This is a genomic window from Trueperella abortisuis, from assembly GCF_030811095.1.
Classification (GTDB): Bacteria; Actinomycetota; Actinomycetes; order Actinomycetales; family Actinomycetaceae; genus Trueperella; species Trueperella abortisuis.
On sequence record NZ_JAUSQL010000001.1, the window covers coordinates 573,606 to 803,820 of the forward strand.

A 230,215-nucleotide genomic window follows, 5' to 3' on the forward strand; every position below is an offset into this window, starting at 1 on the left:
GGGCACGCGCTTGAGCGACGCCAGCGAGGAGCAGGAGAGGAAGCGGATGGGGGTGCCCTTCGCCCGTGTGACCTCGGCGCCCGGCGCGCGGGTCCCGAGGCGTTCGATGGAGAGCTTGTCCGCCGCGAAGGGGGTGTTCGCAAGGATTGAATCGTAGGCGGAGCGCGAGATGGGGTAGACGGCGTCGACGTGCGCGGACAGGTACGGGCGGGCGGGCAGATATCCGAAGATCCCGCGGGAGGGGTAGGCGTCGTAGCTGTGTGCGCGGGAGACGGCGCGGATCTGCCCGGTGAAGTAGTGCTCCTTGAGCAGGCTCGCCACGGCCGCCTGCTTGAAGAGCCAGTAGCCGTAGGTAACCGTGGGGGTCGCGGGGTCGACGCCGGCGTCGTGCAACGCCGCGGCCGTGCGCTCGTAGAAGCCGAGCGCGGTGACGGCGAAGCGGAGGTCGAGCGCCAGGTGCTGCGGCAAGCCGAGCCGCGCGATCCTCTCGGTCAAGGAGCGGATCGCGCGCCGGGCGGCGCCCGACACGCGGGGGTCGCCCGGGCGTGCCATGTCGACCAGTGTGGCGTTGGCGGGCAGGGTGCGGGTGGTGCCGTCGCTGTGGCTGAGGTCGATCGGCACCACGTAGATCCTGTCGAATGATCGGGCGAGGTGCTCGATCTCGGATTCGAGGAACTGCTCGCCCGGGTTGTACGGGAAGTGGCTGGTGATCAGTACGAGCTGGCTCATGACCCGTCCTCGATTGCGGCGTCGTAGGCGCGGCGGGTGGTGCGCACAAAGGTGTCCATCGATACGCGCGATCGGGCGATTTCCCGGATGCGCGCGCGGTCGTAGTGGGAGGCGGAGTGGACCATGTCGGCCATCGCGGCGACAAGCGCCGGCTCGTCGTCGATGGGGATCACAACGCCGGTGCCCGGTACTGTCTGGAACAATCCGCCAGGTGTTGCCGAGGCGATCGACGGCAAGCCGGTGGCCTGTGCCTCGGAGAACACGGTCCCCCCACTTTCCGTGGCAGATACCAGCACATGGCAGTCGGAGGCGGCCATGAGCGCGGGGAGGTCGGCGCGTGCGACCGGCCCGAGGAGGTCTACGCGATCGGAGACGCGCAGGCTCGCGGCGAGGTTGGCGTGTGCTGCGATGAGGTCTGGGCTTCCGCCCGCAATGCGGAGGCGGACGTGCGGCTCCTGCTCGCAGACCTTGGCGAAGGCCCGGATCGTCAGGGCCGTGCGCTTGTTGTCGTCAAGGGACGAAACGTGGACAAAGGTGAACTCGCCGCGCGGCGATTGCGGGATGGCGATGTCAAAGAAAGCCTGACGTGCCGGCGGCGCAACAGAGCAGAATGGCGCGCCGTAAAAGGCGGTGAACTCCTGCGCCATCCCGTCCGACACCGTCCAGCGTGAATGCGCGCGCTGAACGGCGGCGTCGATCGCGCGAAAACGGGCCGTTCCCTTCCGGCGCGTCAGGGAGGAGGGGCGGTGCTCGGTGAGCACGTAGGGGACGTCCCAGATCTTCGCGAGTTCGCGGGCGAGGAGCGCGCCCGGGAAGACCGAGTGGGCGTGGAGAACCTGGGGCTTGCCCCACGACCGCTCATACGCCGCGGCGAGGCGCCGCGCGAGAAGGGAGAGCCGTAGCGGCTCCCCGGGGAGGCGCTCGTGGATATTCGTGGGCCAGGCGGTGGCCACGATCCCGGATTGATCGATCGTCAGCGGCGAGGACCGAATCGCCTTCCAGCTTCGTGGCTCGGCCACGATCACGCCGACTCTGAGGCCGGACGAGCGCAGGCTCGCAACCTGCTCGGCGAAGAAGCTGCCGGTGTGGGGGGACTCGGGCGTCGGATACCATGACGGTACCCAGAGGGCGTGGGACAGGGTCATGGCTCAACACTATCGCGAGTGGCGAGTTTGACATAGCGGGAGGCGGTCAAGGGCAGAGCCACTCGATAGGATAACGCTTATGTGCGCGCATGTTGAGATAGCTGACCCCGGCCAATGGGAGACCGTCGAGGCCGGCAACGGTACGCTACTGTGGCGGACGTCGGTCGGCGGTCAGCGCCCGCAGGGCCTCCCGGCACCGGACGGGATCCTCGACTGGATCCACGCGCAGCGCGGGAACTGGGCGGCGATCTATATGGCGGACGATGCCGCCTACCTCATGACCGATCAGGCCCGCTCGTTCCCGATCCATGTGGCCATGGGCTTGCCGTCCGTGGTGTCGTCCTCCATCGAAGCCCTGCGCGCCCGCGTTTCCTTCGTGCGCAACGACGACGCCGCGCGGGAGTTCCTCCACAGCGGCTACGTGCTCGGCGCCGAGATGCTGATCGAGGGCGTCACGTCGCTACCCACGAGCACCGTGGCCGTGGTGCGCGGCTCTTCCATGACCCAGCATCAGTACGTCAACTTTTACAGTGAGCATTCGACCGATTCGGCCTCCTTCTGGGGGGCCGTGAAGGACGAGCTCCGCGCGGCCTACGCCGATCTGATCGAGCGCGCGGGCGGGCGCCAGCTCCTCATCCCGCTCTCGGGAGGGATCGATTCACGCCTCCAGCTCGCGGTGCTGCGGGAGCTGAAGGCCCCCAACGTTCTGACCTTCACCTACGGCCGGAAAGGGTCAGCCGAGGCGGGCATCTCGCAGCGCTCGGCCGACGTGGCGGGTTTTCCGTGGGTCTTCATCGAGCAGGACGGCCCGCGGGTCAAGCAGGCGTGGAACGACGACGCCAACGTTGCCTTCCTCCGCGCCGCGTGGGAAGGCAACGCCCTCCCGCACATCCAGGACTGGTACGCGCTCGGCAGGCTGAAGGAACACCCGGACGTGGAGGGCGGAGCCATCGTGCTGCCGGGCCACACCGTGGTCGGAAACCAGCATCACGCCCACCTGCTCGATCCCAACTCCGAGGTGACGAAGGCCGATGTCGCGCGGGCCCTGGCCGAGAACCACCTGGCGTTGCAACGCCGTCCCGGCAGCGCTCTCTCCACCCCCTACACCAGGGCCAAGGTGAAGGCCTTCCTCGACCAGTGGTGGGGTGACGGCGACCCGCAGCGGCGCGCGGACATCATGCACCACTTCAATGTGGACAATCGCCAGGCCAAGTACATCTCCAACTCGGTGCGCGCCTACGAATACTTCGGGTTCGACTGGGCGTTGCCGATGTACGAGCGGACCTTCCACGAGCTGTGGCTGAGCGGGCCGTCCTCGATTTACCATCCGGATCGGGCGGAGTACCGGGCGTTCACGGATCGGTGGTTTGCGGATGTGACGGGCGAGACCTTCGGCTATTTCCGCATGGCTCCGGCGCCGCGCATTTCGCGGGGCAGGCAGCAGTTGCTGGCGATCGCGAAGGCGATGCGGGTGGTCGACACGGTCAACTTCCTCAACTCGGTCAAGACTCAGCTCCATCATCCGATGGGCTTCGAGGGCTTCGCGTATGGCCTGTCCGAGCGGGCGCTCGCCGTCAGGCTCCTGCGCGGCCAGACCCTCTTTGGCCTATTCGCCGAACTCTTCCTCGCGAACGCGTGGGTGCCCGGCCAGGATGTCGTCCCGCCGGCGCAGGGGGCCAAGTAGCATGTCGCGCGCGTGGGCATGGGCGTCGAGCGAGCTGTCGCGCCGTCCCGTCATGAAGAGCATCCTGGTTCTCCTCACGGGATCGACACTCGCCCAGATCGTTGCGATGGTCATCTCGATCTTCACCGCGCGCATCTTCACCCCGGAGGACTTCGGGGCGTTCGGTATCTACGGCTCGATCACGGGCGTGCTGGTGACGGTCGCGTCGTTGCGCTACGACATGACGATCGTGTTGCCGGATTCCGACGACGAGGCGCGGGTGATCGGCAAGCTCGCCACCCGGATCAACCTGGCGATATCCATATCCGCGGCGGTTCTCGCCTTCCTCCTGCGCGACGTCGTCTACGACGTGTGGGGAAACGAGACCGTGGCCACCTGGTTGCCCCTTGGCGGCCTCACCGTCTTCCTCCTGGCTCAGGTCAACATCCTGTCCTACTGGCACAACCGCAAGCGCAACTACAACGTCATCTCCATGAACAGGGTGGAACAGACCATCGGCTCGGCCGGCGGCCAGCTCGCCTTTGGCCTGGGCGGCATGGCGTCGATGGCGGGTCTGCTTCTGGGCACCCTCCTTGGCCAGGTCTGGGCCTTCTTCCGGCTCGGCATCAGCGCCCGCGAATTCCGATCCCCGGTGGGCCCGGACGCGCCGTCGATGCGCGCGGTCGCGACGACGTACAAGAAGATGCCGCTGCTCAACCTTCCGAACGCACTCATCGATTCGGTGAGGGTCAATGGCATCCAGATGCTGGTCGGCCTGGTCGCGGTGGGCAGCCTCGGCCAGCTGAACTTGGCGTGGCGGACCTTGCAGGTGCCGATCTCTTTGATCAACGGCGCCGTGTCGCAGGTCTTTTACCGGGAGCTTGCGGAGGTCAAGCCCGGAAACATGGTGAGGCTGGTCCGCAAGACCGCCGTGAGGTCGTTCCTCTTCGGCATGCCCCCGTTCATCCTCCTCTATCTCATCTCTCCGTGGCTGTTTACGTTCGTCTTCGGCGCCCAGTGGGACCAGGCGGGCGACTTCGCGCGGGCGCTGACCCCGTGGCTGGCGATGCAGCTCATCACCTCGCCGATCTCCACCGTCTTCGTGGTCACGTCCAAGCAGCACTGGATGCTCATCTTCTCGATAGTATTTTGCGTAGCGCCGCTCACCGTGCTCGCGCTCAATCCTTTCGGCCTGATTGGAACGATCACCGCGATGAGTTGGATCATGGCCGTGCTCTTGGCCTTCATGATCCTCATGGCTGTGTGGGCCTCCCGCGCCTATGACCGCACTGTCATCGAACACGAAGGAGACGAGTGATGAAAGAACTCATCGTGTACCACGCCCCCTATCCGATGGACTGGAACGCGACCACGGCCTCGCGTATCCGGCCCGCACGCATGCTGGAGGCGTTCCGCGAGCGCTACGAGGTCCACGAGATCATCGGCTACCCGGCGGATCGTCGTCGTGCCTTCGCGGAGCTGAAGAAGCGGGTCAAGGCGGGGGACAAGGTGGCCTTCGCCTACTCCGAATCGTCCACGCAACCCAATCTCCTGGCGACCTCGGTCAAGAAGGGCGTGGACCCGCTCCTTGAGCAACGGATCTTTACCTACCTCAAACGCCACGGCATTCCGCTGGGCCAGTTCTACCGCGACGTGTATTGGATGTTCCCCGACCAGCTCACCACCGTGCCGCCGATCCGCAAGGCGATCATGCGCTGGCTGTACAAGTACGACCTGCGCGTTCTCGACCGGACCGGGGCTCACCTCTTCTTGCCGAGCGACAAGATGGGCGAGATGCTGCCGGCCTTCGCGGGCCGTTTCAGCGCCCTGCCGTCCGCCACGACCCCGGTGGATTCCTCGTACCCCGCGGACCTGTCGCTATTCTACGTGGGCGGCATCGGCCCGCACTACCAGATGCATGAGCTGTTCAAGGCGGTAGCGCGCGTGCCGGAGGTGCGCCTGACGGCGTGCTTCCCGGTGACCGGATGGAACTCGGTCAAGGACGACTACGAGCAGTACGTGGGCGGCAACATCCGGGTGATTCACGCGACCAACAAGGAACTGCCCCCGTACTACGCCGATTCCTCCGCCGCGCTCCTCTTCGTTCAGCCGAGCGAGTACCGCGATTTCGCAGCTCCGATGAAGTTCTATGAGGCCCTTTCGTTCGGCAAGCCGATCATCACCACCCGCGGCACGCACGCGGGGAGGGAGAGCGAGCGCCTGGGCGTGGGCGTGGCGATCGACTACGACGCCGACGCGCTGGAGGCGCTCCTGCACTCCTGGCTCGACAACCCCCAGCTGCTTGAAGACCTGCAGGCTCGCGCGCGCGAGGTGCGCCTAAGAGAACGGTGGTCCGACCGCGTCTCGCAGGTCGCGGCGCAACTGCGCAGGGCGTAGGGGCTGGCTCCCTACTTTGAGCTCAGCAGCTCGACCACGCGGTCGGCCGCGTGCCCGTCGCCGTACGGCGTAGCATCCGTGTCGGCAGGCCGCGGGCGCGAGGCCGCCTCGACGAGCGCGTCGGGCTCGACCAGCACGTTCCAGCCGAGCTGGACCGTCTCCACCCATTCGGTCTCGGTGCGGACCGTGGTGCACGGAGTACGCAGGAGGAAGGCCTCCTTCTGCAGGCCGCCCGAATCGGTGATGACGCCGCGGGCGTGGCGTACCGTGGCGAGCAGTTGGCTGTAGGGGACCGGCGGGTGGGTGACGAGGTTGCCACCTCCGAGGGTGAGGCCGTGCTCGGCGCACTTGGCCACCAGGCGCGGATGCGCGAGGATCACCACGGTGTGGTCGACCCGCTCCAGCGAGGAGAGCACGGATGCGAGGCGCTCGCGGTCGTCGGTGTTCTCCGCTCGGTGGATGGTGGCGATGGAGAACGTCCCGTTCTCCAGCCCCAGTTCCGCGGCGATCGGGGAGTAGGCCTCGTCGAGTTGGGCCACCTCGGTGAGAAGGACGTCGGTCATGACGTCGCCGACCACCACGGTGCGCTCAGCGAGGCCCTCGTGCGCGAGGTGCTGTGCGGCCACCTCGGTAGGGGCGAGCAGGAGGTCCGCGGCGTGGTCGGTGAGCACGCGATTGTGTTCCTCGGGCATAAGCCTGTTGAAGGAGCGCAGGCCGGCCTCGAGGTGGGCGATGGGGAAGTGCAGCTTGACCGCGGAGACGGCGGCGGCGAGCGTCGAGTTCGTGTCACCGTAGACGAGGACCCAGTCGGGCTGGTAATCCAGGAGCACAGCGTCGAGCTTCTCGAGCATCCTGCCGGTTTGCTCGCCGTGCCCGCCCGAGCCGACGCCCAGGTGGACGTCGGGAGCCGGGATGCCGAGCTCCTCGAAGAAGATGTCCGAGAGCATCGGGTCGTAGTGCTGGCCGGTGTGGACGATGATGTGCTCGACCCCCGCGCGCTCACAGGCATGGGCGATGGGGGCAAGCTTCACGAATTGGGGTCGTGCGCCTACGACGCTTAAGATCTTCATGTTCACATGATAGGCCATCGGCAGGAGGTACGTTGTTTCTAACTGCGTGGGCGCACGCCATTCCAGCATTTAGCCTCCTCCTGGCGGTCCTGGTCGTCCCGGGATTCGTCAACCTCCTCTTCCTTCGGATATCCCCGCGATGGTCGCTTCTGCTCAGCCCCGCCTGGTCGCTGGCCATCTATGGCGTGAGCGGCGTGATCTTCGGCGCGCTCGAGCTGCCGTGGAACCTGTGGAGCGTCATCGCCTTCACGGTGGGTACCTGGGTCTACTCCGCCCTCCTGGGTGCCGTCGTCGGCAAGGGTGCGACAGATCCTCGACACCCGGATCCGTGGTCGCGATCGTCCTACCTGCTGCTCGCCACCGGCGCGCTCCTCGCGCTCCTCGCGCTCGTGCTCCCAGTGCTGGCGCAGGTCGCACCGGACACGCTCAACATGAACTCGGACCCCATGTATCACTACAACGGCGCTCGCGCGGTCGAGATGAACGAGAACGCCTCGATGCTCGGCGGGATGGCGGGTCTGTACGGGGTCCTGGTCAAGTCGATCACCTACCCGCCGGCGTGGGCCGCCGTGGTCGCCCTCGCCTCGACGGGTCCCGATGTCGCGATCGCAAGCCACACCCTGGCGTACGTGGTCGTTCCCCTGCTGTGGGTGATCGGCCTTGCCGCACTGGGCCGCGTGCTGTTCGAGCGTCGCCCTGCCGCTGCCGCGCTGGTGGCACCCGCCTCGCTCCTCTTCCCCGTCTTTCCAGGCTATCTGACGATCTCCACCGGCTTTTGGCCGAACTCCCTCGCCCTCTCGATCCTCCCAACAGTTATGGCTTTCGGTGTCGTCGCCATGAGAAAGGTGCGGCTCAGTGATCACAGGATCCGCGTGGGCCTGAGGCTCGCCCTCATCCTGCTCACCGCTATTGCGGGTGCCTCGTTTGCGCACCCCAGCGTCCTGTTCACCCTGCTGTGGATCGGGATCCCGTCCGCCTTCGTGTGGGGGGTGGGCGTGGTGGTCCGCAGAGTTCGCCACAACGCGGACCACAAGGTCACGGCCCTCATCGCCGCGGGCCTCATCCTTTCCGCCCTGGTCGCCCTCCTCTTCTTCCAGCAGCCGCGCGTGCAGCAGTACATGTCGCGCCCGTTCACCCGCGAGTTCACCGACGTCCCGCGCCGCCTCATCACATCGATCATCCTCAGCTCCTCGGGCACGAACCTGGTCCTCAACCTCGGGCTCGCCGCGCTCATCTTGATTGCACTCGCGTGGGGTGCCTCACGAGCCGTGCGCGCGGGCCAGGGGTGGATGCTGGCCGCGTGGGTGGCACAGTGGCTGGCCATCCTCGGATCGCTGCTGCCGATCGGCTTTTTCACGCGCGTGGCGGGGATCTGGTACCACGACACGTACCGGCTCCTTGCGGTCCAGACCATCTTCGCCTCGCTCCTCATTTCGCTGGCGATGCACCGCCTCTTCGAGCTGCTCGGTAACCGCTTCGCGCCCCTGCGCAAGCCGAGCGCGTGGGGCTCTTACATCGGGGGAGCCGCAGTGGTGATCTTCGCCGGATCGTTGGTCTTGCGCGTGCCCTCGATATACAGCGAATTGGGTACTGCGTTCGGTAAGACGCAAGCTATTCAGAGCCAGGAGGAGCTGGATCTTATCAAGTCCCTCGATGAATATGTTGCGCCGGGCGCACCCATTCTGGGCGACCCGACCACGGGAATCGTCTACGCGCCTGCCTTCGGCGACGTTGCCTCCGTTTGGAGCCAGATCAACGTTCGAGACCTTGATACCGACGGCAACTACCTCGCCCGATCCTTTAACCAGATACACACCTCGAAGCGCGTGTGCGAGGTCTTGAATTACTACGGCATCCGCTATTTCTACGAGGACGCGCCGACCACCTTCAAGGATGTGGACCGCAGGGAGGTCATGCCCGGGTTCTACGACGTCGACACGAGCGGCTTCACGCTTCTCGCCCAGGCTGGCGATGCCAAGCTGTGGGAAATCGACGCGTGCGGCTACGAGGTTCCCTCCCTCCAGCGGTGGAACCTCTATACGCGAACCCGGTCTTATCTGGAGACTCTCACGGGTAATATCCCAGATAATCTCCCGCTTCAGTTGCGGGATGGTATCCATTTTGTGGGGCCGGATATCTACTAGGAATAGAGGCAAGAATGAAGTGCGTCATTGTTTCCCGTATCTACGTGCCCGAGCCGGCCGCCGCGAGCTTCCGCCTGCGCGCCCTCGCCCGCGCGATCGCCGAGGATGGCGGTGAGACGCTGGTTATCACGAGCGACATCCCCAACGGTCTGACCGAGACGGGCAACGAGCCCGGGATCCGGGTGAGCCGGCGCCGCGTGTTGCGCGACTCGGAGGGCTACGTGCGCGGTTACCTGCCCTATATGAGCTTCGACCTACCCGCCTTCGTGCGACTGCTCGCGGCGCCGCGCCCCGACGTCGTCGTCTGCGAGCCGCCGCCCACCACGGGCTTCTTCACCCGAATCGCCTGCGCGATCCGCCGCATCCCCTACGTTTACTACGTGCCGGACATCTGGGCGGACGCGGCACAGACGTCTGCGCCCGCGCCGGTGGTCAAGGTGCTGCGCTGGGTGGAGAACTGGGCGATCGGGGGAGCGGCGCACGTCGTGACCGTCTCCGACGCCGTGGCCGCCCGGCTCGCCGAGCTCGGCCATACGCACGTGACGGTGGCGACCAACGGGATCGACACGGACGTGTTCACCGTGGAGGGCCCGACGCCCGCCGCCGCGAAGGAACCGTACTTCGTGTACGCGGGAACTGCATCGGAGTGGCAGGGGGCGGAGATCTTCGCCCAGGCCATGCGCAAAGTCCACGCCCGGCGCCCGGATGCCAAGCTCCTCTACCTCGGTCAGGGCAGCTCCGCGGAGGCGATCGACGCGATTGCACGCGACCTGCCCGAGGGCGTCATCACCCAGCTTGGAAGGGTCAATGCCCAGGAGGCGGCGGGCTGGCAGCGCGGGGCCGTCAGCGCGCTGGTATCGATCAAGCCGGGCCTCGGCTACGATTTCGCCATGCCCACCAAAGTCTATTCGGCGCTCGCGGTGGGCACTCCCGTGGTCTACTGCGGCCCGGGTCCCTTGCGCGAGCCGATTGCCGGTGAGCGCCTGGGGGCCGTGGTCGACTACGACGTCGATGAGGTCGCCTCCGCCATGCTCGACGCGCTCGAAGCCCCTCGGGACGAGGCGGAGCGCCAACGCCGAAGGGCGTGGGTGGTCGAGTCCCACTCCCTGCGCCAGACGGGACGCTCGGCGCTGGAAGGGGTTAAGCGCGCTTTGATGTCCCGAGGAGGTCGTCGATAATCGCGTCGATCGTGCGCGACTCGTTTTCGAAGGAGAGCTCGCGGGCACTGGCCGCCGAGGCCTGCTTCCACCGTTGCACCCGCTCCGGGGTCAGGCTCCGGATGGCCGCCACGATCGTGTCGTGCTCGAAGTCCTCGGTCACCAGGCCGAGGCCGTAGCGCTCCACGAGCCGCGCCATCTCCACGGTCGGGCCGACGGCCACGGCGAGCCGGGCCTGGATGAAGTCGAAGATCTTGTTGGGCAGTGTGAGACGGGCGTTCGTGTTGAACGGCGGGATCCAGAAGATGCCGACGTCGTAGGCGTTGAGCGTGGCGGGTAGCTCGTGCGGTTTGACCGGGCCGTGGAAGGTGATGCGCGGGTTGCCTGCGGCGATATCCTTGAGCTTGCGCAGGTATGCGCCGCCGTCGTTGGCGGGGATGAGGTAAAGGTCGAGCGTGACCTTCTCGCCCGCGTCGACGGCTCCGGCGATCATCGCCTCGATGTTGCGCCCGAAGACTGCCCCGCCGGAGTGGACGAGCCGAATGACGCCGTCCTCGCGCATGGGGCTCGGCTCGAGATCGGCGAATGGCGCCATGTTGCGAACGAGCCGGGGGGTCACGCCGTAGCGCTCGCGATAGAGCTTGGCGATCTCCTCGCCCACGGTGGACTGGGCTGCGGTCTGCGGGAGGTACGTCTTGCAGGCGTAGTCCATGAACGGTGCCACGAGCAGGCGCCAGGAGGTGACGTGGGTGCGCTCCTCGGGCGCCCACTCGTGCAGGTCGGCCCACACGGGCGCCTCGCCGCGCACGGCGAAGGCGAGCGGCAGGGCGCGGGCGTCGTTGGCGATCACGAGGTCAAAGGTGCGATCCCCGATCAGCTTGATCGCCGCGCGGGTGCCGGGTGCATCGAGCTCGACGGACTTGTGCATCCGGAGTGCGAGCTTGAGCACGCCGAGCGGGGTCTGCGGCAGGGAGACGGCCCTGTCCGGCAACTGGAGGTGCTCGTCGGAGCCGGTCGGCTTGTCGCCGTAGCCCACCGTCGTCACGTGACCGTGGCTAGCGACTGCGGAGATCTCGCGGAGTACGCGGGCATCCGAGGCGATCGTGGAAAACGAGATGACGAGGATCCGTGGAGTCATGGGTTAAGCATAGCCCGCGCTCCGCTAGTCTTGACCAGGAGGAAGGACTGCGTGGGAATGATCATCGACTATCTGGGCCTGATGGCGTACGCCGCCGCTATCGGCGCCGTCGTCTACCTGCCCGGCTTCGCCGTTGCCCGGGCGGGTGGCGCCTGCCGCCCCATCGCGCTCGTCCTCGCCCCCGCGCTCACCTTCGCCGTGGTCGGGGTGGGGGCAATCGCGGCGAATGTCGCCGGCCTGCGCTGGGGCTGGCCCGTCTTCCTCGGCGCCACCGCGATTCTGGCCGGGGCATGCGCGCTCGGCCGGCGCGGCATGGTTCGCCTCAACGACGCATGGGAACACATGAGAGTTCCGGCAGTGGACCGCCCCCGCCGCCTGGCCCTCATCCTCGCGGCACTCTTCCTCGTCGTCCCCATTCTTGCGCTCATCGACCCGAACGTGCCCTCCTCGCAGGCCGACCCCATGTTCCACTACAACGGGGTCAATGCGATCGTTCACACGGGCGACGCCTCCGCCCTGTCCGCGATGGGCTGGAACTACGGCATCAGCGCGGCGCCCGCCACCTATCCGGTGGTCTGGCATGCCATCCTCGCCCTCTTCGGCAACGCCCACATCCTGCTCGCCTCCCATGCCTTCGCCTACGTGGTGGTTCCGATCATCTGGCTTCTTTGCATGGACGCCTTCGTTCGCGTCGTCCTGCCCGGGCGGCCACGGGCGTGGGTAGCCGCCCCGATCGTCGGGGCGATACTGCCCTATTTCCCGAACTTCATGAGCGTTGCGCGCGGCTTTTGGCCCAACTCCATCGCCGTGGCCGTCATGCCGGCCGTCTACGCCGTGGGCATCCTGGTTGTGCGATGCCTACCGATGCGCGCCCGCGACGCCGTTGCCCCCCTCGCGCTCATCGCCCTTGCGGGCGTCGGGATGGGGCTGGCCCACCCGGGGGCCGTGTTCGCCGCGCTTTGGCCGCTCGTCCCGATCGCGGTCGTCGTCCTCGTGGTGGGAGTCGTGCGCGGGGTGCGCGAGCGTTCGCCGATGTGGGCGGCGCTCGCGGCGCTGAGCGGCACCGGCCTTCTGGTCGGCGGCCTGCTGACCCTTCACCCGCGCGTGCAACTCTTCCTCGCCCGGGCACACCCCAGATCCTGGGATACCGCCGAGCGGCTTGACACGCTACGCGAGCAGCTTGCGGGCGTCCCCGTCGCGCTCGTCGTGGCCGGCGTGGTCGGCGTCGTCGCCGCGGCCGTCCTTGTCGCGTTCGTGATGCGCTCGGCGTGGCGGATCAGGGAGGGGCGTTGGCTGCTGGTCGCGTGGCTCGCCCAGTGGCTCATCGTGTTCGGCGCCTATGTGGACGGCACCGTCTTCTCGGGCATCGCCGGCATCTGGTACCACGACCCGAAGCGAGCCATGGCGATCCAGATGATCTTCACGGCCCCACTACTGGCCCTCGCCCTCGAACGCTGGGCGCGCGGCTGGCGCTTCGGCCTCCTCGTCCTCGCCTCCTTCGCGCTCGGGGCGGGCATGCGGGCGAGTGTTTACGCCGACGCCCGCCCGCCGATCGGGCAGGCTCAGATCATCGACTCGCGTGCCGAGATCGATTTGCTCTCCTCACTCGATACCCTCCTCCCGCCGGGCTCCGTGGTCCTCGGCGACCCGACCACGGGCATCGGCTACGCCCCGGCATACTCGCGCCTCGCCGTCGTCTTCCCCCAGGTCAACTATCGCTCCGGAGATCCCGACTCCGACTACCTGCGGGAGAACTTCTCCAGCTTCGATCCCAGGGTGTGCGAGATCCTCGACACCTACGGCGTCGGCTACTACTACTCTGATGAGCCGCTCCTCTTCCAGAAGCGCGACCGGGCGCAGACCTGGCCGGGCCTGTACGGCGTGCGCAGCGGGCTGGAGGAGATCGCGAGAACGGACGGGGGAACACTGTGGAAGATTACTGGGTGCGGACCGATCGAGCCCACGGACTGGTGGGTGAACCCTCATCGCCTGGCGGGTGCGCATACGACGGCCACAGATTAGCGCCGAATCCCCCGGGAGGCGACGGCTTTAATGCTAGTGTTGATCGGGCAATGCGGCGGCACATGCCCGCGGAGATGACGTGAGGAATCGTGTGATGAAAGAACTGATGGTCTACCACGCTCCCTACCCGATGGACTGGAACGCCTCAAGCGCTTCGCGCGTCCGGCCCGCTCGCATGCTTCAGGCATTCCGCGAGAACTACGACGTCCATGAGATTGTCGGCAACCCCAACGAGCGCCGGCGGGCTTTTTCCGAGCTGAAGAAGCGGGTGAGGGCGGGGGAGAAGGTGGCCTTCGCATACTCCGAATCCTCCACGTCCCCCAACTGCCTGGCCACGTCGGTCAAGAAGGGAGTCGATCCCCTGATCGAGCCGCGCATCTTCGCCTACTTCAAGCGCCACGGCATCCCCTTCGGCCAGTTCTACCGTGACGTGTACTGGATGTTCCCCGACCAGCTCACCACGGTGGCGCCGCTACGAAAGTTCATCATGCGGATCCTGTACCGTTTCGACCTGGCGCTCATGGACAAGACGGGCGCCCACCTGTTCGTCCCGACCGCGAAGATGGGAACGCTGTTGCCTGCGTTTTCCGGGCGGTGCACGCCGCTTCCCCCCGGGACGACGCCGGTCGACTCCGCCTATCCCGACCAGCTGTCTCTGTTCTACGTGGGGGGAATCGGTCCGCATTACCGGATGGAGGAGCTGTTCAAGGCGGTCAAGCGGGTGCCCGAGGTGCGGCTGACGGCGTGCTTCCCGAAGGCCGGATGGGATTCGGTCAAGGCAGACTACCGGCAATACATGGGCGACAACATCCGGATCGTTCACGCCTCCAACAAAGAGATGCCAGCCTTCTACGATGAGACCTCGGCGGCGCTACTGTTCGTTGAGCCGAGCGAATACCGGGAGTTCGCCGCGCCGATGAAGTTCTATGAGGCGCTGTCCTTCGGCAAGCCTGTTATCACCACGAAGCACACGCACGCGGGCCGCGAGTGCGAACGTCTGGGTGTGGGCGTGGCTCTTGACTACGACGCCGAGGCGCTAGAGGCGCTGCTACGCTCCTGGCTCGCCCACCCCGACCAGCTTGCCGCTCTGCAGGCCCGCGCCCGCGAGGTGCGCAATACCGAGCGGTGGCTGGATCGCACGTCCGAGGTCGCCAGGGTCCTGCGTTGAGCGCCGGCGTTCGCGCTGGCCAATTAGCGCATCTCACTTGCCTGCGATGCGCAGATCACGGCGCCATCTCGGAAGGTGCAGTAGTCTTGTATCAGCCAAATAAGGAGTGAATTATGCGTATTGCTGTTGTCGCCATGGGCAAGATTGGTCTGCCGCTCGCTGTGCAGTTCGCGGACATGGGCCACGAGGTCATTGGCGTGGACGTGAACGAGGAGACCGTCCGGCTTATCAACGAGGCCACGGAGCCGTTCCCGGGCGAGGCTCACCTGCAGGAGAAACTGACCGAGCTCGTGCCGGCGGGCAAGATTCGCGCGACCACCAACTACGCCGAAGCGATCCCGGATGCTGATGCGGTTGTGCTTGTGGTGCCGCTCTTCGTCAACGACGCCACGTGGGAGCCGGACTTCGGCTGGATGGACGCGGCCACGAAGTCGCTGGCCGAGCACCTGACCCCGAATACCCTTATTTCGTATGAGACCACCCTGCCCGTGGGCACCACCCGCGGCCGCTGGAAGCCCATGATCGAGGAAATCTCGGGCCTGAAGGAAGGCCAGGACTTCCACCTCGTCTTCTCCCCGGAGCGCGTGCTCACGGGTCGCGTGTTCGCGGACCTGCGCCGCTACCCGAAGCTCGTGGGAGGCCTGAGCGAGGCCGGCACGAAGAAGGCGATCGAGTTCTACGAGTCGGTGCTCACCTTCGACGAGCGCCCCGACCTGCCGCGTGAGAACGGCGTGTGGGACATGGGCAGCGCCGAGGCCGCCGAGATGGCCAAGCTTGCCGAGACCACCTACCGCGACGTCAACATCGGCCTGGCCAACCAGTTCGCCGTCTACGCCGACTCGGCGGGCATCGACGTCCAGCGCGTCATCGACGCATGCAACTCCCAGCCCTACTCCCACATCCACCGCCCGGGCATCGCGGTGGGCGGCCACTGCATCCCGGTCTACCCGCGCCTGTACCTGTCCACCGACCCGGATGCCTCGATTGTGCGCACGGCCCGCCAGTACAACGCCGGCATGCCCGAATACGTGGTTGGCCGCGTCGAGTCACTGCTTGGTGACCTGGCGGGCCAGAAGGTGGCCGTGCTCGGCGCCTCCTACCGTGGCGGCGTGAAGGAGACGGCGTTCTCCGGGATCTTCGCCACCGTCGACGCGCTGCGTGCCCGCGGCGCCGAGGTCACGGTCCACGATCCGATGTTCACCGACGAGGAGCTCGCCAAGTTCGGTTGGGACGCCTATCACCTGGGCGAGGAGGTGGCCGCCGTCATCGTGCAGGCCGACCACGCCCAGTACAAGACGATCACCCCGGCCGACTTCCCCGGCATCAAGGTGCTCTTCGACGGCCGGCGCGTCACGGATCCGGCCCTGTGGGTGGGAACCCCCCGCCTGGTGATCGGCGACGCGAACTAGACCACCGGGTCCGAGGGGCGCCACGCGGGCCCCTCGGACCCACTTTTCGAGGAACCAAGGTAACCCGTGACGATTCTTGAGGAAATACGAGGCTCGAAGGAGCTGCTCCGCAATCTCACGCTGCGCGAGATCAAGGGCAAGTACAAGCGCACGGCCTTGGGTCAGCTGTGGTCGCTGGCCAATCCCATCGCCCTGATGATCGTCTACAGCTTCGTGTTCGCGATCGTCATCCGGGTCAACGTGCCGCCGGGCTCGCCTTCGGGTCTGGACCTTTTCGTCATTTGGCTCATGTGCGGCCTGTTGCCCTGGACCTTCTTCTCCAACGTGGTCAACGGCGCGATGGACGCCGTGACGGGGAACGAGAACCTCATCAAGAAGGTCTACTTCCCGCGCTGGGTGCTGGTGGTCTCCAACACCCTCGCCGCGCTCTACCAGCACGCGCTCGAGCTTCTCATCCTCGCGATCGCAATTCTTATCCTGGGATCGAACATCCTCATCTATATCCCCCTGGTCTTGGTGACCACCCTTCTCCTGGCGCTCTTCGCCACGGGCATCGGGTTCTTCGTCGCCATCACAAACGTCTATTTCCGCGACGTCCAGCACTTCATCGGGATCATCTTCCAGCTCGGCTTTTACGCCAGCCCGATCGTCTACCCGGTATCCTACGTCCGCGAGGTCTCGGACTCGGTGGGCCCCTTCCTCGGCGCGATCGAGATCATCCACATATACAACCTCAACCCGTTCGTGCATTTTGCTGGGATTTTCCGCAACCTCTTTTACGACGGGCGCTGGCCCGACTGGCCGGTCTTTGGCATCATTGCGCTGGTCAGCGTGGGTACTTTCATCTGGGGCTGGCACGCCTTCACCAAGCGCCAGGACTACCTTGCGGAGGTGCTGTGAACAACGCCGTCGAGGTCCGGGACGTGACCAAGTCCTTCAAGATCTACTCCGAACGAAACAACACGCTCAAGTCCGCCATCATGCGCGGGCGCCGCTCCGTCCACACGGACTTCCAGGCGCTCAAGGGGCTCTCACTGGACGTGCCGCAGGGATCCACGTTCGCTCTGGTGGGCGACAACGGCTCGGGCAAATCCACCCTTCTCAAGTGCATTGCGAAGATCCTCGTACCCAATTCGGGCACCATCGCCCGCAATGGCCGGATCGCGGCCATGCTCGAGGTGGGCTCCGGTTTCCACCCCGAGCTATCCGGGCGCGACAACATCTACCTCAACGGTTCCATCCTCGGCATGTCCCGCGCGGACATCGACTCCCGCCTAGATGAGATCATTGACTTCTCCGGCGTCGAGGCCTTCATCGACCAGCCGGTCAAGAACTACTCCTCGGGCATGTACGTCCGTCTCGGATTCTCCGTGGCCATCCACACAGAGCCGGACATCCTGCTCGTGGACGAGATCCTGGCCGTGGGCGACGCCGCATTCCAGGAGAAGTGCTCGAAGAAGTTCGTCGACCTCAAGCACGAGGGCCGCACCGTCGTCGTCGTGTCCCACTCGGTCCCGCAGCTGAAACAGATGGCGGATCACGCGGCGTGGCTCAAGGACGGCGAATTGCAAAAGGTCGGCCCGGCCGCGGACGTGCTCGACGACTACGCCGACTCCACGCGCTTCTTTACGGGGATCGACGACGCCGGTCGCGTGCGCTGGGGAACCGGCGAAGCCCGCGTTGAGCGGGTGGAAATCCTGCGCGCGGACGGCAGCCCGGTCATGGGCTCGGTGCCCACGGGCGAGGAGCTCATCTTCCGACTGCACTACACGGCCCACCAGCGTATCGACAAGCCGGTCTTCGGTTTCTCCCTGTCCTCCAATGATGGCACCTATCTGTGGGGCAACAACACCCGCGACCAGCACTTCTCGATCGATTACATCGAGGGCCCGGGCACCATCGACCTGCGCGTGCCCAACCTCGTCCTCCAGCCGGGCCTGTACACGGTCGACGGCTCGGTGGTGAACACGACCACCGAACACGTCTACGACTACGTGCGTGAGGCCAACGGCATCGCGGTCCGCAACGGTGTGCCCTTCGAGTCGGGCGGATACGTGATCCTGGATGGGCGCTGGTCGATGCCGGGCCGCGACGAGTCCGACTACTGGGGACGCCCCGGCAAGCGGCACCTGGAGGCCTGATGAAGGTAGCGATCATTACCCTAGATACGTTCGGCCAGAAGATGGCCGGCCCCGCAATCCGGGTGTGGGAGATGGCGGGCCTGCTCGCGCGCGAACATGACGTTGAGGTCTTCACCTTCGGCGCGGTCGAGCGCGCGGGGGCGGGATTCACCCTGCGGCGCACACGGGTGGAGGATTTTCAGGGCGAGCTGGGCTCTCCCGACGTCGTCGTCATCCAGGGGTACCTGGTAAAGACCTTCCCGTGGCTGGCCACCTCCGACTTCAAACTCGTGGTTGACCTCTACGATCCCTTTCACATCGAGTCCCTTCAGGTGGAGCGCTTTCACCCGATGGACGAGCGGCAACGCGCGATCGACCACGCCCTCGCCGAGCTCAACGCGCAGATCCGCGGCGGCGATTTCTTCCTGTGCGCCTCGGACAAGCAGCGTGACATGTGGCTGGGCCACCTCGCCGCCCTCGGCCGCGTCAACCCGCTCACCTACGACGACGATCCTCGGCTCCGCCGCCTTATCGACGTGGGCTCCTTCGGGATTCCCGCCGCGGCGCCGGTGAAGAACAGGGACGCCGTGCGCGGCGTCATCGGCGGCATCGAGGCGGGCGACAAGGTGATCGTCTGGGGTGGCGGGGTCTACAACTGGTTCGACCCGCTGACAGTCATCCGCGCAGTCGACCAGGCCCGCGCGGATGTGCCGAATGTGCGCCTGCTCTTCATGGGGGCTAAGCATCCCAACCCCGACGTGCCCGAGATGCGCATGCTGAGGGATGCTCGCGCGCTCTCCGACCGTCTGGGCCTGACCGGCAGGCATGTCTTCTTCAACGAAGAATGGGTCGAATACTCCGATCGTCACAACTATCTCCTCGACGCCGACCTGGCGATCTCCGCCCACCTTCCCGGCCTCGAGACGGACTTCTCCTTCCGCACCCGCATGCTCGACTACCTGTGGGCCGGCCTGCCGATCGTGGCAACCGAGGGCGATTACTTCGCCGATCTCGTCGCCGAGCGCGGGCTTGGGCGCGCGGTTCCCGTGCAGGACGTCGCGGCGATGGCAGGCGCCCTGGTCGAGCTCCTTTCCGATGACGCCGAGCGCGCGGCGTGTGCAGGCCGGGTGGCCGAGGTTGCCCGGGATTTCCACTGGGAGTCCACCCTCGGCGCGCTCGTGGCATATTGCCGTGAGCCGTGGGAGGCGGCGGACCGCCCGCTCGGCCGGCGCGCTGGGGCGTCGGAGCCGACGGCCTCGGGTAATGCGAAGGTGCTCGTGCGCAAGGCGGTGCGCTCGGTGCGCGAGCGCGGGATCAAGGACACCGCGGCGCAGGTGGGGCGCTACCTGAAGCGCCGCTAGCGCGGCGTGGGTTGGTCGTGTGGCTTGGTCGTGTGGCTAACTGGTGAATATGAGAGTTTTCGTGGGCAAAACCGGGCTATTTGAGGTCAGACTCACCAGTTAGTAACAGCCACCTGCTCGTCGCCTCGCCGGGGCCAACAAGGTCGTGTGGCTAACTGGTGAATATGGGAGTTTTCGTGGGCAAAACCGGGCTATTTGAGGCCAGATTCACCAGTTAGCGACGCCATCTGTTGGTCGCCTCGCCCACTACACCAGCGATTGGGACGAGCCCGATCAGCCCCACACGTTGACGTAGGGGTCCTGCCCGATCCACGGCTCCCACTGCGCCATCCAGCCCGCCTCGATGTCCGTCAGGACGTGCGTGCGAGTGGTGGATTCGCGGTGGATGAGGGATGTGGTGTTGTCCTGCAGGTTGGTCAGGCCGCAGGCGTGGAGCTTGAGGCAGAAGTCGACATCGTTGTAGTTGAGCGGCAAATCCTCGCTCAGCCCGCCCACCGCGCAGTAATTCTCTTTGGACACGAGCAGGCAGGCGCCGGTGACCGCGAGGAAGTGGGCAAGGCCGCTGGCAACGGGATCGCAGACATCCTCCGGGCGCAGGCCCATGTAGAGGTGGTTGGGTTCGAGGTTGCGCGGGTTGATGACGATGCCGGCGTGCTGGATCGTGGCGTCGGGGAACATGAGGCGCGCGCCAACGGCGCCCACGTCGGGAAGCGTGACGAGGCCAAGCAGGGAATCGACCCAGCCAGGCGTGGTGGCCTCGACATCGTCGTTGAGGAGGAGGACGTGCGAGCCGCGGGAGGCCGCGACGCCGGCGTTGATGGAGGCGGAGAAGTTGAACGGGTCGGGGACGCGCACTTCGGTGACGTCGGCGATGGCGTGAGCCGCCGCGAGGACGTCCTCGGGCATGCGCGGCCCGGCGACGACGACGACGTCGCGCACGTTCTCGCCCGCCAGCGAGCGCAGGCAGCGCCAGAGGGCGGGCTCGCTGCCCTCAGGCGTGGTGACCGGCGTGCCGATTGAGGGGATGACAACCGAAACGGAGGCGCGCTCAGTGTTGCCGCGAAGGCGCAGGCGCGGGCCGGCGGGCGTCGGGCGTTCGGTGGCACTGACGTAGGCGAGGGATTCGAGGACGGCCGCCCGGGAGACCCAGCTGAAGGGCGCTGGCCCGACGCCGGGCGCGGTTGGCGGATTCGCGAGGTCCCAGGAATCGAAAAAGACGGGCACGTGCGCCAGCCCGTCCTCGATGGCAGCTAGCCGTAGCTGGTACCACCACTCGGAGGGCTGGACGAGGCGGGCGAGGGTCTCGCGCAGGAGGCCGGCGCGCACGACGATCGAGTCGCCGGCCGAATCCGCCGCCCACAGTGAGAAACGCTCGGCGCGCGGCCGGGTGAGCGGGCGGCCGTCGGCGAGAGAATCGCCGTAGAACGCGCGGGCACCTAAGCGCACGGGGGAGCGGGCCAGCCACACGGACAGCCCCTCCACGGCGCCGGTGGCGGGGCGGACGCCGGCGGGCAGGAGCCAGACCAGCTCGCGGTCGGGGAAGGAGACATCCTCCAGGCGCGGCGCGCCGTGACGGCCTGCCCGCGCTCGCACGAGGTCCCAGCCGGCCGGCAACGAGCCCGCCCAGTCGGGGGCGGTAGAGGCGGGGTCTGCCTCGAGGGAGAGAACCTTCATCGGCGGGCCAGCTTCTTGAGCCCGTGATAGGCCGCATAGGGTACCTTCGCCACGGGCTCGGGCAGCCTGTCGACGATCGGCTTGACCACCTCGACGGCCGACCTGGGGATGTGAAGCTTCTTCATCTCCAGCTCCGCCACGCGCTCGGTGAGTGCGGCGATGACGGCGTCGCGCTCGCGGATGTCCGCGTAGGCGCGGGCCAGCTTGGCATCCAGTTCGGCGTTGATGAGGGCCGAGCTTGCAGCCCTGACCTCGGCGGCCTGCCCGGCGAGCTCGGCGCGCAGCGTCTGATCCATGTCTTGCTCACTCATGATCCCAATCCTACGCTGTGGGACAGTCCGGGACTGTTAGCATCGATGGCATGAAGATCCTTCAGGTCAGCGCCCACTACCCGCCCGACTTCGTCTCGGGCGGGGCTCTTGTCCCGCAGCGCTTCGCCACCGAGCTCGCCGCGCGCGGGCACGAGTCCGCGGTCTTTGCCGGCCGACTGAACGGGATCGCGCCCGGGGAGGTTCTCGACGAGTGCCTCGGCGAGATTCCTGTTCGTTGGGTCGGTAACTCCAACGCGCTCGCCTGGTTCGACGCGCGCAACGTGGACAACCACGCGATGTATGGCCCCCTGGAGGAGTTCATTACCGCCACGGCACCGGACGTGGTGCACTTCCATTCGATTCAGACCATCGGGGCGGGCGCGTTGCAGGTTGCGGCTTCTCACGCCGCCGTCGTCGTGACGATGCACGACTTCTGGTGGACGTGTGCCCGGCAGTTCCTCGTGGATCAGTCCGGAACCCCCTGCAATCCGGTGGTCTCGGCGGCGAACTGCCAGTGCGCGGCGGGCCGCAAGCACCTCGACGAGCGTAACGCCTGGCTCGCCGCCCAGCTGCGTTTCGCTGACCTCATCCTGTTCCCCTCCGAGTCCGCCCGCGAGCTCATGGTCGCCAACGGCGTGCCGGCCGAGCGAACTGCCGTCAACGAAAACGGCATCGACGCCGTGGCCGGCGTCGAGCGCCAGCCCATCACGCGGCCCGTGCGCTTCATGTACACCGGCGGCGAGGCAACGATGAAGGGCTACGAGGTTCTCAAGGAGGCGTGCGCGCACGCGCGCGTGCGCGAGGGCACCACGCTCGACCTTTATAACACCCCGGCCGATGGCTTCCCGGACTGGGCGCGTAGCCGGCCGGCGTACGGGCGCGAGGATCTCCCGGAGATCTTCGCCGACCACGACGTCCTCATCCTGCCCTCGGTCATGCGCGAATCGCACTCGATCGTCACCCGCGAGGCGCTCAAGGCGGGCATGGCCGTCATCGCCACGGATTCGGTCGGGCCGGAGGAGGCGATCGCCGACGGACGCAACGGCCGCATCGTCGCCTCCGGATCGGCCACGGACCTGCGCGCCGCGATCGAGGAGCTCTCTGACCCGGCGGTGGCCAGCGCGCTCACCGGCCAGGGTTCGGCCTCGCCGATTCGCACAGTTGCCGAACAAATCGACGAGCTCGAGGGCTTGTACACGGAGCTGTTGCTCAGCCGTTCGGCCCCCGCGCCGCTCGAGGTCCCGGGCGAGGACGTCGTGCGCGCGGGTGTGGGCGCGCTCATCCGCAACGTCGTCTTCGTTGTCGGCATCCAGGGCGCCATGGCCCGCTACCGCGCCCACCTGCCGGCAGAGGCCCTCGCCCTGCGCGGCATTCGCGCGCACGTCATGCACTACCGCGACCCCGCGCTCGAGGTGCGCGCGCTGGCCGCCGACGCCGTGGTCTTCTATCGCGTCCCCGCCACCTCCCAGGTCCTCGACCTCATCGCGCGCATCAAGGACCTGAAGCGCGTCGTGCCGGTCCTCGGCGACGTCGACGACCTCATCTTCGACCCTGACATCGTCCCCAGCCTCGACAACCTCTCCAGCCTCGACCACGCCGAACGCGAGCTATGGATTCGCGGCATCCACCGCTACCGCACCACCCTGGACGCGTGCGACTACTTCGTCGGCTCGACCCAGACAGTGTCGGCTGAAGGCGAACGGCTCCTCGGGGTACCCGCCCAACGTTTCTCAAATGGCATTGGCCACCTACTCGGCTCCGTCTCCGAGGCCGAGGCGAGCCGCGAGCGCACGCCCGGCCCGTTGCGTATCGGCTTTTTCTCCGGGACCAAGACTCACGACGCCGACTGGGCATCCGTCGAGGGTGCGGTGGCGCGGGTGCTGGCGGCGCACGAGGACGTCGAGCTGTGGCTCGGTGGCCTCGTGGAACCGACGGCCACACTGGAGGAATATCGGGGGCGGATCGTGCGGCTGCCGTTTGTGCCCTGGTACGAGCTGCCGGCATACCTGCGCGACATCGATGTTTGCCTCGCGCCGCTGACCGCCGGTTCGATCTTCAACGAGGCAAAGTCCGCGATCAAGTGGCTCGAGGCGGCCCTGGTGGAGACCCCCACGATCGCTTCGCCCTCGCAGCCCTTCCGCGAGGCCATCGACGACGGTCGCACGGGCTACCTGGCGGCGAGTGAGGATGAGTGGGTGGAGGCAATGACGGCGCTCCTTCGTGACGACTCCCTTCGGCGCCGCATAGGCCGGAATGCCAAGCGCTCCGCTCTCCTTGCGCTCTCGCCCGAGCTGCAGGGCTGGGCCTACGAGAGGATTCTGGTCGACGCCTGGCGTCAGGTCCAGCGCGGCGGGCACAAGCGAGCCGGCACCTTCCCGCCGGTCTTTGACGACGAACCGGCGACGGCGTCGGCGGCCGTGCTCGAGCGCTACGAGTTGCCCAAGGTACACCATCGGCTTCTCGACACCGTGCGGATGACCGGTTTGAAGACGGTCCACTCCCTGCGCGTCAACGGCGTGCGCGGCACGGTGGCAAAGGTTGCGAACGTGATGAGAGGCGGGCGATGATCGATTACCTTATGGGGGCGACAATCTTCGTCCTCTTCATCCTGCTCTTTTACGGATTCGGCAGTGCGCTGCGTCGAGACGCCGCCGACTTCGCCCAGAACCTCGTGGTTGGCTACATCGCCCACAGCTTCCTCATCGCCGTCACCGTGGTCCCCATCCAGGTTCTCGAGCTGACCTTCGCCCCGGCGCTCGTGGCGGTCTCGGCGGTCGCTGTGTTGACGGCGTCGTACACGATCGTCGTATGGATCAGGCACGGGCTGCTCGCCACGGCATTGCCGCTGCGGCGCTGGCTGGCAGAGAACTATTTTCTCTTCGTTCTGGCGGCGGTGCTCTTCCTCATCTACCTGCTCCAGACCGACCTCATCCTCAATAACAACAACACCGACGACGGCTACTACCTGCTCAAGGTGGCCAACCTCCCCTACATGGAGGACCCGTTCACCATGACCTACGGGACGGGCTTTATCAACCTCGACTCGGGGTTCAACACCTATCACCTGTCCTCGGTGCAAACAGAGATGGCGGTCTACGCCTACCTGACGCAGATCGACCCGGTCATCTTCATGCGGGGTACCGTCAACATCTTCCACTACTTCCTCGCGGCGGCCTCGATCGCCTGGTTCGCCCGCGTGCTGGGGGAGTCAACCAAGCGGAAGGTCGACTCGGGAAAATATCAGTATTTTGCCTCCATCCTCCTCCTGCTCTCCTTCGAGTTCCGCACGATCGAGGACTGGCATATACTCGCCGTCCAGGACCTGTGGCAGTTCAACTCCGCCATGTGGTTCGGCGGGGCGATCGTGCGCGTGTTGGGCATCTTGTGGGTCATCACGCCCTTCCTCGGCGCCGCCAGGATCGGCTGGAAACAGATCGCTCAGGTGGCGGTGATCGCCGTCGTGCTGGTGAGCAAGGCCGCGGCCGCGGCGCCGGTGATCGTGGTGGCGGGCATCGCCTACCTCGCGGCATTCGCCTTCACCTCCTCGGCGCGGGCCGCGTTCGGCGGGGTGTTGCTCCTCGCCGGCGTCGTCGCAACTGGCCTCGTGCTGACAGGCAGGCCCGAAACCAACGAGCTCATAGACGAGGTCTTCCTCGCCAACCTCCCCAACCCTCCGGTGTGGATCGCGGTGGCCTTCCTTGCCCTTGCCGTTGCCGTCTTCCGCACGAGGCAGTGGACGCGGCTCGGCGTCATCATGGTGGTGGTCTTCGCGTTGATGGCGGTGCCGGAGGTCAACGACGTCTTCGAGACGGCCTCCTACGTCGACTTCGTGGCGCTGCGGACGCAGGCCACGGGGTACTACACCCTCCTCATCGCGGGTTTCGTGGCGATGGGTCTGTTCGTGGCTGGTAGGCGCGTTTTCGTCCCGTTGCAGTGCGCTGTGGCTGCGGTGCTTGCGCTCGGCTCGGTGGCCTCGACCGTGCCGGTCTACGGTAACCCGCTCGTGACCTACGCGTTCATGGCGGACAACCCCCGACTGATCCCGGCCGAGACCGCCGAGCTCTCCGAGAGGCTCGAGGAGATGGCGGACGGGAAGTTTCTGGACGCGCTCACCCCGGAATGGGTGGAGATGAAGACCCGGCGCCACTACGTGGCGTCGATTGTGCGCGTATACGCCCCGCATGTTCATTCGATATCGGCGCTCACCCGCTTTGGGACGACGTGGCAGTCGGATTACTACGGGTGGGGCCTGAACGAACAGAGCGCCTACGACACCTTTATCCGCACGCCCAGCGAAGAGGCATATCGCAACCTTGAGGCCGTGCTCGAGGCCTACCCGGTAGACGTGCTCGTGATCCCGGGCGATTCCTTCGAGGCTTACAAAGATCGCGGCGACTTTGAGCTGGTCGACCAGGTGGGACGGTACTTGATCTATCGGCGCTAGGCTAGCCCCGGCTCAGCCGGGTGCAGCCAGGGCGCGCGAGCCTGGCCACCCCGCTATCGCTCGTTTTCGTAGGCGTAGGTGTAGAGCAGGCCCTGCTTGCTGATTGCGTAGAAGCGGTGGACGCCGCCCTCAGCGTATCCGAGCTCGAGCTGGGCCATTGCGCCCCACCGGCTACCGATGCGGGCGCGCTTGGCGTAGCCGCCCTCGGTCACGTCGGCGAAGAAGTAGAGGTTCTGATCCGCGCCGATGGCGATCGCGTCCGAATACCCGGACTCGTCCCAGTCGCCCACGAAGGTCGCCCCGACGAGGTGGGAGTAGTCGCCGGAAACGTGCGTGGTCTTGATGAAAGTGCCGGTAGCATCCGTGGCGTAAATGTAGAGGTTGCCGTCGGGTTTGATACCGACCATGGCCGGTTTTCCGCCCGGGCCCTGCGCGACGCCGAAGATGTGGGCAAAGCTCCAGCCGTGGCCGATCTGCCGGCCGGGATACACGCCGCCAGATCCGTCGCCGGAGTAGAGATAGAGGGTCAGGTTGGCGTGCAGGCCGAGGATGTCGACCTCGCCATCGCCGTCGAAGTCGATGCCGGTGACGAGGTTGACCATGGCGTCCCATCCGTGGCCGATCTGCCGGCCCGGCTGGAATCTGTCGGCGCCGCGGCCGGCGTAGAACAGGAGCTTTCCGTCCTTGCGCAGGAGCAGATCGCTCCGGCCGTCACCGTTGGCGTCGCCGAGCCCCCAGACGTCGGTGGTCGGCCAGCCGTGGCCGGACTGGACCGAGTAGACGTAGGACATGGTCGAGGGGACATCCACGTAGCTCTTGGGGGCCCGCGCGCCCGCAATGCGGTCCGCCACCGCGGTGCGGATCTGGCCGAGCCTGGGGTAGATGCGGGCCGGGCAGGCGGTGGAGGAGACGTCGAGGTGGCCGCTGATCGCGTTGATGGAGCGCTTCACGCCCGAGCGGTCGGTGTAGCTGAACGTGCCGAAGGGGTCGATGCCGGCGCGGCCGAACTGCCATGCGAGCACGGAGGCGACGGCGTCGAGGGACTCTTTGGTGGGGTCAACCGACGTGTAGTTGCCGAGAACGGAGACGCCGACCGAGCCGGTGTTGGCGGGCGCGGCGTGAGCGCCGATGACCATCGTGCCCGCGGCCGAAGCCAGGGACCCCGTCCGGCCCTCGAAGACCTGGCCGTACTTGTCCACGAGGAAGTTGTACCCGATGTCGCCCCAGCCGCGACCGAAGGTGTGGTAGTTCCAAATCGCCTTGACAATCGCGGGCGACTCGGCGGCGGTGTAGGTGTTGATACCGGCCGTGTGGTGGATGATCGCGCCGGAGAGCGCGACCGTCTTGGGCGGCCACGACGTCGCCTCCGCACCCCACTGCGCGCGGGACATGATCCGCGGAGCCGCGACGTCCACCACCCGCGGGGCCTGCACGGGGTTGCCCAACGCTGTGGCGGCGGCGTTGACGAAGGCAGCATCCGTGCGCATCAGCGCGGGCAGGACCGTGGCCTCGGTGGGGGCGGCGGCGTTGGCAGCCGGGTCGAGGTCCGAGCCGGGCTGCGGGGCGATGTCCGGCTCGGCGATGTCGGCCCGCTCCTCGCTTCCGCCCGCGCCTTCGCCGGTGTTCAGCGAGAGCCTAAGGGAGGCGGGCTCGCTAGCTCCCGCCACGCGCACCTGAACCCCCGACGATCCGGCAGCCATATACGGCTCGGTGCCGGGTGTCCCTTCGCCTTCGATGTCGAGGGAATACCACTGTCCCCACTCGCCGTGGGTGAGCGTGCGGATCTCCACAGCCTCTGGCGCGGCGCCCTCCCAGGTGACGCCGGCGACGACGAAGTCGTTCGTCTCCATCGGCTCGGTCACCAGGTCAAACTCGGGCTCGTCCTGGGCCAGGGCCGCCGGCGCGGCTGTGACGGCGGCTTCGGGCGCGTCCATCTCCGGGGCGTCGGCCGGCTCGTCGACGGCGTCCTCGCGCGTCTGTCCGCCAGGTGCGGCCTCCTCGCCGGTGGCGGGAGCCGTGGGCCCATCCCTCGTGAGGTCCGGGGCCGAGTCGGGTTCCGCCGTCGTCGGTTCCTCAAGCGCCGGGGCGGCGAGGAGGTCGACGACGTATGCGGCCGGCTCCTCGGAGCCGATTGCTGCCCAGAGCGCGCCGGGAAGCGTGGCAGGGGTTGCGAGGAGGATGCCGAGGGCGAGGGGGAGCGTGGTTTTCATGGGAATCCTTCTGTGCTTGATAGTCACACAATCCACAATCTAAACAATATTCACACCTATCGCAAGGATAAGACGTCCGCGCCACAGGCCGCGATAGACTGGGTAAAAACCAAGGAGAACTATGCACTGGACAGTTATTGGCGCCGCCGGCATGCTCGGCACGGACCTCACGAATATGCTTCACGACCACGGCTACGAGGTCACTGCCCTCGACCGGCCGGAGGTCGATATCACCGATCCGGCATCGGTGGGCGAGCTCGGCGCCACCGACGTGATCGTCAACTGCGCGGCCTTCACCGCCGTCGACCCGGCCGAGGAACATGAGGCCCAGGCCTTCGCCGTCAACGCCGTCGGCCCGCAGCTACTCGCCCGGCGGGCCCGCGAGCTCGGGGCCCGTCTCGTCCAGATCTCCACCGACTACGTCTTCGCCGGCGACGCCGAGGCGCCCTACGCTGAGAGTGCGCCGATCGCGCCGAAGTCCGCCTACGGGCGCACCAAAGCCGCCGGAGAGTGGGCCGTGCGCGCCGAAACTGACGATTACGTGATCGTGCGCACGGCCTGGCTCTACGGCGAACACGGCGCCTGCTTCCCCAAGACGATGGCGCGTCTGTCGGATGCCCACCCGCAGCTGTCGGTGGTCACCGACGAGGTCGGCCAGCCCACCTGGACGCGCGACCTCGCCGATCTCATCATCCGCCTCGTCGAGGCCGACGCTCCCTCCGGCATCTACCACGGCACCGCCTCGGGGCAGACCAACTGGCACGGCTTCACCAAGGAAATCGTGGCCGCCTACGGCAAGGACCCGGCGATCGTGGGGGAGACAACCGCCGCGGCCTTCAACCGGCCCGCGCCTCGGCCGTCGTACTCCGTACTCGCCCACGACTCCCTCGCAGCCATTGGTATCTCCCCCATCGGGGACTGGAAGGAGAGGTGGGAAGTTGCGGCCCCGGCCGTGCTCGCCAACCTCGGCTGACCTCTCGCCTGAAGGTATCCCATCATTCGAGACGGGCGTCTCACGGATGAGGGCGTTCGATAGAACGGAGCTATGAGCCAGCTTCCACAACGCACAGCGGAAGACCGCGCAGCGCTCGTCGCCGTCACCGTCTTCCCTATCCTCGTCATCCTCGCCGCCGTCTGGGCCTTCATGTTCCCCGGCGCGGCCGCCCACGTCTCCCCGCACGTGTCGATCCTGCTGGGCGTCATCATGTTCGGCATGGGCCTGACCCTCACGCTGCCCGACTTTAAGCTGGTCATCGCCCGGCCCTTGCCGGTGTTGCTCGGCGTCCTCGCCCAGTACGTCATCATGCCGCTTGTCGCGATCGCACTGGTGAAGGTGCTCAACCTCCCGCCCGCGATCGCCGTGGGCGTCATCCTCGTGGGCTCGGCCCCGGGCGGGACCTCCTCCAACGTCATCTCCTACCTGGCCAAGGCCGACGTCGCGCTGTCCGTCACCATGACGGCGGTGTCGACGCTCCTGGCCCCGATCATGACCCCGCTACTCGTGCAGTGGCTGGCCGGCACCCTCATGGACATCGACGGCGGGGCGATGGCGATCTCGATCGTCAAGACCGTGCTGGTTCCCGTGCTGGGCGGCCTGGTCCTGCGCCTCCTTGTGCCGCAGATAATCGACAAGATCCTGCCCGTGCTGCCCTGGGTCTCCACCTTGGGCATCTGCGCCGTGGTGATCGGAGTGATCCCCGGATCGGCGGAGGCATTCGCCACCGCGGGCGCGATCATCTTCGCCGCCGTCATCCTCCACAACCTGCTCGGCTACCTGCTGGGCTACGTGGTGACCAAGCTCTTTGGCTTCGACTCCCGGGTGGCGCGCACGGTCTCCGTGGAGGTCGGGATGCAGAACTCCGGCCTAGCCGCGACCCTCGCCCGCGGCTACTTCACCCCCGAGACGGCACTACCCGCCGTCATCTTCTCGGTGTGGCACAACCTCTCGGGCGCCTTCCTGTCGATGTTCTACCGCCGCTCAGCCGAGCGTGCTGCGCCCGCCCGCCCGGCGGGCCAGCCCGCATAGCCCGGCGAGCACCCCCGCGGCTGGCGGCTCAGCGCTGGTCGATGAGGTTGAGCAGGTACTTGCCGTAGCCCGACTTGACGAGCGGCTCGGCGCGGCGGCGCAGGCCGTCGTCGTCGATGAAGCCCATCCGCCAGGCGACCTCCTCCGGCGAGCCGACCTTCAGCCCCTGGCGCGCCTCCACGGTGCGCACGTAGGCGCTGGCGTCGGCGAGCGAATCGAAAGTGCCGGTGTCGAGCCAGGCGGTGCCGCGCGGCAGCACCTCCACGGAGAGCTTGCCGGCCTCCAGGTAGACCTTGTTGACGTCGGTGATCTCGTACTCGCCACGGGCCGACGGGGTGAGGTTCTTTGCGATTTCCACCACGTCGTTGTCGTAGAAGTACAGGCCGGGCACCGCGTAGTTCGACTTCGGCTTGGCGGGCTTTTCCTCGATGGACAGCGCCCGGAAGTGCTCGTCGAACTCGACGACGCCGTAGCGCTCCGGATCCGTCACGTGGTAGGCGAAGACGGCCCCGCCGTCGGGGTCGATGTTGCGACGCAGGCGCGTGCCCATGCCGGGGCCGTAGAAGATGTTGTCGCCGAGGATGAGGCTGGCGGCGTCGTTGCCGATGAAGTCCGCGCCGAGCACGAAGGCCTGGGCGAGCCCGTTGGGCACCTCCTGCACCGTAAAGGACAGGTTGATGCCGAACTGTGAACCGTCGCCGAGGAGGCGATGGAACTGCGGGGCATCCGCGGGGGTAGTGATGATAAGGATGTCGGATATGCCCGCGAGCATGAGGGTGCTCATGGGGTAGTAGATCATCGGTTTGTCGTAGACAGGCACCAGCTGCTTGGACGTGCCGAGGGTGATCGGATGAAGACGAGTGCCGGAGCCTCCGGCCAAGACGATTCCACGCATGGGTCTATTGTGTCCTACATTAGTTGTCTGTTGGGCGACAAATGACGACAAATCGAAAGAGAGATCATGTCCAATCGCAAAGAGGACCGCTCCGCGCTCATCGCGGTGACAGTTTTTCCGGCCATCATCGTCGCGGGAGCGGTGTGGGCCTACATCTTCCCGGCCACGGCCTCCCACCTCACCCCCTTCATCTCTCCCGGCCTGGGCTTCATCATGTTCACGATGGGTCTGACCCTCACGCTCGCCGACTTCAAGCGCGTGGCCGAGCGCCCGCTCGCCGTCCTCATCGGCGTGGCCGCCCAGTACCTCATCATGCCGCTGATGGCGATCGTCATCGTGAAGGTCCTCGGCCTGCCCCAGGGCCTGGCCATCGGCTTTATTCTGCTCGGCTGCGCGCCGGGCGGCACCGCCTCGAATGTGGTGGCCTACCTGGCCAAGGCCGACGTCGCGCTCTCGGTCACGCTCACCACCGTCTCCACGCTGGTCGCCCCGATCTTCACCCCCTTGCTCGTGCAGTGGCTGGCCGGCGCGCTCACCGATATCGACGGCGGCGCGATGGCGATCTACATCCTGAAGACCGTTGTCGTTCCGGTGGTCGGCGGCGTGGTGCTACGCCTGCTCATCCCGAAGGCCGTGGACCGCGTGCTACCCGTTCTGCCGTGGATCTCCACCCTTGGCATCTCCGCCGTGGTCGCGGCCCTCATCCCCGGCTCGGCCGCGGCGATCGCGAGCGCAGCCGGCGTGGTGCTCGTGGCTGTGATCATGCACAACCTGGCCGGCCTGCTCATCGGGTACTGGGCCGCCCGGGCCACGGGGTGTAGCCCGCGCGTGGCGCGCACCGTCTGCATCGAGGTGGGCATGCAGAACTCCGGCCTGGCGGCCACGCTGGGCAAGACCCACTTCGCCGCCACCCCGGAGGCCGCCCTTCCCGGCGTCATTTTCTCGGTGTGGCACAACGTCTCCGGCTCGCTGCTTTCCCTCTACTTCCGCCGCCGCGCCGAGGTTGAGCGGGCGCAGGGCCGGGGAGGGGAGGGTGCGGCTCGGGCGCGGGCCGGTCGGCGCTAGAGGATCCTCGCCCGCTGCGCCGCGGCGATCCGTTCCGGGTCGCCCTCGCCCACGACGACGAGGCTCGCGCCTCCCGCGCAGGCCGCCAGTAGTGCCCGGGTCGCCTCAGCGACGGTGGGTCTAAACAGCAGACTCGGCTCGGCGATTACCAGCGTCCCGCGCGCCCGCTCCACGTTGTCCGTGTCCTCGGCCAGCACGAGGGAATCGGGCTGACCCATGACGTCGGCCGAGCCGTCCGCCACGCCCTGCGGCAGATCGCCGTCCCAGGCGAAGGCGAAAGAATCCAGGTTGAGGGCGATGACCTCGGCCGCGCTCGCCCCGGCGTGAGCCTCGGGTCGGTTCGTGACGACGACGTCGGCGCCGGCCGCGCCGGCGTCGCGAATCCGTCCACCGGCGACGAGGGCGCCTAGCGCCCAGGTAAGCGTCTTCCAGTGCAGTGGCAGGTCGAGCAGGACGGGGGCCCCGGGCTCGAGGCCGACCTCATCGGAGAGGTAGTTGGCAACCTTGGCGACGTGATTGGCGAGTACCTTGCCGGACAGCTCGACCCGCCCGTCGGCGTCGTACCAGGTGAGCGCGGGGGCGGTGCCGTGGGCGAGGAGGGAGGCGAGCAGGCTCATGCCGTGCCCCCGAAGTAGTGGGTCTGAAGGTCTTGGGGTTTAACGCAGCCGATGGCGTCAAGGCAGAGCTGCAGGGAGGCGGCGCTCCCGGCGGCGGCGTAGCTGGGGCTGTCGTAGACGGAGGTGTTGGTGGAGCGGTCGTCGCGCACGCCCACGATTTGCCCGCCGGCGGCCGTGACGAGGGCTATGCCTGCGCCGATGTCCCACGGCTGGGTGCCCATCCCCAGGCAAGCACCGAACGTGCCCTCGGCGACCCCGGCCAGGTGCAGGGCGGTCGAACCCAGGCGGCGCATCGACTTCGACCCCTCGAGCAGGAGCCGGTAGCCGCGGGCGGCGCCCTCCTGGTCGGCGACTCGTTCGGAGGGAAAGTTGGCGGCGAACAGGCAACGGTGCGGAGGCTGATCGTTGACGCGTATCGGTTCGCCGTTGCGGTAGGCGCCCGTGTCGTCGGCGAGGTAGAGCAGGTCGAGTGTGGGCTGGTAGATGACACCGGCCACAACCTGTCCGCCGCGGAGCGCGGCAATGGAGATACACCAGTACAGCAAGCCGGAGGTAAAGTTCGACGTGCCGTCAATGGGGTCAACCAGCCACACGACGTCGTCGGGCCCGGGAGTGGCGGGGGAGCCGTCGGCGTCGATGACGCGGCCCTCCTCCTCGCCGAGCAGAAGCGAGCCGGGCAGGCCCTCGAAAAGGATCGCGCGGATCGCGGCCTCGGCGCGGCGGTCGTGAACCGTGACCGGGTCGTGGAAGTTGCGCTTGTATTCGACCGGGCCGGGGTTCTTGAAGGCCTCGAGCAGGTCGGGGGCGACCGCGCGGGCGGCGCGCTGGCTAAGTTGGGCAAGATCACAGGGGCGAGGTGTCATGGCACCATCGTCGCACGAATCCGGGCGCGAGTGCTGGCGAGGGCCGCGAGGAGGAACCGCAATGTCTCACATTTGCCCGAAGAAAACGCGCTCAACACGCCGATGGCCGTTTCAAAGTGAGAAAAGCGCCTTGACTTTGGGTGGTTACACCGATGTAATTTAACCAGATAAGTATTGAACGGAGGACCACATGAGGCAGTCGAAAGCGGCGCCGCTCCACACCGCCCATGTTGCGGACGATCCTCAACTGGCGCAACGGCTGATGCAGGGAATCTTTGACCTTGGCTACGGCTTTGCTCAGGACGCGGACCTGTCGTGGATGGAAGAGGCGCTGTGCGCGCAGACGGATCCCGACATCTTCTATCCGGAAAAGGGTGGGTCCACCGCGCCGGCCACATCGATCTGCAAGAACTGCTCCGTGCGGGCCGAGTGCCTCGAGTACGCCGTGACGAACGACATCCGCCACGGGATCTGGGGCGGCACCTCGGATAACGACCGCAAGCGGATGGCTCGCGAGCGTAAGGCAGCGCGCGGAGGGCGCTAGTGGATAGCGTCACGCGTGAGAAAGTCACGGCGATCGTGGTGTGCCACGGCCGTGACCTTTCTTTTTTCTCCCAGACCCTGGCGGGGTTGAGGGAGCAGGTTCACCATCCGGATCACATCGTGGTCGCGGTGCCGAGCCTCGATTCCCCCTACGTCCAGCCGGTGCACGCCGAGCTTGACCCGGACGGCGAACGCATCCACCTCGTCCACGCGAGGGGCAAGAACCTCGCCCAGATCCTCTCCGGCCTGGAGTTTTTCGACGCCGACTGGCTGTGGATCCTCCACGCCGACTCCCGCCCCGAGCCCGCCGCGCTCGATACACTGCTACGCACGGGCGAGGGCTCGAACCGCATCGGCGTCGTCGGTCCCAAGCAGATCGCGTGGGAGGACGCCGACTCCCCGGTCCTGCTCGAGGTGGGCATCCGCGCTACACGCAGCGCACGCCGCGTGCCCGAGGTGGAGGAAGGCGAGCGCGACCAGGGCCAGTACGACTCGCGCACCGACGTGCTCGCGGTGGGGACTGCCGGGGCCCTCGTCCGGCGCTCCGTGTGGGACGCCCTGGGCGGTCTCGACCCGTTCCTCGGCCCCTTCGGCGATGGCCTCGAGTTTTCCCGGCGTGTCCGGCGCGCCGGCTATCGCGTGGTGGTCGCCCCGGCCGCCGTGGTCCGCCACGCCCGTTCCGGGCTCGGCACCACCCCCGAGCGCACCTACGCCCGGCGTCGTTCCGCCCAGATCTACAACTCCCTGCTTGCGGCGCCGGCGGCCCTCGTAGCGCTCTACGTGTTCGGATACCTCCTGCTCGCCCTCCCGCGCGCGCTCGCCCGGCTGGTCACGAAGGAGACGGCCCTCGCTTGGGCCGAGCTCGGCGCCGGGGCCCGCGTCGTGACGATGCTCGACGACGTCGTGCGCGGGCGGCGCCGGATCGCGAAGGTGGCGACCGTGGGGGCGGACGTCCTCGCCCCGCTCGAGGCCAAAGCAGCTGACATTCGCTCTGCCCGCCGCGAATCGCGCAGGTCGGCTAGGGAGGCCAAGATCCTTGCCGAGCAGCCCGACCCGCTGACGATCAAGGCCCGCGCGGACCTCGCCCGCCACACTCGGCGCGGCGCCATCCTCACGCTCGCGCTGACCACGCTGTTCGCCCTCGTCTTCTTTTTGCCCCTCTTTTCCGCGGGCGTCCTGTCGGGCGGCGGGCTCGCCGCCGACACCACCGACGCCCCCACCCTGGCTCGCCTCATATGGTCGGGCTGGCTCGACTCCGGCTCCGGTCACGCCTACGCCATCGACCCCCTATGGGTGGTCATGTTGCCCTTCCTCGCCCTCGGATACCCGTTCGGGTTGACCCTGGGTGCGCTCGCCACCGGCATGGTCTACCTCGCCATCCCGATCGGCGCCGCCTTCGGCTACCTCGCCGCCGGGCGGATCAGCGCCTCGTGGGTGGTGCGGACCGTGGCGGCGCTCGCCTGGGTGGTGGCGCCCCCGTTCCTCGCCTCGCTCGCCGGCGGGCAGATCGGCGCCGTCGTCGTCCACGTGACCCTGCCGATAGCGCTTTTCGGCGTGGTGGGGGCGTGGCGCGGCTCGGCGCGTAGCCTCGGCCTGCTCTCCCTGGCCTTCGGCGTGCTCGCCGCGGCCACCCCCTTCTTCGCGATTGCCGCTGTTGGCCTCGGCGCGATCGGCTTCGCGGGGCGCAAGGGCCAGCGCAAGCGCTGGCTGTGGGTGCCCGTCCCGGCGCTCCTCTTACTGGCGCCCTCCCTGGCGAGCTTCACCCCCGGGCTGCTATTCGCCCAGCCGGGCGTGCCGACGGGCGCAGCCCCCGCCCTGTCCTTGGTCGGCCACCTTCGCGCGGACCCCGTTCTGCTCATCGCCGTCGCGGCCGTGGTCGGGGCTGGCGCTCTGGCACTGTTGCGCCTACACCGGCGCTGGTGGATCCGCCTGGGCTGGCTTATCCTCGCCGCCGGGCTTGGGCTGGCCGCACTGGCCCCGACCCTCGCCGTGGGCTATCGGCTTGCGGCCGGCGGATACGAGACCGTGGAGGGCTCGCCCATGGTGGGCTACTCGATTGCCTGGCTCGGCGCGTGGATCGCGATCCTGTGCGGCTCGCACGGCCTACGCACCGCGATGCGCCGCCGCAGCTTTGGGCTGACCCAGGTGGCGGGCGGGCTCGTCATGGTCGCCCTGCCGATCGCCGTTCTCGCCGCGGGCGGGCGAGGATTGCAAACAGTGTGGGAGGAGGAACCCGTGCTCGGCGCGAATGCCCCCGCCCTCCCGGCCCTCGCCGTGGAGGCGGAGGCGGCGGGCGAGCGCGTCCTCGCCCTGACCCCGACCTCCACCGGCGTCAGCGCGCAGGTGTGGCGTGGGCAGGGCATAGAGCTGCATGAATACACCATGGCGCGCGGGCAGGATATCGAGCCAGACGAGGCCGACGCCGCGCTCGCAGACGTCGTGGCGGGCCTTGCCCGAGGATCCGGCGACGCCGCACAGCTTTCCGACCACGCCATCGCCATCGTGCTCGTCCCGCCCGCGGGGCAGGGTGAGTCCCCCGAGTTCCGGGGCCAACTGATCGGCCGCCTCCACACGGCGACGGGCCTGCAATACGTGACCTCCGGCGAAGCCGGGACCTTCTGGCGCGTGACCGAGTCGGCAGGGCGCGCGCGAGCGGGTCAGGTGCTTGCCTCCGGCGTCGTGGGTGCGCGTGGCGAGGCGAGCGGTCCGGCCACCCTTACCCTCGCGGAACGCGCCGACCCCCACTGGGTCGCCACGCTGGACGGCGAGGAGCTCGCCCCCGTCCAAGCCGGCTGGGCTCAGGCCTGGCAGCTCACGGGCTCGGGGAAGGTGACTATCGACTACGTGGATCCCCTTGGCCGCGGGCTGGTCCTCGCCCAGTTCGCCGCGCTCCTGGCAAGCCTGATTACGTCGCTGCCGTTGCGCCGGCGGGTGGGAGGTATCGAATGAAGAAGACACTCGGGGCGCTCGTGACCGGAATTGGTGTGCTGGCCCTCGCAGCGGGTGCGGGGATAGCGACGGCGACGCCGTGGGCCCAGCCCGCCCAACCCCGCACCGTTGCGGCGCCGCAGGGGCAGACCGGCCCACGACCGGCCAGCCTCCTGTGCTACGCCAGCGCCCGCAGCGCCGACACGGGCGGCATCAACGCGGTCGACGTCGACGAGCGCAAGAGCAGCTGGGCCGGCGTCTTCTCCGATGCCGCCGCCACCTTCGACGGCAAGGCCTTCACCGGCGCGCTTCCGCAGCAGCTGCTGGTGAGCGGGGCGGCAGTGGGCGTGGCGAGCGGGGAGGGCGTGATTGCGGGCGCCTCCATCCAGACCGCCGAGGCCGGCGATTCGCGCGGCCTGATCGCGGCACCATGCGAGTGGCCGACCAACACGGTTTGGCTGGTCGGCGGGGCGAGCGGGGTTGGCAACTGGTCCACGCTCATGGTCCGCAACGCCTCGGCCACCGCTACCACGATCAACATCGACGTCTACTCTTCAACCGGCCGGCTCGAGATCCAGGGCCTGACCTCCCTCTCCCTTGAGGCTGGCGGCGAGGCCACCCGCGACCTGACCGGCCTTATCCCCGACGACCCTCGTATCGCCATCCGGCTGTCCTCCGAGACGGGCTCCTTCGTTGCCGCCATGCAGGTTCTCCAACTCGACGGCGTCACGCCAGCCGGCATCGACATGGTCACCGACTCGTCCGCCGGCACCGACGTGGTCATCCCCGGCGTCGTCATCAGCGACTCAGGCGCCGCCTCCCTCCGCGTCGTCAACCCCCACGACGAGCCCACCACCGTCTCCGTCACCACCTTGGGCAAAGAGGAAAGTCCTCTCGAGGGCGCCCAGGGCGTGGAGGTGGCGCCGCAGTCCGTCCTCGACCTCTCGCTCGCCGGCCTTGCTCCCGGTTCCTACGCCTTCCGCGTCAGTGCGAACGACGACGTCGCGGCGGGCGTGTCGCTCACCCGCACCGACAACGACGGCGCCGACGTCGCCTGGCTGGCCGCCCGCGAACCCGTCACCCGTGGAGGCATCTCCGCGGGCCCACACGAGGGCACCCTGGTGCTCAGCGGAAGCGGGCAGGTGAACTGGAGGAGCTACGATTCAGAGGGCCGGGAGCTGGATAACCAGACCCTGACGGTCGACAAGATCGCCAGCGTTGAGATCCCGGCCGAGGCCTACTACGTCACGGTCGAGGCGCGCGAGCCGATGTATGGCGCCGCGCTGCTTCACACGGAGACGGGCGTCGCCTGGCTCGCGCTGACCCAGGATTCAACCTCCAGCCAATCTGTCCGGCTCACCGTCGCCAACTAGGCAACTAGACAGTGAGAGACCGAGGCGAGGCGGGCGCGGCTACTGGGCATCTTCACCCTCGTCTTCACCCTCGTCCTCCCCACCGTCGATGACGGTCAGGCGCGGGCGCGGGTGGGGCCGGGTGGAGACGTCGGCCGCGGGTCTGCGGATCTCGCGCTGGGCCGGCGTCGGTGGCGGCACATCGCGGCGGGATGCCTCCCGGATGGCGTCGGCAAGGGCGAGCAGGTCGTCAGTGGAGGGCGGCGCCTCCTCGAACTCCGTTTGGAGGCGAACCATCTGCCAGCCAACCGGCGCGGTGACGTGGTTGGCGTGCTCCTTACACAGGTCGAAAGCGCCCTGCAACGGGACGGGCGAGAGCGGGCCGATGACGGCCGTGGCTTCGCGGTAGCCGTACGTCATGGTGGCGACGGCTGGCTGCTTGCAACCGACGCGGGAACACTTTCGAAGACTCACGCCTCTACCTTAGTCTCATCCCCGCCGGATGCGGCAGAAGGGTTAGGGTAGGGTCATGTCCTTTCCCCGATCTGCCCGACGCCGCGACCGCCATGGGCGCGGCCCGCGCGGCCCAATCCTGCCCGCGTCCGTCCCGGCCTGGCGCACCCGCGCCGACGAGTTCGACGACCTCCTCGCCTGGGAGCTCGGCGGCTACCGGCGGGTGCTGGGGGAGAGGATGGACCGCTTTGATTTCGCGGTCATAGACGTGCCCGGCCAGGACCCGGCCCCCTGGGAGGATGGGGTGCCGCTCGCGCGCTTCCTGCCCTTCGAGCGGCCCGCGAAGATCCACGGCCGGCTCATCTTCTACCGCATGCCGATCCTCGAACAGATGCGCCGCGAGCCCGACGCCCGCATCTTCATCCACGACGTCGTGACCAGCCAGCTCGCCAGCGCCCTCGACTGCTACCCGGAGGACATCGACTACTATTAGCCGCGCGCTGGTCTCAGCGTTGCGCCCAGGCGGCCTCGTCGAGGCCGTAGGGAATCTCCGCCACCCGCGTGCCAAGCCGCTGGCGCCGCTCGGCGGCCTCCGCGAAACGGCGCCGCTCGACGTCGTAGCGGATGACAGTCAAAGCCTCGATAAAGGCCTCGGCGGGGGTGCCCCACGGGGGCGGGGGAGCGACGTACTTCTCGCACGCGGCGGCGAGCGCCCGCGCCTGGGCCTGGCGGGCCTGCGCGGTCAGGCGATCGCGACCCTTGAGGAAGTCCGCCACGTTGAGCGACAGGCCGGTGGGCAGGGCGCGCGTCTGGGCGATCTGGGCCCACCCGGCCAGCTCGCGCGGCATCGACGCCCGGGGCTCCCAGGTGCTGCGGGAGGGCCATCGTACGACGTACGTGCCGGCCAGCATGTCGCCGAGCCGTTGGCTGTTTTTCGTGACGAACGAGGCCACCGTGGCAATGAGGCCCAAGGTGCCGATAACCTCGAGGATCCCGGCCGTGGCCCGGATGAAAGCCTGGTTCGCGGTGATCGTGCCGCCGTCGAGGCGAACTACGCGTGTGCGGGTGGCGAGCTTTCCCAACGAACGCCCGTTGGAGGAGGCAGTAACCAGCGCGGGCACCAGCCAGAAGAAGATCGCTGTCGCGCTCACGATCAGCGTGCCCACCTGGGCTCCGTTGAGGTCGGGGAAGGTGGAGGCGAGGCTAAAAATGAGGGCCGTGTAGGCGATGGTGAGCAGCCCGTAGTCGATGAGGCCGCTGACGATGCGCGAAAGCACTGTCGCCGCCGGAAGCTCGAGTTCGACTCCCTCGCCTGTGATGATGCTGTGTTCTGCCACGCTTTAAGCCTACCTTCATCGCTGGCCGCATTTGTGGCACCCTTGGAGTGTGGAGAGTCTAGCTTTTGCCAAAGCGCACCAAGCCCAGTGGGAGCGCCTCGACGAATTGACGGCCAAGCCGCGCCTGTCCGGCTCCGAGGCCGACGAATTCGTGCGCCTCTACCAGGCCTCCGCCGCACACCTGGCCACCGTGCGCACCCAGGCCCCCGACCCCGACCTGATCCTCACCCTCTCTGCCACCGTCGGCGCCGCCAGGGCCCGGCTGACCGAGATCCGCGGGGCGAACCTGCGCTCGCTTGGCCGCGCCATCACCTCCACCCTTCCGCACGCCTTCTACAGGATCCGCTGGTGGGTGCACGCCGTAGGGCTCGCCTTCGTCCTGATCTGTGCGATGGTGATGATTTACTTCCGGCTCAACCCCAACGAGATCTTTCAGCTCGGTTCCTACGAGTACCTGCGGCAGTACGCGGATGAGGCCTTCGCCGCCTACTACCGCGAATTCTCCGGCGCCCAGTTCGGCGCAATGGTGTGGACGAACAACGCCTGGATCGCGCTTCAGGCTGTCGGGGGCGGCATCACGGGCATTTTCCCCATCTACGTGATCGGTCAAAACGCCGTGGGCGTGGGGCAGGCCGGCGCGATCCTCGACTACTTCGGCGCGCTACCGGTGTTCTTCCAGCTCATCGGACCCCACGGCTTGCTCGAGTTGACGGCCATCTTCGTGGCCGGGGCCGCCGGCCTTAAGCTGTTCTGGACGTTGCTCGTCCCCGGCGATAGGCCGCGCCTGCAGGCGCTCGCCGCGGAAGGCAAGCAGGCGATGTTCGTCGCCCTCGGCCTCGTGGGCGTGTTGTTCGTGTCGGCCCTCGTGGAAGGCTTCGTGACGCCCTCCTACCTCCACTGGGGCGTCAAGATCGCCATCGGCGCCGGGGTCCTGCTCGCCTTCTGGACCTGGGTCTACGCCTTCGGGCGCGGCGAGACCAGGGACGAGACACCGATTCGGTACGCCGCCTAGCGCCGCAACGCTGGTCCGGGCGGCCGGCGGGCTAGAGCAGGCCGCGGGCCTTGAGGTTCATATAGGTGTCGACCACCGCCACCGGCAGGCGCTCCGCGTCCCCGCGCACCACCTTCGCGCCGGCGCTTTCGAGCGAGCGGGCGAGGTTGTTCGCCTCAAGCTCGGAGCGTTCGTGGGCAGCGCGTTCATAGATGGCGTCGATGCCGTTCGCCGGCGCCGGCTCGTCGGGGTGGACGGCAGCGATGAGTACGGTATGGGTGCGCTTGAGAGTGGGCAGGACGTCGACCAGGCCGGAGGACAGAGTGCCCCCGCCCATCGTCGTCGCGATGACCACGAAGGCCGGGCGCTTGGAAATCTGGGAGATGTAGAGCGGCAAGGAGGCCCAGTCGGTGGCGTTAAGAGTCGGTTCGATGTCGGCCAGGGTTTGGGCTACCTTATGCGTTATCGTTTTCGTGCGTTCGGCCGCGAGACGTGCCCGCAGCGTGTTGTCGACCGCGATGACGGACACGCGATCACCGGCCCGCTGAGCGATCGCCGACTGCAGGAGCGCCACCTCGATGAACGCGTCGAAGGCGGGTACGTCCGCCACGCGCAGGGCGCCTCCGCGGCCGGCGTCGAGGACGACGACGACGTGCCTGTCCCGCTCGGGTCGCCACGTTCGCACCAGGGTCTCGCCTAGGCGAGCGGTCGAGCGCCAGTCGATGGCCCGGACGTCGTCACCGGCCACGTATTCGCGCAGGGAATCGAACTCGGTGCCCTCGCCGCGGGTGAGCAGGAGGGCGCGCCCGTCGAGCTCGCGTAACTGGCGCACCCGGGACGGGATATGGCGGCGGGAGACGAAGGGTGGCAGAACGTGGATCTGCCAGGAGGTGGGAGCCGACTTTTGCCGGCCGGCCAAACCGAGCGGGCCGAAGGTGCGGATCGTCAGCGCCGAGGAATGGATGGTGCCGCGCCGGTCGGGGCGACGCGTGGCATCGAAGCTGGTCTCACTGCGCGCAGGCAGGGCGAAGGCGTGGCGGGTGGGGGAAACATTCGCCGATGGCGGCCACGCGTCCCGCAACACACCCGAGATCCGGCGCCCGGAAGGGTTGGAGAGTGTGATGGTCGCGTGGGTCTCGTCGCCCACGCGCACCGAATCCTCCCCGTCGTGATCGGCCACGAGGAGCGCAGGATTGGGCGCGAGCGCGGCGTCGGCGAGCACGACCAGAGCGAGGATGATGCTCACCAGCAGCGCGACGCCGGCGTCGCGGGTCACCACCGCAAGCACGATGCCCAGGGCGGAACAGACGACGGCGGGAAGGCGGATAAACATCAGCGCGGCACCGGCACCGAGGCGAGGATCGACTCAATGACCGAGCGGGGACCGACCCCGTCGAGTTCGGCCTCGGCATGCAACTGGATGCGGTGGGTGAGGGTGGGCACGGCGAGAGCCTTGACGTCGTCGGGCGTGACGTAGCTACGCCCAGTCAGCCACGCCCACGCCCGCGATCCGTGAAGGAGCGCGGTGGCACCGCGCGGCGAGACGCCGAGGGAGACGGCGGGCGAGACGCGGGTAGCGCGCACGAGGTCAACGATGTAGTCCAGCACCCGGGTGCTCACCTCAACGTCTGCCACCTCCTCGCGCGCCCGGCGCACGTCCTCCGCGCCGGCGACCGCCTCGATATTGGCGGTGCGCAGGTCGGCTGGATCGAAGTCGCCGGCGTGGCGGCGCAGGATCTCCACCTCGACCTCGCGCGGGGGCAGCGGCAGGGTCGTTTTGAGCATGAAACGGTCCAGCTGGGCCTCCGGGAGCGGATAGGTGCCCTCATATTCGACCGGGTTTTGCGTGGCGACCACCATGAAAGGATCGGCAAGCGTGCGCGGTTCGCCGTCCACCGACACCTGGCGTTCGGCCATCGCCTCAAGGAGAGCCGCCTGGGTCTTGGGCGGGGTGCGGTTGATTTCATCAGCGATGAGGAGGTTTGTGAAGACCGGCCCAGGCCGGAAGGAGAATTCTCCGGTGGAGGAGCTGTAGATCAGTGAACCCGTGAGGTCGCCCGGCATGAGGTCCGGGGTGAACTGGACGCGCTTGGCGTCCAGGTCGAGGGACGCGGCCAGCGAGCGAACCAGCAGCGTCTTCGCGGTGCCGGGCACGCCTTCGAGGAGCACGTGGCCATCGCACAGGAGCCCGATGAGCACCGAGGTGACCGCGTGGTCCTGGCCCACGATCGCCTTGGCGATCTCGACGCGGATCCTGCGGAACTTCTCCGCCGCGTCCGACTGTGCCGGTGCTTCCTCGGCCGGCTGGGTGATGGGCGGGCGGAAGCTCTCCGCACTGTGCCCCGGCACCTGGTTGCCGCCCTGGGGCTGGGGTTGGTAGCCGCCCTGGGGGTGGGGCTGGTAGCCGCCCTGGGGCTGGGCCGGGTTCTGACCCGGGCGCGTGAAGTCAGCGGTCATTGATTTCCCTTTCGAATTCTTTGAGCTGGTCTGCCAGCCTGGACAGGTCGGCGTCGGATGTGATGGGGCGGGAGTAGAGGAGGTCATCAACCTCGGCCGGGCCGCGCCCGCTTGCCTGGGCGAGTACGTCCACGACGACGTCGCGCGGCGAAGTCGGACTCAGGCGCCCGCGCGCTACCCGGGAGATGGCGCCGGCGCGCAACGAGTTGGCGGCGTGGGCGGTGGCACGCCCACGGTGGTAGAGCTGGCCGCGCCCGGCGTCGGCCTCCGAGGCAGGAACGATGACGGGCATGGGCTCGGCCACGAGCTTGCCGAAGCGGCGCCCGCGGTAGAAGGCCCACCAGCCGGCACTCAGTGCGAGGCCGGCGAGGAGCGGGAAGAACCACGATGGCAGGCCCGCCCACTGCGGCGTGTCCTGGTCTTGGCTCTCCCAGTAGTCTCCCCCAACCCACAGCAGTCGGGGCTGGGTGCCGAGCTTGCGCAGGGCGAAGGCGGCGTTACCGTGGTCAGCGAGGTAATCGTTGGTGAGAAAGGCCGGGTCCGGGATGTAGGAGATTCTCGGGTTGGAGGTGAGTTGCACCCAGCCGTAGCCGCCGAGCTGAGGGAAGCAGCCGAGCACGTCCTGGGTCCGGGCTGGCGTGAAGGTGGCCGAGACCGGGCTGATCCCGCGCGCCTCGTCGGCGTCTGGATCGTTGCACGCCGCGGCAAGCGGGATTGGCGGGAAGGAGTTCGTGTAACCGTCGAAGCCGAAGTCCTCCGCGTGGAAGGAGTTCCCGAGGACGACGATGGTCGCCCGGGTTTCGATCAAGGCTTGGGTCACCTCGGTGGGGGCGGAGAAATTGGGGTCGATGACGATCGTGGTGTCGGCCTCCGCGAGATCCTCGGCCTCGGCGACGCCCGCCTGCGTGACCTTGACGCCATGATCGCCTAGGATCTGCGCGAGCGCGCGCGTGCCGTCGCCGGCCGTGGAAGTGGGCGAGTATGGTTCTCCCTCCTGGGGAATGTCCACGAAGGCGATGACGGCGACGGCGAGGAGGGCGATGATCGCCAGAACGAGGCTACTACGAGACGTCTTGCGCGGGCTCACGCTCATGCGACCGCCTCGCTGGAGGAGACCACGTATTGGAGTTCGCGGGTGGATTCGAGATCCGCGGCGGTGGCGTGGCGGTGCCAGTAGTAGACGTCGTCGAACAGTTGCGCGCAGGCAGAGAACGCCTCCACGTGCCCGAGCTTAAGCGAGCCCTCCTGAGCGGCCTCTTGGGCTGTCATGCCCGGAAACGCATGGATGAGGTCGCGTTCATCGAGCAGGCGCATGATGGCGCGGAAACGTTCGACGACGGCGAGGTCAAGATCGCCGACCTGCTCGGCGCGGTCGGCAGCCATGAAGAGAACGACCGCCGTGCGGTCGTCATCGAAGAGCTGCTTGCGCTGCCGGGCGGCGGGCGCGCTGGTTGCCCGTGAATGATGGACGGCGAAGAAGATGACGGCGATGACGAGGAGGACAAGCACGACAATGACGGTGAGGTTTCCCGCCCCGCCTTCGCCGGGGGAAAGTTGACTGGTGACGGTGGTGAGCCGCTCGAAGATCCACTGGATGAATCGTTCGAGCAGATTCGGAGAGTGATCGTACATCGCCTTCGACAGCTCGGTCTGGGCCAGCTGCTGGGCGGTGTCCGCATCCGGGGTGAACGGAACGAAGGTCACTTCTCGGTGTCTCCGTACCACTGCGGGCGGCCGTCCCAGCCCTCGGGGTTCGACTGCTGTGTGCCGTTGGCGTCGCCCGTCTGGTTGTAGCCGCCCGTCTGGCCGTACTGGCCGTAGCTCTGGTCGAAGGCATTTTGCCCGTAGCCCGGCTGCGGGTATCCGGCTTGCTGACCATACCCGCCCTGGTCGAAAGCGTTGCCGCCCACCTGGCCCGCGCCCATCTGAGTGGCTGCCCCAGCCCCATAGAGGAATTCCTGGTGGAAGTTCTCCCGCTTCATGCGCATGTTGACGTAGATAAGGTTGATGATCGCCATCGAAATGGGCACCAGAAGGGCCGACATCAGCAGGGAGAAAATAATGGAACCCAGCGTGCCCATCGTGGCGCTGACGCTGCCCGTGACTGGATCAAAAGCGGTGCTGGCAGTCAGCGTGAAGACGATGCCGAGGATTGTGGTCAGGACGATGGAGATGATGGCGAGCGAGACGAACATGCCCAGGAAGTAGCCCAGCGACCCCTTGGTCAGCCTCCAGGAGCGTGCCAGGCCCTCGAACGGGCCGAGATCCTCGGCTACCATGGCGGGCGGGGCCACGGTGAAACGGTAGAAGGCGAAGAACAGGAAGGCGATGTAGGCGACCACCAGCACGATCAAGTTGGCGATGAGGAATCCCGCCCCCGAATCCGAACCGAAGGCCGCGAAGATCACCGTGCTAAACCCGATGGCGAAAATGAAGATTGCCACCGTGATCGCCACGACAGCGATCAGGGCAAAGCCGAGCATACGCAACCCGATCCGCCCCAGGCCATCCTTGGCGAGCGCGAAGGTCTGGGAGAGGCTGAGCTTCTGCCCGCGTACGGAAGCCAACGTCACCCGCGTGCCCGCCACAATCACCAGGAGATTGGCGACGAAGGTAATGAAGAGGCTGAGGAAAATGTAGACGTTGTTCACGTCCCCCGGATCGAAGGACAGCGACTGCCCGAGCGCCAGTGCCAGCAGCACGTCGATTGCGGAGACGACGAGGTTGACAACGATCGGGAACACGATGAAAGGCCCGGGGTTGAAACGGAGAAGGCGCATGGCCGCGTCGAGCGTTTCGCCTACCGAAAGCGGGTGCATCGGAATGACGGTGCGCCATGGATCGGTACGCTGGTGGATCAAAGGCTGATCGTCGCCATACTGGCCGTAGAGAGGACCTGGGAAATCGGATGTCGACATCGCTTCACCTTTCATGTGCTTACGTAACAAATCTACCCGATCGCTCCGACATATTTTTAGGGTGCCCACCGTCGCGGTAGTTCATATCTCAGCTGATATCATGTCTACAAACACGCCGACAGAGGGTAGAGGCTATGGCAACGCGCATTCTAGTGGTTGATGACGATCCCGCGATCTCGGAGATGGTGGCGATCCTGCTGGAAACCGAGGGCTACGTCGTGTCAGCATGCGCCCACGGCGATTCCGTCCTACCCCTATTCCGGGCAGAGCACCCGGACCTCATCCTCCTTGACGTCATGCTTCCGGGCATGGACGGCGTGTCGGTGGCTCGCGCGCTGCGCGACGAGTCGGACGTACCGATCATCATGATGAGCGCCAAGACGGACTCGGTGGACGTCATCGCGGGCCTCGAGGCCGGCGCGGACGACTACGTGACCAAGCCCTTCGAAAACTCCGTGCTGCTCGCGCGCGTCAAGGCATGCCTGCGCCGCCAAGAGCCCGAGTCGGAGACGCTGAAGATTGCCGACCTGTCGATCGACCTCAAGGCGCACGAGGTACGCCGTGACGGCAAGCCGCTTCACTTGACCCCGCTCGAGTTTGATTTGCTTTCTGTGCTCGCCCGCAAACCCTTCCAGGTCTTCACCCGTGAGGAGCTCCTCGAACAGGTGTGGGGCTACCGTCACCCCTCGGATACGCGCCTGGTCAACGTCCATATCCAGCGCCTGCGCTCGAAGGTCGAAAAGGACCCGGAGAACCCTGAGGTTGTCCTCACCGTTCGTGGCGTGGGCTACCGCGCCGGGACCACGAGCCGGTGAGCGCGCAAGTTAGCGAGCGCATCTCCGCATCCGTCCGGCGCCTCGATTACATCCGTGAGCGCTGGTATTCCTCGCTCAGCCTTCGCGTGGTATCGCTTATCGTGTTGGCAGGAATCGGCGGCATTATCATCATGGGCATGGCGATCTCGAGCCAGGTGCGTTCTTCAGTGTTTGATAACGCGGTCACGACGAACGTGGAGCAGTTTTCCACCGACGTCCAGCTTGCCCAGGATCGCTTTACCGCTTCGGCTCCGACGGCGGGTCGTTCCCAAGAGGTGGCCAACCAGTTGGTGTCCTCGATGTATGACCCCTCCCGCGGCCTGCTGGGCGCGGTGCTGATCCGGACGCCGAATCAGGAGGCGTTGCCCACCCAGATCTTTGAACCGGCTACGGCGTCGGCCACCCAGGTGCGATCGCTGGTCTCGGATGAGCTTCGTCAGATGGTGACGGCGGGTGGGCAGATCGGCTGGCAGTCGGTGAGCGTCCCCTCCGATAAGCGGTCGATTCCCGGCATCGTGGTGGGCACGACGATCGACATCCGCGGCTCCGGTAGCTACGAGCTGTACGCCGCATACTCCCTAGACAGCCAGCAGTCCCTCATCGACACCACCGTGAAAGTGATGTGGATTTCGATAGCCATCCTCCTCACGATCCTCGGCGCGGTGAGCTGGGGGGTGACCCGCTGGGTGCTGACCCCGGTGCGGGCGGCATCGCAGGGCGCCCGCCAGCTGGCGGACGGTGAGTTCGACACCCGGATGGAGGTGCGCGGCTCGGACGAGATCGCGCAGCTGGCGGAGTCCTTTAACCAGATGGCCGAGTCGCTCGAGACGCAGTTTACTCAGATGGAGCGCATTTCCAAGGTGCAAACCGAGTTCGTCTCGGCCGTGTCCCACGAGCTTCGCTCCCCGGTGACCACTGTCCGCATGGCCGGCCAGCTTATCTACGACCACCGCGAGGAACTGCCGAGCGGGCTCAAGCGCGCGGCCGAGTTGCAGTACAACCAGCTACTCAACCTCGACGCCACGCTTGCCGACCTGCTCGAAATCTCCCGCTACGACGCCGGCGGCATGACCCTCGCCACCGAGCCCGCCGACGTCGGCTCGCTCGTTGCGGACGTCATCGAGGCGGCCGATCCGCTCGCCGTCTCCAACGGGGTGAAGGTCACCTACGAGGCTACGGGCGACACGATGGCCGAGATCGAGCCACGACGCGTTCGGCGAGTCGCCCGTAACCTGCTGGTCAACGCGCTTGAGCATGCGGAGGGCAACCCGGTCAACGTCGTCGTGGCAGCGAACGACACGGCGGTGGCTGTGCGGGTCCAGGACCACGGGGTGGGGATGTCGCCCGAGCAGATCAGCCACGTCTTCGACCGATTCTGGCGGGCCGACTCCTCCCGCGTGCGCAAGTCCGGCGGCACCGGCCTGGGGCTCACGATTGCCCGCGAGGACGCCCAGATCCATGGCGGCACCATCGAGGTGGCCGGCGAACTAGGTGTGGGGTCCACCTTCCTCTTCACCCTGCCCAAGGTGCCCCACGACAGCTTCGTCGCGCCGCTCGCTCTCGAGGCGCCCCAGCCGTTGCCGGAGGAAGACGCCCCGGAGGTCCCGGAGCAGACGGCGAATGGCCCGTTCGACGTCGTCGTCGAAGACGATCCCGACGCCGCGGCTGAGCTTCGCCTGGATGTCAAGAGTCAGGAGGAGTCGTGAAGAAGCTGGCGATCGTCCTCGTGATGCTCGTCTTGGCGGGCTGTGCCAGCCTGCCAACCTCGGGCGCGCCGCAGCAAGTTGAGCGACCCTCCAACGCCAGCGGCGCCGTGGTGCTCGACCCGCAGGGGCCCACGCCGGGATCGACGCCGGAGGCACTCGTGTCGGACTTCTTGCGGGCCGCGGCCGCGGGCCTGTCCGGCGACTTCTCGGTGGCCCGCCAGTTCCTCACCCCCGAGGCCGCAGCGCGCTGGAATCCGAGCACCGAGGTCCGCATCTACCAGGACGCCCAGAATCCGTCGATCTCCTCCACCCGCACGGGAGCGATCCGGGTCAGCGCCGCGGCGCTCGCCACTTTGGACGAAAACGGGCGTTACACCGAGGCCGCGCCGGACGCCATCCTCAACTCCGAATTCTCCCTCACGCGTGACGCGAAGGGAGAGTGGCGCATCGCCGTCCTCGACCAGGGCGTGGTGGTGCCCAGTTCGGTCTTCGCTTCCCTGTACAGCGAGACGACCATCTACTTCCTTACCCCGGACCGCGGCGCCCTCGTCCCCGAGGCCCGCTGGTACCTGACCGCCACCCAGGCCACGAGCGCGGTCCAGGCGCTCCTGCAGGGACCGTCGTCGTGGCTCTCGCCGGCCGCACACTCGGCCATCCCCTCCGAGGCGAGCCTCACCCAGCGCGGCGTTCGCGTCACCGACGGCGTGGCACAGGTCGACCTGAGCTCCGAGGTCGCCTCCATGGCGGCGTCGGACATGATGGCCATGGAGGCGCAGATCTCCGGGACGCTCCTCAACCTTCCCGGTATCCAGGACGTCAAGCTGACCTCGGGAGGCGCCGAGCTTGAGTTCCCCTCCAAGATCGACCTCAGCCCCTACCCTTACGCCACCTACACACTCGCCGGCCTAGCAAACGGTTCACCCGCCACCGTCAGTGGCGGCGAGGTGAGCGTGGAGGGCTCCGGCGGAAGCCTCGGGCTCACGATGCTCGCCACCTCCTACAACGAGCCCGTCACCAGGGGCGCCGCGCTCGGCAACGGCGGGAAGGGCCTGTACTCCGTCTTCTTCGACGGTTCGGCGCCGGTGCAGATCGCCAGCGGGAACAAGCTGGTGGGGCCCTCGATCGATTCACGCGGCTGGGTGTGGTCCGGCGAGGCGGCCTCGAAGGGCGAGCTGATCGCGGTCGACCTTGCCTCGGGGGACTCGAAACGTCTCTCCGTGCCCTACCTGCAGGGGCTCAATGTTCGCAGCCTGGCCGTCTCGCGTGAGGGTTCACGGATGGCGATCGTCACCGACCAAAAGGGTGAGGTTCAGCTGAACGCAGTTTCCATCCTGCGCGACGCCAGCGGCACCCCCATCGAGATCGGCGCGCCGGTGCGCTTCGGACAGTCGCTCGTGGATATCACGGACGTGGCGTGGGTCAGCGAGGTGCGCCTCGCAGCAGTGGGGCGGCAGTCGACGTCGTCAACCAGCTCCATCCACGTGGTCGGCATTGGCACCCCGACGACGTCGCTCGCGGCCGTCGACAACGTGGTGAACCTGACGGCCGGGCGCGGCACTGACACGATCGTCATACAGGACGACACGAATCGGCTGTTCTCCTACGACGGCGCGGGCTGGCGGCTCATCGCCGAGGGGGTTGCTTCCCCCGCGCTCCCGGGCTGACCCTGGGTGGCGCCGGGTTGCTGGCGGGTAGGGGCCGGACGCTCATCGGCGCACCACGCGAGACCGGCGGACTCAATAACAACCCACACACTCAACTAGGAAGAGCCAGTTTTCCACAGTCCGCCTTGCGGGGTCGCGACCCCGCTTTTGCGTCGCGCCGGGGACAGTGGCAGGCGGCGCCGGGGCAGAATGGGGCCATGCAACGGCTAGAAGAACAATGGAACGAATTCCTCGACCTGCTCTACCCGCGCTGGTGTGCCGGCTGTGGGCAGTGGGACGAAGACCTGTGCCCGCGCTGCCGCGCGGAGTTTTCCGGGTGGGAAGACGTGACGGAGCACCTGCCCTACCTCAGCCGCGCAGGCGAGGAGCACGCCGAATTCCCGGTCTTTGCGCTCGCGAGCTACACGGGCGCGGCGGCGGGTGCGATCGTGGCGTGGAAGAACATGGCCGATCGCCGAATGGACCGTGCCTTTAGCGAGGTGGTTCGAGCCCATCCACCGCCCGAGCTGGCCGCCACGCTGGTCGTGCCCGCGCCCTCTGTGCGGCACCGCGCCCGCCAGGGCCGATTCGTGGCAGGAGTGATTGCGCGGGCGGTGGCGCAGATGTACGGCGTCGAGGTGGCAAACGTGCTGCGGCGTCGCCGGGAGCCGCGCGGGCTGGGGGACCTTTGGCCTGGCGTTCGTGGGCGTGCCTCGCTGCGCGCCCGCGGGGCCAAATCCCGCGCGATCACGGCCGTGACGGCGAACCTGGAGGGCGCGGACGTGATCCTGGTCGACGACGTCGTGACCACCGGCGCCACGCTGGCGGGGGCTTCGCGCGCAGTGAAATCGCGTTCAGGCACGGTACGCGGCGCTTTCGTGCTCGCGGCGGCAAAAGATCCCCGCGATTTACGTGCAAGAGGTCACACCGAGCCCTTTCGGGCCGTATAATAAGTACATCCAGTTTCTTTACGTGAACAGGAGAAATATCAGGAAAGGAGGCGAGGCAGTCGCCTGCAGAGGCAGGCATGGTTTCTGGGTCATTCCCACTTTCGAAAACGGCCAAGGAGGTCATCATGGAAATCGTCGTCACCGGTAGAAACACCGAGGTGCAGAGTAGGTTCCGCGCGCATGTGGAGGAAAAGCTCGCGAAGATCGAGCAGTACGCTCCCTACGCGCAGCGCGTCGAGGTGGAGGTCACGCACGAATCGAACCCGTCCCAGGTGGAGACATCCGAGCGGATTGAGATCACCGTTCGGGATAAAGGACCGGTGGTCCGCGCTGAAGCCTCGGCATCCGACCGTTTCGGAGCTCTTGACTTGGCGGCACAGAAGCTCTTCGAGCGGTTGCGCCGCCGGCACGAAAAGAAGAAGAACCGCCGCAAGGGCGAGCGTCGCGACGAAGTCGTCCGCGACCTGCCGGTGGACGAACTGCTGGCCAAGCCAGCGAAGGAGGAGCCTGCTGAGCCCACGCACCCCAGCTCGGTGGGCGAGGCAGTCGAAAGCCAGCTCGGTGATTCGCCCGCTGTCGTGCGCCAGAAGCTGTATGAGGCCAAGCCCATGTCGGTGGAGCAGGCCATTGATGAAATGGAGCTCGTGGGTCACCCCTTCTACCTCTTCATTGACGAAGAGACGAAGCAGCCTTGCGCGGCTTACCGCCGTCGTGGCTGGACCTACGGCGTGATCAGGCTCAATGCCACCACCGGCGAATACGGTCCGGCAGCCGACGCCTAGAGTGCGAATACTGAGGGGCGGGTGACGATTACGTCACCCGCCCCTCTCTTACTCTAGGAACGTAGCGTCGAACAATTAGGATGGAGGGCGTTTAGGCCGGAACATCCGGCGTCGGAATCGAGAAGGGGAAAGTGTGGCCGATCGTCCACTTCACGTAGCAGTCATTGGAGCCGGCCCGGCCGGAATCTACGCCTCGGACATCCTGTCCAAGTCGGGAGTCGAGGTCAAGATCGACCTGTACGAGAAGCTCCCGGCGCCGTACGGGCTGGTGCGCTACGGCGTCGCCCCTGACCACCCGCGCATCAAGGCGATCATCAACGCCCTGTACAACGTGCTCCAACGCGGCGACATCCGTTTGGTGGGCAACGTGGAGATCGGGCGCGACCTCACGTTCGACGAGCTGCACGAGCATTACGACGCCGTCATCATCGCCACGGGTGCCGACCAGGATCGCCCGTTCAACATTCCCGGTTCTAACCTGCCGGAGGTCTACGGTGCAGCCGACTTCGTCTACTGGTACGACGGCCACCCCGACTACCCGCGCACCTGGCCGCTCGAGGCTAAGGAGATCGCGGTGCTCGGCGTGGGCAACGTCGCGCTCGACGTCGCCCGCATCCTCGCCAAGCACCCGGACGACCTCATGGTCACCGAGATTCCGGGCAACGTGGAAGAGGGCCTGCGCACGTCGCCCGTCACCGACGTCCATATCTTCGGTCGTCGCGGTCCCGCCCAGGTGAAGTTCACCCCGATGGAGCTGCGTGAGCTGGGCCAGGTTCCCGACGTCGACGTGATCGTCTACCCCGAGGACTTCGACTACGACGCCGGCTCGGAGAAGGCGATGGAGGAGTCGAAGATGACCCGGCAGGTCGTCGAGCAACTCACCGAGTGGGTCTTCCAAGAGCCCGAGGATCTCACCGCTTCGCGCCGCATCCACATCCACATGCTCCAGCAGCCGGCTGAGATCCTGGGCGAGGAGCACGTGGAAGGCATCCGGATGGAACGCACCGCCCTCCAGGGTGACGGCACGGTCAAGGGCACCGGCGAGTTCATCGACTACCCCGTCCAGGCCGTCTACCGTGCGGTGGGATACTTCTCCTCGGAGATCCCCGGTGCTCCCTACGACGCCGTCCGCGGGATCGTCCCCAACACCGAGGGGCGCGTCACGCGTGAGGACGGGGAGGTCATCCCCGGCATGTACGCCACCGGTTGGATCAAACGCGGGCCGGTGGGCCTGATCGGCTCCACGAAGTCCGACGCGCAGGAGACCGTGGGGCACCTCGTGGAGGACTACCAGGAAGGCAAGCTGCACGCCACCACCGACGCTCTCGGCTGGGAGGAGACGGCGAAGGTTCTCGAGGAGCGAGGCGTGCGCTACACCACGTGGCGCGGCTGGGAGCTGCTCAACGAATACGAGATGGCGCTTGGCGCCGATCAGGGACGTGCACGTATCAAGGTGGTCGAGCGCGAGACTATGACGGCCGTCTCCCGTGGCGAGGAGCACGACGGCAAGCTCTACTAGGCGGCAACCCGTACTAGGCGGCTGGGCCTACTGGGCAAAGCGGCGACCCGCGTCCTTAGCGGAAGTTGACGAACTGGAGGGCGACGTCGAAGGAGCCGGCCTTGAGCAGGGCAATGGTCGCCTGCAGGTCGTCGCGCGACTTGGAGGTCACCCGCACCTCGTCGCCCTGGATCTGGGCTTTGACGGACTTAGGGCCCTCGTCGCGGATCAGCTTGGTGATCTTCTTCGCGTTCTCCTGGCTGATGCCCTCTTTGAGTGAGCCGGACAGGTGGAAGAGCTTGCCGGATAGCTTGGGTTCGCCGTCGCCGAAGTCCACCTGCTTCAGGGATAGTCCGCGGCGGATGAGCTTGGTCTGGAGCACGTCGAGGATGGCGAGCACACGCTCGGCGGTGTTGGCTGTGAGCGTGATGACATCGCCCTTGAGCGTGATGTCGGCGTCGACGTTGCGGAAGTCGTAACGCTGGCTGACCTCTTTGGCGGTCTGGTTGACGGCGTTGTCGACCTCTTGGGCGTCGTAGCGGCTGACGACGTCGAACGAAGAGTTGGCCACGGTTCCTCCTAGTAGCTGGGTGGTCACTGACTACCCATCACTGTAGCCCCTTGCGCTAAGTGTGACCATGACTGCAGTTGGGAGTGCCGTTCTGGTTTGACAGTGCGCGGGGGAGAACTGCTAGTCTCTTTGCCGTGCGCATCTTCAGCGCAACGGCGGGTTGACCGAGCGGCCAATGGTATCTGACTGTAAATCAGACGCGAAAGCTACGGGGGTTCGAATCCCTCACCCGCCACAGTTCGAAAGAACAGCGGTTATGGCGAGGGCCACGTCCGCGAAGTTGGATGGCGTCCCATCAGGTTGGTACGCTATCCGAGGTTGCCCCGATAGCTCAGTCGGCAGAGCGTCTCCATGGTAAGGAGAAGGTCAAGGGTTCGATTCCCTTTCGGGGCTCCATTCATTCTCGTTCGCGGGGATGGACGAGGCGAGGTAGCTCAGTTGGTCAGAGCGCACGACTCATAATCGTGAGGTCGCGGGTTCAAACCCCGCCCTCGCTACGACCGGTGCGGCATCCGCCGTATCGTAGAACGACGAAGCACCCGCTTCACAAGCCGAACGTGAGGAAAAATAGTGGCTAGTAAGTCTGCAGACGTTCGCCCCAAGATCACCCTCGCATGCGAGGTTTGCAAGGAGCGCAACTACATTACGAAGAAGAACCGTCGCAACACGCCGGACCGCCTGGAGATGAAGAAGTACTGCCCCAGGTGCAACGCGTCGACCACCCACCGCGAGACCCGCTAGGGTAGTCCTCTTCCACGGCCTCCGCCTCAAGCGGGGGTCTTTTTTTTGCCCGCCTGGCCGGGGATCGCCGCGATGGTTAAAGAAACTGGACGATTTCGCGGCGATCCTCTTACATGAGGAGATCGGCCCAGAAACGTCGGCTTATAGGTCAGGTTGTGTTGGTTTTTGGGCTGTCTTTCGTTGCTATAAAGCCGAAAGGTGGAGGTTGGACTCGTTGTGACTTGAGTTCTTGGTTGGCCAGGTCGTGTTGGTTTTATCCCGGTTTTTGATTGATATTCCGTGGCAAGGTCGGGGTTTGAATCGGCTTGAATGTGGGGATGGGAAATCCTCGATGCAAAATCTGTGGTGGCACGACGCAAAAATGGGGCTCAACTCGAGCAGGTAGGCCAAGGTTGCGCTGTCCAACATGTGGGGCAAGCCAGTCTCGGCGTAACGATACCCGCGCCCGGCATTTCAGTGCGTTTTTAGACTTCGTCACCGGCAAACACACCCTGGCCGATTACGGGCCCAAGGCACGCACCATACGACGGCGTAACGAACCATTTTGGCATCTATGGCCAGTTTCCCCACTGGTCGACGAAGTCAGCCACGTGGTCTTTGTTGACGGGATCTACCTGTCCCACAAGCTGGTCGTCCTGATCGCGTGTACCAAGACTCACGTGCTTGGCTGGTACGTGGCCAAGGGCGAGACCACCCGCGCCTGGCAAGCCTTAATGTCCCGGATCGCGCCCCCAGATGTTGTCGTGTGTGATGGTGGGCAAGGCATCGCCAGCGCGGTGAAGACTACCTGGCCTGGAACCCGGATCCAACGCTGTGTCTTTCACGCCTATAGCGCGGTCAAGCGTAAGACCACCACCCGGCCACGCACTCAGGCAGGTGTTGATCTCTACGGTCTTGCTCAAGCCCTGCTCGAGGTCGCCACCTATGAGCAGGCAGTGGCATGGATGAGCAAACTCGCCGCCTGGAACACCACCTACAAACAGTTCCTCGCCCAGCGCACCCGGCTACCAGACGGACGCCTCGTTCCCACCCATGCCCGGCTGATCCAGGCCAAGAACTGCCTCAACACGCTGGTCAAACAAGGCACGCTGTTGACCTTCCTTGATCCCGCCCTTGACCTTGAAGGTGACCCCATTCCCAGGACGTCGAACCTGATCGAGGGCGGGATTAATACCCAACTACGCTGCGTGCTACGAGCCCACCGGGGCATGAGTCTTGATCACCAGGTCAAGACCGTGTTGTGGTGGTGCTACCTGCACACCGAGTTCCCTGCCACCCCAGCACACATCCTCAAGACCACGATCACCGACCAGCAGATCATTGACCAATTCGACAAGGCCAGCCACCGCGCCCAAGCACAAGCCGAGATCGACAGATGGGGAACCGCAGTTAACTGGACCGACTTCCACCACAACGGAACCTGGCACGAAACCTACTAAACCGAAACCAACACATTTTGGCCTATAAGCCGAAACGTCCAAGCTATTTCAATCCGGGCGTAACCTGGACCCTGTTGGGCAGAGCGCACCGAGGGCCCCGGGGTAGGATGGAAACTGAACGAGGAGGATACGTGCAATTCATCGAGGTTCCGCGCGAGGAATACGATGCCTTTGTGGCGAGCCACCCGCTGTGTAACGTGCTGCAGTCCTCGGCATGGGCTGAGGTGAAGAACTGGGGCCATTCGCTGACGGGCTTGCGCGACGATACGGGCGCCCTGGTCGCGGTTGGCCTGGTACTCAAGCGCCACCTTCCGTTGGGGATGAGCTTTTGGTACATGCCGCACGGCCCGATCCTCGATTTCGAGGGCCCCTACCTGGAGGTCTACCTGCGCGAGCTACGTGCGTTCGCGAAGAAGAACCGGGCGGTGGCCGTGCGGATTGACCCGTTCGTGCCCGTCCGCAAGGCCCCGCTGGCCGAGTTGCCCGAGAGCTACGACCCGCGTGCCCGCCACATCGGCCGCCGCATCGAGTCCGCCGGCTTCAAGCACCTCGGTTTCGTCAAGGGCCTGCACGAGTCGCTCCAGCCGCGCTTCATGCCGGTCACGTTCCGCCCGGCCGAGCTCGCCGACGCCGTCCCCGCGTCTGCAGGCGCCGCTCCGGCCGCCCAGCCCGGCATTCCCGCCGTCGCCGTCGCCACCTACCAGGCCACCTTGCCGAAGAAGTCGCGCACGCTGGCCAACAACGCGCGCAACCGATTCGTGGAGGTCACCTCGGGCGGGGCCGACGTGCTGGATGAGTTCCTCTCCGTCATTGAGCAGACCGAGGAGGAGAAGGGGATCCGCCTGCGCTCCCGGGAGTATTACGAGAAAATCCTTGCCGCCTACGGGGATGATGCCAAGGTTTATCTGGCCACCCTCGACGTCGACTCCGCGATCGCCACCTACACCGCCCGCCGCGACGCCGATTCCGCCGAGCTCGCCGCCACCCCGGCCAATGCGAAGAAGAAGCGCAACCGCCTGCAGGATGCGATCGCCTCGGCTGCCAAGAACATCGCGGAGCTTGAAGAGTCGGGCCAGCGCGGCCGCGTGACCCTGGCCGGCGTTCTCATGGTCCGCTTCGGCACCTCGGCGGAGATGCTGTACGCGGGCACGAACCGCCACTTCGGTAATATCCCGGCCCAGCACCTCATGTGGGTGGTGGCGCTCGGCGAGGGCTTCGCCTCTGGGCTGGAGTCCGTCTCGCTCGGTGGCGTGGACGGCTCGCTGGCCGACTCCCTCATGCGGTTCAAATCTCGCTTTAACCCCACGATCGTGGAGAAGATCGGGGAATTCCAGACGAACATCAACCCGCTTGGCCGCCTGGCCAGCTACTACCTTTCGCGCCGATAGGAGAGCCATGTCGTGCTACATACCCGAACCTTCCGAGCCCACCGCCACGGTGCCCCCGGTCCGCACCACCCGCTACCGCGGCGACAGCCTCGCCCAGATGACCACCATCGGCGTGGGCGGCCCCGTGGCCGAGGTAGTCAACGCCACGAGTGAGGCCGAGATCGTCGACGCCGTCTCCACGGCCGACGCGGAGGGTCGGCCCGTGCTGGTGGTCGGCGGGGGATCGAACATCCTCGCCAGCGACGAGCCCTTTGACGGCGTCGTCGTCCACGACACCCGCTCCGCGATCGAGACGCTCATGGAGGACAGTTGCGGAGGCGCCGAAATGCGCATCACCGCGGGCACGCCCTGGGACGAAGCCGTGGTCTACGCGATCGAGCACGGCTGGATGGGCCTGGAGGCGCTGTCGGGTATCCCGGGTTCGGTGGGTGCCGCTCCCGTGCAAAACATCGGCGCCTACGGCCAGGAGGTGGCCGAAACCCTCGCGCAGGTGCGCACCTGGGACCGGCAAACCCGGCAGTTTCGCACGCTCTTCCTGTCGGATATGAAGTTCGGCTACCGAGATTCGATCCTCAAACGCTCAATCGCCGGCGCCAGCCCGCGCTGGGTGGTGTTGGCGGTGACGTTCCACATGCGCCGCGCCACGCTGTCCCGCCCGATCGGCTACGGGCAGCTCGCGCGCACGCTCGGGGTTGAGATCGGGGAGCGGGCGCCGTCGTCGGACGTGCGGGCCGCGGTGCTCGAGCTGCGCGCCTCGAAGGGCATGGTGCTTGACGATGCCGACCGCGACACGTACTCCCTCGGCTCCTTCTTCACCAACCCGGTGCTCAGCGAGGAACAGGCGGCGCTACTCCCGCCCGAGGCGCCCCGCTTCGGGGTGGCCAGGCACGACGCCGTCAACCAGATCGGCGCCGCGGCACCGACGATCCCGGGGCAGGTCAAGACCTCGGCGGCGTGGCTCATCGACCACGCAGGCTTTAAGCCCGGCTACAACATGCCCGGTCCGGCGGCGCTGTCCACCAAGCACTGCCTGGCGCTGACGAACCGTGGCGGGGCAAGCGGGGAGGACATCGCGGCGCTCGCGCGCGAGATCCGCGACGGGGTTCGCGACAAGTTCGGCGTCACCCTCGTTCCCGAGCCGGTACTGGTGGGCCTTCAGATCTAGCCGGATCAGTCCGCGTCGGGGGTGGCGAGCCAGTCGTCCACCTCGGCCAGCCACTTCTGCTTGGACTCGATGTGTGCCATGGAAGCGGTGATCGAGTCGCGGGCGAAGCCCGCGAGGTCGCGGTCGGAGAATCCCTGGTCGCGGGCGATTTGGTACTGGTCGGTGAGCCGGGAGAGGAAGAGCAGGGGATCGTCGGCGGATAGGGCGATCTGCGCGCCGGCGTTGTAGAGCACCCGCAGCGGCACGTTCTCGGGGTTGGAGTACACGCCGAGCGAGATGTTGGACGCCGGGCAGACCTCAAGCGCGATGCCCGCACCGACGATGCGGGCCAGCAGGTCGGCGTCCTCCGCCGTGCGCACCCCGTGCCCGAGCCGCGTGGGGCGCAGGTATTCGATGACCTGGCGGATGTGGTCGGGGCCGAGTAGCTCCCCGGCGTGCGGCATGCTGGCGAGCCCCGCCTTGCGCGCGATGTTGAAGGCGGCGGCCCACTGGGCGGTGTCGCCGCGCCGCTCGTCGTTGGACAGCCCGAAGCCGATCACCTGGCCGGGCCCGTCGCCGGCGTGCTTGGCGGCAAGGCGGGCGAGCGTGCGGGCGTCGAGTGGGTGCTTGATCCGCGAAGCCGCCACGATGATGGCGACCTCCACGCCTGTTTCGCGCGAGGCGACCTGCGCCTCGTCGAGCACGATCTCCAGCGCGGGGGTGATACCCCCGACGAACGGCGCGTACGAGGTGGGGTCGATCTGCAGCTCCAGGCGGCGCGAGCCCTCCGCGGCGTCGTCGGCGGCGGCCTCCCGCACGATCCGGCGCATAGCGGCCTCCGAGCGCACTACCTTGCGGGCGGCGTCGTAGGCGCGCTGGAAGCGAAACCAGCCGCGTTCGTTCGCGGGCACCTGCATCGCCTGGGTGTCGGTGAGGTTGGCGGGCAGTCGCACTCCCTGCTCGCGGGCGAGATCAATGAGGGTCGTAACGCGCATGGAGCCGGTGAAATGAAGATGAAGGTGTGCTTTGGGCAAAGTCTTCAGATCTCGCATGCGCCCATCCTAGTCGGTGCGCCATCCCAATACACGCCGCGCATTTGAGACCTTCCCCAATCAGCCCTATAACTGAAGCATGACCAAGCACGCCGAGCGCCGAGCCGTTGCTCTCCTCACCGGCCCATCCGCGGGGGAGATGCTGTCCTTGGCGCTGAGCCCGGGGATCGTGCGTGCCTGGCGACTGCGGGCCGTCAATCATCGCCCGGGCGCCGGGGTCTCGGTGGGGTATTCAGTCACGTGGGACGAGGTACGCCACAAGTCGAGCGCGCGGGAGGTGCGCGAGCGGCAGGACGGCTACATCGTGGCCTCCACCGCCAAAATCTCACGCGATAGGCTCGACGACGCCGGAGCCATCACTCTCTACGCCGACGACCTGCCCGTCCACGTGTGGGAGTTTCCCGGGGACCCGGAGCTGCCCGCGCTCGCGGACGCGTGCGACCCCGAGGCGATGGCTCAGCTCGTGGGGGAGTGCGACGTCGAGTTGCTCGGCTATCGCCCCACGCGGCGGGCGGTGTTGCGCGTGCAGGGTGCCTCAGGCGTGCACTACACCAAGGTGGTCCGCCCGAACGCCGTGGATGGCCTTGTCGGCCGGCACCGCGCCTGTGCCGAAGCCGGCCTGCCCGTCCCGCGCGTGGTGGCCTGCCGCCCCGACGGCCTGGTGGTGACATCCTCGGTTGGGGGAACGCCGCTGGCCGTCAGTTTTCAAAGCGGGCGGGACCTGCCCGCGATCTTCAGGTCATTGACCAGCACGCTCGACGCGTTGCCGCCCGCCGCGCTGGACCTGCCCTACCGCCCCGCCTGGGCTGAGCGTTGCGAGCACTACGCGCGAGCAGCGGGCGCCGCCATGCCGGAGCTTGCCGGGCGGGCCGGCGACCTGGCGGCGGGAATCCTGCGCGTTCGCAAAAGCGCCCACTACGGGCCACTCGTGTCCACCCACGGCGACTTCTATGAGGCGAACGTGTTGGTGAGCGGCGGTCGGGTGAGCGGCTTGCTCGACCTTGACTCCCTCGGTCCCGGCTACCGCGCCGACGACTGGGGGTGCCTGCTTGGCCACCTGTCCGTGCTGCCTGGCCTCAGCGAGAAGTATGCCGGGGCGCGCCGGATCCAGGAGGACTGGTACGCCCGAGCCGCCCACGACGCCGACCCCGCGGCGATCGCCGCCTCCGCTGCCGGCGTCGTGCTTTCGCTTGTCGCCTCGACCCGGCAGCGGGGCAGGAGCGACTGGAAGGATCAGGCCCGATGCCGGCTTGAGGTGGCCGAGGACTGGCTGGCACGGGCCCGATAGCTCCAGGTGCGCCGCTAAGGCGCGGTTAGGCGAACAGGCGCTGGATGCGCTCCACGCCTTCCACGAGGTCCTCATCGCCGAGTGCGTAGCCGAGGCGGATGTAGCCAGGCGCGCCGAAGGCCTCGCCCGGGACAACCGCGACCTGTGCTTCCTCGAGGATGATTTCGGCCAGCTCGGAGGTGGTGGTGGCCACGCGCCCGTTGATGTCCTTGCCGAGCACCGCCTGGACGTTGGGGAAAACGTAGAAGGCGCCGGTCGGCTCGGGGACCTCGAAGCCCTCGATCTCGCGCAGCATCGATACGAGGGTCGTGCGGCGGCGGTCGAAGGCCTCCTTCATCTCCTCGACCACGCCCTGGTCGCCGGTGAGGGCCGCGATGGCGGCGCGCTGGGCGATGTTGTTGACGTTGGAGGTGATGTGGGATTGGAAGTTGGCCACCTTCTTCATCACGTCGGCCGGGCCATGCATCCAGCCCACGCGCCAGCCGGTCATGGCGTAGGTCTTAGCCACGCCGTTGACGATGATGGTCTGGTTTTGCAACTCGGGGACTTCGTGCAGGATGTAGGCCATCTCGCCGGAGTAGATGAGGTGCTCGTAGATCTCGTCGGAGATGACCCAGATGCCGTTGTCCAGCGCCCACTGACCAATCTCGCGCAGTTCTTCGGGGGTGTAGACCGAGCCGGTGGGGTTGGACGGGGAACACAGGAGCAGCACCTTCGTGTGCTCGCTCAGCGCGGCGTCCAGCTGGGCGACGGTGACCTTGTAGTGCTGATCGGAGCCCGCGAATACCTCCACGGGCACGCCCCCGCATAGCGTGATCGCCTCGGGGTAGGTGGTCCAGTAGGGCGCGGGAAGGATGACCTCGTCGCCGTCGTCGAGGAGCGAGACGAAAGCCTGGTAGACGGCCTGCTTGCCGCCGTTGGTGACGATGATGTTGTCCGGGTCGACGACGACGCCGGAGTCCGCCTTCGTCTTCTGGGCGATGGCAGCCCTTAGCTCGGGTAGGCCCTTGGCGATGGTGTACTTGTGGTTCTTCGGGTCGGAGGCGGCCTCGATCGCGGCGGCGACGATGTGGGCCGGGGTGGGGAAGTTCGGTTCGCCGGCACCGAAGCCGATGACGGGCTGACCTGCGGCCTTGAGGGCCTTGGCCTTCGCGTCGACGGCGAGGGTGGCGGACGGTTGGAGCGCGGCGAGGCGCTGGGAGACTCTGGTACGTGGTTGTGTTGCCATGCTCACCATGGTCGCACGAACTGGCCGCTGCAGGAAGATGAATCCCGAAACACGGTCCAAGTGGTCCAAATTACAACACCCTGGTGGCCCCGCGCCTAGACCTCGGCGCCATTTGTCACTAGACTGTTGCGAGTTGCTCATTGGCAACACCACGGCGACGTCAGGCATAATGGGTCTGAGGTCAATAGGGTAGTGGCGCAATTGGTAGCGCACCGGTCTCCAAAACCGGCGGTTGTGGGTTCGAGTCCCTCCTGCCCTGCAATGAAGGCGGCCCTAGATTAGGGTCGTTTTCCACATTACCGAGAGGAAACCTAGTGAGCCAAGCAGCAGCATCGCGACGCGAGTCTGAGTCCAAGGGCCTGTGGCAGCGCATTATTACCTTCTTCAAGGAGGTCGTGGCCGAGCTCAAGAAGGTTCAGCGCCCGACCCGCTCGGAGCTGTGGCAGCTGTTCCTCACGGTGGTGTTCTTCGTGGCCGTCGTAATGGCGTTCGTTGGCGTGATTGACGTGGTCTTCAACCAGGCCATGTTCTGGATCTTTGGCTAGGAAGAGGGAATCAATGTCTCAATCGATCGACGATATTTTCTCCGATAAGGCCGAGGAGGCGCTACCCGTCGCGTCAGCTGAGGAGGCCGACGCGGAGCAGGTTGCCGACGTCGAGCAGGTTGCCGTCGTCGAGTCTGGACTCGACGACGCCGAGGCTCCGGCCGATGGCGAAGAGGAGAGCGCTGCGGCCGAGGAGGCTGCGCCCGAACCGGAGGTTGCGGACGACGGCGTCGTGACGGAGGAAACCGTGCGCGAACGGCTACGCGGCCTGCCCGGTGACTGGTACGTGCTACACACGTACGCGGGCTACGAAAAGCGTGTCAAGCAGGACATCGAATCGCGTGCCCACACCATGAACATGGAGGATTTCATCTTCGAGGTTCAGGTGCCGATGGAAGATGTTTACGAGGTCAAGAAGGGCCAGCGTAAGCTCGTCACCCGCGTGCGCATGCCCGGCTACGCCCTCATCCGCATGGAGATGACGGACGACTCGTGGCGGACCGTCCAGGAGACGAACGGCGTGACCGGCTTCGTCGGTAATGGCCGCGATCCGGTTGCTTTGACCCAGGCTGAGGTCGTGCAAATGCTCACGCCCGTGGTCGAGCAGGAGGCCGCCGAGGCCGCCAAGGCCGCCGGTAAGCCCATCATTTCAGGCGCCCCCGCGATCGTTGCCGACTACGAGGTGGGCGAGACCGTGACGCTTACCACCGAGCCGTGGGTCGGAATGCCCGCTACAATTTCTCAGGTTGACGCGGCGAACCAGAGGCTCACCGTGCTCATGACTCTTGTCGGCCAGGAAACCCCGGTCGACCTGTCCTTCGGCCAGGTGGAGAAGATGGACTAACCCGGTTTCTCCGAACCGGGCGTGGAAACACACCGCTTTTTCGCCGTCGTTGGACGCCCGCCATCGTTGCCATGATGGCGGTTTGAAGATAAACAAGAAGGATCAAATATGCCACCCAAGAAGAAGGTTGCAGGTCTGATTAAGCTCCAGATCGAAGCTGGAGCGGCCACCCCTGCACCGCCGATTGGCCCCGCGCTGGGTCAGCATGGCGTGAACATCATGGACTTCGTCAAGGCCTACAACGCCGCGACGGAATCTCAGCGTGGAAACGTCATCCCGGTCGAGATCACCGTCTACGAGGATCGTTCATTCGACTTCGTGACCAAGACCCCGCCGGCTGCTGAGCTCATCAAGAAGGCAGCGGGAATCGCGAAGGGCTCCGGTGTTCCGCACACCAACAAGGTCGGCCACCTCACCGCAGATCAGCTGCGCGAGATCGCCAAGACCAAGGAGCCGGACCTGAACGCCAACGACATCGACAACGCTGCTCGCATCATCGCTGGCACCGCTCGCTCGATGGGCGTCACCACCGACGAGATTTAATTAGCGATCACCGATCGCCGTGGTAGAGCCCGGAGCGGGCTCGCTTCCCACGACTGCCAACTAGGAGAAATGCAGAATGGCAAAGCGCTCTAAGAATTACCGCAAGGCCGCTGAACTGATTCAGCCGGGTGAGCTATACACCCCGCTCGAGGCGATGGACCTTGCCAAGAAGACATCCGTGACCAAGTTCGACTCCACTGTCGAAGTGATGTTCCGCCTCGGCGTCGATCCGCGCAAGGCTGACCAGCTGGTGCGCGGAACGGCGATTCTTCCGCACGGCACGGGCAAGACGGCCCGCGTCGTCGTCTTCGCCCAGGGCCCCAACGCCCAGGCCGCGATCGACGCCGGTGCGGATGAGGTCGGCGACGACGAGCTGATCGCGAAGGTCGCCGGTGGCTGGACGGACTTCGACGCCGCCGTGGCCACCCCGGACATGATGGGCAAGGTCGGCCGTCTCGGCCGCGTGCTTGGTCCGCGTGGCCTCATGCCGAACCCCAAGACGGGTACCGTGACCATGGATGTGGCCAAGGCCGTTTCGGATATCAAGGGTGGCCGTATCGAGTTCCGTGTTGACAAGCACGGCAACCTCGCCTTCATCGTCGGTAACACCTCATTCACTGCCGAGCAGCTCTACCAGAATTACGTGGCTGTTCGCGAAGAGATCCTGCGCCTTAAGCCGGCCTCGGCTAAGGGACGCTACGTGAAGAAGGCAACCGTCTCGACCACGATGGGCCCGGGCATTCGCCTGGACGTGTCGAAGCTAGCGAAGGAGCTTGAGGCCTAGTCCTCGGCATCTTTGGCGGGGCTCGCACCGGTGGGTGCGAGCCCCTTCGCGTATGTGTTTCTATAACCTCTTCACAATCCATTCATCGCGAGGTTGAGGGGCACCGCGTGATTGACTACCACACGAAGACTAGTGCCAGGAGAACAACTGCTGATATCAAACCGAACAGAATTATGTGCTTTCGGTGCCCCTCGAGTCGCGCTTGATCCTCTTGTGTTCGTGCACGTGCGACGCGGAATTCCCAGAGAATCTGGAGAGTTGAAAGCACCACGAAAGTAATGATCAGTGGTGTGAGAAGCGCGAGATACGTCGAAGCGCCAGAATTGAAGCCTTCGTTGAAAACGCCAGCTTCCCACAACTTCAAAACGCTGAATAGGACGAATAATGCGGCGTTAATGAGCACGATTTGCGCCATCCTCTTTGGTGCCATCATGACGCTCCCTAGTTGCAGATATAATTCGTACCAAGAGTGCTAAGCTTATTGTATCGAGCCACCAGTTTGCTGAGGGGGTGACGATGGTGGAGAGTCGCTCGCCAAGTAAAGACCATCTCGATTCTGAGCCTGCCCGGAGTCGATTCGGAGACGGTCTTTTCTCGTTCGGTATGGCTATACTTGTGCTGTTTGTCACTTATCGGACAATTCCTCACACGCAGCCGCAGTGGCGTTGGCTCGTTATCACAATGGGGCTGTTGCTCGTGGTCGCTCTCGTCCTGCATGCATTTCAAGCTAATGTGGCAAGAGCCGCGGCCGTGAGGGGGCTGTATCTTGCCGTTAGCGTGTTGTGGATCTTGGCGGCAATAGTCCTGATCGCAACATCGGCGCTGGAAGAGTCCATGGTGGTTATTGATATCGCGATGGCGCTTGTTATTGGTGTGGTGTGTCTCGGACTCACCTTTTATCAGCGCCGTTCTCGCGTCGTGAAACGCTAGTTTGGGTGAGTAGACAAAAAGGGATTCTTATCTGGGTGCGGTTCGAGTTGGGTGTGAAAAGAGGCGTAGTATTTGCTGAGTTGGCGACACGGCGGTAGAAGGAGATGTGTTGGCTGAGATCGGCAGACCCATCGTTATTGGTATTGCTGGCGGCACCGGCAGTGGAAAGACCACGCTGACGAGGGCCATTGAGGCGAAATTCGCTTCGCAGGCGGCCGTCGTCTTTCACGATAACTACTACCGCCCTCACGACGACCTGCCGCTCGAGGAGCGCGCCAAGCTCAACTACGATCACCCGGACGCCTTCGACAACGACTACATGATCTCCCAGCTTCGCCAGCTTATCAGCGGCCAGGCGATCGACTGCCCCACCTATGACTACGCAAATCACACACGCGCGAAGGAAACGGTGCGTATTGAGCCGGCCCCGGTCATCTTGGTTGAGGGCATCGTCTTGTTCGTCGAACAGCGCCTGTGCGACCTGTTCGACGTGAAGATCTTCGTCGATACCGACGCCGACGTGCGCATCTTGCGCCGCGTCAAGCGCGATGTCATTGAGCGGGGACGAACCATCGAGTCCGTCGAGCAGCAATACTTGGCGACGGTCAAGCCCATGCACGAGCTTTACGTGGCTCCGTCCAAGCGCAGGGCGGACATCATCGTTCCCGAGGGTGGGCACAACCTCGTGGCCCTCGATATGCTCGTCCATCGCATCGCGCACGAACTGCGCGAGAACGTCGATTGACGCGCGATGCCGTCGGTCCGCGGCGGATCGGAGCCTCTCCAGTGGGTTGCTCTCGCTTCCGTGAGGTGACACACGTTCACGGGCTTGACCTTGCCCATGCGGCGGGTAGGGCGCTAAGGTGATTCTTGCCCAAGACCGCAGGTCTCTTCGGAGTTAATTTCAGCAATGAATGCCCGCGTAGGTATGACAAGAGAATTATTCCCCGTGAATGCTCCTCGTGCCTGCGTGCGCGAGGATTTTTTATTGCCTGGAAACTGCGGCAAACCATCGGAAGGAGGTCCCATGAAACGGACCGAAAAGTCTGCGGAGATCGCAGAGCTTACGGAGGCGTTCCGTAGCTCGGACGCTGTTCTTCTGACGGAGTACCGCGGACTGAGCGTCGAGCAGATGAAGACTCTGCGCCGCGCGCTCGGCTCTGATGTGCGTTACCACGTCGCCAAGAACACGCTCGCGCGTATCGCTGCGAAGGACGCTGGTGTCGAGGGTCTGGATGCAGACCTGACCGGCCCCACCGCCCTCGCTTTCGTCACCGGTGACATCGCTTCCGCAGCCAAGGCACTAAAGAACTTCACGAAGGACAACGACAAGCTCGTGCTCAAGTCCGGCGTGATGGAAGGCCAGCTTCTCGACGCCGACGGCGTCAAGGCGCTCGCCGATCTGGAGTCGCGTGAGGTTCTCCTCGCGAAGGCCGCCGGAGCCATGAAGGCTTCGATGGTCAAGGCTGCATTCGTCTTCAAGGCATCCGCCACGAAGACGGTACGTACCGTTGACGCCCTGCGTGCGAAGCAGGAAGCCGCTGCCTAAAGCAGCAACCCACCAATTGTTAAGCACCTCACCTGAGGGAACTGCCTCGCAAGTAGGCAAAGGAAGGAAGGTCAATCATGGCCAAGCTCACTGTTGACGAGCTCATCGATGCTTTCAAGGAGCTCACCCTTATCGAGCTCTCCGACTTCGTGAAGAAGTTCGAGGAGGAGTTCGACGTCGAGGCCGCCGCCCCGGTCGCCGTCGCTGCTGCTGCCGCCCCGGCCGGTGGCGAAGCCGCCGCTGCCGAGGAGGAGAAGACGGAGTTCGACGTCGTCCTCACCGACGCCGGCGCCACCAAGATCGCGGTCATCAAGGAGGTCCGCGCTCTGACCTCGCTCGGCCTGAAGGAGGCCAAGGACCTCGTTGACGGCGCCCCGAAGCCCGTCCTCGAGGGCGTTGCGAAGGATGCCGCCGAGGAGGCCAAGGCTAAGCTTGAGGCCGCCGGCGCCACCGTCGAGCTCAAGTAATCGCCGCGGCTTAGCCGCTTTGCCCCCGCGTTCGATCTCGCCATCACGGCGGATCGGCGCGGGGGCTTTTCCACACGCCGGGTGCACTACTTGCATTGGCGGGCGTGTCGTGGAATAGTCAATGGAGCCGGCGTGCCCGGCAGTACATGGCTCCGTGTATCGAGGAACCCTCCCCAGCAGCGACCGCGGCGAGGTGATTCGAGGATCACGGGTGCTACATAGGTGTCGTGACCCCTTCCACAGGGCGGGGGATAGACTTCCCTACGCCGAAGCGGTAAATTTGAAACTTGCGCGGACTTTCTTTGTCATGCCCTCGTGAGCCGGAGCACTCGCAAGTTTGCCTTCCTAGCTCGGGGTTTGTGCAGGTGAGCGTCGCGCACGGCCTAACCGATATAGAGGGAAGGATCACCCTTTGGCTGCTTCGCGCACCTTTAATACCACCTTTGTTGACGGCAAGCTCGCCTCGGATCGCGTGTCTTTCGCTAAGCTCCACGAGCCGCTGCCGGTCCCGGATCTTCTCGGGCTTCAGACCTCCTCCTACGGGTGGCTGATTGGCTCGGAGGCGTGGCGAGAGAACGCCGCGCCGGGCGAGAAATCGGGTCTGGAGGAGATCTTCGATGAAGTCTCCCCGATTCAGAACACCGCCGAGACCATGGGATTGGTCCTGTCCAACCCGCACCTGGAGGGCGAGAAAGCATCGATCGCCGAGTGCAAAGAGAAGGACATGACCTACTCCGCCGCGCTCTACGTGACGGCCGAGTTCCAGAACTACGAGACGGGTGAGATCAAGTCTCAGACCACCTTCATCGGTGACTTCCCGCTTATGACCCCGCAGGGCACCTTCATCATCAACGGCACGGAGCGCGTGGTCGTCTCCCAGATGGTGCGTTCCCCGGGCGTCTACTTCGAGCGCAGCGCGGACAAGACCTCGGACAAGCTGATTTACAATACGAAGATCATTCCCTCGCGCGGGGCGTGGCTCGAGTTCGAGATCGACAAGCGCGATTCGGTGGGCGTGCGCGTGGACCGTAAGCGCAAGCAGTCGGTCACGGTCTTCCTCAAGGCCCTGGGCATGACAGAGTCGGAGATCCGCGAGGAGTTCGCGCAGTACCCGATCCTCATCGACACCCTGGAGAAGGACACGGTCCACACCCAGGAGGAGGCCCTGCAGGATCTGTACCGCAAGCTCCGTCCGGGTGAACCGCCGACCGCGGAGGCCGGCCGCACGCTGCTCAACAACTTCTACCTCAACCCCAAGCGCTACGACCTGGCGCACGTGGGCCGTTACAAGGTCAACAAGAAGCTGGGCCTGGACCCGGAGGGGAAGGAGCGCCAGCTTCAGCTGAGCGACATCACCGCCACGCTGCGCTACCTTCTTGCGCTGCACGCGGGGGAGAAGACGACCCGCACCGTCGAGGGCGGCGCCGAGGTCGTCGTGGAAGACGACGACATCGACCACTTTGGCAACCGCCGCATCCGCGCCGTTGGTGAACTGATCCAAAACCAGGTGCGCACCGGTCTGGCCCGCCTCGACCGCATGGTCCGCGAGCGCATGACCACCCAGGACGCCGAGGCGATCACGCCGTCGTCGCTCATCAACATCCGCCCGATCGTGGCCGCGATCAAGGAGTTCTTCGGGACCTCCCAGCTGTCGCAGTTTATGGACCAGAACAACCCGCTGGCGGGCCTGACCCACAAGCGCCGCCTGTCGGCCCTCGGTCCGGGTGGCCTGTCGCGCGACCGCGCGTCGATGGAGGTTCGAGACGTTCACCCGTCCCACTACGGGCGCATGTGTCCGATTGAGACCCCGGAAGGACCGAACATTGGCCTGATCGGCTCGCTCGCCACCTACGGGCGAGTCAACGCGTTCGGGTTCATTGAGACCCCGTACCGCAAGGTTAACAACGGCGTGGTTACCGACCAGATCGATTACCTTGACGCCGCAGACGAGGACCGCTACACGGTGGCTCAGGCCGCCGCGCCGATGGACGAGAACGGAAAGTTCCTCGAGGAGGAAGTCCTCGTGCGCCTCCCCGGCGGCGAGCCCGCCCTCATCCCGGCGGACGAAGTGGACTACATGGACGTCTCCGCCCGTCAGATGGTGTCGGTGGGTACTGCCGCTATCCCGTTCCTCGAGCACGACGACGCGAACCGCGCCCTCATGGGTGCGAACATGCAGCGTCAGGCCGTGCCGCTCATCAAGCCGGTTGCTCCGCTCGTGGGCACGGGCATCGAGATGCGCGCCGCGGTTGACGCCGGTGACGTGCTCGTGGCTCGCGCGGCCGGCGTCGTGACGGATGTTTCGGCCGACCACGTGACAGTGGAAGAGGACGAGGGCACCTACTTCACTTACCGTCTGGCGAAGTTTGAGCGCTCCAACCCCGGCAACTGCACCAATATGAAGGTCATTGTCAACGAGGGTGATCGTCTGGAGAAGGGCTCGCTCATCGCTGACGGCCCGGCCACCGAGGGCGGCGAGCTTGCGCTCGGTCAGAACCTGCTCGTGGCCTTCATGGCGTGGAATGGCTACAACTACGAGGACGCCATCATCGTCTCGCAGCGTTGCCAGTCGGAGGACCTGCTCACCTCGATCCACATCGAGGAACACGAGGTCGACGCACGTGACACGAAGCTGGGCCCGGAGGAGATCACGCGGGACATCCCGAACGTCTCCGAGGAGATGCTCTCCCACCTCGACGAGCGCGGCATCATCCGCGTGGGCGCCGAGGTCGCGGCCGGCGACATCCTGGTCGGCAAGATCACCCCTAAGGGCGAGACCGAGCTGACCTCCGAGGAGCGCCTCCTGCGCGCGATCTTTGGCGAGAAGGCGAAGGAGGTACGCGACACCTCGCTGCGCGTCCCGCACGGCCAGTCCGGCATCGTGATCGGCGTCAAGGAGTTCTCGGCTGAGAACCACGACGAGCTGCCCTCGGACATCCGTCAGTCGGTGCGCGTGCACATCGCTCAGCGCCGCAAGATTTCGATCGGCGACAAGATGGCTGGCCGCCACGGCAACAAGGGCGTTATCTCCCGTATCCTGCCGGTGGAGGATATGCCGTTCATGGAGGATGGTACCCCGGTCGACATCGTGCTCAACCCGCTGGGCGTGCCCTCGCGTATGAACCTCGGCCAGGTCTTCGAGCTCCACCTCGGGTGGGTCGCGAAGCAGGGCTGGGACGCCTCCGCGGCGCGCGCTGCCGGCGAGGAGTGGGCCGTGCGCCTGCCCGAGCGTGCCGTTAAGGCCGGCCCGGATCGCACCGTGGCCACACCGGTCTTCGACGGTGTCCGGTCCGACGAACTCAACGGCCTGCTCGCCAACACGAACCCGAACCGCGACGGCGACCGGCTGGTCGACGGCGCCGGCAAGGCTCGCCTCTTCGACGGTCGTACCGGTGAGCCGTTCCCGGATCCGGTTTCGGTGGGCTACATGTACATGCTCAAGCTCCACCACCTGGTGGACGACAAGATCCACGCCCGCTCCACGGGGCCGTACTCGATGGTCACCCAGCAGCCGCTGGGCGGCAAGGCCCAGTTCGGCGGCCAGCGCTTCGGCGAGATGGAGGTGTGGGCGCTGGAGGCTTACGGCGCCGCGCACACCCTGCAGGAGATGCTGACGATCAAGTCGGACGACACGGTGAGCCGCGTCAAGGTCTACGAGGCGATCGTGAAGGGCGACAACGTCCCCGAGCCGGGTCTGCCCGAATCCTTCAAGGTCCTCGTTCAGGAGATGCGTTCGCTGTGCTTGAACGTCGAGGCCCTCGACGCGGGCGGAAACGCGATCTCGCTGCAGGATGCGGACGAGGACGCCTTCCGTTCGCCGCAGTCAGCAGGCATCACCACCGGTTTCGAGGGTCTCGAATCCGGCGCGGAATTCTGATTCTTGTGGGTGGGGCGGCCAACGCCCGCCGCTCCACCCGGAAATTGCCACCATTGAGGCGTGAAGAACTGAGGATGTAGGAATCTTGCTCGACGTCAATCTTTTCGATCAACTCTCGATCTCCCTTGCCACGTCGGAGGATGTGCGCAAGTGGTCGCACGGCACCGTCACCAAGCCCGAAACTATCAATTACCGTACGCTCAAGCCGGAAAAGGACGGTCTTTTCGGTGAGCAGATCTTCGGCCCCACGCGCGACTGGGAGTGCGCGTGCGGCAAGTACAAGCGTCCCCGCTACAAGGGCATCGTATGTGAGCGTTGTGGCGTGGAGGTCACGCGCTCGAAGGTACGCCGCGAGCGCATGGGCCACATTGAGCTTGCCGCGCCCGTCACCCATATCTGGTACTTCAAGGGCGTGCCCTCGCGTCTAGGCTACCTGTTGGACATCGCCCCGAAGGACCTGGAGAAGGTCATCTACTTCGCGGCCTACATGGTCACCGACGTCGACGAGCAGCGTCGTCACGACGATCTGCCCTCGCTCACGGCAGAGTACGAGCTCGAGCGGGAGAACCTGCTCAAGGAGCGCGACGCCGCCGTCGAGCAGGCGCTGAAGGCGGAGGAGGCGACACTCGCTGAGGCGGAGGCCGCCGGTGAGGATACCGCCGCGCGTGCCAAGATCAAGCGTTCGACGCAGGCCGACACGCGCCGCGTGCGCGCCCGCTACGAGTCGGAGATCGCCAAGCTGGAGGAGATCTGGGACAAGTTCACCAAGCTCAAGGTCGGAGACCTGGAGGGTGACGAGGTCGCCTACCGCGAGATGGAGACCCGGTGGGGGGATTACTTCCAGGCATCGCGTGGTGCGGAGGCCATCCAGCGCCGGCTGAAGAGCTTCGACCTGGAGGCCGAGCGCGAGCTGCTCGTGGACCAGATCGAGAACGGAACGGCCCAGCGCAAGACCCGCGCCCTCAAGCGCATCAAGGTGGTCAACGCCTTCCTGCACTCCCACACGCCGCCCGAGGCGATGGTTCTTGACGCGATCCCGGTCATCCCGCCGGATCTGCGCCCGATGGTTCAGCTCGACGGCGGCCGCTTCGCCACGTCCGACCTCAACGACCTCTACCGCCGGGTCATCAACCGCAACAACCGCCTCCAGCGCATGCTTGACCTGAAGGCGCCGGAGATCATGGTCAACAATGAGAAGCGCATGCTTCAGGAGGCCGTGGATGCCCTGTTCGACAACGGCCGTCGTGGCCGCCCGGTGCAGGGTGCGGGCAACCGTCCGCTCAAGTCGATCTCCGACATGCTCAAGGGCAAGCAGGGTCGATTCCGTCAGAACCTGCTGGGCAAGCGCGTGGACTACTCGGGTCGTTCCGTCATCGTGGTCGGCCCCACCCTCAAGCTCCACCAGTGTGGTCTGCCCAAGACGATGGCGCTGGAGCTGTTCAAGCCGTTCGTGCAGAAGCGTCTTGTGGATCTGGAGCTGGCCAAGAACATCAAGGCCGCTAAGCGCCTCATCGAGCGTCAGCGTGACGAGGTCTTCGACGTGCTCGAAGAGGTCATCCAGGAGCACCCGGTGCTCCTCAACCGAGCTCCTACGCTCCACCGCCTCGGCATTCAGGCCTTCGAGCCGCAGCTGATCGAGGGTAAGGCGATCCGTCTGCACCCGCTCGTGTGTTCCGCCTTCAACGCCGATTTCGACGGCGATCAGATGGCTGTCCACCTGCCGCTGTCGGTGGAGGCGCAGGCTGAGGCCCGCATCCTCATGCTGTCGGCTAACAACATCTTGAAGCCGTCCGACGGCCGCCCGGTCACCGTGCCCGCGCAGGACATGATTATCGGCCTTTACCACCTGACCACCGTGCGTGAGAACGAGGTGGGTGCTGGCCGCTACTTCACGTCGGTGGCGGAGGCGGAGATGGCCCACGACCTGGGCGAACTCCACCTCAACTCCCCGGTTCACATCCGCTGGAAGGCTGATGAGATCATCCCGCCGCGCGACTGGGTTGCGCCCGAGGGCTACGAAGAGGGTGACGACATCATCCTCAAGACCACCCTGGGCACCGCCCTGTTCAACGACGCGCTGCCCACCACCTTCCCGTTCGTCAACGAGCCCGTGGGCAAGAAGGTTCTGGGCGGCATTGTCAACCAGCTCGCTGAGCGCTATCCGAAGGTCGACGCGGCGGCGTCGTTGGATGCCCTGAAGGAGACGGGCTTCTACTGGGGCGGGCGCTCCGGTGTGACGATCGCGGTGTCTGACGTGATCGCGCCGGCGAACAAGGCCAAGATCCTGGAGGAGGCCGAGGAGCGGGCAGCGAAGATCGAGCAGGACTTCCAGGAAGGTAACATCCGCGACGAGGATCGTCGCCGTGACCTGGTGGCCCTGTGGACCGAGGTGACCGACATGGTTGCCGACGAGATGCGCAAGAACTTCGACGACCTGAACAACATCAACCAGATGGTTCAGTCCGGGGCGCGAGGTAACTGGATGCAGATCCGTCAGGTGGCCGGTATGCGTGGCCTGGTGGCAGACCCGAAGGGCGAGATCATTCCGCGCCCGATCAAGTCGAACTACCGCGAGGGCCTGTCGGCGCTCGAGTACTTCACCGCGACGCACGGCGCGCGTAAGGGTCTGGCCGATACGGCTCTGCGTACAGCGGACTCGGGCTACCTGACCCGCCGCCTGGTGGACGTGGCCCAGGACGTCATCGTCCGCGAGGCCGACTGCGGCACCAGCCGCGGCTTGCCCAAGACGATCGTGGCGCTCGATTCCAAGGGCAACGAGCTGCGCCTCGCCACGGTTGACGGCGTGCCGACGGAGGTCACCGAGAAGGAAGTCTCGGCCGAGGTTTGGGCTGCGGCGGAGCTGATCCGCTCCGAGGATATCGACACCTCGGTCTACGCCCGCACCCTCGCTAAGGACGCGGTGGACGCCGACGGGAACGTCGTCGTCGCCGCCGGCACCGACATCGGTGACGTGGCGCTTGAGAACCTGCTCGCGGCGGGAATCAAGCAGATCCACGTGCGCTCTGTGCTCACCTGCGACTCGCGGGTCGGCACCTGCGCGAAGTGCTACGGTCGATCGCTCGCCACCGGCAAGCTGGTGGACATTGGCGAGGCCGTGGGCATCGTGGCCGCGCAGTCGATCGGCGAGCCCGGCACCCAGCTGACGATGCGTACCTTCCACACGGGCGGCGCGGCGTCGGCGGAGGATATCACCCAGGGTCTTCCGCGTGTGCAGGAGCTGTTCGAAGCGCGTACCCCGAAGGGCGAGGCGCCGATTGCGGAGGCCGCCGGCCGCCTTGAGATCGAGGATCTGGAGCGTTCGCGCCGCCTCATCATCAAGCGCGACGACGGCGACGAGGACCTGACCTACCTGGTGGCCAAGCGCGCCAAGCTGCTTGTGGCCGAGGGCGCTCATGTCCCGGTGGGCCAGCAGCTGGTTGAGGGCTCGGTTGACCCGAAGAAGGTGCTGCGCATCTCGGGTCGCCGCGTGGCTCAGCTGCACCTCGTCTCCGAGGTTCAGCACGTCTACCGCTCGCAGGGCGTGGAAATCCACGACAAGCACATCGAGGTCATCGTGCGTCAGATGCTGCGTCGCGTCACGGTCCTGGAGGCCGGGACGACGTCGCTGCTGCCCGGCGAGCTCGTGGATGTTGCTCAGTTCGAGCAGGCCAACCGCGCCGCGATGGCGGAGGGTGGAAAGCCGGCCTCGGGTTGTCCGGAGCTGATGGGTATCACGAAGGCGTCGCTGGCCACGGATTCGTGGCTGTCCGCGGCATCCTTCCAGGAGACCACGAAGGTTCTGACGGAGGCGGCGCTCAACGCGAAGTCCGATCCGCTCGAGGGCCTCAAGGAGAACGTCATCCTCGGCAAGCTCATCCCGGCCGGCACCGGCCTGGAGCAGCTACGCCGCGTCAAGGTTGAGCCCACGTCGGAGGCTCGCTCGGAGTACGAGCAGCTCAACACGTTTGGCGGGCTGGATTCCTTCGACGACATCTACGGGTATGGCTCGCTCGACGATTACGATACGTCGATGGGCTATGGGTACGGTCTGAACTTCTAGGGCCGCGAAGGATCTGAGGCCGGGCCGGAATTTTTCCGGCCCGGCCTCATTGCACGTACGACTTGCGGTGGTGAGGGCGTGGCAGGCGTACGGGGTTCTCGCTCTCCTTTCATCGCGGTCAAGGACCATTGCATGCAGGTATGCTGCGGCCATGTGGCAATCATGCCACACGAGGACCGCCCACGTGCGAGGGATGGAGCTCAAAGATCCTTTCGGCGCGTGTTCAGTGAGCTCTGTTCTCTTTCGAGCTAGTCGTGGTCAGTCAGATTGACGCCAGGAAAAATGACGTGTTGCGCATGTGGGTAGAGTTTGCCGCCGCAGGAGAATCCGCCCGGGATGTCGTTCGTCTTGCTGGTCTGAAAAGAATCGCCGACCTTAATGGTGACGTCTCCGATCACGATGGCGTTGGCGTCGTTTGCGGAAACCGGTTCGGAAAAGACGATGAGCGTGTCCTCTTCGATAATGGGGCAAGCGTTGCCCTGGGCGACGTCGATCCGTGTCAGGGTGTTGAGTTTTGCAACCAGAGGTCCTTCGGTCTCGGGCGGGAGGGTGGGCACAATGAGCGCGTCGGAATTGGTGCACGCGGTCACCACCGCCGCACAGACGGTGAGGAGAAGAAACGGCTTGTGTCGCATATTAGCCCCCTAGAGCATGAGCCTCGCCGCATAGTTGGGGCAATATTGCGCCAGTACGACGTCGGGAGTTCTACTTGCGTCATATGTAGGAATTCCTGAGGTACAGCGCCAACCGCCTGCGTAAAGCGGGCCGCCGCCACGGAAAGGTGAAGGCATAGCGTCGCTTTCAACCGCTGCGCGAACGTTTGCCGAGACGAGATGGACGGGGACATCGGTGGCCGGAAGAGCGAAGTCCTCCGCAGAGGAGATTCCGACTTCGAGGCTGTCTGTCCAAGGGTCGTAGTCAATACTGCCGGAGAGGTTTTGATGAAGAAGTGCCTGTTGCACGGCTTCCATAGACTCATCTATCTCTTCGGACGTGAAGCGGGAAACCCGCAATTGAACGTGACCTTCTGGCTGAGCCAAAGACAGCGAGTTCTCAATGTAGTCCTGAACTTTGGCGGACTCAGATGCACGTCCTGGTGTTGTTATGGAATCACGCAGATAATCCGCGGGAAGAGCCAAGACCTGGCTGTCTCGTTCGGGGCTATGAAAGTAGTAACCGCTCAAATATGGATCTATTTCGGAGACCGCATCGAATGCGGACGATGGCAAAACCGCCGATAGGCCAGCGTGGCCATCGATCCCGAGCACGCTTGCTGTGTGTTGCTGACTGTCCTGCTCCCACTTTTCAAGGATGGAGTCGGATGCTAGGTCATCCGAGCTTGTGGTGTGAATGGGCGCGGCCAACATGCTTGCGCTGAAAGCGATGCAAGCGGTGGCTATGAGGGCTAAAGCACGCATTCTCCCCTCCTCGTTGAGATGGAAATCACTTATTGGTTAGCGTATCATCTTGCGGTGAGGCGATCAATAGGGTATAGGAACACTCTGGGCGGGCTCTGTTTTGTCGGTATTACAGCCGTGGGCGTGGCAACTCATGAGATTCTCGCCGAAAAGGGGCGCTTACCAATTGAGGGTGTGTTTTGGGTTGGAATCGCCGGTCTCGAGTAGGCAGTCTCACGTTGGGAGCAGATGTCCGACGCAAGTCATGAATCTGGGGCATACCAGGCCCGTATAGCGATCGGTATCCGATATGTTCAAGTGAAGTGTCGGCCGGTAGTCCAAATCCTCAAGTGAAGTGTCGGGATCGCCAGCGCGACGATCCGCCGATGCCGAAATCCGCACCGGCGGCGTCGTCAGCCGACGCCGAAGTCCGACGGCGCCACGCCGGGCCTCCCTGCGGCATTTAGTCGGCGTCCGAGCGGCGCGTCAGATCGGCCTCCAAGGGCTTGACTGCCGGTGCGCGGGTCACGATCTTGTGCCCGGCCCACAGAGCCAGGAAGAGAGGCAGGCCAATGTAGCTGGACAAGAGGGCCGCGAACTCCGTCTCGCCCAGGAGCGCCTCCGTGTTTTGGCCGACGATCACCACCAGTGTCATTGCTAGCGCGAGGAGCGGACCAAAGGGGAAGAACGACGCACGGAAGGGCAGGTCGGCCGGGTCGTGTCCCTGAGCGACGTAGGCCTTCCGGAACTTATAGTGGCTCCACGCGATCCCTACCCACGTGATGAAGCCGGCAAGCCCGGAGGCGTTGACGAGCCAGGTGTAGGCCCCGCCGTCGCCGATGAGGGAGGTGAGGAAGGAAGCGGCGCCCACCACCGTGGTCGCCACCAGGGCGGCCATGGGAATGCCGTGCCGCGTCGTCGTCCCGAAGATGGCCGGCGCCTGGCCCGACTTGGCCAGGCCGTAGAGCATGCGAGTCGACGCATACAGCCCTGACGTGCCCGCGGAGAGCACCGAGGTGAGGATGACGGCGTTCATGATCGCGGCCGCCGCGGCGATGCCCGCCCGCTCAAAAACGAGGGTGAAGGGCGAAAGCGCGATGTCGCCGTCCGGGTTGAGCAGGGCCGGGTCGGTGTAGGGGATGAGGAAGCCGATCACGGCAATCGCGCCGATGTAGAAGATGAGGATACGCCAGAAGACGGCGCGGATGGCCTGGGGAATCGTACGATCGGGATCCTGAGCCTCACCCGCAGCGATACCAACCATCTCGGTGCCCTGGAAGGAGAAGCCGGCGATCATGAACACCGACAGGATGCCCATGCCGCCGCCCACGAACGGAGCCTCACCGGTGGTCCAGTTCTTCGTGCCGGGGGAGTCGCCACCCATGATGCCCGCGATCATGAGCACGCCGAGGACGAGGAAGACGAGGACGGTGACCACCTTGATCGCCGCGAACCAAAACTCGCCCTCGCCGAACGTGCGCGCGGAGATCGCGTTGATGATAAAGAGAATGGCGAGGAAGAGGGCCGACCACACGATCGACGGCGTGTCCGGGAACCAATACGCCATGACCAGGGCGGCGGCCACAAGCTCAGCGGCCACGGTGATCGCCCAGTTGAACCAGTAGTTCCACCCCATCGCGAATCCGAACGACGGGCTGACGTAGCGCGTCCCGTACTCGCCGAAGGAGCCCGCCACGGGGGAGTAGGTTGCCATCTCGCCCAGCGATTGCATGAGGAAGAAGACCATCACGCCGATCAGCGCGTAGGCAAACAGTGCGCCGCCGGGGCCCGCCTGCGAGATCGTCGCGCCGGAGGCGACGAAAAGCCCGGTGCCAATCGCGCCGCCGATTGCGATCATGTTGAGGTGGCGCGCGTGGAGGCCGCGGTGAAGACGTCCGGCCGCGTCCTGGGAACCGGCGGATTCGTGGGGGGCGCCGGGGGCGGCCGTGTTGCTAGCGCTAGGTTCGGTAGTCATGAAAGTCTCCGTAACAGGTGATCGTGGACTGATGCGTTATCCTACACCCGGCAACTATTCTAGTTTTCAGGTCGTCTACGCCTCGGGACGCACGACGCCGCAGCCGCACCACGCCGCAGCCGCACGACGCCCGAGGCGCGCGGTGAAGCGCCGCATCGTCCATCGCGGGACGGGGGCCGCGGCCGAGCCGGCGGCATGTGGGTAGCGCCACGCCACCGTTTCGCTCACAATCTTTGACCGGATTGGCGCCAAACCGCTATTCTTAAACGCGGTGCCCGTCCCACGGGGTGGCGTTGCGGCGCCGGAATGGTGATAGTTGCTCATGCCGCCGGCGATAAAGACAGCCCGTGGGTGTGTGGAAGGTACGGTGTCCTTTCGCATGCACGTTCGACCGAGCAGGCGGGCAGTTCGACGATCTGAACTCATATACAGGAGAAATAGTGCCTACTATTCAGCAGCTGGTCCGCAAGGGCCGCTCCAGCAAGGCGTCCAGCTCCGCGACCCCGGGCCTGAAGAGGAGCCCGCAGCGTCGCGGCGTTTGCACGCGTGTTTACACGACCACCCCGAAGAAGCCGAACTCGGCACTTCGCAAGGTTGCTCGTGTTCGCCTTTCCTCCGGCGTCGAGGTCACGGCTTACATCCCCGGCGAGGGACACAACCTCCAGGAGCACTCGATCGTGCTCGTCCGCGGCGGCCGTGTCAAGGACCTCCCCGGCGTTCGCTACCACATCGTCCGTGGCGCGCTCGACACGCAGGGCGTGAAGAGCCGCGGCCAGGGTCGTTCCAAGTACGGTGCGAAGAAGGAGAAGAAGTAATGCCTCGTAAGGGTCCCATCCGCAAGCGCCCGCTCGTCAACGATCCGGTCCACGGCTCGCCCGTCGTCACCCAGCTGATCAACCGGGTCCTGCGCGACGGCAAGAAGTCCACCGCAGAGCGCATTGTCTACGGCGCGCTCTCCGGAGTCGCCGAGAAGACCGGCCAGGAGCCGCTTGAGGTTCTCAAGCGCGCACTGGACAACATCCGCCCGCAGCTCGAGGTTCGCTCCCGCCGCGTCGGCGGCGCCACCTACCAGGTGCCGACCGAGGTCAAGCCGAACCGTGCGAACGCCCTCGCGATTCGCTGGCTCGTGGACTACGCGCGTGACCGCCGCGAGAACACGATGCTTGAGCGCCTCCAGAACGAAATCATGGACGCATCCAACGGCCTCGGCGCCGCTGTCAAGCGCCGCGAAGATGTCCACCGCATGGCTGAGGCCAACCGCGCCTTTGCTCACTACCGCTGGTAAAACGGCCGTCTGGCCTGAATTTTAGGAGAGCCTAAACGTGGCACATACACCACAGAAGGACCTGAACAAGGTCCGCAACATTGGCATTATGGCGCACATCGACGCGGGTAAGACCACGACGACCGAGCGCATTCTGTTCTACACCGGCCTGAACTATAAGATGGGCGAGACGCACGACGGTGCGTCGACGACCGACTGGATGGAGCAGGAGAAGGAGCGCGGCATCACGATTACGTCGGCTGCCGTCACCACCTTCTGGCACAACAACCAGATCAACATCATCGACACCCCCGGCCACGTCGACTTCACGGTCGAGGTGGAGCGTTCCCTTCGCGTCCTCGACGGCGCCGTCGCGGTCTTCGACGGTAAGGAAGGCGTTGAGCCGCAGTCTGAGACCGTGTGGCGTCAGGCTGACAAGTACAACGTCCCGCGCATCTGCTTCATCAACAAGATGGACAAGATGGGCGCAGACTTCGACCACGCCGTCCAGACCATCCGCGATCGCCTCAAGGCGACCCCGCTGGTGATGGCCTTCCCGATCGGTGCCGAGTCCGAGCTTTCCGGCGTCGTCGACGTGCTGAACAAGAAGGCGCTTCGCTTCCCGGCTAAGGACGACAAGGGCAAGGACACCTTGGGCGCCGTCGTCGTCGAGGAAGAGATCCCGGCCGAGCTCGCCGACAAGGCGGAGGAGCTCTACAACGAGCTCGTCGAGACTGTCGCCGAGACCGACGAGGCCCTCCTCGACAAGTACCTCGGCGGCGAGGAGATCACGGTTGACGAGCTCAAGGCCGGCATCCGCAAGCTGACCATCGCTGGCGAACTCTACCCGATCTTCGCCGGTTCGGCCTACAAGAACATCGGCGTGCAGCCGGTGCTCGACGCCGTCGTCGACTACCTACCCTCGCCCCTCGACATCGGGGTCATCAAGGGCATGGATGTCAAGGACGAGGAAGTGGAGATCGAGCGCAAGCCCTCCCCGACCGAGCCCTTCGCGGCACTCGCCTTCAAGATCGCAGCGCACCCGTTCTTCGGCCGCCTGACCTACATCCGCGTCTACGCGGGCCACATCGAGCCGGGCGACCAGATCCTCAACGCCTCCAAGGGCAAGAAGGAGCGCGTGTCGAAGATCTTCCAGATGCACTCTAACAAGGAGGAGCCGGTCGAGTCGGCATCGGCGGGCAACATCTACGCCGTCATTGGCCTGAAGGACACGACGACGGGCGACTCGCTGTCGGCGATCGAGGCCCCGATGCTGCTTGAGTCGATGACCTTCCCGGATCCGGTGATCCACGTGGCCGTCGAGCCCAAGTCGAAGGCCGACCAGGAGAAGCTCGGCATCGCCATCCAGAAGCTCGCCGAAGAGGACCCGACCTTCACCGTCCGCCTGGACGAGGAGTCCGGCCAGACCGTCATCGGCGGCATGGGCGAGCTCCACCTTGACGTGCTCGTGGACCGCATGAAGCGGGAGTTCAAGGTCGAGGCGAATGTCGGTGCACCGATGGTCGCCTACCGCGAGGCCATTCGCGGCAAGGCCGAGCACATCGAGTACACCCACAAGAAGCAGACGGGTGGTTCCGGCCAGTTCGCGAAGGTTATCGTCACCTTCGAGCCGCTGGAGGAGAACGAAGAGGGCATCACCTACGAGTTCGTGGACAAGGTCACCGGTGGCCGCGTCCCGCGCGAGTACATCCCGTCGGTCGACCAGGGAATCCAGGCGGCCATGGAGAACGGTGTGCTCGCCGGCTTCCCGATGGTCAACGTGAAGGCCACGCTCGAGGACGGCGCCTACCACGACGTCGACTCCTCGGAGATGGCGTTCAAGATCGCCGGCCAGATGGTGTTCCGCGAGGGCATCAAGCGAGCCAAGCCGATCATTCTCGAGCCGATCATGGATGTCGAAGTCCGTACCCCGGAGGAGTACATGGGCGACGTCATCGGTGATCTCAACTCCCGTCGTGGGCAGATCGCCTCGATGGAGGATGCCACTGGCGTCAAGATCGTCCGCGCCCTGGTTCCGCTTTCCGAGATGTTTGGTTACGTCGGCGACCTGCGTTCCAAGACGCAGGGCCGCGCGGTGTACACCATGCAGTTCGCGAAGTACCAGGAAGTTCCGAAGAACGTCTCGGACGAGATCATCCAGAAGGCTCACGGCGAGTAAGCCGCTGGAATTTACAAGTAAGTAGTAGAAAAGTAAGATTCATTTAGCGGTGCGCCCACGCGTACCATCAAGCTGAAGAGTCAATCTAGTCCCAGGAGGGCGCAAGTGGCCAAGGCCAAGTACGACAAGTCCAAGCCGCACATGAACGTCGGCACCATCGGTCACGTCGATCACGGTAAGACGACGACGACCGCCGCCATCACCAAGGTGTTGGCGGACAAGTACCCCGATCTGAACGAGTTCACCCCGTTCGACAAGGTCGACAACGCTCCGGAGGAGCGCCAGCGTGGTATCACCATCAACGTCTCCCACGTTGAGTACCAGACCCCGAAGCGTCACTACGCTCACGTCGACGCCCCGGGCCACGCCGACTACATCAAGAACATGATTACCGGCGCTGCTCAGATGGACGGCGCGATCCTCGTCGTCGCCGCGACCGACGGCCCGATGGCGCAGACCCGCGAGCACGTCCTGCTCGCCCGCCAGGTGGGCGTGCCGGACATCATCGTCGCTCTGAACAAGTGCGACATGGTCGACGATCCGGAGCTCATCGAGCTCGTCGAGATGGAGGTCCGTGACCTTCTGTCCTCGCAGGAGTACGACGGCGACAACGCCCCCGTGGTCCAGATTTCTTCGCTCAAGGCTCTTGAGGGCGATGAGAAGTGGGTTAACTCGGTGCTCGAGCTCGTCGACGCCGTTGACAACTACTTCCCGGATCCGGTCCGTGACCTCGACAAGCCGTTCCTCATGCCGATCGAGGATGTCTTCACCATCACCGGCCGCGGCACCGTCGTGACCGGCCGTGTGGAGCGTGGCGAGCTCGGCCTGAACGAGGAGGTCGAGATCCTCGGCATCCGCGCCCCGCAGAAGACCACCGTCACCGGTATCGAGATGTTCCACAAGCAGATGGATCACGCCGACGCCGGCGAGAACTGTGGTCTGCTGCTTCGCGGCACCCGCCGTGAGGACGTGGAGCGTGGCCAGGTTGTTGCTAAGCCGGGTACCATCACCCCGCACACCAACTTCGAGGCCCAGGTCTACATCCTGAAGAAGGAGGAGGGCGGCCGTCACAACCCGTTCTTCACCAACTACCGTCCGCAGTTCTACTTCCGCACCACGGACGTCACCGGCGTCATCACGCTGCCCGAGGGCACCGAGATGGTTATGCCCGGTGACAACACCGAGATGACGGTCGAGCTGATCCAGCCGATCGCCATGGAAGAGGGCCTCGGCTTCGCTATCCGCGAGGGTGGCCGCACGGTCGGTTCCGGCCGCGTCACCAAGATCATCAAGTAGTCTTCTGACTTCTGAGGCGTGGGCCCCAGCTTCGGCTGGGGCCCACTGCTGCGTATGGCACCGCGGGAGGCGTGGACTCGCCCCGGTGCCCGAGCCACGATAGCATCGGCGATATGAACCTGGAGTTTCTTGGGCTCAGTCAGTTGCCCGCGGCCGTGTTGTGGGACATGGATGGCACGATCGTCGACACCGAATCGGCGTGGGGCGAGCTGTCTGAGACGGTGATCCGGGAGGCCGGCGGGATCTGGGGGAGTGAGGATACGGAGTTCATTCTCGGCGCCTCTACTGCCGATCACGCTAACCGGCTCGCCGACGCCGTGGCTCGCGCCGGCCTGGAGCGCCCCGAGCCGATGGAGATATTCGGCGAGCTCACCCGGCTCATGGCTACCCGCGCCTACCCGTTCGTCAGACTCCTTCCGGGCGTGCGCGAGCTACTCTGGGCCTTCCGAGATGCCGGCGTTCCGCAGGCGCTCGTGACCGCCACACCGAAAGACCTGGTGGATATCGCGCTGGAGAGCCTGGGGGAGATGTATTTCAACGCCGTGGTGACGGGCAGTGACGAGGTCCCTGGCAAGCCCGCACCAGAGCCGTACCTGCTTGGCGCCAAGCGGCTCGGTGTGAACGCCGAGGACGCTCTCATCTTCGAAGACTCCCGGGCGGGACTCGAGGCAGCGCGAGCCAGCGGGGCGGTCGTCGTCGACGTCAACCACACCGCGCCTGCCATGCTCGCGCGGCGCCTCGGACTGGTGCGATAGCTCATCATGGCCGATTGTCGGCCGCTTCACAGGCTCCGCCCTGGTTGGGCGGGGGCATGAATGCTAAAGTGGTTGGCCGGGCGCCTTTCCCGCGCTGAGCTACTTATGATCACCTACGTGTGATTGACCACCATCGCCCCAAATAATTGGCGCAACAGTGGGAGATTGGGTCATACTAGTGAAGTTGCTCGGGACAACCGAGATCAAGAACTTGGCCGAGGGCAGAGCGCCCGCGGCACAGAAAATGGGTTCGCAACAACCACATAGGGCTTCGTTTGTTACCTCCATCAGGTGCGACACGCCCGACTGCGGGGGTCGTGAACACCGAAGGTAGAGAGAGGGAGACGACGCCATGGCGGGACAGAAGATCCGCATCCGTCTGAAGTCATATGACCATGAGGTCATCGACAACGCAGCGAAAAAGCTCGTCGACGAAGTTACCCGTACTGGAGCGTCGGTTGTGGGACCGGTGCCGCTGCCGACCAAGCGCAGCGTTTTCACCGTTATTCGTTCGCCCCACAAGGACAAGGACAGTCGCGAACAGTTCGAAATGCGTACGCATAAGCGACTGATCGACATTGTCGATCCGACCCTGAAGACAATTGACACCCTGCGTCGCCTGGATCTCCCGGCAGATGTCAGCGTCGAGATCAAGCTCTGAGGTAACGCATCATGACGAAGAACAAGACCGCCGCAGCGCCCGTGAAGGCGCTCCTCGGCGTTAAGCTAGGAATGACCCAGGTGTGGGACGAAAACGCAAACCTCGTTCCGGTCACTGTGGTCAAGGTTGGCAAGAACGTTGTCACCCAGATTCGCACCACGGACATTGACGGCTACGAAGCCCTTCAGATCGCCTCGGGCGAGCTGAAGAACAAGAACGTCACCAAGCCGCTCGCGGGCCACTTCGCGAAGGCGGGCGTCCAGCCGCGCCGCTTCGTTGCTGAGATCCGCACCCCCGACGCCAGCGAGTACACGCTCGGCCAGGAGCTCGGCGTGGAGCTGTTCGAGGCCGGCCAGACGGTCGACGTCGTCGGCAAGTCGAAGGGCAAGGGATTTGCCGGCACGATGAAGCGACACGGCTTCGCCGGCGTCTCGGCCGCCCACGGTGCGCACCGCAATCACCGCAAGCCCGGTTCGATCGGCGCTTCGGCAACCCCCGGCCGCGTGTTCCGCGGCCAGAAGATGGCTGGACGCATGGGCAACGCCCGCGTCACCGTCCAGAACCTGACCATTCACGCTGTGGACACCGAGAATGACCTTCTCCTTGTCTCTGGCGCTATCCCCGGCAACAAGGGTGGCGTCGTCGTGATCCGTACTGCCGTGAAGGGAGCCTAACGATGGCAGACCTCAAGGTTGACGTTATCGATCTGGCCGGCAAGAAGGCCGGCAACGTGGAGCTCGACTCGGCCGTGTTCGGCCTCGAGCCCAACATTCCGCTGCTCCATCAGGTCGTCCACGCCCAGCTCGCCGCGCGCCGCGCCGGCACCGCGAAGACCAAGACCCGCGGTGAAGTCTCCGGCGGCGGTGTCAAGCCGTGGCGCCAGAAGGGCACCGGCCGCGCCCGCCAGGGTTCGATCCGTGCACCGCACTGGACCGGCGGCGGCGTCGTCCACGGCCCGGTTCCGCGTGACTACTCGCAGCGCACGCCCAAGAAGATGATCGCCGCCGCTCTGCGCCAGGCGCTCTCGGATCGTGCCAAGCACGATCGCGTGCACATCGTCAAGGGCTTCGTGGAGGGCGACAAGCCGTCCACCAAGGTCGCGCTCAAGTTCCTGCTTGAGGTGACGGAGGGACGCAAGGCGCTCGTCGTCGTCGACCGCACTGACGATCTGGCGATCCTGTCGCTGCGTAACGCTCAGGAAGCACACCTGCTCTACTTCGACCAGCTCAATGCTTACGACGTCCTCGTCGCCGACGACGTCGTGTTCACCGAAGCTGCATACGAGGCATGGACCAACAAGGAGGAGACGAAGTGACTCACGCTGCGTTCCACAACAAGGATCCTCGCGACGTCATTCTCGAGCCGGTAGCCTCCGAGAAGGCCGCACGTCTCGAGGACGAGGGCAAGTACACGTTCATCGTTGACCCGCGCGCCAACAAGACCGAGATCAAGCTCGCGATTGAGAAGATCTTCGGCGTCAAGGTTGCCGCGGTCAACACCCAGAACCGTCAGGGCAAGGCCCGCCGCACGCGCGATGGCATTGGTCGGCGTAAGGCCACCAAGCGCGCCATCGTCACGCTGCGCGAGGGCACCATCGACATCTACGGCGATATCGTCGGCTAAGCCGACGGGAAGTATTGAGGAACACTCATGGGAATTCGCAAGTACAAGCCGACGACCCCGGGTCGTCGCCGTTCGAGCGTTGCCGACTTCGTCGAGATCACCCGATCTACGCCGGAGAAGTCGCTGCTACGCCCGCTACCGAAGACCGGCGGTCGTAACAACCACGGTCGTATCACCACGCGTCACATCGGAGGCGGCCACAAGCGCCAGTACCGCGTGATCGACTTCCGTCGTCACGACAAGGACGGCGTGCCCGCCAAGGTCGCACACATTGAGTACGATCCGAACCGCACCGCGCGCATCGCGCTCCTGCACTACGTCGACGGCGAGAAGCGTTACATCATCGCTCCGGAGGGCGTCAAGCAGGGCACGATGATTGAGAACGGTCCGAACGCGGACATCAAGCCCGGCAATAACCTTCCGATCCGCAACATCCCGATCGGTACGGTTCTTCACGCCGTGGAGCTCCGCCCGGGCGGCGGCGCCAAGATCGCCCGTTCGGCCGGCGCCTCCGTGCAGCTGGTCGCCAAGGAAGGCAAGTACGCGCACCTGCGCCTGCCCTCCGGCGAAATCCGCCTGGTCGACACGCGTTGCCGAGCCACCGTCGGTGAGGTCGGCAACTCCGAGCAGTCGAACATCAACTGGGGTAAGGCCGGCCGCATGCGCTGGAAGGGCGTGCGCCCGACCGTCCGCGGCGTCGTCATGAACCCGTTCGATCACCCGCACGGCGGTGGCGAGGGCAAGACGTCCGGCGGACGTCACCCGGTCTCCCCGTGGGGCCAGAAGGAATCCCGTACCCGTCATCCGAACAAGCCCAGCGACAAGCTCATCGTGCGCCGTCGCAAGACCGGCAAGAAGTCTCGATAGGAGTAGTCAGCTATGCCGCGTAGTTTGAAGAAGGGCCCCTTCGTCGACGATCACCTTCAGAAGAAGGTCGACGAGCAGAACGAGAAGGGCACCCACAACGTCATCAAGACCTGGTCGCGCCGTTCGGTCATCACCCCGGACTTCCTTGGTCACACGTTCGCAGTCCACGACGGCCGCAAGCATGTTCCGGTGTTCATCACCGAGTCCATGGTCGGTCACAAGCTCGGCGAATTCGCTCCGACTCGCACCTTCAAGGGTCACGAGAAGGACGATCGCAAGGGCCGTCGCCGGTAAGGCAGGAGAGGCAGAATAATGGAAGCAAAGGCACAGGCGCGCTACGTCCGCGTCACGCCGCAGAAGGCTCGCCGAGTGATCAACGAGATCCGCGGTATGAATGCAACCAACGCCTTGGACGTGCTCGAGTTTGCACCCCAGGCGGTTGCCCGCGACGTTCGTAAGATCGTCCAGTCGGCAATCGCTAACGCCCGCTACGCTGCCGGCCAGGCCGGCGAGCGCTTCGACGAGTCCGCCCTCGAGATCCTCGAGACCTACGTGGATGAGGGTCCGACCATGAAGCGCATCCAGCCGCGTGCCCAGGGCCGCGCAAACCGGATCATGAAGCGTACGAGCCACATCACCGTTATCGTCGGAACCAAGGAGGCCTAAGAATGGGACAGAAAGTTAATCCGGTAGGTTTCCGCCTTGGTATCACCACGGATCACCGCTCGAAGTGGTTCACGGACTCCAACGAGGCCGGTAAGACCTACGCTGACTACCTCGGCGAGGACATCAAGATCCGTTCGATGATCGAGAAGAACCTCGAGCGCGCGGGCGTCTCGCGCGTGAATATCGAGCGCCGCAACGAGCGCGTCGTGATCGACATCCACACGGCTCGCCCCGGCATCGTGATTGGTCGCCGTGGCGCTGAGGCTGATCGCCTCCGTCAGGATCTTGAGAAGCTGACCGGCAAGTCCGTCCAGCTCAACATCCTCGAGGTCAAGAACCCGGAGGCCGACGCCCAGCTCGTGGCCCAGGGCATCGCGGAGCAGCTCGCGTCGCGCGTCTCGTTCCGTCGCGCGATGCGCAAGGGCATCCAGTCCGCGCAGCGTGCAGGCGCCAAGGGCATCCGCGTGCAGTGCTCCGGTCGCCTCGGCGGCGCGGAGATGTCGCGCTCCGAGTTCTACCGCGAGGGGCGCGTGCCGTTGCACACCCTTCGCGCCAACATCGACTACGGCTTTTTTGAGGCCCGCACCACCTTCGGCCGGATCGGCGTGAAGGTGTGGATCTACCGCGGTGACGTCACCGACGTCGAGTACTACCGCTCCCTGACCGAGGCGCCGCGTGGCCGCGGCGGCCGTGGTCGCGGTGGTCGCGGCGAGCGTCGGGGCGGCCGCGGTCGTCAGAACCAGGCCGAGCAGGCCACCACTGAGGCGCCCGCCGCACCCGCAGCCGAGGCGCCCGCTACCCAGGAAACGGAGGCCTGAGTTACATGCTCATTCCCCGCCGAACGAAGCATCGCAAGCAGCACCGCCCGAACCGGCATGGCATGGCCAAGGGTGGCACCACCCTGGCTTTCGGTGAGTACGGCATCCAGGCTCTCGAGCCGGCCTACGTGACCAACCGTCAGATCGAGGCGGCTCGTATCGCGATGACCCGCCACGTCAAGCGAGGCGGCAAGGTCTGGATCAACATCTTCCCGGATCGCCCGCTCACGAAGAAGCCGGCCGAAACCCGCATGGGTTCCGGCAAGGGCTCGGTCGAATGGTGGGTTGCCAACGTTAAGCCCGGTCGTGTTCTGTTCGAACTGGCCGGCGTCGACGAGCAGCTGGCTCGCGAGGCAATGTCGCGCGCCCAGCACAAGCTCCCCATGAAGACTCGTTTTATTACCCGTGAGGATGGTGAATAATGGCTAAGGGCATTACCACTGAAGAGCTCGACCAGCTCACCGATGTTGAGCTCGCCGAGCGCCTCCAGGAGGCGAAGGCTGAGCTGTTCAACCTCCGCTTCTCGGCCGTGACCCATCGCCTGGAAGACTCCGGCCGCCTGAAGGAGGTGCGTCGCTCGATCGCGCGCATCTACACGGTCGCCCGCGAGCGCGAGCTTGGTATCCGCACCGCCCCGACGGCTAAGAAGAAGTAGAGGAAGCGCGATGAGCGAGCAGGAAAAGAACGAACAGACGCAGCGCAACTACCGCAAGGTTCGTGTCGGCTACGTAGTTTCTGACAAGATGGACAAGACCGTTGTGGTCGAGGTCGAGGACCGTCGCAAGCATGCGCTTTACGGCAAGGTCATGACCAGGTCCAAGCGCATCAAGGCTCATGATGAGACGAACGAGGTTCGCGAGGGCGATCTCGTTCGCATCATGGAGACCCGACCGCTGTCCGCGACCAAGCACTTCCGTGTGGTCGAGGTCATCGAGAAGGCCAAGTAATCTCGGGTATCTTTATCTGAGAAAACATCCGTTCGGCAAGGCTCAATACTGAGAACCGGCACGACGACAGGAGATATGTAAATGATCCAGCAGGAGACGCGACTGAAGGTCGCCGATAACACGGGCGCGAAGGAGATCCTTTGCGTGCGCGTGCTCGGCGGTTCTGGTCGGCGCTACGCCGGAATTGGCGACGTGATCGTCGCCGCCGTCAAGGATGCAATCCCTGGCGGTAACGTCAAGAAGGGCGACGTGGTCAAGGCCGTCGTCGTCCGCACGAAGAAGCACACGCGCCGTGCAGACGGCTCGTACATCAAGTTTGATGAGAACGCTGCTGTCATTTTGAAGAATGACACCGAACCGCGCGGCACCCGAATCTTCGGCCCCGTCGCACGCGAGCTTCGCGACAAGCAGTTCATGCGCATCGTTTCGCTCGCGCCGGAGGTGATCTAACATGGCGAAGATCAAGAAGGGTGACCTGGTTCAGGTCATCGCAGGCCGTGACAAGGGCATGCAGGGGCGTGTCCTCCAGGTTCGCGACGATCGCGTCATCGTCGAGGGCGTGCAGCGCGTCAAGAAGCACACCCGCGTCGGTCGCACGGAGCGCGGCGGCACGACCGGCGGCATCGAGACCGTTGAGGCCCCGATCCACATCTCGAACGTGATGCTCGTTGGCCCGGACAAGAAGCCGATTCGCGTGGGATTCCGCGAGGTTGAGGTGGAACGCAACGGCCGCAAGAAGATCATGCGCGAGCGTATCGGCCGCCGTGGCGGAGAGGAGATCGAGCTGTGACCCCTCGTCTGAAGACCAAGTACCGTGAGGAGATCCTCCCGGCGCTGCTCAAGGAGTTCAACCACACCAACGTCAACAATGTCGGTGGGCTTGAGAAGATCGTCGTCAACATGGGCGTGGGTGAAGCCGCTCGCGACTCCAAGATCCTCGACGGCGCGATCGCGGACATCACCGCGATCACCGGCCAGAAGCCGCAGGTCACGAAGGCGCGTAAGTCCATCGCGCAGTTCAAGCTGCGTGAGGGCCAGGCCATTGGATGCCACGTCACCCTCCGCGGTGACCGCATGTGGGAGTTCCTGGACCGCCTTCTGTCCACCGCTCTGCCGCGCATCCGTGACTTCCGTGGCCTGTCGCCGAAGCAGTTCGACGGCAACGGGAACTACACGTTCGGCCTGACCGAACAGACCGTGTTCCACGAGATCGACATGGACAAGATTGATCGCGTCCGCGGCATGGATATCACCTTTGTCACCACCGCGACGACCGACGACGAGGGCCGCGCGCTCCTGCGCCACCTCGGCTTCCCGTTCAAGGAGGACTAATGGCAAAGACTGCTCTCAAGCAAAAGGCGGCTCGGAAGCCGAAGTACGCTGTGCGCGCTTACACGCGTTGCCAGCGTTGCGGCCGTCCGCACTCCGTCTACCGTAAGTTCGGCCTGTGCCGAGTCTGTGTTCGTGAGATGGCCCTTGCGGGCGAGCTCCCGGGCGTAAAGAAGGCAAGCTGGTAAGAAACTACGTCGCAGGTCCGAAAAGGAAACCGCGACGAGGAAGGGCTGTGGCCCGATGTCTATGACAGACCCCATTGCAGATATGCTCACGCGTCTGCGCAACGCCAACTCGGCGTTTCATGAGACGGTTGAAATGCCGTACTCGAAGATGAAGGCGTCCATCGCCGACATCCTCAAGCGTGAGGGTTACATTAACGGATTCACCGTCGAGGATGCCAAGGTGGGCAAGACGCTCACTTTGACCCTGAAGTACGGGCCGAACCGTGAGCGTTCGCTCGCCGGTCTGCGCCGTATCTCGAAGCCGGGACTTCGCGTCTACGCCAAGTCCACCAATCTCCCTCAGGTCCTGGGCGGCCTGGGCGTGGCTATCCTGTCCACGTCCTCCGGCCTGCTTACCGACCGTGAGGCCAAGGACAAGGGCGTAGGTGGGGAAGTCCTCGCCTACATCTGGTAGAAGGAAGGGCTGCAATGTCACGTATTGGTAAGCTCCCGATTTCTATCCCGTCCGGCGTCGACGTCGCGGTCGAGGGCAATAACGTCAAGGTCAAGGGTCCGAAGGGCGAGCTCGAGCTCACTGTCGCGTCCCCGATCGAGGTCAAGGTCGAAGGTGGCGAGGTCATCGTCACCCGCCCGAACGACGAGCGCGAGTCGCGTTCGCTTCACGGTCTGACCCGCACGCTGGTGGCAAACAACATCATTGGCGTGACCGAGGGCTACAAGAAGGACCTCGAGATCCTCGGCACCGGTTACCGCGTGGTGGCCAAGGGCTCGGACCTCGAGTTCTCCCTCGGCTACTCGCACACGATCCTGATCAAGGCCCCGGAGGGTATCTCTTTCGTGGTCGAGGGTCCGACCAAGTTCTCCGTCGTCGGTATCGACAAGCAGAAGGTTGGCGAGATGGCCGCCCAGATTCGCAAGCTGCGCAAGCCTGAGCCGTACAAGGGCAAGGGTATTCGTTATGCGGGCGAGCAGGTGCGTCGCAAGGCTGGAAAGGCTGGTAAGTAATGTCTACTCACAAGTTTGCTGCGCGTAAGCGCCGCCACCAGCGCCTTCGCAAGCGCGTCGTCGGCACTGCCGAGCGTCCGCGTCTGGCCGTCGCTCGTTCGAACCGTCATATGATCGCTCAGGTCATCGACGATTCGGTGGGCAGGACCCTGGCCTACGCCTCCACGCTCGAGGCTGACTTCCCGAAGGATACCGAGGGCAAGGTAGGCGCCGCCCGCATCGTGGGCGAGCGCATTGGTAAGCGCGCGATTGAGGCCGGCGTCTCCGCCGTCGTTCTCGATCGCGGTGGAAACAAGTATCACGGTCGCGTGGCCGCGGTCGCCGAGGGCGCCCGCGAAGCCGGCCTGAACCTGTGATCTGGAACGAGAGGATATAGACATGGCTGCAGAGCAGCGTGGACGCCGCTCCGAGGGTGACCGCGAGGAGCGCGGTCGTCGCGAGCGTCGCAACGAGCGTCGTACCGATCGTCGCGCAGATGACAGGAATGCCTACATCGAGCGCGTCGTGACCATCAACCGTGTTGCCAAGACCGTCAAGGGCGGCCGTCGCATGGCCTTCACCGCGCTCGTCGTGGTGGGCGATGGCAACGGCACCGTCGGCGTCGGCTACGGCAAGGCTAAGGAGGTGCCCGCCGCGATCGCGAAGGGCACCGAGAAGGCGAAGAAGAACTTCTTCAAGGTTCCGCGTATCGGCACCACGATTCCGCACCTGGTTCAGGGCGAGGACGCCGCGGGCGTCGTCCTCCTGCGTCCGGCTTCCGCCGGTACCGGCGTTATCGCGGGTGGTCCGGTTCGCGCCGTCATGGAGGCCGCTGGCATCCACGACATCCTGTCGAAGTCGCTTGGCTCGTCCAACGCGATCAACATCGTGCACGCCACCGTCGCGGCGCTCAAGCAGCTTGAGCAGCCGGAGGCGGTCGCGGCTCGCCGTGGCCTCCCGGTTGACCAGGTCGCCCCGGCCGCGATGCTCCGAGTCCGTGCCGAGCACGAGGCCAAGGAGCGCGAGGACGCCGAGCTCGAAGCTAAGCGCGAAGAGAACGAGGCTGCCGCCGCGGGAGTTGGTGCATAATGCTGAAGATTACGCAGAAGAAGGGCCTCGTAGGGGCCACGCAGACCCAGAAGGCGACCATCGCCTCGCTTGGCCTGCATAAGATTCACCAGAGCGTGACCCACCAGGACAACGCCGCGATCCGCGGCCAGATCCGTAAGGTTGCGCACCTGGTCGACGTGGAGGAGGTCGAGTAATGACTGATTCGACGACCAAGTCGGAGCCGCTGAAGATTCACGACCTGCGTCCCGCCCCGGGCTCGAACAAGGCCAAGATCCGCGCCGGTCGCGGCGAGGGTGGCAAGCGCGGTAAGACCGCGGGCCGCGGCACCAAGGGTACGCGCGCGCGTAACACGGTTCGTCCGGGCTTTGAGGGTGGCCAGATGCCGCTCCACATGCGCCTGCCGAAGCTGCGCGGGTTCAAGAACCCCGCCAAGGTCTACTTCCAGGTTGTCAACCTTGACGCCCTGAACGAGCTCTTCCCCGAGGGCGGCGACGTCACCGTCGAGGCGCTCGTGGCCAAGGGCGCGGTTCGCAAGAACCGTCCCGTGAAGATCCTTGGCACCGGCGACATCACGGTCAAGATTAACGCCACGGTCGACGCCTGGTCGGCGTCCGCCCAGGCCAAGGTCGAGGCCGCGGGTGGTTCGCTCGCCAAGCGCGACGCCTAACATCATGTCGATTGGCCCCCACACTCGTGGGGGCCAATCGCGTCTTGCGGCGATGTGTGTCGCACATCCGCCCTTTTTGGTTCTTATAATCAGGGACCGAGTAGGTATAGTGAAACGGTGTCCGTCTAGGCACCGCCAAGGTCTGCCCGTGCAGACCCGACGAACCCGATGTTTCGGGTACCACGCGACGGCCCTCGGGCTGGCATTTGGAGGATAGTTTTGTTCAAAGCACTGGTATCGGCATTCCGTACACCGGATCTGAGGCGCAAGCTTCTCTTTACGATGTTTATCATGGCGATCTACCGCCTCGGTACCTACATGCCTGCGCCGTTCGTGTCGTACGCTAACGTCAAGCAGTGTCTGGCGGAGCAGGGCACGGCGGATCTGCTGACGATGATGAACATGTTCTCGGGCGGTGGCTTCCTGCAGCTGTCCGTCTTCGCCTTGGGCATCATGCCCTACATTACGGCGTCCATTATCGTGCAGCTCATGCGCGTGGTGATCCCGCGCTTCGAGGAGCTCCACAAGGAGGGGCAGACGGGGCAGGCGAAGCTGACCGAGTACACCCGATACCTCACGATCTTCCTGGCCGTCCTCCAGGCTTCGGTGGTCGTCTCGGTAGCTAACTCCTCGATTTTCCAGCTGTGCACGGTCGATCCGATCCCGAACGCCTCCCCAGGCAAGTATCTGCTGACGATCCTTGCGGTGACTGCGGGTACGGGCCTGGTCATGTGGCTGGGCGAGCTCATCACCGAACGCGGCGTGGGCAATGGCATGTCGCTGCTCATCTTCACGGGTATCGCGGCGTCGTTCCCGACCATGCTGTCCAACGTTTACCGCTCGGACGGCGGCATCACCAGGCTCCTCATCGTGCTCGTGATGTTCCTTGCGATCACCCTCGTGGTTGTGTTCGTGGAGCAGTCTCAGCGCCGCATCCCGGTCCAGTACGCCAAGCGCGTGGTCGGTCGTCGTACCTACGGCGGTACCTCGACCTACATCCCGCTGAAGATCAACATGGCAAACGTGATCCCGGTGATCTTCGCGTCCTCGATCCTCGGTCTGCCGCAGATGATCGCCCAGTTCGGCGATAGGAACTCCGGGTGGGTGCGCTGGATCGGGGAGAACTTCTCCCGCGGTACCGGTTGGTACCTCGTGCTGTACGCGCTACTGATCATCTTCTTCGCGTTCTTCTACACCTCGATCACCTTCAACCCTGAAGAGATCGCGGACAACATGAAGCGCTACGGAGGCTTCGTACCGGGTATCCGGGCGGGACAGCCGACAGCAGACTACCTGCGCTACGTCATCAACCGCATCAACTGGGTCGGCGCCCTCTACCTCGCGATTGTCGCGTTGATCCCGCAGATCGTCTTCAACTCCATGGGTATTAATTCCCTATCCTTCGGCGGAACGTCGATTATTATTCTGGTGGGCGTCGGCCTCCAGACCGTCAAGGATATCGACGCTCAACTCCAGCAGCGTCACTACGAAGGATTCCTCCGATGAATTACCGTCTCGTCATTGTCGGCCCTCCGGGGGCCGGCAAGGGCACGCAGGCAGCCGGCGTCTCGCAGCGCCTCGATATTCCGTGGATCTCGACAGGCCAGGCGTTTCGTGAGGCCATCGCGTCGGGTTCCGAGCTGGGCGAGCTGATCGCCTCTTATATCAATGCCGGCAACCTCGTTCCTGACGAGCTGACCGACCGGCTCGTCGCCAGCCGCCTGGATGCGACGGGCGCCAAGAACGGCTTCCTCCTCGACGGCTACCCGCGGACCTTGGCACAGGTTGAGGCGCTCGACCGTATGCTGGAGGAGCGCCAGGCGCCCCTCGACGCCGTCATCGAGCTGGACTTTCCCGATGAGGCGATCGTCGACCGCCTCTTGAGGCGTGCCGAGGTCGAGGGCCGCCAGGATGACACGGAAGAGGTCATCCGGCACCGCATCGAGGTTTACCACGAGAAGACCCAGCCGTTGCTGGATGTCTACCGCAAGCGCGGAATCGTGGTGCCGATCGATGGGCGCGGCACGATCGACGAGGTGCGCGAACGTCTCATCGCTGGTTGCCAGGCATTTTTGGGTTCGCCCGCGTGATCGAGTACAAGTCTGACGCCCAGATTCTGGCCATGCGTAAGGCCGGGCTCGTGGTGGCGGCTATCCATGCGGCGTTGCGCGATAACGTGCGGGCGGGCATGACCACCGCGGATCTCGACGCGATCGCTCTCGAGGTGCTCAAGGCTCACGACGCCACCTCAAACTTCTACGGGTACTACGACTACCCCGGCCAGATCTGCACGTCGGTCAACGACGTCGTCGTCCACGGTATTCCCGGACCCCTTCAGTTGCAGCCGGGAGACCTCGTGTCCATGGATTGCGGGGCGGTGCTGGATGGTTGGCACGGCGACGCCGCCATCTCGGTCGTGTTGCCGGGTGGTGACCAGCAGGTGCGCGCGGCGCGGGAGCGTCTCAATGACATTACGCGAGGTTCGATGTGGGCCGGCATCGCCGCGATGGCGACCGGTAAACGCGTGTCGGACATCGGCAACGCTATCGACGACTACGTCACCAGTGTGGGGGAAGGTAACGCGCCGGATATCCTCCTTGACTACGTCGGCCACGGGATCGGAACCTCGATGCACCAGGATCCGGATGTGCTCAACTATCGCACGACCGGGCGTAGCCCGAAGCTTAAGAGGGGCATGGTGTTGTGCATCGAGCCGATGCTTGCGGCGGGTGATCAGGCCACGAGCGTCGACGACGACGAATGGACGGTTCGCACCAAGGACGGCTCGGACGCATGCCACTGGGAGCACATGGTGGCCAAGCACAAGAGCGGCATCTGGGTGCTGACCGCCCCGGACGGGGGAGTCGAGGGGCTCGCTCCTTTCGGCGTGACGCCCGTTCCGCTCGAGGCGGCGTGACGCGATACACCAAGATCGCTCTTCCCGTCGCACTGCCCATCCCGTATTATTGAGCGTTGGTGCCACGTCGGTACCCGTCGGAGTATTCCGGCGACAGCAATTTCAGTTAAGCGGGGAACATGGCGAAAAAAGAAGGCGTCATCGAGGTAGAGGGCACGGTCACTGAGGCTTTGCCCAACGCGATGTTTCGCGTCGAGTTGGAGAACGGGCACATGGTGCTCGCGCATATCTCCGGCAAGATGCGCCAGCACTACATCAGGATCCTTCCGGAAGACCGCGTCGTCGTAGAGCTCACGCCCTACGATCTCAATCGTGGCCGGATCGTTTATCGCTACAAGTAAACCGCACTCTACCGCCACTTCGGCAACAGGAAGAACCCGAATGAAGGTCAAGCCTAGTGTTAAGAAGATCTGCGACAACTGCAAGGTGATTCGTCGCCACGGTCGCGTCATGGTTATCTGCGATAACCCGCGGCACAAGCAGCGCCAAGGCTAAGTCACGGATCGCGGGGTAGCCCGCAAGCAATTGCATTACCAGTGCGCACGCACAACCCTCAGTTCCGAAGGCTGAGGCCCGGCAGGGATGGTAATGCTCCACACCTTCGGATGAAGACAATAGGGAGCCACAACATGGCACGTCTTTCCGGCGTTGATCTCCCGCGCGAAAAGCGCGTCGAGATTGCGCTTACGTATATTTTCGGCATCGGCCGGACCCGTTCCCAGGAGACCCTCGCGGCTACCGGTGTTAACCCGGATATTCGCGTGAAGGATCTGACCGAGGAGGATCTGGTCAAGCTCAAGAACCACATCGACGAGCACTACAAGGTCGAGGGCGATCTGCGCCGCGAGATCCAGGCCGACATTCGCCGCAAGGTTGAGATTGGTTGCTACCAGGGTATCCGGCACCGTCGTGGCCTGCCCGTGCATGGTCAGCGTACGAAGACGAACGCGCGCACCCGTAAGGGGCCGAAGCGGACCGTTGCAGGCAAGAAGAAGTAGGGTAGAGGAGTTTAAATAATGCCACCTAAGACTCAGCGTCGCCCGCGTCGGGCTACGCGTAAGAACGTCCTGAACGGACAGGCGCACATCAAGTCCACCTTCAATAACACGATCGTCTCGATCACGGACACCAAGGGCGAGGTCCTCGCCACGGCGTCGGCGGGCATGGTCGGCTTCAAGGGTTCGCGTAAGTCCACGCCGTACGCAGCTCAGCTCGCCGCTGAGAACGCCGCGCGTCGTGCGATGGACATGGGCCTGAAGAAGGTTGACGTCTTCGTTAAGGGTCCGGGTTCCGGCCGCGAGACGGCGATTCGTTCGCTGACCGCTTCGGGCCTGGAGGTCACCTCGATTTCCGATGTGACCCCGCAGGCGCACAACGGCTGCCGTCCGCCCAAGCGTCGTCGCGTGTGATCGCAGGCCCCTTGGGGCCACGCACCGCAGGGCGTCGTCGCCCTGCAGGGGATGAACCCACATCTGTAAATCAGGGTGTCATATAGCGGGCACCCGTTGAAAGGACATCACCAGTGATCATTGAACAGCGACCCACGCTGACAGAAGAGAAGCTTTCCGACACACGTTCGCGTTTCACGCTCGACCCGCTCGAGCCCGGCTTCGGCTACACGCTGGGTAACTCCCTGCGTCGTACGCTGCTGTCCTCGATCCCCGGCGCAGCCATCACCTCGGTTCACATCGACGGCGTCCTGCACGAGTTCTCGACTGTTCCCGGCTGCAAGGAAGACGTGGCCGAGATCATCTTGAATCTCAAGGAGCTCGTTGTGACCTCCGAGCACGATGAGCCGGTTCTTATGTACCTGCGCAAGCAGGGCCCCGGTCAGGTCCTGGCCTCGGATATCACGCCCCCGTCGGGCGTGGAGATCCACAACCCGGACCTCGTGATCGCCACCCTTAATGAGAAGGGCAAGATCGAGGTTGACCTGACTGTCGAGCGCGGTCGCGGTTACGTGTCCGCTGCGCAGAACAACTCGCCGGACTACGAGATTGGTCGCATCCCGATCGATTCGATCTACTCGCCGGTGGTGAAGGTTTCCTACAAGGTCGAGGCCACGCGTGTGGGCCAGCGCACCGATTTCGACAAGCTCATTGTCGACGTGGAGACCAAGCCGTCCACCCTGCCCCGCGACGCCTTCGCGTCCGCCGGCAAGACCCTCGTGGAGCTCTTCACGCTGTGCACGGAGCTCAACGAAGAGGTGGAGGGCCTGGAGCTGAAGGAGGCCCCGGTGGTCGAGCAGCAGTCTTCGGATCTGCAGCGCCCGATCACGATCCTGAACCTGCCCGCCCGCTCGCAGAATTGCCTGCAGCGCGAGGGCATCCACACGATCGGTGAGCTCGTCATGCGCTCTGAGGCTGACCTCCTCGACATCCGTAACTTCGGCGCCAAGTCGATTGAGGATGTCAAGGATGAGCTCGCCAAGCTCGACCTCCGTCTGAAGGATTCGCCCACGGGCTTCATGTCTGGCTTCGGTGACGACTACGGCATGCAGTTCAGCGACGACGCGTAATGAAAGAATTTCCTTCGCCCGTGGCCGCGACGCCGTGGGGGGAGGCGCGGAAAGGCTCGGAGAGCTTGCCCGCACAGTTATTGAGGAGTAAATATGCCCAAGCCCGCAAAGGGTCCGCGCCTCGGAGGCAGCCCGTCCCACGAGCGCAAGATTATTGCCAACCTGTGCAAGTCGCTCATCATGAATGAGTCCGTTGTGACCACGGAGGCTCGCGCCAAGCGCGTGCGCCCGCACATCGAGAAGCTCATCACGAAGGCGAAGAAGGGCGACACCTACAACCGTCGCCTCGCGCTGAAGATCCTGGGCGATCGCGAAATCGCCTACGTCCTCTTCGAGGAGCTCGGTCCGAAGTTCGCCGACCGCAACGGTGGCTACACCCGTACCACGAAGCTTCCCAACCGCAAGGGCGACAACGCCCCCATGGCCATGATCGAGCTCGTCCTCGAGCCGGTCTCGCCCAAGCAGGCCGTTGTCAAGGAGGCCGAGAAGGCCGCCAAGAAGGCTGCCGAGGCTGAGGAGGCTCAGGCCCCCGGGTCGGCGGATTCCGCCGAATCTGCAGAATCCGCCGAGTCCCCGGAATCCGCCGAGTCTGCTGACTCGGCCGAGTCGGCAGAGACTCCGGAATCGGCCGAAGAGGTTGAGAAGAAGTAGTCTTCTACACAGCGCGGTGCCCGGCCGATGGCCGGGCACCGTCGTATCTAGGGCTACTCAGTCCCAGTCCACGTTGTCGAGGTCGACGCCGTGGGTGGCCGCATTTGCCTCGATCGCCTCATGGAGCCACTGGGCGAGCCCGGAGGCGACGTCGTCGACGCTTAGAAGCTGGCCTGCGTGGCGCCATCCGTGTCGATTCGTGCGAAGAGGTCGATGAGGTGGGCGCGGATGTCGTCGCGAATCTCGCGGACCTTTTCCATGGGCTGGCCGTTGGGATCGGCGATGTCCCAATCCTCGTAGCGTGTGCCGGGGAAGATCGGGCATGACTCGCCGCACCCCATGGTGATCACCCAGTCGCATGTGCGCACGTCCTCGGGGCGTAGCTTCTTCGGTGCAGATTCGGGCCGAAGGCCCATCTCGTCGAGCAGCTGGCGCGTGACGTCGTGGAGCTCGCTGGCGGGCTGCGTGCCGGCCGACAGGATATGCACGTTGGGCCCGGCCATCTCCTTGGCGAGCGCGGCTGCGATTTGGGAGCGCCCGGCGTTCTTTTGGCAGGCGAACAGGATGGTGACTGGCTTTGGCACGTGACCTCCTTGATAGGACCGACGATGCCAGTTTGTCACGTTCTGGCCCGGACGTGGTGGCTGCGCTATGAAGGCCCTTCCAGGTTGGTAAAGCGAGGTGGGCCGGTCGCCTGACGAGCCGGGAGGCTACAGCACCTTCGCGAGGAACTCTTTCGTGCGCGGGTGGCTGGGGTTGTCGAAGACCGCGGCCGGGGCGCCGGACTCGATGATCTGACCCTCATCCATGAGGATGACTTGGTCGGAGACCTCGCGGGCGAAGCCGATCTCATGGGTGACCACCACCATTGTCATGCCCTGGGTTGCGAGGGTCTTCATCACGGCGAGCACCTCGCCCACGAGCTCGGGGTCAAGCGCGGAGGTGGGTTCGTCAAAGAGCATGAGCTCGGGATCCATGGCGAGCGCGCGGGCGATGGCGACACGTTGCTGCTGGCCGCCGGATAGTTCGGAGGGATAGTGGGTGGCACGGTCGGCGAGGCCGACCTGGGCTAGAAGCTCCTCGGCGCGTTTCTTGGCGGCCCCCTTCTCTATGCCCTTGACCTGGATGGGTGCCTCCATGACGTTTTCAAGCGCGGTCATGTGGGGAAAGAGGTTGAAGCGCTGGAAGACCATCCCGATCTGGGTGCGCTGGGCCGCCACCTGCTTCTCGGTGAGCTCATGGAGCTTGCCGTCCACCTCGCGATATCCCATGAGCTGCCCGTCGACGACGATTGACCCGGCTTGGATCTTCTCCAGCACGTTGATGCAGCGCAGGATGGTGGACTTGCCGGAGCCGGAGGGGCCGAGGATGGTGGTGACCGAGCCGCGCGGGACGTCGAAGCTGACGCCTTTCAGGACGTGGAGGTCGCCGAAGAACTTGTGGACGTCGCGGACCTCAACCATGTTGTTCATTGTTTTCTCGTTTCGCAAAGTCGTGGAGGGTGGGACGCGATGTCTAGGGCGTGTACTCGATCATCGGGTCGTCGGTGGTGGTGCCGGCGGCGTTGATTGCGGCCTGGCGTGAGCGACGTTGCTTGGCCTTCGCCCGGCGGGAGAGACGATCGACGTCGCCGTCCTTGACCCCGCGCCCGTAGTAGGCCTCGATGTAGTGCTGGCCGACCATGAGGATTGAGGTGATGGCGAGGTACCAGATGACGGCGATGAGGAGCCACGGGATCTGACGAAGCGAGGCGAAGCCGAGGGCGTTGGTGACGTAGGTCAGGTCGAGGGTGAAGGGGACGGCGGAGACGAGCGAGGTGGTCTTGAGCATGGAGATCGTCTCGTTGCCCGTGGGCGGGATGATGACGCGCATGGCTTGCGGGAAGACGATCCGGCGGAGCACCTGGCCGCGCGACATGCCGAGCGCCTTGGCGGCTTCCTCCTGCCCGGCGTCGACGGAGTTGAGGCCGGAGCGGACGATCTCGGACAGGTAGGCGCCCTCGTTCAGACCTAGGCCGAGCACGGCGTAGATGAACATGGTCCGCTGGAGGTCGCCGGGCACGAGCCGGTTGGGGTTGATGGTGAAGAAGTCGATCCCCGTCCACGGGATGCCCACCGTGATAGTGGTGAAGAGCGTGCCGATCAGGCCCCAGAAGATGAGCTGGGTGTAGATTGGGGTGCCGCGGAAAAACCAGATGTAGGCCATCGCCACCCAGCGTAACACCGGGTTGTGTGAGCGGCGCATGACGGCCATGGTCACGGCGAGGATGATGCCGAGCACCATGGCGCCCACCGTGAGTGCGAGCGTCCACCCCACCGCGCGGATGACCTCGGGGCGGAAGAGGTTGTCCCACACCACGTCCCAGTGCCAGTTGGGGTTGGTGATGAGCACGTTGATAATCATCAGGGCGAAGATGCCAACGATGACGGCTGAGATGATGCGCCCCCAGTGCCGGACCGGGACGGCGTCGATGATTTCGATGTTTTCGCGTGGCATGGGTGAGCTTTCTCGGGCGGGCCGGGCGGGCCGGCATGGGCTAGTGGGCGAGCGGTAGGCCGCGGCGTTCGCGCCGCGGCCGGTGCCCGGTTAGGCGGCGGGGTTGAGCACGGCCTCGCCGGCCACGCCCTCGGAGATGCCCCAGGTGTTGAAGATCTTGGTCAGCTCGCCGTCGTCCATGAGCTTCTGGAGGGCGGCCTGGATGGCGGCGGTGAGTTCGGGGTTGTCCTTGGTCGTGACAATGCCGTAGGAAGCCGAGTCTTCGACCTCGCCAATGCGTTCGATCTTGCCCTCGTTGAGTGAGATAGCGTAGTCGGCGACGGGGGAGTCGGTGTACATGGCATCGACTTGGCCGGAGGCGACGCGTAGCGTGACGGCGGACTGCTCGGACAGGGACTGAATCTGGATCGGGTTGTCCTTGCACTGGTTGGCGTTCATGTCGGTGAGGACTTCCTCCTGGTAGGTGCCGGTCTGGACACCGACGACCTTGCCGCACGGCTTGGTCTGGTCGAAGCCGGTCGGATTGCCCGCGGGGACGGCCCAGGCGGAACCCGCTTGGAGGTATGCGATCATGTCGACTACCTCTTCGCGCTCGGCGTTGATGGTGAAGTTGGCGATGCCGACCTCATAGCGCGAACCCATGCCGGGGATGATGGAGGCGAACTCGGCCTGCTGGAATTCGACCTCGAGGCCGAGGATCTTGCCGATGGCGTTGCCCATGTCGATGTCGTAGCCGAGGGGGGTGACGCCGTCGGAGGCGTAGAACTCGGCGGGGGCGAAGAAGATGTTGGTGCCAACCACGAGCTTGCCATCGGCGGCGATTGCGTCGGGGACCATGGCGGCGATCTTCTCGTCCTTGGTGATGGACGACAGGTCGGTAGCGAGCTTGTCGCTGCCGGTGGTGGTATCGGTGGTGGCGTCGTCGTTCGAACAGGCCGCGAGCGTGAGTGCAAGGGTGGCGGCTGCGATGGCCGAGATCGTGCGCTTCATGATTCCTCCGTAGAACGTTGTTGCGCCTGCCTGGCGCTATCACGAGTATATGCGCTCGAGCGAATAAGTATGCAACATGTTCACGGTGTGGTCGCCCACAGTGCCTACGACGTCGGGTGCGGATTGACGAGGTCGGGTGCTACCTATTGACCATCGACCAGGCGCGCACGCCCCCCGCCATGCCGGCCATGTTGGGAACCCAGGTGGCCTGAGGCATCCGGGCGCGCACGGACGCGGTCACCCGGGCGGCGTTGCCTCCCCCGATGTAGAGGGAGTCCCAACGGAAGACGGGCCAGAGGGTCTCGACGGCTTTGGCCACGCGCCGCGACCACGCGGAATCGCCAAGGCGGACGCGCTCGTGCTCGCCGAGGATGTCGTCGAAGGTGAGCCCCCAGCGCACCGTGGCGTGGGAGATCTCGAGGTGGGGGGCAAGCACGCCGTTGTCGAGGAAGGCCGATCCCAAGCCGGTTCCGAGGGTGAGGACGAGCTCGAGGCCCTTCCCGGAGACGATGCCGGCGGCGGCGACCTCGGCGTCGTTGAGCACGAGCGCCGGAGCGTCGAAGCGTGACTCGAGCGCGGTCTGCATGTCCTGGCCGGTCCAAGCGTGCTCGAGGTTGGGAAGAATGCGAGTATGGGGGCCGGCACGGCGGATGTAGTGCGGTGTGTAGACCACTACGCCGTGGCGGATCATGCCAGGCATGCCAAGCGTCACCCGATCGAAGTGCGGCTCGCCGAGCTCGGCCAGCTGGCGTTCGATGACTTGCAGCAGATCCTCGGGGGAGAAGGGGTAGGGGACAGGGGTGCGCACGACGTCGCTGCGCTGGAACCCACCCGCGTCGAGGACACAGGACTTGATGCCGCCTCCACCGCAGTCGACGGCGAGGGTGAAAAGAGGGGACGCGTCCATACTTAGACGGTAGCGCAAAAGTAAGGACATTCGATAATTTCGACCGACCGCCTCAGCCCCGTAGGCTGGAGGCATGAGGATTCGCATCGATCTGTCCTACGACGGCGCCGGCTTCCACGGCTGGGCCGCCCAGCCTGGCCTGCGCACGGTTCAGGGTGAGCTCGAGTCGGCGCTGGCGATGATCCTGCGCCAGGAGGTGGCGCTGACGGTGGCGGGCCGCACCGACGCCGGGGTGCATGCCGCCGGCCAGTGCGCGCACTTCGACGTCGAGCCCGCGGCATGGGAGGCCTTGCCCGGCCGATCAAGCCGCACCCCGGGCGAGGCGCTCGTGGCGAAGGTCAACGCGATCACGGCGCGGCGCGCCGGTGGGGCGCCGGGCTACACCGACGTCGTGGTGACGAACGCGCGGGCGGTCCCGGACGACTTCGACGCCCGGTTCTCCGCGCTGTGGCGGCGATACAGCTACCGGATCGCCGACGGGGTCGCCTCCTGGAACCCGTGTCGCCGCGACGTGCTCTGGCTGAATTACGCTCTCGACGTCGACGCGATGAACCGGGCGGCGCAGACCCTGCTGGGCGAGCACGACTTCCTCTCCTTCTGCAAGCCGCGCGAGGGGGCCTCGACGGTGCGTACCCTCCTCGAGCTAGACTTCGCGCGCGAGGACGGGATGATTGTCGGCAGCGCCAAGGCCGACGCGTTCTGCCACTCGCAGGTGCGCACGCTCATGGGTACCCTCATCGAGGTCGGGCGCGGCGCGCGCGACGAGGGCTGGCCGGCCGCGCGCCTGGAAGAAGCGGTGCGCAACGGCGAGGTCGTCGTCGCCCCGCCCCACCCCCTCACCCTTGAGGAGATCGGCTATCCGGACGCCGAGCGATACGGTGAGCAGGCGCGCCTGACGCGCCGCTACCGAGGCTAGCCTCACAGTTTTTCCACTTCCGCTCGGGCCGCCGTGCTGTTAGCGTTGACCACGCAAGGGAGCCCCTTGGTCGGAAGGCCAAGGGGCTTCGTTCTGCCCGGGGTATCCCGGGCGGGAAAGCGCGGCAGCCTGCCGCATGAGTGACATCCTAGGAGGTGTCAGATGAGAATTGCATTGGTCGCACACGATCGCAAGAAGCAAGAGCTTCTGGAGTGGACTCAGTACAATTACCCCGTGCTGAAGGAGCACATCCTGTGTGGTACGGGTACCACCGCGACTCTGATTCGCAATGAGACCGGCCTCGACGTCGAAATCCTGAAGTCGGGCCCCAAGGGCGGAGACGCCCAGATCGGCGCACGCATCGTCGAGAATCGCCTGGACGCGATGTTCTTCTTCTGGGATCCGGAGGCGGCTCAGCCCCACGATCCCGACGTGAAGGCGCTGCTGCGCCTGGCCACCCAGTACAACATTCCCGTGGCGATGAACCGCGCTACCGCGGACATCATCGTGGGAAGCCCGTTGTTCTACAACGAGGGCTATGAGCGCGCCCTGTACGATCCGGCGCTTCGCGATCCGTACGAGGTTCTCGACATCGTCGAGGCCTAAGGGCAATCTTCGCCGCGCGCCATCGTTCGGGCGGGCACCAATGCTGCGAAGGTTTGGTGGTAACCGTCAGGGAAACGGCGCGGGGCGAAAAGAGAGCGGCGAGTATGTCTACTCGCCGCTCTTTCGTTGCGATCGTCCGTTATCGCACGTCTTGCCCGCCGCGGTCCCTATCTGGCGAGGGAGCGGGCGGCCATCACCTCGTCGACGTAGCTGAAGTTAATCCGCGCGTCGGCACCGGAGGCCGTCGGGGAAAGAGCGGCCGCATCCCGGTGCGCGCCGTGGGCCGCCATCGTGCGGTGAGCCTTCGTGGCGATGAGCTGCTTGAGGTAGGCCCGCTTGACGGTCAGCACCACGTAGAGGCCGATGAGGGTGAACATGGCGTTGGAGAAGACCGAGGGCCAGGCCCCGGTGGCCGAGGCGAGGATGACCATGAACAGGCCCGAGCTGATGCACATGAACTGGTAGCGCAGTGAATCGGCCGCGAGCTTGCCGGTGGATACGAGGTAGTATCCACCGAGGTATAGCGCGGCTCCCAGCCATCCCATGCCCTGAGCGAGGGCCTGCATCGTTTCGTTCACGGCCCCATTCTGATGCCGCAAAAAGTTAATTACAATTGAAATAAACTGGAGTTGGGATTAAGTTTTACTTCATGGCAATTTCGGTACAACGTCTTGACTTTCTCTTGGCCGTCTCGAGGGAGGGCGGCATCCAGGCGGCGGCCGACGCCCTGCGAGTTTCACCCTCCGCCGTAAGCCAGCAAATCCGCAAGCTGGAGCGGGAATGCGGGTCCGAACTTCTTGTGCGCACCCACTCCGGGGCGGTGCTGACGGAGGCGGGTAAGATCGTCGTCGCCGGCGCGGAACGCATCGAAAGTGAACTCGATCGCACCGTCCGCGAGTTGCTCGAGGCCGACGGCGTGCCCACGGGAATCGTTCGCCTCGCCTCGTTCCAGACCGTCATCCGCGGCCTCGTCCTACCCAACCTCGACATCTTCGCCGAGCGGGCCCCCGGCATCGATCTTCACCTGCGTGAGTCCACCGCCGACGCCGCGCTGGCGGCCGTCCGCCGCGGCCGGGCCGATATCGCCGTGCTCGAGTACGACTCCGAGATCCCGCGCGGACCGCGCGGGGTGAATGTGGCGCCGCTCCTGCAAGAACCGTGGTACATGGTCTACCCCTCCACGTACCCCGATCCGAGCGACCCCCGCGAGCTCGCCGGCGAAACGTGGCTCGGGGTCGACCCGGACACCGCCGCCGGGATCGCCACGACGAGGCTGTCCCAACAGTGGGGGTTCACGACGTCGAGCAAGTACGTCTACGAAGACTACGACGTCGCGCTGCACATGGTCGCCACCGGACTCGGCATCGCGGTCTTGCCCAAGCTCGGGCTGGGTACGCTTCCCGACGGCGTGAAGGTGCGGATGCTGACGGGCCTCGGCACCCGCCGGCTCGTCTTATGCGTCTCCGCGGCACGCTCGCGGCAGTCCGACACCATCGATCACACGTGCAAGGTACTGCGCCAGATCGCGCTCACGCAGTGGGAACAGAGGGACATGAACGCGGCCCCAACCACCACTCAGGTGTAAGTCGGGGCCGCGTCACCGCGTCGCCGGGTGAGAGCGCGAGGCGTTAGGCCTTGGCGAGGCGTTCGCGATTCTTCACGACGTCGATGCACAGCTGCAGGGCGATCTCGAGGGCGTCCTCGTCGAAGCCGAAGCTCGGGTTGTGGTGGCCGGCGTCGAAGCCCTTCTCGGGGTTTCCGGCGCCGACGAACACGTACGTGGCCGGCGCGACGCGGGAGAACTCGGCAAAGTCCTCCCCGCCCAACATGGCCTCATCCGCGATGACCTTGCCCGGCCAATGCGACTCGGCGAGCTCACGCACGATCGCCGTGCGCGCCGGGTCGTTCCACGTCATGGGGTAGCCCACGAGGTAGTCAAGGTCGATGGCGAGGCCAGGGTTGGCCCGTTCCATGCCCGCGCACAGGTCCTCCATGACGGAGCGCACCCGGGCCTGGACCTCGTCCTTGTGCGTGCGCACGACGCCGCCAATGCGGGCCGTGGGCGGGATGACGTTGAGGGCGTCGGCGGTGCCGGCCTCCATGAAGGTGGTGGTGACGACGGCGGGCTGGCGGCCATCGACGCGGGTGGCGGCGATGGAGAGGAGCTGGTTGGCCATCGTCGTCGCTGCAATGACGGGCGAGACGGCGGACTCCGGGGTGGAGGCGTGGGCGCCCTGACCCGTGAAGGTCATCGTCCACAGGTCCGAGTTTGCCGACGCCGGCCCGTCCTTGATGTCGACGAGTCCGACGGGGACGGTGGCCCACAGGTGGAAGCCGAAAATGTAGTCGAAGTCGTTGAACTGGCCGGTGGCGACCATCTCCTTCGCGCCGCCCGGAGGGGTCTCCTCGGCGTGTTGGAAGATCCCCACGATCGTCCCGTCAAGCTCTCCTAGGTGGTCCTCCACCCACGCCATGGCGGAGAGCACGACGGACATGTGCCCGTCGTGCCCGCAGCCGTGCATGCGGTGGGGGATCTTGGAGGCGAAGTCGAGGTCGGGGCGATCCTCGTCCATGACCAGCCCGTCAATGTCCGTGCGCAGGCCGATCTTCGGCCCGGGGCGCCCGGTGTCGAACACCGCGATGAGCGATGTCGGCGTCGGGTTGGACAGTTGCGCGTGCGGGGCGCGCCGGGAGAGCACCTCGCGTAGATACCTCACGGTCTCGTGCTCCTCGAAGGAGGCCTCGGGGTGGGCGTGCAGGTGCCTGCGCCACGCGATCATGTCGTGCACATATGGTTCAGTATCACTCATTGTTATTCCTCGATAGGTTCCTATCTGACCTTAGCTGAGGTAGATCGGGCCCTCCACGCCCACCGGGAAGCCGAGCAGGTACCAGACGATCATCAGCAGGGTCCACACGATCCCGAGCGCAATAGAGTAGGGCAAGAGCGTGGCGATGAAGGTCCCCATGCCGAGCTTCTTCTGGTAGCGCTGAGCCACCGCGAGGACGAGGGCGAAGTAGGGGAACATCGGCGTGATCGGGTTCGTGATGGCGTCGCCGATGCGATAGATCATCTGGGTGAAGGCCGGGTGGTAGCCCAACACCATCATCATCGGTACGAAGATCGGGGCGAGGATGGCCCACTTGGCCGATGCCGAGCCGATGAAGATGTTGATGAAGGCCGAAATGGCGATGATGCCAATGATCAGCACCACGCCGTGTGAGCCCTGGAGGAGCTCCGCGCCCTTGATCGCCAGGATCGCGCCCATCTGGGAGGCGGTGATGTAGGAGAGCATCTGGGAGGCGAAGAAGACGATGACGATGAAGGATGCCATCTGCGCCATCGACTCGGTCATCATGCGGGTCACGTCACGCGATTCCTTGATCGTTCCGGCGATGAGGCCGTAGACCAGGCCGGGGATGAAGAAGAAGATCGCGATGAGCAGGCCGATCCCGTTCATGAGCGGGGAGGCTGTCGTCAGGGAGCCCGTCTCGGCGTTTCGCATGAAGGAGTTGCTCGGGATGCAGATGGCGACGATGACAACGACGAAGATGAGGATCGAGATGAAGGCCCAGCGGTTGGCCTTGCGCTGCCGTTCGGTCACATCCACCGGGGCGGTGTCGATGTCGGCGCCCTCTGCGGGGTTGTAGGCGCCCAGACGCGGCATCGTGACCTTGGTGGTGATCACCCACAGGACCGGTAGCAGGACGACGACGGAGGCGGCGATGAAGTACCAGTTCATGGCAACGTTGGTCTGGATCGTCGGGTCGATGAGCTCGGCGGCGGGCTGGGTGAAGCCCTGCACGAGTGCGTCAGACATGCCGAGCATGAGGTTGGCGGCGAAGCCGCCGGTAGCGGCCGCGTAGGCGAGCGCGACGCCGGCGAGCGGGTGCCACCCCATGCCGAGGAAAATCATCGCTGACAGCGGCGGGAGGACGATCGGGGCGGCGTCGCCGGCGATGTTTCCCAGCAGCCCGAGGAAGGCGATCGTCGGGATGATGAGGACCTTCGGGGCCGAGGAGGCCGCGCGATGGAGGGCAACCTGGAACCATCCCGATCGCTCGGCGACGCCGATACCCAGCATGACGATAAGGACCACGGCCAAGGGCGCGAAGGATCCGAAGGTCTTCGCGCTATCGCCGACGACGATGCGCATGCCGTCGACCGTGAGGAGGTTGACCGCCGTGAGGGTTTCGCCGGTGCCGGGGTGGACCGCAGACCAGCCCGTGAGGCCGGCGATGGCCGACAGGACGAGGACGGCCACGCAGAGGCTGAAGAAGATGATGATGGGATCGGGAAGGCGGTTTCCCGACCATTCGACGAAGTTGAGGAAGCGATCCATCAGCCCCTTTTTTGGCTTGGTCTGTGCACTCATATCGAGCCTTTCTCATCGGTGCCCGTGGTCTCGGCGTTCGCCGATTTCCTGACACTATCGGTCCAGCGCCCCGGTTCGTAATATCTGGGCGAAGCTTCTCAGGATCTGGATGGGGCCGGAGGCTACATAAACGGATTCCAGAAACGCCCGCCGTTGATCTGAACCAGTGCGATCGCGGCGGCGACGACGCCGCCGCTGAGGGCCACGACCGCCCAGTCACCCGCCAACATGTTGCGCGCAGAGATCCACGTGCGCTTTTTCTCACGCCCGAATCCGCGCAGCTCCATCGCGGCCGCGATGGACTCGATGTGGTCGAAGGTGCCGAGGAGGAGCGGAATAAGGATGCGCGAGACGTTTCGTACGCGCGTGGTCAGGGGAACCTTGCGCGAAATGTCGAGGCCGCGAGCCTGCTGGGCGAGGGATATGGTGGTGAACTCTCGTTGGATATCCGGGATAAAGCGCAGGGCGAGGGCAACGGCATAGGCGAAGCGGTAGGGGACCCCGATCTTGTTGAGCGAGGCTGCGAACTCGCTCGGCGGTGTTGTGCCCACGAAGGTGAGGACCGCGGGCAGGACCGCGAAGTATTTCAGCGTGACAAGGCTCTGGTAAAAGAGTTGCTCCTGCGTGAGATCCCATCGGCCAGGGCCGTCGACGATCATGTGGGTGGTGCCGAACAACTCCGTGCCGTACATGGGCGCAAAGAGGTAGATGAGGAGGTTGTTGAGCACCATGAAGACGAAGATGAGGGTGATGACCACCCGCATGTCGCGCAACTTGAGCCGTGCCGCCACCCACATGCCGATATTGATGGCGGCCAGCGCCACGAGCAGGCGCACGTCGAACGTCACCGCTGCCGCCACGATGAGCGCGATGACGATGAGGAGCTTCGCGGTGCCGGTGAGGCGGTGGATCGGGCTGGTGCGTTCAATGTAGCCCAGGATCGAGTTAGCCACGTGCGCCTCCGTTCACGACGCCGTCGGCCCCAGCCGCGTCCTCGGCCTCGGTCGCGGCCGCTGCGGTTTTGCTACGCCGGTCGCGGTCGACCTCGATGAACTTGCGCACGAGCGCCTCGGCGTCGAGGCCGTAACGCTCGGCGAGCGTGTAGAGCCCGGTGGTGACGAGGTCGGCTCGGGCGGTGACGTCCGGGTCGGTGAGGACCACTGAGGGTGGTGCGTCGGCGATGATCTTGCCCTCGGAGATGACGAGCGTGCGCTCGGTGTAATCGAGCGCGAGGTGCATGTCATGGGTGATGAGGATGACGGTCGTGCCAGAGTCGTTGAGCTCGGCGAGGAAGTCCATGAACTCCGTGTAATGGCGGAAATCCTGGCCGGCGGTGGGCTCGTCGAGGATGAGGATTTCCGGGCCGAGGGCGAGCATGATAGCGATCGTCACGCGCTTCTTCTGGCCGTGCGAGAGCGCTGCGACTGGCCAGGATCTAAACGGCCACAACCCGCACACCTTGAGCGCGTGGTCGGTGCGCTTGGCGATCTCCTCCTCAGACATGCCGCGGGCGCGCAAGCCCAACTCGACCTCCTCGCGGATGAACGCGCTAGAAAGCATCTGGCCCGGCTCCTGAAGAACGAAGCCCACGCGCTCACCGTGCTGGGCCAGCGACCACTGCGCCGCGTCCTGCCCGCCAATAAGAATGGTGCCGCCGGTCGGCTTGACGAATCCGGCGACCGCACGGGCCAGCGTGGACTTGCCCGCACCATTCGACCCGACGATCCCAACCATCGAGCCTTCCGTAATCGTCGTGGAGAGGTTCTCGAGCACACTCACGTCAGCGAGGTCACCGCCGCGCTCGTAAGCGACACAGACGTTCGCGACGTCTATCGCATTTGGGCGTGTCTCGGCGTGAGGCTCGTCGACGGTACTAGCCGCAAATGCCGCGAGCCGGGCGACGGCGTCGGCGGAAAGAGCGGTGCGCGCGACGTTGGAGGGGTGAATCTCAGGCGTTACGTCGATTCCGGCGTACCGTAGCGCCGTGGCGTGCAAGGGTGGGCGGATACCGTTGGCCTCGAGCAGGCCGGAGGCGACCATCGCGTCGGGCGGGAGGTCGGCCACGATTTCGCCGTCGTTCATGAGGATGATGCGGTCGACTGGGCGATGGAGCACCTCCTCCAGGCGGTGCTCGATGATGATGACGGTCGTTCCCTCGCCGTTGAGGCGGTCGATGAGCTCAATGGTGGCACGCCCGGAGGCGGGGTCGAGCATGGCGAGGGGCTCGTCGAAGAGGAGGATATCGACGTCGTCGACCAGCACGCCTGCCATCGCCACGCGCTGCTTCTGCCCGCCGGAGAGGTCCTGCGGGGCGGAGTCGAGATGCCCCTCGATACCCACGCGCGAGGCGGCCTCGAACGCGGCCGGGCCCATGAGATCTTGGGGAACCATCTGGTTCTCGAGTGAGAAGGCGATGTCCTCGGCTACGGTCAGGCCCACGAACTGCGTAGAACAGTCCTGGAGGACCGTACCGACGTGGCGTGAGACATCCACGAGGCTTGCCGACGACGGGTCAAGGCCCGCGATCGAGACCGAACCCTCGACCACGCGGCCGTCGAAATGGCTGAACGCCAAGGAATTCAGCACGTTGATGAGCGTGGACTTGCCGCACCCCGACCGCCCGACGATCGCGACTTTTTCGCCCTCCTCAATCGTCAGAGAGATCCCACGCAGGGTGGGCTCCGCCTGGCTCTTGTATTGGAAGGTCAGGTTCTTGATCTCGATGAGCGGTCGGGGCAAGGTGCTAGGCCTCCTGGCGCAGCGTACCCGAGCCGGTGCGGGTACGCGCGTAGATGACGAGGATGAGGGTGCCGAGCACGCAGGTGGTCACGGAGTTTGACGCGAAGGCGAAGGCGCCCTGCGTGAAAACCTTCGAGGAGGGCTCGGAGTAGATGAGGATGTCACCGATTGGTGCCACGGCCAGCCACGCGACGGCATGGGCCACGACGACTCCGAGGTTGAATCGGAGCAGGGTCTTCGACCCGAAGTCGCCCTCGCGCACGCGGTTACCCACGAGGAAAAGACCGATAAGCAAGCCGAAGACGAGGGTGGCGAGTTCCCACGAAAGCCAGATACCCCAGGTGGCATCGATGAGCAGGTGGCCGATGAATCCGGCCAGCGCGCCGACGACCGGGCCGTACAAGACGGCGAGGACGGCGAGCACGGCGTACTGTGGCGAGATCGTGGTGTTGGGAATCGGGGACGGGATCGCCACGAAGCGGCCCAGCACGAAGAACAGGGCGGCGCCGATGCCGATCGCCACCACCTGAACGACGGGGGAGACCTTGGTGAACTTGGACATGGGAGTATTCTCTTTCGATTGGTGCCGCGAGGGTAGTCGAGGCGGCATGCCTTATTGCTTGGAAAGCGTGATCCGCCACACCGGGCCCGTGCCGATGTTGAACGCACGGGCGTAGGAGCCGCGGTTGATGGCCACTGCCATGCGGTCGAGCGAGTTGACGTAGGCGAGGGATTCGCCGACCTCGACCGAGGCGAAGGACGGGACGTAGGTGACGTGGTTGGCGTGGACGACGCGATCGTCGTGGATGACGTGCATGCGCACGCGGTCTCCGAAGTTAAAACCGAGCCCGAGGAACTGGGTGCGCGTAATTGAGGTCCACAGCGAACCGTAGCGGACGTCGAGTGCGTCGATGGTTCCCGTGATGGAGTCTTCGCAGATGACTGGCTCGCTCACCGGAAGGAGGGTCAGCTGCGTCGGGTCAAGGGAGGGGCCAACCTCCGGGTATGAGATGATGCCGGCCGCCAGGCGGGCACCCGTATAGGCGTAGACGTCGCGGCCGTGGAAGGTGTATGAGGCCTCCGAGCCGCGCAGTCGGTTCGCGGTCTCGTCGATCTCGCGCACCTCGGTGATGCCGAAGATCGACGAAACATGGGTGAGGGTGCCGTTGTCTGGGGTCACGATGTAGTGCCCCGTGGCCGTCTTCGCCACCACGGACTTGCGCTGCGAACCCACGCCCGGATCCACCACCGAGACGAAGACTGTGCCTTCGGGCCAGTAGTCGATGGTCTGGGCCAGGCGGTAGGAGCCCTCCCAGATGTTGTAGGGCGGGATGTTGTGGGTGAGGTTGTAAATCTGCAGGGTGGAATCGCAGGAGAGGGCGACGCCGTACATCGCGGCCACCGCGCCGTCATCCAAACCGAAATCAGACTGAATAACTAGTGCTTTCACACGTGCATCGTATATGTTGAACGTCCCCCCAAGGTGAAGCCTTCCAAGGGTCGGACACCATGAACGGGTTGCGGCGAGGACCGTGTCCGCCCTCGTCCGGCAGGTGTCATGACCATGTAGAATCTCGTTCCATATCCGAGCCTGGGCGCTATCAGATTCGAGCTTTCTGTGGCGGCGTCGTTGGTGGAACTGGCCACACAGCGCCGCGCACCTTTGACGCAAATCTTGTGCGCTGATTACAATAAAAAGTCGTTGTGCCCTGATGCTTTTCCCACTCGTCTCGGCACGGCGGCGAAACTGACCATTTGGCACGTAGCGGCAAAGCCATCCGCTAGCCAAACATGAGTAGAAAAGGCTACGCAAGTGCGCACTTTTACACCGAAGCCCGGTGACATCGAGAAGAAGTGGTACGTCATTGACGCCACCGATGTCGTCCTTGGCCGACTGGCAGCCCAGGTTGCCCCCTTGCTCCGTGGGAAGCATAAGCCGACTTTTGCTCCGCACGTTGACACGGGTGACTTCGTCATCGTCATCAATGCTGACAAGGTCGCTCTGACCGGTATGAAGCATACGCAGAAGATGGCTTACCGCCACTCCGGTTTCCCGGGTGGGCTGAAGGCCACCTCGTACGCAGAGCTTCTCGAGGAGAATCCTGAGCGCGCCATCTACAAGGCCGTTGCCGGCATGCTCCCCAAGGGCACCCTCGGACGTCAGCAGCTGAGCAAGCTCAAGATCTACCGTGGCGCTGAGCACCCGCATTCCGCTCAGAAGCCCGAGGTCTACGAGCTCAAGGCTGCCAAGTAACCACTTTACTTAAGGAGAACCGTGGCACAGACCACCGAAACTGAAGAGCTCGAGGAGCTGAGCTCGTACACTACCGAGACTGCCGAGGAGCAGACCGGCCAGGGCACCTCCCTGACCGCGCCCGGCGCCGGTCTCGGCCGCCGCAAGGAAGCAGTCGCCCGCGTCCGCCTCGTCCCTGGCACCGGCCAGTGGACCATCAACGGCCGCACGCTGGAGGACTACTTCCCGAACAAGCTGCACCAGCAGCTCGTCAACGATCCGTTCACCCTGCTTGACCTCAAGGGTCGCTTCGACGTCATCGCCCGCATCCGTGGCGGCGGCACGAGCGGCCAGGCCGGCGCGCTGCGCCTTGGAATCTCGCGCGCGCTGAACGAGATCGACCGTGAGGCAAACCGTCCGGCTCTGAAGAAGGCCGGCTTCCTCACCCGCGACGCCCGCGCCGTCGAGCGCAAGAAGGCCGGCCTGAAGAAGGCACGCAAGGCCTCGCAGTTCTCGAAGCGTTAATCGCACCCTTTGTATTGGCCCCGCCCGCGCCGGTTCCCCGGCACGGGCGGGGCCAACCTATTCGTCGGACAAGCAGGCTATCTCACGAAAGTAGGATGCTACCTTCGCCGGCGCTGGCGGGGCGCGTGCGATAATTAGTGGCACATACGCCCATGGTAAAGGAGTAACTCGTGGCTCGTTTGTTTGGTACCGACGGTGTGCGCGGTCTTGCTAATCGTGAGATCACGCCTGAATTCGCGCTACAGCTCGGTCAGGCCGCAGCGCGCGTACTGGCCGAGGAGGCCGAGGGGCGCCCCAAGGCGATCATCGGGCGCGACACGCGCCAGTCCTCCGCGATGCTTTCTCACGCCGTGGGTGCCGGCCTGGCCTCGGCGGGCGTGGATGTGGAGCACGTGCGCGAGATCCCGACCCCGGGCATCGCCTACCTGACCGCGGCCCGCAACTACGACCTGGGCGTGATGATCTCCGCCTCCCACAACCCGATGCCGGACAACGGGATCAAGTTCATCAATGCCAACGGCTTCAAGCTCGACGACGCGATCGAGGATCGCATCGAGGCCACCCTGTCCTCCGACTGGGAGCGGCCGGTAGGGGCCGAGGTAGGCATGATCGACGAATCGGCTGCGGTCTCGGATCGCGTCTACATGGACCACCTCGTCGCCGCGGGGGCAGACCTGACGGGTCTTTCCATCGTCCTCGACTGCGCGAACGGCGCGGCCTCCCGCGTGGCACCGAAGGTATTCCAGGAGCTGGGCGCCGACGTCGTCGTCATTAACGCCAGCCCGGACGGGCGCAACATCAACCGCAACGCCGGCTCCACCCACCCCTACCGGCTTCAGCAGATGGTTAAGGCCGCCGACGCCGACATGGGATTCGCCTTCGACGGCGACGCCGACCGCTGCATTGCGGTGGACACGAACGGCAAGCTCGTCAACGGCGATGAGATCATGGGCCTGCTCGCGCAGTCCATGAAGGATCGGGGTGAGCTGGCGGGTAACACACTGGTCATCACCGTCATGTCGAACCTGGGGCTTCGCCTCGCGCTGGATGAGAAGGGCATCGACTACGTGATCACGGGCGTGGGAGACCGCTACGTGCTGGAGAACATGCTCGCCAACGGCTTTGTGCTCGGCGGCGAGCAGTCGGGCCACGTCATCAGCCTCAACCACGCCACCACCGGCGACGGCACGCTGACCGCGGTCCTCGTCGCCTCCGAGGTGGCGCGCCGGCAGGAGGCGCTACACAACGCGGTGAGCTGGGTGCATGAGCTGCCTCAGCGCCTCATCAACGTGCCCAACGTGGACAAGACCCGCACGGACGAGATCGCCTCCGAGGTGGCCGCCGCGGAGGCCGAGCTGGGCCAGACCGGCCGAGTCCTGCTGCGCGCGTCGGGTACGGAACCGCTCGTGCGCGTCATGGTGGAGGCCCAGACGCAGGAGCAGACCGACCGGGTGGCCGAGAACCTCGCGGCCGTCGTCGCCTCGCGCCTCGCGCTCTAACCGCTCAACGTGGGCGCCCCGGGGAATTCCTCCGGGGCGCCCACCCGCATGCTCCGCCGTCCAGGCCCGCGGCCGGGACGGCGCTAGATCTTGCGAAGATGGATCGCCTCGATGCGGTGGTCGCGACCCTTGGTGAGGGTGACCGTGGCGCGCGAGCGCGTGGGCGCGATGTTCTCGCGCAGGTTGGGCAGGTTGATGGAGGCCCAGATCTGGTGCGCGGTCGCGCTCGCCTCCTCGTCGGTGAGGTTGGCGTATGAGCGGAAGTAGGAATCCTTGTGTGAAAAGGCCGTGGAGCGTAGCGAACGGAACCGGGAGACGTACCACTCCTCGAGGTCGGACTCGGCCGCGTCGAGGTAGATGGAGAAGTCGAAATAGTCGGAGACGGCCAGCTGCTGGCTGGCGTCGGTGCGCGCGGGCTGGAGCACGTTCAGGCCCTCGACGATGAGGATGTCGGGCTTGTTGACCACGATCTTCTCCCCCTCGACGATGTCGTAGACGATGTGGTCGTAGACGGGCACCTCGATCTCGGCCGCGCCGGACTTAACGCGCTGGAGAAAGTCGAGCAGCGCGCGCCGATCGTAAGACTCGGGGAAGCCCTTGCGCCCCATGATTCCCCGCTCGGTGAGCACCGAGTTGGGGTAGAGGAAACCGTCGGTGGGCACGAGCGCGACGTTGGGGGTGTAGGGCCAGCGCGAGAGCAACTCGCGCAGGAGGCGTGCCGCGGTCGACTTGCCGACTGCGACCGAGCCCGCAATCCCCACAATCCAGGGCGTTCGCTCGGCCTGGCGCCCAAAGAAGGCGTTGGTTTCCTTCAGGAGGCGGCCGGAATAGGTGGCGTAGGTCTGCATGAGGGCGGACAGTGGCCGATAGATCGCGTCCGCCTCGGTCAGGTCGATGGGGTCGCCGAGGGAGGAGATCCGGTCGAGGTCATGCTGGGTGAGGGGCAGCGGCGCTTTGTCCGCGAGCTCCGCCCACTCGTCGTGGGTGAAGGAGACGTACGGGGAGAGGAGATCAGTCATTCCTCAAGTCTGCCTTGGCCGGGCACTTTTCGCACGCCGCGGGTGATCAACGACGCCGTCACGCCGCGCGCCCTTTTCCTCGCCCGATATCTTTTCGCGACACTTTTCTACAGTGTATGTTTTTCTACATGTGTGGAATCGTTGGATATATCGGACCCGAGAGGTCTTCCCGTACACCGATCGAGGCAGTCCTTGAGGGCTTGACCCGACTCGAATACCGTGGCTACGACTCGGCTGGCATAGCGCTGGTGGGAGATGGCATCACCACGGTGAAGAAGGCTGGCCGCGTGGCCAACCTCAAACACGAGCTTGAGGAACGGGGGATTCCCGAGGCGGTTTCCGCCATCGGCCACACCCGCTGGGCAACCCATGGCGCTCCTTCCGACGCGAACGCCCACCCCCACGTGTCGCCCGATGGAACCATTGCCATCGTTCATAACGGCATCATTGAGAACCACAGCGCGCTACGCGCCGAACTGATCGCCGCCGGCGAGGTCTTCACCTCCGAGACCGACTCGGAGATCATCGCCCACCTTCTTGCCCCGCTCATGGCCGAACACGGTGACCTCACCACCGCCATGCGGGAGGTCGTCGCCCGGCTGGACGGCTCGTTCGCGATCGTCGCCGTGGCGCAGGCCCAGCCGGACCGCCTGGTGGCTGCCCGACGCAACTCCCCGCTCGTCGTCGGCATCGGGGAGGGCGAGAACTTCCTCGGCTCGGACGTGGCCGCGTTTGTTGGCCGCACGCGCACGGCGCTCGCGATCGGCCAGGACCAGATCGTGAGCGTGTGGGCGGACAAGGTGGAGGTCACGGACTTCCTCGGCGCGCCCGTGGAGAACGAGACCTACGAGGTGGATTGGAACGTAGAGACCGCCGTGACCGGCGGCTACGCCACCTTCATGGAGAAGGAGATCCACGAACAGCCGTCCGCGGTGGAGGAGACCCTGCGCGGTCGCCTCCAGGGCGGCCACCTCACCCTCGACGAGCTGCGCATCCCGGAGTCTCAGCTGCGCGCGATCGACAAGATCATCGTGGTGGCCTGTGGCACGGCGGCGTACGCGGGCCACGTGGCCAAGTACGCCATCGAGCATTGGTGCCGCATCCCGGTGGAGGTCGAGCTCGCTCACGAGTTCCGCTATCGCGACCCGGTGGTCAACTCCAAAACCCTTGTCATCGCGATCTCGCAGTCGGGGGAGACGATGGATACTCTGATGGCGATCCGCCACGCGGCAGAGCAGGGTTCGCGCGTGCTCTCGATCGTCAACACCTATGGCTCGACCATCGCGCGCGAGTCCGACGCCGTCCTCTACACTCACGCCGGCCCGGAGATTGCGGTGGCCTCGACGAAGGCATTCACCGCACAGATCGCGGCCTGCTACCTGCTCGGCCTTTATCTGGCCGAGCTACGCGGCAACAAGTTCGCCGACGAAGTGGCCTCCTACCTCGACCAGCTGACCGCGATGCCGGCCCGCATGGAGAAGGTTCTCGAGCAGGAGGCGGAGATTAAGAAGCTGGTCCTCGAGCTCAAGGACGTGACCTCGGTTCTCTTCCTCGGCCGCCACGTTGGCTTCCCGGTGGCCCTGGAGGGGGCGCTCAAACTCAAGGAGCTGGCCTACATTCATGCTGAGGGCTTCGCCGCCGGCGAGCTCAAGCACGGCCCGATCGCGCTCCTGGACGAGGGCCTGCCGGTCTTCATTATCGTCCCCACCCCGCGCCGTGAGGTGCTCCACGCGAAGGTGATCTCCAACCTCCAGGAGGTTCAGGCGCGCGGCGCCCGCCCGATCGTCATTGCCCAGGAAGGCGATTCCTCGGTGGACGACATGGAATATGTCTTCCGCGTCCCCGCAGACACCCCGACCCTCATGATGCCGCTGGTCTGCGTTATCCCGTTGCAGATCTTCGCGTGCGAGTTGGCGCGTCAGAAGGGCTTCGACGTCGACAAGCCGAGGAACCTGGCCAAGTCGGTGACTGTCGAGTAGGCACCGGCCCAGGCGCAACACAAGATGCGGCCAGCGGTTTCCAAGGTGCGGGGCGCGTTCGGGATTCCGGGCGCGCCCCCTGGCGTGTCCGCCCGGCCAAGCACCGGCGTAAGGTAGGTAAGGAGAAGGGGGAGCGATGTACCGAGCTTACGAGGCGAAGGCCGTGCGCGCGGCGGAAGAGCTGCTGCTTGCTGCCCGCGAGCCCCTCATGGAGCATGCTGCCTACGCCCTGGCCACCCGCGTCGCCTCGCTGAGGGCGCCGGGGCGGCGCGTGCTTGCGCTCGTGGGCAAGGGAAAGAATGGCGGGGACGCGCTCTTCGCCGCCTCCTACCTCGCCCGCCGGGGCATCTTCGTCACGGCTGCTTTCGCCGGCGACGTTCACGCCGCCGGCCTGTCCGCCGCCAGCCGCGCCGGGGTGCGCATCGTCGAGATCGACCCCGACGACGTGACCACCCTGCTCGGCATCGCACGCGATTGTGGCATCTGGATCGACGGCCTCCTCGGCATTGGCGCCACCGGCGGCGCCCGTGAACCCTACGCCACCTGGATCCGCTCCCTGGCGGCCGAGCGCGAGGCGATGGTGGTCGAGCCCGTCGTCGTGGCGGTGGATGTGCCCTCGGGCATCGGGGTCGACGACGCCGACCTGCCCGGACCCGTCCTGCCCGCCGACCTGACCCTCTCCATGGGGTGCCTCAAGCCCGCCCACCTCCTGCCGCCCGCGCGCTACGCGTGCGGGCACGTCGAGGTGGTCGAGCTCGGGCTGGGCCCACACCTCGGCGAGCCAGCGGTGCGCGAGCTGAGCGACGCCGACGTGGCCGGGCTGTGGCGCGTTCCCGGCCGGGAGGATCACAAGTATCGGCGCGGCGTCGTCGGGCTGCTCACCGGCTCCCGAGACTACCCCGGCGCAGGCGTGCTGAGCGCCGCCGGCGCGCTGGGCGGCGGGCCCGGTATGGTGCGCTACCTCGGCACCAGTCCCGACGTCGTGTCCGCCCACCCGGAGGTCGTACCCGGCCCGGGGCGCGTGCAGTCCTGGGTGATGGGATCCGGGCTGATCGATCTCGCCCCCGCGCAGGAGGCCCTGACACAGGCGCTGGCAGAAGATCTGCCCGTTGTGCTCGACGCCGGGGCGATCTGTCTCGCCTACGGGCGCACGCTTTCCTCACGCGTGGTGCTCACCCCGCATGCCGGGGAGCTGGCCGCGCTGCTGGCCGCCGTCTCCTGCCGAAACTGGGACCGGGCGCGCGTGGAGGCTCAGCCCGTGCGTGCGGCACGCGAGGCCGCCGAGCTCACCGGGGCCACCGTGTTGGCCAAGTTCGCCACGTCCATCATCGCCGCGCCTGACGCACTCTTCGTCGAGGGCGGCGGGCCCGGCTGGACCGGCACGGCCGGGTCCGGCGACGTCCTGGCCGGCCTGACCGGCACGATTCTGGCTACTCACGCCGATGACCTTGCGCGCTGCCCCGAACGGACCGTGCTCTACGCGGCCGCCGCCGCCCACGTCCACGCCCGCGCCGCCGCGCGTGCCGCGGACGTATTCACCGGCCAGATTGGCCACCCCATCACCGCCACGGATATCGCCCGCGCGCTCCCGCTCACGATCGGATCGATGCTCAATGACTGAATTCCCCTCCCGCGCACTCATCTCGCGCGCTGCCTTCGCCCACAACCTCGAACGCGTGCGCGCCGCGACCTCGGCGGAGGTCATGGCGATCGTCAAGGGCAACGCCTACGGTCATGGCCTGAAGCGCATCTCTCGCTGGGCATGGGAGGAGGGCGTGCGCTGGTTCGGCGTGGCCCAGCTCGCCGAGGCGCTCGAACTGCGCGGATACCTGCCCGAGGCGCGGATCCTCACCTGGATCTACACCCCCGCCGATGACCTCGCCGAAGCGCTTGACGCCGGCCTCGACCTCTCGGTCGGCTCACTGTGGGCCCTCGAGAAGCTGGCGGGTGCGCGCCACGCCCGCGCCCACATCAAGGTCGACACGGGCATGGCCCGCGGCGGGCTCAGCCTGGCCGAGCTCGAAGCCCACGCCGGGCGCATCGCGAGCCTCGAGCGTGAGGGGCGTATCGACGTCGTCGGACTGTGGTCGCACCTGGCGTGCGCGGACGAACCTGCCAACCCGGAGACGGCCCGGCAGATCGAGCGATTCGAGCGGGCGCGTCAGATCCTGCACGAGGCCGGTGTGGTTGCGCAGCGCCTACACCTGTCCGCCTCGGCCGGCACGCTGTGGCACCCGGCCGCACACTACGACATGGTCCGTCCCGGCATCGCGCTCTACGGGCTCAGCCCGAACCCGGCCGTCGCCACAGCCGCGAAGCTGGGACTTCGGGCCGTCATGCAGCTGGAGGCCGAGGTCATGACGGTGCGCGACGTCCCGGCGGGCACCGGCGTCTCCTACAATCACAGCTACGTCACTGACGAGGGCGCCCACCTCGGCGTCGTGCCGCTCGGATACGCGGACGGCATCCCGCGCATGGCGTCCAACATGGCGTCCGTCACGGTGGCCGGGCGGGAATGCCCGATCCGCGGCAAGGTGTGCATGGATCAGTTCATCGTGGAGGGCGAGTTGTCCCCGGGGGATGTGGCCGTCCTGTTCGGGGACGCGGCCACCGGCGTCGCCACCGCCGACGACTGGGCGGGCCTGACTTCCACCATCGGCTACGAGATCGTCACCCGTATCGGATCCCACGTCCCCCGCGTAGACGCCCCCTAGGCGCCACCACGTAGAATGTGGGGAGAAAGGACAGCTATGAAGCTTCACGTTCCCACTGTTGACGACATCCACCGCGTCGGGCGCGCCATCGGCGCCCACGCCCAGCCGGGCGATCTCGTCATGCTCAACGGCCCGCTCGGCGCCGGCAAGACGACGCTGACGCAGGGGATCGCGGAAGGGCTCGGGGTCACCGACGCCGTCTCCTCACCCACGTTCGTCATCGCCCAGATCCACCCGGGCCGTTTCGACCTCGTCCACGTGGACGCCTACCGGCTCGCCTCCATGGAGGAACTCGACGCCCTCGACCTGGACGCCTCGCTCGACGAGTCGCTGACCGTGGTCGAGTGGGGAAGTGGCAAGGTGGAGACGCTCGCCGGCTCCCGCCTCGAGATCGACATCGCGCGTCCCACCGGCGCGGACGTGGCGGCGGGTGAGCTGGGCAGCGACGAGCCACGCACCCTGACCTTCCGGCCCTACGGTGAGCGTGCCGGCGAACTCGCGCAGGCCGTGGCGGTCGAGGTCGCGGACTTGGCGGTGAGCTAGTAGACATGCGCCGGCTTCTGCTCCTCCTCGCGCTCGCGCTCCCCTTCGCGCCCGCGGTGGCCACGCCGTCCGACACGAAAGACGTCCCCGAGGTCGTCACCGCCTGGTTTAACGACAAGGCGCTTGCCACCGTTCGTTCCCACGCCGCCGAGGCCTTCCCGCACGCGAGCGCCGACGAGGTGGCCGCGATGAGGGTGGGCGCGCCGCAGAAGACGGCGGTCTTCGCCGATCAGGCCTCCGTGTCCAACGCGATCGCAACCTCGGACCGCTGGATTGCGCCGATCATGAGCGGTTCAGACGCCGTGGGCGCCGTGTCGGTCAACTTCGCCTCCGGGGTCGCCGGGGGCGAGATCGTGCGCGGCGATGAGCGGTTGGGCGCCTCCATCGCGCGTGACGAGCCGGACGTGACCTTCGTGTGGGATCCGCGGTTGAGCGCGTGGTTCGCCATGCGCGAGTCCACCATCGAACCCGCCGATTCCGCGGGGGCCTCCGTCATCCTCGGCGCGGTTCCGCTGACCGACTTCCTCGCCCAGCGCGAGCGTATCCTCACCAGCTCCACGCCAGTGCCCGATCCGCCGTCGACCACCCCGGTAGTTCCGATCGACTCGGGGCGCAATCTGCCGGTGGTCATCCTGGCAGTGCTCGTGGTGCTCGGCTTGCTCGTCGGCTCGCTCGTCTGGCTTCGGTCCGAGCAGATCGAGGGGGAGAAGGAGCAAGAGCCTCCCAGTGAGGACCCGGCGCTGGTCCACAAACGGCTGACGGGCATCGGCGAAACGAAGATGCGTTTCCGCGATTCGGCCAAGAAGATTAACGTGTATAAGTCACCGAAGAAGAAGGACGAAACCCGTGCACTTTCTGACGATTGATTCATCGACCGGCATCGAGGTCGGTGTGTGCCGTTGCGAGCTGGGCGAGTACCGCGACATCGCCGTTGCCGCTTCCGCCTCGACCCGCGAGCACGCGGAGAAGCTTACGCCTCTGATCCAGGGCGCGCTTAGCGAGGCCGGCATCGAGCGGCCCGACGCGATCGTGGTGGGCACGGGCCCGGGCGCCTTCACCGGCTTGCGCGCCGGCCTCGTCACCGCCCGCACCCTTGCCCGTGCATGGGACGTCCCGCTGTATGGCGTGTCCACCCTGGAGATCCTCGGTCTTGCCGCCGCTGACGAGGGCGGCCAGGAGATCGTCCCGATTGTCGATGCCCGGCGCAAGGAGGTCTACGCGATGCGGGTGCGCCCCATGGGCGGCGACGACGTTGCCGTTATCGAGGCACCCGAGGTCCTCAAGCCCGCCGATTTGGCTGAGCAGCTGCGCCGTGAGCCAGCGGTCCTCGCCGCGATGTCGGCCGATCTGTACCCCGAGCTGGGCGAGCGCCTCGTGGTGGCGCCGCGTCCGTCTGTCATGGCCCGCATCGCCCAGTCGCGCCTTGCCCGGATCGAGGCGGGGGAGGAGCTCGCCCTCGGCACTGAGCCTCTCTACCTGCGCCGCCCCGACATCCACCGGGGCTAGCGCGGTGGACACGCCTGCCGGGCTCAGGCTCGTGCGCCCATCGGCGTCGTGGTGGCCCAAGGCATCCGCCTTCGACGTGGAGAATTTCGGCCCGGATGCCTGGCCCGCCTCCGTGTGGGAGGGCGAGCTTGCCGCCCCCGGACGCACCTACCTTGCCCTCGTCACCGATGTCCTTGGAGCGGGAACGCTGGTCGGGCTCGGTGGCATCTCCCACGGTCCCGATGCCGAGGTTCTCACGATCGCCGTCGCCTCCCACATGCGCGGGCGTGGACTGGGGGCCTTCCTCCTCGACCGGTTGCTCGAGGTTGCGCGCGCTCACGGCGCCGACGCCGTCTTTCTTGAGGTGCGCGCCCACGACGCCGTGGCTCGCCGCCTGTACGAACGTGCCGGATTCTATTGCGTAGGCTTGCGCAAACGCTACTATTCCGACGACGACGCGCTGATCATGCGCCGAGACGAGGTGGGTGGCGATGAAGGAGAAGGCTTGGCGCCGCAAGGGAAAATGGACATCGATTAACGCACTCGGATTGTCACGAAAATGGGTCTGCCGGACCAGGGAGGGCAAAAGTCGAGGTTTAGCCATGGTTGGCGCGGAAAACCGCCGGCAAAAGGGTGTGCGCCGCAGCTGAGGGGGCGGCGAATCTAGGCCGTTTGAACGATATCTAGGGCTCAATATTTGATAAGTTCAAGAGCGTGGCTACTTCAACTGTTGATTCTGTGAAGGGCCGTCGCACGACCGTCGCACTTAAGATCGCGATGGCGGTGACCGGCCTTCTTTTTGTCCTCTTCCTCCTCATGCACATGTACGGAAATCTCAAGATGTTCCTTGGGCCTGAGGCATACGACGGCTATGCGCACTGGATGCGCACGGTCCTCTACCCGCTCCTCCCGCATGAGGGCTCGCTGTGGGTCATGCGCGTTGTGCTGGCCGCGTCGATCATCATCCACGTCTGGGCGGCGCTGACGCTGTGGAATCGCGCTGGCAAGGCTCGCGGTCAGGCGTACAAGGTCAACACGGGTAAGAAGATCACCGCCATCCACTCGTACACAGGTTCGCTCATGCGCTGGGGAGGCATCGCGCTGGCCTTCTTCATCGTCTTCCACCTCCTGCAGTTCACCACCCTGCATGTCAACGCTGTGGGCGGAACCCGCGCGGACTATGTGGCGCTTGGCCCGTACTACCGCATGCTCGGTTCGTTCCAGCCGGAGAACTGGTGGGTCTATGTCATCTACCTCATCGCGATCGCGGCGCTGTCTTTCCACATCCACCACGGCGTGTGGTCGGCGCTGGCCACCCTCGGTCTGTCGCGCTCCACCCGTGAAAAGGCGTACAAGGTTATCGCCGACGTGGTCGCCATTGCGATCTTTGTTGGCTTCATGACCACGCCGACCGCGATCCTCTTCGGCATCATTTCTTAAAAGGAGGAGGAAAAATGAACCTCATTCAGGGCCTCTACCGCGAAGGCGACGCAATCGCGGATACCAAGGCTCCTTCCGGCCCGCTCGCCGAGCGCTGGGAGAAGCGTAAGTTCACGGCGCGTCTGGTCAACCCGGCCAACCGTCGTAAGCTCAACATCATCATGGTGGGCACGGGCCTCGCTGGCGGTGCTGGAGCCGCCTCGCTCGGAGAGATGGGCTACAACGTCAAGGCCTTCTTCTACCAGGACTCGGCACGCCGCGCGCATTCGATCGCCGCGCAGGGCGGCATTAACGCCGCGAAGGACTACAAGAACGACAACGACTCGACCTTCCGTCTGTTCTACGACACGATCAAGGGCGGCGATTTTCGCGCCCGCGAGTCGAACGTCTACCGCCTGGCGGAGGTCTCGGCCAACATCATCGACCAGTGTGTGGCGCAGGGTGTCCCGTTCGCCCGCGAGTACGGTGGCCTGCTTGACAACCGCTCCTTCGGCGGCGTTCAGGTTTCCCGCACGTTCTACGCGCGCGGCCAGACGGGCCAGCAGCTCCTCATTGGCGCCTACCAGGCGCTCATGCGGCAGGTGAAGGCCGGCACGGTCAAGACGTACAACCGCCACGAGATGGTTGAGCTTATCGTCATTGATGGCCGCGCCCGCGGCATCATCGCCCGCGACATGGTCACCGGCGAAATCGAGACCCACCTGGCCGACGCCGTCGTCCTCGCCACCGGCGGATACGGCAACGTGTTCTTCCTGTCGACCAACGCGATGGGCTGCAACGGCACGGCGATCTGGCGCGCTCACCGCAAGGGCGCCTACTTCGGCAACCCCTGCTACACGCAGATCCACCCCACCTGCATCCCGCAGCACGGCGAGTCCCAGTCGAAGCTGACCCTCATGTCGGAGTCGCTTCGAAACGACGGGCGCATCTGGGTTCCCAAGAAGGCGGAGGACTGCAAGAAGGATCCACGCGACATCCCCGAGGAGGATCGCGACTACTACCTCGAGCGCATCTACCCGTCCTTCGGTAACCTGGTGCCGCGTGACATCGCTTCCCGCCAGGCGAAGAACATGTGCGACGAGGGCCGCGGAGTCGGCCCGGAGATCGGTGGGGTCGCCCGTGGTGTCTACCTTGACTTCGCCGAGGCAATCGAGCGCATGGGCAAGGATGCGGTTTCCGCCAAGTACGGCAACCTGTTCGACATGTACCAGCAGATCACGGACGAGAACCCCTACGAGGTTCCGATGCGTATCTACCCGGCCGTCCACTACACGATGGGTGGCCTCTGGGTCGACTACGACTTGATGTCCACGATCCCCGGCCTGTACGTGGCCGGCGAGGCGAACTTCTCCGACCACGGCGCCAACCGCCTGGGCGCATCCGCGCTCATGCAGGGCCTGGCGGACGGTTACTTCGTCCTGCCGAACACGATCAATGATTACCTGGCTGACGGCCCGTTCGAGAAGGTGGACGAGAACCATCCGGCCGTCGTCGAGGCCCGCAAGAACGTGGAGGAGCGCGTCGCGTTCTTCACGACGAACGCGGGCAACAGGTCGGTTGACTCCTACCACAAGGAGCTCGGCCACATCATGTGGGAGTACTGCGGAATGGAGCGCAACGCCGAGGGCCTGAAGAAGGCGATCGGCATGATCCGCGAGCTTCGCGCAGACTTCTGGAAGAATGTCCGCGTGCCGGGCAAGGCGGCAGAGCTCAACCAGTCGCTGGAGAAGGCCGGCCGCGTGGCCGACTTCCTTGAGCTTGGCGAGCTCATGTGCATCGACGCCCTGCATCGTGAGGAATCCTGCGGCGGCCACTTCCGCTCCGAATCCCAGACCGAAGAAGGCGAGGCGTTGCGTCACGACGACAAGTACGCCTACGTCGCCGCCTGGGAGTGGACGGGCGAAGGGAACGCCCCGATTCTCCACAAGGAGGACCTCAACTACGAATTCGTCGAGATGAAGCAGCGGAGCTACAAGTGAAGATTAACCTTGAATTTTGGCGTCAGAATGGGCCGTCAGACGCGGGCCATTTCGACACGCACACGATCAACGACGTTGACGAGACGGCCTCCTTCCTGGAGATGCTCGATCAGCTTAACGAGGAGTTGTTTGCCGAGGGTAAGGAACCCGTGGCTTTCGACTCCGACTGCCGTGAGGGAATCTGCGGCCAGTGCGGCCTCGTTATCAACGGTGATCCGCACGGCCCGAAGGTGACCACCACCTGCCAGCTCCACATGCGCACGTTCAAGGACGGCGACACGATCACGATCGAGCCGTGGCGCTCGACCGCCTTCCCCGTCCTTAAGGACCTCGTGGTCGACCGCTCCGCGCTCGACCGCATTGTCCAGGCTGGCGGCTACATTTCGGTCAACACGGGTGCGGCCCCGGACGCGCATTCGGTGCCGGTCCCGAAGGAGAACGCGGACCGCGCGTTCGAGGCGGCGGCCTGCATCGGCTGCGGCGCCTGCGTGGCGGCCTGCCCGAACGGCTCGGCCATGCTGTTCACTTCCGCGAAGGTCATGCACCTCGGTCTGCTGCCGCAGGGCCAGCCCGAGCGTTACGACCGCGTGGTGAAGATGCTTTCCCAGCACGACGCCGAGGGCTTCGGCGGCTGCACGAACGTCGGTGCCTGCCACGAGGCGTGCCCGAAGGAAGTGCCGCTCGAACTGATCTCGCTTCTCAACCGCGAGCTCATGAGGGCTCAGGTGCACGGCCGGTAATTGAGTTCAGCCACACGGAGGGTGCCTCCCCATCGCGGGGAGGCACCCTCCGTCTCATGATCGTTGCCAGTGGGCGTGCGCGAACGCGACGGGGCTGTTGTGAGCGAGGAGCCCGCTCACAACAGCCCCGCCAGGTTGCGTCGTCGTTACTTGTCGCGGTTGGCCCGCACGTGGTGGACGATCGCGAGGACAAGGCCGCCCCACACGGTGGCGAGGGCGACGATCATCATTGCGATAGCTGAGGTACCCATGGGTGTTCTCCTTTACTTGGTGGGTGAGGCGCCGGCGTCGTGGAAGCTGACGGGATCGTAGGAATCGACGTCGGTCCGCCACGGAACGAAGGACATGATGAAGGAACCGAAGATGACGGCGACGATCATGAACCAGCCGTACTGATAGATGAAGGTCTCCGGATATCCGCCGTAGCCCTCCGTGACGAGGCTGTAGGCGGTAAGCACCAGGGTGATCGCGAGGATCGCCGGGGTGACGACGCCGACCAGCGCGTACCACCACGTGCCCAGCTTGATCGAGGAGTAGTAGTTCAGGTGCTTGCGCAGCTCTGGCAGCTTCTTGACAACGAAGGTGACGAAGAACGTCATGACGATCGCGGCGGTGACGATGCCGAGCTCGTTGATGAACTTATCCACGACGTCGAGGGCATTAAGGCCGTTCGAGGTGGAGAAGACGAAGACGGACGTCACGCCCGCGAGGCCGGTGGCGATGAGCGAGGCGAGCCGGCGGCGCAGGCCGAATTTCTCCTGGACCGCGGCCGAGACGACCTGAATGAGGGAGACGAGCGAGGTGAAGCCCGCGATGGCGAGGCTGGCGAAGAAGACGACGCCGAAGATCGGGCCGCCCGGCATGAGCGAGATGATCGCGGGGAACGTGACGAAGGATAGGATCGGGCCGGTGATGCCCTCCAGCTCGCTCACCCCCACGCCCTGCTGCGAGGCCATGTAGCCCAGGGTGGCGAACACGCCGATGCCGGCGAGGATCTCGAAGGAGGAGTTCGCCAGTCCGGTCACGAGGCCGGTGGAGGTCACGTCAGCGCGTTTGCCGAGGTAGCTCGAGTAGGTGAGCATGATGCCGAAGGCGACCGACAGGGAGAAGAAGATTTGCGAGTAGGCCGCGATCCACACGTGCGGGTCGGCCAGCGCTGACCAGTTCGGAGTGAAGAAAGAATTCAGGCCTTCGGCGGCGCCGGGCAGGAAGAGCGCCCGAACCACGAGCGCGGCGAAGATGACGATGAGGAAGGGGATGAAGAAACGGGACAGCTTCTCCAGGCCGCGGGTCACGCCCAGGGCGATGATGATCGCGGCGGCACCCCACACGGCGACGAGCGGCCAGAAGATGCCGGGGACGACGTTCGAGCCGGCGCCCGGGTCGGACAGCTGGAGGAAGTCGCCCACGAAGAAGCTTAGCGTGTCATCGCCCCAGGCCTCGTTGACCGAGAAGAACATGTAGCGCACGGCCCAGGCCAAGATGACGGCGTAGTACGCCATAATGACCAGGCAGATGATGACCTGGAACCAGCCGAGGGCCTCCCACTTGCGGGAAATGCGCCGGAAGACGGTGGGGGAGGATCCGCGGTAGCGGTGCCCCAGAGAGTAGTCGAGGAGCAGGATCGGGATGCCCGCCGTCAGGAGCGCGACGAGGTAGGGGATGAGGAATGCCCCTCCTCCGTTGGTGTAGGCGACCCCGGGGAATCGCCAAATGTTGCCCAGGCCGATCGCAGATCCGACGGCCGCAAGGATAAAACCGTATTGGCCCGTCCATTGCTCGCGTTTCGCAGGCGGATTCATCATTCCTCTATTCGTTAGCGTGGTGGATACTGTTGACAAAATCTTTGTCTGTTGTGCCCGGACATGCGAGCGTGACCAGATGGTGGACGATGATCCTACCTATTGGACCTGCTGGCGTCGTCGTCGGGCCCGCACGCGGAATGCCCGCGTTATGATCCCGCGCACCCTCGTCGTGGCAGGCGAAGGCGTGGCGGTAGAGTAGTCGGCGTGAACGAATTGATTCTTGGCATTGAGACCTCCTGCGACGAGACGGGCGTGGCACTCGTGCGCGACGGCGAATTGCTGGCCGACGTCACCGCCACCTCGATGGACGAGTACGCCCGCTATGGTGGCATCATCCCGGAGATCGCCTCTCGCGCCCACCTGGAGTCCTTTGTTCCCACCCTGGATGCCGCGCTCGCCAAGGCCGGCGTGGAGTTGGGCGACGTCGACGCGATCGCCGTCACGGCCGGACCCGGTCTGGTCGGCCCGCTCACCATCGGCGTCTCCGCCGCTAAGGCCCTCGCCCTCGCATTGGGTAAGCCGCTCTACGCCGTCAACCACATCGTTGGCCATATCGCCGTCGACCAGCTCGTCCACGGCGAGTTTCCCGAGCGTTTCATCGGGCTCGTCGTCTCCGGTGGCCACTCCCACCTGCTCAAGGTGGACTCCATCGCGGACTCCATCGAGGAGCTGGGTGGCACGCTCGACGACGCCGCCGGAGAGGCCTTTGACAAGGTAGGACGTCTCCTCGGCTTGCCCTACCCGGGTGGTCCCCACATCGACAAGCTCTCCCAGCAGGGCGACCCGCATGCGATCGCGTTCCCGCGCGGCCTTTCGGCGGGCAAGTTCAAGGCGCGCCACCAGTACGACTACTCGTTTTCCGGGGTCAAGACGGCGGTTGCCCGCTACATCGAGGGCCTGGAGGCGCGCGGGGAGGAGCTGCCCAAGGCGGACATCGCGGCGAGCTTTTCCTTCGCCGTGTGCGACGTGCTTATTGAAAAGGCGTTCGCGGCCTGTCAGATCCACGGCTGTGACACGCTCGTGGTGGGCGGCGGCTTCTCCGCGAACTCCATGCTCCGTGCCATGGCCGAGGAACGCTCACAGGAGTACGGGGTGAGCGTGCGCATACCGCCGATTCGCTACTGCACCGACAACGGCGCCATGATCGCCGCGCTCGGCTGGTCGGTGGTCCGCGCCGGCGGTCTGCCCTCCCCGCTCGACGTCACGGTCAACACGGGCCTACCGCGCCAGACGGTCGTGCTGCGCTAAATCAGTCCAGCGCAACGATGCCGCCGGGCGCGAGCCGGGCGACGACGTCGTGGGGCTAACGTTCGCACAGGAAGATGCGGTGCTTACCGGCGAGCGTCGGGGCGGCGATGAGGGTGGCCTCGCCGGGGAGCTTCGGGTCGAGCTTGAGCTTCTTGCGGAAGATCTCAGGCTCGAGGTCGGTGCCGCGCTTCTTGATCTCCACCCTGCCCACGCCCAGTTTGGTCAGCGCCTTGCGTAGCGGTTTGGGTTCGACGGTGAAGGTGGCGAGCACCGTGAATGAGGTGAGGAAAGGTGAGTCGATCGGCGCGTCGCCGGTGAGGTAGGCGATCCCGGGCGCGATCGGGGCAAGGTGGTAGCGCGCGCAGATCGAGGCGATCGACCCGGAGCGGATGATCGCCGGGTCGGGCTCGAAGATGAAAGCGCCCACCGGCTCGGGGGAGAGCATGATGGGTGGCGTGTGTGGGTTGACGACGTCGGCGTCCCAGGTTGCGGACTCGGCGCCCGCGAGAATCAGTGCACGGCGGCCGGGCGAGGGTGCGGCGGTGCCGAGCCAGATGACGGCCTCCGCCAGGGAGCCATCCACCGAGATCCACTCGACCAACGCGTCCTGGGGCACCGCCGCATAGTCGATGCCGGGTGCGACCTTGATGCCAGCGGCCGGGAAAGTGCGGGCGATCTCGATTGCCTCGCTCAGGCGCGGAGCCCAATCCTCGGGGTTTTTCAGGCGCTTGCCGTCACGCCGACGGGCGGGATCGAGCCACACGGCGTCGGCGCCAAGCGAGGCGAGATCGACCTTGCGCGCGTCGGCGTGCAGGACGTTGGCCTCGGGGAAGGGGCGGAGGTTGTAGGCGGCCGCCGCCGCGGCGTCGGGGTCCATCTCGATCGACGTGGTGAGCATTCCGAGGCCGGTGAATGCGAGGGAGTCGGCGCCAATGCCACAGCCGAGGTCGAGGATGTGTGTTGCTCCGGCGTCGCGTAGGCGGGCCGCGTGAAAGACACCGACGCTCAGTCGGGTGGCCTGCTCGAGGCCGTCGCGGGTGAAGATCATGCGGGCTGCGAACGGGCCAAACTTCTCTTCGGCGCGCTCGCGGAGCCGGCTCTGGGTGAGGGCCTCGGCTACGAGGTTCGGGTCGTAGCCCTCGCGCTGCAGACGCTCGGAGAGGGGCAGGACCTGCGAGTGATCGTACGGCGGCAGTGAGTCCAGCAGTTCGAGGCCTTCGGGGGTCAACAGGTCAGCAATCACGTCTCCATCGTCTCACAGTGTTCGCGCTCAGCGCTCTTCTTGGCACTCTACTTGATCGAGTGCCAAAAGGGCGTTACCCTTTATGTCGGTAGCAAAAGCTACGGCCTGGTACCGGCCCCCGCGACGGCGGTTAGCCAGCGAGAAGTTTTGTGAGACAAGAAGGAGGAGCCGTATGACGGTCTCCATTAAGCCGCTCGATGATCGCATCGTCATCCAGCAGGTTGAAGCTGAGGAAACCACCGCGTCTGGCCTTGTTCTGCCGGACACCGCAAAGGAAAAGCCCCAGGAGGGCAAGGTTGTGGCAGTTGGCCCCGGCCGTATCGATGACAACGGCAACCGCGTCCCGATGGAGGTCGCGGTCGGCGACACCGTGATCTACTCCAAGTACGGAGGAACCGAGGTTAAGTATGGGACCGATGAGTACATCATCCTCTCCCAGCGTGACGTGCTGGCGGTCGTGACCCGCTAGGACTCAGAGCGCGACGGGCCCCGTAAGGGGCCCGTTTTGCGTGCTCGGAGTAGCGACGGCTGTGTGAGCATCAGCGAGGCTACTGATGGTGCAAAGCCCGAGGGCGTGAATAGTCGGATAGTGTCTGTTTTTCTGATTCTTTCGAGGTAGAATAGCGGGACCGGTGGACAATCGGTGTGGCCAAGGAAGGTGGGTAATGCTATGAAGGGAAAGGTTGGCGTGCTTGTCTGTGCGTGCTTCCTCTTGGGTGCGTGCGCAAGTAGCGGGGACGAGGGTATCCGTGTCCAGCAGTTAGAGGCCAGGGCCATCACCACTGACGGCGGATATGCTGCGATGGAGGACAGGTACGAGGTGACGATGGCCGGCAAGACCTACACCCTCGCTTCCGATGCGTGGCTGTCTGATGAGGAAGATGCTTTGCGTCAGTTCCGTGAAGATCATCGGGATGGTCTCGACCGGATAGGCGACATTATTGGGATCCAAGAGCTGTCGGACGCAAACGCGGAGGACTATGCAGTGAAGATCATCCCAATCGTTACAGCGACCGAGTATGAGGGTCAAGAAGTAACGGAACAAGACCGGGCGTATGCCCGAGAGATTCTTGACATGTGTTTCCTGCTCGCCGGCGATGAAAAGGCGCAAGGACTACACAATTCGCTCGAGGATACCGGCGGAATGGATCCTGCCTCGCAAAGCTTTGCTTCTCGCCTTGAGGAGCTCTCCGAGTATCTTCCGGTCCTCGTCGCCGATAACGCCCAGTTCGTGCGTGACGCACAGAATATCGCCATGCGCGCGGCCCACTGATCGCCCCGACGCGGCAAAGGGTCCTTATAGTGAGACAAATACCTGGAGGAGCGTTGGGCGTACTCTCCAAATCCGCAATATGTCTTTTTGGGGATCGTGGTGACTGTGCAAATTTCGTCTCGCAGATCATGAACGCTGGAGGGTTCCGAGAGAACGCGGACTGGAGTTACAACGCAGGTAGGCCGACCCGTTCATGGTCGGTAGCGAATGATCTCGCCAATAGATTTGGGGTGACGAGAAAGACGACCTCGCTGTCGGTATTCACGTCCCGGGCTGTCGTCGGGCGCCCGGTGGGGGCGCACAACGGTACACGGGTTTATCATGTCGGTTATGTGATGGGGAAGGGTGGCTACGCAACTTATCGCGGCGTGTCGTATCGGGTTCTAACTATTGCTCAACATTCGAGTAACTATTATGGTTCGATGGATGGTGGAGCGGCGAGCGGGTGGCGTAGTGAAAGCACATGGGTGACGCCATGAAAAAGGCTTGTGCCATTCTTTCTGCTTGTCTCGTTCTGAGTGCGTGTGCCAGTACCAGTAGCGAGGAACGGCTCCACGAGCTTTCTCAGGCAATGATCGATGGTGGCTATGCGACGTCGTTTGAAAAGATGGATCAACGTTTCCTTGACGATCTAGAGTGGGTCGGGCTCGGCGTTAGCGACGGTTGTATGAGCATTATCGAGGTTACTGATAGTGCAAAGCTCGAATTCGTGGCGGATACCGGTCTGCTTGCGGCCTCGCGCGTGGAGGCGCGAGTAGCGATGGTCACCCATCGGGAAATTGCTGTGAATGGCCATTTCGTCCTGGTGCGAGCCCGCAAGAGTGGCGAGTACTGCGACACGCTCTATGGCAATTTTCTGAAGGAGCTGCCTTGTTTTGGGATGGAAGAGCGCCAGAATGAGGCGGTGCGTTATTTCCGCTCAATTGAGTAGCGTGGGGCGGCTTGTGCAGGGGCGGAGGACAGGTATGAGGTAGCGATGGCCGGAAAGAGCTACACTCTCGCTTCCGATACGCGGCTTCTCGATGAGGAAGGTGCTTTGCGTCAGTTCCGTGAAGATCATCGGGATGGTCTCGAGCGGATAGGCGACATTATTGGGATCCAAGAGCTGTGTCGCCGATAACGCCCAGTTCGTGGGTGACGCACAGAATATCGCCATGCGCGCGGCCCACTGATCGCCCGACGCGGCGAAGAGTCCTCATAGTGAGACAAATACCTGGAGGGATGTCCCGATCAGCGAGATAGGATTTGCATATGCGTCTCGCCTGAGATGAAATAACGACGTCGGCGCCCAGCCGACGTCGCCAAGCAGGGGAGATACAGTGCTCAAGGTCGGAATCGTCATGGGAAGCGCGAGCGATCTGCCAATCGTCCGTAAGGCGGCGGACACGCTGGACACCCTGAAAGTTCCCTACGAGGTTCACGTCTTCTCGGCACACCGCACGCCCGAGCAGGCGGCGGACTTCACCCGCAACGCCCGTGAGAACGGCATCGGCGTCATCATCGCGGCCGCAGGAATGGCAGCCCACCTGGCAGGTGCGGTCGCCGCCAACACCACCCTTCCCGTGATCGGCATCCCGCTGACCTCTTCCCACCTCGACGGCATGGATGCCCTTCTGTCCACCGTCCAAATGCCACCGGGAATGCCGGTCGCCACCGTCGCCATCAATGGGGCGAAGAATGCGGCCATCCTCGCCGCCCAGATCATCTCGCTGACCGATCCCGAGCTTGCCGCGCGCATCGAGGCGGACCGGGAATCCACCCGGGCCTCCATCCTTGAGAAGAATGCCGAAGTAGAGGCCGAGTTTAACTCATGACAGACGGGAGCCGTTAGGCGCCCTCTGCCCGTTATGGCACGCGTGTGCCAACATCCATCACCCATCAAGAGAATCGCAGGAACATGTACGGTCCCCAGCTTTACGAAGGCAAGGCTAAGAAGGTATACGCAACCGACAACCCGGAGCAGGTTGTTGTCTCCTACAAGGATGACGCCACCGCGTTCGACGGCCAGAAGAAGGGCACGATCGCGGGCAAAGGCGTGGTCAACAACCGCATGTCGAACCTGGTAATGCGCATCCTCGAAGACCGTGGCGTGCCCACCCACTACGTGGAAGAGCTGAGCGATCGTGACACGCTTGTGAAGAAGGTCGACATCGTCCCGCTCGAGGTCATCATCCGCAACGTCTCGGCCGGCTCGTTCGCCAAGCGCTACGGGGTAGAGGAGGGCATCGTCTTCGACGCGCCTACGATCGAGTTTTCGCTCAAGGATGACGCGCTCGGTGATCCGCTCATCAACTCATACCATGCGCTCGCCCTCAAGCTGGCCACCCCGGAGGAGATCGATCAGATCAAGGACTACACCTTCACGGTCAACCGCGTCCTGTCCGATTACTTCGCCACGCTCAACTTGCGCCTGGTGGACTTTAAGGTCGAGTACGGTCGCCTGGCCGACGGCACGATCGTGCTGGCGGACGAGATTTCGCCGGACACGTGCCGCCTGTGGGACATCGACACGGGTGAGAAGCTGGATAAGGATCGCTTCCGCCGCGACCTGGGCGGCGTGGAAGAGGCCTACGCCGAGGTCATGGCACGCGCCCTGGGCACCAAGTAGCGGGAGTTTTCGCCGGTTATGGCACTTGAAGAGGAATGCGGAGTTTTTGGGATTTTCCGCCCCGAGGCCGGTTACGTCGCACACGATTCGTACTACGGGCTCTATGCGTTGCAACACCGTGGGCAGGAGAGCTGTGGGATCGTCGTGAACGACGACGGCGTCTTTGCCGAGCATCGCGACGTCGGGCTCGTCGGTGACGTCTTCACCGCCGATGTTCTCGCTCATCTGGGAACGGGAGAGATGGCCACGGGCCACGTACGATACGGTACGACGGGTGCGCGCGGCCGGATCAACGCCCAGCCGCTCGTGGTCAACCACATGAAGGGCACGATGGCGATCGCCCACAACGGCAACCTCGCCAACGCGACCGAGTTGCGCCGTGAGCTGGAGATGCGCGGCTCGATCTTCCAAACCAGCACCGACACCGAGGTGATCTCCTATGAGATCATCCACGAACGCCTCCGCGCCGCCTCGATCGAGGCGGCCGTCGAGTCGGCGATGAACTACCTGGTGGGGGCGTATTCGCTTGTGGTGATGTCGCCGCAGAAGCTGCTCGCGGTCCGCGACCCCCACGGATTTCGCCCGCTGTGTATCGGAACGCTCGACGACGGCGGGGTGGTCTTCGCCTCGGAGACGTGTGCGCTCCATGCCGTGGGCGCCACCTACCTGCGCGACGTGGTGCCGGGGGAGATCGTCATCGCCGAGCGGGCTGCGGACAGCGCCCAAGCCCCAATCTCGCTGCGCTCGATCCGTACTCACTGCGGAACCAAGCCGCACACCGCCTGCGTCTTCGAATACATCTACTTCGCGCGCCCGGATTCGGACGTCGACGGGATGAGCGTTCATACCGCCCGCCAGCGTGCGGGTCGATTCCTCGCGCGCTCGCACCCGGTGGATGCGGACATCGTCGTCGGCGTGCCCGATTCGGGGCTTGACGCCGCGATGGGTTTCTCCCAGGAGTCCGGTATCCCCTACGACACGGGCTTCATCAAGAACAAGTACATCGGACGTACCTTCATTTCCCCGGGCCAGTCCTCGCGCGAGCGCGGAGTGCGCATCAAACTCAACCCGGTCCCGGCGGTGGTGGCGGGCAAGCGGGTGGTGCTGGTGGACGATTCGATCGTGCGCGGCACCACGTGCAAGCGCATCATCGGGCTCCTGCGTGAGGCCGGGGCGACGGAGGTGCACTTCCGGGTGTCGGCACCGCCGTTCCTCAACCCGTGCTATTACGGCACGGACATCGACTCGCGTGAGAAGCTGATCGCCTGCCGGATGAGCGAGGAGGAGATCCGCCAGGACATCGACGCCGATTCCCTGGGCTACCTCAGCATTGAGGACGCGCGGCGGATGGCCGAACCGGCGAAGATCGGCGGCTTTTGCACCGCGTGCTTCGACGGCAACTATCCGACGACGGTGAGCGACCCGGAGGTTAGCCGGTACAAGCGCACGATTAGGACGGGCGTGCTGAAGGACGAGGAGACCACGACGATGTTGCAGGTGAAGGAGGTTCGCCCGTGAGGAGCGATTCCCATTCCGATTTCTACGCGGCGGCCGGTGTCGACATCACGGCCGGCTACCGTGCCGTGGAGCTTATGGCCCGCCACGTGGAGCGTACCCGCACGCCGGGCGTCGTCTCTGGGCTGGGTGGCTTCGGTGGTCTGTTCGCCCCGGAGGTGGCGGGCATGGAGCGCCCCATCCTGGTCTCGGGCACGGACGGGGTGGGCACGAAGTTGAAGCTCGCCTTCGCGCTCGACCGCCACGACACCGTGGGCATTGACTGTGTGGCGATGTGCGTCAATGACATCGTGTGTTCGGGGGCCCGTCCGCTGTTCTTCCTCGACTACATCGCGTGCGGTAAGAACGTGCCGGAGCGGATCGAGCGGATCGTGGCGGGCGTTGCCGAGGGCTGCGTCCAGGCGGGCGCGGCGCTGATCGGCGGGGAGACGGCCGAGATGCCGGGCTTCTACCCCGAGGACGAGTACGACCTGGCTGGCTTCGCGGTAGGTGTTGTCGATGAAGCCAACATGCTCAAGAACGGTGCTCGGGTGGGCGACGTCGTCATCGGGCTCGCGTCCTCGGGCGTGCATTCCAATGGGTTCTCCCTGGTGCGCCGGGTGTTCGATATGACCCCGGAGGCACTCGGGCGCGAGTATCCGGAGTTGGGCCGGACCCTGGGCGAGGCGCTCATCGAGCCGACGAAGATCTACGTCAAGCCGATTCTGGCGCTTGCCGAGGAGGTTCAGGTCAAGGCGGTCAGCCACATCACTGGCGGCGGTCTGTACGAGAACTTGCCGCGTGCTCTGCCCGAGGGGCTGGGCATGCGGATCGACAAGACCGCGATCGCACGCCCCGCGGTTTTCGACCTCATCGCCCGCGAGGGCGCCATCCCCGAGCGCGACATGTTCAACACGTTCAACATGGGCCTCGGCATGGCCGTAGTGGTCGGTCCCGACGACGTCGACCAAGCCCTCGCCATCCTGGCCGCCGCGGGAGAGCCGGGCGCCGTGATCGGCGAGGTCACCGGCTCGGAGGGCATCGAGCTGTGAGGGTGGCGGTGCTGTGCTCGGGTGGGGGGACCAACCTCCAGGCGCTCCTTGACGCCGCGGCTGCCGGCCGTCTCCCGCACGCACAGCTCGCCCTCGTGGGTGCGGACCGGGACTGCCACGCGCTCGAGCGTGCCAAGAAGGCCGGGGTTCCCGCCCTGCGAATCGCGAAGACGGATCTGGCCGCGGTGCTCGAGGAGGCACGGATCGACGTCGTCGTGCTCGCCGGCTACCTCGCCATCGTGCCGGCCGAGGTCACCCGCGCGTACGCCGGCCGCATGATCAACATTCACCCGTCGCTGCTGCCGGCCTACGGCGGGCCGGGCATGTACGGGCTGGCCGTCCATGAGGCCGTGCTGGCCGCGGGCGAGAGCGTCACGGGCGCGACGGTTCACCTGGTCACCGACGAGGTCGACGGCGGGCCGATCCTGAGCCAGGCCGAGGTGAAGGTCGAGCCGGGCGACACGCCGGAGACGTTGCAGGCGCGGGTGATGGAGCAGGCCGAGTGGCGCTTGCTGCCGCGCGCACTGGCGGATTTAACGCAGAAGCTGGAAGAAGGGGCTACGCGATGAAGGTAATGGTCATTGGCTCGGGTGGGCGCGAGCACGCGCTCGTCCGCAAGCTCGCGCAAAGCCCGCGGGTGAGCCAGATCGTGGTGGCGCCGGGAAACGCCGGCATCGCCCGGGAGGATGGCCGGGGCGCCGCCGTTGCGTGTGTGCCCATCGGCGCGCTCGCCATCGACGAGCTCGTCGCTTACGCCGCCTCGAACGCGGTGGACTTCGTCGTCGTTACCCCCGATGACCCGCTGGTCGCCGGCGCGGTGGACGCCTTCACCGCCGCCGGGATCCCCGCCTTCGGCCCGAACGCGGCCGCCGCCCAGATAGAGGGCTCGAAGTCGTTCGCGAAGGCGTTCATGGCCCGCCACGGCATACCGACCGCCGGTTACGCTGTCTACGACGACGAGGCGGCGGCTCTCGCCCACGTCGCCGACTGCGCCCTGCCCGTCGTCGTCAAGGCCGACGGCCTGGCGCTGGGTAAAGGTGTGACGGTCGCGCTCACGCGTGAGGAGGCCGAGCGCGCCGTGCGCGAGGCAATGGCGGGGCGCTTCGGCGAGTCCGGCAAGCGCCTGGTCATCGAAGAGTTTCTCTCCGGCCCCGAGGTCACCGTGCTGGCCTTCACGGACGGCAGGACGATCCGGCCGATGGTTTCGGCCATGGACCACAAGCGCCTTCTCGACGGGGACAGCGGCCCAAACACAGGCGGCATGGGCGTCATCGCCCCCAGCCCGCTTTACACCCCCGAGGTCGCCAAACGTTGTGAGCGTGAGATCCTCCGCCCCACCGTGGACGGCCTGGCCGAGGAAGGACTGGTGTTTACCGGCTGCCTCTACTTCGGCCTTATCCTCACCGAGGACGGCCCGAAGGTCATTGAGTACAACTGCCGCTTCGGCGACCCCGAAACCCAGGTGGTTCTCCCGCTGCTCGAATCTGATCTGCTCGATATTCTTGAGGCCACCACAAACGGGACGCTGGCCGACGTCGCTGTCGACTTCTCCACCGACTGCGCCGCCTGCGTGGTCATGTCCGCCGAGGGATATCCCGCCTCGCCTCGGCGCGGCGACCCGATCGCGTTGCCCACCGAGCTCCGGGACCACGTGGTGATGGCGGGCGTGGCGGACGAGGACGGCCGGCTCGTGACCAACGGCGGGCGCGTGCTAGGCGTCCTCGGCCGGGCTGCCACCCTCGATGGCGCCCTCGACCTTGCCTACGCCCGCCTCGGGCGCATCTCCTTCCCCGGAGCCCACTACCGCACCGACATCGCCCACCAATTCCGTCACCCGTAAAGGAAGATCATGCACCGCATCTACGTCGAAAAGAAGCCCAGCGAGCGCCTCGAGGCTGCGGCCCTCGCCTGCGAACTGCGCGACGTTCTTGGCCTTGACGTCGCCAGCGTGCGCGTCCTTGGCCGTTACGACGTGGACGGGCTGACCGACGACGAGTTCGCCGCAGTGGTCCCCACGATCCTGTCCGAGCCGCCCGTGGACGTGACCTTCTCCTCGCTTGACGACGCCGCCCTGGCTGGCCACGTCTTCGCCGTCGAGCCACTGCCGGGCCAGTTCGATCAGCGCGCCGACTCGGCCGCCCAGTGCATCCAGATCCAGCTTTCGGGACAGCGCCCAACTGTCCGCGCAGCGAAGGTCTACGCCATCGAGGCGGACGCTGCCGCGCTCGCGGCGATCAAGGGCTATGTCATCAACCCGGTCGAGGCGCGGGAGGGGGACCTTGCCCGGCCCGAGAGCCTGGCGGCGGACGTGGCCGAGCCGGCCGACGTCGTGAACGTTCAGCTGGTGGGGACAAGCGACGAACAGCTCGCCGCCCTGCGCGCCGAGCTCGGGCTGGCCATGAGCGAGGCGGACCTAGCGATGCTGCGCGATTACTTCGCCGCCGAGGGCCGCCAGCCCACGATGACAGAGGTCAAGGTGGTCGACACCTACTGGTCGGATCACTGCCGGCACACCACGTTTAACACCGTCCTCGATGAGGTGAGCTTCGCGGACCCGCAGGTCCGCCAATCCTACCGAACCTACCTGGAGGCCCGCACCGAGGTGGGTCGAACCAAGCCCGTCACCCTCATGGACATGGGAACGATCGGCGCGAAGGTGTTGCGCTCCCGCGGCAAGCTCGCCCACGTGGAGGAGTCGGAGGAGATCAACGCGTGTACGATCCGCCGCGACGTCGTCGTGGACGGGAAGAGCGAGCCCTGGCTCGTCCTGTTCAAAAACGAAACCCATAACCACCCCACAGAAATCGAGCCCTTCGGCGGGGCGGCCACCTGCATCGGCGGGGCGATCCGCGACCCGCTCTCCGGGCGCGGCTACGTCCACGGCGCGATGCGCCTGAGCGGCTCCGGCGACCCGCGCACGCCCCTGTCGCAGACCCTCGAGGGCAAGCTGCCTCAGCGCACCATCGCCCAGCGCGCGGCCGCGGGGTATTCCTCCTACGGCAACCAGATCGGGCTTGCCACCGGCATCGTGGACGAGATCTACCATCCCGGTTTCGTCGCCAAGCACATGGAACTCGGCGCGGTCGTCGCCGCCGTACCCGCGAGCCAGGTGCGCCGGGAGGCGCCGGCGGCGGGCGACGTCGTCGTGCTCGTGGGGGGCGCCACCGGGCGCGACGGCATCGGCGGGGCCACTGGTTCGTCGAAGACGCACACCGCCGAGTCGTTGACTACGGCCGGCGCCGAGGTGCAGAAGGGCAACGCGCCCGAGGAACGCAAGCTTCAGCGACTCTTTTCCAACCCCGCGGCCTCGCGCCTGATCAAACGCTGCAACGACTTCGGTGCGGGCGGCGTGGCTGTGGCCGTGGGCGAACTCACCGACGGACTCGACATCAATCTGGACGCCGTGCCCAAGAAGTACGCGGGGCTGGACGGCACCGAGATCGCGATCTCCGAGAGCCAGGAGCGCATGGCGGTGGTGGTCGAGGCCGCCGACGCCGAAACGTTCATTGAGCTTGCCGCCGGCGAGAACCTGCAGGCGACCATCATCGCCACCGTCACCGACTCCGAGCGGCTGCGCATGTTCTGGCGTGGGGTCGCGATTGTCGACATCGCCCGCTCCTTCCTCGACACGAACGGTGCCGAGCAGCGCGTCCGAGCCGAGGTCGCCGCGGCGGGCGACTGGCGCGCCACCCAGTTGGGACGCTTCGGCTCGTTTGCCGAGCGCTTAGCGGATGTGGCCGGGGACCTCAACGTCGCCTCGAAGAAGGGGCTCGCTGACCGTTTCGATTCCACCGTGGGCGCCGGTACCGTGCTCATGCCTTTTGGAGGCACCCGCCAGGCCACCCCGATCCAGGCGATGGCGCACCGGCTACCGGCCTTTGCCGATACCGACGCCGTCACTGTCATGGCCTGGGGATACAACCCGTACCTGAGCGAGGCAAGCCCCTTCCACGGCGCCTACCTCGCGGTGGTCGAGTCGGTGGCAAAGCTGGTGGCAACCGGCGCCAGCGCCGACGACGTCTACCTTTCCTTCCAGGAGTACTTCGAGGGCTTGGGCCAGGATCCCGCTCGCTGGGGTAAGCCCGTGGCCGCCCTGCTCGGCGCGCTCGAGGCCCAGATCGGGCTCGGCGCCGGGGCGATCGGCGGCAAGGACTCGATGTCCGGCTCCTTCCAAGACCTCTCCGTGCCGCCCACGCTCGTCTCCTTCGCGCTCGCCGTGGAAGAAGCTGGAAACATGGTGCCCAACCAGTTCAAGGCCGCCGGGAATAGGGTGAGCGTGCTACGCCCGCGCGTGGCGGAGGGCGGCGCGCTCGCGGGTCTGCCCGAGCCGGACTCGCTGCTCGAGGTGTTTAACCAGGTCACCGAGCTGCTACGCAGCGGCGCCGTGGTCAGCGCCTACACGCCCGGCCGCGGCGGCATCGCCGAGGCCGTGATGAAGATGGCCGCAGGCGAGGGGCTCGGCTTCGACGTTGAAAGCGCCGACCTTGACTCGCTCTTCGACTACGCCTACGGCTCCTTCGTGCTCGAGTGGGCAGGCGGCGCCGCGGGGGCCGGCGCGGACGGCGTCGTGGGCGAGGCGCTCGGCACGGTGGCGCGCGAGGGCTTCTCCTTCGGCGGCCAGCGCGTGGCGAGCTCGGAGATCTTCGCGCTGAACGAGTCCGTGCTCGACGACGTCTACCCCCGCCACGTCGACCAGCCCGGCGAGGTGCCGGCCAACGTGGCCGCCCAGCCGCGGACCGTCGGCGCGACGGCCCCCGCGCGGGCCACGGCCCCCGGCCGGGCCGGCGTGCGAGCCCTCATCCCGGTGTTCCCCGGCACGAACTGCGAGTACGACACCGCGCGGGCCGTCGAGGCCGCGGGCGGGCTGGCGAACGTGTTCGTGGTGAAGAACCGCAACGAGGAGGACATCGCGCGCTCGGTGGAGGGCTTCGCCGCCGCGCTTGCCGATTCCCAGATGCTTGTGATCCCCGGTGGCTTCTCCGGCGGCGACGAGCCGGATGGCTCGGCCAAGTTCATCACCTCGTTCCTGCGCAACGAGGCTCTGGTGGAGGGCGTGGGCGCCCTGTTGGATCGCGACGGCCTCATCCTCGGCATCTGCAACGGCTTCCAGGCGCTGGTCAAGCTCGGGCTGGTGCCCTACGGCAAGATTGTTGAGCCGCGCCCCGAGGCGCCCACGCTCACCTTCAACCGGATCGGCCGCCACCAGTCGGGCATTGTGCGGGTGCGGGTGGAAAACACCTCCAGCCCATGGCTGGCCGGGGTCAAGCCGGGGGAGGTCTATTCCGTGCCGATCTCGCACGGAGAGGGCCGCTTCCAGGCGTCGGATGGCGACCTGCAAGCGATGATCGCGGGCGGGCAGATCGCCACGCGCTACGTTGACCTTGCGGGCGAGCCCACCATGGACATCGCCGCCAACCCCAACGGCTCGGTGGCCGCGATCGAGGGCATCATCTCGCCCGACGGGCACGTGTTTGGCAAGATGGGCCACGCAGAGCGCATAGGAAAGAACCTCTACCGCAACGTGCCGGGACGCTACGATATGCGGCTCTTCGAGTCGGCGGTGGCCTACCTCGGTTAAGCATTGGGTGGGCGGCGAGGCGTCCGGTCGGCGTCGTGACCGCGGCCGGACTGCGACGGAGCGGAGGATTCCGGGGCCATCTGCGCGCACGCGAACCCGGCGCCACAGGCCTCCGGTGGACGCCAACGGCTGTGCCTTGGCACCCGGCGGCGCTAGGAGGCGCGGCTAGCTAGCGGCTCCTAGCGCCATTCTACTTTCGCGCTTTTCGGTTGCGTTTCTTGGGTACGACGACCTCGGGCATCTCGCGTTGCATAAAGCGGTCAAATTGAGGAACAGTGAACGCGGCGTAGCCGTGTGAAGGTGTGTAAAGCAAGCCCATATTGATGAGCTCCGACCGAGTCGGACCCAGACTTTGTGAGCCACGATGTATAACGTTAGCCACCGCGCTAGCCTTTTGGGGGTCAGGTCCAAGTTCTGCCATAGCGCGCAAATAGGCGGCTTGGAGAGGTGTAGCGCGGTCCAAGCGAACGCGGAAGAATGACTCATCCAATCTTGATTCGAAAAGCGGGATCGCATTGTCGACATCGTGGCGGCGAAACGGGGAGCTTGGGGCGGTTCTCCAAACGGCGGAACCCAGCTCCTGAATGAAATAGGGGTATCCCTCGGTTACAGCGATAGCGCGTTGCAGAGCGTCTTCCTCCCAAGCGACACCCTCTTGACGTGCAGGATCAGCGAAAGCTTTGCTTGCATCGGCTACGTTAAGTGAGTCAATTTTCGGAAAAGTGAACAGGCGCTCCGAATACGATTTTGCATCTCCGGCCAACTCTGCGATCTGTGGTAGGCCGGCACCCACCAAAGTGATTGGCAGGGCGCGTTGAACGGTCTTATGGATGGCCATGATGAGGGATTCAAGCTGGTTGCGATCGAGGAACTGAATCTCGTCGATTAATAAGACCACTCCGCGCTTGTGCGCTTGGGCCGCCTCCCCGACGCTCACGAGAAGCTCGGTCAGGTCGTATTCGAGTACTTGCGAATCGGCCAGACCAGCAAAATCGGTGATATTGAGGCTTGCGCTGATTGCGCCATCAGGATCGAAACTCATCGAGAACGAGCTGAGGACCCGCGCCGCTTTCTCAAGCCGTTCATCCCATCTTGCTCGGGAGGAAATGCGCAACAGTGCGGTACGAAGCTTCATAGCGATCTGCTGACGGAAGCGTCCCTCGTCGTGCTTCGATGCTTCGAACTCGACTGTGACCCAGCCCGAACGCTCGGCGCGCTCACGAAACTCATTGAGCAAGACTGTCTTGCCCACGCCTCGTAGCCCAGTGATAATCATGGACCGTGCCGGTCGGCCCTTCATGCTCCTGGCCAACAGGACTTCGAACTGATCCAGCTCATCCTCACGGCCGGCCAGAACGGTCGGCTTTGCGCCTGCATTGGGAGTGTACGGGTCGTCGATGTATTTCATGGCGTCCACACTAGCAGTTTTATCGATTTATTGGCGGTTTATCTAAGGCAGATAAAACGCCAATAAATCGATAAAACTCGGCGCATGATTGAGATCCCCGCGTGCTCGCCCACGATCAACATTGCCGTCAGTGCTACGGTTCAGTGATCTACCTCGGTTAAGCATTGGGTGGGCGGCGAGGCGTCCGGTTGGCGTCGTGACCGCGGCCGGACTGCGACGGAGCGGAGGATTCCGGGGTCATCTGCGCGCACGCGAACCCGGCGCCACAGGCCTCCGGTGGACGCCAACGGCTGTGCCTTGGCACCCGGCGGCGCTAGGAGGCGCGGCTGCGGCGTCGTTCCCTCGTCAAACGGTTACGCTCCTCTTCCGAGAGCCCGCCCCACACGCCGTAGGGTTCGTTGTGGGACAGCGCGTACTCGCGGCACTCGTCCAGAACGGGACATGTTTGGCAGATTCGCTTGGCACGCTCGATTCGACGGCGACGCGGCCCGCCGCGCTCGCCTTCGGGATGGAAGAAGAATTCCGGATCCATCGTGTTGCACGATCCGAGAGCCTGCCAGTCCCAATAGTCGACCAGTGCGCCCTGCACGTCCTTGATGCGAGCTACCACGTTCACTTCCTTCAGCTAGCCTTCACCGCCAAAACCGATGTTGTAACGGTCGGCGAGAATCCACCATCGAGGTTACCCCACAAGTCCATTTTTTGGAATAGTCCAAGTTCAGCGTTGAGAAAATATCCGCACCTTGGACCGTGGCGAACGCGGCATGAACCCCCGGTGTAATTGTGCTTGCCAGCCACATATGATGGATCCGTGAGTATTGATCCTTTCGCACTTGTTGGTTTGACCTACGACGACGTCCTCCTTCTTCCGAACGCGACGGACGTTGTGCCGTCCGAGGTGGACACCACTTCACGCTTGACCCGCAACATCTCCGTACACGTACCGCTGCTGAGCGCGGCGATGGATACAGTGACGGAGGCGCGCATGGCGATCGCGATGGCCCGCCAGGGCGGCATCGGAATCCTGCACCGCAACCTGTCCATCCCGGACCAGGCCCAGCAGGTCCGCGTGGTTAAGCGTTCCGAGTCGGGCATGATTTCGGATCCGGTAACAATCGGTCCGGACGCCACGATCGACGAGCTCGACGCCCTGTGCGGCCAGTACAAGATCTCCGGCCTGCCGGTGGTGGACGAGGATAAGAAGCTGGTCGGTATCATCACCAACCGCGACCTGCGCTTCATCCCGCAGGAGCAATGGGCCACGATGCGCGTGTCCGAGGCGATGACCCGGATGCCGCTCATCACCGGTAGCGAGGGGATTGTGAGGGAGGAGGCCGCCCGCTTGCTCCGCGAGAATAAGGTGGAAAAGCTACCCCTTATCGACGGCGACGGGCGCCTCACCGGTCTTATCACCGTCAAGGATTTCACCAAGTCGGAGAAGTACCCCTATTCGACGAAAGACGAGCACGGCCGCCTGCGCGTGGGCGCCGCCGTCGGCTACTGGGGTGACGCGTGGGAGCGCGCGGAGGCGCTGGCGGAGGCCGGCGTCGACGTGCTGGTGGTGGACACCGCGAACGGGGAGGCCAAGTTGGCCCTCGACATGATTCGTCGGATCAAGTCCGATTCGCGTTTCGACGGCGTGGACGTGATCGGTGGCAACGTGGCGACCACGGAGGGTGCGCAGGCCCTCATCGACGCCGGCGTGGACGCCGTCAAGGTGGGCGTGGGCCCGGGCTCGATCTGCACCACTCGTGTGGTGGCCGGGGTGGGCGTACCGCAGGTGACGGCGGTTCACCTGGCCTCCCTCGCGTGCGATCCGGCGGACGTGCCGCTCATCGCCGACGGCGGTCTGCAGTACTCGGGCGACATCGGCAAGGCGCTCGCGGCCGGGGCGTCGACAGTGATGCTCGGCTCGCTGCTGGCCGGATGCGAAGAATCGCCGGGCGAGCTCGTGTTCGTCAACGGCAAGCAGTACAAGTCATACCGCGGCATGGGATCGCTTGGCGCGATGAGTTCGCGCGGGCGCGTGTCCTACTCCAAGGATCGCTACTTCCAGGCTGACGTTTCCTCGGACGACAAGATCGTCCCCGAGGGCATCGAAGGCCAGGTGCCCTTCCGCGGCCCACTCGGCTCGGTGATCTACCAGTTGGTCGGCGGCCTTCACCAGACGATGTTCTACACGGGCGCGCGTACGATCCAGGAGCTGAAGGAGAAGGGGCGCTTCGTGCGGATCACCGCCGCGGGCCTGCGCGAGTCCCACCCGCATGACATCCAGATGACGGCCGAGGCGCCGAACTATAGCTCGCACAACTAGAGCGATTCGGGCGGCGGCCGCCGGCCGCCGACCCGCCGGTAGCTATGTGGCCACTGGCCAGCCGCGCGGCTCGGACCTCGCCGCTGGCCGGTTGCGGGTGATGAAGTCCATGAACTCGTGGTAGGCCACCCGCTGGTCGTTCATCACCACGTCGATCGGTGCCTCGGCCAGGGCGGGGTACTTGGCCAGGATCTTGTCTAGCACCCGCAGTGTCATGAGGACGTCGCCTTCGGCGTCGTGGAAGGTTTCGGGCGCCACGCCGTAGTATTCGGCGAGGTTTTCCAGGCGGCGCTTGCCTTTTCGGTAGCGATCCACGTGCCGGTCGAGGAAATACGGATCGATCACGGGGCGGACCTCGCCGCCGAGGCGCTCAGCGAGGGTGGGCAGGCCATGGCGGGCGAGTTCGGATTCGAGCAACGTGAAGTCATAGGAAGCGTTGTAGGCCACGACGGGGTTGCCGGCGGCCATGTGCCGGGCGAGCATATCCGCCACCTCGGACAGCACCTCGACCGCCGGGCGCCCCTCGGCTTGCGCGCGCTCGGTGGTGATGCCGTGGATGGCCGCCGCACTCTGCGGGATCGGTACCCCGGGATCGGCGAGCCAGGTGTAGCGTTCTTCGCGCCCGCCGCCCTGGATGACGATTGCGGCGGTGACCAGGCGATCCTTCATCACGTCAACGCCCGTGGTTTCCGTGTCAAAACCTGCACGGGGGAGGGTGGTCCACATATCAGCTCCTTCTGTCTACCCCCAGTCTAAACGGCGCCTCCGACAACTCCCGAACCGCCCGGGCGCCGCAGGGTCCGTGCGCGCGTGCCTCGCGCGATGGTCTAGGCTAGAGGGGTGAGTGAAACGGAAATTGGGCGCGGCAAGCGCGCACGTGTTGGCTATTCCTTCGACGACATCTCGATTGTCCCCTCCCGCCGCACCCGCGACGCCGCCGACGTCTCGATCACCTGGCAGCTGGACGCGGCACTACTCGAGATCCCCATCATGGCGGCACCGATGGACTCCGTGACCTCGCCCGAGACAGCGATCCGCATCGGCGAGCTGGGCGGCGTGGGCGTGCTGGATTTGGAAGGGATCTGGACCCGTTACGAGGACCCGGAGCCGATCCTCGAGCGGATCGCGCACGAACCCGCCGAGACGGCGACCGCTCTCCTTCAGGAGGTCTACCGCGAGCCGATCAAGGACGAGCTGATCGTGGAGCGCCTGGCACAAATCCGCAACGCGGGTCAAATCGTGGCGGGTGCGCTCTCCCCGCAACGCACCCAGGAGTTTTGGCGCACCGTGACGGGTGCCGGGGTGGATCTCTTCGTTATCCGAGGCACCACCGTCTCGGCCGAACACGTTTCCTCCAACCGGGAGCCGCTTAACCTCAAGCGCTTTATCTACGAGCTCGACGTTCCGGTGATCGTGGGAGGCGCGGCCTCCTACACCGCCGCCCTCCACCTCATGCGCACCGGGGCAGCCGGCGTGCTCGCCGGTTTTGGTGGTGGGGCCACCACCGCCAACCGTCGCACGGTGGGGGTGGCCGTTCCGATGGCGACGACGGTCGCGGACGTGGCAGCCGCGCGTCGTGAATACATGGACGAGACGGGCGGGCGCTACGTCCACGTCATCGCCGACGGTCAGATCTCCACCTCGGGCGACCTCGTCAAGGCAATCGCGTGCGGCGCCGACGGCGTCATGCTCGGCACGGCGCTGGCGAGGGCGAGTGAGGCCCCCGGCCGGGGTTATCACTGGGGTGCCGAGGTCTACCACCGTTCGCTCCCGCGTGGGGAGCGGGTCCACGTGGGCACGCGGGCGCCGTTGGAGCGGATCATCCGCGGGCCGTCGTCGTCGGCTGATGGGCTGACGAACTTCACCGGGGCGTTGCGCCACGCGATGGCGATGACCGGATACCTCGACCTCAAGGAGTTCCAACGGGTGCAGGTTTCCGTGGGGCAGATTTCCTAAGGTGATCCTAAGCTAGAAGCGCAAGGCCGTGACCGGGCCCGTCAATAGTGGGAAGATGGCCGTGTTCGCTTGAGTTCCAAAGGAGTGACCATGAAGTACCGCATTGAGCACGACACGATGGGCGAAGTGAAGGTGCCTGCCGACGCCCTCTACCGTGCCCAAACACAGAGGGCCGTTGAGAACTTCCCGATTTCGGGTAAGACGCTCACGCCCGCGCATATCCACGCCCTGGCCCAGATCAAGCGCGCGGCGGCTATCGCCAACAACGAGCTCGGCGTGCTCGACGACGCGCGCAAGGACGCCATTGTGAAGGCGGCCGACGCCGTCGTCGCCGGCGAGTATGACGACCAGTTCCCGATCGACGTCTTCCAGACGGGCTCGGGTACCAGCTCGAACATGAACACCAATGAGGTGCTCTCCACGCTAGCCTCGAGCGAGGGCCTCGAGGTCCATCCCAACGACCACGTCAACGCCTCGCAGTCCTCCAACGACGTCTTTCCCTCCTCGATTCACATCGCCGCGCTCGCTGCGATCCGCCACGATTTGTTGCCCAAGCTCACCGTCCTCGCCGAGGCCCTCGAGGCGAAGGCGGAGCAGTGGAAGGATGTCGTCAAGTCTGGACGCACCCATCTCATGGATGCCACCCCGATTACTCTCGGCCAGGAGTTCTCCGGTTACGCCCAGCAGGTGCGCTATGGCATCGCGCGCGTTCAGGCCACGGAGGGCCGCCTTGCGCAGTTGCCACTCGGCGGCACGGCCGTCGGCACCGGCATCAACACCCCGGACGGTTTCTCGGCCCGCGTGATCGAGCTGATCTCGGAGCACATGGATCTGCCGTTTGTGGAGGCCGAGAACCATTTCGAGGCGCAGGCTGCGCAGGATTCCCTCGTGGAGACTTCGGGCGCGCTGCGAAACGTTGCCATCTCCCTGGTCAAGATCGCCAACGACCTGCGTTGGATGGGTTCCGGCCCGCGCGCCGGGATCGGCGAGATCCATCTGCCCGACCTGCAACCGGGGTCATCCATCATGCCGGGCAAGGTCAATCCTGTGATCCCGGAGGCGACTGTGCAGGTGGCCGCCCAGGTCATCGGCAACGACGCCGCCATCGCGTTTGCCGGCGCGCAGGGCAACTTTGATCTGCTCGTCATGTTGCCGGTGATGGCACAGAACCTGCTTGAGTCGATTAACATCCTTGGGAACGTTTCCGAGGTGCTGGCCAAGCGCACGATCGATGGGCTCGTGGCCAACGAGGCCCGCTGCCTCGAGCTGGCCGAGTCCTCACCGTCGATCGTCACCCCGCTCAACCGCCATATCGGCTATGAGAACGCGGCGAAGATCGCCAAGCACTCGGTGAAGGAAAACATCACTGTCAAGCAAGCGGCGATTGACCTCGGTTTCGTCGAGCGCGGCGAGATCGACGAAGCGACGCTCAACGCGGCCCTTGACGTAGCCACGATGGTGGGCGAGCACTGATCCGCCGAGGCGAACGCGTTCCGAGCTGAACGGGTCATCCCTAGGTCTGAGCCCCCTCTCGTCCATGAGTGACGGGAGGGGGTATTCTTTTGGGCATACTAGTCACTGAGTGAATAGAGGGGATATGAGCACCCAGTACGCGCTCCTCGGCCTCATCGCCACGGAACCCACCTACGGATACGAGCTCAAGAAGCTGTATGACTCCCTGTTCGGGGGCGACAAGCCGATCCTGCCCGGTCAGCTCTACGCCGTCCTCGGCCGGCTCGCCCGCGACGCCGCGATCGAGAAGGTCGAGGACACGGGCACCTCTGGCGGGCCCGAGCGCACCCGCTATGCCGTCACCGAGCTCGGCACCGAGCGCCTGCTTGCCTGGCTCGACCAGCCCGAGCAGCCCGCGCCCACCCTCCAAGCAACCCTTTACATGAAGGTCGTGCTTGCCCTCATGATTCACGGCGACGCGGCGCCCTTCCTGCGCGCCCAAAAGGCGGCACACATCGCCCGCATGCGAGAGCTCATCGCCCGGCGTCGGGAAACAAACCTCGCCGAGCGCATTCTGCTCGACAACGCCATCTTCCACATCGAAGCCGACATCCGCTGGATGGACATGACCGCCAGCCGACTCACCCATCTGAAGGAGGAACTATGGACCGCGATGTGATCCTTGAGGGGCGCGCTCTGACGAAGAGCTTCGGGCCCACCCAGGCCATGCGAGGGATCGACCTTGACGTCCAGCGAGGAGAGGTGCTGGCCATCATGGGGCCATCCGGGTCAGGCAAATCCACGCTCCTGCACACGCTGGCCGCGATCGAGGCGCCCGATCAGGGAACGGTCACGCTGAACGGCTCCCGCATCGACACCCTTCCCGACGCCCAACGCACCATACTGCGCCGCACAAAGTTCGGCTTCGTCTTTCAGTTCGGCCAGCTCGTGCCCGAGCTGAACGCGCTGGAGAACGTCATGGTCCCGCTCATGCTGGGCGGCGTGCACAAGAACGAGGCAGAAACCCAGGCCCGGACGTGGCTGGCGCGGGTCGGGCTGACCGACCGGGCGGACTCGCTACCCGGCCAGCTCTCCGGCGGTGAAGCCCAACGCGTGGCGATCGCCCGCGCGCTCATCACCAAGCCCGAGGTGCTGTTCGCCGACGAGCCGACCGGCGCCCTCGACTCCTTCGCCTCCGAGCAGGTGATGGAGATGATCGTGGGCCTCGCACGCGCCGAGGGGCTGACCGTCGTCATGGTGACCCACGAGCCGATGATCGCCGCATACGCGGACCGCGAGGTCGTGGTACGCGACGGCAGGATCGAGGGCCAATGAAACTCGCCGCGCAACTGTTTAAGGCCAGCGCCGCTCGGAGCCGGGGCCGCCTCGCCCTCCTTACCGGGGCTGTCGCGTTCGGCCTGCTCGTCCTCTTTCTCTTTTCCGCCTACCACCACGCGCTTTTCGACAACTCCTACACCGCCTGGGTGCAGGGGCACGACAGGGCTCGTCAGGCCTCCTGGTCGGGTGAAACGCTCCCCGCCGGCGATTCCGACCCCCTGTGGATGCAGCTCTCGCTAGCGAGCGCCTACGCCCTCGGCGACCATGCGACGGCGGTCATGTATGTCGCCACCGACGGCGGTCAGCCCGAGTTGCCGGCGGACCTGCCGCGTTGGCCGGAGCCGGGGGAGTTCTGGGTCTCGCCCGCGGTGGAGGAGTTCATGGAATCCACTCCCTACGATGTGGGGGCTCGGTTTGGAAGCACGAAGCTCGGGGTGCTACCCGAATCGATGGTGGCAGGCCCCGACCAGCGGGTGGTCATCATGGGGATGCGCAAGGCCGATATCCCCGACCCCGTGCCGGTCTACTCCTTCAACGACCCGGCGGTTGACATCAGCACCCAGGTGGTCGGCGCAGTCATCTACCTCGGGGTCACCATCGTTCTCTTTCCCGTCCTCATCCTCATTTCTATCGCCGCCAAACTCGGCAGCGTCCAGCGCGAGCAACGCTACGCGGCGCTACGGCTGGTGGGAGCCACGAACCGGCAGATCCTCACCATCGTCACCTTCGAATCCCTCGTTGCGGCCGTTGGTGGCTTCGCCATCGGGACGGCCGCCTACTTCGCCGCACGTCCGGCCCTATTCGAGCTTTCCTTCGGAGGCGGGCGGCAGTGGCCCTCGCGCATCACCGTCACCCCGCTGCAATGGGTGGTGGTGGCGCTCGCGACCATCGCCCTCATCTTCCTTTCAAACGCGTGGGGGATGCGCGGACTACGGCTTTCGCCCCTCGGCGTGGCACGCCGCCAGAAACCTGAGAGGCGACCCAGTGTGGCGCGGTTAGTGCCCCTGCTTGCCGGAATCGGTGTCTTCATTTATGTCTATCTCAGCGTCGACGAAAACCGGGGTGACGGATCCACCGTCTACCAGATTCTGGCCGCCGTGCTCGCCACGATGATCGGCCTGGTGCTGGCCGGGCCATGGTTCACCTATGCCCTTGGCGGGCTTATCCGCCGCCTCACACAGTCGGCCGACCTCTTTATCGGCTCGTCCTACGTCCGCGCCCACGCCGCCGCCGTCTCACGCTCGGTGGTCGGGGTGGTGCTCGCCCTCTTCGCGGGCAGCTTCTTCCTCACCGCCGTCTCCGATGTGCCCGCGGACTTCTTCGACCAGCGTTCCGACAGCTTCGCGCCGGGCACGGTGAGGGTCGAAGGCGCCGATCAGGAGGAGATAGCCCAGATCGAAGGCGCCCCCTGGGCAAGCGACGTGCGCACGTATCCCCAGCTGGCTGGCGTCTATATGGTCATGCCCTGCGCCGACGCCTCCCGCTACCTCGACAATGTGAGCTGCGAAGGCGGCGTCGTGGCCGTCAACCCCTACGCTCCCGTCAGGCAGGGCGACTACTACGGTGCCGATGTCGCCGAGATCGCGCAGGAGCTAAGCGACAACCAGGGCGCATACATCCAGTACGACGAGGATGGCCAGCCCATCGCCGACACTGTCGCACTCGTCCAGCTGCGCGAGCAGGGCGACGTGGAGGCGCTGCGCAACATCGTGGCACCCCGAGCGGATTCGGTGACGATCGGCGAGGGCGGTGCAACCACGGACACGACGATCCGGATGCTCACCCTCCTGACCTACGTCGGCATCGCGGTGACGCTCGTCGTTTCGGTGATCTCGCTCGTCGTCTCCACGTACGCCGGGCTGCTCGAACGACGCCGCTCGCTACTGAGCCTTCGCCTGTCGGGGATGACGTTGCGCCAGCTGGGGGTCATGGTGCTCGTGGAGTCCTTCGTGCCACTCGTCGTCATGGCAACCCTGGCCACCGCCGCCGGCATCGGTGCGGGCTTCGTGCTCATGCACGCCGTGTCTTACACGCTCAGCGCGCGTTTCACCGGCATGTACGTGGCAGTCCTCATCGGGGCGCTCATAGCGGCCGGCTTCGCGATCGGCGCGATTTTGCCCTCGATCGGGAAGATGACGCGGCTGTCGGTGAATCGGACCGAATAGGGGTGGAGCGGCATTGTTACCTAGTGGGCCTTGACCTGGCCCTGGGAAAAGATCGTCTCGCCCGCGCCAAAGCTATCGCCGAGGAGTTCGGGGACCGTCACGAGCACGTAGCCTTGCGCCTCCAGCTTCGTGATGATGTCGGGGACGGCGGCCACCGAGGTGGGGTGGATGTCGTGCATGAGGATGATCGCGCCGGGGTGCGCTGCGCGCGTGGCCTCGGAAATGACGGACGGCGTGGACAGCGACTCCCAATCCCTGGTATCCACCGACCACAGCACCTCGGCTAGGCCGAGCGAATCGGCGACGGCGTCGACAGTAGCGTTGCGGGCGCCGTAGGGCGGCCGGATCATGTTGGTGTGGATGCCGATGGCGTTGAGCGCGTCGACGGGGGAACCCATCTCCTCGCGCATCCCCGCCTCGGAGAGCTTGGTCAGGACGGGATGGCTCCAACTGTGGGTGCCGATCGCGTGGCCCTCCGCCGCGGCGCGCTGGACGCTCGCCGCACCCCCCTTAATCTTATAGCCCACGAGGAAGAAGGTGGCTGGCACGCCGGCGGCCTTAAGCGTATCTAGGAGCTGGTCCGTGTAGGGGCCGGGGCCGTCGTCGAAGGTCAGTGCCGCACACTTGGCCTGCGAACAGTCCACGCGCCCGTCGGCAAGCTTGGGTGCGGCCTCACGGTTCGCGTTGGGGCCGGGAGCGAGGGGAGCGCCGCCGGGGCCGACCCCGGCCCGCCCTGCGCCGAGGGCGGGGCGCGGACCCCACGTGTTCGGCGGGGCGAACTCCGGATCGTTGTCCAGGCTGTATCCAGAGGTGGGCGCCTTGGAAAAATCGAGCGGCGCCGCCCCGGAGGAAGGCACGGAAGAAGTGCACCCGGTCAGCGCGAGTGCAAACGCTAGGACCCAACTGCCACGGCGATACCTCATGTGAATAAGCCTATTCCCACATATTTACTCCGCGGCCCACCCGTAGGGGGACGGGTGGGCCGCGAAAATGCGCTACTTGTCGGCGTACCGATACACGTTGGTCTCGCGCGCCTCGAATCCGCACCGGCGGTAGAGGCGGTTGGCGGCCTCGCGCGAGGGGCGCGAGGTCAAATCCACGCTCTTGGCTCCTCGCGTGGTGGCGAGGTCGCAGGCGGCCTCTACGAGGGCGCGGCCAACGCCCTTGCCGCGCGCCGCGTCGTCCACCACCACGTCCTCGATCCAGGCACGGGTTCCGGTCGGGATGGTGAAGGTGACCAGGGTGAGCATACCGAGGATCTCGCCCTCGTCCTTGTACACCATGAGATCGATGCACGGCTGGGCGAGCAACTCGCCAATCTGCTCGATGTCCATGGGGCTCGCGCTGGAGGAAAGCTGGGGAATGAGGCGGGCGAAAGCGGCTTCAAGCTGCGGGGTTGCCGAGGTGGCAAGTTCAACTGACATAGGTTCTTCTTCCTTCGGAATGGAATTGGCGCGCGGGGCGACGGCGGCTAGACCTGCGCGATGCAGCCACCATCGCCCCGCGAACGAAACCAGATTAAATGATCTCCATGCACTGGCGCGCGATCGACAGCTCCTCGTTGGTGGGAACCACGCAGATGGTCAAAGAGGAATCCGGGGCGGAGATCACGCGGGCCTCCTTCGAGCGCACGGCGTTCTTCTCCAGATCCAGTTTGACGCCGAACGGGGCGAGGCGGGCACAGACGTCGGCGCGCAGGTCGACGTCGTTCTCCCCGGCACCCGCGGTGAACGTGATCACATCCACCCCGCCCATGACGGCGGTGTAGGCGCCGATGTAGTGCAGCAGGCGGTGGACGTAAACCTCGAGGGCTTCCTTAGCGTTGGGGTCGCCGCTCTCGGCGAGGGAGCGCACCTGGCGCATGTCGTTGTCTCCGGCCAGACCCTTGAGCCCGGACTGCTTGTTGAACAGGTTGTCGATCTCGTCGGTGCTCATTCCCGCCTCGCGAGAGAGGTGGAAGACAGCTGCCGGGTCGATGTCGCCGGTGCGGGTACCCATGACAAGACCTTCGAGCGGGGTCAGACCCATGGAGGTGTCCACCGCCTTTCCGTTGACGACCGCCGACGCCGAGGCGCCATTGCCCAAGTGGAGCACGATCTGCTTGAGATCATCGCGCCCGAGCATCGTGGAGACCTCCCCCGAGACGAACTGGTGGGAGGTGCCGTGCGCGCCGTAGCGGCGAATCTGGTACTTCTCGGCAACGTCACGCTTGAGTGCGTAGGTGGCGGACTCGTTGGGCAGGGACTGGAAAAATGCGGTGTCGAAGACGGCGATGTTGGGCACGTCGAACATTTCGCGCGCCACCCGGATGCCCTTGAGGTGGGCGGGGTTGTGGAGCGGTCCGAGCGGGATGAGATCCTCGATGATCTTCTCGACCTCGTCGGTAATGAGCGCCGCCTTGTCGAAGTACTTTCCGCCCTGAACCACGCGGTGCCCGACGGCGCGGATCCCGGCCTCCGCCAGCGAAGGCCCGTGGGAGTTGAACATGTCGATGACGAGCGACAGGCCCACGGCGTGATCCTCGATCGGCTGATCGAGCTCGAAGGTCTCCTCGCCAACCTCATGCTCGAGGTGGGAGGTGGTTTCACCGATGCGCTCCACGAGTCCCTTGGCGAGGGTTCGACCCGAGTCGGGGTCGATCAGCTGGTACTTGATGGACGACGATCCAGAGTTGATTACCAGTACGGTCACGGATTCTCCTTATTAGTATTGTTCTAGTTCTGCGCCTGGATGGCGGTGATGGCAACCGTGTTGACGATATCTTCCACGAGTGCACCGCGGGAGAGATCATTGACCGGCTTGTTCAGACCCTGCAGGACCGGACCCACGGCCACGGCACCCGCGGAACGCTGGACCGCCTTGTAGCCGATGTTGCCGGCGTTGAGGTTCGGGAAGACGAAAACGGTGGCCTGGCCCGCGACTGGCGAGCCGGGTAGCTTCGTGGCGGCGACGCGGGCGTCGACGGCGGCGTCGTACTGGATCGGGCCCTCGATGGGGAGGTCGGGACGCTGCTCCTTGGCGATGCGGGTGGCCTCCACGACGGCGTCGACGTCCGGGCCCTTACCGGAAGTACCGGTGGAGTAGGAGAGCATGGCCACGCGGGGCTCGACGCCGAACTGGGTGGCCGTTTCGGCGGAGGAGATGGCGATGCCCGCGAGCTGCTCTGGGGTGGGGTTGGTGGTCACGGCGCAGTCGCCGTAGACGTAGACCCGGTCCTCCATGAGCATGAGGAAGCAGGAAGAGACGAGCGCCGCGCCCGGCTTGGTCTTGATGATCTGGAAGGAGGGGACGATCGTGTTCGCGGTGGTGTTGATCGCACCGGAGACCATGCCGTCGGCGTCGCCCATGTGAACCATCATCGTGCCGAAATAGGACAGATCCCCCAGCGTCTCTACAGCCTTGTCGTATGTCACGCCCTTCTTTTCGCGCAGGCGGGCGAACTCGGTGGCGTACTTCGCGATAAGGTCGGGGTCGGTGGGGGAGACCACGTCGGCGGCCTCGAGGTCGAGGCCGAGGCTGGCGGCGCGAGCGAGTACGTCCTCGCGTTCGCCGAGAAGCGTGATGTCGGCCACCTCGCGGCGGATGAGCTCGTCGGCGGCGCGCAGAATGCGTTCGTCGGCGGACTCGGGCAGCACGATCCGCTTGCGCTGGGCACGGGCGCGGGAGATGAGGGATGCGGTGAAGCTGAGCGGGGTGACAACGTCGGAACCGTGTTCCATCGAGGCGCGCACGATCTGCCTGTCGCCATCTGTGAGCTCAACGGCCTCGCCGTCGTAGAGGTAGATGATCGGCACGTGTGCGCCTTCGGGGCTCTGCTCCTCCTCGACGCGCCGTTCGGCGGAGGTGACGGCGACGGCCGAGATCGGCGCGTTCTCTCCCTGGATCTCCAACGAGACGAGGTGAGACAGGCTGACCACCTGCTCGGGGGTGCGCAAGGCGCCGGAGACAACCACGAATACCGAGGTGGCGAGATTGGCGGCGGCGCGGCCGGTGCGGGCGAGTACGCCCGGGTTGACCGGGTCGCCATCGAGGAGGCCGAGAATGAGGACGGCGTCGAAGTTCTGGGCGTAGTCGGTGTAGCGCTTGACGAGGTCCGTCATCGCTGCATCTTCATTGCGCACGTACGCCTGGCGAGTGGTGCCCCACGCGATGTCGAGGTCCGCCTCGCGCCCCACGAGCTTGAGGAGGTCTACGAACTCGTCGTCGGTGTCGATCGGACCGTTGGTGAAGGCGCGGAAGATGCCGAGCTTGGGGTAGTCCTGGGTGAGCTGTTCGATGACCGCGCGGGCGACGGGGCGGGTGCCGGAGTTCCCCTCTGCTGCGGTGAAGTAGACGCTCTTGGTCATGTCATCCTCTCTTATAATTCTATTGCACGGCCGAGCCGTGCTCCTATCGTCCCACGTTTGGGCGCGGGATGAAGAGATTTCGGCATAATTCCGTATGAGACCACGTACGCGCAAGCCAGGACCAAAGGGCGAAAAAACGGCGGGAAAAGGAGGCTGGAGTGGGACGCAGGCCACGCTCACAGCGACGTTCGGCACACCGACGCGCCGTCCGCCCCGCCCTTCGCGGAGGGATCAACGCCTCGCCCGTCGTCCTTCCCCAGGCCGACTATGTCACGCTGGGAGACTGGGCGGAAGGCCGTTTTGGGGCCGAGGGCGCCGCGATCTTTGACGGTGATGTCTTCTACGACTTCTCCGCCCCCGCCCACGCCGCCGACCGCTACCGGCCAGGTACCCGCCTCCACATCTTCCGGCCCGTCCCCGACGAGCCGGACGAGCCCATTGGCCTCGATATCGCCCACCGCGCCGAACGTTTCGTGGTCGTTGACAAACCCCATGGCATCGCCACCATCCCACGCGGCTCCTACGTGGCGCGTAGCGTGACAGTGGCGGCCCGGCGCCAGTTCGCCAACGACGACGTATGCGCAGCTCATCGACTCGACGCCGAGACTGCCGGACTCGTTCTGCTCACGCTCGACCCGCGCTGGCGAGGTCCCTACCAGGACATGTTCGCAAACCGGAAGGTGACTAAGGTTTATTACGCGGTGGCGCCGTCAATCGATCTGGGGGCACTGGCCGGCCGGGTGGCTGGAGTCGTGGCGGTGGAGCCCGCGCAAGCCGAGGCGCTGGGTGTGAGGGTAGCGGACGGCGTCGTGAACGTGGTCCTGCACCTGAGCCGGGAGCCGGGTGAGATCGCGGTGCGAGTGGGTGAGGGTGAGCCGAATGCGAGCACGCTCGTCGTCAAGGACCGCCAGCTGGAGGCTGGCCTGGCACTCTACGAGCTGCGGCCCGTGACGGGCAGGCTGCACCAGCTTCGCGCCACGATGAACTACCTCGGGGCGCCGATCACCGGCGACCCGCTTTACCCGCGCGTGCTACCACTGGAAGAGGCGGCGCTGCGCCCGCTGCCGACCCAGTTGCTGGCGGCGCGCCTCGAATTCGTTGACCCAGTGGACGGGAGCGCCGTGGTGGCACGAACGCGCAGGACACTGGAGCTCCTTTCGCGGTAGTCTGGTGGGGTGAGTGAACTACGCCCAGTTTTGGTTATTGACAATGGAGCGCAAAACGCGCAACTGATCGCGCGCCGCGTACGCGACGCCGGTTACTACTCCGAGCTCGTTCCGCACTCCTGGAGCGCGCAGCGAGCGCTAGAGAAGCATCCGGCGGCGATCATCCTCTCAGGTGGGCCCTCCTCGGTCTACGCCGAAGGCGCCCCTCAGCTTGACCCCGCCATCCTCGAAGCCGGAATCCCCGTGCTCGGGATCTGCTACGGCTTCCAGCAGATGACCCACGCGCTTGGCGGAACCGTGGAGAGGGCAGACAAAGAGTACGGCAACACTCCGGCGCAGATGGTGGCCGACGGCGTCGTGACCGGACCGGCCGGCGGGACGGCGAGCGTGTGGATGAGTCACGGCGACTCGGTTACCCGCGCCCCGGAGGGCTTCACCGTGACGGCGACAACGCCGGGCGCGCAGGTGGCGGCGATGGAGAACGCGCAGCGCAGGCTGTTCGGCCTGCAGTGGCACCCCGAAGCCAAGCACTGCGAGTACGGCCAGGAGCAGATCGAAGCCTTCCTACGCGAGGGGGCGGGACTGGAGCCGAACTGGGACTCGTCGTCGGTGATTGAGGATCAGGTGCGCAAGATTCGCGAGCAGGTGGGCGACAAGCACGCCATCTGCGCGCTGTCTGGCGGCGTGGATTCGTCGGTGGCCGCGGCCCTCGTCCACAAGGCGATCGGGGACCAACTCACGTGCGTTTTTGTCGACCACGGGCTACTTCGCAAGGGCGAGGCCGAGCAGGTGGTGCGAGACTACGCGGGTTCGCTCGGCATCCGCGTGGTGGCGGTGGACGAATCGGAGCGTTTCCTTTCTGCGCTCGAGGGGGTGACCGACCCGGAAACCAAGCGCAAGATCATTGGCCGCGAGTTCATCCGTTCCTTCGAGGCCGCCCAGCGCGCGCTCGTTGAGGAGGCCGGCGCCGAGGGCAAGGAGATCAAGTTCCTCGTGCAGGGCACGCTTTACCCCGACGTCGTGGAGTCCGGTGGCGGGGATGGCACGGCGAACATCAAGTCCCATCACAACGTGGGCGGCCTTCCCGAGGACCTGGACTTCGAGCTGGTGGAACCGTTGCGTGACCTGTTCAAGGACGAGGTGCGCGCGATCGGCCTGGAGCTCGGGCTGGATGAGAAGCTCGTGTGGCGCCAGCCGTTCCCCGGGCCGGGCCTGGGCATCCGCGTGGTCGGAGCCGTCAACCGGGAGCGCCTGGATATCTTGCGCGAGGCGGATGCGATCGTGCGTGAGGAGCTGTCGGCCGCCGGCCTGGATCGCGAGATCTGGCAGTGCCCGGTGGTGTTGCTGGCCGACGTGCGCTCGGTGGGCGTGCAGGGCGACGGGCGCACCTATGGCCATCCGATCGTGTTGCGGCCTGTTTCCTCCGAGGATGCGATGAGCGCCGACTGGACCCGCATTCCCTACGACCTGCTGTCCAAGATCTCCAACCGGATTACGAACGAGGTTGAGGAGATCAACCGCGTGGTGCTAGACGTGACGAGCAAGCCGCCGGGGACCATCGAGTGGGAGTAGGCGCTCCTGCGCGGCGACAGCCGGATTATTGGGCTTGGCCCTCGAGGCAAGTCTTGAATCTGGGGCCGGGGCTCGCACAGCGCTCGGTAGCCAGATAGGTCAGGCGTAGCGGCGGCGGGCGCGGGCGGCCAGATTGTTAAGAGGCGCGTCGGGAGTTGCGCTACGGTGAGCTCAGGATGAGTGAAAGTGAGAGTGGTATGGCCACCATAGTTCGTGGCGACGAGCCGCTCGCCGACTTCTTCGAGCCCGTTCTTGCCAAGATTCCCAATAACGCAAACCGCGCCCGCGCGATCGAGGTACTTCAGTGGGTGGAGCGCACGTACCCGCGCCTTGGCTGGCGCATTGCGTGGAACCAGCCCATGGCAACTGATCACGGCACGTTCATCATCGGCTTTTCGTACGCAGCCAAGCACATCGCGGTTGCGGGGGAGGGTGACGTCATCGCCGACTTTGCCGAGGAGCTCGCCGCCCGCGGAATCTCTCACGGTTCTAAGATCTTCCGTTTGCCGTGGGACGAGCCGATTCCCTATGATTTCCTCGCCATGGTCATTGACCACAACATCGAGCAGAAGAAGGACGTGACCACCTTCTGGCGTGGATTTTGATTCCTTGCCCGATGCACGGGGCGCCTGGCAAGAAGTGTCGGAGGGGTCAATTAAGCTGAAGTCGTTATGTCTGATGCTTATCAAAACGCCATGGATCGCCTGCGTGCCCGCGTCGCGGCAGCGCAGGAAGCCAGTGATGCCCGCCGGCCGGTAGCCGCGCCTCCCGAGCCGATGGCTTCCGCCAGCCCTGCCGAAGACTCGCTGCTTTCGGGGCTCAATTCTCGCCAGCGCGAAGCGGTGGTCCACACGGGCGGGCACCTGCTCGTCGTCGCCGGTGCGGGCTCGGGCAAGACGCGCGTGCTCACCACCCGCATCTCTCACCTCATCTCGACGGCGCGAGTACGCCCGTCGGAGATCCTGGCCATCACATTCACGAACAAGGCGGCCAAGGAAATGCGCGAGCGCCTCGAGGCGATGATCGGCCCGGCCGCCACGCGGATGTGGATCTCCACCTTCCACTCGGCGTGCGTGCGGATCCTGCGCGCGGAGCACGAAGCGCTGGGGATGCGCTCCACCTTCACGATCTATGACGCGGCCGATTCGAACCGGCTCATGACGATGGTGGCGCGCGAAGAAAACATTGACACGAAGCAATACCCGGCAAAGAAGCTGCTCCGCCAGGTCTCGGACCTGAAGAATGAGATGGTCACTGCGGGGGAGTTTGAGCGGGGTGACCTCAACCGCGACGAACGGGTCCTCGCCCAGGCCTACGCCGGCTACCAGCGCCGGCTCAAAGCCGCCAACGCGCTCGACTTCGATGACCTCATCATGCTTACCGTCAACCTGCTCAAGGGTAATCCCGCGATTGCCGAGCACTATCGGCGGCGCTTCCGCCACATCCTCGTGGACGAATACCAGGACACGAACGTGGCCCAGTACGAACTGATCCGGGTGCTCGTGGGCGGCGAGTCGGACGATCCGCACGGGGAGCTGACCGTGGTGGGTGATGCGGACCAGTCGATCTACGCCTTCCGCGGCGCGACGATCCGCAACATCCAGGACTTCGAGCAGGACTTCCCGAACGCCACCTCGATCCTGCTCGAGCAGAACTACCGTTCCACCCAGAACATCCTCTCGGCAGCGAACGCCGTCATCGCCAACAATGCCGGGCGGCGGCCGAAACGGCTGTGGACGGACTCGGGTAGCGGGGAGAAGATCGTGGGCTACGTGGCCGACGCGGAGTCGGATGAGGCCTCCTTCGTCGTGGAGGAGATCGATTCGCTACGCGGCCAGGGTTTCACCTACGGGCAGGTCGCCGTGTTCTACCGCACGAACGCCCAGTCGCGCGCTTTGGAGGAGATGTTTGTCCGCTCTGGCATCCCGTACAAGGTGGTGGGTGGCACCAAGTTCTATGAGCGCAAGGAAATCAAGGACGCGATCGCCTACCTGCACGCGATAGCCAACCCGGACGATACGGTCTCCATCCGCCGCATCCTTAACGAGCCGCGGCGCGGGCTGGGTGCGAAGGCGGAGGACGCCGTTGCCGCACACGCTGCCCGCTTCGGGATCTCCTTCGGGGCCGCGCTTGCCGACGTCGCCCACCCGGAGGACGCCGTCGCCGCCGGCCGGGCGCCCGTGGAGGGCCTGCAGGCGCGGGCAGTGAACGCGATGGGGGACTTCACGCTCATGCTGGAGGAAATCCGCGCGAAAGCGGAGGCGGGTGCGGCTGCCGCCGACGTGCTCGACGAGGTCATGGACCGCTCCGGTTATCTCGCCGCGTTACAGAAATCGAACGATCCGCAGGACGAGGTCCGGGTGGAGAACCTGGCCGAGTTCCACTCTGTTGCCTCCGATTTCTCCGTTGTCAACGACGCCGGCACGCTCGGCGATTTCCTCGACCAGGTCTCGCTCGTGGCCGACTCTGACCAGATTCCGGACGAGGGCGGCGGTGAGGGCGAAGTTGTCCTCATGACCGTCCATACGGCCAAGGGTTTGGAGTTCCCGGTCGTGTTCGTCACGGGTATGGAGGACGGCACCTTCCCGCACATCCGGGCGATGAACTCGCCGCAGGAGCTGGAGGAGGAGCGGCGGTTGGCCTACGTGGCCTTTACTCGCGCCCGCCAACGCCTGTACGTGACCCGGGCGGGCGCACGCTCGCAATGGGGAGCCCCCCAGGAGCTACCCGCCTCGCGTTTCCTGGAGGAAATCCCCGAGGAGGTGATCGAGTGGCGGCGGGACGAATCGGCCATGCAGACGCTACGCCAGGGCTCGGGCTGGGGAAATTCGTGGGGTGGATCGCGGCGTAGCTCGCGCTATAGAGAATCCTTCGATGATGATTTCGCCCCCGCCATCGGCGCCGGCGACGGGCGAGCCTTCGTCCCGGGCAAGTTCGGTCAGAAGCCCGCCGCGGAGGACGCCGCGAACGCGTTGGACGGAGCGGGCGGGCAGGCTGCGGGCTGCCCGGGGGCAGGTTCGAGCGCGGTCCCCGAAACGGGCGGGCTTGCCGTGGGCGACACGGTTCGCCACAAGTCCTTCGGCGTGGGGCGGATCATCGCCTTCGAGGGCAAGGGCAGATCCACGATCGCCAAGGTGACGTTCAAATCCGGTCCCACCAAGCGTCTCATGTTGCGCTTTGCACCATTGGAGAAGGTCTCATGAGCTACGGTCTACGCACCCCGCGGCCCTCCGCCGACGCGGCAGGGGAATCCGGCTCCCGTGATCCAGGGCGGGAAACAGCGGGGCAGGAAGCGCCCGAGCGGCGCAAGATGCGTGAGCGCGGGGTGGGCCGTGCGTCGCGCGGCGAGGCCTCATCCATGGCCGACCATGGCGGATATATCACCGGCCTGGACGGCGTGCGTGCCCTGGCCGTGACGGCGGTGATCGCCTACCACCTCTTCCCGGGCGAGGTGAAGGGCGGCTTCCTCGGCGTGGACGTCTTCTTTGTCCTATCCGGCTTCCTCATCACCACCCTGCTCCTGCGCGAGGACCGGGCGAACAACTACATCAACCTCAAGGCGTTCTGGCAAAGACGAATCCGACGCCTCATCCCGGCGCTGGTGGCGCTCATTGTGGTGGTCGTCCCCGCGGCGCTCGTGATCAATCGCGACCTGCTGGTCGGGGTGCGACGCCAGGTGCTCGGCGCGTTGACCTTCTCCACGAACTGGCTGGAGATCGCCCACGGCTCATCCTACTTCGATCAGACCACGCCAAACCTGTTCAAGAACTTCTGGTCGCTGGCGATTGAGGAGCAGTTCTACCTCTTCTGGCCGCTGCTCATGCTCGTGGTCCTCGCTCTCCTGCCCGGGTGGCGGTCACGTCTCGGCCTTGCCAGCGTCCTCGCCATTGGCTCGGCCGGCCTCATGATGGTGCTGTACGACGGCGACAACGCCACCACCGTCTACTACGCCACCCACACTCACCTGTTCGGGATCGCGATCGGCATCGGGTTGGCCTTCCTCTGGGCGGACCGGGGTAGTTTCCTCGGGCGGGCGCATTGGCGCCAGTTCTCGGCCTGGTATGGGTGGGCTGCGCTGGCATTGCTGTGTCTGTTCATGCTCATCCTGCCGGATTCGGGGCCGTGGGCGTACGTGGGCGGGATGTTCATCGCCTCCCTGCTTGCCGCGGTGGTCATCGCCTCCATGCTCGCCCCCGGATCGGTGCTGGCCATGATGGGGCAGTGGCGCGTGCCGCGCTGGATCGGCACGCGCTCCTATGGGCTGTACCTGTGGCACTGGCCGATTCTCGTGATGGTGGGCGTCGCCTACCCGGTGGCTTTCGGTTCCTTGGCCTACCTGATTCGCTCGCTGGTCGCGGTGGCGCTGACCGCCGTGATCTGTGAGCTCTCCTTCCGCTACCTGGAGACCCCCGTGCGCAGGCGGGGAATCCGCGCGTCGTTGGCCTGGGCGTGGAACGCCAGGCAGACCGCCATGGGCAAGGTGGGCGCCGGCGTCGTCGCCATAGCGCTGGTCGCCACCCTGGTCGGACTGGTGGTTGCCCCGGCGAAGAGCCAGACGCAGCTGATGATCGAGCAAAACGAGGACACCTCAATCGGAGGCGAGTCGCCGGGCGCGCCGGCGCCGACCGCCCCTGACGAGCCCGCGCCGGGCTCGCTCTCACCGACGCTCGATACCTCGATGCCGACGTGGCCCGAAGTCACTGCGATCGGGGATTCGATGGTGGCCGCCTCCAAGACGGGCATCGAGTATGCGATGCCCGGTGTCACTTTCCTCGCGCGGTCGAACCTGAAGTGGTCCGAGGCGCTCGGCGTCGTGAACGCGGGGCTGGCAGACGGGTCCATCGGGCGGGTGGTGATCCTTCACTACGGCACGAACGCGGGCGTTACAAACGAAGACGTGGTGCGTGCTGTTATCCAAGCCCTCGGCCCGGATCGAATGATCCTCCTTGTCAACCTCTATTCGCCCTCCACGTTCATCGACGCCTCCAACGACAAGCTGGCCGAGGTGGCCGGGGAGTACCGCAACGTCATGCTTGTCGATTGGCACAAGGCTGCCGCTGAGAACCCGGACCTGCTTCAGGTTGACGCCACGCACACCTCAATCGAGGGGGCAAACTTCTATGGCAATCTCATGAAGGAATCCATAGAGAAGTTTTCCGTGGAGCTGACGCTGGGGAAGGGGGCCGCGCTCTTTGCACGAGTGAAGTAGGAAATTGCGCTAAACAGTGAGCGGCGAGCCTGATATTTCGCTATGCTCAAAGAGATGTCTCGACGCCGAGACAATTGGGGACGTTAGCCAAGCGAAAGGACACTTCGTGGATCTCTACGAGTACCAGGCACGCGACCTTTTTGCCAAGCACGGAGTTCCCGTGCTAGCGGGCAGAGTCGCGAGCACACCGGATGAAGCATACGAAGCGGCGACGCAGCTGCTCAAGGACGGCGACCTCGTGGTCGTCAAAGCACAGGTCAAGACGGGCGGCCGCGGCAAGGCGGGCGGCGTGAAGCTCGCGCGCACCGCCGACGAAGCCCGCGAAAAGGCCGAGGCGATTCTCGGCATGGACATCAAGGGTCACACGGTTCACCGCGTCCTGATTGCGGCGGGCGCGGACATTGCCGAGGAATACTACTTCTCCATCCTCCTCGATCGCTCCGAGCGGCGTTATCTCGCCATGTGCTCGATCGAAGGCGGCATGGAAATCGAGCAGCTGGCGGCCGAGCGCCCGGAAGCGCTCGCGAAGGTACCAGTCAACCCCAACGTGGGCGTAGATGAGGCCAAGGCCCGCGAGATCGTGGATGCGGCCGGCTTCCCGGAGGATCTCAAGGGCGCGGTTGCCGATGTCATCGTCAAACTCGGCGAGGTCTACGCGGCCGAGGATGCCACGCTCGTGGAGGTCAACCCGTTGGTCAGGACCACCGACGGCGACATCCTCGCCCTCGATGGCAAGGTCACCGTGGATGACAACGCCCGCTTCCGCCACCCCGACCACGAGAAGTTGGTAGACAAGCAGACGGAGAACCCGCTCGAGGCCAAGGCAAAGGCGCTGGGATTGAATTACGTCAAGCTGGAGGGCGGCTCCGTGGGGATCATCGGTAACGGTGCCGGGCTCGTCATGTCCACGCTCGACGTCGTCGCCTACGCGGGCGAAAAGCTAGGCGTGGGGCCAGCGAACTTCCTCGACATCGGCGGCGGCGCGGACGCCACCGTCATGTCGAACGGCCTGGACGTCATCCTGGGCGACCCGGACGTCAGGTCCGTGTTCGTCAACGTCTTCGGCGGAATCACCGCGTGTGACCAAGTTGCCGCCGGTATCGTCAAGGCGCTCGAGATCCTGGGGGAGAACGCCACCAAGCCGATCGTCGTGCGCCTGGACGGCAACAACGTCGTCGAGGGCCGGGCGATCCTGGCCGAGGCGGATCACCCGCTGGTGACGCTTGTGGACACGATGGACGGAGCCGCCGCGAAGGCGGCCGAGCTGGCAGCGAAGTAGGGGAACAACGTGGCTATTTTTCTTGATAAGCACGACAAGATCATCGTTCAGGGAATGACCGGCTCCGAGGGGCAGAAGCACACGCGGCGCATGCTCGGCGCGGGCACACAGATCGTGGCCGGCACGAACCCTCGCAAGGCGGGCACGTCCGTCGACTTCGAGGTCACGCCAATCGGCTACGGCGCCGAGGAGCGGCAGGCCGGCACGGTCTCCATCCCGGTCTACGCCACGGTCGCCGAGGCGAAGGCGGCCACGGGCGCTGAGGTATCGGTCGTCTTTGTCCCGCCGGCCTTTGCCAAGTCCGCCGTCATTGAGGCTGTCGACGCCGGTGTCCGGCTCGTCGTCATCATCACGGAAGGCATCGCGGTGAAGGATACTGCGGAGTTCTTCACCTACGCCCGCGTGCGCGGGGTGCAACTCATCGGACCGAATTGCCCCGGCATCATCACCCCCGGCCAGTCGAACGTGGGCATCACGCCCCCCGACATCACGGGTCCGGGCAGGATCGGGCTCGTGTCGAAGTCCGGCACGCTGACCTACCAGATGATGTACGAGCTGTCCGACATCGGCTTCACCACCTGTATCGGCATCGGCGGCGACCCGGTCATCGGCACCACCCACATTGACGCGCTCAAGGCATTCGAGGAAGACCCGGCCACCGAGCTGATCGTCATGATCGGCGAGATTGGCGGCGACGCCGAGGAGCGAGCCGCGGCCTACATCAAGGAGCACGTGACCAAGCCCGTGGTGGGATACGTTGCGGGCTTCACGGCCCCCGAGGGCAAGACGATGGGGCACGCAGGAGCGATCGTCTCGGGCTCGGCCGGCACCGCGCAGGCGAAGAAGGAGGCCCTCGAGGCCGTCGGCGTCAAGGTTGGCAAGACGCCCACGGAGACGGCGAACCTGGCCCGTGAGCTGCTGAGCTAACGGGCCAGCAGATCAGGGACGAGCAAGGCCGTCGGGGCACCCGCCCCGACGGCCTTGTAGTCTTAGAATGAGTGCGGAGGTTACAATGGAACTGACAAGTAAGAGCGGCAAACCACTACGCGTGGACAACAACGAGAAACTGCAACGTTTCGAGGTTTTTGCGGACGAGCAGCTGGTCGGCCTGGCCGACTATGTCCGCAACGGGGACGCGGTGGTATTCATCCACACCGAGGTATCCCCAGCGATGGGCGGGGAAGGGGTCGGTACCGCGCTCATCAAGGTAGCCCTGGACGAGGTGCGCGACAGGGGGCTGACGGCCGTGCCGATCTGCCCGTTCGTGGTGAACTACATCGACAAGCACGGGGCCGAGTATCGCGCCGGCGGCGGCAAGCTTCGCGGGGCTAACTCTTCCGATTACGCGCTCTTGAGATAGTGGGCAACACGCCCGACCCATGTGGGCGTATGTGCGCGCCGTTCGCGCCACGATGGAAGGGTGAAGACGATTGACCTTTCCCGCGAACTGACCGTCGCCCGTGGCGCGATCGCCCCGATATTCTTCGGTTGGCTGACGATGGCCGTGATCGCCACCGGCTTCTACACCCTTACGGCGTCCGCGCCGACGCTGGGCGAGACGACGTGGCACGACGTCGCTCGCATGGGAACTGGCTGGTGGATGACGGCACTCGGCGGCCAGACGGCCATCCAGGGCGTTACGATTTCGCTCATGCCCACGCTGGTCACGTTCATCATGGCCTACGTGAGCGTTGTGCTCTTTCGACGCCGTGGAGTGGCGCGCTGGGCAGAGGTGGCGTCCGCGGCGCTGACACAGGCGGCGGTGGTGGCCGCGATTGGTGTGCTAGTGCGCCCGGCGGGCGCCTGGTGGCCGGCGATCATTGGCGGGGCGATCATGGGCGGCCTCACGGCGGCGTGGGCGGGAAATAAGACCCTGCTCACCTGGGCTTGGCTCCGGCGCGCCCTTCCCCGCACGGGCATCTTCCTAGGTGTGCTCGCGGCGCTGACAACGGTGGTCGTGGCAGTGGCGTGTGTGAGCGGATGGTCGCGCATCGTCCAGATCCACGGCTACTACCTGACCGGGGCCGTGGGGACTGTCGGCCTCATCCTCCTCCAGCTCGCCCACCTTCCCACGGTCTTCATCTGGGCCCTGGCGTGGATGCTGGGACCTGGCTTCGCGGTTGGCCAGGGCACGAACTACTCGGTGCTCGGCGTCGAGTCGGCGCCGCTACCGGCGATCCCGATTCTCGGGGCCTTGCCTTCCGTGGGCGAGGGCTACCCGTGGCTGCTGGGGGCGCTGGCGGCGGTTTTCTTCGTCCTTGGCGCTGTGGTGACGCGGTGGGAAGGCAAGCCGCTGGGTGCCTCCCTCCTTGACTCGGGGCTGGCGGTCTTCCTTGGTGCGTTCGCGGTCGCGGCGGTGGCCGCCATGGGGACCGGCTCGATCGGCCCCGAGCGGCTGGCGGAGACGGGTCCGGTGCCGGCGGCGATGTTCTCCATGGCCCTGCTCGTCCTCGGCCTGCCCTTCCTCCTTGGCGCCCTCGTCCATCCCCAGACGCTGGCGTTCCTGCGAGCTCGCGGTTCGGCGACGGCCGATTGGGCTGCGGATCGACGTGAGAGCGCGAAGAGGCGGGCGCGGGAGCGCGCGGCCGAACGTGGCGAGTCTGAGGACAACGGGTTCGATGAGCCTCGACCCGCGGAGCAAGACGCCGCGGCGCAAGATTTCGCGGAGCAGGATTCCCCGGAGTTGCCCATCCAGGAGGCGGGCGACCTCAAAGCGGACACCACTCCCGTCGTATCGCCACCTGAGACGGAAACTGTTCTAAGGGTGGACGGCGCCGGGCGGGATTAGCGGGCGTCGATAGGCTGAAGCCATCGACTCAAGGAGGTTCCATGGCCCGCGCCCTGATTTCTGTCTCGGATAAGAGTGGTATTGCGGAGTTTGCTCAGGTATTGCGGCAGGCAGGATACGATCTGGTATCCACCGGCTCGACGGCCAAGACGATCGCGGCGGCAGGGGTGCCCGTCACGCCGGTAGAGAAGGTCACCGGATTCCCCGAGATCTTCGACGGCCGGGTCAAAACCCTCCACCCGATGATTCACGGCGGCATCCTCGCCCGCCGCGGCACAGACGAGCCGACGATGGCCGAGTTGGGGATCGAACCGATCGACGTCGTCGTCGTGAACCTATATCCGTTCGAGCAGACGGTGGCCTCGGGCGCGGGTGCGCAGGAGTGCATCGAGCAGATCGACATCGGCGGTCCCACGCTCATCCGTGCCGCGGCGAAGAATCACCGAGACGTGGCAGTGGTGACCGATCCGGCTCAATACGCGCGCGTGGCTGAGGAGCTGGCATCCGGCGGGCTGTCGGCGCAGTTCAAACGCGAACTGGCGGCCGCCGCTTTCGCACACACCGCCGCATATGATGGCGCCATTGCCGCTTGGTTCGCAACCGCGGAGGTCGGCCAGGACGCCGGCGATGCGAACGGCGCCGGCCTGCCCGGCAAGCTCGACCCGCGTTGGGCGAAGGCTGCCGACCTGCGCTACGGCGAGAACCCGCACCAGGGGGCCGCCCTCTACGCCGACGCGAGCGGCGTCGGACTGGCCCACGCAACCCAGCTGGGCGGCAAGCCCATGAGCTTCAACAACTACCAGGACACCGAGGCTGCCCTCCGTGCGGCCTATGACCACCCGGAGCCGACCGTCGCGATCGTCAAGCACGCCAATCCCTGCGGCGTGGCCATCGCCGGCGACGTCGCGGCCGCCCACGCGCGCGCCCACGCCTGCGACCCGCTGTCGGCCTACGGCGGAGTGGTCGCCGCGAACCGGCCCGTCACGCTGGCGATGGCGGAGCAGCTTAAGCCGATCTTCACCGAGGTCGTGGCGGCACCCGCCTTCGATGAGGACGCCCTGTCGTTGCTGCGCACGAAGAAGAACCTGCGGATTTTGCAAGTGGCTCCTGGCGCGGGCGGGCTCGATATCCGACCGATCAGCGGAGGCGCGGTGGTCCAGGAGCGTGACACGCTCGGCGAACGGGATCAGATTGGCAGCTGGGAGCTCGTGGCGGGCGAGCCCGCCGATCCGCAGACCGCGGCCGACCTCGAGTTCGCCTGGCGTTCGGTGCGCTGCGTGAAGTCGAACGCGATCCTGCTTGCTAAGGAGGGTGCGACGGTTGGTGTCGGCATGGGACAGGTGAATCGGGTCGACTCCTGCAAGCTCGCCGTGGAGCGCGCCAACACCCTGGGCGAGGGGGAGCGGGCGCGCGGCGCTGTTGCCGCGTCGGATGCGTTCTTCCCCTTCGCGGACGGCTTCGGAGTGCTGGCCAAGGCAGGCGTTCGAGCGGTCGTCCAGCCCGGTGGCTCGATCCGCGACCAGGAGGTGATCGCGGCGGCGAAGGAGGCCGGCGTGACGATGTACTTCACGGGCACGCGCCACTTCGCCCACTGAGGTCGGCCCGTTGTCGGCGCGGGCCGGCTGGCCCCTAGAGTACAATCGTGAGGCGAGCCGAAGGGAGAGTCATGGAGAAGTACGCCGGTGGAAAGTTCCCTCCCGTCATTGTCTACGTGCTCCTCGTGGCGTGGGTGGGGGCGATCATCGCCGCGGGTTTCCTGCTCGACGTCCAAACCGCCGCCTACGCCCTGAGCGCCTCGTGTGTGGCCATCGCCGTGGCCCGCGTGGCACTCCCGGATGGTGCCGTGCCGCGGGTGCGTTCCAAAACGCACGACGCCGCCATCCTCTGCTTGGCCGCGGGCGCACTTTTCGCTCTGGCGGCGTGGGGAAACACGCCGCCAGTCTAGTAACGCGACGTGCACATGTGGCCGGCGGCACCACCAGCGCTGCCGGCCACATGTGCACGTGTTTAGGCGTCCTTGTCGTCCACGACGATCGGTAGCTGTGCGAGCTCGAGATCGGCTGTCGGGTCGGAGACGACGTAGAGCACTTCCTTCAGGCAATGCCACCACGGCTCGAAGGGGAGGCGATCGTCCATGTCGATGAGCTCGTCCATGTGCGAGACCGGCTGGGCTTCGATGTGCCCGTCCACCATGCCCACATGGTAAGAACCGCCCCTGCCTTCCAGCTCGCGGGCCAGGGTATCCATCGCGGTGTTGACCAGGCGCACGGCGAGGGTGCGGTCAAAGGGTGAGGGGTTACCGCCCTGCTGGGCATGACCGATGATGAGCGAGCGCACGTCGAACAGGTCCCCGCCCTCTTCCTCGAAGATGTTGGCCAACACGTCGGCGTTGTAGTATTCGGAGGCGTCCTCGTTGCGCACCACCAGGTAGAGCTGGCGGCCGGCCTCGAAGGAGCGGATCATCTTTTGGGTGTCGGCGGCGAGCTGACTGAGGGTGATGCCGTCCTCGTAGAGGTAGACCTGCTCGGCGCCCGTGGTGAGCGCGGACATGAGGGCGAGGTAGCCGCACTTGCGGCCCATCGTTTCAACCACGAAGCAGCGCCGGGAGGCGGAGGCAGACTGGCGGATTCGGTCGATTGTCTCGGTGTTCCAGTTCAGGGCCGTGTCGGTGCCGATCGAGAACTCGGAGCCGGGCAGATTGTTGTCGATCGAGGCGGGCACGAGCACCATCGGGATTTTGAACGCGGGGTAGCGCGAGGATTCCTTGTACATTTCGTAGGCCATCTTGTAGCCCTTGAATCCACCGATGACGATGAGGCCGTCGAGGCGGGCGTTTTCGATCGCGCGGCCCAGTGCGTAGTACTGGTCGATGTCGGGGATCGTGCGGCGGGTCCCTAGCTCGGCGCCGCCGTCCTCGGCCCAGCCTTCGACGTCGTTCCACTTCAGTTCGCGGATCTTGCCGTCCACGAGACCGGGGAAGCCGCCGGAGATGCCAAGCATGGTGTAGCCGCGGTCGATGCCGAACTTGACGGCGGCGCGCGCGGCGGGGTTCATGCCCGGGGCAAGGCCGCCGGCATGGAGGATGCCGATGCGCTTCGAGTTCTTCGGGCGCTCGGGGGCCTCGGGGGAGGACAGGGTGTTGAAGAGGTCGATCATCTCGCGGTAGTGGCTGCCGCGGGAGGTCACGGCGCTGTCCCAGTCTCCGGTGGTCAAGTATTCCTTGACGGCGCGGGTGTTCTTGATGGCCTCCATCATGGGCAGGCGCACCAGCTTGTTACGCCGAGTTCCAATGATGACGGGCTCAGTCTGCGGGGTCGCGTGGTACATGTCCCACGCCGCGGTGTAGCCCAGGAGGGTGGGCATCCACCGGTCATAGGCGGAGGGGGTACCGCCACGCTGGACGTGGCCGAGAGAGGTGATGCGCGGGTCTTCACCCATGCGGTCTTTGATGGCGGCGCGCACGTCCTCCGCCGTGATGGGCTTGCCGGCCTGGTCGGAGGCGCCCTCGGCGACGACGATGAGCGAGTCGCGTCGTCCGTTCTTTCGGCCCAGGCGAAGCTTGTCGACCAGGTCGTCCTCCCAGCCGTCGGCGGGCGGAAGTTCGGGAATGAAGACGTAGTCGCATCCGCCGGCGATGGCGGACATGAGGGCGAGATAGCCGCAGCGTCTGCCCATGACCTCGATGATGAAGGTGCGCTGGTGGGAGGCTGCGGTGGCGGCGATCGCGTCGATCGCCTCGATGATGCGGGTCAGGGCGGAGTCGGTGCCGACGGTCATGTCGGTTCCAACCAGGTCGTTGTCGATCGAGCCGACGACGCCGGCGATGAGCAGCTTCGCGTGGCGCTCGCCCTCATCCTCGGATACCTTGCCCTCGGCGACGAGCTCGGCCAGCAGCTCCGGCCAGAGTTCGCGCAATTCGTCTGCGCCGGTGAGCGTGCCGTCGCCGCCCACGATGACCAGGCGGTCAATGCCGTTCTTGACGAAGTTGTAAACGGCCTTCTTCATGCCGCTGCGCTCGCGGAATTCGTCCGAGCGTGCGGTTCCGATGGCTGTGCCGCCCTTGTTGATGGTGGAGGAAACATCCGACCATCCCATCTTCTTGATGAGTTGCCCGCCCTCCACTGGGCCGCGCCAGCCTTCTAGGAACGCGTAGGGTGTTGCGCCGAGTTGCAGCGCGGTGCGCACGACCGCGCGGACGGTGGCGTTCATACCCTGCGCGTCACCGCCCGAAGTCAGGATTCCAATCTTTACTTCCGGGGCGGTTTCCTTACTTTCCACGACATCTCCTTCACATTTGCGTCATGATCGATTCTCTCATATTTGCTTCGCCTCGCATGGGTAGAATGGGGTCACGTATTGGCTTTCAGGAGGAGAGTTATGACAGCCCCGATTGATGCAACTGCGACGCCCGCATGGGCGCGCCTGACCGAACTTGAGGCGGGACTCAACGTCGATTTCCGCCAGTGGTTCAAGGACGAAAACCGCGCTAAGGACTTGACCTTCCGGGCCGCGGATCTGTACGTGGACCTATCCAAGACCTTCCTCACCGCCGAGGTTAAGGCCGCGCTCTTGGACCTGGCAGACCAGGTGAATCTGGCCGAGCGTCGTGACGCGATGCTCAGTGGGGAGCGAATTAACGTGACCGAGAACCGCGCCGTCCTGCACACCGCGCTGCGGCGCGAGAAAGGCGAGGAGGTGCTCGTGGACGGACACAACGTCGTCGAGGACGTCCATGAGGTTCTCGAGCGTGTTTATGCGTTCGCGGATAAGGTGCGCGAGGGCGAGTGGACGGGGGTGACGGGCAAGAGGATCGAGACGGTGGTCAACGTCGGCATCGGCGGCTCTGACCTGGGCCCGGTCATGGCCTACGAGGCGCTCAAGCCGTACGTCAAGGACGGCTTGGAGTGCCGCTTCATCTCGAACATCGATCCCACTGACGTGGGGGAGACGCTCAAGGGTCTCGACCCGGAGACGACGCTGGTGATCGTCGCATCTAAGACGTTTACAACCCTTGAGACGCTCACGAATGCACGCCAAGTGCGTGCCTGGCTGCTGAGGACGCTCGAGGAGCAGGGTGCGCCGACGGACGGCGCGGTAGCCAAGCACTTCGTGGCGGTCTCCACGGCGCTGGATAGGGTGGAGGCTTTCGGCATTGACCCGGCCAACGCTTTCGGCTTTTGGGATTGGGTGGGCGGACGCTACTCGGTCGATTCGGCCGTGGGGCTCTCGCTCGCGATCGCGCTGGGCAGGGATGGTTTCTCGGACTTCCTGGCCGGATTCCGCGCAATGGATCGCCACTTTGCCCAGGCCCCGGCGGCGGAGAATGTGCCGTTGCTCATGGGGTTGCTCAACGTCTTCTACGTCAACTTCGTGGGCGCGCCCACGCACGCCGTGTTGCCCTACTCGCAGTACCTGCACCGCTTCCCGGCCTACCTTCAGCAGTTGACGATGGAGTCGAACGGCAAGCGTGTGCGCTGGGACGGCACGCCGGTCACGTCGGCCACGGGTGAAGTCTTCTGGGGCGAGCCGGGCACGAACGGCCAGCATGCTTTCTACCAGCTCATCCACCAGGGCACGCAGCTCATTCCTGCGGATTTCATCGCGTTTGCCAACCCGACGTTCGCGTTCAAGGACGGCGATGCCGACCAGCACGAGCTGTTCCTCGGCAACTTCTTCGGGCAGACCAAGGCGCTCGCCTTCGGCAAGACGGCCGACGAGGTCCGCGCGGAGGGCGTGCCTGAGGAGTTGGTGACCGCGAAGGTATTCCCGGGCAACAAGCCCACCGCGTCGATCATGGCCCCGGCCCTGACCCCGTCGGTGCTCGGTCAGCTGATCGCGCTGTACGAGCACATCACGTTCGTCCAGGGCATCGTGTGGGGGATCGACTCCTTCGATCAGTGGGGCGTGGAGCTCGGCAAGGCGATGGCCAAGCAGCTGGCCAGCGCCGTCGAGGGCGACGAGGCGGCGATCGCTGCCGAGGATTCCTCGACCCGCGGCCTCATCGAGTACTACCGGGCAAACCGGAAGTAGAACGGAGCCCATCGAGGTGCCCGTCGGCGAGCCGGCGGGCACCTTCGTATTAGGTAGCAAACCCAGCGACCGTGGTTTTTTCCCGGGCCAGCGTACCCACACCCATGAGTGCAGCCTCGACGAAACACGTACTCGAGGAGGCTACCCTCCGGGGCTACCACCCGGCGAAGCGCCGCCCGTCGTTCCAGAGCACTTCGCGGAGGTCTCGGATGGCCGGCGGAAGGGCGTCTCCGCGCAGCGGCATGCCAAAGCGGGAGGTGAGGATCATCGTGTCGGGCCGAACGATCAGTGATCGGGTGTAAGCCGATGAGCCCGAGTCACCAAACTCCTCGACGAAAACGTTGAACCGCCGAGCGGCCACGCTCTGATCCTCAAGGAGGTCATAGTCAACTTCGATGAACCTCATGAGCGCGTTCCCGGTCGAGGCGTGGATAGTTGGCCAGGGGTGGTGATCGTTGACGACGGCGACCTCCCCAGGTTCGAGCGGCGGCGGGGTGTCGCCGGCGTGCTCATGCAAGGTGGCGGCGATCTTGGCGGTGAGGTTGCCGAGATCGCCGTCGGTTGGCTCCTGGCGCCACGTGTCTGTGGTGACGACGTAGCGGCCCAGTACCTGATTGTCGGCCGCGAAGGGTTCCCGGAACAGGGTGGCGTCGAACCTGACTACGCCGTCATCATCCCAGACGGTGAACGTGGGGCCGATCCAGGAGGAGTAGGTGTCCTCCTGCATGAGCAAATCCTCGGAGAAGAGTGTGTCGAGCCACAGGCTGAGAGGTGCTGTGCCGACGTGGTAGTAGAACTGGCCGGGCGGGACGAGGCGTGGCGCGCAACCGGGGGCGAGCGGCCAAGGGGTGAAGATTATCTCGGGCATCGGGTTGTTCCTCTGAAGCCTGTCCTTACTGGGATGGCCAAACTCTGTGCTTTCCTTGCATTACCTTGATAATTCTCCCGTCGGATGCAAGAGATCCAATCGTATCTCCGCGTGGAGATATCACCTTGTATCGCGAACCGGAATGCGAATCGAAGTCTTTCTGTAGGCCCCATTTGGACTTTGGGTCCACCCAGGTGACTTTGGCCTTTCCTCCTGGAAAGCTGTTGACTTTCTTGGTAAAGAGATTGAGGTTGACATGGGTGTATCGTTTAACTCCCGTCTGGGCAATGCCGAAGACGAGGTAACGCATGCCATTACCGCCGCCTTCGGTGGTTTGCTGATTTGCGAAGGGAACGATCTCTGGTCTCTGATCAAGATCTGGCGTTGAAAGGGTGATAGGCGTAGAAAGCAGTAGGTGGGAATATGGCGGGTGATCAGAGCCTGTGTCCTCGCTCGGGGGTATTGAGCCGGAAAACACAATGGACATGCTCAGCAAAGTGGCCAGAGTGGCAATTGGCAGATTCAACTGTTGCTTCTCCTTTGTGAAAATGCGTGTGATGGTTTTTCTTCTGAGGTCGACCTAACGTCGAAACGTTGAGCGTCTTTGGATGTTCGATCTATATGGCGTTTAGTGTGATTGTATTTGTGCCCTCTTCGTATTTGAAATCATCCTCAAGGCTGATGTGTCTGTTACGGCACGAGGTGGGCAGAGTTTACAGTCTTGTGCGCAATGGGGTCAGGGGGTGCCCGTCGTTCCACAGGTATTCGCGCAGTTGCAAGAAAAGCTCTGGGACGTCGTCGTTGATGAGGGGAGTGGTGAAGGCGCCCTCGTAGAGGCTTTGAGTGTAGACGATGGCGTCTGGACTAATGACGAGGCGTGCGGGGCGAATGATGTCGAGTGTGCGGTCGGCGTTTAAGATGGTGAACTCGCGGGCTTCGACGGGGCCGCCGTATTCGATGGGGAGGTCGTTGGAGTTGACGAAGCGCACGCATCCGGAGGGCGTGCCGAGGTGAATGACGGGCTCGAGCGCTGCGCAGTCGACGATGAGTTCGCCGGGGGAGATGAGCGGCGGCGGGCTCGCGTGGTGGGAGTGCAGGAGGTGAGCAAGGGCCGTGGTGATCGGTAGATAGTGGCCGGCGGCGGGTCCGGCTTTCCATTGGTCGTCGGCGATGAGGTAGCGGGCGAGGATATCGTTGTCGGCGGCGTAAGGCTCGCGGAAGAGGGTGGCGTCAAGCTGGGACTGGCCCTGATCGTTAAACCATACCGAGAATGTGGGTCCTTGCGAGGGAGCGGCGAGCGCGTGCCAGGGTACGATGTCGGAACTGACCTGGTCATCGAACCACATCGAGAACGGGCCGGCGCCGAGGTCGAGGCAGAACGCGCCCGGGGGGAATGGCGCGGCTGGTGTGGATGGCGACACCGGCCACGGGATGAAGGTGTTCATGAGCTCTCACTTCTCCTAGTAAATAGAAGCGCCTTTGGGGAGTGACCACTTTAGTGTGATTGTATTTGTACCCTTTTCGTATTGAAACCATCCTCAGTCTGATGTGTCTGTTATGGCACGAGGTGGGCAGAGTCTACAGGCTTGTGTGCAACGGGGTGAGAGGGCACCCGTCGTTCCACAGGTATTCGCGCAGTTGCAAGAAAAGCTCGGGGACGTCGTCGTTGAGGAGGGGAGTGGTGGAAAACTACGGTACGTACCCGCGCCAAGTGCCCGATTTCTCCTTTATCAAGTAAATGAAGATTTCCTCTTCTGGGGTATCGGAAGTGATGATAGTTAAATAATCCGTGTCCTGGTTTGAGGCATGCACTTGTCCGAGACGAACCGGCTCATTCCCACTTCCGACGTCATGTCGAATAGTCTCGACAGCAACAGGATTCCCTATGATGTCTTCGAGCCGCGCAAAGTCTCTAGCGTTAATTGCGGATGTAACGTTTTCTCCCAAGTCCCGTAACTCTTTCAGCTCGCGAGAAGATTGGGAGGATGAGTGAAGGTACCACACAGCCACCAGCACCGCGAGAACGGTGAGGAGAGCTGTCAACGCTAGCGCCTTCCGTTTAGGTTCTGTACGCATAAAAGGTTGCTCCCTTCCAGTCGAGAAGAACCTGATTCATGCTTCGGCGATACCTGTCATGGGTGTGATAGGTAAAGTAAGGCGTGCCGTTGCTGTAATACGAAACCATCATGGTGTGAGTTTTTCGATTTGAATCCTTGGGTTTGACCTGAAGTGAAGTGTCCTGGTTTTTGTTTCGCTTCTTATGTTGAGGTCAACTCGCTGACCCGGGTTTGATTATACCTATCGATGATCTTGGCTGGTGTGCAGTAGTCTAACGAGGTTACGTCCCTTAGTGTGGTGTATCTGGACCCGGGACTGGCCGCGTGCCAACGTGTGTAGTGGCGGTCATCGCGGGTACCTTTCGAATCAACTTCCAATTCTCCTTGAAAGGATACAATCACGATGACCGCCGATCCCCAGCTTCGGCACCACTTCGGCCACCGTCTGCCACTGAGAACACGCACCCTCATCAGCGAAAGGATCCACAACCATCCGCGCCGCGCGATCCTTAAACTCCTGTGAATACCTCTTGGCCATATCCCAATCCTCTCAAAAGTGAGTAGGAACAAAACTCAGTACGCTTCACTCACCCCTGCTTATCTGACGGGAATGCGTTCGTTTAGAGGTGTGTTGCTTTATTGAAGCTATTCTCGAATTCCGGCTTTGACGGCGGTTATAGCGAGTTCGCCTCGGGTTGCGCAGCCGGTGTGGGTGAGAATGTCGGAAACATAGGATCTCACGGTTGCTTCGGTGAGCCCGGTTTGCCGGGCGATGCTTTTGTTCGCAAAAGCTTTCAGTAGCAGCCGGAACGTGGGACGCAAGTGATCTGGGAGGGTGGTGATAGCGTTGATGAAGTCGGCGTATTGTTCGCGGTTTTCGTGGGTTTGGGCGTAGGAGGCGGTGAGGATCTCGGTAGGGCGCGGTGCCATCACTTGTTGGCCGCTATAGGCTTTACGGATCAGTTGGGCAAGTTCAGGGGCGGGGATGTCTTTGGTGAGGAATCCGCGTACGCCCGCACCGATCGCTTGGCCTAGGGATTCTTCGTGTTCGAACGCGGTGAGCATGATGATCGTGACGCCGGGTTGTTCGCTACTGATTCGGCGGGCAGCTTCAATGCCGCTCATCACCGGCATATCCACATCCAGTAGTGCCACGTCTATCCGGTGTAGGGCGAGCTGGTCGAACACTTGGGCGCCGTTCCCGGCGGTTGCCACCACCCGCAGACCGTCTTGCGCGTTCAATAAGTTGGACAGGCCGTCACGGATAATCTGGTCATCATCGGCGAGGAGGACACGGATCTCGTGCTCAGTCATTGGCCTGCTCCTTTGCTGCATGTTCGTTCGTCTGGCTGCCTGCTCGGTTCCCGGTTTGGTTGTCTGTGTGGTTGTGTGCGGGGAGCGTAATATATATCAACCATTGGCTGCCCAGGTTGCTTGCCTCCATGCTGCCGCCCTCGCTGCGAATCCGGCTGCCGAGGTTTGCTAGCCCGTAGCCGCTACTCATTCCTGGAGCTACCGGGGCGTCTGCGATTTCGTTGCTGAGCGAGATTGTGAGCACGCCAGACTCGGCGTCAGTGTCAATCACCAGGTTTGCTGCCGAATCTGCTGGTGCGTATTTCAGAATATTCGAGCCGCACTCCCGGATAGCCAGAGCGCCCGTGAGGCGCTGCTGGCGAGTCACCGTATTATCGAGGTCTTCTGGGGTGACGGTGTCGAGCGTGATACTCCGGGTTTTCAACATCAGCTTCACCTGTTTCACCACCTGGGATAGCAGCACCTCACTGGCTGCGGTATCAATCGAGAGAATCATCGGGCGGATGCGGCGCGAGGCGTCCGTGGCAGCAGCCACCAAGCACATCAGCTCACTAGAAAGCTCTGGGTGACGGGTGGCCACGTCTTGGGCGAGCACGGCCACGTGAGCCAAATCTTTCGCCGTCGTGTCATGCAACTGGCGAGCCAGCTCCCTGCGGTTTTCTTCTGCACTGCGCCTTATGGTTTCTCTTTCTTGCTCGGCCAGCACCCGCCGCCCGTTTTGCCAGCGCAGCGTCAGGCCGATAGCCAGCACGAGAACAGCAGTTAAAACAGAGCTGAATGCCTGCAAACCGGGCGTGATACTCACCGCCGTGGCGATCCCCCCGTCCAGCACGAGTACGAGCACGGCTGGAACAATCCACGAACGCATCAGCCAGAAAACCATCAAGATGCTCAGAGCAAAGCTGACCATCTCAAACCCATCAATCAGGTTCAGCAGGTTAAAACCGAAATAGGATGCGAGAAAAACGTATTCGCACACCTGAAACCAGCCCGCCGCCACAAACAGGCCAAGAAGAACCAGCGAGAAGATCACGCCCAGTATGGACGCGTTGTGCTGTCCTGCAATCAGCTGAAACGTGTCAAACACCAAGAAGAAAACAGCCGAGAGCGTAAACACTAGCGGCTGCGCTAGTGTGGAACGCGTATAGCTGGGAAATATCAGACTGAGCATCACTAGACACTATACCGGGCTACTTATGCGGCCTATGCTTCTCGCAACCGGGAAGATTTGGCAAGAGCTTGCAGATTGCAGGAGCAATCCACTGAGTTTGACTGCTGGCTGACGGGAATGCCACTGCGCTGACAGCGAGCTGTTCAACGGCGGTCGGTTCGGATACAGCAACTGATCCGATGGGTATCGCTACGGTGATAACCGCCAACCCGGCGGCAATACTCGAAACACTCATTTGTTCTTCCTTTCTGCGGTGATGATTAGGTGCCACGAGCCTATTGGTGCGCTTATAAATCCCGATACCGATGAATGTCGGTATAACTGACCAAAATTTGTCGGTATCCGCGCGGCCTGCCCGCCGAATAGCTTTAAAGAGTCCACTTGGCTACAACTAGACAAAAAGGAGAAACGACATGGCTACCAGGACTCTCATGGCAAAAGCAACGACCTCAGGATTGCTCGCCGTTCCCCTGGCGTTCGGCACCGCAGGCATAGCCTCGGCTCAACCGGCGCAAAACACAGCTGCGATTGAGCCGGAGGCAATCACCGTCTCGGCGTCCTTGAATTCTGCTCTAGAATCGCTAGCAGCATATGCAACGGCATCAGAGGAGAATCTCACCGCGGACGATCTTGCAACCCTTAATGGAGCGCTGCAGGTAATCATGCAAGCGAAAGCGGCTGAAGGCGAAGTCATTTACAGTATCAATGAGGAAGGTAAAAACGTCTATATGACTGAAGTTCTCTTCGGTGATAGCGAAGTTATGCAGTTTTACTACGAAGCTGATCCCGCATCTGCCGAAGCTGCCGAGCTTTCGGATGCAATCTATTACCCATACATGGAGCGTGCGGGAGGTAATGAGTGGTACCCGAAGATTTGGTCGGGAACCGATTCGAAAGGACGCTGGGTTCGGTTCAATCGCGCAGCACAGGGCTTGATGGTGGGTGCAGCGGGAACTGCACTCAAAGCCGCAATTTGCGCTATTCCTGGAGTGAACGCCGTGGGATGCGCGGTGGTATGGGGAGCAACAATCGTTGCGAAGCAAGTTATCAAACGTGTAGGGCGTTGTCCCGAGGCTCGTCCGTGGCTATATGCGTATCCGGCTAATCTGGGCACATCCGGCTGCCGAGTTTCTTGAACAGACTGAGGCGAGAAAGGATAAGACCAATGAAAAACTTGATCGAAAACCACGTGTGGAGTTTCGCGCTGATTCTAACGGTTGTCTTTTCCCCGGTGGTTATTTGGGGAGCGTGGGACACCATTGACAATGCCGAATCCATCGCAATCCGAATTGCTCTGTGTATCGGGATCATAGTGGTTACTTACATTGGTGCTGGTCTGCTGCTCATGTGGAACCGTTGGACGCAGCGCAAATACCGCGAGAAAGGCATCATCAAGTAACGAAGTTGCGCGATACGTGGTGGGAGCTGGCGAGCGAAGCGAGGAGCGAACTGCAAGGGACACGACCCGCGGCCGAACTCTGTCTCGGCCTTCGGGATCGTGCCCCTCGCGTGAGTGATTTCTAGGGCGCGGATCGCGCCATGAATCCGCCGGTTGGTTGCTTAGTTCAGTGCTACCTCGACGTCCTTGCCGAGGAAACCGCCCTCAAGGAGGACCTTCGTGGGCACGCTGTCGGCCGGAATATCGAAGACGAACTTGCCGGATAGGGTGTTGCCGGGGTTGATCTTGTCGAGGACCCATGAGCCCTCAAGGTAGAGAGCGGCGTCGGTTGAATACGAGTGCTGCCTGCCCTGGTCGTCAATGATCTTCATCGAGTCGGTAAAGAACGTCTCGGCCTTGTCGCCGTTGTTGAGGATGGACGCGCTGACGACGACGAACTGCCCCTGGGCCTTGGCGCCGAGGTACTCGTTACCGACAGAAGGGATTCCGGTCTCAACCCCCTCAACCGTTATGGTGAAATCGCCGACTTCAACCGGCGTGCCGATGGTTGCGGCAGGCGTCTCGGGGGCGGCGGACTGCGTTGATTCCGTTGTGGTAGCCTCGGTGGCAGGGGCCGCTTGCGACGCCGCAGCGGAGGGCGCGGCCTCCGGCGCTTCATTTGAGCCGCCGGCCAACTTTGCGATGGCGGCAATAATAATGACGACAATAACGGCTGTCAGAATCTTGTGCTTGGCGAACCAGGAGCCCTTCGTATTCTCGGGTGTGCTAGTCATAGTTTTCCGATCATTTAGTGCGAAAGATGACTCAGTAAGTCAAGCAGTTCCCCCCCCCGCAACCCCAACAGGCGGGTTGTAAGGAATGTTGCAAGCGGAATCGCGTTCCAGCTCGAACGCCGCGGTGAGCGCCTTGAGGAAAAGCGTGTGCGCCGCGATCAGCGCAGAAAGACGGTCGCTCGGTGTAACGGATGCGGAAACCGGGCTTGCGGGCTTCGAGAAGGCGACTCTTCAGACGGAGGATCCCGCGGCGCGGTCCAGGCAGTGCCAGGCCTCAACCATTGGCGGATGGTTGTGCGTCTGATGTCGTCGTCGGGCTGGCGGCATTGCTTGGGTGAGGTGGCCTGTGAGTTTTTGTCGCCGGTGAGTGTTTGACGTCTGGTGAAGGGGAGCGATATAGTTTCAACACTATATGATAATGATTGTCGTTAGCGAAAAGGAGTCGCATGCGCGTTCGTCCCATCGTCACATCCCTGCTGGTCGGGGTCGCTGTGTCCATCCCGACCACGGCCTCCGCGATCTCCGGCGGTCAGGAAGCAACCTCTGATTACATCGTTCAGATCGCCACTCAAACCAAGCTGGAGTCGAAGAAAATCGACCACTGCACCGGAAGCGCCCTCAACTCCGAATGGATCATCACCGCCGCTCACTGTATTGAGGATGCGGCGTCGGATACCTCGGCCAACATCTACTTCTCCAACAGCAAGGAAAACCCCGGAGAACCGATAAGCTCGGCCAAGATCGTTCCCGCCCCGGCGGCTGACCTCGCGCTTATTAAGCTCTCCCAGCCGCACGAGCTGTCCCAGTATGCAACTCTCGCCGCGGACCATCGCTTCACCGAGAAGGAGCGAGGTTACATTTACGGTTATGGACGTGGTATCGAGGCTAAGCCGATGAACCACCTCCGCCGAGCCGAGGTTTCGCAGAGCTATCAGAGCAGGGATCAGTATTGGAGTGATGTCTACCGGCTTGAAGGCATCGATGGCACCTCGAACCATGGCGATTCCGGTGGGCCGTTCATCGTCAACGGCAAGCTGGTGGGCATCAATATCCTCGGCTCGCACGTCGCTGACAACTACTGGATCGGCGAAGTCTCCGGTGCTCTGCAGCTGAGGCCCTTCGTTTCGTGGATTGAACAGGAGACAGGGGTCAAGGCGGTTCCGTTCGCGCAGGCGACCCCGGCACCCGGTCCATCACCTGAGGGGCCGACGCCGACACCCGAGACCGACGACTCACCGACCGAAGAAGGCGACGGCAATCAGCCTAGACCTGAAGCAAATGACCCGGCTCCGCAGGCCCCGGCCCTCGACTCCCCGGCAGTCCCGGTTCCGCCGGCTCCGGCCGCGCCCGTCCCTGCCGAGGATGCCTCGCCGGCTGCCCCTGCCGCCAGCCCCGATGACGACACGACGCCGTCCGCCGTGACAGACACGGAGGCAACGGCGGAGCCGGTCGTTGCCAATGCGACGGGGACCCCGAACGTCGTGGTGCCCGCCACCGGAACCCCGGCGGCAACGGTGAAGGGCGGTGGAAAGGCCGAGCTGGCCTACACCGGCTCGGCCATTGCCCCGCTTGCGGCTGCCGGAATCGTCAGCCTCGCCGCTGGCGCCTTGCTCGTGCGCCGCGGTATGGCCTCCCGCCGCGAGGCCTGACGCTCGCCGCCTCAGCCCCGTTCGCCGCGGCGCCCGTCGACACGAGTGGGCGCCGCGGAAGCGCACAACCTGCCTTAGCCCGACCCTGTGGGAGAGCCTGTGCCACTCTTGGCAAGCTGCTAGCCTGGTCGGGTGAAGAACAGCGCAGGGTCGGGTGCACCGAGGCACGACGCCGTCGGCTCACCCGTGCTACTCCCCGGCCTCTATGAGCGCCTCATCGACGCCGAACTTGCCGAATTGCTCGCGGCGACGCAACTGCGCGCGGTCAGTGCCGCGGTCGACGCCGCCGACGCGCCTCACATCCTTACCACGCACCTGGCGGGCCGGATTGAGGCCGCACTCAGCCAGGTCGAGGCCGGGGAGCGGCTGGCACTGGCGAACCGTCTCCTTGAGGTTCTCCCTGATTCCTCTCCGCTCCGCGAGAGTCCTCCCGCAGGATCCGCCAAATCGGGGTCTTCCACGACCCGGCCGGCCTCCCCGGATCAGCTCCTTTCGCTGTCCCGACCCGCCTTCGACGCCCCGCCGGAGCGCCCGGAGATCCCGCTTGCTGACGTCGCCCTGCTCACGAATGGCCCGCAGGATCCGGGGCTCGCCGCGGAGCTCATCAAGGAGATGGCCTCCGCCGACCGGGTCGACCTCCTCGGCTCCTTCATCAAGTGGACCGGCGTGCGCACACTCACGCCCGGCCTTGAGTCGCTGGCCAGGCGCGGCGTGCCCATCCGGGTCCTGACCACCACCTACATCGGGGCAACCGACCGTAAGGCACTCGACGAGCTTGCCAAGCTCGGCGCGCAGGTGCGGGTGAACTACTTCTCCGCCTCCACGAAGCTGCACGCCAAGGCCTGGATCTTCCACCGCGACTCCGGCTACTCAACCGCTTACATCGGCTCGTCCAACCTCTCACGCAGCGCCATGACGGACGGCGTGGAGTGGAACGTACGCGTCTCGCAGGTCGCCACGCCACGGGTCTTGGACAAGTTCGCGGCGACCTTCGACACGTACTGGTCCTCCGCCGACTACGAGCGCTACGACCCGGCAACCGACGCCGACCGCCTCGAGGAGGCTCTGCGTGAGGCCCGCGGGCTGTCCGGGCCGCGCGTCGCGACGTCGTCAGTCACTGCCCTCGCCGTGCGCCCCTACCCGCACCAACAGCTCATGCTCGACGAGCTGGAGGCCGAGCGGGAGGGCGGGCGCCACGCGAACCTGTTGGTCGCGGCGACGGGAACCGGCAAGACGGTGGTGGCGGCGCTCGACTACGTGCGACTTATCGATCGTCTGAACGGTGACGGGAGGCGTGTCCTGCCGCGCCTCCTCTTCGTCGCTCATCGCAGGGAGATCCTCCTCCAGGCGCTCCGCACCTACCGCGACGTGCTCCGCGACGGCTCCTTCGGCGAGCTTCTCGTGGACGGGCAACGCCCCGCCCACGGCGACCACGTCTTCGCCTCGGTTCAATCCCTGGCAAATCCCGAGATCTTTGAGCCGGACCGCTTCGACGTCGTCGTCATCGACGAGTTCCACCACGCCCACGCGGCCTCCTACCGCAAGGTCTTGTCCCATTTCACCCCCATGGAGCTGCTGGGGCTGACGGCGACCCCGGAGCGCGGGGACGGGGTGAGCGTGGCGGAGGAGTTCTTCGGAGGGCGCATTGCCTCCGAGCTGCGGCTGTGGGATGCGCTCGACGCCGACCTGCTCGTGCCCTTCCACTACTTCGGCATCGCGGACGGGACGGACCTCAGCCGCGTCGCATTCCGGCGTGGCCAGTACGACCAGGCAGAGCTCGCCCGGCTGTACCTGGCCGACCGCGACCGCGCCGCCAAGATCGTGGAGAACACCGCGAAGTACGTCACTGACGTGAGCCAGATGAAGGCGCTCGGCTTCTGCGTGACGGTCGAGCATGCCCGCTTCATGGCCGACTACTTCACCGGCAGCGGCATCCCCGCCCTCATGCTTCACGGCGGTTCCAGCCGAGTCGAGCGCGAGGATGGGCTCGCGGCGCTACGCTCGGGCGAGGTGAAGGTGATCTTCACCGTCGACCTGTTTAACGAGGGCCTCGACATTCCCGACGTTGACACGATCATCATGGCCCGCCCCACACAGTCGGCCACGATCTTCCTCCAGCAGCTTGGGCGCGGACTGCGCCGGACGCCCACCAAGGCCGTGCTCACCGTGCTCGACTTCGTGGGTCACCAGAACGCCGACTTCCGCTTCGACATCAAGCTCCGCGCGTTGACAGGCCTCGGCCGGCGCAAGCTGCGCAAGGCTGTCGAGGCCGGCTTTCCGTTCCTCCCGGCCGGCTGCCACATCGAGCTCGATCGCGTCACCCAGGACGAGGTGCTCAAAAACCTCGCGCACAAAGCTAAGCTCAGCGCTTCCCAGCTAATTCGCGACATCGGCGTTCACGCCGGCGACGTCCGACCCTACACGCTGCGTTCCTACCTTCACGACGCTGACCGCTCCCTCGCTGACATCTATGCGAGCACGTCCCCGGTGACCGTCGGGGGACGCAGAGTAGCGCGCTCGTGGCAGACGCTGGCGAGCCTCGCACTCGACGGGGGAGAGGCGGTCGGGCAGGCCAGCGTGGTCGAGCTCAACCTGCTCAGGCGCATCCGAGCGTTCACCCATGTCAACGACCGCCCGCGCATCGCCGCCTACCGCAAGATCCTTGGTACGTTCGCCCTCGCCGAGACGCTCGGGGAGGCGCAAGCCGCGCTCGCCGGGCTGGGCGTGCAGGCCTGCTACGCGCCGATGCTGTTCTTTACGCTATGGCCCACAGGAGACCCCGGCGAGATGGTCGCCAAGCTGTGGGAGGCGGCTCACTCGAGCCTCCTGCGCGCGGAGATCGAGCAGGTGCTCGACGTGCGCGAGGACATGACGCGGACCGTGGCCCGCCCGCTACCGGGCAGGCTTGCCGGCGTGCCGATCCTCAGCCACGCCCGCTACACGCGCGAGGAGCTGCTGGCCGGTTTCGGCGTCGGCACGAGGGACAGGGAGAAGCCCGGAAACGTGCGCGAAGGGGTGAAGTTCGTCGAGCATATGGGCGTGGACATTCTGCTTGTCACCCTCAAGAAGTCCGAGGCCGACTACTCGCCGACCACGCTCTACCGCGATTATGCGATCTCCCCTTCTCGCTTCCACTGGGAATCGCAGTCGACGACGGGCGAGAACTCTCCGACGGGACAGCGCTACATTCATCACGCGAGCCGGGGTAGTGACGTCGTGATTTTTGTGCGCGAAGCGAAAACGGGAGAAATCGGCACCGAGCCCTACACGTGCCTGGGTACGGCGCGATACGTCACCCACCGCGGATCTAAGCCAATGGCGGTCGAATGGGAGCTTGACCGGGCCATGCCGCCAAAGGTGCTGGCCGTCTCCAAGCTCGTCTCGTGATCCGGGTTTGGGACATAAGACGACAATTTGTCGGTGCTACGGCGATAGACTTGGTGCGTGCGCGCATCGGCGCGTGGAATCCAATGAAGGAGTTTATCTACATGGCAAAGTCTCCCGTTACCGTCACCGTCACGGGCGCAGCCGGCCACATCGGCTACGCGCTTCTTTTCCGCATCGCATCCGGCGCGCTGCTGGGCCATGACGTCCCGGTTCGCCTCAACCTGCTTGAGATCCCCCAGGGCCTGAAGGCCGCCGAGGGCACCGCGATGGAGCTCAATGACTCGGCGTTCCCGCTGCTAGAGTCGGTCAACATCTATGATGACGCCAACAAGGCCTTCGATGGCGCCTCCGTCGGCCTGCTCGTGGGCGCCCGTCCGCGCACCAAGGGCATGGAGCGTGCCGACCTCCTCGAAGCCAACGGCGGTATCTTCGGCCCGCAGGGCAAGGCCATCAACGACCACGCGGCTGATGACATCCGCGTCCTCGTCGTCGGCAACCCGGCCAACACCAACGCTGTGATCGCCATGCAGCACGCCCCGGACGTCCCGAAGGAGCGCTTCACCGCCATGATGCGCCTTGACCACAACCGGGCCATCTCCCAGCTCGCTGAGAAGACCGGCGCCCGCGTGGCCGACATCAAGAAGATGACCGTGTGGGGCAACCACTCCGCCGATCAGCACCCGGACGTCACCTGGGCCACCGTCAACGGCAAGCCCGCACTCGAGCTGGTGGACCAGGCCTGGCTGGAGGACTACTTCGTGCCGACCGTCGCCAAGCGCGGCGCCGCCATCATCGAGGCGCGCGGCGCTTCCTCGGCTGCGTCGGCCGCGTCGGCTGCTATCGACCACGTCTTCGACTGGGTCAACGGCACGCCGGAAGGCGACTGGGTCACCCCCGGCGTCTACTCGGACGGCTCGCACTACGGCGTCCCCGAGGGCCTCATCTTCGGTTTCCCTGCCACCTCCAAGGGCGGCGAGTGGGAGATCGTCGAGGGCCTGGAGATCTCCGAGGCCACCCGCGTGGGCATCGACCGCAACATCAAGGCTGCTCAGGAGGAGCTCGAGGCGGTCCGCGCCCTCGGTCTGATCAAGTAAGCTAGGACAAGAGGATGGGCGCCCCTGCGGGGGTGCCCATTTTCTGTGCCCGCGAGCCAACCGGGTAGGATGGGAAGGCGTGCAAGGCGCATGAATGAGCGAGGAGGAGCCATGGAGCGGTCCGAGGAACAGTTTGAGCGGATGACCTCCGGTAAGCTTTACCGCGTGGAGGGCCACGCCTTTGAGGCGGCTTTCGCGCGCTCGATGCGCCTCCAGGATAAGATCAACGCCCTGCCCAGCGACGACACGGATGCGATCGCGGCTGTGGCAGGCGAGCTGTTCGGTAGCTTCGGCGACGGCGCCACCATCCGCACGCCGTTCTACTGCGACTACGGAGCCCACACCCACATTGGTGCGGGCACCTTTATCAATTTCGACTGCGTCTTCCTTGACGTGGCCGAGATTAAAGTCGGCAAGAACTGCCAGATTGCCCCGCGCGTCCAGCTGCTGACCGCGGAGCATCCCCTCCCAGCCACCCCGCGGCGCGAGGGCTGGGAGTCGGGCCGCCCGATCGTCGTCGGTGACAACGTGTGGCTCGGTGCCGGCGTCATCGTTCTTCCGGGCGTGACGATCGGGGAGAACACGGTGGTCGGTGCCGGCGCGGTCGTGACGAAGGACCTGCCAGCGAACGTCATCGCGGTGGGCAACCCCGCCCGCGTGTTGCGCCCGCTTCCCGACGACGTCGAGTCGGCCGAGCTGGTGCCCGAACACCTCCTCTAGGCGGGAGCGCCAACGTGTGCCTGCATGGCTGAGTGTCAGCCACGCAGGCCTAACTGTGTTTGTCAAGTCCTTGCGATCATTTTGTTTTCCGTTTTATTCGCTATGTTCTTTGGCTTGATTGCAGGTGTTTCCTGGGGTGGACGGGTTCCGTCCGAAATCGTGGGAGCTTTGGGCCGTTAATCACATTTTCGCCGCCTTAGGGTTTCTAGTACAGAAGTCAAACCGTGATTAGCCGTCCCACCAACATTGAAGTTGACAGGAATTCTTACCCGCTCCGTCGCCTAGAGAGTTGACACAATGAAAGCGAAAAACGAAGTACGAGCACAGGACTTGTCTCGTGGTCGTCGATTCTTCCTCCTGACCCTGGTCTCCATGGGGAGCTCCATCATCTACACCCCGGCCTACCTCAAGGCCGTCTTCTATGATCCGCTGATGGAGGCCCTCAACGTCACTAACGCCCAGCTCGGCCAGTTCCTGTCGGCGTACGCGATTACGGCGTTGATCTGCTACTTCCCGTCAGGCGTGATCGCGGACAAGGTGCGCGTGCGCACGCTGTCCTGGGTTGGGTTCATGCTAACGGCCGCGCTGACCTTCGTCTACGCCACGCTACCCTCAGTTGGAACGCTGATGATGGTCTTTGTTGGGATGGGTATCTCCACGATCCTCATCTGGTGGGGTATCCGCTTCAAGTTGGTCCGGCTCATCTCCGAAGAGGAAGAGTACTCGAAGAACATCGGTATCTCCTACGGCCTGTACGGTGCGGCTGGCCTCGCGGTTGGCCTCATCTGCCTGCTGTTCATCAAGTACATCGCGAGCGCCGCGGACTCGATGCGATGGATGCTGATCTTCCTTGGTCTGCTGATCTTCGTCCTCGGCCTGCTGTCCTTCCTGATCCCCAAGTTCGAGGGCGAAATCGCCGATAGCTCCAAGGGATTCAACCTCGCCGAGGTGGGGATGGCGCTGAAGAACCCCGTCGTGTGGATGTCTGCGGGGATCATGTTCTTCGTGTACTTCTACTACACCGGCGTCACGTACACCACGCCCTACCTGTCCTCGGTCATGGGTGCCTCAATCGGAATCGTCTCCCTCGTCTCGATCGTGCGCCAGTACGGCGTCACCCTCCTCTCCGGCCCGGCCTTCGGTTTCCTCGCGAAGGGCGCCGGTAGCCCGACCCGCGTGATTGGGTGGGGGTCGATCGTCGCCGTCCTCGCCCTTGTCACGATCGCCTACCTGCCCGCCGGACCCGCGATGGCCATCCTCGCCGCCATTATTGCCATCCTTCTGGGCTTCATCGCCAACGGCGTGTTTGGCATCGTCTCCTCCGCATTGACCGAGGGCAGGGTCCCACTGACCATCTTCGGCACTGCAACGGGCCTGCTGTCCGTCATCGGATTCGCCCCGGACACCTTCTCCTCCGTGTGGTTTGGCGCTCTGATCGATAGCCAGGGCAACGACGCCTACGTGGAGATCTTTATCATCCTCGCCGGCTCGGCAGTTCTCGCCACCGCCCTGGCATTCTTCCTCCACTTCTACGTGAAGAAGAACGCCAAGAAGCTCGAGGCAGCCCAGCTTGAGGCCGCCGCAGAAGCACAGGGGATTTCCCTGGAGGAAGCCGCCGAGTTGGTTGGCCTCGATGAGGATGCCGTGACGGGCCTCCGTGAAGAGCTCTAGGACTGGAGTAGTGACATGAAAAGGCTCGATGTTCCTTCACTGTGGAGCGCGCAGATGGGCGCGGCTGTAGCAAAGCAAAATGAGATGTCTGCCGGTCTATACGCCCCTGGCCAGACCCTCGCTCAGATGCGCGAAGGCTACCTCACGGAGCGCCAGTTCTGGAACGAAGGCGGGCCGGAGATGGCCTCGACCGAGGACGTTCGTGTCCCCACCTCCCACGGTGAGATCGGGGTGCGCATCTATCGCCCCATCGATGGCGTGTTGCCCATCATCTTCTTTATCCATGGTGGCGGATTCGCCCTCGGCAATCTCGATACCCACGATCGCATCTGTCGCAACATCGCGGACGAGGCCGGTGCGGCAGTGGTGGCGATCGATTACACGCTCTCGCCTGAAGCGAAGTTCCCGCAGGCCATCGAGGAGTGCGCGCAGGTCGTCCAGTACGTGCGCACACACGCAAAGCGCTGGGGTCTCGACCGCGGCGATGTCTCCTTCGCTGGCGATTCGGGCGGGGCGAACATGTCGCTAGCGACCTACCTCTTCCTGCGCGACGTCATGAAGGACGCCGGCGGCGTGCGCTGCTTCCTGCTCTACTACGGCTGGTTTGGCCTCAAGGATTCCGTCTCCATCCGCCTCTACGGCGGCGTGTGGGACGGGCTGACGCCCGAGGACTTCGCGATGTACAAGGAGCTGTATGTGACGAGCGAGGCGGATCTCGACTCGCCCTTCCTCAACATCTTCAACGCAGACCTTGACGGTCTCCCGCCGGCCTACATCTGCGCGGCCGAGTTCGATCCGCTCCTCGATGACTCGGCTTTGCTGGCCAAGGTCTACGAGACTCAGGGCATCGCCCACGAACTCGAGGTCGTGCCCGGAGTTATTCACGCATTCCTCCACCACGGGAGAATGCTCGACGCTGCCCGCCAGGTGATGGCCCACGGCGGCACATTCTTTCAATCGATCCCTCAACCGACCAACCAACTACCTAGAAAGTAGGAACAATGGATTTTTCATTGACTGAAGAACAGCAACTGATGGCTGACACCTTCGTCGAGCTCATGGAGTCCCGATCGTGGGAGCCGTACTTCAACGAGTGCGACGAGAACAAGGTATACCCGCAGGAGTGGGTTGAGGCGCTGTGCGAGCTCGGTTTCGATCGCATCCTCCTCCCCGAAGAGTACGAGGGGCTCGGGCTCGGTTGGCAGGAGCTGACCGCGGTCTACGAGGCGCTCGGGCGCATGGGCGGCCCGACCTACGTGCTCTACCAGCTGCCCGGCTGGGGCACGATCATCCGCGAGGGCACCGAGGAACAGAAGGCGACGATGCTGGAGTTCCTCGGCTCCGGTAAGCAGATGCTGAACTACGCCATGACCGAGCCGAGCGCGGGCTCGAACTGGGACGACATGCGTACCACCTACACGCGCCGTGACGGCAAGATCTACCTCAACGGCCACAAGACCTTCCAGACCTCTGGCATGAAGGTTCCCTACCTCGTGGTCATGGCGCGCAACGCGGAGGACATGTCCGTCTACTCGGAGTTCTTCGTCGACATGAGGAAGGCCGGGATCACGCGCGAGCCGCTGAAGAAGCTCGGCCTTCGCATGGACTCGCTCGCCGAGATCTATTTCGACGACGTCGAACTCGAGGAGAAGGACTTCTTTGGCACGGAGGGTGGCGCGTTCAAGCGCGGCGTCCAGGACTTCGATCTCGAGCGTTTCCTCGTGGCTCTGACCAACTACGGCGAGGCCTACTGCGCGTTCGAGGACGCCGCCAAGTACGCCAACCAGCGTGTCCAGGGTAAGGAAGCTATCGGGCGCACCCAGCTGATCCAGCTGAAGATGGCCAATATGTTGGTGGCCATCACCAATATGCGCAACATGCTCTACGAAATCGCGTGGAAGTCCGACAACGGCCACCTTGGCCGTGGCGACTGCTCGATGGCCAAGTACTACTGCTCGCATGCCGCCTCGATGGTCATCGACGAGGCGCTGCAGATCCTCTCCGGCGTCGGTATCACCGGCGAACACCGCGTCCAGCGCTTCTACCGCGATATCCGCGTGGACCGGGTGTCGGGAGGCACGGACGAGATGATGATCCTCGCCGCGGGCCGCGCCGCGCTCAAGGATTACCGCTAAGGGACTGACGAAAGGAATTCGCCATGGAAACCATGAAGCCCTCTTTCGGAGTACTCGACGACGTCAAGGTCCTGTACTCAGCCGTGGAAATCGCAGCTCCGTCCGCCGCCGAGATCATGGCGGAGTGGGGAGCGGACGTGACGTGGATGGAGAACGTCTGGACGGGCGACTCCGTACGCGACACGAAGTGGGTCAAGGAGATGGAACGGCGCAACCAGCGCTCGATTTCGATCCACCCCTTCTCCGACGAAGGCAAGGAGATCATCGCGCGGCTCATCAAGGACGTGGACATCTTCATCGAGTCCTCCAAGGGTCCCGCGTGGGCGCGCAAGGGAATCACCGACGAGTGGCTGTGGGAGATCAACCCCAAGCTCGTCATCGTCCACGTGTCCGGGTTTGGCCAGTGGGGCGATGAGCGCAAGGTTAACGCCGCAGCCTACGACCTGACGGTCGCCGCCTACGCGGGGCTCGTCGCCCAGAACGGCACGCCCGAGCTACCGACGAACCTTCACCCCTACACCGCCGATTACATCAACTCCCTCATGGTGGTTTCCTCCGCGCTCGCGGCCCTGCACAAGGCCCAGATCACGGGCCAGGGCGAGTCGATCGACCTGGCCATGTATGAGACCGCGCTACGGGTGGGTACCTACTACATGATGGATTACCTCAACGACGGCGTGAAGTACCCGCGCCCGGGAGCCCGCCACCAGAACCTGTGTGCGATCGGCATCTACGAGTGCGAGGACGGGTTCCTCGGGCTGTGCTGCTACGGCGTCGACCAGAACAAGTACCTGCTTGAGACCATCGGGCTGGGAGACCTGTGGGGGACCGAGGACTACCCCGAGGATACCTCCGCGCTGTGGCTCAACGGGCCAAAGGCGGACCTCATCCAGGATCGCCTCACCGAGTACCTCAAGACCCAGAAGCGCTACGACGTCGAGCGCGACTTTACCGCCCACCGCATCGCCGCCCAGGTTGTGATGGAGTTCGAGGACATCCTTGCCGAGGATCACGTGGCAGCCCGCGAGAACTTCATCGAATGGGATAACGCCGACGGGGTGAAGGTACGCGGCTTGAACACCGTGCCGAAGTTTGCCCGCAACCCCGGCGGCTTCTGGCGCCCGATGCCTCCGCTCGGAGGCGACACCCGAGACATCCTCGAGCGTGCCGGCTTCTCAGAGGAGGACATCGAGCGTTTCGGGCAGTCGGGCAAGGTCAAGTTCGCGCACTAGTGAAGCGATGAGCGACGAACAGATTGGAGGTGAGAGGTGATTACTCAAGGACAGGGCCTGACGCTGACCGACATCTGGGAAAGCCAGGTGCGAGTGCGCCCTGACGCGCAGTTTCTCGTATATGAAGACCACGAGTGTGACACCGTGCGCGCCTGGACGTACCTTGAGTTTGACGAGGCCATCAACCGCATCTCCAATCTGTTCTTGTCCCGAGGAATCGGGGCCGGCGACGCCGTGGCAGTCCAGCTCAACAACTGCCCCGAGCTCATCGGGTGCATCTTCGCTCTGAACCGGATCGGCGCGATCTACGTGCCGATTCACCCGGAGTACACCGTGGAAGAGGCTAGGTCGATCAAGGCCGACTGCGATGCTCGCATGCTTGTCATCGAGCAGTGCTTCTTGGATTTCGATCCGGCCTACGGCGAAGGTCTCGACACGGCCGTCGTCGGCGGAGACTGCGAGGAGGTCTGCTTCACCAGGCTCGAGCAGGAACAGAGCACGACGCCGCCCGATCGGCCTCGCGAGCCGATGCCGATCATGGAGATCCTCTACACGTCGGGGACGACCTCGGCACCCAAGGGTGTGATGATCACCGAGCAGAACTTCGTCTTCTCGGGCTACTACGTCAACTGGCAGCTACAGATGCGCGAGACCGATAGGTACGTGACGACGATGGCGGCTAGCCACGTCAACATGCAACTGAGCGCGCTCGCGCCTGTGGTGACGGCGGGTGCGACGCTCGTCCTGCTGCGCCGGTATTCCGCTAGGCGCTTCTGGAAGCAGGTGCGCAAACACGGCGGAACCCTGGTTCAGGGGATGGCGATGATCGCCAAGACCATGATGGTTCAGCCCGTCAGCCCGGATGAGACCGACCATCGAGTGCGCGAGATGCACTACTTCCTTCCCATGTCGGCGCAGGACAAGGAACGCTTCGAGGCGCGCTTCAAGGTACGCCTGCTCAACAACTACGGCTCGACCGAGGATCTGGTGGGGGTCATCACGGACTATCCCACCGGTCCGCGCAACTGGCCGTCGATTGGCCGGGTTGGGCCGGGCTACAACGCGCGGATCATGGGGAGCGATGGTGAGCTCGGCCCCGGCGAGGTCGGCGAGATCCAGATCCAGGGAATCCCCGGGGTCTCCCTCATGGCGGGCTACTGGAAGCAACCCGAGTTGACGGCCGCGACGCTCGTGGACGGTTGGCTCCGCACGGGCGATTACGGGTACGTCGATGACCAGGGCTGGATTTACTTCACCGACCGTCACACCGACATCATCAAGCGTTCGGGGGAGAACGTCTCGTGCGCCGAGGTCGAATCGGTGCTGGCGCGCTACCCCGGCGTGGCCGAGGTGGCGGTTGTCGGGGTTGAGGATTCGATCCGGGACCAGGCCGTCAAAGCGGTGATCGTCCCGGAGCCCGGGGTCACGATCGACGTCGCGAACCTGACCGCGTTCTGCGCCGGGTATCTGGCCTCGTTCAAGATTCCCAGCATCGTCACCTTCGTCGATAGCCTGCCGCGCGGCACCTACGGAAAAGTCCTCAAGTCCGAACTCAAGTAACAGATTCAATGAAAGGAATTGAACAATGACGATCAAGACCGAGATGGTTGGACAGACCTTCGGGCCGTTCATCCGCGAGTACACCTTCCGCGATCTTGAGCTGTTTGCCCTTGGCTGCGGCGCGGGAATCGACGGCCGTGACGGCCTGGAATACCTCAACGAGAAGGACGAGCGCAACCCGCAGCTCAAGGTCCTGCCGATGTTCGGCGCTATGCTCATCGTCGACTCGGAGGTGACCCGCACGATCGACTACGGCTACAACTACGCCGGCTCCCTGCACTGGGGATTCGACATCCGCTTCCACCAGCCGATCACGAAGATGGCGGACACCCTGCAGACCAAGGTCAAGCTCGAGGGCCTCTACGACCGCGGCGAGGGGCGCGGCCTGCTCGCCCAGCACATCGGCGACACCTACGATTCGGAAGGCAACCTGCTGTTTACCAACGAGTCGTGGGACTGCCTCATTTACGATGGCGGTTGGGGCGGCCCGGCAGCGCCGAAGGACATCGTCGACATGCCTGATCGAGCACCCGACGTCGAGGTGGCCGAGCGCATCCCCGAGAATCAGGCGCTGATCTACCGACTGTCGGGCGACTACCACCCGCAGCACATCGACTGGGACTATGCGGCAGCAAACGGCGAGCCGCGCCCGATCCTCCACGCGATCTCCTACGCGGGCATCGTCATGCGCCACGCGATCAACGCCTACATGCCGGGTGAGCCGGAGCGCATCAAGCGTTTCAAGACCCGCATCACGTCCCCCGTCCACCCGGGCTCGACCCTGAAGACCCAGCTGTGGGAGGTCGGCCCGGGCGAGCTACGGTTCCGCCTGGTCGACGCCGACTTTGAGGAAAGCGGCGCGAAGCCGCACCTGAACTGGGGAATCATCGAGTTCGAAGAGTAGGAAGAGTCGGGAGAGTCGGATCCCATGAGTGGGTCGAGTCAAAGAAAGGAGAAGCAATGAACGACGAGCCAAAAGTCAGCCTCGACGACGTCGGGATGTCACCCTTCCTCGTGCGGCTTACCGTGTTTTCCGCAGGTGGCCCGTTCCTTGAGGGCTATGTGCACGCCATCATCGGCGTGGCATTGCTCAAGATGGTCCCGGAGCTGGGTATTGACGATACCCAGAAGGGAATGGTCGGCGTCGCCGCGCTCGTTGGCCTCTTCTTTGGCGCCATTTTTGGAGGCTACCTGACGGACCTCATCGGCCGAAAGCGGATGTTCATCATTGACGTGATGTCGATCGCGGTGCTCTCCGGCTTGTGTATGGTCGTCAGCGACCCACTCATGGTCGTCCTCCTGCGCTTCCTCATCGGCGTGGCCGTGGGCGCGGATTATCCCATCGCGACGTCGATCATCGCCGAGTTCACGCCGCGCAGGTACAGGGCCATCACGATGGGCTTCCTCGCCGCGGTGTGGTACCTCGGGGCGAACGCCTCCTACCTGGTGGGCTACTTCCTCCTCAATATCGACGGGGGATGGCGGTGGATGCTCGGTTCTTCGATCATCCCCTGCGTGATCATCCTCGCGGGACGCTGGTCGATCCCGGAGTCGCCGCGGTGGCTGATGTCAAAGGGCCGATACGAAGACGCGGCGAAGATCGTGCGTGACACCTTCGGGCGCAACGTCGTGATCGAGGACGAGGTGACCGAGCGCACGTCGTACTCTGCCATCTTCCGCAAGCCGTACTTCAAGCGCATGATCTTCGTGGGGGTGATCTGGCTGTGCCAGGCGATCCCGATGTTCGCGGTCTACACCTACGGCCCCGATATCATCGCCGCATTCGGGCTGGGTCAAGGTAAGACGGCACTGATCGGCGAGCTGGCGATCGGCACATTCTTCATGCTGGGCACGATCCCCGCAATGTTCCTCGCGGAGTACTGGGGGCGCCGACCGCTGTGCATCTCCTCCTTCGTGGTCATGACGGGTGCGCTCGTCGTCCTTGGGGTCGTACCTCCCACATCGATGGCATTCGTCATCGTCATCTTTGGAATCTACGCCTTGGCCTCGGGCGGACCCGGTAATCTGCAGTGGCTCTACCCGAACGAGATCTTCCCTACCTCCATCCGGGCCTCCGCGATGGGTACGGCGATGGCCTTCTCGCGGATCTCCACCGTCGTCTCGATCTTCGTCCTGCCGGGATTCCTATCCACCTACGGCAACGGCCCGATGATGATCGTGGGCGCGGCGATCTCGCTTATTGGCCTGATCGTCTCGATCGCATGGGCGCCAGAAACGCGTGGCATGACTTTGACCGAGGCCGGATCGAGTGACTGGGAGGGGAAGTAATGTACAAAATCGAAGTGCGCGTGGTTGGCTCGTGGAGGGCGAACTGCTATCTCCTGCAATCCGAGGCCGGCGTCGTCATGATCGACCCGGGAGCCGAACCCGAGGTCCTTCTTAGTGCCCTGGGCGAGCGCAATCTGGAGGCCATCGTGCTTACGCACTGCCACTCTGACCACATCGGGGCAGTCAATGAGCTGGTGGAGGCCACGGGGGCGCCCGTCTACATCGGGTTGGACGACGCCGTGGGCGCGGCCGACCCCCGGCTGTCCGGATTCTACGACGAGGGCTCGGACTACGCGGTCAAGGAGGTCACGGCCGAATGGGACGACGCGACGGTTTTCACCTGGTCGGGTGGCACGTTGAAGGTCGTTGCAACCCCCGGTCACACGCCGGGTTCCATCTGCCTGCTCGACGGCGAGAACGCGGTGCTCTACACGGGCGACACGCTCTTCGCCAACGGGATTGGCTCCACGCAGTACGCGCGGGCGAACAAGCGCGATCTGCTGGCGTCGCTGAAGAGGCTCGGCGAGCTACCAGACGACCTCCGGGTGCTTCCCGGGCACGGGAGCCCCACCACGATGGGGGCAGAAAAGCTACGAAATCCGTATTTGGTATGACAGCGAAGCCGTTTCGCAAGGCTCATGCTCGCTGGCTGCGAGGACGGGCCGGGGCACGGAGTTCAGATGAGGAAGAAGGTCGGTGATCAAGTCATGGGCGTACTGAGGAATCTCTTCCAGGAAGCAGTCCACGTTCTCGGGTGGAAGCCAAATGGAACGCAGGAGGACGGAGCCTTCGATGGCGTCCACGAGGCGTACGATCGACACATCCCTCGGGATCTGGCCGGCCTCCCTGTAGTACCACAGACCCTGGCGCAGAGTCTCCAGCGGGTCGTTGTAGACGTACCGACATGCCTGCTTGACCACGAGGGCGTCGACCGTGGGGGACTCGACGATAAGCCGGCGAATGGCTGCGGAGTAGCGACCGAGGTAGGCGTGCAGGCGCGCGTCGATTTCCTCAAAGAGGACGTCGTAGAGGGTCTTGCCCGTGAATTGCTGGCGCGGGTAGGCGTGGTGGAACGCCGTCAGCAAGAGTGTTTCGGCGGTGGGCCAGCGCGAGTAGAGGGAGGATTTCCCGACTCGTGCACGCTCCGCAACCTTCGTCAGGTTGAAGCCGCTCCAGCCGGTTTCACCGTAGAGCAAAAGGGCGGCATCGTAGACGCGCTCTTCGAGAGAGAGCGTCGCCTCGTGTGGTGCCGTCATCGACAACGAGCTGGCTCCTTTCTTCCCTCCGGCGTAGAAGTAAAGCCAGTCTATCCGTAACCGATAACCAACAACAGATCAACATGGAAACCAGCACCTTTTCGGGTGCTTGACAATGACCGAAAAATATAGAAGGAGTGAAAATGTCCATCATCGTGGCATATAAGTACGCGGGAAGCCCGCAAGACGCGAAGGTGAATTCCGACGGTGTCGTGGATTGGGCGAGGGTGAAGAAGTCCGTCTCCGAATACGACCCCGTGGCGGTCGAGCTCGCCAAGAAGCTCGCCGCCCAGGGCGCCGGCGAGATCGTCGGCGTGAGCGTGGGTGGAGCGGACGTCGCCTCGTCGCTGGCGAAGAAGAACGCCCTGTCCAAGGGGCTCGACCGCGCGCTGGTTCTCGCCGATGACGCGACGGCTGGTTGGTCGAACACGCAGACGGCGGCGGCGCTGGCCGAGCTCGTTAAGAGGGTCGACGACGTGCGGGTCGTTTTCACCGGCGACGCCTCGGTGGACGAGGGCGCCGGCGTCATGGGACCGCTCCTGGCGGGCGCGCTCGGCTGGCCCTGCCTGCTGGAGGTGCTCTCGGTGGAGGCCTCCGGAGACGGCCTGAAGATCCGTCAGCGCACCGAGTCCGGCACTCGGACGGTGGAGACCGCCGGACCGGTGGTGCTGGGCGTGGCCACGGACGCCGTCGAGGTCAAGGCCGCCTCAATGAAGGAGATTCTCTCGGCGGGAAAGAAGCCGCTGGAGACGGTCGCCCTGGCCGATCTGGCTGTGGCCGAGGTTGGCCGCAACGTCCAGGCGGCTCGCCAGCCTGAGATGCGCGCCCGCAAGAAGATGATTTTCGAGGGCGAGAACGCTGCGGCGCAGCTGATCGACGCGCTCAAGACCGACGGTATTTTGTAAAGGAGAACACCAATGTCGACCATTATTGCTTTGAATTCCAACATCTCGACGATGCTCGCATGGGCCAATGATCTGCCCGGCGAGGCCACCGTCATCTCTGTCGGTTCCCCCGAGTTGCCCATGGTGCACTCCGACGTCGTGCTGGCCGAGGGCGTCCCGGCCGAGAGCGTCGCGGCGGGCCTTGCCGAGCACGTCGATACCTCGGCCTTCATCCTCGTGCCCGCCACCCCGGCCGGGCGCGTGGTGGCCGGAGCGATCGCCGCGAAGGCCGGCCTGCCCGTCGTCACGGGCGCCAAGGGCGTGCGCGAGGGCAATGTGCTCGCCGCCCGCTTTGGCGGCATCGTCGAGGAGGAGATCGCCGCTCCCGCCGTCGTCCTCGTCTCGGGCGGTGCGCCGCTTGAGGGTGAGGTCGTGGCTGGCCAGCTGCTGGCAGTCGACACGGCGGACCTGCGCGTGAGCGCCACGGAGAGCTCCGAAACCAAGTCCGTCAACCTTGGCGCAGCCAAGAAGATCGTCGCCGTCGGGCGCGGCTTCAAGAACAAGGACGACCTGCAGCTGGCCTTCGACCTCGCGGGGAAGATGGGCGCCGAGGTGGCCTGCTCGCGCCCGATCGCCGAGGGCAACAACTGGCTGGCGCGTGACCGCTACGTGGGCGTCTCCGGCCAGCACGTGACCCCCGATCTCTACCTCGCCGTCGGAATCTCCGGCCAGATTCAGCACACTGCGGGCATGAACGAGGCCAAGACGGTCGTCGTCGTGAACTCGGACAAGAACGCCCCCTACGTTGAGCAGGCTGACTACGCCATCGTCGGTGACCTGTACTCGGTGTTGCCGGCCCTGACCGAAGCGCTGTAGCTATGGGGGAGGTAGATTTCGACGTCATTGTCGTCGGCGGAGGCGTGGCAGGGTCAGTCTGCTCCTACCTGCTTGCCAAGGACGGCTACGAGGTGTTGCTCATCGAGCGCGGTGTCGAACCGGGCTCGAAGAACCTCTCCGGCGGCGTGTTTTACTGCCGGGTCATGCAGGAGATTTTCGAGGACTTCCTCGAGGAGGCGCCCATCGAGCGCGTTATCACGCGCAATTGTCTGAGTTTCCTCGGCGAGAACCACTTCGTTAACGTCGACTACTGGGATGGCCGACTGCGCCAGCCAGTCAACGCCGTGACGGTCCTGCGCGCCAAGTTCGATCCGTGGCTTGCCGAACAGTGCGAGAACGCGGGTGTGACCGTGATGCCCGGCGTCAAGGTCGATGAGCTGGTTCGCGACGGCAGCCAGTTCGTCGGCGTGCGCGCCGGCGAGGACGAGCTTCGAGCCCACGTCGTGGTGGCGGCCGACGGCGTCAACTCTTTCCTCTCCCAGTATGCGGGAATCAGAGGCAAGGAGCCGAAGGAGAACCTGGCCGTGGGGGTGAAGTCGGTGATCGCCCTCGACCCGGAGGTGATCGCGGAGCGCTTCAACCTTGCGGGTGACGAGGGCGCGGCGTACGCCGTCGTGGGCGATTGCACGCAGGGCGTGGCGGGAGGTGGCTTCATGTACACCAACCGCGACTCCGTCTCGATTGGTATCGTGGCGCGTCTCGACGACCTCGAGAAGTCGGGCAAGAGCTCCTCGGACCTGCACGACCACTTCCTCACCCATCCGGCGATCGAGCCGTTCCTCAAGGACGGCGAGCTCCTGGAATACGGGTGTCACCTGGTGGCCGAGGGCGGCAAGAAGATGCAGCACGACCTCGTCCAGCCCGGGCTCATCCTCATCGGGGATGCGGCGGGGTTCACGCTGAACACGGGCTTTACCGTGCGCGGCATGGATCTCGCGGCTGGCTCGGCGCGTGCGGCGGCCACGGCCATCTCAGCGGCGCTCAAGGCGCAGGACTACTCCGCGCAGGCGCTGGGCGCATATGTTGATCAGTACAATGCGTCCTTCGTTGGCAAGGACATGGACACCTACGCCAAAGCCCCGGAGTTCCTCGAAAATCCGGCGATGTATGGGGAAGTGGGGGAGCTGGCCGCGGACGTGCTTTACGGCGTCTACAACCACGACCTCACCCCGCGCAAGCCGCTGATTAAGGTCGTGATGGGCGCGATCAAGAAGTCTCGCCTGTCGCTTGGGGGACTCGTGAAACTCGGTATCAGTGCTGTGAGGTCGATGTAAGATGACAGAATTCCAACCCGGGACGATCAACGATCGTCTGGCTAAAAACGTCTACGAGATCGATGAGGGTAACCCGCACATCGTGGTCAACCAGGAGCGCGTGCGCCAGACCGGGGCGGCAAAGTTGTTGGTCAACGTATGCCCGGCCCACGTCTACTCGGAAGAGAACGGCGAGATCTCGGTCGAATACGCGGCCTGTCTCGAATGCGGCACCTGCCTGGCCATCGCCCCTGAGGGGACGCTGACCTGGCACTATCCGGCTGGATCAATGGGCATTTGCTACCGAGAGGGGTGAGTGGGCGTCCGGCCCCTGGATATCTCCAGGGGCCGGACGCTTGTGTCGGCTCGAACGGGAGCTGGCGTTGGGCTACATGCCCTGCTCGCCCTCGACGGAGTCGGCCTGACAGACGAGGCCGTCCTTCGGGCTGGTGCCGTCGACGAGGTAGTCGGTGACAGCCTTGTCGATGCACGCCGAGCGCCCGGAGAAGGAAGCTCCGTGACCGGCGGAGTCAAGCGTGATGAACGAGGCGTTGCCGAGCTGTTGTGCCAGCTCCTTGCTGTGTTCGTACGGGGTGGCGTGATCGCCGGTGATGCCGATGACGAGGAGCTTGGTCTTCGTGTCGGCCGCGTTGAACGACGTGGTGAAGTCGGAGCCCGTGGAGGCCAAGGTCGTGCAGTCGAAATCAAGCAAGTCAGAGAGCACGGCGTCGGTGACCTCCGGGCCGCCAAGGTATTCGGGCACGCCGACCTTCTTCATATGCTCGATAAGGTCTTCCACATCTTGGGTCTTCGGCGTCGAGGGGCATACCACGAGCTGGCCCGCGGTATCGATCGCGGCGCCGCCGTCGGCGACCTTCGCCGCGACCTCGTCGGTGGCCGCCTGGTCGCCGTTCTTCGCCCGGCCGAGGAGGTCAAGCGAGCTAGCTGGATCGCCGTAGAGGGCGGAGGAGATGAAGTCTCGCATCTCCTTGCCGGTGATGTGCGTGCCGTCGCTAGCCTTGAGCGGTTCCTCGTCCAGCTTCTTGCGAAGGTCGATGAGCTCACGCTCGGAGGTAAACGGGCACGTGACCGGCGTTCCCTCGACGGTGAGCATCGACGTGCACGACTCGGCAAGGCCGGCCGCCGCCTTCGCAGAGGCGACGGCTTGATCGTAGTTGTGAATGAGGCTGGACCACTGGGCGGTTTCGGCCGAATCGAGGACCATCCGCCCGGCCTTGTCGGGGAAGATGGAGGCGTAGGTGGCGCCGAGCATGGTGCCGTAGGAGTATCCGATGTAATCGAGACGATCGCCGCCGGCGAGGACGCGCAGCAGCTCCATGTCACGGGCCACTTGGGAGGTGCCCATGTAGGCCGAGATCGGATACTTTTTCGCGCACTCGGCTAGCTGCACGGCGTGGATGGTGGAGGTGGAATCGCAGGTAACGGGGGTGGACTTGCCAATGCCACGCGGATCGAAGCCCCACAGCGTGTGGTTCTTCAGCACCGAGTCGAAGTTCTTGTCGGTGACCATGACCATAGCGTGCGAAATGCCGGCGATGCCGGGGCCGCCGGGGTTGGTAAACAGCGGGACGGAGTCCTTCGATCCGCCGTTGTTAAAGCGAGTGACCGCGAGGGTGGCGGTCCGCTCGTCGGAGGGGTCGGCCCAGTTGAGGGGGACCTGCACGGCGCCACACTCAAACGCGGCGGGATCCTTGCCGGCCTCCTTGATCATGCCTGAAATCTCGTCGTCCAGACCATCCTCGGCCGTACACGGCCTCCAAGTGATGTCCTGCTTGTAGAACTTCTCGAAGGACTTTTGCTGCCAGGCGGCATCGAGCTGGCGCGAGGTCACGTCGGTGGCCGTCTCTCCGGCGCCCGGCGCGGCGGTGGCCCCGCTGGGCGATGGGCTGGCAAGCTCGGGCGTCGAGCACGCGCTAAGCGCACCGACGGCGAGGGCAGAGGCGGATAGGAAGGTCACAAGCTTGCGCTTAGATCTAGCAAGATTCATCTTTCTCCTCATTTTCCAGGTTTCGTCAGGTCTAGGTCTCCTCGTGGCAGTCGGCGCCACTGGGTGCGCCTCGCCTTCGACGAGGTGGTTTGCTACGGTCTTGTCCGCTCGCGACGACCGAGCGGCGAGGGGCGGCTGGCGAGAAGGGCGGTCATGGGCGCCAGCGTCGCATCGCCGTGGCGGGAGGCGCGCTCGATGGCATCCGTGCGCGGGGTCGCGTGATCGTCTGCGTTGGCCCTTGGTGGGGTCACGAGCCTCCCTTTCGTGCAGCGCCGTGTGGTCACTGCGGTCGCTGTAACAAGTCCGTGCTTCCATACTCTGCCCGAGCCGGTGGCGCCCGTGTAGATCCCAGGGCTGACTTCGGCCGCAGAGGGATGCGCTCGCGGACGGATCGGGGCTGCGCAGGGGACGGGGAAGTGGCCAATGCGTGGCGCGGGCGGCGGGTGCGGCCTATGCCGTGGGGTGTCGCAACACGCACAAGTTACGGTTTAGTAACAATGATCACGAACACCTCTATTTTTCCGCTTTGTCGCGCCGCTGGCGGCCAGGATAGACGCCCGACACGCCGCTAACTTACCCTACCGTTCGGTAACTTACGCTAGTCTGTCCCCATGACTGGCCACGTTGACCACCGACGCAGCGTCACGTCCACCCAGGACGTGCTGCGCACCCTCACGCGGGCGCCGCACCTGACGACGATCCGCGCCGACCTCCAGACCCGCGGCCGCGGCCGCCTTGGCCGCACGTGGGAGTCGGGTGCAGGACGCTCGCTCATGGCCTCCACGCTTCTGGTTCTTCCCGACACCCCCGCGCTACGCGACTGTGGTGGCTTCCTCACGCTCATCGGCGCTCTGTCCGTGCGCGCGGCTCTCGCCACACTCCACGCGCCCGCGCAGGTCAAGTTCCCCAACGACGTCGTCATCGGCGGGCGCAAGATCAGCGGCGTTCTCGGGGAGTTCTTCGCCGACATGTCCCAGCTGCGGGGCCGGCTGTGCGCTGCGATCGGCGTGGGGGTGAACGTCTACCAGGAGGGCGCGGAGCTCGTCGAGGACGCAACCTCGCTCGCCGACGCCGGCCTGCTGCCCGACGCCGCCGACCCCGCCGGCCTTATCCTCGACCGCTACCTCGCCGAACTCGAAGCTCGCGTGTCGGCCTTCGCCGCCGACCCCGCCGCGCCTGCGACCGCTCCCGTCATCGGCGACATCAACGCCCACCTCGCCCAGCGTGGCCAGCGGGTGAGCGTGGCGGGACGCACCGGCGTCGTGAGCGAAGTCGCCTCGCACGGCGAGCTCGTCCTCACGGACGCCGCGCCGACCCCCGCCGGCGGACCCGCCGGGCGGCCCACCTCGCGGGTCTACCCCCACGAGGTGGCCATGTTCATCGAGCACAACTCGCAAAAGAAAGGACCGCAATGAAGATCCTCATCGCCAACCGCTCTGAGATCGCCCTGCGGGTTATCCGAACGGCCACGGAGCTCGGCATCGACACCGTGGTCGGCTACGCGGACGCCGATGCGGCCACCCCGTTCACTCGCGCGGCCGGCGAGGCCTACTCGCTCGGCGGCGACACCCTCACCGAGACCTACATGAACGGCGAGAAGCTGATCGACCTTGCGCGTACCACCGGGGCCGACGCCGTCCATCCCGGCTACGGCTTCCTCTCCGAGAGCCCGGAGTTCGCCGAAGCGGTCGCGGCCGCGGGCCTGACCTGGATCGGCCCGTCGCCGAAGACGCTGCGTGCGCTCGGGGACAAGATCGACGCGCGCCAGCTGGCCGAGCGGGTGGGTGTCCAGCCAGTGCCCGGAATCTCGCAGCAGATCACGGGCCGAGCTGAAGTTGAGGACTTCGTGGCCCGCTGGGGTTACCCGATCGTGACGAAGAAGGCCGACGGCGGCGGCGGGCGTGGCATCACCATCATTCGGGAAAACGACGACCTCGACCACTTCTTCCAAGCTGCCGGTCCCGCCCCGCAGGGCGTCTTCGTTGAAAAGTTCCTCGAAAATGCGCGGCACGTGGAGACCCAGTGCATGCGCGATGCCCGCGGCAACTTCGCGGTCGTCTCCACGCGCGACTGCTCGGTCCAGCGCCGCAATCAGAAACTCATCGAAGAGGCCCCCGCGCCGGGCCTGACAGCCCAGCAGGAGGCGACCCTCGAGCGATGGTCGCGCGCCCTGTTCGAGGGTGCCGGCTTCGTCGGCCTCGGCACGTGCGAGTTCCTGGTGGGCGATGAGATCTTCTTCCTCGAGGTCAATCCGCGCCTGCAGGTGGAGCACACGGTCTCCGAGGAGGTCACCGGGCTTGACCTCGTTGCCGAGCAGATCCGCATCGCCCGCGGCGAGAGCATCAGCCCGGTCCCGCCGGCGCGTGGCCACTCCTTCGAGTTCCGCATCACGTGCGAGGACCCGGCGCGTGACATGCAGCCCTCGCAGGGCGCCATCACGGGCCTCACCTGGCCGCTCGGTCACGGCGTGCGGGTCGAAACCGGGGTCGCCCCCGGCGACGTCGTCGCCTCCAGCTTCGATTCGATGCTCGCCAAGATCATCGTCACGGCACCCACGCGCGAGGCCGCCATCGCCCGCTCCCTGCGCGCGCTCGGTGAATTCCGCTTGGACGGCCTAGCTACGCCCGTCCAGCTCTACCGCGACATCATCACCCACCCCGACTTCGCCGCGCTCGGCTACTCGACGCGGTGGTTCGAGGAATCCTTCCTCCCGGCCTGGAACGCCGAGCGGGAGACCCGCCCGATCCACCACGCGGGCTCGGCACACCAACCCGCGCCCGCAGAATCGGCCGCCGAACGGCAGACCTTCACCATCGAGATCGACGGGCGCCAGATGACCCTCACCGTCCCCAAGGCCCTGTTCGCCACCGGGACGCCCCAGGCGGTGCGCCCCCAGCCACTGCGCCGGGCCGCCCGCTCCCGCGCGGTCGAACAGAACGGGGAGGCTGCCAGCGGTGACGTGCGTTCGCCGATCCAGGCGATCGTCGTGCGGGTGGTCACCGAGCCCGGCGCCGTCGTCGCCGAGGGAGACCTGCTGGTGGTGTTGGAGTCCATGAAGATGGAGAGCTACGTCTACGCGCCGCTGGCGGGCAGGGTCGAGCGGATCGCCGTGCAGGCCGGCTCGAACGTGGCGGCCGGGACCGAGCTGCTCACCATCGCCCCCGAGAGAAAGGAGTGAGAATGTCCCATTTTGTTGACGAATCCCTCACGATTGACACCACCTCGCGTGAGGTCGACCGGGAGGCCTTCATTGCCTACGCGCAGGCGCTGTCGGCGTGTGCCGAAGAGAAGGCGCTCGAGCGCCAGCATGCCAAGTCCAAGCTCACGGCCCGCGAGCGCATCGCCGCCCTCCTCGACGAGGGGAGTTTTTCAGAGATCGGTCAGTTCGTGGGCGGAAACGTGGCGCAGGGCTTCACGGGCGCGGCGGTCGTGTGCGGGCTGGGAACGATCGGCGGGCGCCGCGTGGCGGTCTACGCCCAAGATTTCTCGGTCCAGGGCGGCACTCTCGGTGAGGCTGAGGGCAACAAGATCATCGCCACGATCGACAAGGCGTTGGCCTTGCGCATCCCCGTGATCGGCATCATGGATTCGGGAGGGGCGCGCATCCAGGACGGGGTGGTCGCGCTCGGTCAATACGGGCGCATCTTCAAGCGCACGTGCGCCGCCTCAGGCGTCATCCCGCAGATCTCGCTCATCCTGGGCCCGTGCGCCGGGGGAGCGGTTTACTCCCCGGCGCTGACCGACTTCATCATCATGACGGCCGACACCTCGCACATGTTCGTCACCGGCCCGGACGTGGTGCGGGCGACGACGGGCGAGGACGTGTCTTTTGCCGACCTCGGCGGGGCACAGGTGCACAACTTCCAGTCCGGCGTGGCCCACTACCTGGCCGAGGACGAGGAGGACGCGCTCGACTACACTCGCACCCTGCTCACCTACCTGCCCGCCAATTGCGAGGACCAGGTCCCCTCCTACGACTACGATCCCGCCCTCGCTCCTGCCCCGCCCGTGGACCTTTCGGCTCTCGTGCCGGAGTCGACGAAGGTGCCCTACGACGTCGTGGAGGTGATCGAAGCGATCGTCGACTACGGCGAGTTCGTGCAGATCCAGGAGTTTTTCGCCCGCAACATTGTGGTCGGTTTCGCCTGCATCGAGGGCCAATCCGTGGGGATCGTAGCCAACCAGCCGCTCCACGACGCCGGCACTCTCGACGTGGACGCCTCGGAGAAGGCGGCCCGCTTCGTGCAGTTTTGCGACGCGTTCAAGATCCCCGTGGTCACGCTCGTGGACGTGCCCGGCTATCGGCCCGGAACCGAGCAGGAGCAGGCGGGCATCATCCGCCGCGGCGCGAAGCTCATCTGGTCCTACGCCACGGCCTCGGTGCCGCTGGTGACGGTGATCCTGCGCAAGGCCTACGGAGGGGCCTACATCGTGATGGGATCGAAGTCGCTCGGCGGGGACCTCGTCTACGCCTGGCCCGGCGCCGAGATTGCGGTGCTCGGGGCCGACGGCGCGGTGTCGATTGTCCACCGCCGCGAGCTCAGGGCCGCCGAGGCGGAGGGCCGCGGCGCCGAGGTGTTCGCCGAGCTGTCCGCCCAGTACACCCGCGACAACGTCAACCCCTACCTCTCTGTGGCCCGCGGCGAGCTCGACGGCATCATCGCCCCGAGCCGTACCCGCGCCACCATCGCGTCCTCGCTCGAGGCTCTCCAGTCCAAGACCACCATCCACACGGGCCCCGCCCGTCACGGCAATATGCCGATGTAGCCCAGGAGAAACATGTACAAGCTTCATACCCCCTACGTCCTCCAGTTCGCCGGCCAGGCCACCCCGTGGCGCGCGGCCCTGATCGAGGTGGCCGAAGACCCGGCGATCCATGACGCCCTCGAGGACCTTCAGGCCCGCGCCGAGGAGCTGCTTTCCCCGGTGCTGCCCGAGCTGACCCGCATCTGCGCCGGCCCGCTCGACCTGCTGTCGACCACCTCGCACGAGGCCTTCGCCTCCGTGCCCGGCATCCTGCTCGCCCAGTACGGCTCCTATCTCGATCTTTCCCCTGACGCGCAGCCGCAGGCGGTGGTCGGCCACTCGCAGGGCGTGCTCGCCGTCCGGATGCTCGCCTCCGAGCACAAGGCCCACGTGCTCGCCCTCGCCCGGCTCATCGGCGCCGCAGCCACTCAGGTCACCCGTGCCGAGGGCGGGGCCCGCTTCGGCGAGCTGACCCCGATGCTGGCCGTTCGCGACGTGCCCGAGCCGGTGCTGGCCGAGCTCGCCTCGCGTCACGGTGCCCAGATCGCCATCCGCAACACGGCCAACTCCTTCACCCTCTCCGGCATGCCCGCAGACCTCGATGCTGTGCGCCGGGATCTGGCGGCGCTCGCCGAGGCCGAGGCCAAGGCCCGAGCGGAGAAGACAATCGGCGGCGCTGCTCTCAACCCGATCACGGAGTTCCTCGACGTGTCGGCACCGTTCCACTCCGACCTGCTTGCGCCCGCGCTCGAGCAGGTGCTCGCCTGGGTGCGCGCCTGCGGTTGGGCCGACGACGCCGAGGGCCCGGTTCGCGCCGAGGGCCAGGGCGGCGACGGCCAGGGCGGGGATCACCCCATCCACATGGCTGACGTGGAGCGCCTCGCCGCCGCCGTCCTGACCGATCGCCTCGACTGGGATCAGGTCTTCGGCGAAGCGACGATGGGCGCCGACTGGGTGGTTGACCTCGGGCCGGGTAGGAGCCTTGCGCGGATCACTCGGGACAACGTGCGCGGGCGGGGCATCGGCGTCGTGAACGCCGGTTCGGCCGAGGCGCGCGACGCGCTCGCCACGAAGGATGCTTGGGTCCCGGGCGAGGACTGGTCCGACTTCGCCCCGCGGCTCGTCACCATCGACGACGGGCGGGTGGTGGTCGACACCCGTTTCACGCGCCTGACCGGACGGGCTCCCGTACTCCTCGCGGGTATGACGCCCACCACCGTCGAGCCGGAGATCGTGGCCGCAGCCGCGAACGCCGGCTACTGGGTTGAGATGGCCGGAGGCGGGCAGGTCACCGAGCAGGTGTTCGAGAAAAACCTCGCCGGGCTTGTAGCCGGGCTTGAGCCGGGCCGCACTGCCCAGTTCAACGCCATGTTCATGGACCGCTACCTGTGGAACCTGCAGTTTGGAACCCAACACATCGTCTCCCGCCACCGCCAGAGCGGCGCCCCGCTCGACGGCGTCGTCATCTCGGCAGGCATCCCCGAGACTGAGGAGGGCGTGGAGCTCGTGGAGCGCCTGCGGGCGGAGGGCTTCACCTACGTTGCCTTCAAGCCCGGAACGATCGGGCAAATCCGTCAGGTGCTCAAGATCGCGCGTGCAACTACGGCTCCGGTCCTCATCATGGTCGAGGATGGGCACGCCGGCGGCCACCACTCGTGGGAGGACCTCGACCAGTTGCTGCTCGCCACCTATGCCGAGATCCGAGCCCAGGACAACACGGTGCTCATCGTCGGCGGCGGCCTAGGCGTACCCGAACGTGCCGCCGCCTTCCTCACGGGCACGTGGGCACTCGAGCACGGCTCGGTGCCGATGCCCGTCGATGCGATCATGATCGGCACCGCCGCCATGACGGCGCGCGAGGCCAAGACCAACGACGACGTCAAGCAGCTCCTCGTCGACACCCCCGGCGTTCCCGTGGAGCGTAACGCCGGCTGGGTTGGGCAAGGCGCCGTCGACGGTGGGGTCACTTCCGGCCTGTCGCACCTGTTGGCTGACATGTACGAGATCGAGAACTCGGCCTCGCGGGCCGCCCGGCTGATCGTCGAGGTTGCCTCCGACCCCGAGGCCCTGGTGGAGCGGCGCGAGGAGATCATTGCGGCGATCGACGCCACCGCCAAGCCCTACTTCGGTGACCTGGAAGACATGACGTACGCCAAGGTCCTGCGCCGCTTCGCGCAGCTCACCTACCCGTTTGCCGACCCGTCGTGGGCCCAGCGCTTCTTCGAGCTGGCCCAGCGCGTGGAGGCCCGCCTCTCGCCGATGGATTCGGGAGAGCTGATCTCGATGTTCGACGGCGTGGATGACGTCGCCGATCCATTTGCGGCGATCGAGAAGATCGTGGCCGCCTACCCCGATGCGGAGCGCGTGGAGGTGACCACCTTCGACGCGGCCTGGTTTGTAGAGCTGTGCCGCAAGTACCCCAAGCCGGTGCCCTTCGTGCCGATCATCGACGCTGACCTGCTGCGTTCGTGGGGTACGGACGGCCTGTGGCAGTCCCAGGACCCGCGCTACACCGCCGACCAGGTGCGCATCATCCCGGGCCCGGTGTCGGTGGCGGGCATCACCACCGTGGACGAGCCAGTGGCCACCATCCTGGCCCGCTACGAGGACGCCGCGATCGACGCGCTTGGCGGGCAAGCGGACGAGCGGCGCTTCTCCCGAGCGTTCGCCACGGTGACGGACTACCTGCGTGGGGCAGAGAACATCTCCTGGCACGGCCACGTCATCACCAACCCTGCCCGCGTGGTCGACGACTACGACATCCTGCCCACCGACCGTGGCTACGACATGGTCATTCACCTCGACACGCTGTGGGACGGCACGGAGGCGAGCCAGCACGCGGTGCGCGAGCTGCGCCTGCCCTTGCGCATCCCGGCCGGTGCCTCCACCGGCGCGATCCCGCTGGTTGACGACGAGGATCTGCCTGCGGCCATGTTTGCCCTGCTCGCGGCTACGGCCGGGGTGGGGGCGGACAACGTGCTCGGCGACCACATCGGCGAGCTGCCGGCCATCACCGCCTCCGCCGACTCGCAGTTCGGCGAGGCCCACTACCGCTTCTCGCTCCGCCCCGAGCTTGGCACCCTCCACGCCGGCGTGACGGCCGACCTGCCCCAGAGCTACCGGCTCGCTCCGATCGTGCCCTCGGCTGTGCTCGGCATGTGCTGGCCCTCCATATACGCCGCCCTCGGGTCGGCCTTCGTTGGGGACTACCCCGTCATCGAGGGCCTCCTCAACGCCGTCCACCTCGACCACACCGAGGACCTCGACACCGACCGGCTCGCGGGCCTGACCCACCTCGATGCCCGCTCCCGTTGCACGTCGCTGACCGAGTCGAGTTCGGGCCGCGTCGTCGTCGTGGAAACGGAGCTGAGCCACGACGGGCAGCGCGTCGGCGCGTTCATCGAACGCTTCGCGATCCGCGGAAGGGTATTCGGCACCGAACTACCCGCCGACCCGCCCTACGCCGGTGGGGTCGAGCGCGAGATTATCGACACCCCGCGCTCACTGCTGCGCCGCGTCACCGTCACGGCCCCGGCGGACATGACGCCGTTCGCCATGGTCTCCGGTGACTACAACCCCATCCACACCTCCTATCGGGCCGCGAAGGTGGCCGGCATGGACGCGCCGCTCGTGCACGGAATGTGGCTGTGCGCCGCCGCCCAACACGCCGTCAGCGCCGGCGACGAAGACGGCAAACGCTGGCACATCGCCGGGTGGACGTACCGCATGTACGGCACCGTGGAGCTGAACGACGAGGTGGAAATCAGCATCGAGCGGGTGGGAGCCGTCGAGGGCGGCGGACTCATCCTCGAAGTGACCTGCCGGGTGAACAAGAACGTCGTCTCCGTCGCCTCCGCACACGTGCGCCCGGCTCTCACCGCCTACGTCTACCCAGGCCAGGGCGTGCAGAGCCAGGGTATGTCCCTCGAGGAGCGCGGCTCCTCGCCGGCGGCTCGCGAGGTGTGGGAACGCGCCGACGCCCACACCCACTCCGCCCTCGACTTTTCGATCCTCGCCATCGTGCGTGACAACCCCACCGAGATCACCGCCGGCGGCGTGACCTATCGCCACCCGCAGGGCGTGCTCAACCTGACCCAGTTCACCCAGGTGGCGCTCGCGACCGTCGCCTTCGCCCAGACCGCGCGCCTGCGCGAGGCCGGGGTGCTCGTGGAGGGTGCCTACTTCGCCGGGCATTCGCTGGGCGAATACAACGCGCTATCGGCCTACGCGGGCATCTTCCCGCTCGAGACGGTCATCGAGATCGTCTTCCACCGCGGCTCGACGATGCACAACCTCGTGCCGCGAGACGCCGAGGGCCGTTCGAACTACCAGATGGGTGCCCTGCGCCCCAACCAGTTCGGGGTGGGCGACGCCGAGGTGGCGCGCTACGTGGCCTCCATCGCGCAGGCGAGCGGAGAGTTCATCGAGATCGTCAACTACAACCTCGCCGGCGAACAGTACTCGATCGCCGGAACGGTGGCGGGTCTGGCCGCGCTCGCGGCCGACGCCGAGCGGCGCGCCGCGCAGGCGGGCGGGCGCCGGCCCTTCATGCTCGTGCCCGGCATCGACGTTCCCTTCCATTCCAGCGTGCTTCGGGGAGGCGTGGAAGATTTCCGTGAGCTCTTGGCGCGTCTCCTGCCCCAGGAGATCGACCCGGCCGTGCTGGTCGGGCGCTACATCCCCAACCTCGTGGCACGCCCCTTCGAGCTCACGCCCGGCTTCCTCGACTCCATCCTCGAGGTGGTTCCCGCCGAATCGGTGCGGGATCTGCGCGAGCGCTGGGACGACCTCGACCTCACCTCGCAGGCCTCCTCCATCACCCGGCAACTGCTCGTCGAGCTGCTGGCTTGGCAGTTCGCGTCTCCCGTGCGCTGGATCGAGACGCAGGACTACCTATTCGGCCCGCGCCCGGGCGGGGCTGGCGTGGAGAGCTTCGTGGAGGTCGGCCTAGGGGCCGCGCCCACGCTGGCCAACCTTGCCGCCAAGACCCTCGCCCAGCCGCGACACGCCTCCGCCCAGGTGGCGGTGGCAAACGTCCAGCGCGACGCCGCCGCCGTCTACCTCACAGACCAGGCGACCGCACCCGAGGAGCCGAAGGAGGACGCCGCGGGCGAGGTTGGAAACGCCGAGGCTGCGGCGCCGGCCGCACCAGAGCCGGTACCGGCCGCGCCCGAGCCAGCCACGGTCGCAGCGGCCCCGACGGCGCCGGTGGAAGACCTGCCTTTCCTGGCTGCCGACGCGATCACGGTGCTGCTGGCGGAGTCGAACAAGATCGGCCTCGATCAGGTCGGCGCAGCGGACACGGTGGAGTCGCTGACCAACGGCGTGTCCTCCAAGCGCAACCAGGTGCTCATGGACATGTCCGCCGAGCTCGGCCTATCCGCCATCGACGGCGCAGCCGAGGCGAGCGTGAGCGAGTTGTCCGCCACCGTCAACAAGCTCGCCCACAACTACACGCCCTTCGGCCCGGTCCTGTCCGAAGTCATCAACGACCGTCTTCGCAAGCTGTTCGGCGCTGCCGGCGTCAAACCCGACCACGTGGCATCCCGCGTGCGCGAGGCGTGGGCGCTGGGGCAGGGCTGGAGCGCGTGGACGACGGCGATCGTCCTGCTCGAGACCCGCGAGGGCAAGTCCGCCCGCGGCGGGGAGCTGACCGGCCTGCCCGCCTCGCCCTCCACGCCCGCCGAGGTGGACGCGCTCATCGATTCAGCTGTGGAGCGCGTGGGCGCCCTGCATTCGGTGAACGTGGCCAAGCCCAGCGCCGCGGCCGCGGCGGGCGGCGTCGTGGATTCGGCGGCGCTGGACGCCTTCTCCTCGCACATCACCGCGATCCTGGCAGACAACGCCCGCGACCTGCTGGCCCGCCTCGGCGATGCCGCACCCGTGCCGGCCACCGACGCCAGCGACGAGGCCGTGATTGAGGCCGTGCGCGCCGAGCTTGGGGCGAACTGGGAGACGCGGGTCGCCCCCACCTTCTCCGCAAAGCGTGCCGTGTTGCTCAACGACCGATGGGCGAGCGCGCGCGAGGACCTCGCCCGCTTCGCCGCCGGCGCCGCCGAGTTGCCCGCCGAGACCAGCTTCGTGGCCACCGGCGCCGAGGTGGCCCGCCAGGCTGAATACTACGCGGACATCGCCACCTCCGACGCCGACCGGGTGCGCCTGCTCCAGGTGGCGGCCGTCGCCCGCGACGCAAGCGCCGGGGAGTTCTCCGGCCAGGTCGCGGTGGTCACTGGCATGACGCCCGAGTCGATCGGCGGCGCCGTCGTGGCGCGCCTGCTCGCCGGCGGGGCGACCGTCATCGCAACCGCCTCCCGGGTCGACCAGGCGCGCCTGCTCGCCGGGCGGAAGATCTACCGCGAAAACGCCCGCGGCGACGCCGCCCTGTGGCTCGTGCCCGCCAACCTCGCCTCCTACCGAGACATCGACGCGCTCGTTGACTGGATCGCCAACCCCGTGCGAGAAACGGTGGGCGGACTAAGCGTGGAGAAGAAACCGGCCATGATCCCCGATCTTCTCTTCCCCTTCGCAGCGCCGCGCGTGTTCGGCATGATGAGCGACGCCGGGGGAGAGGCGGAAATGCAGACCCGCCTCATGCTGTGGGGCCTGGAGCGCCTGCTCACCGGGCTCGCCGCCATCGGCGCGGACACCGTGGTCGGTCACCGCCTGCACGCCGTGCTGCCGGGCTCGCCCAACCGCGGAACCTTCGGCGGGGACGGCGCCTACGGCGAGGTCAAGGCGGCCCTCGACGCCGTCGTCGCCAAGTGGCACGTCGAGCCGTGGGCGCGCCGCGTGAGTCTGGCCCACGCCCGCATCGGGTGGGTTCGCGGCACCGGCCTCATGGGCGGCAATGACCCGCTGGTCGCGGCCGTCGAGGAGCGCGGGGTGCGCACCTGGTCCACCTCCGAGATCGCCGACGAGCTCATCGGCCTCGCCACCGCCGAGGCCCGCCAGCGCGCGGCCCTCGAGCCGATCGACGCCGACCTCACCGGCGGCCTGTCGAACGTCAACCTCGCCGAGCTCGCCCGACGCGTCGAGGCCGCGGCCCCCGCCGCGGAGGTCGAACCCACGCCGGGCACCATCTCAGCTCTGCCGCGCCCGCAGGTGGTGGACCTGCCCGCGTACGCGGACGTGTGGGCCTCGGGCACCGCCCGCCCGGAGGACACAATCGTCATCGTGGGCGTGGGGGAGGTCGGCCCGTGGGGCTCCGCTCGTACCCGGCGCGCCGCCGAGCTCGGCATCCAGGCTGACGGCGACGTCGAGCTGACCGCGGCAGGCGTGCTGGAGTTGGCCTGGATGACCGGCCTGCTCACCTGGCACGACTCGCCGAAGGCCGGCTGGTACGACACGCAGGACAACCTCGTGCCCGAGGAGGAGATCTTCGAGCGCTACCGCGACGAGGTAGTGGCCCGCTCCGGCATCCGCCGCCTCACCGACGACGGCCCCATCCAGGCCGGCGGCACGGTGGACATGGTGACCGTCTTCCTCGACAAACCCGTCACCTTTACGGTGGCCAGCGAGGCCGAGGCGCGCGCCTACGAGGCGGCCGACCCGCAGTTCACGGTCGTCGCCCCACCCGCACCGGGCGAGTCAGACTGGTCCGTGACTCGCGTCAAGGGCGCCACCTCGCTCGTTCCACGCAAGACCACCCTGTCCCGATACGTCGCGGGTCAGCTGCCCACCGACTTCGACCCCACCCGCTGGGGCATCCCGCAGTCGATGGTCGAGTCGGTGGACAAGATGGCGGTGTGGAACCTGCTGACCACGGTCGACGCCTTCATCTCCGCCGGCTTCACCCCGGCCGAGCTTCTCGCCCACGTTCACCCAGCCCTGGTCGGCTCCACCCAGGGCACCGGGTTCGGCGGCATGAGCTCGATGCGTAAGCTCTTCGTGGAACGCTTCCTCGGCGAGGACATCCCACAGGACATCCTCCAGGAGACATTGGCCAACGTCGTGGCGGCACACACCATGCAGTCCTACGTCGGCGGTTACGGATCGATGGTCCAGCCGGTGGCAGCCTGCGCCTCGGCCGCCGTCTCGCTCGAGGAGGGCGTGGACAAAATCGTCACAGGCAAGGCAACGTTCGTGGTCACCGGCGCGATCGACGACCTTTCGGTGGAGTCCCTCGAAGGCTTCGGCTCCATGAACGCGACCGCGGACTCCGCCTCGCTCGAAGCCCAAGGCATCGCGGATCGATTCTTCTCCCGCGCCGGCGACCTTCGCCGCGGCGGCTTCGTGGAGGCGATGGGCGGCGGCACCGTCCTCATCGCCCGCGGCGACCTCGCCCTCGAGATGGGCCTGCCCGTCTACGGCGTGGTCGGATACGTCCAGACCTTTGCCGACGGCGCCCACACCTCCATCCCCGCACCCGGGCTCGGCGCGCTCGCGGCCGGACTCGGCGGGAAGAATTCCCGGCTTGCCAACCAGCTGGGCGCGCTGGGGGTGAGCGCCGATGACATCGCCGTCCTGTCCAAGCACGACACCTCCACCAATGCCAACGATCCCAACGAGGCCGAGCTACACGTCCGCCTTGCCCGAGCGCTCGGGCGAGGCGCGGGTAACCCGCTGCACGTCATCTCCCAGAAGACGTTGACCGGGCATTCGAAGGGTGGTGCCGCGCTGTTCCAGATCGCCGGGCTGACCCAGGTTCTGGCCACCGGCGTGGTGCCGGGCAACCGTTCGCTCGACAACCTCGATCCCGTGTTTGCCGAGGACCCGTTCCTCGTGTGGCTGCGCGAGCCGCTCGATCTGGGGCGGCGCGGCCAGATCAAGGCGGCGCTGGCCACCTCGCTCGGCTTTGGCCACGTCTCCTCGCTCATGGCGATCGTCCATCCGGGCGCCTTCGAGGCCGCGATCGAGCGCGCACACGGGCGCGACGCCGCCGACGCGTGGCGGGTGCGGGCGCAGGCCCGTCTCAAGGACGGCGCCCGCCACCTCGAGCAGGGCATGGTGGGCAACCGGGCCCTCTTTGAGCCGATCACCTCGCGCCGCTTCGCGCAGCAGGGGACCGGCTACGACCCCCACGAGGTCGAGGCTGCCATGCTCCTCGATCCGGCGGCCCGGCTCGGGGCGGATGGCCTGTATGCCTAGCCGTCCCGGGCTGGGTGTGGACCTGGTCCACATCCCCACCTTTGCCGAGCAGCTCGCTGCGCCGGGTACGCGCATGGCCCGGGTCTTTTCCGGGGCCGAGATGCGCGCTGCCCGGCGCCGGGCCCAGGCCACCGGCGCTGGTCTCGCCTATCACCTGGCCGCCCGCTGGGCGGGAAAGGAGGCCTTCATCAAGGCGTGGTCCTCGGCGCTCATCGGGCAGGGGCCCGCGATTGGTGAACAGGACCTCAACCTTGCGGAGGTCCAGGTTCTGTCCGACCCTTACCAGCGCCCCTACATCGCCCTGAGCGGCGTCGTCAAGGAGGCCTTCGGCGACGCCGACGGCGTCCTCATCTCCCTGTCCCACGATGGCGACTACGCCATCGCCGTCTGCCAACTCTAAGGAACACCTATGCACCCGACATCTTCTTCCACCTCAACGCCCGCCGCAGCAACCCTGCGCTCGAGCCGAGCCGGCATCGCCCGCAACGCGTTGACGATCGGCGCTGGCGTCGTCGTGCTCGCGATCGCCGCCCAGCTCGCGATTCCGTTCAAGCCCGTCCCCGTGACGATGCAGACTCTCGCGGTCGTGCTCGTCGGGTGGGCGCTCGGCGGCGGGCGCGGCCTGACCGCCGTCAGCCTCTACGGCGCGCTCGGCGTGGCCGGCCTGCCCATCCTCTCGGCCGGGACGGCGGGGATCAGCCCGTCCACGGGTTACCTGGTGGGCTTCATCTTCTCCGCCGCTTTAGTCGGCAAGATGAACGCGCGCCGGCCGCTCTCGGGCCTGCGAGCCCTGGCTGTCTTCGCCATCGCGCTGGCCCTGCCCTACCTCCCCGGCCTCATCTGGCTTTCGGCGTCCACCGGCGTTGGCGCGCCCTGGTCGGTGCAGGTCCTCTCCCTCGGCCTGACTCCGTTCATCCCCGGCGACCTCATGAAGCTGGTGGCGGCCGCCGGGGTGGCAACCGGCTGGAGGGCGCTGCGTCGCTAGGCGCCAATAGCGCCGCGGGGGCCGTCCGAGCTTCGGCCGGATTGCGCCCCCGTTGCCGCATTGTCCTATCCTGTTGGAATGAGCGAGGACCTTATCCTGACCGTGAAGTGCCCCGACAAGCCGGGCATCACCTACGCCATCACCGGCCTGCTTGCCTCCGTAGGCGGCAACATCATGGAATCCCAGCAGTTTAACGACGCCGCCTCGGGCTACTTCTTCGTCCGCATCCGGGCCCGCGTGCCCGGCGGCAAGGCCACGATCGAGGCCGCCTTCGCCCAGCTCGCGGCGAACCACCAGATGACCTATCAGCTGTCCGAGGCCGACGTGCCCGTGCGCACGCTCGTCATGGTCACGAAGGACGCCCACTGCCTGTCAGACCTGCTCTCGAAGAATCGTGAGGGGCTGGCGCCGATCGACATCGTCGGCGTCGTGGGCAACCACGACACGCTCAAGCCGCTGGCCGACTTCTACAACAAGCGCTTCATCCACATCCCCATCAGCGCCGAGACCAAGGAACAGGCCGAGGACGAGCTACTGCGGCTTATCGAGGACGAGGGGGTCGAGCTCGTGGTGCTCGCTCGCTACATGCAGATCCTTTCCCCGCGGCTGTGCGAGCGCCTGGCCGGTAACGTCATCAACATCCACCACTCCTTCCTGCCGTCGTTCAAGGGCGCCCGCCCCTACCACCAGGCCTTCTTACGAGGGGTCAAGCTCATCGGCGCCACCGCCCACTACGTCACCTCCGACCTCGACGAGGGGCCGATCATCGAGCAGGACGTCGTCCGCGTCGCCCACGACGACGACGAGCGCGAGCTTCGCGCCAAGGGCGCCGAGGTCGAGCGTCAGGTTCTTTCCCGCGCGGTCAAGTGGCATGCCGAGCACCGGATCCTCATGAACGGCAATCGTACGGTCATCTTTTCCTAAGGCCCGCCGATAGGGTGGCGTTCGCGCACCAAGACGCTCAGTCTCACTGCTCGTACCGTTAGGGTGAGCGCTTCGGGAGCTGGGGTAAACTGACCGCGTCGCGACTGGCGCGGGTGGTCACCACCGGGGAGCGGCACAGAATTGATCGCGGGTCGTCCGCCTGGGCACGCGGTCTTATTGGGCCTGCGGGCCAGATATGAGGAGATTCTGATGACCGACCTTTTCAACCAGTCGCTTCGCGACCTCGACCCGGATATCGCCAAGGTTCTCGACCAGGAGCTGAATCGCCAGCGCGAACAGCTTGAGATGATCGCCTCCGAGAACTTCGTGCCGCGCGCCGTTCTTCAGGCACAGGGTTCGGTGTTGACCAACAAGTACGCCGAGGGCTACCCCGGAAAGCGTTACTACGGCGGGTGCGAGTTCGTCGACGTCGCCGAGTCGCTCGCGATCGAGCGCGCCAAGGCCCTCTTCGACGCCGAGTACGCCAACGTCCAGCCGCACTCCGGCGCGCAGGCCAACGCCGCCGTCTACCACGCCCTCCTCACCCCGGGGGACACGATCATGGGCCTTGAGCTATCCCACGGCGGTCACCTCACCCACGGGATGAAGATCAACTTCTCGGGCAAGAACTACAATGTTGTTTCCTACGGCGTCTCGCCGGAAACCTACCTCATCGATATGGACGACGTGCGGGCTAAGGCCCTCGAGCACAAGCCGAAGTTGATCATCGCGGGCTGGTCGGCCTACCCGCGTCACCTGGACTTCCAGGCCTTCCGCGACATCGCCGACGAGGTCGGCGCCTACCTGTGGGTGGACATGGCGCACTTTGCCGGCTTGGTGGCCGCGGGCCTGCACCCGAACCCGGTGCCCTACGCCGACGTCGTCACCACCACGATCCACAAGACCATCGGTGGGCCGCGCTCGGGCATGATCCTCTCCCGCGACGCCGAGCGCTTCGGGCGCAAGCTCAACTCGGCCGTCTTCCCCGGCCAGCAGGGTGGCCCGCTCATGCATGTGATCGCCGCGAAGGCCGTGGCGCTGAAGATCGCGGCAACCGAGGAGTTCAAGGACCGCCAGCGCCGCACGCTCGAGGGCGCGAAGATCCTCGCCGAGCGCCTCGCCCAGCCCGACGTGGCGGGCAAGGGCATCGCGGTTGTCTCCGGCGGAACCGACGTCCACCTCGTGCTCGTCGATCTGCGCGACGCAGAGCTCAACGGCAAGGAGGGGGAGGACCTCCTCCACGAGGTTGGTATCACGATCAACCGCAACACCGTCCCCTTCGACCCGCGTCCGGCAACCGTCACCTCCGGCCTGCGTATCGGCACGCCCGCCCTAGCCACCCGCGGCTTTGGAACCAACGAGTTCCGCGAGGTCGCCGACGTGATCGCCACCGCCCTGCGCGACGGCAAGGGCGCCGACATCCCGGCGCTGCGAGCCCGAACCGCCAAGCTCGCCGCGGACTTCCCGCTGTACGAAGGGTTGGACCAGTTCGCATGATCCTCATGGACGGAAACGCCACCGCGGCCTCCATTAAGAAGGAGGTGGCCGCGCGGACGGCGGAGTTACGCGAGCGTGGCGTGGTGCTCGGGCTGGGCACTATCCTCGTCGGCGACGACCCCGGTTCGAAGATCTACGTGGACGCCAAACACCGCGACTGCGCCGAGGTCGGCATCCAGTCGCTACGCATCGAGTTGCCGCGAGAGGCGAGCACGCAGGACGTGCTCGCCGCCGTCGCCCACTTTAACCAGGCGTCGGCCGTGACCGGCTTCATTGTCCAACTCCCGTTGCCCCCGCAGTGCGACACGGAGCGGATTGTCGAGGCCATCTGGCCCGCGAAGGATGTTGACGGGCTGAGCCCGCTCAACGTCGGCCGCCTGGCCTCCACCTCGCGTGGCGAGTTGCCCACCCCGATCGCCTGCACCCCGCGTGGCATCGTCGAGCTCGGCTGCCGCCACGGTGTGCAGTGGGAGGGCGCCGTCGTGTGCGTGGTCGGCCAGGGGCAGACCGCAGGGCGTCCGCTCTCGCTCCTGCTCACCCACGAGAAGATTGGCTCCACCGTCATTTCCTGCCACATCGGCACCCGGGACCTCGCCCGGCACACGCGGGAGGCCGACGTCGTCGTGGCCGCGGCCGGCGTGCCGGGGCTCATCGGGGTCGACATGGTCAAGCCCGGAGCGGCCGTCTTCGACGTGGGAGTCACCCGCAGGCGCGATCCGGCAACGGGCAAGAACAAGATCATCGGCGACGTCGACCCGGCGGTGCGCGAGGTTGCCGGCTACTTCTCGCCCAACCCGGGCGGGGTGGGGCCGATGACGCGCGCGACGCTCCTGCTCAACGTGGTCGAGGCCGGGGAGAAGGCCGCGGCCGAGATGGGGCGTTAGCTACGGGCGTAGCGGGCGGCCCGCCCCTGCGAATGAGGCATCCAGCCCGTACACTTGGGGCGAAGGAGGTCGCATGCTTGTCGCCACAGTCAACGTCAACGGGATTCGCGCCGCCGCACGCAAGGGCATGGGGGAGTGGATCGATGCCACAGATGCGGACGTCATCTTGTTCCAGGAGGTGCGCGCGCCCGAGGATCTGGCCGCCGGCCTGATCGGTGATCGCTACCGGGTGATCCAGCAGGCATCCGTCCTCAAGGGGCGCGCCGGCGTTGCGGTCGCGGTCAAGGCGGACTATGAGCTGGGGCCAACGCGCCTCGGCCTGCAAGCGGGCCTGGCCCCGGCTGACGCTACGCTCGCCGAGCCGCCGGTGGACACCGGGCGCTGGGTGGAGGTGGACGTGCCCGCTCTGGACACCACCTTCGTCTCGGCCTACCTGCATTCCGGGGTGGCGGACAATGCCGAGAAGATGGCGGCCAAGTACGCCCACCTCGATCGGGTCACGCAGCGCCTCGACGAGCTTCGCTCCGACCGCCCGCTCGCCCACGTGCTCGTGGCGGGGGACTTTAACATCGTCCACACCCCTCTCGACATCAAGAACTGGAAGCCCAACCACAACAAGACCGCCGGCGTGCTCGATCGGGAGATCGCCTATCTCGACCGGTGGTTCGAGGATTATGTCGATACCCAGCGCCGGCTCGTGGGCGAGGTGCAGGGTCCCTACACGTGGTGGTCCCAGCGCGGGAAGGCCTTCGATAACGACGCCGGATGGCGCATCGACTACCAGATGACCAGCCCGGATCTGGCGGCGCTCGCCGTCGATGCGCGGGTGGATCGGGCAAGCCAATACGCAAAGCGCTGGTCTGACCACGCGCCGCTCGTGGTGACCTACCGGGGAGAATAAGGAGAATAATGGGCGCTGAGATACGCAAGAAGAAAGATCCGGCGCCGCCGGCGGTGCGCAAGGCGAGACGGCTGATGGAATGGGCGATGAATCTCAGGATCGTGCGCGCCTTCCAACGCTACGGTGTGGCGCGCGGCGCGCAGCTCTCCGGCGGCATCGCCTACTCGGCGTTGTTCGCGCTGGCTGGCGCGCTGACGATCGGCCTGACCGCGTTCTCCTATACCCTGGGCGGCAACGACCAGTTACGCGAGGAGCTTGTCGCCACGATCGATTCTGCTCTGCCCGGCATCCTCAAGACGGACGCGAACGCGGGCGGCCTGCTGGATCCGAACGACCTCATCGTGGACAATCCGTTTAATCTGGCATCGCTCATCGCACTACTCGTGTTGCTCTGGTCATCCATCTCGCTCATGGGTGGTCTGCGGATGGCGCTCCAGTCGATGTTCGGCATCATCATGGTTCCGCGCAACGCCGTGGCGGCCAAGCTGCTCGACCTGTCGGGCTTCCTCGTCCTCGGCCTGGGCGTCCTGTCGACCACCCTGCTCGTCTCGGTTACCCAGCTCTTCGGGGAACGGATCTTCGATGCGCTCGGTGTGTCCGGAGCGGTGGGAAGCGCTTTTATCACGGCCGCCACCTACGCGGTCGCCTTCGTCATCGACGCCGCCGTGGTCATGTACCTCATTCGCGTCATGTCGGGGGTCAAGGCTCCGTTGCGTGACCTCGCCATTGGCGGGGTGACGGCGGCGATCGGTTCGGCCCTGTTGCGCACGCTCGGCACGGCCGCCGTCGGCTCCGTCTCGGACAACGCGCTGCTCGCCGGGTTCGCGGCGATCTCAACGCTCCTGCTGTGGATCAACTTCCTCGCCCGGCTCCTGCTGGTGTCCGCCTGCGTGACGGCCAACCCGCCGGCGTCCGGTGCGCCCACGCCCTCCCAGGTCGAGCACCTGGAGGAAACCCCGAACTACGTCACCGAATCTGTACCTGAGACGAAGCGGTGGGTGCACGACCCGCGCTCGGGTATTATCGCCCCCGACCCGCCCGAACCTACGGGGGAGCAGATCCCGCAGTGGAAGGGTCTGCGTGAGAAACGGGCCCGTAGGCGGATCGAAGCCGCCGAGCAGGGGATGCGTGAGGCCGAAGCCGCGCTCGCCCAGGCCCGCCAAGACTACAAGGACGGGGCGTGGGACGCGTTTTACGCAGCCACCCGCTACACCACCAATTCGAAGAACGCCGCTGTGGGCAGAGGCGACGTCGTGATCAAGGACGGACAATGATTCACGCCATCGTTCCCGCCGGCGGGGCCGGCACCCGGCTGTGGCCGCTCTCGCGGCGCGACCACCCGAAGTTCCTCACGGACCTGACGGGTTGCGGGCGCACCCTCATCCAGCAGACCTATGACCGGCTCGCGCCCGTGTCCGAATCCGTCACGGTGGTCACCGGTCTCGCCCATCGTGACGCCGTCGCCTCCCAGCTGCCCGAGCTGGCGGAGGGGGACATCATCGCCGAGCCATCCCCGCGAGACTCCATGGCGGCCATCGCGCTGGCCGCGGCCGTCATCGCGAGGCGGGCGGGCGACGTCGTGGTCGGGTCCTTCGCGGCCGACCACCTCATCGCCGACGTGGCGGCCTTTCACTCCGCGCTGGCACAGGCCGAACGCGCCGCGGAAGCCGGCTACCTCGTGACGATCGGCATCACCCCCGACTACCCGGCCACGGGCTTTGGATACATCCAGGAGGGTCAGCCACTCGCGCTGGCGGGCGGTTGCACGCGGGGCGCGCGCCACGTGCTGAGATTCGTGGAAAAGCCGGACGCTGAGACGGCCGCCGAGTACCTCATGGGT

General features: G+C 65.3%; 211 protein-coding genes, 4 tRNA genes and 1 riboswitch (2 of these 216 only partly in view). Of the genes, 157 read left to right on the plus strand and 58 right to left on the minus strand.

Annotated elements, in window-relative coordinates:
- Together J2S45_RS02430 and J2S45_RS02435 are read right to left on the minus strand one after the other, a co-directional pair.
- Positions 1-729 carry the 5' portion of a glycosyltransferase gene (locus J2S45_RS02430; RefSeq protein ID WP_307634437.1) on the minus strand. 516 nt of this gene lie to the left of the window's left edge, so the window shows 729 of its 1,245 coding nt (coding positions 1-729); the start codon lies at positions 727-729; its stop codon lies beyond the left edge, outside the window.
- Positions 726-1,874 carry a glycosyltransferase gene (locus J2S45_RS02435; protein ID WP_307634438.1) on the minus strand — a complete coding sequence of 383 codons (1,149 nt, stop codon included), beginning with the start codon at positions 1,872-1,874 and terminating at the stop codon, positions 726-728. Before J2S45_RS02435 ends, J2S45_RS02430 begins: the two co-directional genes overlap by 4 nt.
- 79 nt (positions 1,875-1,953) lie before the next feature.
- Here J2S45_RS02435 and J2S45_RS02440 point away from each other — a divergent pair, with 79 nt between their 5' ends.
- The 3 genes from J2S45_RS02440 to J2S45_RS02450 are packed head-to-tail and all read left to right on the plus strand — an operon-like array spanning position 1,954 to position 5,934.
- Positions 1,954-3,558, plus strand: coding sequence for an asparagine synthetase B family protein (locus J2S45_RS02440; protein ID WP_307634439.1), 1,605 nt, complete (start codon positions 1,954-1,956; stop codon positions 3,556-3,558).
- 1 nt (position 3,559) lies between these two features.
- Complete coding sequence (locus J2S45_RS02445; RefSeq protein WP_307634440.1) at positions 3,560-4,855, plus strand: lipopolysaccharide biosynthesis protein; 1,296 nt, start codon at positions 3,560-3,562, stop codon at positions 4,853-4,855.
- Positions 4,855-5,934 carry a glycosyltransferase gene (locus tag J2S45_RS02450; RefSeq protein ID WP_307634441.1) on the plus strand — a complete coding sequence of 360 codons (1,080 nt, stop codon included), beginning with the start codon at positions 4,855-4,857 and terminating at the stop codon, positions 5,932-5,934. Before J2S45_RS02445 ends, J2S45_RS02450 begins: the two co-directional genes overlap by 1 nt.
- 11 nt (positions 5,935-5,945) lie before the next feature.
- Here J2S45_RS02450 and wecB read toward each other — a convergent pair whose 3' ends face one another.
- Positions 5,946-7,004, minus strand: a complete 1,059-nt coding sequence (gene wecB / locus J2S45_RS02455; protein ID WP_307634442.1) for a non-hydrolyzing UDP-N-acetylglucosamine 2-epimerase — start codon at positions 7,002-7,004, stop codon at positions 5,946-5,948.
- A 32-nt stretch (positions 7,005-7,036) separates the two neighbouring features.
- Here wecB and J2S45_RS02460 point away from each other — a divergent pair, with 32 nt between their 5' ends.
- Both J2S45_RS02460 and J2S45_RS02465 read left to right on the plus strand, forming a co-directional pair.
- The gene (locus J2S45_RS02460; protein WP_307634443.1) at positions 7,037-9,148 is read left to right on the plus strand and encodes a DUF6541 family protein; all 2,112 of its coding nucleotides are present in this window, start codon (positions 7,037-7,039) and stop codon (positions 9,146-9,148) included.
- Positions 9,149-9,162: 14 nt separating this feature from the next.
- Entirely contained in the window at positions 9,163-10,326 is a 1,164-nt protein-coding gene (locus J2S45_RS02465) for a glycosyltransferase family 4 protein (protein ID WP_307634444.1), read from the plus strand.
- Here J2S45_RS02465 and J2S45_RS02470 read toward each other — a convergent pair.
- Complete coding sequence (locus tag J2S45_RS02470; RefSeq protein WP_307634445.1) at positions 10,289-11,443, minus strand: glycosyltransferase family protein; 1,155 nt, start codon at positions 11,441-11,443, stop codon at positions 10,289-10,291. The two genes, J2S45_RS02465 and J2S45_RS02470, sit on opposite strands and share 38 nt — an antisense overlap.
- A gap of 57 nt (positions 11,444-11,500) precedes the next feature.
- On the opposite strand from J2S45_RS02470, the gene J2S45_RS02475 reads away from it, so the two are divergent.
- From J2S45_RS02475 to J2S45_RS02500, 6 genes are all read left to right on the plus strand, one after another.
- Positions 11,501-13,465: a DUF6541 family protein gene (locus J2S45_RS02475; RefSeq protein ID WP_307635426.1), complete on the plus strand. Its 1,965-nt coding sequence runs from the start codon at positions 11,501-11,503 to the stop codon at positions 13,463-13,465.
- Between the two features lie 94 nt (positions 13,466-13,559).
- Positions 13,560-14,633, plus strand: a complete 1,074-nt coding sequence (locus tag J2S45_RS02480; protein ID WP_307634446.1) for a glycosyltransferase — start codon at positions 13,560-13,562, stop codon at positions 14,631-14,633.
- Between the two features lie 113 nt (positions 14,634-14,746).
- The gene (locus J2S45_RS02485; RefSeq protein WP_307634447.1) at positions 14,747-16,042 is read left to right on the plus strand and encodes a nucleotide sugar dehydrogenase; all 1,296 of its coding nucleotides are present in this window, start codon (positions 14,747-14,749) and stop codon (positions 16,040-16,042) included.
- 66 nt (positions 16,043-16,108) lie between these two features.
- The gene (locus J2S45_RS02490) at positions 16,109-16,942 is read left to right on the plus strand and encodes an ABC transporter permease (protein WP_307634448.1); all 834 of its coding nucleotides are present in this window, start codon (positions 16,109-16,111) and stop codon (positions 16,940-16,942) included.
- Positions 16,939-18,183, plus strand: a complete 1,245-nt coding sequence (locus J2S45_RS02495) for an ABC transporter ATP-binding protein (RefSeq protein WP_307634449.1) — start codon at positions 16,939-16,941, stop codon at positions 18,181-18,183. The genes J2S45_RS02490 and J2S45_RS02495 overlap by 4 nt, the downstream gene beginning before the upstream one ends.
- The gene (locus J2S45_RS02500) at positions 18,183-19,523 is read left to right on the plus strand and encodes a glycosyltransferase family 4 protein (RefSeq protein ID WP_307634450.1); all 1,341 of its coding nucleotides are present in this window, start codon (positions 18,183-18,185) and stop codon (positions 19,521-19,523) included. Before J2S45_RS02495 ends, J2S45_RS02500 begins: the two co-directional genes overlap by 1 nt.
- Before the next feature lie 273 nt (positions 19,524-19,796).
- Here J2S45_RS02500 and J2S45_RS02505 read toward each other — a convergent pair whose 3' ends face one another.
- Together J2S45_RS02505 and J2S45_RS02510 are read right to left on the minus strand one after the other, a co-directional pair.
- The gene (locus tag J2S45_RS02505) at positions 19,797-21,197 is read right to left on the minus strand and encodes a glycosyltransferase family 2 protein (protein ID WP_307634451.1); all 1,401 of its coding nucleotides are present in this window, start codon (positions 21,195-21,197) and stop codon (positions 19,797-19,799) included.
- A complete protein-coding gene (locus tag J2S45_RS02510) occupies positions 21,194-21,508 on the minus strand; it encodes a hypothetical protein (protein WP_270974943.1) in 315 nt (104 codons plus the stop codon). The genes J2S45_RS02505 and J2S45_RS02510 overlap by 4 nt, the downstream gene beginning before the upstream one ends.
- A 50-nt stretch (positions 21,509-21,558) precedes the next feature.
- On the opposite strand from J2S45_RS02510, the gene J2S45_RS02515 reads away from it, so the two are divergent.
- Both J2S45_RS02515 and J2S45_RS02520 read left to right on the plus strand, forming a co-directional pair.
- Positions 21,559-24,075 carry a glycosyltransferase gene (locus J2S45_RS02515; RefSeq protein WP_307634452.1) on the plus strand — a complete coding sequence of 839 codons (2,517 nt, stop codon included), beginning with the start codon at positions 21,559-21,561 and terminating at the stop codon, positions 24,073-24,075.
- Positions 24,072-25,952, plus strand: coding sequence for a hypothetical protein (locus J2S45_RS02520; RefSeq protein ID WP_307634453.1), 1,881 nt, complete (start codon positions 24,072-24,074; stop codon positions 25,950-25,952). Before J2S45_RS02515 ends, J2S45_RS02520 begins: the two co-directional genes overlap by 4 nt.
- A gap of 53 nt (positions 25,953-26,005) precedes the next feature.
- Here J2S45_RS02520 and J2S45_RS02525 read toward each other — a convergent pair whose 3' ends face one another.
- The gene (locus tag J2S45_RS02525) at positions 26,006-28,162 is read right to left on the minus strand and encodes an N-acetylmuramoyl-L-alanine amidase (RefSeq protein ID WP_307634454.1); all 2,157 of its coding nucleotides are present in this window, start codon (positions 28,160-28,162) and stop codon (positions 26,006-26,008) included.
- 121 nt (positions 28,163-28,283) lie between these two features.
- Here J2S45_RS02525 and rfbD point away from each other — a divergent pair, with 121 nt between their 5' ends.
- The gene (rfbD, locus tag J2S45_RS02530) at positions 28,284-29,135 is read left to right on the plus strand and encodes a dTDP-4-dehydrorhamnose reductase (RefSeq protein WP_307634455.1); all 852 of its coding nucleotides are present in this window, start codon (positions 28,284-28,286) and stop codon (positions 29,133-29,135) included.
- A gap of 72 nt (positions 29,136-29,207) precedes the next feature.
- Positions 29,208-30,188 (plus strand): bile acid:sodium symporter family protein, encoded by a 981-nt coding sequence (locus J2S45_RS02535; RefSeq protein ID WP_307634456.1) that lies wholly within the window; start codon positions 29,208-29,210, stop codon positions 30,186-30,188.
- A gap of 28 nt (positions 30,189-30,216) precedes the next feature.
- Here the strand turns inward: J2S45_RS02535 and rfbA are convergent, their stop codons facing one another.
- Positions 30,217-31,083: a glucose-1-phosphate thymidylyltransferase RfbA gene (rfbA, locus tag J2S45_RS02540; protein ID WP_270974937.1), complete on the minus strand. Its 867-nt coding sequence runs from the start codon at positions 31,081-31,083 to the stop codon at positions 30,217-30,219.
- Between the two features lie 66 nt (positions 31,084-31,149).
- Between rfbA and J2S45_RS02545 the strand changes: the two genes are divergently transcribed.
- Positions 31,150-32,148, plus strand: a complete 999-nt coding sequence (locus J2S45_RS02545) for a bile acid:sodium symporter family protein (RefSeq protein WP_307634457.1) — start codon at positions 31,150-31,152, stop codon at positions 32,146-32,148.
- Here the strand turns inward: J2S45_RS02545 and J2S45_RS02550 are convergent.
- Positions 32,145-32,765, minus strand: coding sequence for a TIGR03089 family protein (locus J2S45_RS02550; RefSeq protein ID WP_307634458.1), 621 nt, complete (start codon positions 32,763-32,765; stop codon positions 32,145-32,147). The two genes, J2S45_RS02545 and J2S45_RS02550, sit on opposite strands and share 4 nt — an antisense overlap.
- Positions 32,762-33,628, minus strand: a complete 867-nt coding sequence (locus J2S45_RS02555; protein WP_307634459.1) for an inositol monophosphatase family protein — start codon at positions 33,626-33,628, stop codon at positions 32,762-32,764. The genes J2S45_RS02550 and J2S45_RS02555 overlap by 4 nt, the downstream gene beginning before the upstream one ends.
- Positions 33,629-33,890: 262 nt before the next feature.
- On the opposite strand from J2S45_RS02555, the gene J2S45_RS02560 reads away from it, so the two are divergent.
- Genes J2S45_RS02560 through J2S45_RS02570 form a run of 3 tightly spaced genes read left to right on the plus strand, consistent with a single transcriptional unit; the run spans position 33,891 to position 38,472 of the window.
- The gene (locus tag J2S45_RS02560; protein WP_296930725.1) at positions 33,891-34,172 is read left to right on the plus strand and encodes a WhiB family transcriptional regulator; all 282 of its coding nucleotides are present in this window, start codon (positions 33,891-33,893) and stop codon (positions 34,170-34,172) included.
- Positions 34,172-37,120 (plus strand): glycosyltransferase, encoded by a 2,949-nt coding sequence (locus J2S45_RS02565; protein ID WP_307634460.1) that lies wholly within the window; start codon positions 34,172-34,174, stop codon positions 37,118-37,120. The genes J2S45_RS02560 and J2S45_RS02565 overlap by 1 nt, the downstream gene beginning before the upstream one ends.
- Positions 37,117-38,472, plus strand: a complete 1,356-nt coding sequence (locus J2S45_RS02570) for a DUF5719 family protein (protein ID WP_307634461.1) — start codon at positions 37,117-37,119, stop codon at positions 38,470-38,472. The genes J2S45_RS02565 and J2S45_RS02570 overlap by 4 nt, the downstream gene beginning before the upstream one ends.
- Positions 38,473-38,511: 39 nt before the next feature.
- On the opposite strand, the gene J2S45_RS02575 is transcribed toward J2S45_RS02570, so the two are convergent.
- Positions 38,512-38,925: a DUF3499 domain-containing protein gene (locus J2S45_RS02575; RefSeq protein ID WP_307634462.1), complete on the minus strand. Its 414-nt coding sequence runs from the start codon at positions 38,923-38,925 to the stop codon at positions 38,512-38,514.
- Positions 38,926-38,980: 55 nt separating this feature from the next.
- Here J2S45_RS02575 and J2S45_RS02580 point away from each other — a divergent pair, with 55 nt between their 5' ends.
- A complete protein-coding gene (locus J2S45_RS02580) occupies positions 38,981-39,397 on the plus strand; it encodes a metallopeptidase family protein (protein ID WP_307634463.1) in 417 nt (138 codons plus the stop codon).
- A gap of 13 nt (positions 39,398-39,410) precedes the next feature.
- Here J2S45_RS02580 and J2S45_RS02585 read toward each other — a convergent pair whose 3' ends face one another.
- A complete protein-coding gene (locus J2S45_RS02585) occupies positions 39,411-40,241 on the minus strand; it encodes an RDD family protein (protein WP_296930686.1) in 831 nt (276 codons plus the stop codon).
- 49 nt (positions 40,242-40,290) lie between these two features.
- Between J2S45_RS02585 and J2S45_RS02590 the strand changes: the two genes are divergently transcribed.
- Entirely contained in the window at positions 40,291-41,253 is a 963-nt protein-coding gene (locus tag J2S45_RS02590; protein ID WP_307634464.1) for a stage II sporulation protein M, read from the plus strand.
- A 31-nt stretch (positions 41,254-41,284) separates the two neighbouring features.
- Here J2S45_RS02590 and J2S45_RS02595 read toward each other — a convergent pair whose 3' ends face one another.
- The 5 genes from J2S45_RS02595 to J2S45_RS02615 are packed head-to-tail and all read right to left on the minus strand — an operon-like array spanning position 41,285 to position 46,607.
- Complete coding sequence (locus tag J2S45_RS02595) at positions 41,285-42,565, minus strand: DUF58 domain-containing protein (protein WP_307634465.1); 1,281 nt, start codon at positions 42,563-42,565, stop codon at positions 41,285-41,287.
- Positions 42,565-43,689, minus strand: a complete 1,125-nt coding sequence (locus tag J2S45_RS02600; RefSeq protein ID WP_307634466.1) for an AAA family ATPase — start codon at positions 43,687-43,689, stop codon at positions 42,565-42,567. The genes J2S45_RS02595 and J2S45_RS02600 overlap by 1 nt, the downstream gene beginning before the upstream one ends.
- A complete protein-coding gene (locus J2S45_RS02605; RefSeq protein ID WP_307634467.1) occupies positions 43,679-44,782 on the minus strand; it encodes a DUF4350 domain-containing protein in 1,104 nt (367 codons plus the stop codon). The genes J2S45_RS02600 and J2S45_RS02605 overlap by 11 nt, the downstream gene beginning before the upstream one ends.
- Positions 44,779-45,393, minus strand: a complete 615-nt coding sequence (locus J2S45_RS02610; RefSeq protein WP_307634468.1) for a DUF4129 domain-containing protein — start codon at positions 45,391-45,393, stop codon at positions 44,779-44,781. The genes J2S45_RS02605 and J2S45_RS02610 overlap by 4 nt, the downstream gene beginning before the upstream one ends.
- Complete coding sequence (locus J2S45_RS02615) at positions 45,390-46,607, minus strand: glycerophosphoryl diester phosphodiesterase membrane domain-containing protein (RefSeq protein ID WP_307634469.1); 1,218 nt, start codon at positions 46,605-46,607, stop codon at positions 45,390-45,392. Before J2S45_RS02615 ends, J2S45_RS02610 begins: the two co-directional genes overlap by 4 nt.
- A gap of 134 nt (positions 46,608-46,741) precedes the next feature.
- Between J2S45_RS02615 and mtrA the strand changes: the two genes are divergently transcribed.
- The 6 genes from mtrA to J2S45_RS02645 all read left to right on the plus strand — a co-directional run bounded on the left by mtrA (position 46,742) and on the right by J2S45_RS02645 (position 54,022).
- Entirely contained in the window at positions 46,742-47,422 is a 681-nt protein-coding gene (mtrA, locus tag J2S45_RS02620) for an MtrAB system response regulator MtrA (protein ID WP_270974915.1), read from the plus strand.
- Entirely contained in the window at positions 47,419-49,128 is a 1,710-nt protein-coding gene (mtrB, locus tag J2S45_RS02625; protein WP_270974914.1) for an MtrAB system histidine kinase MtrB, read from the plus strand. Before mtrA ends, mtrB begins: the two co-directional genes overlap by 4 nt.
- A complete protein-coding gene (locus J2S45_RS02630) occupies positions 49,125-50,792 on the plus strand; it encodes an LpqB family beta-propeller domain-containing protein (RefSeq protein WP_307634470.1) in 1,668 nt (555 codons plus the stop codon). The genes mtrB and J2S45_RS02630 overlap by 4 nt, the downstream gene beginning before the upstream one ends.
- A gap of 197 nt (positions 50,793-50,989) precedes the next feature.
- Complete coding sequence (locus tag J2S45_RS02635; RefSeq protein WP_307634471.1) at positions 50,990-51,721, plus strand: ComF family protein; 732 nt, start codon at positions 50,990-50,992, stop codon at positions 51,719-51,721.
- A gap of 125 nt (positions 51,722-51,846) precedes the next feature.
- On the plus strand, positions 51,847-52,503 hold the full coding sequence (gene hpf / locus J2S45_RS02640) for a ribosome hibernation-promoting factor, HPF/YfiA family (RefSeq protein ID WP_296930716.1): 657 nt from the start codon (positions 51,847-51,849) through the stop codon (positions 52,501-52,503).
- A 133-nt stretch (positions 52,504-52,636) separates the two neighbouring features.
- Positions 52,637-54,022, plus strand: a complete 1,386-nt coding sequence (locus J2S45_RS02645) for an FAD-dependent oxidoreductase (protein ID WP_307634472.1) — start codon at positions 52,637-52,639, stop codon at positions 54,020-54,022.
- Positions 54,023-54,077: 55 nt separating this feature from the next.
- Here J2S45_RS02645 and J2S45_RS02650 read toward each other — a convergent pair whose 3' ends face one another.
- Complete coding sequence (locus tag J2S45_RS02650; RefSeq protein WP_307634473.1) at positions 54,078-54,572, minus strand: YajQ family cyclic di-GMP-binding protein; 495 nt, start codon at positions 54,570-54,572, stop codon at positions 54,078-54,080.
- A gap of 154 nt (positions 54,573-54,726) precedes the next feature.
- Here J2S45_RS02650 and J2S45_RS02655 point away from each other — a divergent pair.
- The 7 genes from J2S45_RS02655 (at position 54,727) to J2S45_RS02685 (ending at position 59,305) form a co-directional block, all read left to right on the plus strand.
- Positions 54,727-54,807: transfer RNA gene (locus J2S45_RS02655), tRNA-Tyr, on the plus strand.
- Between the two features lie 85 nt (positions 54,808-54,892).
- Positions 54,893-54,968, plus strand: a tRNA-Thr gene (locus tag J2S45_RS02660).
- 27 nt (positions 54,969-54,995) lie between these two features.
- Positions 54,996-55,069 (plus strand) — tRNA-Met (locus J2S45_RS02665).
- 73 nt (positions 55,070-55,142) lie between these two features.
- A complete protein-coding gene (gene rpmG, locus J2S45_RS02670; protein WP_082661174.1) occupies positions 55,143-55,313 on the plus strand; it encodes a 50S ribosomal protein L33 in 171 nt (56 codons plus the stop codon).
- 317 nt (positions 55,314-55,630) lie between these two features.
- On the plus strand, positions 55,631-56,752 hold the full coding sequence (locus tag J2S45_RS02675) for an IS1249 family transposase (protein WP_307634474.1): 1,122 nt from the start codon (positions 55,631-55,633) through the stop codon (positions 56,750-56,752).
- Between the two features lie 131 nt (positions 56,753-56,883).
- Entirely contained in the window at positions 56,884-58,140 is a 1,257-nt protein-coding gene (locus J2S45_RS02680) for a peptidoglycan bridge formation glycyltransferase FemA/FemB family protein (RefSeq protein ID WP_307634475.1), read from the plus strand.
- A gap of 7 nt (positions 58,141-58,147) precedes the next feature.
- On the plus strand, positions 58,148-59,305 hold the full coding sequence (locus J2S45_RS02685) for a UDP-N-acetylmuramate dehydrogenase (RefSeq protein WP_307634476.1): 1,158 nt from the start codon (positions 58,148-58,150) through the stop codon (positions 59,303-59,305).
- Positions 59,306-59,310: 5 nt separating this feature from the next.
- On the opposite strand, the gene J2S45_RS02690 is transcribed toward J2S45_RS02685, so the two are convergent.
- A complete protein-coding gene (locus tag J2S45_RS02690) occupies positions 59,311-60,336 on the minus strand; it encodes an adenosine deaminase (protein ID WP_270974905.1) in 1,026 nt (341 codons plus the stop codon).
- Positions 60,337-60,415: 79 nt separating this feature from the next.
- On the opposite strand from J2S45_RS02690, the gene J2S45_RS02695 reads away from it, so the two are divergent.
- Positions 60,416-61,624 (plus strand): phosphotransferase, encoded by a 1,209-nt coding sequence (locus J2S45_RS02695; protein WP_296930037.1) that lies wholly within the window; start codon positions 60,416-60,418, stop codon positions 61,622-61,624.
- Between the two features lie 25 nt (positions 61,625-61,649).
- On the opposite strand, the gene J2S45_RS02700 is transcribed toward J2S45_RS02695, so the two are convergent.
- Complete coding sequence (locus tag J2S45_RS02700; protein WP_296930040.1) at positions 61,650-62,852, minus strand: pyridoxal phosphate-dependent aminotransferase; 1,203 nt, start codon at positions 62,850-62,852, stop codon at positions 61,650-61,652.
- A 186-nt stretch (positions 62,853-63,038) separates the two neighbouring features.
- On the opposite strand from J2S45_RS02700, the gene J2S45_RS02705 reads away from it, so the two are divergent.
- The 5 genes from J2S45_RS02705 (at position 63,039) to rplA (ending at position 65,568) form a co-directional block, all read left to right on the plus strand.
- Positions 63,039-63,111 (plus strand) — tRNA-Trp (locus tag J2S45_RS02705).
- A gap of 55 nt (positions 63,112-63,166) precedes the next feature.
- Positions 63,167-63,397 carry a preprotein translocase subunit SecE gene (gene secE, locus J2S45_RS02710; RefSeq protein ID WP_270974902.1) on the plus strand — a complete coding sequence of 77 codons (231 nt, stop codon included), beginning with the start codon at positions 63,167-63,169 and terminating at the stop codon, positions 63,395-63,397.
- Positions 63,398-63,410: 13 nt separating this feature from the next.
- Positions 63,411-64,241, plus strand: a complete 831-nt coding sequence (gene nusG, locus J2S45_RS02715) for a transcription termination/antitermination protein NusG (RefSeq protein ID WP_296930044.1) — start codon at positions 63,411-63,413, stop codon at positions 64,239-64,241.
- A 108-nt stretch (positions 64,242-64,349) separates the two neighbouring features.
- Positions 64,350-64,784, plus strand: a complete 435-nt coding sequence (rplK, locus tag J2S45_RS02720; protein WP_062613597.1) for a 50S ribosomal protein L11 — start codon at positions 64,350-64,352, stop codon at positions 64,782-64,784.
- A 76-nt stretch (positions 64,785-64,860) separates the two neighbouring features.
- Positions 64,861-65,568, plus strand: coding sequence for a 50S ribosomal protein L1 (gene rplA, locus J2S45_RS02725; protein WP_270974900.1), 708 nt, complete (start codon positions 64,861-64,863; stop codon positions 65,566-65,568).
- A gap of 115 nt (positions 65,569-65,683) precedes the next feature.
- Here the strand turns inward: rplA and J2S45_RS02730 are convergent, their stop codons facing one another.
- Positions 65,684-66,001: a hypothetical protein gene (locus tag J2S45_RS02730; RefSeq protein ID WP_307634477.1), complete on the minus strand. Its 318-nt coding sequence runs from the start codon at positions 65,999-66,001 to the stop codon at positions 65,684-65,686.
- Between the two features lie 170 nt (positions 66,002-66,171).
- Here J2S45_RS02730 and J2S45_RS02735 point away from each other — a divergent pair, with 170 nt between their 5' ends.
- The 6 genes from J2S45_RS02735 (at position 66,172) to rpoC (ending at position 76,451) form a co-directional block, all read left to right on the plus strand.
- The gene (locus tag J2S45_RS02735) at positions 66,172-66,498 is read left to right on the plus strand and encodes a hypothetical protein (RefSeq protein ID WP_307634478.1); all 327 of its coding nucleotides are present in this window, start codon (positions 66,172-66,174) and stop codon (positions 66,496-66,498) included.
- Between the two features lie 106 nt (positions 66,499-66,604).
- Entirely contained in the window at positions 66,605-67,243 is a 639-nt protein-coding gene (udk, locus tag J2S45_RS02740; protein WP_307634479.1) for a uridine kinase, read from the plus strand.
- A gap of 282 nt (positions 67,244-67,525) precedes the next feature.
- Complete coding sequence (rplJ, locus tag J2S45_RS02745) at positions 67,526-68,047, plus strand: 50S ribosomal protein L10 (protein ID WP_270974894.1); 522 nt, start codon at positions 67,526-67,528, stop codon at positions 68,045-68,047.
- Positions 68,048-68,124: 77 nt separating this feature from the next.
- Complete coding sequence (gene rplL, locus J2S45_RS02750) at positions 68,125-68,514, plus strand: 50S ribosomal protein L7/L12 (protein WP_270974893.1); 390 nt, start codon at positions 68,125-68,127, stop codon at positions 68,512-68,514.
- A 412-nt stretch (positions 68,515-68,926) separates the two neighbouring features.
- Positions 68,927-72,391: a DNA-directed RNA polymerase subunit beta gene (gene rpoB / locus J2S45_RS02755; RefSeq protein ID WP_307634480.1), complete on the plus strand. Its 3,465-nt coding sequence runs from the start codon at positions 68,927-68,929 to the stop codon at positions 72,389-72,391.
- 85 nt (positions 72,392-72,476) lie between these two features.
- On the plus strand, positions 72,477-76,451 hold the full coding sequence (gene rpoC / locus J2S45_RS02760; RefSeq protein ID WP_307634481.1) for a DNA-directed RNA polymerase subunit beta': 3,975 nt from the start codon (positions 72,477-72,479) through the stop codon (positions 76,449-76,451).
- A 248-nt stretch (positions 76,452-76,699) separates the two neighbouring features.
- Here rpoC and J2S45_RS02765 read toward each other — a convergent pair whose 3' ends face one another.
- From J2S45_RS02765 to J2S45_RS02780, 4 genes are all read right to left on the minus strand, one after another.
- Positions 76,700-77,086: a hypothetical protein gene (locus J2S45_RS02765; protein ID WP_307634482.1), complete on the minus strand. Its 387-nt coding sequence runs from the start codon at positions 77,084-77,086 to the stop codon at positions 76,700-76,702.
- A 9-nt stretch (positions 77,087-77,095) separates the two neighbouring features.
- Positions 77,096-77,869, minus strand: coding sequence for a hypothetical protein (locus J2S45_RS02770; protein ID WP_307634483.1), 774 nt, complete (start codon positions 77,867-77,869; stop codon positions 77,096-77,098).
- 442 nt (positions 77,870-78,311) lie between these two features.
- The gene (locus J2S45_RS02775) at positions 78,312-79,823 is read right to left on the minus strand and encodes an amino acid permease (RefSeq protein ID WP_270974889.1); all 1,512 of its coding nucleotides are present in this window, start codon (positions 79,821-79,823) and stop codon (positions 78,312-78,314) included.
- A gap of 75 nt (positions 79,824-79,898) precedes the next feature.
- Positions 79,899-80,051, minus strand: a complete 153-nt coding sequence (locus tag J2S45_RS02780; RefSeq protein WP_307634484.1) for a hypothetical protein — start codon at positions 80,049-80,051, stop codon at positions 79,899-79,901.
- Positions 80,052-80,263: 212 nt separating this feature from the next.
- Between J2S45_RS02780 and rpsL the strand changes: the two genes are divergently transcribed.
- The 35 genes from rpsL to rplQ all read left to right on the plus strand — a co-directional run bounded on the left by rpsL (position 80,264) and on the right by rplQ (position 101,224).
- Positions 80,264-80,638: a 30S ribosomal protein S12 gene (rpsL, locus tag J2S45_RS02785; RefSeq protein WP_062613587.1), complete on the plus strand. Its 375-nt coding sequence runs from the start codon at positions 80,264-80,266 to the stop codon at positions 80,636-80,638.
- Positions 80,638-81,108, plus strand: a complete 471-nt coding sequence (rpsG, locus tag J2S45_RS02790) for a 30S ribosomal protein S7 (RefSeq protein ID WP_270974888.1) — start codon at positions 80,638-80,640, stop codon at positions 81,106-81,108. The genes rpsL and rpsG overlap by 1 nt, the downstream gene beginning before the upstream one ends.
- Before the next feature lie 88 nt (positions 81,109-81,196).
- Positions 81,197-83,266, plus strand: coding sequence for an elongation factor G (fusA, locus tag J2S45_RS02795; protein ID WP_407702499.1), 2,070 nt, complete (start codon positions 81,197-81,199; stop codon positions 83,264-83,266).
- 105 nt (positions 83,267-83,371) lie between these two features.
- Positions 83,372-84,562 carry an elongation factor Tu gene (tuf, locus tag J2S45_RS02800; RefSeq protein ID WP_270974886.1) on the plus strand — a complete coding sequence of 397 codons (1,191 nt, stop codon included), beginning with the start codon at positions 83,372-83,374 and terminating at the stop codon, positions 84,560-84,562.
- Between the two features lie 113 nt (positions 84,563-84,675).
- Positions 84,676-85,317, plus strand: coding sequence for an HAD family hydrolase (locus J2S45_RS02805; protein ID WP_307634486.1), 642 nt, complete (start codon positions 84,676-84,678; stop codon positions 85,315-85,317).
- A 352-nt stretch (positions 85,318-85,669) separates the two neighbouring features.
- The gene (gene rpsJ / locus J2S45_RS02810) at positions 85,670-85,978 is read left to right on the plus strand and encodes a 30S ribosomal protein S10 (RefSeq protein ID WP_197552254.1); all 309 of its coding nucleotides are present in this window, start codon (positions 85,670-85,672) and stop codon (positions 85,976-85,978) included.
- Between the two features lie 11 nt (positions 85,979-85,989).
- Positions 85,990-86,652 (plus strand): 50S ribosomal protein L3, encoded by a 663-nt coding sequence (rplC, locus tag J2S45_RS02815; protein ID WP_307634487.1) that lies wholly within the window; start codon positions 85,990-85,992, stop codon positions 86,650-86,652.
- Positions 86,653-86,654: 2 nt separating this feature from the next.
- Positions 86,655-87,293, plus strand: a complete 639-nt coding sequence (gene rplD, locus J2S45_RS02820; protein ID WP_270974884.1) for a 50S ribosomal protein L4 — start codon at positions 86,655-86,657, stop codon at positions 87,291-87,293.
- Positions 87,266-87,601, plus strand: a complete 336-nt coding sequence (rplW, locus tag J2S45_RS02825; protein ID WP_300047552.1) for a 50S ribosomal protein L23 — start codon at positions 87,266-87,268, stop codon at positions 87,599-87,601. Before rplD ends, rplW begins: the two co-directional genes overlap by 28 nt.
- A 27-nt stretch (positions 87,602-87,628) precedes the next feature.
- A complete protein-coding gene (rplB, locus tag J2S45_RS02830; RefSeq protein ID WP_307634488.1) occupies positions 87,629-88,468 on the plus strand; it encodes a 50S ribosomal protein L2 in 840 nt (279 codons plus the stop codon).
- Positions 88,469-88,480: 12 nt separating this feature from the next.
- Entirely contained in the window at positions 88,481-88,762 is a 282-nt protein-coding gene (gene rpsS / locus J2S45_RS02835; RefSeq protein WP_024963327.1) for a 30S ribosomal protein S19, read from the plus strand.
- Positions 88,763-88,780: 18 nt separating this feature from the next.
- Positions 88,781-89,134 carry a 50S ribosomal protein L22 gene (rplV, locus tag J2S45_RS02840; protein WP_270974881.1) on the plus strand — a complete coding sequence of 118 codons (354 nt, stop codon included), beginning with the start codon at positions 88,781-88,783 and terminating at the stop codon, positions 89,132-89,134.
- Between the two features lie 2 nt (positions 89,135-89,136).
- Positions 89,137-89,952 (plus strand): 30S ribosomal protein S3, encoded by an 816-nt coding sequence (rpsC, locus tag J2S45_RS02845; protein ID WP_296932310.1) that lies wholly within the window; start codon positions 89,137-89,139, stop codon positions 89,950-89,952.
- 5 nt (positions 89,953-89,957) lie between these two features.
- Positions 89,958-90,374: a 50S ribosomal protein L16 gene (gene rplP, locus J2S45_RS02850; protein WP_062613576.1), complete on the plus strand. Its 417-nt coding sequence runs from the start codon at positions 89,958-89,960 to the stop codon at positions 90,372-90,374.
- Positions 90,374-90,607, plus strand: coding sequence for a 50S ribosomal protein L29 (rpmC, locus tag J2S45_RS02855; protein WP_062613575.1), 234 nt, complete (start codon positions 90,374-90,376; stop codon positions 90,605-90,607). Before rplP ends, rpmC begins: the two co-directional genes overlap by 1 nt.
- Positions 90,608-90,617: 10 nt before the next feature.
- Positions 90,618-90,899: a 30S ribosomal protein S17 gene (rpsQ, locus tag J2S45_RS02860; RefSeq protein WP_270974879.1), complete on the plus strand. Its 282-nt coding sequence runs from the start codon at positions 90,618-90,620 to the stop codon at positions 90,897-90,899.
- 81 nt (positions 90,900-90,980) lie between these two features.
- Positions 90,981-91,349 carry a 50S ribosomal protein L14 gene (gene rplN / locus J2S45_RS02865; RefSeq protein ID WP_270974878.1) on the plus strand — a complete coding sequence of 123 codons (369 nt, stop codon included), beginning with the start codon at positions 90,981-90,983 and terminating at the stop codon, positions 91,347-91,349.
- Position 91,350: 1 nt separating this feature from the next.
- Positions 91,351-91,689, plus strand: coding sequence for a 50S ribosomal protein L24 (rplX, locus tag J2S45_RS02870; protein ID WP_270974877.1), 339 nt, complete (start codon positions 91,351-91,353; stop codon positions 91,687-91,689).
- Positions 91,686-92,231 (plus strand): 50S ribosomal protein L5, encoded by a 546-nt coding sequence (rplE, locus tag J2S45_RS02875; protein WP_270974876.1) that lies wholly within the window; start codon positions 91,686-91,688, stop codon positions 92,229-92,231. Before rplX ends, rplE begins: the two co-directional genes overlap by 4 nt.
- On the plus strand, positions 92,231-92,416 hold the full coding sequence (locus tag J2S45_RS02880) for a type Z 30S ribosomal protein S14 (RefSeq protein WP_024963318.1): 186 nt from the start codon (positions 92,231-92,233) through the stop codon (positions 92,414-92,416). Before rplE ends, J2S45_RS02880 begins: the two co-directional genes overlap by 1 nt.
- Positions 92,417-92,471: 55 nt before the next feature.
- Positions 92,472-92,870, plus strand: a complete 399-nt coding sequence (gene rpsH / locus J2S45_RS02885; protein WP_270974873.1) for a 30S ribosomal protein S8 — start codon at positions 92,472-92,474, stop codon at positions 92,868-92,870.
- Between the two features lie 14 nt (positions 92,871-92,884).
- A complete protein-coding gene (gene rplF, locus J2S45_RS02890; protein WP_270974872.1) occupies positions 92,885-93,421 on the plus strand; it encodes a 50S ribosomal protein L6 in 537 nt (178 codons plus the stop codon).
- Positions 93,421-93,777 (plus strand): 50S ribosomal protein L18, encoded by a 357-nt coding sequence (gene rplR, locus J2S45_RS02895; RefSeq protein WP_270974870.1) that lies wholly within the window; start codon positions 93,421-93,423, stop codon positions 93,775-93,777. The genes rplF and rplR overlap by 1 nt, the downstream gene beginning before the upstream one ends.
- Before the next feature lie 22 nt (positions 93,778-93,799).
- Positions 93,800-94,489 (plus strand): 30S ribosomal protein S5, encoded by a 690-nt coding sequence (gene rpsE / locus J2S45_RS02900; RefSeq protein ID WP_296932278.1) that lies wholly within the window; start codon positions 93,800-93,802, stop codon positions 94,487-94,489.
- On the plus strand, positions 94,489-94,665 hold the full coding sequence (gene rpmD, locus J2S45_RS02905; RefSeq protein WP_270974869.1) for a 50S ribosomal protein L30: 177 nt from the start codon (positions 94,489-94,491) through the stop codon (positions 94,663-94,665). Before rpsE ends, rpmD begins: the two co-directional genes overlap by 1 nt.
- Complete coding sequence (gene rplO / locus J2S45_RS02910; protein WP_296932275.1) at positions 94,665-95,138, plus strand: 50S ribosomal protein L15; 474 nt, start codon at positions 94,665-94,667, stop codon at positions 95,136-95,138. The genes rpmD and rplO overlap by 1 nt, the downstream gene beginning before the upstream one ends.
- Before the next feature lie 219 nt (positions 95,139-95,357).
- Positions 95,358-96,644, plus strand: coding sequence for a preprotein translocase subunit SecY (secY, locus tag J2S45_RS02915; RefSeq protein WP_296932273.1), 1,287 nt, complete (start codon positions 95,358-95,360; stop codon positions 96,642-96,644).
- Positions 96,641-97,228 (plus strand): adenylate kinase, encoded by a 588-nt coding sequence (locus tag J2S45_RS02920; protein ID WP_270974866.1) that lies wholly within the window; start codon positions 96,641-96,643, stop codon positions 97,226-97,228. Before secY ends, J2S45_RS02920 begins: the two co-directional genes overlap by 4 nt.
- A complete protein-coding gene (gene map / locus J2S45_RS02925; protein WP_407702454.1) occupies positions 97,198-98,055 on the plus strand; it encodes a type I methionyl aminopeptidase in 858 nt (285 codons plus the stop codon). Before J2S45_RS02920 ends, map begins: the two co-directional genes overlap by 31 nt.
- A 119-nt stretch (positions 98,056-98,174) precedes the next feature.
- The gene (gene infA / locus J2S45_RS02930; protein WP_296932267.1) at positions 98,175-98,396 is read left to right on the plus strand and encodes a translation initiation factor IF-1; all 222 of its coding nucleotides are present in this window, start codon (positions 98,175-98,177) and stop codon (positions 98,394-98,396) included.
- A 40-nt stretch (positions 98,397-98,436) separates the two neighbouring features.
- A complete protein-coding gene (gene rpmJ / locus J2S45_RS02935) occupies positions 98,437-98,550 on the plus strand; it encodes a 50S ribosomal protein L36 (protein WP_009748913.1) in 114 nt (37 codons plus the stop codon).
- Between the two features lie 134 nt (positions 98,551-98,684).
- Positions 98,685-99,053, plus strand: coding sequence for a 30S ribosomal protein S13 (gene rpsM / locus J2S45_RS02940; protein ID WP_062613561.1), 369 nt, complete (start codon positions 98,685-98,687; stop codon positions 99,051-99,053).
- Between the two features lie 18 nt (positions 99,054-99,071).
- Positions 99,072-99,464 carry a 30S ribosomal protein S11 gene (rpsK, locus tag J2S45_RS02945; RefSeq protein ID WP_270974863.1) on the plus strand — a complete coding sequence of 131 codons (393 nt, stop codon included), beginning with the start codon at positions 99,072-99,074 and terminating at the stop codon, positions 99,462-99,464.
- Between the two features lie 113 nt (positions 99,465-99,577).
- Positions 99,578-100,573 (plus strand): DNA-directed RNA polymerase subunit alpha, encoded by a 996-nt coding sequence (locus tag J2S45_RS02950; protein ID WP_296932259.1) that lies wholly within the window; start codon positions 99,578-99,580, stop codon positions 100,571-100,573.
- Between the two features lie 93 nt (positions 100,574-100,666).
- Positions 100,667-101,224: a 50S ribosomal protein L17 gene (rplQ, locus tag J2S45_RS02955; RefSeq protein ID WP_307634489.1), complete on the plus strand. Its 558-nt coding sequence runs from the start codon at positions 100,667-100,669 to the stop codon at positions 101,222-101,224.
- A 161-nt stretch (positions 101,225-101,385) separates the two neighbouring features.
- Here rplQ and J2S45_RS02960 read toward each other — a convergent pair whose 3' ends face one another.
- From J2S45_RS02960 to J2S45_RS02980, 5 genes are all read right to left on the minus strand, one after another.
- Positions 101,386-101,808: an arsenate-mycothiol transferase ArsC gene (locus J2S45_RS02960; protein ID WP_307634490.1), complete on the minus strand. Its 423-nt coding sequence runs from the start codon at positions 101,806-101,808 to the stop codon at positions 101,386-101,388.
- Positions 101,809-101,934: 126 nt separating this feature from the next.
- Entirely contained in the window at positions 101,935-102,696 is a 762-nt protein-coding gene (locus J2S45_RS02965) for an amino acid ABC transporter ATP-binding protein (RefSeq protein WP_270974857.1), read from the minus strand.
- Positions 102,697-102,739: 43 nt separating this feature from the next.
- Positions 102,740-103,720: an amino acid ABC transporter permease gene (locus tag J2S45_RS02970; RefSeq protein ID WP_270974856.1), complete on the minus strand. Its 981-nt coding sequence runs from the start codon at positions 103,718-103,720 to the stop codon at positions 102,740-102,742.
- Between the two features lie 90 nt (positions 103,721-103,810).
- Positions 103,811-104,710 (minus strand): ABC transporter substrate-binding protein, encoded by a 900-nt coding sequence (locus tag J2S45_RS02975; protein ID WP_270974855.1) that lies wholly within the window; start codon positions 104,708-104,710, stop codon positions 103,811-103,813.
- 139 nt (positions 104,711-104,849) lie between these two features.
- Positions 104,850-105,617: an ROK family protein gene (locus tag J2S45_RS02980; RefSeq protein ID WP_307634491.1), complete on the minus strand. Its 768-nt coding sequence runs from the start codon at positions 105,615-105,617 to the stop codon at positions 104,850-104,852.
- A 73-nt stretch (positions 105,618-105,690) separates the two neighbouring features.
- Here J2S45_RS02980 and truA point away from each other — a divergent pair, with 73 nt between their 5' ends.
- The gene (truA, locus tag J2S45_RS02985; RefSeq protein ID WP_307634492.1) at positions 105,691-106,533 is read left to right on the plus strand and encodes a tRNA pseudouridine(38-40) synthase TruA; all 843 of its coding nucleotides are present in this window, start codon (positions 105,691-105,693) and stop codon (positions 106,531-106,533) included.
- Between the two features lie 162 nt (positions 106,534-106,695).
- Complete coding sequence (locus J2S45_RS02990; protein ID WP_270974851.1) at positions 106,696-107,139, plus strand: methylglyoxal synthase; 444 nt, start codon at positions 106,696-106,698, stop codon at positions 107,137-107,139.
- Between the two features lie 167 nt (positions 107,140-107,306).
- Here J2S45_RS02990 and J2S45_RS02995 read toward each other — a convergent pair whose 3' ends face one another.
- Positions 107,307-107,717, minus strand: coding sequence for a CBU_0592 family membrane protein (locus J2S45_RS02995; RefSeq protein ID WP_307634493.1), 411 nt, complete (start codon positions 107,715-107,717; stop codon positions 107,307-107,309).
- Positions 107,718-107,788: 71 nt separating this feature from the next.
- Between J2S45_RS02995 and J2S45_RS03000 the strand changes: the two genes are divergently transcribed.
- Positions 107,789-108,724 (plus strand): LysR family transcriptional regulator, encoded by a 936-nt coding sequence (locus tag J2S45_RS03000; RefSeq protein ID WP_270974849.1) that lies wholly within the window; start codon positions 107,789-107,791, stop codon positions 108,722-108,724.
- A gap of 43 nt (positions 108,725-108,767) precedes the next feature.
- Here the strand turns inward: J2S45_RS03000 and J2S45_RS03005 are convergent, their stop codons facing one another.
- The 6 genes from J2S45_RS03005 to J2S45_RS03030 form a co-directional block, all read right to left on the minus strand.
- Positions 108,768-109,949 carry a M20 metallopeptidase family protein gene (locus tag J2S45_RS03005; RefSeq protein ID WP_307634494.1) on the minus strand — a complete coding sequence of 394 codons (1,182 nt, stop codon included), beginning with the start codon at positions 109,947-109,949 and terminating at the stop codon, positions 108,768-108,770.
- Between the two features lie 30 nt (positions 109,950-109,979).
- Positions 109,980-111,515, minus strand: a complete 1,536-nt coding sequence (locus tag J2S45_RS03010) for an AbgT family transporter (RefSeq protein WP_307634495.1) — start codon at positions 111,513-111,515, stop codon at positions 109,980-109,982.
- A 122-nt stretch (positions 111,516-111,637) separates the two neighbouring features.
- Positions 111,638-112,468, minus strand: a complete 831-nt coding sequence (locus J2S45_RS03015) for an energy-coupling factor transporter transmembrane component T family protein (protein WP_307634496.1) — start codon at positions 112,466-112,468, stop codon at positions 111,638-111,640.
- The gene (locus tag J2S45_RS03020) at positions 112,461-114,254 is read right to left on the minus strand and encodes an ABC transporter ATP-binding protein (RefSeq protein WP_307634497.1); all 1,794 of its coding nucleotides are present in this window, start codon (positions 114,252-114,254) and stop codon (positions 112,461-112,463) included. The genes J2S45_RS03015 and J2S45_RS03020 overlap by 8 nt, the downstream gene beginning before the upstream one ends.
- Positions 114,255-114,258: 4 nt before the next feature.
- Positions 114,259-114,816, minus strand: coding sequence for an ECF-type riboflavin transporter substrate-binding protein (locus tag J2S45_RS03025; RefSeq protein WP_307634498.1), 558 nt, complete (start codon positions 114,814-114,816; stop codon positions 114,259-114,261).
- Positions 114,817-114,867: 51 nt separating this feature from the next.
- Positions 114,868-115,704 (minus strand): SAM hydrolase/SAM-dependent halogenase family protein, encoded by an 837-nt coding sequence (locus J2S45_RS03030; protein ID WP_300047564.1) that lies wholly within the window; start codon positions 115,702-115,704, stop codon positions 114,868-114,870.
- 363 nt (positions 115,705-116,067) lie between these two features.
- Between J2S45_RS03030 and rplM the strand changes: the two genes are divergently transcribed.
- From rplM to glmM, 3 genes are all read left to right on the plus strand, one after another.
- Entirely contained in the window at positions 116,068-116,508 is a 441-nt protein-coding gene (rplM, locus tag J2S45_RS03035; protein WP_270974841.1) for a 50S ribosomal protein L13, read from the plus strand.
- A gap of 21 nt (positions 116,509-116,529) precedes the next feature.
- Positions 116,530-117,012, plus strand: coding sequence for a 30S ribosomal protein S9 (gene rpsI / locus J2S45_RS03040; RefSeq protein WP_307634499.1), 483 nt, complete (start codon positions 116,530-116,532; stop codon positions 117,010-117,012).
- Between the two features lie 170 nt (positions 117,013-117,182).
- The gene (gene glmM / locus J2S45_RS03045) at positions 117,183-118,511 is read left to right on the plus strand and encodes a phosphoglucosamine mutase (RefSeq protein WP_307634500.1); all 1,329 of its coding nucleotides are present in this window, start codon (positions 117,183-117,185) and stop codon (positions 118,509-118,511) included.
- 83 nt (positions 118,512-118,594) lie between these two features.
- Here glmM and coaA read toward each other — a convergent pair whose 3' ends face one another.
- Complete coding sequence (gene coaA, locus J2S45_RS03050; RefSeq protein ID WP_270974839.1) at positions 118,595-119,530, minus strand: type I pantothenate kinase; 936 nt, start codon at positions 119,528-119,530, stop codon at positions 118,595-118,597.
- Between the two features lie 128 nt (positions 119,531-119,658).
- Here coaA and glmS point away from each other — a divergent pair, with 128 nt between their 5' ends.
- From glmS to J2S45_RS03100, 10 genes are all read left to right on the plus strand, one after another.
- Positions 119,659-121,509 (plus strand): glutamine--fructose-6-phosphate transaminase (isomerizing), encoded by a 1,851-nt coding sequence (gene glmS, locus J2S45_RS03055; RefSeq protein WP_307634501.1) that lies wholly within the window; start codon positions 119,659-119,661, stop codon positions 121,507-121,509.
- 136 nt (positions 121,510-121,645) lie between these two features.
- Complete coding sequence (locus J2S45_RS03060) at positions 121,646-123,130, plus strand: bifunctional ADP-dependent NAD(P)H-hydrate dehydratase/NAD(P)H-hydrate epimerase (protein ID WP_307634502.1); 1,485 nt, start codon at positions 121,646-121,648, stop codon at positions 123,128-123,130.
- Positions 123,123-124,223: an alanine racemase gene (gene alr / locus J2S45_RS03065; protein WP_307634503.1), complete on the plus strand. Its 1,101-nt coding sequence runs from the start codon at positions 123,123-123,125 to the stop codon at positions 124,221-124,223. Before J2S45_RS03060 ends, alr begins: the two co-directional genes overlap by 8 nt.
- Before the next feature lie 36 nt (positions 124,224-124,259).
- On the plus strand, positions 124,260-124,766 hold the full coding sequence (tsaE, locus tag J2S45_RS03070; RefSeq protein ID WP_307634504.1) for a tRNA (adenosine(37)-N6)-threonylcarbamoyltransferase complex ATPase subunit type 1 TsaE: 507 nt from the start codon (positions 124,260-124,262) through the stop codon (positions 124,764-124,766).
- A gap of 5 nt (positions 124,767-124,771) precedes the next feature.
- A complete protein-coding gene (locus J2S45_RS03075; RefSeq protein ID WP_307634505.1) occupies positions 124,772-125,632 on the plus strand; it encodes a hypothetical protein in 861 nt (286 codons plus the stop codon).
- Complete coding sequence (gene tsaB / locus J2S45_RS03080) at positions 125,613-126,272, plus strand: tRNA (adenosine(37)-N6)-threonylcarbamoyltransferase complex dimerization subunit type 1 TsaB (protein WP_307634506.1); 660 nt, start codon at positions 125,613-125,615, stop codon at positions 126,270-126,272. Before J2S45_RS03075 ends, tsaB begins: the two co-directional genes overlap by 20 nt.
- A 4-nt stretch (positions 126,273-126,276) precedes the next feature.
- Positions 126,277-126,789 carry a GNAT family N-acetyltransferase gene (locus J2S45_RS03085; RefSeq protein ID WP_307634507.1) on the plus strand — a complete coding sequence of 171 codons (513 nt, stop codon included), beginning with the start codon at positions 126,277-126,279 and terminating at the stop codon, positions 126,787-126,789.
- Positions 126,790-126,965: 176 nt separating this feature from the next.
- Entirely contained in the window at positions 126,966-127,691 is a 726-nt protein-coding gene (locus J2S45_RS03090) for a succinate dehydrogenase cytochrome b subunit (protein ID WP_296931188.1), read from the plus strand.
- A gap of 14 nt (positions 127,692-127,705) precedes the next feature.
- Entirely contained in the window at positions 127,706-129,670 is a 1,965-nt protein-coding gene (locus tag J2S45_RS03095; protein WP_296931190.1) for a fumarate reductase/succinate dehydrogenase flavoprotein subunit, read from the plus strand.
- Complete coding sequence (locus J2S45_RS03100) at positions 129,667-130,410, plus strand: succinate dehydrogenase/fumarate reductase iron-sulfur subunit (protein WP_296931192.1); 744 nt, start codon at positions 129,667-129,669, stop codon at positions 130,408-130,410. The genes J2S45_RS03095 and J2S45_RS03100 overlap by 4 nt, the downstream gene beginning before the upstream one ends.
- A 146-nt stretch (positions 130,411-130,556) precedes the next feature.
- Here J2S45_RS03100 and J2S45_RS03105 read toward each other — a convergent pair whose 3' ends face one another.
- Positions 130,557-130,661, minus strand: coding sequence for a methionine/alanine import family NSS transporter small subunit (locus J2S45_RS03105; protein WP_307634508.1), 105 nt, complete (start codon positions 130,659-130,661; stop codon positions 130,557-130,559).
- A 12-nt stretch (positions 130,662-130,673) separates the two neighbouring features.
- Positions 130,674-132,215, minus strand: coding sequence for a sodium-dependent transporter (locus tag J2S45_RS03110; RefSeq protein ID WP_296931194.1), 1,542 nt, complete (start codon positions 132,213-132,215; stop codon positions 130,674-130,676).
- Positions 132,216-132,419: 204 nt separating this feature from the next.
- Here J2S45_RS03110 and tsaD point away from each other — a divergent pair, with 204 nt between their 5' ends.
- On the plus strand, positions 132,420-133,463 hold the full coding sequence (gene tsaD / locus J2S45_RS03115; RefSeq protein WP_307634509.1) for a tRNA (adenosine(37)-N6)-threonylcarbamoyltransferase complex transferase subunit TsaD: 1,044 nt from the start codon (positions 132,420-132,422) through the stop codon (positions 133,461-133,463).
- Between the two features lie 55 nt (positions 133,464-133,518).
- Here tsaD and J2S45_RS03120 read toward each other — a convergent pair whose 3' ends face one another.
- Positions 133,519-134,706, minus strand: a complete 1,188-nt coding sequence (locus J2S45_RS03120; RefSeq protein ID WP_307634510.1) for a class I SAM-dependent methyltransferase — start codon at positions 134,704-134,706, stop codon at positions 133,519-133,521.
- 172 nt (positions 134,707-134,878) lie between these two features.
- On the opposite strand from J2S45_RS03120, the gene groES reads away from it, so the two are divergent.
- From groES to J2S45_RS03170, 11 genes are all read left to right on the plus strand, one after another.
- On the plus strand, positions 134,879-135,175 hold the full coding sequence (gene groES / locus J2S45_RS03125; protein WP_270974824.1) for a co-chaperone GroES: 297 nt from the start codon (positions 134,879-134,881) through the stop codon (positions 135,173-135,175).
- Between the two features lie 201 nt (positions 135,176-135,376).
- Positions 135,377-135,979, plus strand: coding sequence for a hypothetical protein (locus J2S45_RS03130; protein WP_307634511.1), 603 nt, complete (start codon positions 135,377-135,379; stop codon positions 135,977-135,979).
- Between the two features lie 29 nt (positions 135,980-136,008).
- Positions 136,009-136,458 (plus strand): amidase domain-containing protein, encoded by a 450-nt coding sequence (locus tag J2S45_RS11090; protein WP_407702459.1) that lies wholly within the window; start codon positions 136,009-136,011, stop codon positions 136,456-136,458.
- Positions 136,443-136,910: a hypothetical protein gene (locus J2S45_RS03135; protein ID WP_307634512.1), complete on the plus strand. Its 468-nt coding sequence runs from the start codon at positions 136,443-136,445 to the stop codon at positions 136,908-136,910. The genes J2S45_RS11090 and J2S45_RS03135 overlap by 16 nt, the downstream gene beginning before the upstream one ends.
- 388 nt (positions 136,911-137,298) lie before the next feature.
- Positions 137,299-137,793, plus strand: a complete 495-nt coding sequence (gene purE, locus J2S45_RS03140) for a 5-(carboxyamino)imidazole ribonucleotide mutase (RefSeq protein WP_270974821.1) — start codon at positions 137,299-137,301, stop codon at positions 137,791-137,793.
- Between the two features lie 83 nt (positions 137,794-137,876).
- Positions 137,877-138,587, plus strand: coding sequence for a phosphoribosylaminoimidazolesuccinocarboxamide synthase (gene purC, locus J2S45_RS03145; protein ID WP_270974820.1), 711 nt, complete (start codon positions 137,877-137,879; stop codon positions 138,585-138,587).
- Positions 138,588-138,605: 18 nt separating this feature from the next.
- Complete coding sequence (gene purF, locus J2S45_RS03150; RefSeq protein WP_307634513.1) at positions 138,606-140,105, plus strand: amidophosphoribosyltransferase; 1,500 nt, start codon at positions 138,606-138,608, stop codon at positions 140,103-140,105.
- Positions 140,102-141,133 (plus strand): phosphoribosylformylglycinamidine cyclo-ligase, encoded by a 1,032-nt coding sequence (gene purM / locus J2S45_RS03155; protein WP_307634514.1) that lies wholly within the window; start codon positions 140,102-140,104, stop codon positions 141,131-141,133. The genes purF and purM overlap by 4 nt, the downstream gene beginning before the upstream one ends.
- Complete coding sequence (gene purN / locus J2S45_RS03160; protein ID WP_307634515.1) at positions 141,130-141,702, plus strand: phosphoribosylglycinamide formyltransferase; 573 nt, start codon at positions 141,130-141,132, stop codon at positions 141,700-141,702. The genes purM and purN overlap by 4 nt, the downstream gene beginning before the upstream one ends.
- Positions 141,699-142,973, plus strand: coding sequence for a phosphoribosylamine--glycine ligase (gene purD / locus J2S45_RS03165; protein WP_307634516.1), 1,275 nt, complete (start codon positions 141,699-141,701; stop codon positions 142,971-142,973). The genes purN and purD overlap by 4 nt, the downstream gene beginning before the upstream one ends.
- Before the next feature lie 9 nt (positions 142,974-142,982).
- The gene (locus J2S45_RS03170; RefSeq protein ID WP_307634517.1) at positions 142,983-146,711 is read left to right on the plus strand and encodes a phosphoribosylformylglycinamidine synthase; all 3,729 of its coding nucleotides are present in this window, start codon (positions 142,983-142,985) and stop codon (positions 146,709-146,711) included.
- 190 nt (positions 146,712-146,901) lie between these two features.
- Here J2S45_RS03170 and J2S45_RS03175 read toward each other — a convergent pair whose 3' ends face one another.
- Together J2S45_RS03175 and J2S45_RS03180 are read right to left on the minus strand one after the other, a co-directional pair.
- Positions 146,902-148,119: an ATP-binding protein gene (locus J2S45_RS03175; RefSeq protein WP_307634518.1), complete on the minus strand. Its 1,218-nt coding sequence runs from the start codon at positions 148,117-148,119 to the stop codon at positions 146,902-146,904.
- 313 nt (positions 148,120-148,432) lie between these two features.
- Positions 148,433-148,729, minus strand: coding sequence for a WhiB family transcriptional regulator (locus J2S45_RS03180; protein WP_270974813.1), 297 nt, complete (start codon positions 148,727-148,729; stop codon positions 148,433-148,435).
- Between the two features lie 201 nt (positions 148,730-148,930).
- Here J2S45_RS03180 and guaB point away from each other — a divergent pair, with 201 nt between their 5' ends.
- Entirely contained in the window at positions 148,931-150,433 is a 1,503-nt protein-coding gene (gene guaB, locus J2S45_RS03185) for an IMP dehydrogenase (RefSeq protein WP_307634519.1), read from the plus strand.
- Between the two features lie 42 nt (positions 150,434-150,475).
- On the opposite strand, the gene J2S45_RS03190 is transcribed toward guaB, so the two are convergent.
- Positions 150,476-151,159, minus strand: coding sequence for an exonuclease domain-containing protein (locus J2S45_RS03190; protein WP_296931331.1), 684 nt, complete (start codon positions 151,157-151,159; stop codon positions 150,476-150,478).
- Between the two features lie 114 nt (positions 151,160-151,273).
- On the opposite strand from J2S45_RS03190, the gene J2S45_RS03195 reads away from it, so the two are divergent.
- The 5 genes from J2S45_RS03195 (at position 151,274) to J2S45_RS03215 (ending at position 157,344) form a co-directional block, all read left to right on the plus strand.
- Positions 151,274-152,389 (plus strand): GuaB3 family IMP dehydrogenase-related protein, encoded by a 1,116-nt coding sequence (locus J2S45_RS03195; RefSeq protein WP_270974810.1) that lies wholly within the window; start codon positions 151,274-151,276, stop codon positions 152,387-152,389.
- A gap of 90 nt (positions 152,390-152,479) precedes the next feature.
- Positions 152,480-153,862 (plus strand): class II fumarate hydratase, encoded by a 1,383-nt coding sequence (locus J2S45_RS03200; RefSeq protein WP_307634520.1) that lies wholly within the window; start codon positions 152,480-152,482, stop codon positions 153,860-153,862.
- A 124-nt stretch (positions 153,863-153,986) separates the two neighbouring features.
- The gene (locus J2S45_RS03205) at positions 153,987-154,520 is read left to right on the plus strand and encodes a PadR family transcriptional regulator (protein WP_300047597.1); all 534 of its coding nucleotides are present in this window, start codon (positions 153,987-153,989) and stop codon (positions 154,518-154,520) included.
- Positions 154,505-155,176 (plus strand): ABC transporter ATP-binding protein, encoded by a 672-nt coding sequence (locus tag J2S45_RS03210; protein WP_296931323.1) that lies wholly within the window; start codon positions 154,505-154,507, stop codon positions 155,174-155,176. Before J2S45_RS03205 ends, J2S45_RS03210 begins: the two co-directional genes overlap by 16 nt.
- A complete protein-coding gene (locus J2S45_RS03215; protein ID WP_307634521.1) occupies positions 155,173-157,344 on the plus strand; it encodes an FtsX-like permease family protein in 2,172 nt (723 codons plus the stop codon). Before J2S45_RS03210 ends, J2S45_RS03215 begins: the two co-directional genes overlap by 4 nt.
- A gap of 20 nt (positions 157,345-157,364) precedes the next feature.
- Here the strand turns inward: J2S45_RS03215 and J2S45_RS03220 are convergent, their stop codons facing one another.
- The 4 genes from J2S45_RS03220 to pta all read right to left on the minus strand — a co-directional run bounded on the left by J2S45_RS03220 (position 157,365) and on the right by pta (position 161,690).
- Positions 157,365-158,267: a polysaccharide deacetylase family protein gene (locus tag J2S45_RS03220; RefSeq protein WP_307634522.1), complete on the minus strand. Its 903-nt coding sequence runs from the start codon at positions 158,265-158,267 to the stop codon at positions 157,365-157,367.
- 72 nt (positions 158,268-158,339) lie between these two features.
- Entirely contained in the window at positions 158,340-158,768 is a 429-nt protein-coding gene (locus J2S45_RS03225) for a GNAT family N-acetyltransferase (protein WP_307634523.1), read from the minus strand.
- A 94-nt stretch (positions 158,769-158,862) separates the two neighbouring features.
- Positions 158,863-160,035 (minus strand): acetate/propionate family kinase, encoded by a 1,173-nt coding sequence (locus tag J2S45_RS03230; RefSeq protein WP_307634524.1) that lies wholly within the window; start codon positions 160,033-160,035, stop codon positions 158,863-158,865.
- Between the two features lie 23 nt (positions 160,036-160,058).
- A complete protein-coding gene (gene pta, locus J2S45_RS03235) occupies positions 160,059-161,690 on the minus strand; it encodes a phosphate acetyltransferase (RefSeq protein ID WP_307634525.1) in 1,632 nt (543 codons plus the stop codon).
- A gap of 158 nt (positions 161,691-161,848) precedes the next feature.
- Between pta and J2S45_RS03240 the strand changes: the two genes are divergently transcribed.
- From J2S45_RS03240 to J2S45_RS03290, 11 genes are all read left to right on the plus strand, one after another.
- Positions 161,849-162,856 carry a pseudouridine synthase gene (locus J2S45_RS03240; RefSeq protein ID WP_307634526.1) on the plus strand — a complete coding sequence of 336 codons (1,008 nt, stop codon included), beginning with the start codon at positions 161,849-161,851 and terminating at the stop codon, positions 162,854-162,856.
- Between the two features lie 9 nt (positions 162,857-162,865).
- The gene (guaA, locus tag J2S45_RS03245; RefSeq protein WP_307634527.1) at positions 162,866-164,428 is read left to right on the plus strand and encodes a glutamine-hydrolyzing GMP synthase; all 1,563 of its coding nucleotides are present in this window, start codon (positions 162,866-162,868) and stop codon (positions 164,426-164,428) included.
- 197 nt (positions 164,429-164,625) lie between these two features.
- Positions 164,626-165,033, plus strand: coding sequence for an iron chaperone (locus J2S45_RS03250; RefSeq protein ID WP_296931760.1), 408 nt, complete (start codon positions 164,626-164,628; stop codon positions 165,031-165,033).
- Positions 165,034-165,123: 90 nt separating this feature from the next.
- Complete coding sequence (gene pcrA, locus J2S45_RS03255) at positions 165,124-167,631, plus strand: DNA helicase PcrA (RefSeq protein ID WP_307634528.1); 2,508 nt, start codon at positions 165,124-165,126, stop codon at positions 167,629-167,631.
- Positions 167,628-169,637, plus strand: coding sequence for an acyltransferase family protein (locus J2S45_RS03260; RefSeq protein WP_307634529.1), 2,010 nt, complete (start codon positions 167,628-167,630; stop codon positions 169,635-169,637). The genes pcrA and J2S45_RS03260 overlap by 4 nt, the downstream gene beginning before the upstream one ends.
- Positions 169,638-169,743: 106 nt before the next feature.
- Positions 169,744-170,916 (plus strand): ADP-forming succinate--CoA ligase subunit beta, encoded by a 1,173-nt coding sequence (gene sucC, locus J2S45_RS03265; RefSeq protein WP_270974790.1) that lies wholly within the window; start codon positions 169,744-169,746, stop codon positions 170,914-170,916.
- 9 nt (positions 170,917-170,925) lie between these two features.
- Positions 170,926-171,843, plus strand: a complete 918-nt coding sequence (gene sucD, locus J2S45_RS03270; protein ID WP_307634530.1) for a succinate--CoA ligase subunit alpha — start codon at positions 170,926-170,928, stop codon at positions 171,841-171,843.
- 85 nt (positions 171,844-171,928) lie between these two features.
- Positions 171,929-172,276, plus strand: a complete 348-nt coding sequence (locus J2S45_RS03275) for a GNAT family N-acetyltransferase (RefSeq protein ID WP_270974786.1) — start codon at positions 171,929-171,931, stop codon at positions 172,274-172,276.
- 60 nt (positions 172,277-172,336) lie between these two features.
- On the plus strand, positions 172,337-173,704 hold the full coding sequence (locus tag J2S45_RS03280) for a cell division protein PerM (protein ID WP_307634531.1): 1,368 nt from the start codon (positions 172,337-172,339) through the stop codon (positions 173,702-173,704).
- Between the two features lie 41 nt (positions 173,705-173,745).
- Positions 173,746-175,299: a bifunctional phosphoribosylaminoimidazolecarboxamide formyltransferase/IMP cyclohydrolase gene (gene purH, locus J2S45_RS03285; protein WP_307634532.1), complete on the plus strand. Its 1,554-nt coding sequence runs from the start codon at positions 173,746-173,748 to the stop codon at positions 175,297-175,299.
- A gap of 71 nt (positions 175,300-175,370) precedes the next feature.
- A complete protein-coding gene (locus J2S45_RS03290; protein ID WP_270974782.1) occupies positions 175,371-175,649 on the plus strand; it encodes a hypothetical protein in 279 nt (92 codons plus the stop codon).
- A 62-nt stretch (positions 175,650-175,711) separates the two neighbouring features.
- On the opposite strand, the gene J2S45_RS03295 is transcribed toward J2S45_RS03290, so the two are convergent.
- Positions 175,712-177,982 (minus strand): 6-phosphofructokinase, encoded by a 2,271-nt coding sequence (locus J2S45_RS03295; RefSeq protein ID WP_270974781.1) that lies wholly within the window; start codon positions 177,980-177,982, stop codon positions 175,712-175,714.
- A gap of 99 nt (positions 177,983-178,081) precedes the next feature.
- Here J2S45_RS03295 and pgi point away from each other — a divergent pair, with 99 nt between their 5' ends.
- On the plus strand, positions 178,082-179,734 hold the full coding sequence (gene pgi / locus J2S45_RS03300; RefSeq protein ID WP_307634533.1) for a glucose-6-phosphate isomerase: 1,653 nt from the start codon (positions 178,082-178,084) through the stop codon (positions 179,732-179,734).
- A gap of 154 nt (positions 179,735-179,888) precedes the next feature.
- Here pgi and J2S45_RS03305 read toward each other — a convergent pair whose 3' ends face one another.
- The 5 genes from J2S45_RS03305 to J2S45_RS03325 all read right to left on the minus strand — a co-directional run bounded on the left by J2S45_RS03305 (position 179,889) and on the right by J2S45_RS03325 (position 185,090).
- Positions 179,889-180,602 carry a hypothetical protein gene (locus tag J2S45_RS03305; protein ID WP_307634534.1) on the minus strand — a complete coding sequence of 238 codons (714 nt, stop codon included), beginning with the start codon at positions 180,600-180,602 and terminating at the stop codon, positions 179,889-179,891.
- A gap of 25 nt (positions 180,603-180,627) precedes the next feature.
- A complete protein-coding gene (locus J2S45_RS03310) occupies positions 180,628-181,128 on the minus strand; it encodes a hypothetical protein (RefSeq protein WP_307634535.1) in 501 nt (166 codons plus the stop codon).
- A gap of 187 nt (positions 181,129-181,315) precedes the next feature.
- Positions 181,316-182,047 carry a hypothetical protein gene (locus J2S45_RS03315; RefSeq protein ID WP_296931785.1) on the minus strand — a complete coding sequence of 244 codons (732 nt, stop codon included), beginning with the start codon at positions 182,045-182,047 and terminating at the stop codon, positions 181,316-181,318.
- Between the two features lie 1,257 nt (positions 182,048-183,304).
- Positions 183,305-183,973, minus strand: coding sequence for a response regulator transcription factor (locus tag J2S45_RS03320; protein ID WP_307634536.1), 669 nt, complete (start codon positions 183,971-183,973; stop codon positions 183,305-183,307).
- Positions 183,966-185,090 carry a sensor histidine kinase gene (locus J2S45_RS03325; RefSeq protein ID WP_307634537.1) on the minus strand — a complete coding sequence of 375 codons (1,125 nt, stop codon included), beginning with the start codon at positions 185,088-185,090 and terminating at the stop codon, positions 183,966-183,968. The genes J2S45_RS03320 and J2S45_RS03325 overlap by 8 nt, the downstream gene beginning before the upstream one ends.
- Positions 185,091-185,557: 467 nt before the next feature.
- On the opposite strand from J2S45_RS03325, the gene J2S45_RS03330 reads away from it, so the two are divergent.
- Together J2S45_RS03330 and J2S45_RS03335 are read left to right on the plus strand one after the other, a co-directional pair.
- Positions 185,558-186,280, plus strand: coding sequence for a hypothetical protein (locus J2S45_RS03330; protein WP_307634539.1), 723 nt, complete (start codon positions 185,558-185,560; stop codon positions 186,278-186,280).
- Positions 186,281-186,309: 29 nt separating this feature from the next.
- Positions 186,310-186,543 carry a hypothetical protein gene (locus J2S45_RS03335; protein WP_296931793.1) on the plus strand — a complete coding sequence of 78 codons (234 nt, stop codon included), beginning with the start codon at positions 186,310-186,312 and terminating at the stop codon, positions 186,541-186,543.
- 161 nt (positions 186,544-186,704) lie between these two features.
- On the opposite strand, the gene J2S45_RS03340 is transcribed toward J2S45_RS03335, so the two are convergent.
- Positions 186,705-187,316: a DUF4352 domain-containing protein gene (locus J2S45_RS03340; RefSeq protein ID WP_307634540.1), complete on the minus strand. Its 612-nt coding sequence runs from the start codon at positions 187,314-187,316 to the stop codon at positions 186,705-186,707.
- Between the two features lie 446 nt (positions 187,317-187,762).
- On the opposite strand from J2S45_RS03340, the gene J2S45_RS03345 reads away from it, so the two are divergent.
- From J2S45_RS03345 to J2S45_RS03400, 12 genes are all read left to right on the plus strand, one after another.
- Positions 187,763-188,965 (plus strand): S1 family peptidase, encoded by a 1,203-nt coding sequence (locus J2S45_RS03345; protein WP_307634541.1) that lies wholly within the window; start codon positions 187,763-187,765, stop codon positions 188,963-188,965.
- Between the two features lie 132 nt (positions 188,966-189,097).
- Positions 189,098-192,352: a DUF3427 domain-containing protein gene (locus J2S45_RS03350; protein WP_307634542.1), complete on the plus strand. Its 3,255-nt coding sequence runs from the start codon at positions 189,098-189,100 to the stop codon at positions 192,350-192,352.
- A 101-nt stretch (positions 192,353-192,453) separates the two neighbouring features.
- The gene (locus J2S45_RS03355; RefSeq protein ID WP_270974762.1) at positions 192,454-193,446 is read left to right on the plus strand and encodes a malate dehydrogenase; all 993 of its coding nucleotides are present in this window, start codon (positions 192,454-192,456) and stop codon (positions 193,444-193,446) included.
- Between the two features lie 111 nt (positions 193,447-193,557).
- Positions 193,558-194,166 carry a sugar O-acetyltransferase gene (locus J2S45_RS03360; protein WP_296929969.1) on the plus strand — a complete coding sequence of 203 codons (609 nt, stop codon included), beginning with the start codon at positions 193,558-193,560 and terminating at the stop codon, positions 194,164-194,166.
- A gap of 297 nt (positions 194,167-194,463) precedes the next feature.
- Entirely contained in the window at positions 194,464-195,837 is a 1,374-nt protein-coding gene (locus J2S45_RS03365; RefSeq protein ID WP_270974760.1) for an MFS transporter, read from the plus strand.
- Between the two features lie 15 nt (positions 195,838-195,852).
- Positions 195,853-196,833: an acetyl esterase gene (gene aes / locus J2S45_RS03370; protein WP_270974759.1), complete on the plus strand. Its 981-nt coding sequence runs from the start codon at positions 195,853-195,855 to the stop codon at positions 196,831-196,833.
- 5 nt (positions 196,834-196,838) lie between these two features.
- On the plus strand, positions 196,839-197,972 hold the full coding sequence (gene caiA / locus J2S45_RS03375; protein WP_307634543.1) for a crotonobetainyl-CoA dehydrogenase: 1,134 nt from the start codon (positions 196,839-196,841) through the stop codon (positions 197,970-197,972).
- A gap of 23 nt (positions 197,973-197,995) precedes the next feature.
- The gene (gene caiB / locus J2S45_RS03380; protein WP_307634544.1) at positions 197,996-199,204 is read left to right on the plus strand and encodes an L-carnitine CoA-transferase; all 1,209 of its coding nucleotides are present in this window, start codon (positions 197,996-197,998) and stop codon (positions 199,202-199,204) included.
- A gap of 36 nt (positions 199,205-199,240) precedes the next feature.
- Positions 199,241-200,764 carry an AMP-binding protein gene (locus J2S45_RS03385; RefSeq protein ID WP_307634545.1) on the plus strand — a complete coding sequence of 508 codons (1,524 nt, stop codon included), beginning with the start codon at positions 199,241-199,243 and terminating at the stop codon, positions 200,762-200,764.
- Positions 200,765-200,789: 25 nt separating this feature from the next.
- On the plus strand, positions 200,790-201,668 hold the full coding sequence (locus tag J2S45_RS03390) for a MaoC/PaaZ C-terminal domain-containing protein (protein ID WP_270974754.1): 879 nt from the start codon (positions 200,790-200,792) through the stop codon (positions 201,666-201,668).
- A gap of 56 nt (positions 201,669-201,724) precedes the next feature.
- Positions 201,725-203,053 (plus strand): MFS transporter, encoded by a 1,329-nt coding sequence (locus J2S45_RS03395; protein WP_307634546.1) that lies wholly within the window; start codon positions 201,725-201,727, stop codon positions 203,051-203,053.
- The gene (locus tag J2S45_RS03400; RefSeq protein WP_307634547.1) at positions 203,053-203,667 is read left to right on the plus strand and encodes an MBL fold metallo-hydrolase; all 615 of its coding nucleotides are present in this window, start codon (positions 203,053-203,055) and stop codon (positions 203,665-203,667) included. The genes J2S45_RS03395 and J2S45_RS03400 overlap by 1 nt, the downstream gene beginning before the upstream one ends.
- Here the strand turns inward: J2S45_RS03400 and J2S45_RS03405 are convergent.
- The gene (locus J2S45_RS03405; RefSeq protein ID WP_270974750.1) at positions 203,644-204,309 is read right to left on the minus strand and encodes a TetR/AcrR family transcriptional regulator; all 666 of its coding nucleotides are present in this window, start codon (positions 204,307-204,309) and stop codon (positions 203,644-203,646) included. The genes J2S45_RS03400 and J2S45_RS03405 overlap by 24 nt on opposite strands.
- A 143-nt stretch (positions 204,310-204,452) precedes the next feature.
- Between J2S45_RS03405 and J2S45_RS03410 the strand changes: the two genes are divergently transcribed.
- Genes J2S45_RS03410 through J2S45_RS03425 form a run of 4 tightly spaced genes read left to right on the plus strand, consistent with a single transcriptional unit; the run spans position 204,453 to position 207,659 of the window.
- Entirely contained in the window at positions 204,453-205,214 is a 762-nt protein-coding gene (locus J2S45_RS03410; protein ID WP_307634548.1) for an electron transfer flavoprotein subunit beta/FixA family protein, read from the plus strand.
- A 12-nt stretch (positions 205,215-205,226) separates the two neighbouring features.
- On the plus strand, positions 205,227-206,069 hold the full coding sequence (locus tag J2S45_RS03415) for an electron transfer flavoprotein subunit alpha/FixB family protein (protein ID WP_307634549.1): 843 nt from the start codon (positions 205,227-205,229) through the stop codon (positions 206,067-206,069).
- A 2-nt stretch (positions 206,070-206,071) separates the two neighbouring features.
- Positions 206,072-207,364, plus strand: coding sequence for an FAD-dependent oxidoreductase (locus tag J2S45_RS03420; RefSeq protein WP_307634550.1), 1,293 nt, complete (start codon positions 206,072-206,074; stop codon positions 207,362-207,364).
- A gap of 1 nt (position 207,365) precedes the next feature.
- Positions 207,366-207,659: a ferredoxin family protein gene (locus J2S45_RS03425; RefSeq protein ID WP_270974744.1), complete on the plus strand. Its 294-nt coding sequence runs from the start codon at positions 207,366-207,368 to the stop codon at positions 207,657-207,659.
- A 72-nt stretch (positions 207,660-207,731) separates the two neighbouring features.
- Here J2S45_RS03425 and J2S45_RS03430 read toward each other — a convergent pair whose 3' ends face one another.
- Both J2S45_RS03430 and J2S45_RS03435 read right to left on the minus strand, forming a co-directional pair.
- The gene (locus J2S45_RS03430; RefSeq protein ID WP_307634551.1) at positions 207,732-209,351 is read right to left on the minus strand and encodes an alpha/beta hydrolase; all 1,620 of its coding nucleotides are present in this window, start codon (positions 209,349-209,351) and stop codon (positions 207,732-207,734) included.
- 92 nt (positions 209,352-209,443) lie between these two features.
- A complete protein-coding gene (locus J2S45_RS03435; protein WP_307634552.1) occupies positions 209,444-209,602 on the minus strand; it encodes a hypothetical protein in 159 nt (52 codons plus the stop codon).
- Between the two features lie 360 nt (positions 209,603-209,962).
- Between J2S45_RS03435 and J2S45_RS03440 the strand changes: the two genes are divergently transcribed.
- The 12 genes from J2S45_RS03440 to J2S45_RS03495 form a co-directional block, all read left to right on the plus strand.
- Positions 209,963-210,766, plus strand: coding sequence for a biotin--[acetyl-CoA-carboxylase] ligase (locus J2S45_RS03440; RefSeq protein ID WP_270974741.1), 804 nt, complete (start codon positions 209,963-209,965; stop codon positions 210,764-210,766).
- Positions 210,763-212,529, plus strand: coding sequence for an ATP-binding protein (locus tag J2S45_RS03445; protein WP_270974739.1), 1,767 nt, complete (start codon positions 210,763-210,765; stop codon positions 212,527-212,529). Before J2S45_RS03440 ends, J2S45_RS03445 begins: the two co-directional genes overlap by 4 nt.
- Before the next feature lie 2 nt (positions 212,530-212,531).
- Positions 212,532-214,118: an acyl-CoA carboxylase subunit beta gene (locus tag J2S45_RS03450; protein WP_307634553.1), complete on the plus strand. Its 1,587-nt coding sequence runs from the start codon at positions 212,532-212,534 to the stop codon at positions 214,116-214,118.
- Positions 214,119-214,130: 12 nt separating this feature from the next.
- Positions 214,131-223,184: a polyketide synthase gene (locus J2S45_RS03455; protein WP_307634554.1), complete on the plus strand. Its 9,054-nt coding sequence runs from the start codon at positions 214,131-214,133 to the stop codon at positions 223,182-223,184.
- Positions 223,177-223,584: a holo-ACP synthase AcpS gene (gene acpS, locus J2S45_RS03460; RefSeq protein WP_270974735.1), complete on the plus strand. Its 408-nt coding sequence runs from the start codon at positions 223,177-223,179 to the stop codon at positions 223,582-223,584. Before J2S45_RS03455 ends, acpS begins: the two co-directional genes overlap by 8 nt.
- Before the next feature lie 9 nt (positions 223,585-223,593).
- Positions 223,594-224,169: a biotin transporter BioY gene (locus J2S45_RS03465; RefSeq protein WP_307634555.1), complete on the plus strand. Its 576-nt coding sequence runs from the start codon at positions 223,594-223,596 to the stop codon at positions 224,167-224,169.
- A 78-nt stretch (positions 224,170-224,247) separates the two neighbouring features.
- A complete protein-coding gene (gene purU / locus J2S45_RS03470; protein ID WP_270974732.1) occupies positions 224,248-225,093 on the plus strand; it encodes a formyltetrahydrofolate deformylase in 846 nt (281 codons plus the stop codon).
- A gap of 90 nt (positions 225,094-225,183) precedes the next feature.
- Positions 225,184-225,266: riboswitch (ZMP/ZTP riboswitch) on the plus strand.
- Between the two features lie 37 nt (positions 225,267-225,303).
- Complete coding sequence (gene glyA, locus J2S45_RS03475; protein ID WP_307634556.1) at positions 225,304-226,590, plus strand: serine hydroxymethyltransferase; 1,287 nt, start codon at positions 225,304-225,306, stop codon at positions 226,588-226,590.
- A complete protein-coding gene (locus J2S45_RS03480; RefSeq protein ID WP_296932881.1) occupies positions 226,587-227,474 on the plus strand; it encodes a tetrahydrofolate dehydrogenase/cyclohydrolase catalytic domain-containing protein in 888 nt (295 codons plus the stop codon). The genes glyA and J2S45_RS03480 overlap by 4 nt, the downstream gene beginning before the upstream one ends.
- Positions 227,475-227,547: 73 nt before the next feature.
- Positions 227,548-228,375, plus strand: coding sequence for an exodeoxyribonuclease III (locus J2S45_RS03485; protein WP_307634557.1), 828 nt, complete (start codon positions 227,548-227,550; stop codon positions 228,373-228,375).
- An 8-nt stretch (positions 228,376-228,383) separates the two neighbouring features.
- Entirely contained in the window at positions 228,384-229,649 is a 1,266-nt protein-coding gene (locus J2S45_RS03490; RefSeq protein WP_307634558.1) for a YihY/virulence factor BrkB family protein, read from the plus strand.
- Positions 229,646-230,215, plus strand: the 5' portion of a protein-coding gene (locus J2S45_RS03495) for a mannose-1-phosphate guanylyltransferase (RefSeq protein ID WP_307634559.1). It continues 516 nt past the right edge of the window; the window shows 570 of its 1,086 coding nt (coding positions 1-570); the start codon lies at positions 229,646-229,648; its stop codon lies beyond the right edge, outside the window. Before J2S45_RS03490 ends, J2S45_RS03495 begins: the two co-directional genes overlap by 4 nt.

What these genes read in the sequence shown, in the direction of transcription:
- J2S45_RS02435 (WP_307634438.1), bottom strand. Translation starts at nt 1,874, where the DNA reads ATGACCCTGTCCCACGCCCTCTGGGTACCGTCATGGTATCCGACGCCC.
- J2S45_RS02440 (WP_307634439.1), top strand. Translation starts at nt 1,954, where the DNA reads ATGTGCGCGCATGTTGAGATAGCTGACCCCGGCCAATGGGAGACCGTC.
- J2S45_RS02445 (WP_307634440.1), top strand. Translation starts at nt 3,560, where the DNA reads ATGTCGCGCGCGTGGGCATGGGCGTCGAGCGAGCTGTCGCGCCGTCCC.
- J2S45_RS02450 (WP_307634441.1), top strand. Translation starts at nt 4,855, where the DNA reads ATGAAAGAACTCATCGTGTACCACGCCCCCTATCCGATGGACTGGAAC.
- wecB (WP_307634442.1), bottom strand. Translation starts at nt 7,004, where the DNA reads ATGAAGATCTTAAGCGTCGTAGGCGCACGACCCCAATTCGTGAAGCTT.
- J2S45_RS02465 (WP_307634444.1), top strand. Translation starts at nt 9,163, where the DNA reads ATGAAGTGCGTCATTGTTTCCCGTATCTACGTGCCCGAGCCGGCCGCC.
- J2S45_RS02470 (WP_307634445.1), bottom strand. Translation starts at nt 11,443, where the DNA reads ATGACTCCACGGATCCTCGTCATCTCGTTTTCCACGATCGCCTCGGAT.
- J2S45_RS02475 (WP_307635426.1), top strand. Translation starts at nt 11,501, where the DNA reads ATGATCATCGACTATCTGGGCCTGATGGCGTACGCCGCCGCTATCGGC.
- J2S45_RS02480 (WP_307634446.1), top strand. Translation starts at nt 13,560, where the DNA reads ATGAAAGAACTGATGGTCTACCACGCTCCCTACCCGATGGACTGGAAC.
- J2S45_RS02485 (WP_307634447.1), top strand. Translation starts at nt 14,747, where the DNA reads ATGCGTATTGCTGTTGTCGCCATGGGCAAGATTGGTCTGCCGCTCGCT.
- J2S45_RS02500 (WP_307634450.1), top strand. Translation starts at nt 18,183, where the DNA reads ATGAAGGTAGCGATCATTACCCTAGATACGTTCGGCCAGAAGATGGCC.
- J2S45_RS02505 (WP_307634451.1), bottom strand. Translation starts at nt 21,197, where the DNA reads ATGAAGGTTCTCTCCCTCGAGGCAGACCCCGCCTCTACCGCCCCCGAC.
- J2S45_RS02510 (WP_270974943.1), bottom strand. Translation starts at nt 21,508, where the DNA reads ATGAGTGAGCAAGACATGGATCAGACGCTGCGCGCCGAGCTCGCCGGG.
- J2S45_RS02515 (WP_307634452.1), top strand. Translation starts at nt 21,559, where the DNA reads ATGAAGATCCTTCAGGTCAGCGCCCACTACCCGCCCGACTTCGTCTCG.
- J2S45_RS02520 (WP_307634453.1), top strand. Translation starts at nt 24,072, where the DNA reads ATGATCGATTACCTTATGGGGGCGACAATCTTCGTCCTCTTCATCCTG.
- J2S45_RS02525 (WP_307634454.1), bottom strand. Translation starts at nt 28,162, where the DNA reads ATGAAAACCACGCTCCCCCTCGCCCTCGGCATCCTCCTCGCAACCCCT.
- rfbD (WP_307634455.1), top strand. Translation starts at nt 28,284, where the DNA reads ATGCACTGGACAGTTATTGGCGCCGCCGGCATGCTCGGCACGGACCTC.
- J2S45_RS02535 (WP_307634456.1), top strand. Translation starts at nt 29,208, where the DNA reads ATGAGCCAGCTTCCACAACGCACAGCGGAAGACCGCGCAGCGCTCGTC.
- rfbA (WP_270974937.1), bottom strand. Translation starts at nt 31,083, where the DNA reads ATGCGTGGAATCGTCTTGGCCGGAGGCTCCGGCACTCGTCTTCATCCG.
- J2S45_RS02545 (WP_307634457.1), top strand. Translation starts at nt 31,150, where the DNA reads ATGTCCAATCGCAAAGAGGACCGCTCCGCGCTCATCGCGGTGACAGTT.
- J2S45_RS02550 (WP_307634458.1), bottom strand. Translation starts at nt 32,765, where the DNA reads ATGAGCCTGCTCGCCTCCCTCCTCGCCCACGGCACCGCCCCCGCGCTC.
- J2S45_RS02555 (WP_307634459.1), bottom strand. Translation starts at nt 33,628, where the DNA reads ATGACACCTCGCCCCTGTGATCTTGCCCAACTTAGCCAGCGCGCCGCC.
- J2S45_RS02560 (WP_296930725.1), top strand. Translation starts at nt 33,891, where the DNA reads ATGCAGGGAATCTTTGACCTTGGCTACGGCTTTGCTCAGGACGCGGAC.
- J2S45_RS02570 (WP_307634461.1), top strand. Translation starts at nt 37,117, where the DNA reads ATGAAGAAGACACTCGGGGCGCTCGTGACCGGAATTGGTGTGCTGGCC.
- J2S45_RS02580 (WP_307634463.1), top strand. Translation starts at nt 38,981, where the DNA reads ATGTCCTTTCCCCGATCTGCCCGACGCCGCGACCGCCATGGGCGCGGC.
- J2S45_RS02595 (WP_307634465.1), bottom strand. Translation starts at nt 42,565, where the DNA reads ATGTTTATCCGCCTTCCCGCCGTCGTCTGTTCCGCCCTGGGCATCGTG.
- J2S45_RS02600 (WP_307634466.1), bottom strand. Translation starts at nt 43,689, where the DNA reads ATGACCGCTGACTTCACGCGCCCGGGTCAGAACCCGGCCCAGCCCCAG.
- J2S45_RS02605 (WP_307634467.1), bottom strand. Translation starts at nt 44,782, where the DNA reads ATGAGCGTGAGCCCGCGCAAGACGTCTCGTAGTAGCCTCGTTCTGGCG.
- J2S45_RS02615 (WP_307634469.1), bottom strand. Translation starts at nt 46,607, where the DNA reads ATGTCGACATCCGATTTCCCAGGTCCTCTCTACGGCCAGTATGGCGAC.
- mtrA (WP_270974915.1), top strand. Translation starts at nt 46,742, where the DNA reads ATGGCAACGCGCATTCTAGTGGTTGATGACGATCCCGCGATCTCGGAG.
- J2S45_RS02635 (WP_307634471.1), top strand. Translation starts at nt 50,990, where the DNA reads ATGCAACGGCTAGAAGAACAATGGAACGAATTCCTCGACCTGCTCTAC.
- hpf (WP_296930716.1), top strand. Translation starts at nt 51,847, where the DNA reads ATGGAAATCGTCGTCACCGGTAGAAACACCGAGGTGCAGAGTAGGTTC.
- J2S45_RS02675 (WP_307634474.1), top strand. Translation starts at nt 55,631, where the DNA reads ATGGGAAATCCTCGATGCAAAATCTGTGGTGGCACGACGCAAAAATGG.
- J2S45_RS02685 (WP_307634476.1), top strand. Translation starts at nt 58,148, where the DNA reads ATGTCGTGCTACATACCCGAACCTTCCGAGCCCACCGCCACGGTGCCC.
- J2S45_RS02690 (WP_270974905.1), bottom strand. Translation starts at nt 60,336, where the DNA reads ATGCGAGATCTGAAGACTTTGCCCAAAGCACACCTTCATCTTCATTTC.
- J2S45_RS02695 (WP_296930037.1), top strand. Translation starts at nt 60,416, where the DNA reads ATGACCAAGCACGCCGAGCGCCGAGCCGTTGCTCTCCTCACCGGCCCA.
- J2S45_RS02700 (WP_296930040.1), bottom strand. Translation starts at nt 62,852, where the DNA reads ATGGCAACACAACCACGTACCAGAGTCTCCCAGCGCCTCGCCGCGCTC.
- nusG (WP_296930044.1), top strand. Translation starts at nt 63,411, where the DNA reads ATGTCTCAATCGATCGACGATATTTTCTCCGATAAGGCCGAGGAGGCG.
- rplK (WP_062613597.1), top strand. Translation starts at nt 64,350, where the DNA reads ATGCCACCCAAGAAGAAGGTTGCAGGTCTGATTAAGCTCCAGATCGAA.
- rplA (WP_270974900.1), top strand. Translation starts at nt 64,861, where the DNA reads ATGGCAAAGCGCTCTAAGAATTACCGCAAGGCCGCTGAACTGATTCAG.
- J2S45_RS02730 (WP_307634477.1), bottom strand. Translation starts at nt 66,001, where the DNA reads ATGATGGCACCAAAGAGGATGGCGCAAATCGTGCTCATTAACGCCGCA.
- J2S45_RS02735 (WP_307634478.1), top strand. Translation starts at nt 66,172, where the DNA reads ATGGCTATACTTGTGCTGTTTGTCACTTATCGGACAATTCCTCACACG.
- rplJ (WP_270974894.1), top strand. Translation starts at nt 67,526, where the DNA reads ATGAAACGGACCGAAAAGTCTGCGGAGATCGCAGAGCTTACGGAGGCG.
- rplL (WP_270974893.1), top strand. Translation starts at nt 68,125, where the DNA reads ATGGCCAAGCTCACTGTTGACGAGCTCATCGATGCTTTCAAGGAGCTC.
- J2S45_RS02765 (WP_307634482.1), bottom strand. Translation starts at nt 77,086, where the DNA reads ATGCGACACAAGCCGTTTCTTCTCCTCACCGTCTGTGCGGCGGTGGTG.
- J2S45_RS02770 (WP_307634483.1), bottom strand. Translation starts at nt 77,869, where the DNA reads ATGCGTGCTTTAGCCCTCATAGCCACCGCTTGCATCGCTTTCAGCGCA.
- J2S45_RS02775 (WP_270974889.1), bottom strand. Translation starts at nt 79,823, where the DNA reads ATGACTACCGAACCTAGCGCTAGCAACACGGCCGCCCCCGGCGCCCCC.
- rpsG (WP_270974888.1), top strand. Translation starts at nt 80,638, where the DNA reads ATGCCTCGTAAGGGTCCCATCCGCAAGCGCCCGCTCGTCAACGATCCG.
- fusA (WP_407702499.1), top strand. Translation starts at nt 81,197, where the DNA reads ATGGCGCACATCGACGCGGGTAAGACCACGACGACCGAGCGCATTCTG.
- J2S45_RS02805 (WP_307634486.1), top strand. Translation starts at nt 84,676, where the DNA reads ATGAACCTGGAGTTTCTTGGGCTCAGTCAGTTGCCCGCGGCCGTGTTG.
- rpsJ (WP_197552254.1), top strand. Translation starts at nt 85,670, where the DNA reads ATGGCGGGACAGAAGATCCGCATCCGTCTGAAGTCATATGACCATGAG.
- rplC (WP_307634487.1), top strand. Translation starts at nt 85,990, where the DNA reads ATGACGAAGAACAAGACCGCCGCAGCGCCCGTGAAGGCGCTCCTCGGC.
- rplD (WP_270974884.1), top strand. Translation starts at nt 86,655, where the DNA reads ATGGCAGACCTCAAGGTTGACGTTATCGATCTGGCCGGCAAGAAGGCC.
- rplW (WP_300047552.1), top strand. Translation starts at nt 87,266, where the DNA reads ATGGACCAACAAGGAGGAGACGAAGTGACTCACGCTGCGTTCCACAAC.
- rplB (WP_307634488.1), top strand. Translation starts at nt 87,629, where the DNA reads ATGGGAATTCGCAAGTACAAGCCGACGACCCCGGGTCGTCGCCGTTCG.
- rpsS (WP_024963327.1), top strand. Translation starts at nt 88,481, where the DNA reads ATGCCGCGTAGTTTGAAGAAGGGCCCCTTCGTCGACGATCACCTTCAG.
- rplV (WP_270974881.1), top strand. Translation starts at nt 88,781, where the DNA reads ATGGAAGCAAAGGCACAGGCGCGCTACGTCCGCGTCACGCCGCAGAAG.
- rpsC (WP_296932310.1), top strand. Translation starts at nt 89,137, where the DNA reads ATGGGACAGAAAGTTAATCCGGTAGGTTTCCGCCTTGGTATCACCACG.
- rplP (WP_062613576.1), top strand. Translation starts at nt 89,958, where the DNA reads ATGCTCATTCCCCGCCGAACGAAGCATCGCAAGCAGCACCGCCCGAAC.
- rpmC (WP_062613575.1), top strand. Translation starts at nt 90,374, where the DNA reads ATGGCTAAGGGCATTACCACTGAAGAGCTCGACCAGCTCACCGATGTT.
- rpsQ (WP_270974879.1), top strand. Translation starts at nt 90,618, where the DNA reads ATGAGCGAGCAGGAAAAGAACGAACAGACGCAGCGCAACTACCGCAAG.
- rplN (WP_270974878.1), top strand. Translation starts at nt 90,981, where the DNA reads ATGATCCAGCAGGAGACGCGACTGAAGGTCGCCGATAACACGGGCGCG.
- rplX (WP_270974877.1), top strand. Translation starts at nt 91,351, where the DNA reads ATGGCGAAGATCAAGAAGGGTGACCTGGTTCAGGTCATCGCAGGCCGT.
- J2S45_RS02880 (WP_024963318.1), top strand. Translation starts at nt 92,231, where the DNA reads ATGGCAAAGACTGCTCTCAAGCAAAAGGCGGCTCGGAAGCCGAAGTAC.
- rpsH (WP_270974873.1), top strand. Translation starts at nt 92,472, where the DNA reads ATGTCTATGACAGACCCCATTGCAGATATGCTCACGCGTCTGCGCAAC.
- rplF (WP_270974872.1), top strand. Translation starts at nt 92,885, where the DNA reads ATGTCACGTATTGGTAAGCTCCCGATTTCTATCCCGTCCGGCGTCGAC.
- rplR (WP_270974870.1), top strand. Translation starts at nt 93,421, where the DNA reads ATGTCTACTCACAAGTTTGCTGCGCGTAAGCGCCGCCACCAGCGCCTT.
- rpsE (WP_296932278.1), top strand. Translation starts at nt 93,800, where the DNA reads ATGGCTGCAGAGCAGCGTGGACGCCGCTCCGAGGGTGACCGCGAGGAG.
- rpmD (WP_270974869.1), top strand. Translation starts at nt 94,489, where the DNA reads ATGCTGAAGATTACGCAGAAGAAGGGCCTCGTAGGGGCCACGCAGACC.
- rplO (WP_296932275.1), top strand. Translation starts at nt 94,665, where the DNA reads ATGACTGATTCGACGACCAAGTCGGAGCCGCTGAAGATTCACGACCTG.
- J2S45_RS02920 (WP_270974866.1), top strand. Translation starts at nt 96,641, where the DNA reads ATGAATTACCGTCTCGTCATTGTCGGCCCTCCGGGGGCCGGCAAGGGC.
- infA (WP_296932267.1), top strand. Translation starts at nt 98,175, where the DNA reads ATGGCGAAAAAAGAAGGCGTCATCGAGGTAGAGGGCACGGTCACTGAG.
- rpmJ (WP_009748913.1), top strand. Translation starts at nt 98,437, where the DNA reads ATGAAGGTCAAGCCTAGTGTTAAGAAGATCTGCGACAACTGCAAGGTG.
- rpsM (WP_062613561.1), top strand. Translation starts at nt 98,685, where the DNA reads ATGGCACGTCTTTCCGGCGTTGATCTCCCGCGCGAAAAGCGCGTCGAG.
- rpsK (WP_270974863.1), top strand. Translation starts at nt 99,072, where the DNA reads ATGCCACCTAAGACTCAGCGTCGCCCGCGTCGGGCTACGCGTAAGAAC.
- rplQ (WP_307634489.1), top strand. Translation starts at nt 100,667, where the DNA reads ATGCCCAAGCCCGCAAAGGGTCCGCGCCTCGGAGGCAGCCCGTCCCAC.
- J2S45_RS02965 (WP_270974857.1), bottom strand. Translation starts at nt 102,696, where the DNA reads ATGAACAACATGGTTGAGGTCCGCGACGTCCACAAGTTCTTCGGCGAC.
- J2S45_RS02970 (WP_270974856.1), bottom strand. Translation starts at nt 103,720, where the DNA reads ATGCCACGCGAAAACATCGAAATCATCGACGCCGTCCCGGTCCGGCAC.
- J2S45_RS02975 (WP_270974855.1), bottom strand. Translation starts at nt 104,710, where the DNA reads ATGAAGCGCACGATCTCGGCCATCGCAGCCGCCACCCTTGCACTCACG.
- J2S45_RS02980 (WP_307634491.1), bottom strand. Translation starts at nt 105,617, where the DNA reads ATGGACGCGTCCCCTCTTTTCACCCTCGCCGTCGACTGCGGTGGAGGC.
- truA (WP_307634492.1), top strand. Translation starts at nt 105,691, where the DNA reads ATGAGGATTCGCATCGATCTGTCCTACGACGGCGCCGGCTTCCACGGC.
- J2S45_RS02990 (WP_270974851.1), top strand. Translation starts at nt 106,696, where the DNA reads ATGAGAATTGCATTGGTCGCACACGATCGCAAGAAGCAAGAGCTTCTG.
- J2S45_RS03000 (WP_270974849.1), top strand. Translation starts at nt 107,789, where the DNA reads ATGGCAATTTCGGTACAACGTCTTGACTTTCTCTTGGCCGTCTCGAGG.
- J2S45_RS03005 (WP_307634494.1), bottom strand. Translation starts at nt 109,949, where the DNA reads ATGAGTGATACTGAACCATATGTGCACGACATGATCGCGTGGCGCAGG.
- J2S45_RS03010 (WP_307634495.1), bottom strand. Translation starts at nt 111,515, where the DNA reads ATGAGTGCACAGACCAAGCCAAAAAAGGGGCTGATGGATCGCTTCCTC.
- J2S45_RS03025 (WP_307634498.1), bottom strand. Translation starts at nt 114,816, where the DNA reads ATGTCCAAGTTCACCAAGGTCTCCCCCGTCGTTCAGGTGGTGGCGATC.
- coaA (WP_270974839.1), bottom strand. Translation starts at nt 119,530, where the DNA reads ATGACTGATCTCCTCTCCCCGTACGTCTCCTTCACCCACGACGAGTGG.
- glmS (WP_307634501.1), top strand. Translation starts at nt 119,659, where the DNA reads ATGTGTGGAATCGTTGGATATATCGGACCCGAGAGGTCTTCCCGTACA.
- J2S45_RS03060 (WP_307634502.1), top strand. Translation starts at nt 121,646, where the DNA reads ATGTACCGAGCTTACGAGGCGAAGGCCGTGCGCGCGGCGGAAGAGCTG.
- alr (WP_307634503.1), top strand. Translation starts at nt 123,123, where the DNA reads ATGACTGAATTCCCCTCCCGCGCACTCATCTCGCGCGCTGCCTTCGCC.
- tsaE (WP_307634504.1), top strand. Translation starts at nt 124,260, where the DNA reads ATGAAGCTTCACGTTCCCACTGTTGACGACATCCACCGCGTCGGGCGC.
- J2S45_RS03075 (WP_307634505.1), top strand. Translation starts at nt 124,772, where the DNA reads ATGCGCCGGCTTCTGCTCCTCCTCGCGCTCGCGCTCCCCTTCGCGCCC.
- J2S45_RS03095 (WP_296931190.1), top strand. Translation starts at nt 127,706, where the DNA reads ATGAACCTCATTCAGGGCCTCTACCGCGAAGGCGACGCAATCGCGGAT.
- J2S45_RS03105 (WP_307634508.1), bottom strand. Translation starts at nt 130,661, where the DNA reads ATGGGTACCTCAGCTATCGCAATGATGATCGTCGCCCTCGCCACCGTG.
- J2S45_RS03110 (WP_296931194.1), bottom strand. Translation starts at nt 132,215, where the DNA reads ATGATGAATCCGCCTGCGAAACGCGAGCAATGGACGGGCCAATACGGT.
- groES (WP_270974824.1), top strand. Translation starts at nt 134,879, where the DNA reads ATGACGGTCTCCATTAAGCCGCTCGATGATCGCATCGTCATCCAGCAG.
- J2S45_RS03130 (WP_307634511.1), top strand. Translation starts at nt 135,377, where the DNA reads ATGAAGGGAAAGGTTGGCGTGCTTGTCTGTGCGTGCTTCCTCTTGGGT.
- J2S45_RS03135 (WP_307634512.1), top strand. Translation starts at nt 136,443, where the DNA reads ATGGGTGACGCCATGAAAAAGGCTTGTGCCATTCTTTCTGCTTGTCTC.
- purC (WP_270974820.1), top strand. Translation starts at nt 137,877, where the DNA reads ATGTACGGTCCCCAGCTTTACGAAGGCAAGGCTAAGAAGGTATACGCA.
- purF (WP_307634513.1), top strand. Translation starts at nt 138,606, where the DNA reads ATGGCACTTGAAGAGGAATGCGGAGTTTTTGGGATTTTCCGCCCCGAG.
- purD (WP_307634516.1), top strand. Translation starts at nt 141,699, where the DNA reads ATGAAGGTAATGGTCATTGGCTCGGGTGGGCGCGAGCACGCGCTCGTC.
- J2S45_RS03170 (WP_307634517.1), top strand. Translation starts at nt 142,983, where the DNA reads ATGCACCGCATCTACGTCGAAAAGAAGCCCAGCGAGCGCCTCGAGGCT.
- J2S45_RS03175 (WP_307634518.1), bottom strand. Translation starts at nt 148,119, where the DNA reads ATGAAATACATCGACGACCCGTACACTCCCAATGCAGGCGCAAAGCCG.
- J2S45_RS03190 (WP_296931331.1), bottom strand. Translation starts at nt 151,159, where the DNA reads ATGTGGACCACCCTCCCCCGTGCAGGTTTTGACACGGAAACCACGGGC.
- J2S45_RS03200 (WP_307634520.1), top strand. Translation starts at nt 152,480, where the DNA reads ATGAAGTACCGCATTGAGCACGACACGATGGGCGAAGTGAAGGTGCCT.
- J2S45_RS03205 (WP_300047597.1), top strand. Translation starts at nt 153,987, where the DNA reads ATGAGCACCCAGTACGCGCTCCTCGGCCTCATCGCCACGGAACCCACC.
- J2S45_RS03210 (WP_296931323.1), top strand. Translation starts at nt 154,505, where the DNA reads ATGGACCGCGATGTGATCCTTGAGGGGCGCGCTCTGACGAAGAGCTTC.
- J2S45_RS03215 (WP_307634521.1), top strand. Translation starts at nt 155,173, where the DNA reads ATGAAACTCGCCGCGCAACTGTTTAAGGCCAGCGCCGCTCGGAGCCGG.
- J2S45_RS03220 (WP_307634522.1), bottom strand. Translation starts at nt 158,267, where the DNA reads ATGAGGTATCGCCGTGGCAGTTGGGTCCTAGCGTTTGCACTCGCGCTG.
- J2S45_RS03225 (WP_307634523.1), bottom strand. Translation starts at nt 158,768, where the DNA reads ATGTCAGTTGAACTTGCCACCTCGGCAACCCCGCAGCTTGAAGCCGCT.
- pta (WP_307634525.1), bottom strand. Translation starts at nt 161,690, where the DNA reads ATGACCAAGAGCGTCTACTTCACCGCAGCAGAGGGGAACTCCGGCACC.
- J2S45_RS03250 (WP_296931760.1), top strand. Translation starts at nt 164,626, where the DNA reads ATGGCCACCATAGTTCGTGGCGACGAGCCGCTCGCCGACTTCTTCGAG.
- pcrA (WP_307634528.1), top strand. Translation starts at nt 165,124, where the DNA reads ATGGATCGCCTGCGTGCCCGCGTCGCGGCAGCGCAGGAAGCCAGTGAT.
- J2S45_RS03260 (WP_307634529.1), top strand. Translation starts at nt 167,628, where the DNA reads ATGAGCTACGGTCTACGCACCCCGCGGCCCTCCGCCGACGCGGCAGGG.
- J2S45_RS03275 (WP_270974786.1), top strand. Translation starts at nt 171,929, where the DNA reads ATGGAACTGACAAGTAAGAGCGGCAAACCACTACGCGTGGACAACAAC.
- purH (WP_307634532.1), top strand. Translation starts at nt 173,746, where the DNA reads ATGGCCCGCGCCCTGATTTCTGTCTCGGATAAGAGTGGTATTGCGGAG.
- J2S45_RS03290 (WP_270974782.1), top strand. Translation starts at nt 175,371, where the DNA reads ATGGAGAAGTACGCCGGTGGAAAGTTCCCTCCCGTCATTGTCTACGTG.
- pgi (WP_307634533.1), top strand. Translation starts at nt 178,082, where the DNA reads ATGACAGCCCCGATTGATGCAACTGCGACGCCCGCATGGGCGCGCCTG.
- J2S45_RS03305 (WP_307634534.1), bottom strand. Translation starts at nt 180,602, where the DNA reads ATGCCCGAGATAATCTTCACCCCTTGGCCGCTCGCCCCCGGTTGCGCG.
- J2S45_RS03315 (WP_296931785.1), bottom strand. Translation starts at nt 182,047, where the DNA reads ATGAACACCTTCATCCCGTGGCCGGTGTCGCCATCCACACCAGCCGCG.
- J2S45_RS03320 (WP_307634536.1), bottom strand. Translation starts at nt 183,973, where the DNA reads ATGACTGAGCACGAGATCCGTGTCCTCCTCGCCGATGATGACCAGATT.
- J2S45_RS03330 (WP_307634539.1), top strand. Translation starts at nt 185,558, where the DNA reads ATGGCTACCAGGACTCTCATGGCAAAAGCAACGACCTCAGGATTGCTC.
- J2S45_RS03335 (WP_296931793.1), top strand. Translation starts at nt 186,310, where the DNA reads ATGAAAAACTTGATCGAAAACCACGTGTGGAGTTTCGCGCTGATTCTA.
- J2S45_RS03340 (WP_307634540.1), bottom strand. Translation starts at nt 187,316, where the DNA reads ATGACTAGCACACCCGAGAATACGAAGGGCTCCTGGTTCGCCAAGCAC.
- J2S45_RS03345 (WP_307634541.1), top strand. Translation starts at nt 187,763, where the DNA reads ATGCGCGTTCGTCCCATCGTCACATCCCTGCTGGTCGGGGTCGCTGTG.
- J2S45_RS03355 (WP_270974762.1), top strand. Translation starts at nt 192,454, where the DNA reads ATGGCAAAGTCTCCCGTTACCGTCACCGTCACGGGCGCAGCCGGCCAC.
- J2S45_RS03360 (WP_296929969.1), top strand. Translation starts at nt 193,558, where the DNA reads ATGGAGCGGTCCGAGGAACAGTTTGAGCGGATGACCTCCGGTAAGCTT.
- J2S45_RS03365 (WP_270974760.1), top strand. Translation starts at nt 194,464, where the DNA reads ATGAAAGCGAAAAACGAAGTACGAGCACAGGACTTGTCTCGTGGTCGT.
- aes (WP_270974759.1), top strand. Translation starts at nt 195,853, where the DNA reads ATGAAAAGGCTCGATGTTCCTTCACTGTGGAGCGCGCAGATGGGCGCG.
- caiA (WP_307634543.1), top strand. Translation starts at nt 196,839, where the DNA reads ATGGATTTTTCATTGACTGAAGAACAGCAACTGATGGCTGACACCTTC.
- caiB (WP_307634544.1), top strand. Translation starts at nt 197,996, where the DNA reads ATGGAAACCATGAAGCCCTCTTTCGGAGTACTCGACGACGTCAAGGTC.
- J2S45_RS03390 (WP_270974754.1), top strand. Translation starts at nt 200,790, where the DNA reads ATGACGATCAAGACCGAGATGGTTGGACAGACCTTCGGGCCGTTCATC.
- J2S45_RS03395 (WP_307634546.1), top strand. Translation starts at nt 201,725, where the DNA reads ATGAACGACGAGCCAAAAGTCAGCCTCGACGACGTCGGGATGTCACCC.
- J2S45_RS03400 (WP_307634547.1), top strand. Translation starts at nt 203,053, where the DNA reads ATGTACAAAATCGAAGTGCGCGTGGTTGGCTCGTGGAGGGCGAACTGC.
- J2S45_RS03405 (WP_270974750.1), bottom strand. Translation starts at nt 204,309, where the DNA reads ATGACGGCACCACACGAGGCGACGCTCTCTCTCGAAGAGCGCGTCTAC.
- J2S45_RS03410 (WP_307634548.1), top strand. Translation starts at nt 204,453, where the DNA reads ATGTCCATCATCGTGGCATATAAGTACGCGGGAAGCCCGCAAGACGCG.
- J2S45_RS03415 (WP_307634549.1), top strand. Translation starts at nt 205,227, where the DNA reads ATGTCGACCATTATTGCTTTGAATTCCAACATCTCGACGATGCTCGCA.
- J2S45_RS03420 (WP_307634550.1), top strand. Translation starts at nt 206,072, where the DNA reads ATGGGGGAGGTAGATTTCGACGTCATTGTCGTCGGCGGAGGCGTGGCA.
- J2S45_RS03425 (WP_270974744.1), top strand. Translation starts at nt 207,366, where the DNA reads ATGACAGAATTCCAACCCGGGACGATCAACGATCGTCTGGCTAAAAAC.
- J2S45_RS03430 (WP_307634551.1), bottom strand. Translation starts at nt 209,351, where the DNA reads ATGAATCTTGCTAGATCTAAGCGCAAGCTTGTGACCTTCCTATCCGCC.
- J2S45_RS03440 (WP_270974741.1), top strand. Translation starts at nt 209,963, where the DNA reads ATGACTGGCCACGTTGACCACCGACGCAGCGTCACGTCCACCCAGGAC.
- J2S45_RS03445 (WP_270974739.1), top strand. Translation starts at nt 210,763, where the DNA reads ATGAAGATCCTCATCGCCAACCGCTCTGAGATCGCCCTGCGGGTTATC.
- J2S45_RS03450 (WP_307634553.1), top strand. Translation starts at nt 212,532, where the DNA reads ATGTCCCATTTTGTTGACGAATCCCTCACGATTGACACCACCTCGCGT.
- J2S45_RS03455 (WP_307634554.1), top strand. Translation starts at nt 214,131, where the DNA reads ATGTACAAGCTTCATACCCCCTACGTCCTCCAGTTCGCCGGCCAGGCC.
- acpS (WP_270974735.1), top strand. Translation starts at nt 223,177, where the DNA reads ATGCCTAGCCGTCCCGGGCTGGGTGTGGACCTGGTCCACATCCCCACC.
- J2S45_RS03465 (WP_307634555.1), top strand. Translation starts at nt 223,594, where the DNA reads ATGCACCCGACATCTTCTTCCACCTCAACGCCCGCCGCAGCAACCCTG.
- purU (WP_270974732.1), top strand. Translation starts at nt 224,248, where the DNA reads ATGAGCGAGGACCTTATCCTGACCGTGAAGTGCCCCGACAAGCCGGGC.
- glyA (WP_307634556.1), top strand. Translation starts at nt 225,304, where the DNA reads ATGACCGACCTTTTCAACCAGTCGCTTCGCGACCTCGACCCGGATATC.
- J2S45_RS03480 (WP_296932881.1), top strand. Translation starts at nt 226,587, where the DNA reads ATGATCCTCATGGACGGAAACGCCACCGCGGCCTCCATTAAGAAGGAG.
- J2S45_RS03485 (WP_307634557.1), top strand. Translation starts at nt 227,548, where the DNA reads ATGCTTGTCGCCACAGTCAACGTCAACGGGATTCGCGCCGCCGCACGC.
- J2S45_RS03490 (WP_307634558.1), top strand. Translation starts at nt 228,384, where the DNA reads ATGGGCGCTGAGATACGCAAGAAGAAAGATCCGGCGCCGCCGGCGGTG.